The organism is Microbacterium karelineae (assembly GCF_009745985.1).
GTDB classification, from domain to species: Bacteria; Actinomycetota; Actinomycetes; order Actinomycetales; family Microbacteriaceae; genus Microbacterium; species Microbacterium karelineae.
Map to the genome: position 1 here is coordinate 228,533 of NZ_WFIX01000191.1, position 230,686 is coordinate 459,218.

Here is a 230,686-nt window from a genome sequence, read left to right on the forward strand (position 1 = left end):
CTGCCGCGGTCGGACGGATCATCCGTGGATCTCGACGGGAGCACGCGCGGTCACCGCCGATCCCTGAGGGATGCCGAGCAGGCCGACGATCGGCAGCGTCGCGCCGAGGGTCACGGTGACCATCTCGATGCCGTCGCGCGAGGCGCGTGAGATGTGCGCGGCGTCGACGATGTCGCCCCCGAGGGCGAGGACGACGACCTCGCGCGCACGATCCTCGGCCTCTGCATCGCTCGTGTCGGCGAGGGCCGCGTGATAGGCGGCCTCGACGGCGGCGTCCTGCACGACGTTGCGCGCATAGACCGCGAGGCCGAGCTGCAGGACGGCGAGGGTGAGCGCCGAGAGCAGGACGCTCACGAGCACGAACTCCGCGGGGGCGGATCCCCGCTCGCCCGCCGGATCCTCCCGAACCATCACATCCCCGTGACGCGATCCATCGCCTGCTGGAACAGGCCCGTCAGGGCGGGCCCGGCGAGGGCCCAGACGGCGACGACGATCGCCGCGGTCATCAGCGTCACGAGCACCCAGCCGGGGATGTCACCGCGTTCCTCCTCGTGGAGATCGCCCCACGCGGTGCGGAGGCGGATGGCGGCGCGGTGTGCGCGGGTGGCGAGTCGGTCGAACATGGGGGTTCCTTTCGTGGGGTGTCAGAATCCGAGACGGAGCATCGTGATGCCGGGGAAGATGGCGAAGAGGACGGAGAGCGGCAGGAGGCCGAACACGAGGGGGATCATCATGAGGATCTCCTTGCGCCCTGCCGTCTCGATGAGGGAGCGCTTCGCGTCCTCCCGCGCGTCGGCCGCCTGCGCCTGCAGTGTCTCGGCGAGCGGCGAGCCGCGATCGATGGCCGCGACGGCGTGATCGATCGCGCGGGTCAGCACGGGCACCTGGAGGCGCCGTGTCATGGCGGTGAGCGCGTCGGCGAGCGTCGAGCCAGTGTCGACCTCGACGGCGACGGCGCGCAGCTCCGTCGTGAGCTCGCCCGTCCCGACGCCCGCGACGCGGCGCACGCTGCCGAACACGCCCTCGCCCGCCGAGAGGCACAGCGCCAGGAACTCGAGAACGGTCGGCAGCTCCTCCTCGATGCGGGCGATGCGCGCCCGCGCGCGTGACGTGAGGATGACGTCCCGCGCGACGGCGCCCGCGATGGCGCCGACGAGCGGAAGCGCGACCGCGGGCGCGGTGAATCGCCCGGCGAACGCGACCACGACCACGAGCGCGGCCCCGGCGCCGCATCCGGCGATCGCCCATGCGAGCTGCTGGCCGCGGAACGTCGCGACGTCGCCCCCGCGGCCCGCCTGTGCGAGGCGGCGCTCGAGCGCGTCGGAACCGCCCGCGAGATTCGCGAACCTCCCCTGTGCACGGTTCCACATCGAGCGCAGCCCGCCTGCGAGGGCCTCGGTCGGATCGCCCAGCACGGTCGGCAAGGTCGTGCCCGCGGGATCCGTGACATCGCGGATGTAGGGGGCGAGGCGGTGGATGAGGGCGGGCGCCCGCCACGACGGCAGCGCCGCCGCGATGCACCAGAGGCCGACTCCGAGCGCCCCGCCCAGCAGCACGGCGAGGGCGAGCTCGGTGGGATGGATCATGCGAACCACCTCCGCGGCTCCGGGAGCCGCCCGATCCGGAGCATGACCCGATACGACACGAACGAGACGACCGCTCCCACGCCGATGAGCGCCATGCCCGTCGGCGACGCGTAGGCCTCCGCGCCCTCGGGACGCAGTGACAGCATGCCGAGGACGACCCAGGGCGCGACGACGCCGAGGACGGCTGCGCCGCGCGTCCACGACTGGCGCGACTCGACCTCGCCGCGCAGCGTCGCATCGGAGCGGATCGAGGTCGACAGCGCGCGCAGGACGGGCACGAGCTCTGTGCCGCCGACCTCGCGCGCCATGCGGAGCGTCTCGATGATCCGATCCGCCATGGGATCGGCGAGCGTCTGCTTGAGGCGGTCGATGCTCGACGGGAAATGTCCCGACGCGCGCATATCGCGGTCGAACTGCGCGAAGGCGGGGCGCAGCGACGCGGGCGCGGACTCGCCGAGCACCGCGACGGCGTCCGGCAGCGCCAGTCCCGCGCGGACGGATCCGACGAGAAGATCGCACACATCGGGCCAGAGCGCGCGCCGCTGCCGGACGAGTCGCGCGGACCGGGACCGAAGCCAGACGACGGGGGCGAAGGCGGCCGCCGCACCCGCGAGCAGGGCGAGGGGCGCGGCGCCCGTCGCGAGCCAGGCGATCGCCGAGGCGAGCGCGGCGCAGGCGAGAATCGCGACTCCGAGCACGCGCGGGGCGACGTGCGCGTGCCCTGCCGATTCGAGCAGGGCCGTCGCACGGCGCGAGAGCGCGCCCGCCCGCGCCTCGCGGACGGCGCGCTCGCCGCGTGCGCGCGGCCACAGCCACGGCGAGGACGCCAGCAGCAGCCCCGCGCCGAGCAGCGCGCCGAGGAGGAGGATCATGCCGCCCGCTCCGTTCGTCTGAGCGGGCGACGGTCGTCGCGCGGGCGCTCGGCGGGCGCCCGGAACACGGATCGCGCGACGGCGACCCCGTCCGAGACCTCCCCCGTCGGGGCGAGGACCTCCTCGACGTAGCGCTCGCCCTCCGGCGTGCGGGCGCAGTGCACGACGAGGTCGAGCGCGCTGGCGACGGCCGGCAGCACGAAGTCACGGTCGATGTTGCGCCCGGCCAGGAGCGGCAGGGCCGACAGCTTGACGAGGGCATCGGCCGCCGAGTTCGCGTGGATCGTCGCAGCGCCCGGCAGACCCGTGTTGAGCGCGAGCAGCAGGTCGAGGGCCTCGGCATCGCGCACCTCGCCGACGACGAGCCGGTCGGGCCTCATGCGCAGCGCCTCCTTCACCAGGCGGCGCAGCGTGATCTCGCCCGTGCCCTCGAGGCTCGGCTGGCGGCCCTGCATCGCAACGAGGTCGGGGGCATCGATCGACAGCTCGAACGTCTCCTCCACGGTGACGATGCGCTGCTGGGGCCGGCAGGCCGAGACGAGGGCGCCGAGGAGCGTGGTCTTCCCCGCGTGGGTGGCGCCCGACACGAGGATCGACCGCCCCTCCCGCATCGCCTCCCCGAGCGTGTCCGCCAGGCCGCGCGGCATCGAGCCGAGCGCGACGAGCCGGTCGAGCGAGCGCACACCGGGCAGGAACTTCCGGATGTTCACGGCCCAGTGGCCGCGCGCGATGCCCGCGAGCACGACGTGGAGGCGGGATCCGTCGGGAAGCGACGCGTCCACGAACGGCTGGCTCACGTCGATACGGCGCCCCGTCGTGTGCAGCATCCGCTCGACGAGGTCGCGCACCTGCTCGTCGGTGAGCTCGAGGGGCACGCGCTCGGACACACCCCCGCGCGCGACGAACACCTCGCCCGGCCCGTTGATCCAGATCTCCTCGATCTCGTCGTCGTCGAGGAGCGGCTGCAGCGGGCCGTACCCCGCGACGGAGGCGACGACGACCTGCGCCGATGCGTCGATGTCGTCGATCGGGCGGGATCCACGGGCCAGCGCATAGTCGTTGTGCCGCCGGATCTCGGCGATCGCCAGGCGCCGCACATCGGCGGCCGCCACGTCACGGCGCTCCAGGACCGACTGGTCGCTGCGGATGCGCTCGCGGACGCGATCGACGATCTCCTGCTGCTCGGGACTCACCCGGCCAGCGTTGCAGAAATCGGCGATCAGCCTCGAAAGTTATCCACAGGCGGGGATTTCCCACCCCTGACCTGGTATTTCAGGGACGCGATCCGCGCACGGCCTCGACGATCCGCTCGGCGCCGGCCTCGATGATCTCGAGCGTCTCGTCGAAGCCGTCGCGGTCGCCGTACCAGGGGTCGGCGACATCGCGCGCGGCCGTGCCCGGCACGAACTCCATCCAGAGACGCGTGCGCTCGGGATCCGCGCCGCGGCGCACGAGGGCGTCGCGGTGCCGCTCGGTCATGGCGAGCACGAGATCGGCCGCCACGTCGTCGGTGTCGCCCACCCAGCGCGCGGCGCGCTCGGGTACGGCATAGCCGCGCGCCGCGAGCGCATCGGCGGCGCGCGGGTCGATCGGGTTCCCGACCTCCTCGGCGCTCACGCCCGACGAGACGACCTCGACGTCGAGCCCCGCCGCGGCCAGCCGGTCGCGCAGCACGACCTCGCCCATCGGCGAGCGGCAGATGTTCCCGGTGCAGACCACGGCGATCGTCGAGATGCTCATCCGCCCAGCGTACGGTGGTGCGGGCGGCGGGACTCGAACCCGCACAGCCGAGGCCACAGGAACCTAAATCCTGCGTGTCTACCAGTTTCACCACGCCCGCAGGATCCTCAGTCTATGAGGCTCACTCACGTCCCGCGTCTGACGTGGGCCTCGTCCGACATGTCCTCGAGCTCCATCCCCTTCGTCTCGGGCACGCGCCACAGCACGAAGAAGAACGACAGCAGCGCGAAGAACGTGTAGAAGCCGTAGGCGAACGTCAGGCTGATGTCGCTGAAGACGGGGAACGTCGTCGAGATGAAGAAGTTCGCCAGCCACTGGGCCGCGGCCGCGACGGCGAGGGCGCTCGCGCGGATCTGATTGGGGAACATCTCCCCCAGCAGCACCCAGACGATCGGCCCCCACGTCGCGCCGAAGCCGACGATGAAGAGGTTCGCGGAGATGAGCGCGATCACCGACCACGGCTGGCCGAGTGCCACCTCGCCGTCGATGACCGTCGCGAACGAGAACGCGACGGCCATCATGCCGAGCGAGAGCGCCATGAGCAGGGATCCGAACAGCAGCATCACCCGGCGGCCGACCTTGTCGACGAGGAGGATCGCGACGATCGTCGTCGCGATGTTCGTGATGGATCCGATGACGCTCGTCAGCATGGCGCTCGACTCGTCGAAGCCGACCGACTTCCAGAGCGTCGTCGAGTAGTAGAAGATCACATTGATGCCGACGAACTGCTGGAACATGCTCAGCAGGATGCCGACCCAGACGATCGGCTTGAGGCCGAGCGTGCGCCCGACGAGATCCCTCAGGCTCTCCTTCTCGGTGTTGTTCAGCGAGCTGCGGATCTGGCCGATGCGCCCCACGACGTCGATCTCGCCCGTGTAGGTCTCGAGGACCTTCGCGGCCTTCTCCTCGTCGTGGCGCAGCACGAGGTAGCGCGGCGATTCGGGCAGGCGCAGCGCGATCAGGCCGTACACGAGGGCCGGGATCGCCTCGGCCATGAACATCCAGCGCCAGGCCGGGAGGCCCGCCCACAGCACCTCGCCCGCGCCCCCGCTGAACGCGGCGAGCATGGCGTTCGACAGGAGCGCGACGAAGATGCCGGTCACGATCGCGAGCTGCTGCAGGGATCCGAGCCGGCCGCGCACGCGCGCGGGCGATACCTCGGCGATGTACGCGGGCGCGATGACCGACGCGGCGCCGACGCCGAGCCCTCCCACCACGCGCCAGATGATGAGGTCGACGACGCCGATCGCGAGGCCGGACCCGATCGCCGAGATGAGGAAGAGGGCGGCCGCGACGATCATGACGGGGACGCGCCCGTACCTGTTCGCGATCGAACCGGCGAACCACGCGCCCGCCGCGCAGCCGAGCAGCGCCGTCGACACGGCGAAGCCCTTCACGACGGCGCTGAGCGCGAACTCGTCGGCGAGCGCGTCGACCGCGCCGTTGATGACGGCGGTGTCGAAGCCGAAGAGGAATCCGCCGAGGGCGGCGGCGATCGCGATGCCGATCACCTGCCCGTGGATGCGTGGTGCTGCCGATTGCGTCATCTCACCGCTCCTTCGCGTCCTGCGAGAGCGTCTCCGTCGACGCGCTCATGCTGTGACAGTAGCGGCATCGCCCCGGCCGCGACAGCACCCGCGCGTGTCGGCGTCAGACCCGCACGAGATCGATCGCCCCGCGCGCGATATCGGCCTTCTCGACGCGCACTCGGATCACGGTGCCCAGCTCGGCGGAGCCCGGAACCGTCGCCGTCACGAACGGATCCGCGATCTGCACCCGCGTGCCGCCGCCGGTTCGGGCGACGGCGACGGCGTCGAACGCGTCGCCGATGCGGCTCGACAGCACGGCGGCCTCCACGCGGTCGACGCAGCCGTTCTCGAGGCGGCCCGCGAGCGTTCCCGTCCTCTGCATGATCGGAGGCAGCTCCTCCAGCGCATCGCGGGCCCAGCCGGGCACATCCCTCCCGTTCGCCTCGGCCTCGCAGATGGCGAGCACGTATCGATCGACGAGGCGCCGCAGCGGCGCCGTCGCGTGCGCATAGGGCGCGCCGATCGCGGCCTGCTCGATCTCCTCCGGCGGCTCGCCGTCGAACGCCGCGTAGCCGGCGCCGCGGAACAGCGCGGTCGCGGCGTGCATGATCGCGGAGGTCACGGGATCCGCCCTGTCGAGCCCGCGCAGGTACGCGCCGTAGTCGACGCCCTCGCCCCACGGCCGGCCGAGCATGCGGGCGCGGCGCCGGAACTCGGCGATCGCGTCGTCCTCGGGCCGCGGCATCGTGCGGAGGATCCCGACGCCCGCATCGAGCATGAGGCGCGCCGCCTGCATGCCCGTCATGAGCGAGACCTGCGCGTTCCACTCCTCCACGTCGAGCGAGATTCGGGCCCGCAGCACGTAGCGGCCGTCCTCCTCGAGCACCTCCTCCTCGGGAACGCTGAGGCTGGCTCCGCCGCGGGCGGCCTCGAGCCCGACGCGCAACGGCCCGATCTCGGCGAGCAGGGCGATCTCGTCCGGGGCGGATCCGTCGTCGATCGCGGCCTGCGCCTCGTCGTAGGTCCAGCGCCGGACCGACCGCACCCACGCGCGCTCGAGCGCGGTCTCCGCGACGCGGCCGTCGGCGGCGAGCGCGAAGCGCCAGACATACGCCCGGCGCCGTTCGTCGGGCAGCAGCGAGGCGCCGTCGTGCGCGATCGGATCCGGATGCAGCCCCGTGGATCCGTCGGGCGCGTACAGCGTCTGGCCGCGCTCGCGCGTCTCGCGATCGAGGGCGCCTCCCGGCGCGACGAACGCGGCGAGGTCGGCGATCGCGTAGCGCACGACGAAGCCGTCGCCGTCTCGCGAGAGGTGCATCGCCTGGTCGAGGTCACGGGATCCCTCGGGATCGATCGTGTGGAACGGAAGATCCCCGAGGTCGACGCGGGCGGCGTCGGATCCGTCGACCGCCTCACTCGCCGCGACGACCCGCTCGGCCTCGCCCACCGCCTCCGGCGGGTACGCATCGGGAACCCCGATCTCGGCCCGCAGCGCCGCGAACGACTCGGCGAGGGCGGCGGCGGACGGCGACAGTCGAGCGGAGCGCGCGGTCATGCAGCCAGACTACAAAGAGTCCGCAGTTCCTCATCGAGTCCGCTGCGATTCACGCCGGACTCGGCGAAGACCTGTGGACGCGCGGCCTACAGCGTCTTGAGGAGCGGCACGAGCGCCTCGAGGGCGCGGGCGCGGTGCGAGACCGCGTTCTTCTCGTCCGCCGTGAGCTCGGCCGCTGTGCGATCCGATCCCTCGGGCACGAAGATCGGGTCGTATCCGAATCCGCCCTCGCCGCGCGGCGCCGTCGCGAGACGCCCCGGCCAGATCCCCTCGACGGTGTGCTCCGCGCCGCCCGGCGTCACGAGCGCGACCACCGAGGTGTAGTGCGCCGACCGATCCTCGGGCCGCGCGAGATCCGACAGCTGGTCGAGCAGAAGCGCGAGGTTGGCGGCATCGTCCTTGGCGTGCCCGGCCCAGTAGGCGGAGAACACGCCGGGCGATCCGCCGAGCACGTCCACGCACACGCCGGAGTCGTCCGCGAGGGCGACGAGGCCCGTGTGCGCCGCGGCGGCGCGCGCCTTGATGAGGGCGTTCTGCGCGAACGTCGTGCCGTCCTCGACCGGCTCAGGGCCGTCATACCCGACGACCTCGACGTCGGGGCGCACGCGCGAGACGATGCCCTGCAGCTCGGCGACCTTGTGCGCGTTGTGCGTCGCGAGGACGATCCGCGTCACAGGGCCGCCCCGAGGGCGCTCTTCTGGATCTCGGTGAGGTCGGCGCACCCCTGCGCGCCGAGCTCGAGCAGGCGGTCGAGCTCGGCCTTGTCGAACGGCGCGCCCTCCGCGGTGCCCTGCACCTCGATGAACTTCCCGGATCCCGTCATGACGATGTTCATGTCGGTCTCGGCACGGGAGTCCTCCTCATACGGCAGATCGAGCATCGGTGCGCCGTCGATGATGCCGACCGAGATCGCCGCGACGCTGTCCGAGAGCGGCGTCGCCTTCTTCGCGATGAAGCCCTTCTCGCGCCCCCATTCGATCGCGTCGGTGAGGGCGACGAACGCGCCCGTGATCGACGCCGTGCGGGTTCCGCCATCGGCCTGCAGGACGTCGCAGTCGATGACGATCGTGTTCTCGCCGAGCGCCTTCGTGTCGACGACGGCGCGCAGCGCGCGGCCGATGAGGCGCGAGATCTCGTGCGTGCGACCGCCGACCTTGCCCTTGATGCTCTCGCGCGTCGAGCGCTCGTTCGTGGCGCGCGGCAGCATCGCGTACTCCGCCGTCACCCACCCTTTGCCCTTGCCCGTGAGCCAGCGCGGCACGCCGTTCGTGAAGCTCGCGGTGCACAGCACCTTCGTGTCGCCGAAGCTGATGAGCGCAGAGCCCTCGGCCTGCGCGCTCCAGCCGCGCTCGATCGTCACAGGGCGGAGCTCATCGGGGGTGCGTCCGTCGGCACGCGTGGTCATATCGGATCCCTTCGGGTCGTCTTCAGGAGGTGAGGCCTGTGGTGCCGCGCAGTTCGCGGAGGTCGATCTGGCCGGTGCGGACGAGGCGCACATCGCGCACCTCGGCGCCCAGCAGGCGGTTGGCGAGAGCGACGAAGCCTGTGGAGTCGGCCCCCGTCGCCTCGTATGTGTGGGTCGGGATCGCATCGGGACCCGCGAGGAGGTCCCGCGCGACGAGCTCGCGGAAGACGTCCTTCGCCGTCTCCGTGTCGCTCGAGACGAGCGACACCTCCGATCCCATGATGTAGCTGATCGCGCCCCTGAGGAACGGGTAGTGGGTGCAGCCGAGCACGACGGTGTCGACGTCCGCATCCTGCAGCGGCGCGAGATACTCGGCCGCGACCGCGAACAACTCCGGTGACTGGGTCACGCCCGATTCGACGAACTCGACGAAGCGGGGGCAGGCCGCCGGGAACACCTCGATGCCGGGGCTGATGCGGAGCATGTCCTGGTACGCGCCGGATCCGATCGTGCCGGCCGTGCCGATGACGCCGATGCGGCCGCTGCGGCTCGTCGCGATCGCCGTGCGCACGGCCGGCCGGATCACCTCGACGACGGGCACGTCATAGCGCTCGCGCGCGTCGTGCAGGAGCGCGGCGGACGCCGTGTTGCACGCGATGACGAGCATCTTCACGCCCTGCTCGACGAGCGTGTCGAGCACCTCGAGCCCGTAGCGACGCACATCGGCGATGGGCTTCGGCCCGTACGGCGAATGCAGGGTGTCACCCACGTAGAGGAGGGACTCGCGCGGCAGCAGATCGCGCACGGCGCGCGCCACGGTGAGTCCGCCGACGCCTGAATCGAAGATCCCGATCGGCGAGTTGTCCACCCCTCCACCCTACGCGCCGCGCCCGCGGGCTCGCCGCTAGAGTGGCGTGCATGTCTGCCTCGACGGCGCTCCTGACGGACCGCTACGAACTCACGATGCTCGACGCCTCCCTCCGGGACGGCACCGCGCACCGCCGCTGCGTCTTCGAGCTCTTCGGGCGTCGTCTCTCGGGCGGGCGGCGATTCGGCGTCGTCGCCGGCCAGGGACGCCTGATGAGCCTCCTGCGCGATTTCCGCTTCGGCGACGACGAGCTGCGCTTCCTGCGCGACGAGAACATCGTGAGCGCCTCGACAGTCGCCTACCTCGAGGGGTACCGCTTCGGCGGATCCATCGAGGGCTACCGCGAGGGCGAGCTGTACTTCCCCGGATCCCCCCTCCTCACGGTCGAGGGGAGCTTCGCCGACGCCGTGATCCTCGAGACCCTCGCCCTCAGCGTCCTCAACTACGACTCGGCCGTCGCGACGGCGGCCGCCCGCATGAGCGTCGCGGCCGGCGAGCGCCCGCTCGCCGAGATGGGATCCCGCCGCGCCCCCGAGCACGGCGCAGTCGCGGCGGCGCGCGCCGCCTACATCGCCGGCTTCACGGCCACGAGCAACCTCGAGGCGGGCCGCACATGGGGCGTGCCGACGATGGGCACGGCCGCGCACGCGTGGACCCTGCTGCACGACACAGAGGTCGATGCCTTCCGCGCCCAGGTCGACGCGATGGGCGCCGGCACGACGCTCCTCGTCGACACCTACGACATCCCCGAGGGCGTGCGCCGCGCCGTCGAGATCGGCGGACGCGAGCTCGGCGGGGTGCGCATCGACTCGGGCGATCTCCCCCTCGTCGCCGCGGCCGTGCGCGATCAGCTCGACGAGCTGGGGAACACGCGCACGCGGGTCACCGTGACGAGCGACCTCGACGAGTACGCGATCGCCGCGCTCGCGGCCTCACCCGTCGACGCGTACGGCGTCGGCACCTCGCTCGTGACGGGATCCGGCTATCCGACGGCGGGGCTCGTGTACAAGCTGGTCGCGCGCGAGAACGCGTCCGGCGAGTGGGTGTCGGTCGCGAAGAAGGCGCAGGACAAGGGATCGCGCGGCGGCCGCAAGACGGCGTATCGCCGCATCGACCACGGAGTCGCGACCGCCGAGGTCGTGCGCGTATCCGACGCGCTCCGCGTCGAGGCGGGTCCCGCGCCCGATTCGGACGACCGGCCGCTCGTCGTGCCGTTCGTGACGTCAGGCGAGTTCGACGCGGGCCACGAGGGCCCGGCCGGCGTCCGCGCCGCGCGCGAACATCACCTCGCGGTGCGCCGCGAGCTCCCCGTGCACGCCCTCGCGCTCAGCAAGTCGGATCCCGCGCTCCCGACGATCGCCGCGACCCCCTGACACCCGACGAGGCGGTCCGCGCCGGTGCGGACCGCCTCGGTGTCAGACGACGTCACTTCGTGAGCGACTCGTAGATCTCCTTGCACGTCGGGCAGACGGGGAACTTCTCAGGGTCGCGCCCTGGGGTCCACTTCTTGCCGCAGAGGGCCCGCACGGGCTTGCCCGTGATCGCCGACTCCACGATCTTGTCCTTCTGCACATAATGACTGAAGCGCTCGTGATCACCCGGATCGTGCGTCTGCTCCTCGATGAGCTCTTCGAGTTCGCGGTCGAGGACGGAGGTGCCGCCCCGGTCGGGGCTGTCGAGTGGCGTGCTCATGCTCCGAGTGTAAAGGGATTCGGGGCCCCGTGGACCCGTGCGCTCACGCCGCGCGACCCACCTCGACGAGCCGGTGGCCCCGCCGATCGAACACGAGGGCGCCGAGCAGCACGCCGACGATGAGGACGCCGACGCCCGTGAGGGCGCCGCGCAGCAGCACCTCCTCGTCGCGGACACCGGATCCGGTGAGCACGGCGAACGCGGGGATCATCGTCGGCACGGCGATCGCGAACGTCGCGAGCAGGACGATCCCGGGCGCGATCGCGCCGCGCGCGCCGATGCGCTGCGGCTGGCGGAAGGGGCTGTCGCCCGGGCGCGCCACGGCGTAGGGCCAGGCCGCCGACGAGATGCTCGACAGGCCGAGTCCCGAGAGGAACAGCGCGAGGGCCACGCCGATGAGCGTCGGAAGGTGGTCCCATGCTCCCGCGAAGGACGCTGTCAGGGCGATCGCGGCGGACAGCATCGGAATCGCGATGAGCGTGATCGGGACGAGCCTGCCGGCCCGATCCGAGACGCCGCGCACACCGGAGACGAGGTGCAGCCAGAGCGCCTCCGAGTCGTATGCCAGGTCGTTGTGCGCGATCCACCCGAGGAAGCCCGCGATGATCGGCAACGGGACGAGCGCGGCGATGTCGGCCGGAACCCCCGCGATGAGGAGCGGCACCACAGGCGCCAAGCCCGCGACGGGCACGATCGCCACGTTCGCGAGGTGGCGCACATCGGTCGCCCAGTAGAGGATCCCGCGCGCCCCGATCATGCCGGCGGCGGTCCGCGGCAGGAGCCCGAGCCAGCCGAGGCCCGCCTGCTGCTGCGATCGGCTCGCCGGCGGCGCCGAGAAGGCCCGGCGCACGGCGAGCCACCACGCGAGCGCGAGGGCGATGAGGGTCGCCCCGGCGGCGATGAGGGGCGCCGTCGGCGCCGCGCCCGACGACATGACGGCGGCGCCCGCGCCGAGCGGTGTGACCGCGAGCGCATCGGCGACGGCGCGGGCGAGAGCGGGCGCCCCCGCGTGCCACGACTCCGAGAGCGCGTATGCGACGGCGGGCACGACGATCGCGAGGGCGAGGATCCCGCCGAGCGCCGCCCCCTCGCTCGATCGCCCGCCCATGCGCACCCTGACGGCGAGCAGGTACCCGATGCGCGCGGCGAGGACGCATGTCAGGGCGTGCATCGCGGCGCCCGATGCGGCGACGCCCGGGGGCGTGCCGTGAGCCGCGCCCGTGACCGCGCATGCGATGTCGACGCACACGACCGCGAGGATCGGCAGGCTCACGAGCCCCGCGATCGCGGACGACGAGGCGACGTGCGCGGGCGAGAGCGGCAGGACGGCGAACGCGGCCGGATCCAGCGTGTCGGGCCGCGACGACGCGAACGGCGCGAGGAAGAAGCCGGCCACGACGAGAGACCCCGCGCACACGATCGCGACGCGGGCCGTCTCGCCCGGCGCGCCGGCCAGCGCGAGCGCGGCGACCGCCGCTGCTCCCGCGGCGACGGCAGTGGCGAGGAGCACGAGAACCGCGGCGATGCGGCCGCGCCATGCGGACCGGAACGGGTTCAGCGCGGCGGCCAACCTCAGTCGGACGACGTGTGCAGCCACTCGAGGCCGCCTCCTTCGACGCCGCCGCTGAGGTCGATGAAGCGCTGTTCGAGCGTCATCTCGCCGCGCACCTCGTCGACAGTCCCCTCCGCGAGCACCTGACCCGTGACGAGCACGGAGATGCGCGTGCACATGCGCTCGATGAGGCTCATGCTGTGCCCGGAGAGGATCACCGTGCCGCCGCCGTCGACGTACGCCCGCAGGACGTCGAGCAGCTTCTGCGACGAGACGGGGTCGACCGACTCGAACGGCTCGTCGAGCACGAGCAGGCGCGGGGCGTGGATCATGGCGCACGCGAGCATGAGCTTCTTCGTCATGCCCGTGGAGTAGTCGGAGACGGCGCGGCCGAGCGACGGCACGAGATCGAATGTCTCGGCGAGCTCATCGGCGCGCTCGCGCACGACGGCGGAGCGGAGCCCGCGCAGGGAGCCGACATAGTGCAGCAGCTGCCTGCCGGAGAGCCGGTCGAACGTGCGCATGCGATCCGGCAGCACACCCATGAGCCGCTTGGCATCGCGCGGGTGCCGGATCGCGTCGACGTCGAATACGCGGATCTCGCCGCGATCGGCGCGGAGCAGACCCGAGATCATCGACAGCGTCGTGGTCTTGCCCGCGCCGTTGGGGCCCACGAGCCCGTAGAACGATCCGGCGGGGACCGTGAGGTCGATTCCGGCGACGGCCGGCTCACCGCGGTAGGTCTTGACGACGCCGCGCAGCTCGAGGGCGAGGTCCTCATCGCCGCCCGTTGCGTGCGCGGCGTCCGTCGTGGCCGATGCACCGTCGCCCGGACCCTCGGCCTCATCGAAGCGCCGCGCCGCCTCCCCCGCAGACTCACCCGGCTTGGGCGGCGCCGGCGTCAGCTCGACGCTCTCCGCGCCCGGCGCACCGTCCTGGTGCACCGACGCATCCTTCTCCCCCGACGCAATCGTCACCCGTCCAACTTATCAACCATGAGGGGCGACCCCGAGCGCCGCGCGGAACGGCCTCCTTCGAGGCGGAAACCTCCCGATCCGCTCCGAGATCCCGGGTTTCCCCGGCACACCCAGGTATCATCACGGGAGACCAGGGGTGAATTCCGCGTGAACCTGCCTCGACGTCGGAGTATCCGACTCACAGGCCGCGGGGTTCTTCGGGCCCACGCCCCCACCCAGATCAAGGAGCTCTCGCATGACCATCAACACCGTCATCCTCGCCGCCGGCATGGGAACCCGTCTCGGACGCGCGCTCCCCAAGTCGCTCACGACGCTCTCCGACGGCCGCACCATCATGCAGCAGCAGCACGAGAACATCCGTGCCGCCTTCGGGTCCGACGCCCGCATCACGACCGTCGTCGGCTACCGTGCCGAGACGATCATCGACGCGTTCCCCGATGCCGACTACGTGCACAACGAGCGCTACGACCAGACCAACACCTCCAAGAGCCTCCTGCGCGCCCTCGCGGCGACAGGTCGCGGCGGCGTGCTGTGGATGAACGGCGACGTCGTGTTCGACCCCCGCGTCCTCGGCCGTGCGACCGCGATGGTCGAGCGCGAGCAGTCGTTCGTCACGGTGAACACCTCGCAGGTCAGCGACGAGGAGGTCAAGTACACGCTCGACGCGAACGGCTTCGTCGACGAGCTGTCGAAGACCGTCGTCGGGGGCATCGGCGAGGCCGTCGGCATCAACTACATCTCGCGCCACGATAAGCGTGCGCTCATGATGAAGCTGCAGCGCGTCGACGACCAGGACTACTTCGAGCGCGGGCTCGAACTCGCGATCGCCGAGAACGGCGTGCGCGTCGCGGCGATGGACATCAGCGACCTGTACGCCGTCGAGGTCGACTTCGCCGAGGATCTCGAGCGCGCCAACGAGGTTCTCGCGTAGAGCAGACCGCTCCAGGAGGCGTCGCCGCTCCACGACTCGCCCGACGACCCACGACATGGTCCCCGGCACGCTTCGCGTGTCGGGGCTTCGTCGTATGGTCACGGCATGCCGCCGCTTTCCGCACCCGAGGCCCGATCCGCCGCGCGCCCGACGCCGTGGCGCACCCGACGCGACGGTGCGCACCCCGTCGTGACGAACATCTCGGGTGAGCCGCTCGAGTACGCGCGGGCGATCATCCGGGCGGGCGACCGCGTGACGACCGAGCGGTGGGGAGTCGTCCTGCCGGACGACGCGAACGAGATCTGCCTCTGCGGCCTCGATCCGTCGGATCTGTGCGTCACGCTCAGCTGGCGCCGCGCGGGCGTCGACGAGGAGCTGCTGTGGCAGTTCGTGCTGTGACGGCGCCGGTCAGTAGATCCCGCGGTTGCGCCGGCGCGTCGAGATCTCCGTGTAGCCGTAGGGATAGCGCCCGTTCTGCAGATCCGCGGGATCGAGCCCCGTGACGAGCTCCCCCACGTCGATCTCGAGCGCCGTCGCGATCTGCAGCAGCGTCGAGATGGTCGGATTGCCCTCGCCGCGCTCGATCCGCTGGAAGTTCGTGAGGTCCATGTCGGCGCACTCCGCCAGGGCACGCGCGCTGACTCCCGTTCTCGCACGGTGCTGCGCGATGCGCCGCCCGACCTCGGCGGACACGGCGGAGTGCTTGGGAGCCATCCCCCGATCGTGCAGACGACACGGCTCACATGCCTAAGGCTTCGTGCCGTGGCTTATATGCCACCCCTTCGATGCCCCATGGGGGCGCCGGTGCCCGCAGGCGACGCTCAGCCCGATACGGGCCTCTCCCGCTCCGCCCACTCGTCCCGGCGCGCCATCAGCCGATCGATCGCCGCGTGGAAGCGCTCGGTCGGGGCGCCGGGGCTCGTGTCGCCGAAGTAGTGGCGCACCCAGTGCGCGAGCCGCCCCGACGTCTCGGGATCCTCGCTCACGCGCGTGATCTCCGAGACGATCTCGGGCGCCTTCTCGGACGTCAGCCACTCGCACGCGCCCAGATAGCCGCCCTCGTCGACCGCGGCGGCCGGATCCGCGGGGCGCGTCACCATGAGGGGCTTCCCGGCGGCGAGCCGGTCGTAGACCATCGCGGAGATGTCGACGACGGCGACGTCGGCCGCCGCGAGCTGCCATCCGAGCTCAGGGCCGTCGTCGTAGACGTGCTGCGCGCCGGCGTCCCTCTCGTTCGCCGCCGCGATCGCGGCGATGATGCGCGCGTTCCCCTCACCGTATGCGGGGTCGACGACGCCGCTGCGCGGATGCGGACGATAGACGAGGCGGTACCGCGGGTCGGCGAGCAGCCGCTCCACGAGCGCCTCGCCGTGGCTCAGGATGGATCCGTAGGCAGCGGCGGGCCGGTCGCCTTCCCACGTCGGGGCGTACAGCACGACGGTGCGCTCGTCGGGCGCGAACGGCGTCTGGCCCGAATAGTGATCGGCCTGCGGACGGCCGATCTCGACGGTCCGGCGATCGAGGTCGAAGTCCCACAGGGTCCGCGAGAGCCGATCGCGCGCCGCCTCGCCCGCGATGAGCGCGTAGTCGTACGCCTTGTACTGGTTCGTGGTCATGTACATCTTGTCGGACTCGCCGTGGTTGATGAACACGTGCCACATCTCGCCATAGCGGAACATCTGGAAGTTGCGCGTGTTCTGATTCACATAGAGCACGATGGCGATGTCCTGCCGCGCGAGGAATCGCTCGATGTTCCGCACCTCGGGGACGAACGCCACGGGGAGCGCGCCGTCATCCAGCAGTGCCCTGGCGCCCGTCGCGTTCCGTGACAGGACGACGACTGGCCAGGTCTTCGCGAGTTCCCGCAGCGGGCGGTACCACTGACGCATCTGGTACATGTTCACGTCACCGTCGGCGAAGTACACGGCGATCCGGAACCGATCGCGTTCGAGGGGCCCCCTGCTCCTCACCACCTCGGTGACGGAGCGGTACGCGCTGCGGGCGCGTGCCGCCTTCCGGACGAGAGCTACGGCGTTCTTCGCGTCGTTCAGCAGTGCCACACGTCCCAGGCTATCCAGGCGACCTGGCACGACACCGTGGGATGATCGTCGAATGCGTAACGATCCCGACCCGAGCCGCGCCGGGCAGATCCGTCGGGAGGCGTCCGCCGTCGCGCAGGGATCCGGCGTGTCCTTCGTGATGCCCGTGCTCAACGAGCGCGACTACCTGCCCCGCGCCATCTCCTCGACGCTCGCCCAGGAGGTCGACGGACCGATCGAGCTGGTGCTCGCGCTCGGCCCCTCGACCGACGGCACGACCGAGCTCGCGCGCGAGCTCGCGGCAGCGGACGCGCGCATCGTCCTCGTCGACAACCCCGCCGCCGACATCCCCGTCGGGCTCAACCTCGCGATCCGCACCTCGCGGCATCCGACGATCGTCCGCGTCGACGCTCACTCCGAGCTGAGCCCGGGGTACACCGCTCGCGCCATCGAGACCCTCGCTCGCACGGGCGCGGCGAACGTCGGCGGCGTGATGCGCGCCGAGGGCCGCACCCCGTTCCAACGTGCGGCCGCGGCGGCATACAACTCGCGGATCGGCCTCGGCGGCGGCGCCTACCACGGTGGCGCCGAGGAGGGCGAGGCGGAGTCGGCCTATCTCGGCGTGATGCGCCGCGACGTGCTCGAGGAGGTCGGGCTGTTCGACGAGTCGATCCGACGCGGCGAGGACTGGGAGCTGAACCTGCGGATCCGTCACGCCGGCTACCGCGTCATGTTCGATCCGACGCTGTCGGTCACGTACTGGCCCCGCGAGAGCTGGGCGCGACTCGCCCGCCAGTTCCTCGCGACGGGGCGCTGGCGCGGCGAGCTCGTGCGCCGCTACGGCTCGCGCAACTCGCTGCGGTTCTTCGCGCCGCCCGCGCTCGTCGCGACGCTCGCGCTCGCGCTCGTCGTCGCGATCCTCCGGGGCACGCGCGCGCTCACGGGCGTCGCCGCCGCGCTCGCGAGCCTCGTCTTCCTCCCGGTCGCCGCCTATGCGGGCATCGTCGCCGCCTCCGTGGCGGCGCGCCGCGGCGCGGGCCTCGCCGAGCGCGCCTGGTTCGCCGCGGTCGTCCCGACGATGCACATCGCGTGGGGCGCCGGGTTCCTCGCGGGCGTCACCCGCGGCGCGCGCGACACCGTCGACACGTCGAGGCTCTCGGGCCGGAACACGCCCCTGCCCTAACGCTTCAGGAGCCCCTGGTCGAGCAGGCGGGCGACGACCCGCTCCGACGCGCGGCCGTCGTCGCGGGCGTTGAACACCGCGCGCCACTTCGCGTACCGCTCCGCGTGCGCCGACGGATCCTCGTCGAGCGCCGCGACGAGCTCATCCTGTGTCCGGACCACGGGGCCCGGCGCCCGCTCGAGCAGGTCGAAGTAGAAGCCGCGCAGCTCGCCCCGGTAGTGCTCGATGTCGGGCACGAGGAACACGATCGGCTTGCCCGTGATCGTGAAGTCGAACATCACCGACGAGTAGTCCGTGACGAGGGCATCGGCAGCGAGCATCAGCCGCGACACGTCCGCGAATCCCGTGACGTCGACGACCCGCGGCCCGGAGACGTTCTCGCCCGGGATGAGCGTGCGGCTGTGCCCGCGCACGAGCACGACCGATCCCGTGCGCTCGGCGAGGGCGATCGGATCCACGAAGTCGACGATCTCCTCGCGATCGTCGCGCCATGTCGGGGCGTAGAGCAGCACGCGCTCGTCGTCGCGGATCCCGAGGGCCCGGCGAGTCTCCCCCGCGTCGCCCGTCGTGAGGACGTCGTTGCGCGGGTAGCCCTCGGTCCAGACGGGCCGCCGCAGGAACGCGTACGCCCGCGAGAGGATCCGCGCCGCGTACGGATTCTGCGCGAGCAGGACGTCCCAGCGGCGCGACTCCTTCACGATCGCGCCCCAGCGCCGCGGGTTCCAGCCGCGCCGATGCAGCGCGAGCCGTTTCAGCGGCGTGCCGTGCCACGTCTGCAGGACGTGCTGGCCGGGGCGCGGGACATAGCGCCGCCGCAGCCAGTCGTTCACGATCAGCAGGCGCGCCGCGCTCCGCGCGCGCCACCACTCCGCCGTGCCCTCGACGATCGCGACGGCGCCGGACGGCACATCGACGGACAGGTCGACGACGCTCCAATAGCGCGTGACGCCCGGCAGGACGCGCGCGATCTCGCGGTCGAGGGCGAGCGGATTGTCGCCGGCGACGCGGCCGTAGAAGCTCTCGAAGAACACGGCCTCCTCGAGGTCGCCGGCGCGCATCGCGTACCGGCGCTCGAGCGCCGCCCGCGCCTCCGGGGTCTCGAGGGACGGATCCACGGGCGGCCCGACCGTCACCACGGCGCCCTCCGCCGACACCCGCAGCGCGTCGTCGATGATCATCGGGAAAGAGCCCGCGACCTCGATTCCGGGGATCTCGATCCGGTAGGCGCCGGACGGGAGCGGGAGCTCGGCCCCGCCCCACCGCGCGGCGCGCAGGGGAAAGCGCGCCTTCCAGGTGCGTCCGCGGCCCGACAGCCGTGCCGACACCCGGGCGCGCGCGCCGACGAGCTCGGCGCACTCCGGGCGCGGCCCCTCACCTGAGACGACGAGGGCGGAGGCATCCGGTGCGATCTCCAGGACGGTCGCGGTTCTCATGGCCTCGTCTCCCCGATCCGTCGGAGGATCTCATCCAGCACGCGATGGGTGTTCTCGCCGTCGCGGAAGGCGTGCACGCGCGCGCTGATCGCGCGCGCGCGAGCGGTGCGCCGCTCGCGCTCCTCATCCTGCCCGAGAAACCGGTCGATCTCGGGCACCAGCGCGCCCCATGTCGTCGGCACGTCAGGGCCGGCGACGTCGGCGTATGCGCCGTAGAAGCCGCGGCGTCGGTCGTAGTCGGCGATGTCGGGCGCCAGAAACAGGGCCGGCAGCGGGACGAGGGCCGCGTCGTACGCGAGCGACGAGTAGTCGGTGATGAGCGCGTCGAAGGCGGGCAGGGCCGGCGTGACGTCGGCGAGCACGTCGGATCCGAGGCCGACCACGCGTTCCGTCGCGATCGGCGGCGCGTAATCGCCCTCCCCGAGCCGATGCGAGCGGACGACGAGCACGGCGTCACGGCGCTCGAGCAGCTCGACGATCGCGCGCCACTCGTCTCTGCTCGGCACAGCCGGATCCGGGTCGCCGTCGCGCCACGTCGGCGCGTAGAGGAGCAGATGCCTCTCGCCGCGCAGCTCGGGAGCGACGCGGTCGAGAAGCGCCTGCGCCGCGGACCGCCGCTCGGAAGCCGTACCACGCGAGAGCACGTCGACGCGCGGCTCGCCTGTGACGGCGACCCGCGCGTCGGGGATCCCGAAGGCCGACTCCAGGCGCCCCCGCACGAGGTGGCTCGCGGCGGGGATCAGGCCGATGCGCTGCGCCGAGCGCCGATACATCCACGCGATGAGCCCGCGGACCAGGGCGGAGTTCGGCAGGAAGGCGCTGCGCACCATCTCGGGGGCGTCGAGGCCGATTCGCTTGAGCGGGATGCCGTGCCAGAGCTGCGCGACGAACGCCCCCGACACGGCGTAGGGGTTCACGTCGCCGAAGCCGTGCGTGACCACGGCCACGCGCGCCCGTGCGGTGGCGAGGAAGCCCCGCCACGACATCTTCGGGACCGACGGGATCCCGGCCTCGTCGGCATCATGGGCCTCCTCCGGCGTGGAGGTCAGCCAGACCGCGTCGATTCCGCGCGCACGGGCCTCGCGCCAGGCCGCGAGGGCGCCGTCCGCGATCCCCGCGCCGCAGCCGAACACCCACTGCGGGCCGCGCGGCGTCACGAGCGTGACGAGGCGACCGAGCCCGTAGAGGGGAAGGCGGGCGAGCTTTTTCGCATTGCCCGCGCCGAACGAGGAGAACGCCACCCGTCGAGCCTACTGGCCGACGGGCGACGTCCCCTGAGCGCCGTGGGTCACTCGAGGGTGCCGAGCGTGAGCTCGGCCTCGTTCTCCTCGCCGTCGCGGACATACGTCACGGTCGCCCTGCTCTCGGCGGCCGCCGCGCGCACCTGGGCCGTCAGATCGACGGCGTCGTTGACGCGCACCCCGTTGAACCGCGTGATGACGTCGCCCTCCTTCAGGCCGGCGTCCTCGGCGGCGCCGCCGCCGACGACCTCCGCGACGTACGCGCCCGTCGTCGTGGTGCCCTCGATGCTCGACGACGGCGCGACGCTCGCCCCGAGCAGGCCGTGGCTGGCCGCGCCCGTGTCGATGATCTCGTTCGCGATCCGCTCGGCGATGTTCGACGGGATCGCGAAGCCGAGGCCGATGGATCCGCCCTCCTCGCTCGACGTCGCGGCCGTCGCGATGGCGACGTTGATGCCGATCAACCTGCCCTCGCCGTCGACGAGCGCGCCGCCGGAGTTGCCCGGGTTGATCGCGGCGTCGGTCTGCAGCACGGCGATCTTGATCGACTCCGTCGACTGCTGTTGCTGCTGCTCCTGGCCCGGCAGGTCGAAGAACCAGGGCGATTCCTGGCCACCCTCCGCGTCGGGATCCTCCGCCTCATCGCCCTCGGGGGCGGCGGACGAGGCGATCTCGATCGAGCGGTTCAGGTTGCTGATGACGCCCGTCGTGACGGTGTTCGACAGGCCCATGGGCGCGCCGATCGCGACGGTCGTGTCGCCGACGTTCAGCTCAGAAGAGTCGGCGAACTCCATGGGCGTGAGCCCGGACGCACCCTCGAGCTTGATGACCGCGAGGTCGTACGTCGGGTCGGTGCCGACGATCGTCGCGTCGTAGAGCGTGCCGTCCGACGCCGTGACGCGCAGCTGCGCGTCGCTCGCCGCGCCGCCGAGGGTGACGACGTGGGTGTTGGTGAGCACGTAGCCGTCCTCGCTCAGCACCACGCCGGAGCCGCTGCCGCCCGCGCTCGAGCTCGCCGCCTCGATCGTGACGACACTCGGGAGGGCCGATGCGGCGACCGCCGCGGTCTCGTTCACGTCGTCGGGGTTGTTGATCGTGATGTTCTGGCTGCCGCTGCCCGTCGCGACCGTCGACTGGTCGCCGCCCGATCCGCCGAACACCGAGTTGCCGAGCCACGCGCCGCCGAATCCGGCGCCGCCGCCGATGAGGGCCGCGGCGAGGAACAGCGCGGTGACCTTGGATCCCGTCCCCGACTTCTGCTTCTTCTTCACGGGAGACTGCGGCGCCCACTCGTAGGCCGGCGCGGTCGCGGTCGGGGCGGGCTGTGGGCCCTGGACGGGCGCGGTCGAGTATGCGGGCGCGGCGTACTGCGACGTCGGCGCAGAGTTCGCGTGACCGCTCTGCGCCGCGGCGTCGGCCGCCGAACGCTCGGGAAGCGGGGGAATCGGAGTTCCGCTGTCGTTGCTCATTGCTGCTCCTTCTGCCTGGTGCCCTCAGCATGCATCCGGAACCTATGTCGGACCTATGTCCAGGGTAGGCCGCCCCCGTGAACCTCGGGTCGCCGCCCGTGGGTAGCCTGGCGGCATGACTCAGGTATCCGGATCCTGGCGTCGCGCCGCCGCGGGCGCGCGCCTCCTCGGCGCCGACGGGGAGGTCGCGTCGACCATCTTCGCCGAGATGTCGGCACTCGCTGCGCGGACGGGGGCGCTCAATCTCGGGCAGGGTTTCCCCGATGAGGACGGCCCGGAGGAGGTCCTCGAAGCCGCTCGCGAGGCGATCGCGGCGGGGCGCAATCAGTACCCGCCGGGGCGCGGCGACCCCGACCTGCTGCAGGCGATCGCGGAGCACCAGCGGCGCTTCTACGGGATCGAGGTGGATCCGGGGTCCGAGGCGATCGTGACGGCGGGCGCGACGGAGGCTCTCACGGCGACTCTGCTCGCGCTGCTCGACGGCCCGGATGACGAGGTCGTCGTCTTCGAGCCGTTCTACGACGCGTACGCGGCGGCCGTCGGGCTCGCGGGCGCCCGGCTCGTCCCCGTGCGACTGCGGTGGCCCGATTTCCAGCCCGATCTCGACGAACTGGATCGCGCCGTGACCGATCGCACGCGGATCATCCTCGTGAACGACCCGCACAACCCGACCGGCGCCGTGTTCTCGGCCGGGGTGCGGGAGCGGATCGTCGAGCTCGCGGATCGCCACGGCGCGATCATCGTGACCGACGAGGTGTACGAGCACCTCTCGCTCGACGAACCGCATGTCCCGATCGCGTCGCTCGACGGCGCGGCGCAGCGCACCGTGACGATCTCCTCGGGAGGGAAGACCTTCCGCACGACCGGATGGAAGGTGGGGTGGGTCACGGCTCCGCAGGACCTCGTGACGGCAGTCCTGACCGTGAAGCAGTACCTCACCTATTCGGGCGGCGCCCCGTTCCAGCCCGCGATCGCGCGCGGCCTCCGCCTGTCCGACGCATTCTTCTCCGGGCTCGCCGGGGACATGCGCGCGAAGCGGGACCTGCTCGGCACGGGTCTCAGGGCGGCCGGATTCGACGTGTCACGGCCGGCCGGATCGTACTTCACGGTCGCCGATGCCTCTCCCCTGGGCGCCGATGATGCGGCGCAGCTGTGCCGAGAGCTCCCGGATCGCGCGGGCGTCGTCGCGGTGCCGCTCTCGGCGTTCGTGACGGAGGAACACGCCCGCGAGTACCGCAGCCTCGTGCGGTTCGCCGCCTGCAAGCGGCGCGAGATGCTCGAGGAGGCGGCGGCGCGACTCGCGACCCTCAGCGCGTGATCGGCGCGACCCCGTAGCGGCGCAGCTCGATCGCCGGATTCAGGCGGCGCACCGCGGTGATCGCGTCGTGCGAGACCCAGCCGACCGTCACATCCTCCTCCGCGCCGAGTCCGGCGACCTGGATCCCCTGCGGATCCACGATCATCGAGCGCCCGATGCCGACGGGCGGCGCGTGATCCGCGGCGACGACGTAGACGGTGTTCTCGATCGCGCGGGCGGCCACGAGGGTCTCCCAGTGGTGCTCCTTGAGCGGTCCGCGCACCCACTCGGACGGCACGAGGATCACGTCGGCGCCGGCGTCGACGAGCACGCGCGCCACCTCAGGGAACCGCAGGTCGTAGCACGTCATCAGCCCGAAGCGGAGGCCGTCGACGACGAACGTCTCGGCGTCGCCCGTGGGCCCCGCCTCGATCCAGTCGCTCTCCGTCTGGCCGAACGCGTCGTACAGGTGCTGCTTGCGATACGCGGCGACCACACCGGTCGCGTCCACTGCGACCGCGGTGTTGCGCACCTTGTCCCCCTCGCCCTCCTCGACGAGGCCCGCGACGATCGTGAGGTCGTTCTGGCCGGCGATCGTCGCCAGCTCGCGCGTGAACGGGCCGTCGAGGGGCTGGGCGTGCGCCGCGAGCGTCTCATCGAGCGGCGCGACGAAGTAGCTCGAGTACTCGGGCGCGACGACCACTCGCGCGCCGCGGGCCGCGGCCGTGGCGGAGAACTCCGCGATCCGCGTGAGGTTCGAGGCGCCGTCGACGGCCGGAGCGAACTGGGCGATGGCGACGCCGACGGGTCCATGGGTTGCGGTCATGGCGCCATGATGCCACGCATTCAGCGCTCGCACAGACACGCCCGGCGCCCGTGTTCGAGGCGCTCGATTTGCCTGTGTCTGAACGGCTGGTAAAGTAATTGATGTGCCGCGGGGTGGAGCAGTTCGGTAGCTCGCTGGGCTCATAACCCAGAGGTCGTAGGTTCAAATCCTGCCCCCGCAACCAAGTCCGAAGGTCCGGTCTCCTCATCACGAGGGGCCGGGCCTTCGTCGTTGACGGCGGAAGCACGAGATGCCGCTTCCTCGCCTCGATGTTCTATGAGTTGTGTCTCTTCAGTTATCGGTGCGCCGAGGTCGGCCTCGTCGATCTCGGGGAGCTCGCGCTCCACGATCGGCTCGAACGGGAGCTTCCCTCGCAACCAGTCCTCGGACACGTCGAAGTACTCGGAGAGCATCTCGATGTCGCGTGGCCTCCACTTCCCCGCGAACTGCGGGAGAAGCTTGCTTCGCACCGTGCGGTAATCGCGGTCGATCACGCCCGCGAGCTTCGTCGGCTTCATGTCGCCGTTGAGGAACATCAGCACGCGCGTTCGAACTGACACATGCTCCTGTTCGGTCTCGGCGACGGGTCGGCTCGACATGCGAATCACACTAGTGACATTCGCCACGATCCGACACCCTCGACACGCACAAAGTGTAGATTTCGTTCGTGGAGGCGACGTTGTTGAGTGCGTATCGAGAGACTCTGCTCGCGGCAGGAAGGTCCACGGCCACGATCGCGCAGCGCGTCGGCGACGTCGAGCGGTTCGGGAGAACTGTCGATCTCCGCTCCTGCACGGTCGACGATGTCACTGCGTACTTCGCGACGCACCCCGCCTGGTCGGCCGAGTACAGGAAGAAGATCGCCATCAGCCTCCGACTGTTCTTCGCGTGGGCGCAGAAGCGCAACCTCCTCGTGCACCATCCCGAGGCCGGGATCCCTCGCGTCCGCGTCCCGCGGACCGCGCGGCCCCCCGCGCCCGATGACGAGATCGAGCGGGCGCTCGCGATGGCCACGCCCCGTGAGCGCGCGGCCATCCTGCTCGGGGCGTCGCTGGGGATGCGCCGTGCCGAGATCACCGCCGCGCATCCTCAGCATCGTCGTGGCCGCGTGCTGACCGTGACCGGCAAGGGCGGCCGGACCCGACATCTCCCCCTCGACGACGAGACGTACCGAGCGCTCGTCGCGCTCGAGTCCGGTCAGGGACGCGACGTGCCGTACTTCCCGGGCGGGAGCGCGGACGGCCACGTCCACCCGTGCACGATCTACAAGTGGGTGACCGCGATCCTGCCCGGCTGGTCACCGCATTCGCTGCGGCGCCGCGCCGGACGCGAGGGCTTCCGGCGGACGAAGAACATCCGTGCCGTCCAGACTTTCCTCGGTCACGAGTCCCTGGACACAACCGCGCTGTACGTCCATGTCGACCAGGACGAGGTCGCGGCCGTGACCGAGGCCACGAGCTTCGGCCGGACTGCGCGCGCTGCGTCTATTGACGATGCCACGATGGACGTGGCCGCGGTACTGGCCGAGATCACAGCCGTGACCGACCGTGCGGCCGCGGTCGGTCTCAACGTGAAGCTAACCGTCACGTGACCGGTGGCCGCGGCCGGACACGTGACCGGCCACGTCCGGTCACGACCTCGGCGCGCAGCTGCACGCGCAGCGGAGCTGCGGAGGCGCGTTGACCACACGTGGACGGCTCCGGCTGGCGCCGGGGCCGGACCCGCCCACCTGTGGACAACGCGCCGACGACACGATGCGCCCCCAATGTGGACGGCCGCTGCGCGCCCGACGCACAGTGGGGACGATCGCGAGCGACTCAAGGGGCGGCACGCCGCCCCGCGCGAGGGGTCGTAACGTCCGCGGGCTTGAATGCGCCGAAGTCAGCCGTCGATGCGCCAGCCGCGGCCGTTCGCGTCCTGCGTCCCGAGGTAGCACAGCCCGACAAGACCGATGATCCAGGCGAAGCCCCAGAGGTAGACGAAGATCGCAAGTCGCGCGACGAGGTAGACGATCGCGAGGATCCCCCACATGAAGATCCCGCTGAGCCCGTCGCGGATCGGTTGCGTGGCCCGATAGTACTGTTCGCGCGCGAGCGGAAACAGCACCGCGTTCGCGATCGTCCACCCCAGGATGATCGTCATCCCGATCCCGTCCGATGCTCCCCACTTGCTCGGCGGAGTCGTCGTCAGGAAGACCACGATCATCGCGACCGTCACGGCGGCGCCGAGAATGATGCTCGAGGTCAGACGCGTGTACCGGCGGTTCGCGTAGGCGCCGCCGATGAAGCCCCAGAACCCACGGCGCCTCGTCGATCCGACGACGGGCCCGACCGTTCGAATGTTCATGCTGCGCTCCCCTCGCGTCCTATCGAGCAGGGTCGCGGAGACCACCGACATTCGAACGCTCGGTGTGCCTCGCTGCCGCGCGGTAGACGCTCGCGCGCGACGTGCCGAACATCGCGGCGATCTCCGCCGCGCTGAACTCGCCCTCTGCGAGATGCCGCGCGATTGCCGCGTCTTGCTTCGGCGTGAGGCTCGGGCGCCGACCCTTGAGCTTCGCGCGCACCGACGGGCGCGCCATCGCTTCCTGCGTGCGGAGGCTGATCCACCCGCCCTCGGCCTCGGCGATCGCCGCGAGGAACGTCAGGAACAACTTCGAGAACGGATCCGTCGGGTCGTAGACCGTCTTCCCGAACTGGAAGGCGACGCCACGGTCTGCGAGCTCGCGCACGATGCGCAGCGTCTCCTCGACGTTGCGCGCGAGCCGGTCAAGCTTCGGGACCACGAGCTTGTCACCCTCGCGTATCGCGGCGAGCACCGTGCGCAGCCCGTCGCGATCAATGGTCTTGCCCGTGAACCCGTGGTCGAAGAAGATCCGATCCTCGGGGATCCCCTCGTCGACGAGGAAGATCCGCTGCACCTCGAGATCCTGCCCGACGGTCGATACCCGCGAGTAGCCGAACTCCATCGCTATCGACCTACCTCGACGACGATCTCGGCATCTGAGCGCTTGACCCCAAGGAGCCTGATTCTCCGGAGCGGGCTCGATCGCGGCATCGCGTTTCAGATCGTCGCCGGCGATCAGTGGACGCCGAGAAGGTCCTTGGCCACTTCGAGCGCTGCGGCTCCGTCCAGCGACGGGTGGTCGCCCCACTGTCCGCCAGTGATGCTCACTTCTACGTACGGGATCTCGACGGTCGTCACGATGACCCCGGCGACGCTCGACTCGGCCGTCGTCGTGTAGGCGATGCCGTCGGCGCGCTCGAGGCTGTCGTCAGTGATGATGTCGAAGAGATCGACGAGGTACTCCTCCTCGATCACCTCCGGATTGCCCGATTCCAGGGATACCTCGACCGAGCGGATCTCACCGAGGTTGTTCACGTCAGCGTCTTCCGGCAGCTCCCATGAGCACCACACGCCATAGGCGCCGACGTCACCGCCGTCGACCACCTCCAGCCCTTCGACGTACGGCTCCACGTGCGGTTCGACGGCGTCGCAGTCGGGGTACTCATCCAGGACCCACTGCGGAACCGTTCCTTCGTTCCCGTCCCAGCCCTCCGGAGCACCAGCCGGGGAATCATCCGTCGCCGGCGCGTCGTCCATGTCGACTTCGGTCTCGTCGACCACGTCCGTGACTTCATCAACGTCCGGGGCGTCCGCTCCTGCACAGCCGGCCGTCGCCAGGGCGAGGCCGACCGTAATCGGGACCATCATCATGCCGCGCATGGCACTGACACTAGCAATATCCCTGGCCGTCTCGAGGGGAGGTGGAACACCTCCCCGTGCGCCTCACATAGGCCCCCACCGCTGAGACTCGTTTCGAACGCCCTATGCGAGACGCACGGGATCGCGATTCTGCGCGGCCGCGCGCTGCAGTAGTGCTCGTCTCAGTTGGCGATCCCCATACGGACAACTACTCGTCCGCCCAAATCCGGGTGAGGTTGGATCTCAAGATCGCGCGGACGCGCTGGCGGGTGAGTCCGATGAGGTCTCCGATCATCTGGTGGGACCACCCCAGGTCAGTCCGCGCCGCGAGTCGGCGCATGTGCTTCCAGCGCAGTTCCCTCGCGAGCTGCATGCGGCTCTCGTGCCACTTGGCCGTCTCGTCCGCGAGCACGAGCTTCGCGGCAATACCTGCGGGCACAGCCTCATCGGGATAGCTCTCGTCGACCACCGGGAGATCTTCGGAGTCGTAGTAGAGGTTCGGATTGTCGCGGGCTGCAACGACAAGCTCCGGACTCCAACCATGACCGGCGAGGCGGATCGCGTCATCGGGGAGCTTCGTGCGGTAGGCGAGGACGTCCCGCCAAGCGCCGTTGCGACCACCGGGGATCTCGGCGTCACTCCAGAGCGCGTCCCAGTCGGGCGGGTTCATGATGTCGATCTGCTGCATCTTGGTCATGACAGCGACAATAGTCGTTGTCACTGCTCCTGACAATAGCTATTGTCGGGCGCGTCTGTCGGAGGATCCTTCAACGAACAGGTGATTGACGATTCATCGTGCCTCGCCCTGGGATTCGTGTCGGGTGCCTGTCCCGTCTCCGCGGATCTGATAGGAAAACAGGGTGACGACCTCTGACACGAGCGCTCCCACGGTCTTCGACGTCGCTCGGGAGGCCGGGGTCTCCATCAGCACGGTGTCCAAAGCCTTGAATCGGAGCGGTCAGCTGCGGGACGAGACACGCGAACGCATCGCGGCCGTCGCGCACCGACTCGGATACGAGCCGCGTCACGGCAAGCGCTCCGCGAACGGGTCGCACGCGTACACGGTCGGTCTACTCACGACCGGGCGATTCTCGCGCCTGGCAGACGAGATCGTGCCGGCCCTCGAGGACACGTTCAAAGCCCGGCTCGCGGCGATCCACCTCGCAGAGGGTCAGGGCGATCCGGCCCGCGAACAGCATCACGTCGAGCGATTCGTCACCCGCGGAGTCGACGCGATCGTCGTCGCCGGACAAAACACAGCCCCACGCCCGCCCCTCGTCGGCACAGGCGACGTGCCCGTGTGCTACGTCCTGTCCCCCTCGCAACGACCTCAGGACGTGTCGATCGTCATCGACGACGAGCAGGGCGCCCGTTTGGCCACGACGCATCTGCTCGCGCGCGGATGCCGACGCATCGCCTACATCGGCGGACCCCACGAACACCCCTCGGCCCGGCTCCGCCATGCCGGGATGCGAAAGACGCTCCGCACAGCCGGCATCGAACCCGCCACGCCATCCGCGCTGTGGCACGAGTGGAGCGAGGACGGCGGACGAGAAGCCGCGAACATCCTGGTGGGCTCCGGCGCCGACGTCGACGGCATCGTGTGCGCGAACGACCAGCTCGCTCGCGGTGCCGTCGAACAGCTCCAGCATCTGGGCACACGTGTGCCGGAGGATGTCGCCGTCGTCGGATTCGGCAACTGGGACGTGATCGCCTCCGCAGCACGCCCGCAACTCACATCGGTCGATCCGCGCCTCGACCGGCTCGGACATGCCGTGGCCGAGACGACCCTGGCGCTCATCCACGGCGACGAACGCCACGGGAGCATCCCCCTGGGCTGCGAACTCGTAGAGCGAGCCTCTACAAGGAGCGCATAGCCGCGCCCTGCCGCGCAGTCGCATTTGATCCTATCGTCCAGATCCCGACTGCACGGATGACTACGCGCGGCCTGCTCCGCACGCATCTACTCGGTCTCTGGTGTGACGGCGCTCTCAGCGCCTACACGGACGGCGTCTCGAAGCTTGTGCGGCGAGATCACGACGGCGTCCGTGATCGGTGCGAACAGAACGAGCGTCCCGACCCAGCTGCCGAACGAGCCGTCACTGTCCGCCCCCGTACCTGCGAACATCGTAGCGAGGACCAAGGCGATGACCGCCGTGCGTTCCGGCTGCAATGCACTATCAAGAACTGTGAGCGTCGCCAATCGGCGACGGTGACGCACCGTATACACCAGACGCGCAACGAACACGAGGAGAGTCGTCGCGACGAGTGCGAATTCTGGTCCTGGCATCGCCACCGGGTCGCCGTTGGTCACGACTGCTAAGGCAACCAGGGACCCCATCAGTAAGATGCTCGCCGCTTGAAAGGCGAATACGACGCGCAGATCGCTTCTGCCGCTCATGTTGTTCCCGGTCTGATTAGTGCTCTCCATCACGACTCCTTCATTCGGACCTCCCCGCGGCGCGCTCGCCATCGCTGTGGTGCCATCGCTCCCACACGCGCGTGCAGTCGTCGCCGATGGCGTACAGGCATCACTCTCGAGCAGCGGGGGTGTCCTTCTTAAACAGCATCGTGAGGAGCAGCCAGAGCACTGCGAGCAGCGGAGTGAGGGCGATCGTGAAGAGATTGATCGCGAGATCTTCCTGGTCCCAGACCTGCCCGAATCTGATGCGCAGAAACGCGATCACTGCGGCGACGACCGCAACCAAGATCGCTGTACCCGCCCATCCCTCGAAGCCAAACGTCCCCCAGACCAGGAGCGCGATGAAGAACGTGCTCGCCGCGGGCCCGTTCGGGACGGTGCTGGAAGCACGCACACCAACGGACGCCACCAGGAATGAGGTGATCGCAAGAAGGGTCACCACGATGAGCAGCTCCGGGCGATCGAGGAACCAGTCGTCGGCTGCGCGGAGACCCTCTGCAACGGCGGTAGGAAGACCGAGCCACTCAGCGCCCACGGCAAGCGCAGCCAGGCCCTTCGTCTCGTCCCCGAACGTGGTCACGACCGTGGCGCCGGCGATGGAACCGATCAGCATCCAGATCATGCCGAGGAACTGCGGACCGAAGATGCGGGGAAGATAGCTCGCGACGGTCTCCATGCATTGACCTCCAAGATCTCGAACAGGTGCAGGGCACCCTTCATCCTGCACTGTGCTTCTCTCTGGTCGGTCGAATCACCCCGCGCGGCGTGAGCTTTCGAAGTGGAGCGAACGAACATCACTTCTGAATGTCGCTCGAGACAGGTCCGCGACAACTCGAGTTATGGAGTGCTCGAGAACCGCTACGCGACGCGCGGAGCGCGACGGCCCCACGGGGCCGCGCAGGACGCGCCCGCCAAGGCGGGCACCCCGAATTTTCTTTGCCGTGAAGCCTTCGGCGATTGTACGAACGCTCCGCAGGACACAAGCCCGCCGCACACGAGCGAGCTCGGTGCGTCGGGCCGCCTCTGCGAGGCGCCCTCCGGGTTGCTGTCCTGCTCCACGTTCTGATCGGCACTTCGTGCCTTCACGGCAAAGAAAACGCGAGGGAGGGAACCTATGACCACCGATGAGCAGGTGACCGTATTCACCGCGAGCGGCTGCATGCAGTGCCGGATGACCGCCCGTGCACTCGAGCAGGCCGGCATCGCCTTCGTCCTCGTCGACATCACCGACAAGCCCGACGTCGCCGACCAGCTGCGCGAGGCCGGCTTCCAGCAGCTCCCCGTCGTCCGCGCCCCCGGCCACGCCACCTGGAGCGGATTCCGTCCCGACAAGATCACCGAACTGGAGACCGCAGCATGACCACTGACTTCGACTCCATCGACGTCGACGCCGTCAACTCGGCCGCAGCGCAGATCCGCCTGCAGCACCCGCTCCCGTCGACGCGGCTCGCGAACATGACCGCCACGGACGCCGAGGCGTTCCTGGTCAGCCTCCGGCAGCACGTCGACGAGCAGTGCATCGTGATCGCCGTCTCCCGATCGGGCGGCCGTGGCTGGGTGGAGGTGGAGCTCGCTGACGGATCGCGCATGAGTCGGTCGTTCGTCGACAGCGCGGCCGCTGCCGCGATCCACTGCGCCTACTGGAACGTGGCGCCGATCGTCTCCGCCCGCATCGCCGACCGCGAGCAGGCCGAGGTCGTCGACGACCGGCAGGAGCGCATCGATGCCGGTGACCTCCTCGCCCTGCTGGGAGGCGAGTGGTGAACCGGCCGAGCCCCCACCGAAGCCGACAGCCTGGAACAGAGCCGAGACTCGTACAGACCAGCGTCGACCGGAACATCACCCGTGCGTCCTGGACATTCATCGCCGTCGCCGGAGGCGCATTGATCGCCGTCGCGGCGACGCTCATCGTCACCGACGCGCTCGATACGTCGGCGCCGGGCACCGACGATGACGCGATCTTCGCCGAGTTCGACGAACTCGTCGTCGACGACGGTGGGATCGTGACAGCGGATCCCGAGTTGCACGCGTACGACGTCGTCGACCACGACGGCGAGATCGGGTTTCGCGGCGGCGATGACTGGCTACCGGTCACGCTCGACAACGCACCCGCGCGCATCGACGAGTGGATCGACGGAACGACGTTCGTCGTCGGCGACGCCGAGTACACGCTCGCCGGGATCGACGTCGGTGCGTGTTCCGACTACGCGCGCGAGCTGATGGCGGGTCTGACCGCCGGCCGCGAGGTGCTCCTCGAGCCGACACAGACCGAGCACGACGTGCTCGTGTGGATCGTCAGCCGGACTCCCTCTGGCCGCATCGACAGCGTGCAGCTCACGAACGCGGTCGCCTACTACTTTGGCGCGGGTGCCGCCGATAGCGCGGCCGCGGGCGACGTGATGAACCGGATGGGACGCACGTACACCGATGCCGGCGTCGCGACGAGCACGACGGGCGCTCCGGCCCTGGCCTCGGCGCTGGCCGAACAGTACGGGTGCAGCGAGTAGCGCTCAGCGCGACAACGAGGGACCCGCGGGGCCGGTCGTCGGAGACACGACCGGCCCCGTCGCTTCTGGTCGAGCACGTGGACGCTCCCCGGGAAGCGCTGCCGTCAGCAGGCGCTCCTTCCGTTTCGCGACGTCGCCGATGAACTTCTCCTGGTCGACGTTCTGAATCGGATCCGCGAGCGGCGACCGCAGATAGTTGTCGACGACGCGCTCGACGAGGACCGGCACGACGTCGTCGACACGCCTCGTCCGCCGGCCGCGTGCGGCAAGTCGCTGATTCACGAGCGCGACGCGATCGCGCAGCTCGTCCTCGAGCAGCACACGCGCGGCTCTCACGAGCGCCGCGCGCAGCTCGGGGAGGCGGGCCTGGGCGGTGACACTCGCGTCGACGAAGCGATCGCTCTTGCGCATCTCGTCGCGGCGCTGCGCGTCACTCGGGACGAGCTCCGTGCGCAGCTGCCTGAGGTGGGAGAGTTTCGGGTCCGTCCATCGCTCGATGAATCGGCGCGCGTCACTCTCGTGCGCGCGCCGGACCTTCTCGGAGACGGCGCGCGGCCGCCGCGGCGGGAGACCTTCCGCCTCGAGACGTCGATCGATCGCGCGGAGGCTGTCCGGGCCGACGGCTGCGCGCGGAGTATCTCGACGCGCCTGTTCCTCGCGCCGGCGCCGTTCGAGCGTCTCGCGCTGGACGCGCTCCAGCCGATCGCGTTCCGCGCGCCGCTCGGCGCGCTGCGCGCGCTGCTTAGTGAGGATCGTCTCGCTGTGGCGCGCGTAGTAGCGCCGCATCTTCGAGCGGTTCTGCGCGCGACGCGCCTCGTCCGACTTGCCGCCACCGGCGGGAGCGTCACCTGGTCCGGTCACGCGTCACGTCACTCTTCGTCGTCGACGAGCTCCACGAGGTGCGCGTAGAGCACGAAGCGGTGCGAGGTCGGGTCGACGATCGTCGCTGTGACGAGGTCGCGGATCCGCGCGGCGTGCTCGTCGGGCACGTCGAGCTCCTCGAGCACGAACGCGACGTGCTCGGAGAGCGACACCACGCCTTCGCCCGTCGCGAGCTCCGGCGTGTACATCAGCGCGGCGATCGCGGTGCGGTCCAGCAGCGTGTCGAAGGTGTCCTTCGTGATCATGATCTCGATCCTTCCATGTCGGTCGTGCCCCAACTGTGCTGCCGGATGCTCAGGCACCCTGCCGAACGTCGCCCGATTCCGGGCGAGCTGTGGACAAGACGACTCCACGTCCAGCTGCTGGCGCGCTGACCTGCGGCGAGGCGTCAGGAGATGTCGGGCCCGCCGGATGCGGCGGGCCCGCCCGTGATCGGTCCGGTGTGAGGATCCGCAGGGCGCCTCGTCGACGGAGCAGCACGGAGGGGCTCCGGTGCGGGCGCGCGGGGCACGAACGACGCGTACCGGGCGTAGTAGGCGTCCTGGAAGTGCCGGAACGTCTCGCGCAGGAACCCCGGCTCGGAGTCGTACTCGGACAGGCCGCGGTAGTAGTAGTGCTTCTCGGCGTCGAGCACGACGAAAGGCATGATGCCGCTCGCGAGGGTCTGCTCGAACATCACGAGCCGTCCCACGCGGCCGTTGCCGTCCTGGAACGGATGGATCTGCTCGAAGCGGACGTGGAAGTCCGTCACGTCCTCGAACGTCATCTGTGCCGGCGCCTCGGCCAGCAGCGCGTCGATGTCCGCGCCGACGTCTTCGGGGGGCGAGGTCGCCATCCCGCCGACCTCGTTCTTCACGCGCTTCCAGTCGCCGACCGCGAACCACTCCTTCTCGGCGTCGGAGGTGCCGGACCTCAGCAGCCGGTGGTACTCCTTCAGCGTGTCCGCGGTGATCGGCTGTCCGACGTGGTCGATCATCGCGTCGAACGCGCGGAAGTGGTTCACCGTCTCGATCACGTCGTCGACGGGCGCATCGCCCGTGACGGTGCGGGTCTCGTAGATGAACCGCGTCTGATCCTCCGAGAGGCGGCTGCCTTCGATGCGGTTCGTGTTGAACGCGAGCTGGACCTGCGTCAGATGGTAGATCCCGCCCGTGAGCTTCATCGCCCGCTGCTCCCGCAGCGCCGCCGCGAATCGCTCCGCACTCACCGCGTGCTCCTCGCCGCTGCCCGTACCTCTATCCTCCCAGCTCATCCCGACCACATCGACGTCTATCGACGAGGTCCTGTCCGCGGACGCCGACGGGAACGGATCCCAGAGGAGGTCACCGCACTCAGCACCGTTCAGCGGGCCCGGTGACGAATCTGCACACGGTGACCCGGATCGACTCGCCGGCCTCGATCTGGTCGCCGGCCGGTGGCATCTGCGTCGAGACGAAGAACAGTCCGGGCCAGGCGATCGTGCCGATCGGTGGGCCGTCCGGATCCATGCTCGCCAGCGCGAAGCCCTCCTCGGTGGCGACGTCGCGGGCATCCTGGAACGCCATGCCGACCACATTCGGCACGATTCCGGACGGGCGCATGCCGCGATCCTCCCACCCGCCACCCGCACACGCCAGCGGCCCCGGGAATCATATCCCCGGGGCCGCTGGCGTTCCGTTCGAAACTACTCCGACAGCTCGAGCAGCCGCTCGATCGCGTCGGTGAGGTCGGCGTCGGCCTCGGCGTAGGCGACCATGTCGCCGTCCTCGAGCGCCTGGGTCTTCGCCGCCATGGCCTCCTGTGCGTCGGCGAGGGCCTGCTCGTAGGTGTCCGTCGACGGCGGGGCCGGCTGGTCCGTGCCGCCCTCGTCGGGCTCGGCCGTTCCGGGGTCCTCGCCGTCGGGCTGCTCGCCCTCGCCTTCCTCGGGATCGACGGGAGTGATGTCCTCGTCACCCGTCTGCGCACCCGAATCGCCGCCGAACAGCTCATCGAGCGCCTCGGCCAGCGTGTCCTCGAAGGCGAGCTCATCGCCGAACGCGACGAGCACCTTCCGCAGCAGCGGGTACGACGTGTCGCGTGACGACTGCACGTACACCGGCTGCATGTACAGCAGGCCGTCGCCGACCGGCAGCGTCAGCAGGTTTCCGAGGCTCACGTTCGAATCACCGATCTGCAGGACGTTCAGCTCCTGCGCGATCGACTGGTTCGAGTCGAAGTTGTTCTGCACCTGCCCCGGCGCCGGAACCGTGCTCGCCGAGGAGATCTCGAGCATGCGCAGCGTCCCGTAGCTGTCTCGAACCGTCCCAGCCTCGGATCCCGCGTTCGAGTCGACAGACAGGTACCCCATGAGCACCTGGCGCTCGCCGCCCTCCGGGATGAACGACGTGAACATCGAGAAGGTCGGGTCTTCCTGACCGGGCATCCGCATCGTCAGGTAGTACGGCGGCTGCAGCTCGGCGACGTTCGTCGGATCGGCCGGCGTCTCCCATGCGTTGTCCCGCTGGTAGAAGGCGTTCGCGGTGTCGACGTGGTAGGTGCCGAGCATCGCGCGCTGCACCTTGAACAGGTCGGTCGGGTACCGCACGTGGCTCATGAGGTCGGCCGACATCTCGCTGATGGGCTCGAGCGTCGACGGGTAGATGTTCTGCCACGTCTGGAGCACCGGGTCGGTCTCGTCCCAGGCGTAGAGCGTGACGGATCCGTCGTAGGCGTTGACCGTGGCCTTCACCGAGTTGCGGATGTAGTTGACGTCGTCGACCAGCAGGTTGGGCTGCGGGTTCGACGAGTCGCTGATCGCCTGCGAGAGGCTCGTCTGCGACGAGTAGGGATAGGAGGCGCTCGTCGTGTATCCGTCGATGATCCAGACGATCTGTCCGTCGACGACGCTCGGGTAGGGGTCGCTGTCGAGCGTGAGGTACGGCGCGACCTTCTGCACGCGATCGCGCGGATTGCGGTCGTAGAGGATCTGCGATTCCGAGGTGATCTGATCGGAGAACAGGATCTGCTCCGACTGGAACTTCAGCGCGTAGAGCAGGCGGTGGAAGTAGCCGCCGATGCTCGGTCCGCCGTCACCGTCGAAGGTCGTCTTGACCTGGCTCGCCTCGCCGGAGCCTGTCGCGTAGTCGAGCTCGACGGGATCCGCGCCCTCCGGCGCGCCGACGATCGAGTAGGCAGGCGACTGCTCGCCGAAGTAGATGCGCGGCTCGTACTCCATGTCGGTCAGGAAGCCGGAGGCGGGGATGTCGCCCTCGATGAAGACCGGCTCGCCCTCGTTGGTGCGCTCGTTGCCGCGGGCCGCGACCATGCCGTAGCCGTGCGTGTAGGTCATCGTCGTGTTGACCCAGCTCTGAGCCTGGGCGCCGAGGCCCGTCAGGTCGAGCTCGCGGAGCGAGACGACCGTGTCCTGCGTCTCGCCGTCGATCGTGTAGCGGTCGACATCGAGCGTGTCCTCGAACTGGTAGTACGGGCGGTACTGCTGCAGCTGCTGCACCGTCGGGCTGATGATGCCCGGATCCATGAGACGCAGCGACGCGGTCGTCGCGGCGTCGTCGCGCAGCTGGCCCTGCTCGGCCGTCGTCTCGGCCTCGTACTCGGTCGTCTCGATGCCGTCGAGCCCATACGCGGCGCGCGTCGCATCGACGTTCTTCTGGTAGTAGTCGAGCTGCAGGGCGCGCTCGTTCGGCGTGACCTGGAACGTCTGCACGCCCCACGGGAGGGCGATCGTCACGACGAGCGACGTGACGATGAGGAGCCCCGTCGCGACGAGCGGGTAGCGCCAGCGGCCGATCCACGCCGTCACGAGGAAGAGGATCGCGACGAGGGCCGCGACGATCGCGAGGATCGTCTGCCCCGGGATGAGCGCGTTCGCGGCGACGTAGTCGGGACCCGTGATGCGGCCCTGCGGCTCGATGAGCGCGGCGAAGCGGTCGATCCAGATGCTCGCGGCCTGCAGCAGCAGGTAGATGCCGGCGATGATCGCGATCTGGATGCGCGCGGGGCGCGAGATCGTGAGCTCGCCCTGGCCGACCCGGACGGATCCGTAGAGGTAGCACACGAGGGCCGTGACGAGCAGCGACAGCAGCACGACGGCCGAGGCGAAGCCGACGAGGCCCTGCCAGAACGGGAGGTCGAACATGTAGAACGACGTGTCGAGCCCGAACTGCGGCTCGGTCTCGCCCGAATCGACGCCGTGGATCCACATCCACGTGGTCTCCCACTGCGTCGACGCCGCGAATCCGGCGAAGAAGCCGAACAGCACGGGGATGCCCCACATGGCGAGGCGGCGCAGCGGCTCGACGACCTCCTGATACCGGTCGAGCTGCGAGCTGAGGCGCGCGTAGACCGGCCGCAGGCGGTAGGCGAGGGCGATCGACAGCCAGACGGGGACCGCCATGCCGATGAACCCGACGATGAACATCACCGCCCTCGCGAGCCACTGCGTCGTCAGCACCGTCGCGAAGTCCAGCTGTCGGAACCACAGCAGCTCCGTATAGAGGCTCGCCAGTCCGAAGAACGCCATGAGGAGCACGGCGATGACGGCGATCGTCGCGATGACGATGCGCCGGGTCGGAGAGGGAGATGTGGCCGAGTTCTGCGCCTGATTCGTGGTCACACCGTCCATCCTAGGTGCGGTGCGGGTCGCGCCGGGCCACGGGAGGAGGTGTCAGTCGGTCGCGCAGGCCGGGAGCTCCGCTGCCCCACCGTCCGCGATCGCCTCCGTGGCGCTCACCGCGTCGTCGAGCGTGCCGACGCTGACGACCTGCAGGCCATCCGGTACGTGGCCGACTACCTCGTCGCAGTTGCTCGCGGGCGCGAGGAAGTAGGTCGCCCCGGCGTCGCGCGCGCCGTGCATCTTCTGCCGGATCCCGCCGATCGCGCCGACTGCGCCATCGGCCGTGATCGTGCCCGTTCCCGCGATCGCCTGCCCCCCCGTCAGCTCTCCCGGCGTCAGCACATCGATGATGCCGAGAGCGAACATCGTTCCGGCGCTCGGACCACCCACATCGTCGAGCTGGATCGACACGTCGATCGGGAGGTCGTACGAGGTGCTGAGGCCGACGCCGATGATCCAGCTCTCCGCGCCGTCGATCTCGGCGAGCTGCGGCGTCACCTGCTCTGTGCGCTCCGCGCCGTCGCGCTCGATCGTCAGTTCGACGGGGTCGCCGTCCGCGGCGTCGATCGCCTCGCGGAGCTGGTTCACGTCGTCGAGCGTCACGCCGTCGGCGGCGAGGATCCGGTCGCCCTCCTCGACGGCGCCCGTCGCAGGCGAGTCCTCGGTGAGCGAGACGACGCGGATGTCAGCGGGGACCTCGTAGCCGAGCTGCACGAGGGCCGCCGCGGACGCCTGGCTCTGGGAGTCGGTCATCATGGCGGCGTTCTGTTCGTCGCGCTGCTCCGTCGTCACGCCCTCGGGGAACACCGCGTCGATCGGCACGATCGCCCGCGACGCGTCGAGCCAGGCGAGCGCCAGCTCCATCCACGCGATGGGGTGCTCGCGGTTGCCGACGACCTGCACGGTCGTGAGCGACAGGGTGCCGGACGTGTCGAAGGTCTCGGCGCCGTCGACCTCGATGAGCGGCACCTCCTCGCCGTCGTCGAGCGCGACCGTCCCGATCGTGTTGTAGACGGGGCCGGGCTGTTCGAGGACATATGACGTCGGGAGGAAGCTCATCACGAGGAGCGCCGCGAGCGCCGCAACGAGCGATGCGGCGCCGATCGCCGTCCTCCGGGGCAGACCGCGCGCCTCGCGCCGGGTGTCGTCGACCTGCGGGCCGGAGGCGTCGTCGAACAGCGTCACGGAGGCTCCCTTCACGCGCCGGGCGGATCCGTCCCCGAGCGCGGCGTTCGCGGGAGGCGTACGGCTCTCGCGGCCGAGAGCCGCCTGAGGGGAGGCGCGTCCGATTAGCGTAGAACCTGATCCCGCGGAACTCGCTGAGGATCGCGGCGGAAAGGCGGCTGACGTGAGCGACAACAATCCCGAGGACGACTTCCAGGAGATGCTGCGCCGCATGCTCGGCGGCGGCGAGGGATCCCCCTTCGGCGAGAGCGGCATCGACCCGGAGCAGCTGAAGAACATGGGGATCGACATGGATCCCGCCATGATGCGGCAGATGATGAGGGCGTTCCAGACGGCGATGTCCAGCCAGGGCGAGGGCATCTCGTGGGACTCCGCTCGCGTGGGCGCGCTGCACGTCGCGAACCAGGAGAGCCGCGGCGTCACCGCGGGCCAGCGCACCGATCTGGACCAGGCCTTCCACCTCGCCGATCTGTGGCTCAGCGAGGCGACGTCGATCGCCCCGACAGGCGAGGAACCCGAGGTCCTCACCCGCGGCGACTGGGTCGAGAAGACGCTCCCCGTCTGGCAGGAGATGGCGGAGCCCGTCGCCGAGAGCATCGCGGATGCCCTCACGGAGGCCCTGCGCACGCAGGCGCCCGAGGAGATGCAGCAGATGGTGCAAGGCGCGAGCAGGATGCTCCGCCAGGTCGGCGGGACCCTGTTCGCGACGCAGCTCGGGCAGGTCGTCGGGCGCCTGTCCAAGGAGGTCGTCTCCGGCGGCGACGTCGGGATCCCCGTGATGCCGGCGGGCGTCGCGGCCATCCTCCCGCAGAACTTCGCCGATCTCGGCGAGGGGCTCGAGGTCCCGGACGACCAGCTGGCGCTCTACTTCGCTGCGCGCGAGCTCGCGCATGCCCGGCTGTTCAAGCACGCGAAGTGGCTGCGGCTGCACGTCATGAGCCAGGTGACCGACTACGCGCGCGGCATCCACGTCGACACCGAGGCGCTCGACGACCTCGCCGCCCGCTTCGATCCGTCGAACCCCGAGGAGCTCCAGTCGGCCCTGCAGTCGGGCGCACTCCTCCCCCAGCAGACCGATGCGCAGCGCAGCGCGCTCGCACGCCTCGAGAACATGCTCGCCCTCATCGAGGGATGGGTCGATGTCGTCGCCGCCGATGCGACAGCACGCGTGCCGAGCCTCGACCGGATCGCGGAGGCGACCCGCCGCCGCCGCGCCGTCGGCGGGCCGGCCCAGGACGCGCTCGGCGCGCTCGTGGGGCTCGAGCTGCGTCCTCGCCGGCTGCGCGAGGCCGCTGCCATGTGGCGCGCTGTGGGCGACGCCGTCGGCCAGCACGCGCGCGACGCGCTCTGGGACTACCCCGACCTCGTGCCGACGTCCGACGACATCGACGACCCGTCGTCGCTCATCGCCCGTCTGGAGGCCGCGGCCCGCGGCGACGAGGCGCCCCGCGACGAGATGGACGATGCGCTGGCCCAGCTGCTCGCCGAGGAGAGCGGCGGATCCTCGGATGACGGACCCGCGGACGACGAGCCCGACGGACCTCGCCCCGTCTGATCCGTGGCCCTCCACAGGCGGATCCGCGAGATCCGCCTGTGGATAACCCTCCGCGCGCCCGCGCGGCCGGGGAGAATCGCCGCATGGCGATGATCGAGCTCGACCCCGCGTATCCGGTGCTGTGGCGCGACGCCCGCTCCGTGCAGATCGGCGCGCGGCCCGCATTCTGGGTGCTGGAGGAACCTCCCTCCTGGCAGCTCGCGCTCCTCGAGTCGCTCGCGGGCGGCGTTCCAGCGGGGCGCATCGCGGGCGTGGCCGCCGCCCTCGGCGCCGACCCCGCCGAGGCATCCGAGTTCGTCGCTCGGCTGGCGCCCGTCCTGCGCGAGGTCGAGGTGCCGCACGAGATCTCGCTCGTCACGTCCGACCGCGTGCCGCACGATGCGGTCCTCGGCGTCTTCGACGCGCTCCGCGATGCGGGGCTCGTCGCGGTGCGCGCGACGGCCCGGGGCGCGGCGGCCGCCTCGCGCACCGCCGTGCTCGTCAGCACGGAGGTCGTGCCGCCGCACCTCGCGCGTGAGCTCATGGGCGCCGACGTCCCCCACGTGCCGCTCGCCCTCGAACCCCGGCGCGCGACCGTCGGACCGTTCGTCCGCCCGGGTGAGTCGGCGTGCCTCGCGTGCCTCTGGGAGCACGAGCGCGACAGGGATCCGGCGTGGCCCACGATCGCGACGCAGCTCGTGTCGCGTCCCCACCCCGAGCCGCCGACGCGCTCGCTCGCGACCGTCGCCGCCGCCCTCCTGCCGCGCGTGATCGCGGGCGTCGACGACGCGTCCGGCCGTTCCCGGTCCGTCACCGTGACGGGCGACGGGCACCGGCGATGGCGGTCGCATCGCCCACACGAAGCGTGTCTGTGCCGATCTCCTCGAGAAAACGCGACGGCTTCCGCGGCGATCGCCCGGATCCCGCCGACCAGGACAGCGACAGCGACGTCTCGGCGCGAGTGATGCCGACATACGCGAGCCGGCGCTCCTCGTCGACGCCCTCGAGGGTCGATGCGTACGAGATGGGCAGCAGCCCCTCGGACGCTCCCACGAGGAACACGTGGGGCCATTCGAGCCCCTTCGCCGCGTGCAGGGTCGCGAGGGTCACCGTCCGCACGGCGGGCTCGTGCTGATCCTTCGCGCGCGCGAGCAGGCTGTCGGCGAACCCGCGCAGCGTCGCCTGCTCGCCCTCGTCCTCGGCGAGGCGGAGGATCGTCTGGCGCGCCTCCCAGGCGCCCCGCAGGGCGCCGCCCGCGTCGGGTGCGTCGTCGGTGTGGCCGAGCCCGCGCAGGACATCGCGCACGGCGTCCGCGAAGCCCTGGTCGGTGGGCGCCACGGCGGCCGCTCGGATCGCCATGATCGCCTGCCGCACCTCCGGCATGTCGAAGAAGCGCGTGCCGCCGAGCACGTTCGTCGCGATGCCCTGCCGCGCGAGCGCCTGCTGCAGGGGCGCCGACTGGGCGTGCGATCGATAGAGCACCGCGACATCGCCGGGAGCCGCGCGCTCCCCCGAGGCGCCGTCGAGGAGGTCGCGGATCCGACGGGCGACGCCGTTCGCCTCCGCCTCGTCATCGGCGTAGGCGGTGACGGTCGGATCCGGCGCGGGAGCCTCGCGGGTCGGCTGCAGCCGGAGGGCGCCGGGGCGGCCGCGCATGAGCGCGTTCGCGACGCCGAGGATGGGCGCCGCCGAGCGATAGTTGCGCTCGAGGCGCACGACGGTCGCATCGGGGTAGCGGGTGCCGAACTCGAGGAGGAACCGCGCCTCGGCGCCCGTGAACGAGTAGATCGTCTGGCTCGCATCGCCCACGACGCAGATGTCGCGGCGCCTGCCGAGCCACAGCTCGAGCAGCCGGTTCTGCAGGGGCGACACGTCCTGGTACTCGTCGACCGTGAAATGGCGGTACTGTTCGCGGATCGAGGTGGCGACGCGCGGTTCGGACTCGATCATCCCGGCGCACGCGAGGAGCACGTCCTCGAAGTCGAGTTGGCGCCGCTCGTCCTTGAGCCGCTCGTACGCCCGCATGAGGTCGGCGAGCGCGTCGGCGCCGATCGAGCCGACCGTGCGCCCGAGCGCGCGGTAGTCGTCGATCGACCGCATCGTCACCTTGCGCCACTCGATCTGCGACGCGACGTCGCGCAGCGTGTTCGTGTCGGGGCGGAGCCGCATCGTGTCCGCGGCGTGCGCGAGGAGGCGCACTTTGTTGTCGACGATCTTCGGCGCTGTGTCGCCCGCGACGGTCGGCCAGAAGTAGTTGAGCTGTGCGAGGGCCGCCGCGTGGAAGGTCCGCGCCTGCACGCCGACGACGCCCATCGCCCGCAGTCTGCCGCGCAGCTCTCCCGCCGCCTTCGACGTGAACGTCAGCGCGAGCACGCGGTTCGGGGTGTATGTCCCCTCTTCGACGCCGTACGCGATGCGGTGCGTGATCACGCGCGTCTTCCCGGTGCCCGCGCCCGCGAGCACGGCGACCGGGCCGCGCACGATCTCGGCGGCCTGCCGCTGGGCCGTGTCGAGGGCCTCGAGCGCGCTCACGAACCGGATCCCGGGCGCGCGTCGTGCCATGCGCGGATCAGGCGGTGCGCGACCGAGACGCCGCCCGGGAAGCCGAACTCGCCCTCGCCCCGCAGCCCGCGCGCGATCTCCTCGCGGGTGAACCAGCGCGCGTCGACGATCTCCTCGCCGTCGGGCCTCACCTCGCTCTCGTCGACCGCCGTCGCGTGGAAGCCGAGCATGAGCGAGCGCGGATAGGGCCACGCCTGCGAGGCGATGTACCGGATGTCGCGCACCCGTACGCCGGCTTCCTCGGCGATCTCGCGGTGGACGGTCTGCTCCGCCGACTCGCCCGCTTCGACGAATCCCGCGAAGCAGGAGTACATCCGACCGCCCCACGCGGCGTTCGCGCCGAGCAGGATCCGCTCGCCATCGGCGCTCGTGATGCCGACGATCACGGCGGGATCAGTGCGCGGGAAGTGCTCGCGCCTGCACGCGTCGCAGCGACGAACCCAGCCCGCCGTCGTCAGGCCGGCCCGCTCGCCGCATGCCGGGCAGTGCGCCGCGTCGACGTGCCAGCGCCCGAGCGCCACGGCGGTCGCCAGCAGGTCCGCCTCGCCGGGAGCGAGCGCCGCCCCCGACTCGCGGAACGACGCCCACTCCCCCGCTGGCGCCTCCTGCGGTGGGTCGGTGAGGGCTGCGAGGAGCACACCCGAGCCGTCGGCGTCCCGGCCGAGGAACGCCCACGACGCCGGTCCGATGACATCGGGCGGCGCGACGGGGGCGAGCACGGCCCCCGCATCATCGCGGACGACGGGCGTGCGGTCGCCGTGGACGAGCAGGACGCGCGTACGCGCGTCGCCGCGGAGGGCCGCCATGAGTCCGTCCGCCATGCGCTCATCCGCGCTGAGGGCCACCGGTCCGAGGACGGCGGAAACGGTCATCGACTCCCTCCCTGCGGGGCGTGGCGTGGCGTGTGGTCGCGCCGAGCGACCTAGTCTGGGCGGCATGGCACGATCCCCCCTCACTCTAGCCGCGGCCGCGACGGCGGCCGTGCCCGAGGCCGATATCCGGGCGACGCGGCGCCTGACCGCGGGAGGGGCGGGCCGCTTCGACGCGGCCCTCGTCACGCTCGACGACGGCGACGAGCTGGTCGTGCGGATCCCGACGGGCGAGGACTCGCTCGCCGATGCCGAGAGCGAGCTCGTCGCGCTGCGGGCGCTCACCGCGGGAGCCCGCGAGATGCTCGGCTTCGGCGTCCCCGCGGTGCGCGGCGCGGCGTCGTCCGACGAGATGCGGGCGATCGTGACGACCTATCTCCCGGGCTATCAGGTCGAGGCGGCCCATATCCCCCCGGGCCGCGGCGTCGCGCGCGAGATCGGGGCCGCGATCGCCCGGATCCACGCCCTGCCGCCGTCGGTCGTGCGCGGCGCGGGCCTCCCCGCGCGCACGCCGGCCGACGCGCGCGCGGACCTCGAGCGGCTGCTCGACACGATCGGGCGCAGCGGGCGCGTCCCCGTACGGCTGATGGTGCGGTGGCGCGAAGCAGCGGAGGACGACCGACTCTGGGGATACGAGTCGACGGTCGTGCTCGGCGGTGCGCAGGCCACCTCCTTCGTCTTCCAGGACGATGCGGCAGACGAGCCGGTCGTGACGGGCGTGCTCGACTGGCAGGGTCTGGCCCTCGGCGACCCGGCCGTGGACCTGCACTGGACCGCGGCGGCGCCCGACGCGGCGGACGATGTGTTCGCGGCGTATGCCGAGGGGTCGGTCCGCGCGCCCGACCGCGCGCTGCGGGTGCGGGCACGACTGCACGCCGAGCTCGAGTTCGCGCGCTGGCTCGCCCACGGGATCGAGACCCACCGCGCGCAGGTCGTCGACGACGCTGCCGATCTGCTCGAGTCGCTCTCGGCGGGCCTCGTCGACGACGTCCTCCTCGCGGACATGCCGTCGCGCGAGCGCGCCGACGTCAGCGACGCGATCGCGCTGCTCGACCGCATGCCCGCGACCTCGCGAGACGAGGCCGACACGTCGATGCACACCGACGCCTTCGGGCCGGAGGACCTGCGCCTGCATGGCGACGAGGACTGGGACGCATCGCCGCCGCGCCGCGCGACGGAGGACGAGTCGACGCAGGCCGTCGACGCGCCGGGATCCGACGAGACGCAGCCGGTCGACCTGTCGGACGCCGAGACCGACCGGCTGGATCGGCGCTGACGACGCGTCACCCCTGCCGCGCCGCGCGCCACCGTTCGATCAGTTCGGCCTCGCCCATCGGCCGATCATCGCGCAGGACCAGGTCGTCCGGGACGTAGTACAGCGCCACATCGATCTCGTCGAGCGGCACGCCATGGCGACGATGGTAGGCGAGCCGATACAGCGCGAGCTGCAGCATGCGCTCCTCCCGCTCCTTCGCGGTGGACGGTGCCTTCCCCGTCTTCCAGTCGACGATCTCGATGCGATCGCCGCGGCGGTAGACCGCGTCGAGCTTGCAGATCATGATGTGCGGATCGCCGGCGTCCAGCTCGAGCGCGAAGTCGACCTCCGTCTCGACCTCGATCGGCCTGAGCGCGGCCCATTCGCCGCGTTCGAAGATCGCGCGCAGACGCGCGAGGTCCCGTTCGTCCTCCGCGCTCGCGACCGCCGTCCCGCTCCACTCACCCTCGTCGTCGACGTCCCAGAGCGCGTCGTCCACGGACACGGCGGGGCCCGAGACGCCGGACCGCTTCTCGACCCACTGGTGGAAGAGCGTGCCGAGCCGTGTCTGCCGGTAGGGCCGCTCGGGCATCGGCCGCACGAGGTCACCCAGAGCGTCGTAGAATCCGACGACGTAGTCCTTGAACTTCGACGCGGGCACGCGCGTCGGAACCGCAGCCGACACCCCGCGCGCGACCTCTTCTCGCTCGGCGAGCAGTCGCGCGAGCTCCGGGGTCGGCTCGGTCGATCCGGCCGCCCGCACGAGCCCGGCGGCCTCCGCGACACGCGACCGCCTCGCGCCCAGCGCGTCGAGCGGCCATTCGAGCGTCGTCGCGTGTCCGGCGTAGGGGTTCTCCGCTTCGTCGCCGACGGGTTCGATCGGCTCGCGCGCCAGCTCGTCGAGGATCTCGTCGAGGAAGACACTCGGCCGTCGCGGCTTCGACTGACCGGCCCAGTGGGATCCGGTCAGCAGCAGATCACCCCGCGCCCGCGTGACAGCGACATACGCGAGACGGCGCTCCTCGTCACCCTGGTGCGCGCGTCCCGCGGACTTGAACTCGTCGAAGGCGCGACGGAGCTCCTTCTCGGCGGCCTTCTTCTCGGCGCCATCGAGGGAGATGGCGGGCGCCTGCCACTCGAAACGAGGCAGAGCAGCGGCATCGCCGCGGAAGACGTACGGCAGATGCCCGAAGGCGAAGCCGCCCATGACGTTCTTGGGCGAGCCCGGGAGCTCGCCTTCGACCAACCGTACGACGGCGACCGCGTCCCATTCGAGCCCCTTCGAGCCGTGGATCGTCAGCAGCTGGACGACGCCCGGCTCCGGCGGCTCGGTGTGCGGCATGAGGTCGTCGGCCTGTTCGGCATGGTCGAGCCATGCCAGGACGCTCCCGATGGTGCCGCGCTCGTCGACCGCGAGGAAGCCGCGCACCTCGTCGGCGAACGCCCGCAGCTGCGCGGAGGCCGTGCGGGCCGAGCCACGCGTCTCGTTCGCGGCCAGCTCGATGTCGAGGCGCAGCTCCTGTTCGATCATGCGCAGGAGATCGGGGATCGGCTGACCGGCCGCCCGGCGGAGGCGATCGAACATCTCGGCCGCCTCGCGGAGTCGGGCGCGTCCCTCGTCGCTGAACGCACCGAGGAGGCGATAGCCTTCGCGCGCCGTGCGCACGAAGTCGAGAGCGTCGATGATCGAGACCTGCTCATCGATCCCCGCCGATTCGCGCACTCTCTGCCGCACGTCGTCGGGCAGGGGTGCGAGCGACTCGTCGCGCCGCGACAGCTCGGAGGCGAGGTCGTGCAGCGCCCCCATGTCGGCGAGCCCGACCGCGAACCGCGGGCCCACGAGCAGGCGGATGAGCGACGATCCTTCGGACGGGTCGTGGAGCACGCGCAGCGCGGACACGAGGTCGGTCACCTCGGGGACAGCGAGGAGGCCTCCGAGCCCCAGGATGCGATGCGGCACGCCCTGCGCCGCGAGGGCGTCGGCGAAGCGCTGCATGTGCTTCTTCGAGCGGAAGAGGATCGCGCCGGTATGGGGCGCGCCCGCCGCGTGCTCGACGATGTGCTCGCGACGGCGCTCGACGAACCAGTCGGCGACCCGCTCAGCCTCCTCGTCGACCGTCTCGGCGAAGACGACGTCGAGGCGGCCCTCGCCGGCCCCTGGACGGGGTTCGAGCTCGTGCACGGCGGGCCGATCAGGGCGCGCGAACGGGCGAACGAGCCGGTTGGCGGCGCGCAGCACGACCCGGTCGTTGCGCCAGCTCGTCATGAGATCGAAGCTGTGTGTCGGCGCGGCACGCGCGAAGTCGTGGGCGAAGGCGTGGATGTTGTCGGCGCTCGCCCCGCGCCACCCGTAGATCGCCTGGTTCGGGTCTCCGACCGCCATGACGGCCGTGTCTCGGAACAGGGCGGAGAGGAGCCGCGTCTGCAGGACCGACGTGTCCTGGTACTCGTCGAGCAGCACGACACGGTGCTGCGCTCGCAGCGCGTCGGCGACGTCCGGAGCGGCTTCCACGACGTCGAGCGCCCCCGACACCTGGTCGGCGAAGTCGAGCACGCCGCGGCGCTGCTTCTCGGCGTCGTACTCGGCGACGAGGTCGAGGAGCACCGGCAGGGCCTTGAGCGCCGCGTGCGCGCTCTCCCAGGGCCGAGTCGATGACACGGTCGGGTCGACGAATGCTGCGAACGCGGCCGCCTGCGCCGCCGCGTACCGGCGCACCGCGTCGGGCGCCGTGCGATTGTCGAGGAGCGCACCCGCGAGGTTCTGGATCGCTCGGACGATCTCGCCGAGGCCGCTGTCGAGATCCTCGAGGCCGACGCCGTCCGCCGCGATCGCGACCCGCCGCGCGACGACCCACGCTGACGAGCCGCTGAGCATTCCCGCATCGGGATCTCGGCCGATGCGCGCCGCGTTCTCGCGCACGACCGAGTCGGCGAAGGCGTTGTAGGTCGACACACGGGGTCGGTTGAGCAGCCGGTCGTCGGCCTCGGACGCGCGCGAGTCGGTGCCGAACCGGGACGCGAAGCCGTCGAGGACCTCGCGACGCACGGCCGCGCGCTGGGCCGGCGCGGCGGCATCCGCGATGCGGGCGAACTCGCGGCTCTCGACGATCTCGGGAAGATGAGGGAGCAGGCCGCGGCGATCGAACTCGTCGATCTCGTCGAGTCGGCGGGCGATCCGCTCGGCGAGCTCGCCTGCGGCCTTCCGCGTGAAGGTCAGCCCGAGGATCTCGTCGGCGCGCACGTGCCCGTTCGCGACGAGCCACACCACGCGCGCCGACATCGTCTCGGTCTTGCCGCTGCCGGCGCCGGCGACCACGAGCGCCGGTTCGGGCGGCGCCTCGATCACGGCGCGCTGTGCGCGCGTCGGCGCGAACAGCCCGAGAGCGCGCGAGATGAGGTCGGCCGAGAGGTCGAGGGGCGTCGTACGGGTCATGCGCTGACCGCTCCGATCGTGTGGATCCGGCACACCGGCGCGAACATGCCGCCGCGGCAGTGCGATTCGGCCGATGCCTGGAAGCTCGACGCCGACATGCCGCGCGCCGCCTCGGCGACGCGCCGCAGGAACGCGGCGCGTGCCTCTCCTGCAAGCAGGTGCTGGTGCGCGACGCGGTACCGGCTCGATCTGAGCCCCTTGGAGACGACGATCAGGCGCGCCCCGGCGACAGCGCGCGCGTCGGCGCCCTCGATGAGGCCGCTCTCGACGGCGATCTGGTAGGCGGCCAGCTGTGCGTCGTCGGCCACCTTGTCGTCGCTCAGCCGCGCCTCGCCTTTTCCGCTCTTGAGGTCGGCGACGACAACGCGCTCGAGCGCATCGCCGTCGGCGGCGCGCATCGCCTCGAAGCCGCGGCCGCGCGCGGGCGCATGCTCGCCCGCGCCGCGCGGATACGTCTCGACACGATCGATCACACCCGAGATCACCGCGCGCTGCGGTCCGCTCAGATCGTCGCCCGTGACGATCCGCGCGTCGGCGTCGTCCTCCTCGTCGAGGGCGATCGCGAAGCGGAAGGGCGCCTCCGAGGCCACCACGCGCCCGCCCTCCGCGCGGGTGCGCGCGAGATAGTCGTCGAGGTTCTCGATGTACTCGTCGATGCGCCGCCGTTCTCGTGAGCGGATCCACGCCGTCTCGAAGTCGAGCTCGCCCCACCGCTCGTCGACGACCGCTCGCATCGCATCGATCCCGCCGTCGGGGACACGCTCGAGCGCCGCGTGGAGCAGGGTTCCGAGGCCCGCGCTCGGCGACGTGATCGAATCGCCCCCGAGCGCCGCGATCGCCCAGCTCAGCCCGCACTCCTCGAAGCCATCGATCTGCGACGGCGAGACCCGCACCGGCTCCCGCTCGAGGTCGCGAAGCGGCGCCGTCGTCGACGCTGGCCGCACGCCGTACCACTCGTCGGGGTCGGCGCCCGGCACGCCGCTGTCGGCGAGGATCCGCAGCTGCCCCGCCGCCTCTGCCCGTGCGCCGGGGTCGTCTGAGGTCGTGAGCACGCGACGGTGCCGGGCGACGAGCCCGCGGAGTGTGAGCGGATGGTCCGACTCGGCCTCGGCGGGCTCCTCGGGCGGCAGGTAGGCGAGCAGCGGGCTCGGTGCGCCGTCGTCGTCGTCGACGGCGGTGACGATGAGGCGCGACCGCGCACGCGAGAGCGCCCTCACGAAGAGCCGCAGCTCGTCATGGAGCGCCTGACGACGGCGATCGAGCTGGTCGAGACCGTCGCTGGGATCGTGCCCCTCCCGTGCGGCCAGGAGAGCGCCAGGCAGCCGCCACGAGCCGAGCAGGCCTCCGCGCAGCCGCGTGTTCGGCCACACGCCGTCCTGCAGGCCGGCGATCACCACCACCTCGAACTCCGTCGAGAGCGCGTTCGCCGGGGTGAGGAGCGAGACGGTCGCGCCGCGCTCGGGCGCCGAGAGGGAGTCCTCCGGGACGTCGCTGTCGAGGATCTCACGGAGGAATCGCTGCGGACCGTCGTGCGGATCGCGTTCGATCGATCGCTTGGCCGCGTCGAAGAGCGAGACGAGCCCATCGAGCGCGCGGGCGACCTCGCCGGAGGTGGGCCCGGACGAGGTCGCGATGCGGCGCCACACATCGGACAGCCGGCGGCCGTCGAGCCCACGTGCCCTGTCCCAGACGTGCCAGAGGAGCTCGTGCACCGTCGCACCGCGCGCCCCCATCTCGCCCACCTCGCGGAGGGTCGTCGCGAAGCGCTCGGCCGAGCGCCCCTCCGCCGTGTCGAGCGGGGCGAACAGCGCGGGGTGCGCGAACGCCTCCCGGAGCAGCTCACGAGCCGGGCGCGCGCCGCCGTCCGCCAGCTCGGCGTGGCGGAGGCCGCCGCGCAGGCGTCGGAGCGCGACGCCCGTGAAGCCGCCGAAGGGCGAGCGCAGGGCGTCGACGACCGCCTCATCGTCGCGCTGCGCGGCGGGCGTGAGCCCGAGCCGCACGATCTCCATGATCTGCCGCACCGCGCGCTCGCTGCCGAGAGGCCGCGGGACGCCGGCGGCTCGGGTCGGCACATCGCGCGCCGCCAGCTCGGTCTCGAGCGCGACGAGCTGCCGGGTGTCATGCGCGATCACCGCCATCGCGCCCCATGGCACCCCCTCCATCAGGTGCAGCTCGCGGAGCCGGCGCGCGATCCGGTCGCACTCCTCCCCGGACGAGGCCGCCCTCATCACCGCCACGTCGTTCCAGGCCGCCGGCTCCGGCCCAGGGGCGCGCCGGTGCTCGACGCTGCCGCCCGCGCCGATCGCCTGCGTCATCCGGCGGACGAGCCACGTGAGCTCCGGGCTCTGCCGGTGCTGGCGCGCCAGCACCTGCACGCCGCCGAGCGATGACGCAAGGCCTGCGAAGAGCTCGGGTGTGACGCCGCGGAAGGCGCCGGAGGCGATATCGGGGTCGCCGGCCGCGAGCACCGCGATCCCCCGCGCCCGCAGCGCCTCGACGAGTGCGACGCCGCCGCGCGTGAGCTCCTGCGCGTCGTCCACGAGCACCACCCGCAGCCGCTCGATCGTCGGCAGCTCCCGCCCCTCCCGCAGCGCGCGCACCGCGCCGCTCACGAGCTCGGCGGCGTCGAGCGCGTCCGTGCGCAGATTCTGCACGACCGACGCGTACTCGGCGAGGAGCGCGGCGACGGGTGCCCACGCGCCTTCCGACAGGCCGCTCAGCTCGTCGCGCGAGGCGTCGAGCTCGACCGCCGTGTCGAGGAAGCCGCGCAGTTCGGAGCGGAAGTCGCGCGAGCGGCGCACCGTCGGGCCGAGGTGCTCAGGCCAGGAGATGCGCCCGTCGAGGATGTCGCCCTCGATGATCTGGGCGAGGATCCGATCCTGCTCGGCCCCCGTGAGGAGCTCTGGCGAGGACTCGCCCCCCGCGATCGCCTCGCCGCGCACGATCTGGAACGCGAACGACCCGACCGAGCGCGCGAGGGGACCGGGGGTCGCGACGTCGATGCGCACGCCGAGCCGATCGCGCAGCCGGGTCGCCGACGCGCGGGAGGGGGTGAGGACCAGCACCTGATCGGCCCCGTACGCCGCGGCTGCGCCGCCCACGAGGCGCGCGACGCGCTCCACGAGGACCGACGTCTTGCCGCTGCCGGGCGCGCCGATGACGACGCCGCTCGCGTCCGGCGCGAGAGCGAGGACGGCCTGCTGATCGGGATCCCACGGGGTCTGCTGGGGCATGCCGACCACGCTACCGAGGAGGTCCGACATTCCCGCGTTCGCCGTCAGCGTGCGCGGCGCCGCCCGCTCCCCCGCCTGTCATAGAGTTGAGGTGGCCCCGAACGGGGCGACTGGCGCGACGAAAGGCACGATCCCGTGGATATCCGCATCGGCATGATGAACACCGGCCGCGAGCTCAGCTTCACCTCCGACGAGACGGCGGACGCCGTCGCGACCAAGGTCGACGAGGCGCTCACGAAGGAGTCCGCGCTCTCGCTCACGGACGTCAAGGGCACCACCTACATCGTCCCCTTCGGCGCCCTCGCGTTCGTCGAGGTCGGCTCCGAGGAGACGCGCCGCGTGGGCTTCGTCGCCTGAGACGCCGATGTACATCCTCCTCGCCCTCATCGTCGCCGCTGCCGCGGGCACGGCCGCGCACTTCGCGCTGCCGGGGCGCGACCTGCGGGGAGCGACGCTGCCGGCCGCGATCGCGGTCGGCAGCGCGGCGGTCATCTACGCGGCCCTCACCTGGACGCTCGGCGAGTCGAGCGGGTGGACGTGGCTCATCGCGCTCATCGCGCCCGCCGCGATCTCCGTCGCCGCCACGCTCGCGATCGTCAACGCCCGCCGTCGCGCGGATGCCGCGGAACGCGAGCGTCTGCACATCTGATCAGGCGGAGAGCCCGAGCGCGTCCATGCGCTCCGAGTGCGCCGACACGAGCGCCGTGAAGACGGGCTCGACCTTCTGCTCGTCCTCGATATCCAGGCGCGAGGGGCGCAGCGCGGCGCGGGCGACGAGCAGCGTGTCGCCGACGAGTCGGCGCGCCCACATCGACAGCAGACCGCGCATCTCGTCATCCGCGCCGATGGTCTCCGCCAGGATGTCCGCGATCTGCTGACGGTCGTGTCCCGCGCGCAGCACGCGCGCCGCGCGCCTGCCCGTCTCGCCATAGCTCGAGGCGAGCGCCAGATAGAAGTCGTCGAGCATGCCCGCCGTGATGTGCACCGAGAGCATCGTCTCGCGGGGCCTGGCCCCGATCGTCGCGCGGCGGAACCGATCGAGCGGCGCGCGGAAGGGCTCCATGAGATCGGTGGGATCCGCGCCGCGATCGCGGATGAGCTCGACGATCCCGCGGTGCTTGGCCAGCGCGGCCCCCGCCGCGAGGGACAGCGCCTCCTTCTCGCCGAGGTCGGGCGTGCGTCGGATGAGCCGGGTCAGCGTCTCGAAGTACCCCAGCTGCAGGTAGGCGGCCTGCCCGAGGAACACCTCCACATCGGGCGCGAGCTCCGAGAAGTCGACGCGGACGGCGTCGCGGCGCTCGCCCCGGGAGCGCAGTCGCAGCATGCGCACGGGGCGGCGCCGCCGCCGGAACCAGTTCACCACGGCACCAGCGTATCCGTCGATCAGGGCCAGGCGGGTACGCTGGTCGCAGCCCCGGCACAGGATCGGGGCCCCGCGCCTGTGGCAGATACGTGGAGGCGTGGACGTCACGAACGGCGGCAGCCGCGCCCCGACGGGCGCCGCTCCCCCGAGACAGGCAGTTCTCAGACATGACATCGTTCTCCGATCTCTCGATCGACCAGGACATCGTCGACCAGCTCACCGCGAAGGGGATCGCGGACGCGTTCCCGATCCAGGAGCAGACGATCCCCATCTCCCTCCCCGGCCAGGACGTCATCGGCCAGGCGAAGACGGGGACGGGCAAGACCTTCGGCTTCGGGATCCCCGTCGTCCAGCGACTCGGCCTCGACCCCGAGCCCGGTGTCAAGGCCCTCATCGTCGTGCCCACGCGCGAGCTCGCAACGCAGGTGTACGAGGACATGGACCTTCTCACCCAGGGTCGATCGACGAGCGTCGTCGCGATCTACGGCGGCAAGGCATACGAGGGACAGATCGAGCAGCTGAAGGCGGGCGCGCAGATCGTCGTCGGCACGCCCGGTCGCCTCATCGACCTGGCCGGCCAGGGTCTGCTCGACCTCTCGAACGCGACCGAGGTCGTGCTCGACGAGGCCGACAAGATGCTCGACCTCGGCTTCCTCGCCGACATCGAGAAGATCTTCCAGAAGGTCGCGCAGAAGCGCCACACGCAGCTGTTCAGCGCGACCATGCCGGGGCCGATCGTGGCGCTCGCCCGGCGCTTCATGTCGAACCCGATCCATATCCGCGCCTCCGACCCCGATGAGGGGCTCACCCAGGCGAACATCCGCCACATCATCTACCGCGCGCACCAGCTCGACAAGGACGAGATCATCGGCCGCATCCTGCAGGCAGAGGGCCGCGGGAAGAGCGTGATCTTCACGCGCACGAAGCGCGCGGCGCAGCGCCTCGTCGACGAGCTCGGCGATCGCGGCTTCTCCGTCGGCGGCGTGCACGGCGACATGGGCCAGGAGCAGCGCGAGCGGTCGATGGCGGCGTTCAAGGCCGGCAAGCGCGACGTCATGGTCGCGACAGACGTCGCCGCGCGCGGCATCGACGTCAACGACGTCACGCACGTCATCAACCACACGATCCCCGACGACGAGAAGACCTACCTGCACCGCGCGGGACGGACGGGACGCGCCGGGCGCGAGGGCATCGCCGTCACGTTCGTCGACTGGGACGACCTGCACAAGTGGGCGCTCATCAACCGCGCGCTCGACTTCGGCCAGCCCGAGCCCATCGAGACGTACTCGACCAGCCCGCACCTGTTCGAGGAGCTGAACATCCCCGAGGGGACGAAGGGCCGCATCGCGAAGGCGCCCGCGAAGAGGGACGCGCAGAAGTCGGCCGGCGGCGACCGTCCCCGTCGCCGCCGCTCCTCCGAGGGCGGCCAGGCGGATGGCGCCACCGAGAAGCAGGCCGGAGAGGGCACCCACGACGGGACCGGCAAGGAGCACCACGACGGCAAGCCCGCCGCGGCGCGCCGCCGTCGCCGCCGGCGCCGCACCTCCGGTCAGGCGCAGCAGGGCGCCTGAGCGTTCGAGGGGGCGGTCGCCGAGCAGCGGCCGCCCCCTCGCCGTCAGAGCATCGGCTCCGAGCCCGTGCCGGCGCTCAGGATCCGGGCGACCATCGCCGGATCCGTCGTGTTCTCGCCGAGCGCGTTCGGCTTGCCCGCGCCGTGGTAGTCGCTGGATCCCGTCACGATGAGGCCGTGCGCCTCCGCGATCTCACGGAGGTGCGCCGTCCCCGCCGCCGTGTTCTCGCGGTGCCCGAGCTCGAAGCCCGCGAGACCCACGTCGATCAGCGCCCGGATCGCGGAGTCCGGCAGCATCCCCCTGCCGGCGGGGTGCGCGATGATCGCGACGCCGCCCGCCGCGACGATCGCGCGGACGAGGTCGATCGGGTCCGGCGCGAAGTGGCCGACGTAGTACGCTCCCGCCGGGTGGAGCGGGCCGCGGAAGGCCTCATCGCGATCCGCCACGAGCCCCGCCGCGACGAGCGCGTCGGCGATGTGCGGGCGCCCGATCGTCGCGTCGCCTGAGCGCTGCGCGAGGACGTCGCCCCAGGTGACGGGGAAGTCACGGGAGAGATTCGCCACGAGCCGCTCGGCCCGGCCGAGTCGATCGTCGCGCACGCGGCGCATGAGCGAGGCCAGCGACGCGTCCGTCGGGTCGAACAGGTAGCCGAGCACGTGCACGCCGCGCCCCCGCTGCTTCGCCGAGAATTCGGCGCCCGGCACGAGCCCCATGCCCGTCGCGCGCGCGGCGGTGGCCGCCTCCTCCCATCCGCCGACCGTGTCGTGATCGGTCAGGGCGATGAGTCCCAGGCCGGCCGCTCTGGCCTGCCGGACGACCTCTCGCGGCGCCTCGGTCCCGTCGGAGCACGTGGAATGCACGTGGAGATCGGCGGGTGATGGAAGAGGCGCTGGCACGAGAGGATCCTACGCGCCGGGGGTGCGGCGCGTCGGCGCGCGGGCCCAGCCTCCGCACGCCGTCGACTGCGGATATTCCCAGGACCTCTGCGTAGGCTCGCCCCGTGCTGCGCTCGCTGGGTGTCCTCATCACCGTGCTCTTCGCGTGCGCCGCCGCCATCGTGACGTGGCCCCAGTTCTTCCGCCTCGAGAAGACCCTCCCGTTCGCGCACGTCGCGGCGCTGCGCGGATCCGTCGTCGCCGTCTTCGCGGTACTCGCCGTCGTGTTCCTCCTGTTCGCCGCATCGCGCCGCCTCCGCGGATTCGCGCTGTCGATGGCGATCGTCAGCGTGCTCGCGGCGATCTGCGGCGGCGTCCTGCTCGGCCTGCGCGGCTACGGCGCGGCCTCGCTCCCCGACAAGGAGGAGACGAGCGTGCGCGTCATGACGTGGAACACCGCGGGCAACGCCACGGGCGCCGAGACGATCGCGCAGACGGCCGTCGCGATGGAGGCCGACATCGTCGCGCTCCCCGAGACCGCCGAGGGCGTCGGCGAGGAGGTCGCCGTGCTGATGCGCGAGCTCGGCCACCCGATGTGGGTGCACACCGAGGCCTACAACGAAGAGGTCGAGTACGGCCCCCAGGCGTGGCAGACCACGCTGCTCATCTCGCCGCATCTCGGCGACTACGCCGTCATCGAGGCGTCGAGCGACGGCACGACCATGCTGCCATCCGCCGTCGCGATGCCCGTCGACGGCTCCGGTCCCATCGTCGTCGCCGCGCACGCCGTCGCCCCGCAGCCCCAGTACATGGACGCGTGGCGCAGCGATCTGCGCTGGCTCGCCGATCAGTGCGTCGAGGGCGACGTCATCATGCTCGGCGACTTCAACGCGACGATCGACAACATGGCCGCGCTGGGCGAGAACGACAACGACATGGGCTGGTGCCGCGACGCGGCGACGCAGACCGGCAACGGCGCGGCGGGCACGTGGCCCACCTTCCTCCCCACGATCCTCGGATCCCCCATCGATCACGTGCTGACCTCGGCGTCATGGGAGGCGACGGGATCGGTCGTGCTGACGAACGTCGACGATGCGGGAAGCGACCATCGCCCGCTCGTCGTGCAGCTCGAACCGGCGAGCTGACCTCGGCGACTCCCACCGCGCACGGTGAGACACTGGGAGCATGACTTCCACGGGCGATACAACCGACCAGAGCACGGCGACGACGGACTCGAACACGAACCGCCGCCAGCCGTTCCCCCAGGGCTTCCTCGACACGATCTCCACCGGATGGGCCGACCGCCCGGAGACGCTTCCCGCGCCGCGCGACGTCGCGCCGTACGCGGCCCGCCGCCGGGAGCTCCTCAGCGCGCAGTTCACGGGCCGGCGGCTCGTCATCCCCGCGGGCGAGTTCAGGCAGCGCAGCAACGACACCGACTACCCGTTCCGTGCGCACTCCGCGTTCGCGCACCTGACCGGCTGGGGCGCCGACGCCGTGGCCGACTCGGTGCTCGTGTTCGAGCCGTCCGGCGATGGGCACGACGTGACGCTCTATGTGCGCGACCGCGCGACGCGCGAGTCGGCCGAGTTCTACCGCGACGCCGCGATCGGCGAGTTCTGGGTCGGGCCCCGGCCCTCCCTCGCGGCGGTCGCCGCCGATCTCGGGATCGCGACCGACGACCTCGCGAACCACCGCCCCGGATCCGACGACCTCGTCGTCGACGAGCACGACGGGCTCACGAGCGCCGTCGCCGAGCTGCGCCTCGTCAAGGACGAGTACGAGATCGCCCAGATGCGCCTCGCGGTCGAGACCACGGCGCGCGGCTTCGACGACATCGTGCGCGAGCTGCCGCGGGTGATCGAGCACCCGCGCGGCGAACGGGTCGTGGAGGGCGTGTTCCACCTGCGCGCGCGCAGCGACGGCAACTGGGAGGGCTACGACACGATCGCCGCGTCCGGCCCCCACGCGTGCTACCTCCACTGGACGCGCAACGACGGCGGGGTCCTCCCCGGCGACCTCATCCTCATCGACGCGGGGGTCGAGGTCGACACGCTCTACACGGCCGACATCACGCGCACCCTGCCGGTGAGCGGAACGTTCACCCCGATCCAGCGGAAGATCTACGAGACGGTGCGCGAGGCGGCCGATGCGGCGTTCGCGGCCGCGCGCCCCGGCATGAGGTTCCGCGAGCTGCACAACACGGCGATGCGGGTCATCGCGCAGCGCACCGCCGAATGGGGCCTGCTCCCCGTGACCGCCGAGGAGGCCCTCGACGCCGATCGGGGCGGCCAGCAGCGGCGCTACATGGTGCACGGCACGAGCCACCACCTCGGCCTCGACGTGCACGACTGCGCCCAGGCGCGCCGCGAGATGTACTACGAGGGCGAGATCACGCCCGGCATGGTGTTCACGATCGAGCCGGGCCTCTACTTCCAGATCGACGACGAGACCGTTCCGCCGGAGTACCGCGGCATCGGCGTGCGCATCGAGGACGACATCCTCATGACCGAGGACGGGCCCGTCAACCTCTCCGGCGACATGCCCCGCACGGCCGACGAGATCGAAGCGTGGATCGCTCAGTCGCGCGGCTGAGACGACTCGCGCGGCTCGTCGGGCCCGGCGGATCCATCGGGATCCGCCGGGCCCGCTCCCGTCTCCGGGGTCGCGGGCGCCTGCGGCTCCGACGGCGCGGCCGGCTCCGCGGGCGCGGCCTGGCGGGGCGCATCCGTCACGCGGATCCCGTACCGGGGCGGCTCGTTCGACGGCGGCGCGACCACCTGCGTGCGCGGCTTCGTCGTGCCGAGCAGGCGGCGCGCCTCGGTCACGTGCTCGCGCGAGACCGCGACCTCGTAGTGATCGGCCGAGACCGTCATGACGCTCGCGAAGTCGCGGCGGCGGCGCACGATCGAATAGGTGAGGATCCGGAACAGCATTCCGAAGCCCACGCCGATCAGCAGGATCCCGCCGATCATCGCCATGTCGAGCTGCGGCATCCAGATGATGGTGAACGCGGCGAAGAGCAGACCGATCATGACGCCGTTGAGCGCCCCCTGCCACGCGGCGCGCGCCCAGCCGAGGCGGCCCGTGACCTTCTCGATCGACCGCAGCGCGCTGCCGACGATCGCGATGTCGCGAGCGGGGATGTTCTGCTCGATCAGCTTCGACACCGCCTTCTGCGCGCCCTCGTACTTCGCGTAGGTCGCGACGGTCTCGCCGACCTCGGGCACCGGTGCGGCGGCGTTCAACATGCTCATGGCCCGATTGTCCCACGCGAGGGACGACGCTCCCCATGCGCCGGCTATGCACGGCCTGTGAGAGCGGATCCGTCCGTCGCTCGTCTCGCCCCGGGCTCGCGCGACTACGCTGGTGACGTGAGCACGCAGAGGGTCTTCGTCGGACGTCTGGCCGGATGCCCCGTCTTCGATCCGGCGGGCGACCGGCTCGGCAAGGTGCGCGATGTCGTCATCGTGTACCGGAGCTCCGGCGCGCCCCGCGTCATCGGCCTCGTGCTCGAGATCCCGGGGCGACGCCAGGTGTTCGTCTCGATCGGCCGCGTGACGTCGATCGCCCAGGGCCAGGTCATCACGACCGGCCTCATCAACGTGCGCCGCTTCCAGCCGCGCGCCGACGAGCGCCGCATCATCGCCGAGATCATCGGCCGCCGCGTCGACATGCGCGACGGATCGGGTCAGGCGACGATCGAAGACGTCGGCATCGAGCCGAATCGCCTCGGCGAGTGGGCGATCGGACAGCTGTTCCTCCGCCGCCCACGCACCGGCGGCTCCCCGTTCTCCAAGGGGCCGACGACGTTCGCGAGCTGGTCGCAGGTGCGCGAGCAGAAGGCGCCAGGCGAGGCCCAATCGGCCGAGCAGCTCGCGCAGACCTACGCCGAGCTGCGCCCGGCGGACCTCGCGAACACCCTCCTCGACCTTCCCGACGAGCGGCGGATCGAGGTCGTCGCCGAGCTGAGCGACGAGCGCCTCGCCGACGCCCTCGAGGAGATGCCGGAGGAGGAGCAGGTGCAGATCCTCGAGGCCATCGGCGACGAGCGCGCCGCCGACGTCCTCGACGCGATGGATCCCGATGACGCGGCGGACGTGCTCGCGGAGCTCGGCGACGAGCGCAGCGAGGAGCTCCTGCAGATGATGGAGCCGGAGGAGGCCGACGATGTCCGCCTCATCCTGCGATACGGCGCCGACACCGCCGGTGGGCTCATGACGACCGAGCCGATCATCCTCCCCGCCGACGCGACGATCGCGGAGGCGCTCGCTCTCATCCGCCGTCACGAGCTGCACCCGGCCCTCGCGGCGAGCGTGTTCGTCACGCTGCCGCCGTACGAGACCCCGACCGGTCGGTACCTCGGCGCCGTGCACTTCCAGCGCATGCTGCGCTATCCCCCTCACGAGCGGATCGGCGCGATCCTGGACGACTCGATCGACCCCGTCCTCGGCGAGGCGCCCGGCGCCGAGGTCGCGCGGCGGCTCGCGAGCTACGACCTCGTCTCGATGCCGGTCGTCGACTCCGCTCACCACCTCCTCGGCGTCGTCACGGTCGACGACATCCTCGACTCGCTGCTGCCCGACGACTGGCGCTCGCATGACGAGGACGAGCCCATCGCGACCATGACCGGCACGATCCGGACGGTGGGCGGCTGATGGCGCGTTCGACGGGTCGCGGCTTCCTCCGGGGCCGTCGGCCGAGCCTCGGCGAAGAGAGCCCGGCCGCCAGCGATCGGTTCGGCCGCGCGACCGAATGGATCGCGCGCGCGATGGGCACGCCCTGGTTCCTCGTGATCCTCACGCTGTTCTGCCTCGCGTGGATGGCGTGGAACACGATCGCCCCCGAGGCGTGGCGATTCGACTCGGCGGCGATCGGATTCACGGCCCTCACGCTGATCCTGTCGCTGCAGGCGTCGTACGCGGCGCCCCTCATCCTGCTCGCGCAGAACCGCCAGGACGACCGCGATCGAGTGCAGCTGGAGAACGACCGCCAGCGCGCCGAGCGCAACCTCGCCGACACGGAGTACCTGGCGCGCGAGATCGTCTCGCTGCGCCTCACCCTCGAGTCGCTCGAGAAGAGCGCCCTCTCACGGGAGGCGCTGCGCGACGAGCTGGCGCGCGCGCTGCGGGACCTCGACGGCGACGACGACCCCGCCCGATCGGAGACCCGCTGAGATGACATCCGCTCCCCTGGCCGATCGGGTGCGCGAGGCGGTCGGCCGTGTCACCGATCCCGAGCTGCGGCGCCCTCTGTCCGAGCTCGACATGGTGCGCGACGTCACCGCGACGGGAGACGACGTCCGCGTCGAGATCGCCCTCACGATCGTCGGATGCCCCGCATCCGACCGGATCGAACGCGAGGTGCGCCAGGCCGCGGAGGCCGTGGCCGGCCCCGGTCACGCGACGATCGAGCTCGGGGTGATGACGCCCGCGCAGCGTCAGGCTCTCACGGAGCGCCTGCGCGGCCCGCAGAAGCGCAACCCGTTCGGCGAGGGCACCCTCACTCGGGTGATCGCCGTGACGAGCGGCAAGGGCGGCGTCGGCAAGTCGACCGTGACGGCGAACCTCGCCGTATCGCTCGCGCGCCGGGGCCTCAAGGTCGGCCTCGTCGACGCGGATGTGCACGGATTCTCGATCCCGCAGCTTCTCGGCCTCGTCGTCGACGGCGAGGCGCCGTCGCCGACCCAGGTCGGCGACCTCATCCTCCCGCCCGTCGCGCACGACGTGAAGACGATCTCGATCGGCATGTTCCTGCGTCAGTCGGACGGTTCGACGCCCGGCGCGGTCATGTGGCGCGGGCCGATGCTGCACAGGACCCTGCAGCAGTTCCTCACCGACGTCTTCTTCGGGGATCTCGACGTCCTCCTCCTCGACATGCCGCCGGGCACCGGCGACATCGCGATCTCCGCGGGCCACCTGCTGCCGGGCGCCGACGTCCTCGTCGTGACGACGCCCCAGGCGGCCGCGTCGGACGTCGCGATCCGGTCCGGCCTGGTCGCGCGCGAGGTCGGTCAGCGGGTGATCGGCGTCGTCGAGAACATGGCGGCGATGACGATGCCCGACGGGACGACGATGGACCTGTTCGGATCCGGAGGCGGCGCCGAGGTCGCGCGTGCGCTCTCGGCGGAGGGCGACGACGTCGCCGTGCTCGCCTCGATCCCCCTCAGCCCCGCTCTGCGCTCGGACGGCGACACGGGCGAGCCGATCGTCGTCGCGCACCCCGAGGATCCGGGCGCCCGGGCGATCGAGACCCTCGCGGACCGCGTCGTCGAGACGGGCCGCGGCTCGCTCGCGGGGCGCAAGCTCCCCGTGCGGACGAGGTAGGGGCGCTCAGGTCGCCTCGTCGTCGAAGGGCGGCGGCTCGTCGGCCGAGAACGCCTTCGCGACGAGCGGGGCCGTGCGCGGCCTCGGGACCGCGGCCGACGCCGCCGGCGCGGACGTCGCGGCCGCCGGCGCATCGTCGTCGAGCAGGGCCTCGCGGATGATGCGGCGGGGATCGTACTGGCGCGGATCGAGCTTCTTCCAGTCGACGTCGCCCATCTCCTCGCCCATCTCCTCCTCGACGCGCGAGCGCGCGCCGCGGGCGTAGTCGCGCACGCGGCGCGTCGTGCGGCCGAGCCACTCCGCCGCCTGCGGGAGGCGCTCGGGGCCGATGAGGATCGCCGCGATGACCGCGATGAGGACGACCTTCTCGATCGCGAACCCGCTGAACATGCTTCTCAGATTAGCGCCGACCGGCGGGGCTGAATGACAGCGCGGTGGCCGTAGTCTGGGTGGCATGACCCAGAGCGCTGTCGCACGTTTCGTCCACGACGCGATCGTGGAGCCCGATCACATCGCACGCGCGCGGCAGAACGCGCTCGAGCTGGGTGCCGCGCCCGTGAGCGCGACGGTCGGCTCGCAGTGCGCGCTCGTCGCCGCGGCGTCGGGCGCCCGCACGATGATCGAGATCGGCACGGGCGCCGGCGTGTCCGGCCTCTGGCTGCTGCACGGGGCGCCGCAGGCCGTCCTCACGACGATCGACACGGAGCCGGAGCACCTCGCCGCGGCGCGCGCCGCCTTCGCCGCCTCGGGCGCGTCGTCGTCGCGCGTGCGGTACATCACGGGACGCGCCGCCGATGTCCTCCCCCGCATGAACGAGGCGGCATACGACATCGTGCTCATCGACGCCGACGCCGAGAACGTGATCGACTACGTCGCGCACGGCCTGCGCCTCGCGCGCCCGGGCGGAACCGTCCTCGTGCCGCGCGTGCTCGCCGGCGGGCGGGTCGCGGATCCGGTCGCCCGCGACGAGCGCACCTCCGACCTGCGAGGCCTCATCACCGAGACCCTCGGGTCCGGATCGGTCGTCTCGGCGATCTCGACGCTCGACGAGGGCCTGCTGCAGATCACGACCGCCCGCATGGCGGAGGGCCGGACCCCCTGACGGGATCCGGCCCTCCGATCGGCGAGAGGCAGCTCAGGCTGCGCCCACGGCGGCAGCCAGCACGCTGTGGAGCTCCTTCGCCTCCTCGTCGTTCACCGATACGACGAGGCGTCCACCGCCCTCGAGCGGCACGCGGACGATGATGAGGCGCCCCTCCTTCACGGCCTCCATGGGTCCGTCTCCGGTGCGCGGCTTCATAGCAGCCATAGGTGGCTCCCCTTCCTGATTGGTCTCGATCAGTCTATCGCCCAGGCGATCGGCGCCTCCCCGCGAATCGCGCGAATGTCGCGGCATGCGGCGCGGATCACGGCACGAGGTAGTACGTATTCCCGTGCCCGTACATCCCATGGATCCAGGCGGACTGCGCCGCCGTGCAGGCGAGCAGCACAAGCAGCCGCGCCCACGCGCGCGGCAGCGCGACCGCGACGGCGCCCCACAGAGGCGCGAGCGGCATCAGCAGCCGGAGCGTGCTCGACTGGGGGAAGAGCACGAGCGCGAGATAGACGAGGCAGCTCGCGCACCACAGGCGCGCCTCGACCCCGAGCGACCGCACGCTCCGCGTGAAGAACAGCGCGATGACCCCGGCGGCGACGCTCGCGAGGATCGCGTATCCCGCCCACTCGGGGATCCCCCAGATCCGTGCCCAGACGGCGGCGCCCTGCAGCCAACCCTCGCCGGGCACGAAGCCCGCCGCCTCCCCGGGGAGCCAGCCGCGCCGCCACGCGAGCTCCGTCGCGAAATACGCCGACGGATCCCCTGTGACGGTGTTCGCGATGACGGGCCAGGCGAAGCCGACGATCGTGCCCAGGGCACCGAGCGACAGGATGTGCGCGACCTCGGCGCGGCGGATCGGGTCGTCGCGGCGATTCAGGAGCCGCCAGATCCCGACGAGCGCGATCGTGAGGGGCAGCGCGAGCTCGCCCGGCCTCGTGAACCCCATGGCGGGGATCAGCGCGTAGAGCGGCCACCAGCGGCGCCGCGCGAGGCAGACGAGCGCCGCCATCGCGAGCGCGAGGAAGAGCGCCTCGGCGTACGCGACGTGGAAGAGCAGGCCGAGCGGGCCGGCGGCCGCGAAGGCGACGCCCCAGAGCGCGGCGTCCGCGCCGATCCGGTCCGCGAGGAGCGCGTGGAGAGCGAGACAGGCGCCGTATCCCGCGGCGAGGGAGATGAAGCCCGCGCACACTCCCCAGGCGTTCGCGACGGCCCAGATGTCGTCGGATCCGAAGCCGGCGTCGGGGACGAGCGCCGCGAAGATCCGCGCGATGGCGGGGAAGAGCGGCATGAACGCCCACGCATTCTGCTGCACCTCGCCGCCCGAGGTCGGCAGCTCGGTCGGGTAGCCGTTGAGCGCGATCTCGCGATACCAGGCGCCGTCCCACCCGACGACGTAGTCGAGCAGGGACGGATCCGGCCCGTGCCGCCCGTCCGCGGGGGCGAGGGCGGCGCTCGCGACCGCGAGGATCGTCGTGACGACGCGCGCGGCCGCGTACACGGCCAGGACGCGCGCCCAGGCCGGAAGGAGCGCCCAGCGCGCGGCGACCGTCTGCGCGGTCAGGCGCCCGTCAGCCATCCGCGCAGGCCCCGCTCGACGTCCTCGATCTCGCTGATCCGGACACGCTCCTCATCGTGGTGCGCGAGCTGCCCGTCGCCGGGACCGTAGTTGACCGCGGGGATGCCGAGGGCGCTGAAGCGGGCCACGTCCGTCCATCCGTACTTCGGCTGCGGCGCCCCGCCGACGGCCGCGACGAACGACTGCGCGATGGGCGCGTCGAGCCCGGGGCGTGCGCCGGGAGACAGGTCGGTGATCTCGACCTCGTACTCGTCGAAGAGGCGCCGGACGTACGACACGGCCTCATCTGCGGTCTTGTCCGGGGCGAAGCGGAAGTTGACCTCGACCTCGCAGGCGTCGGGGATCACGTTGCCGGCGACGCCGCCCGAGATCCGCACGGCATTGAGGCCCTCGCGATACGCGAGTCCGTCGACCTCGACCGTCTTCGCCGTGTACCCCGCGAGCTTCTGCAGGATCGGCGCCGCGAAGTGGATCGCGTTCTCCCCCATCCAGGCGCGCGCGCTGTGCGAGCGGATCCCCGTCGTGCGCACGAGGGCGCGCAGCGTGCCGTTGCATCCGCCCTCGATGCCGCCGTTCGACGGCTCGCCGAGGATCGCGAAGTCGCCGGCGAGCAGCTCGGGGCGGGTCCGGGAGATGCGCCCGAGCCCGTTCTTCGTCGCTTCGACCTCCTCATGGTCGTACCAGACCCAGGTGATGTCGTATGCGGGTTCCGTGAGCTCGGCCGCCAGCTTCAGCTGCACCGCGACGCCCGCCTTCATGTCGACCGTGCCGCGCCCCCAGATGAGGGCTTCGTCGTTCTCCGACACATCGCGTGTCGGCAGGTTGTCGGCGATCGGGACGGTGTCGAGGTGCCCCGCGATGACGACGCGCTGGGCGCGCCCCAGGTGGGTGCGCGCGATGACGGCGTCGCCGTCGCGGACGATCTCGAGATGCGCGCACGGGGCCAGCGCCGCCGCGACGGCGTCGGCCAACGCCCTCTCGTCGCCCGACTCGCTGGGGATGTCGCAGATGGTCCGAGTGATGTCGGGGGACGACGCGGTGAGATCGAGCATGCGTCCCAGCCTATTCGGCGCGAGGGATGTCGCCGACCCTCGGTAGCCTGGTTCCCATGACTGACACGCGCTGGGCATCCGGCGTCGGAATCGCGACGATCGCGGCCGACGGCACCGTTCTCGACACCTGGTACCCCTCTCCCGCCCTCTCCCCGCTCTCCGGCCGCGACGTGGACGCCGAGCGCGCGTCCCTGGCCGCGCAGGCCGGGCCCGACGAGCGCCGCGGCGTGACGACGGAGGTCGTCGCGATCGAAGCCGACCTCGACGCGCCCGTCGCCTCCACGAGCGACGCCTACCTCCGCCTGCACGCGCTCAGCCACCTGCTCGTCGCGCCCAACACCGTGAGCCTCGACGGCATCTTCGCGCACCTCCCGAACAATGCGTGGACGAACGCGGGGCCCACGACCCCCGAGTTCGCCGCCGCGAACCTCCCCGCGCTGCGCCGCGCCGGCATCCAGGTGTACGCGCAGGACAAGTTCCCCCGCCTGACCGACTACGTCCTGCCCGACGGCGTGCGCATCGCCGACGCATCGCGGATCCGCCTCGGCGCCCACCTCGCCCACGGCACGGTCGTGATGCACGAGGGATTCGTGAACTTCAACGCGGGCACGGTCGGCTCATCGATGGTCGAGGGCCGCATCTCCCAGGGCGTCATCGTGGGCGACGGTTCCGACGTCGGCGGCGGCGCCTCGATCATGGGCACGCTCTCCGGGGGCGGAACGCACCGCGTGTCGATCGGCGAGCGCACCCTTCTCGGGGCGAACGCGGGCCTCGGCATCTCTCTCGGCGACGACTGCGTGGTCGAAGCGGGCCTCTATGTGACGGCGGGCACGAAGATCGTCCTCGCCGACGAGCCGAAGACGGCGGACGGCGCACCCCGGATCGTCAAGGGCGCCCAGCTGTCCGGCGTGAACGGCCTGCTGTTCATCCGCAACTCCGTCACCGGATCCATCGAGGCGCGGAGGCGCTCGGGCGTCGGCGTCACGCTCAACGAGACCCTGCACGCCTGATTCGCGCACGACGAAGGCCGCCTCCCGCATCGGGAGGCGGCCTTCGTCATCTGAGGCGTCAGGCGCCGGGGTAGCGGCGCTCGGGCGCCCCCGTGTACAGCTGCTGCGGGCGTCCGATCTTGCCCTGGCGGTCGAGGTTGCCCTCGCGCCACTGAGCCAGCCATCCCGGCAGGCGGCCGATCGCGAACAGCACCGTGAAGACGCGGAGCGGGAAGCCCATCGCCTTGTAGATGACGCCCGTGTAGAAGTCGACGTTCGGGTACAGGTTGCGTGCCTGGAAGTACTCGTCGCTCAGCGCGAGCTCCTCGAGCTCCTTCGCGAGATCGAGCAGCGGGTCGCTGACGCCGAGCGCCGCGAGCACCTCGTCGGCCGACTGCTTGACGATCTTGGCGCGCGGATCATAGTTCTTGTAGACGCGGTGCCCGAAGCCCATGAGCTTCACGCCGTCTTCCTTGTTCTTCACGCGCTCGACGAAGCGCTGCACGCCCTCGCCGGAGTCGCGGATCTGGCCGAGCATCTTCAGCACGGCCTCGTTGGCGCCGCCGTGCAGCGGGCCCGACAGCGCCTGGATGCCGGCGGAGATCGACGCGAACTGGTCGGCGCCCGTCGAGCCGACGAGGCGCACGGTCGAGGTCGAGGCGTTCTGCTCGTGGTCCTCGTGGAGGATGAGCAGCCGCTCGAGCGCGCGCGCCATGACCGGGTCGACCTCGTACGGCTCGGCCATGTTGCCGAAGTTGAGGCGCAGGAAGTTCTCGACGTAGCCGAGCGAGTTGTCGGGGTACAGGAAGGCCTGTCCCGACGAGGTCTTGTGCGCGTACGCCGCGATGACCGGCAGCTTCGCGAGCAGTCGGATGATGTTCGTCTCGACGTGCGCGGGGTTCTCGGGGTCGGACTGGCCCTCGTAGTACGTCGAGAGCGCCGACGTCGCCGACGACAGGACGGCCATCGGGTGCGCACCGGACGGGAGCGCAGAGAAGAAGCGCTTCAGGTCCTCGTGGAGCAGCGTGTGGCGACGGATCTTGTCGTCGAACTCGGCGAGCTCGTCGGCTGTCGGCAGCTCGCCGTAGATGAGCAGCCAGGCGACTTCGAGGAAGCTCGCGTTCTCGGCGAGCTGGTCGATCGGATATCCGCGATAGCGCAGGATCCCGGCCTCGCCGTCGATGTACGTGATGTCGGACTTCGTCGACGACGTGTTCACGAAGCCGTAGTCGAGAGCGGTGTAGCCGGTCTGCCTCGAGAGCGTCGAGACGTCGATCGCGGGCTTCCCGTCGACGGCCGGCAGAACCGGGAATTCAGCCGTCTTGTCACCGACGATCAGCGTGGCCTTCTCCGGCAGGTGTCCCGCTTCGCTCACGGCGCCTCCTCGTGGGTTGTATGTCTTCGAACTGGCGGTGGATTCGCCCGCGGGTTCTGCGGACATCCCGCCATAGCCTACCGGCCGACGGGGGCAACTGTGAAAATCGGCAGTCTTCTCCGCATGACCCCTGTGGAACCCTACGAAGCCTCAGCGGGCGGCGGCGCGCAGTCGATCCGCAGCCGCGCGGGCGCGCTCGTCCGACACCGTCAGCGAGAGTCGCACGTGGCGCGGGAAGAAGTCGCCGTAGAACACGCCGGGACCCGCGAGGATGCCGAGATCCGCGAGACGCCCCATCGACTCCCAGGCGTCACGGTCCTCCGTCGCCCAGAGGTACAGCCCCGCCTCGCTGCCGTCGATGCGGAAGCCCGCCGCCTCGAGCGCGGGCTTGAGCACCTCGCGCCGCGCACGGTAGACCTCGCGCTGCTGCGCCACGTGCGCGTCGTCGCCGAGCGCGACCGCCATGGCGTGCTGCACCGGGGCGGGCGGCATGAGGCCGAGGTGCTTGCGGTTCTTCAGCAGCTGGGCGACCACGCGGGCACAGCCCGCGAGGAACGCCGCGCGGTAGCCCGCGAGGTTCGACTGCTTGCTCAGCGAGTACACGCTGAGGAGGTTCTCGCGCGAGCCGCCCGTGACGCGGGGGTCGAGCACGCTCGGGACCGGCTCCGATGCCCACGGGCCGTCCCAGCCGAGCTCCGCGTAGCACTCGTCGCTCGCGAGCACGGCGCCGAGCTCGCGAGCGCGCACCACGGCGGCGCGCAGACCGTCGACATCCCAGACCCGCCCGTCCGGGTTGCCGGGCGAGTTGATCCAGATGAGCTTCGTGCCCTCGGGCCATTCGGTCGGGTCGTCGGCGGGCACGGGAGTCGCGCCCGCGACGCGCGCGCCGACGTCGTAGGTCGGGTACGCGGCACGAGGGTGCACGACGATGTCGCCCTCCCTCAGCCCGAGAAGGGTCGGCAGCAGCGCGACGAGCTCCTTGGATCCGATCGTCGGGAGCACATTGCGCTCCTCGAGGCCCGGCACGCCGCGGCGGCGCGCGTACCACGCGCAGATCGCGGCCCGCACCTCGGGGGTTCCCGCGGCGGTCGGATAGCCGTGCGCGTCGGTCGCCGCGACGAGGGCGTCGCGGATGATCGTCGGCGTCGGATCGACGGGCGATCCGATCGACAGATCGCAGATGCCATCAGGATGCCGCGCGGCGCGATCTCGGTACGGCGTGACCTTGTCCCACGGATAGTCGTCGAGGTCGCCGATCGCCATCGCGCTACTCGCCCTGCGGCGGCAGCGCGGAGATGACCGGGTGATCCTTCGCGATCACGCCGACCTTCGCGGCGCCGCCCGGCGAGCCCACGTCCTCGAAGAACTCGACGTTCGCCTTGTAGTAGTCCTCCCACTCGTCGGGGAGGTCGTCCTCGTAGTAGATCGCCTCGACGGGGCACACGGGCTCGCAGGCGCCGCAGTCGACGCACTCGTCGGGGTGGATGTAGAGGCTGCGTTCGCCCTCGTAGATGCAGTCGACCGGGCACTCATCGATGCAGGCGCGGTCTTTGACGTCCACGCAGGGAAGGGCGATCACGTAAGTCACATCGACGATTCTACGCGTGGGATGGCACGCGCGCCGCGAAGGCGAGCCTTAGTGTTTCGGCGCATTACCGGTGCGGATCCGCGGCCACGCCGCGACGATCAGCACGATGGCGGTGAGCACGATCGACCACGTGATCCCGAACGGGAACTCGCCCTCGGCCGCCTGCGGAACCACGACGGATCCACCCGGCCCGCGCCCCGAGAACACGACGAGCGCGCCGAGCATGCCGAGGCCGCAGGCGAGCACCGCTCCCCTGTCCTCGATGAGCAGTCGGATCGCGAGCACGAGCCCGAGGCATCCGACCGCGGCGACGACCATCCCGACCGGTGCCCAGCCGAGCATGAGGGGATGCGAGATGGTGCCCGCGACGCCGAACACGACCCCCGCCGCGAGGGCGAGGATCCATGTCACGACGCGCGCGGGCCAGCTCGTGGGCATCGGTGCGGCGGGCCTCAGGCCTGGCGCTTGCGGCGCGCCGCGTCGCGGCCGCGCTGGGTCTGGTCGAGGACGACCTTGCGGATCCGCACGGCCTCGGGCGTGACCTCGACGCACTCGTCCTCGGCCGCGAACTCGAGCGATTCCTCGAGCGAGAGGATCCGCGGGGGCGTCAGCGCCTCGAACGAGTCGGCGGTGGCCGAGCGCATGTTCGTGAGCTTCTTCTCCTTGGTGATGTTCACGTCCATGTCGTCGGCGCGCGAGTTCTCGCCGACGACCATGCCCTCGTAGACCTCTTCCGTCGGCTTGACGAAGAACGACATGCGCTCCTGCAGGGCGATCATCGCGAACGGCGTGACGGCTCCTGCGCGGTCGGCGACGATGGATCCCGCTTGGCGCGCGACGATCTCGCCGGCCCACTCGCCGTAGCCGTGGGAGATCGCGTTCGCGATGCCCGTTCCGCGGGTCACGGAGAGGAACTGCGTGCGGAAGCCGATGAGGCCGCGCGACGGGACGATGAACTCCATGCGGATCCAGCCCGTGCCGTGGTTCGTCATCGACTCCATGCGGCCCTTGCGCGCCGCGAGCAGCTGCGTGATGGATCCGAGGTGCTCCTCGGGCACGTCGATCGTGAGGTGCTCGTAGGGCTCCGTGGTCTTGCCGTTCTCGTCCTTGCGCGTGACGACCTGCGGCTTGCCGACCGTGAGCTCGAAGCCCTCGCGGCGCATGTTCTCGACGAGGATGGCGAGCTGCAGCTCACCGCGGCCCTGCACCTCCCACGCGTCGGGCTTGCCGATGTCGTTCACGCGGATCGACATGTTGCCGATGAGCTCGCGGTCGAGGCGGTCCTTGACCATGCGGCCCGTGAGCTTGTGCCCCTTGACCTTGCCGACGAGCGGCGATGTGTTCGTGCCGATCGTCATCGAGATCGACGGCTCGTCGACCGTGATCTGCGGGAGCGGGCGGATGTCCTCGGGGTCGGCGATCGTCTCGCCGATCATGATGTCCTCGAAGCCCGCGATCACGGCGATGTCGCCGGGGCCGGCCTGCTCGGCCGGGTACCGGTCGAGCGCCTTCGTCATCTGCAGCTCGGTGATGCGCGCGTTGCGGGTCGTGCCGTCCTGGCGCACCCAGGCGACCGTCTGGCCCTTCTTGAGCGTGCCGTTGAAGACGCGCAGGAGCGCGAGGCGGCCGAGGAACGACGACGAGTCGAGGTTCGTGACCCACGCCTGCAGCGGCGCCTCGTCGTCGTAGGACGGGGCGGGGACGTGCTCGAGGATCGCCTCGAACAGCGGCTCGAGGTCGTCGTTGTCGGGAAGGGAGCCGTCGGCCGGGCGGTTGCGGCTCGCGGCGCCGGCGCGGCCCGAGGCGTACACGACGGGCACGTCGAGCAGCGCGTCGATGTCGAGGTCGGGCACGTCGTCGGCGAGGTCTCCCGCGAGGCCGAGCAGGAGGTCCTGGGCCTCGCCCTCGACCTCCTCGATGCGCGCGTCGGGGCGGTCGGTCTTGTTGACGAGCAGGATCACCGGGAGCTTCGCCTCGAGCGCCTTGCGCAGCACGAAGCGGGTCTGCGGCAGCGGGCCCTCCGACGCGTCGACGAGCAGCACGACGCCGTGCACCATCGACAGGCCGCGCTCGACCTCGCCGCCGAAGTCGGCGTGGCCGGGGGTGTCGATCACGTTGATCGTGACCGGCACATCGGTGTGGACGCCCTTGTACGTGATCGCCGTGTTCTTGGCGAGGATCGTGATCCCCTTCTCACGCTCGAGATCGTTCGAGTCCATGGCGCGCTCGTCGACGTGCTCGTGGTCGCCGAACGACCCGGTCTGCCGCAGCATGGCGTCGACCAGGGTGGTCTTGCCGTGGTCGACGTGCGCGACGATCGCGACGTTGCGGAGATCTGAACGGTGGGCGAGCGCCATGAAGGGGTCCTTCTGGGTTGATGACTGCCCCGGAACCGGGGCAGTCCATCCTATCGCCTCGCCCGTGGCCGGTTGCTGGGCGGCTCAGACCCCGAAGGAGAAGCCGCCCGTCTGGATCAGCGAGAACGCGATCCACACGACGATCGCGATGCCGGCGACGACGGCGCGCACGTCCCACCTGCGCGTCGCGGTTCCGGATCCGCCCGCCGCGTTCGCGTGCAGGCGCTGCAGCTGCTCGACCTCCACCTCCGCGGGATCCTCCGATGCCCGCTTGAGCGAGCGGTGCATGCGGCGCGAGGATCCGCCCCACGCGGTGATACGGGCTCCGTCGTGCAGCGTGAACTCGGCGCTGTAGCGCAGGCGCACGCCGGCGACGGCGGACCACGGCAGCTCGACGATGCGCAGCACGTTGAACAGCCGCGCCCCGTCCTCATCGGCCTCGACGCGCGGGATGACCTGGAACACCCACACGACCCAGACGATCGCCAGGAGCCAGGGCGCGACGAGGAACGCGTCCCACGCGCCGGCGCGCACGGCCATGTCGATCAGCAGATAGGCGCACACGATCGCGGCGATGCCGAGCCACACCCAGCCGATGACGGAGCGGAAGACGAGCGTGCGTGCGGAATCGGGCATGCGCCCCAGCCTACGGAACGGGCGCTGGGCGCCCACCCCGTGCGGGGTGGACGCCCAGACGGCGGGTCGGATCAGGCGCCGAGCGCGAGATCGCGGCCCGGGATCGCGTCGAGAAGGCGACGCGTGTACTCCTGCTCCGGATCCTGGAACACCCGGTCGACGGATCCCTGCTCGACGACGCGGCCCTGCTCCATGACGCAGACGAGGTCGGCCGCCACGCGCACGACCGCGAGATCGTGCGTGATGAACAGGTACGTGAGCCCGAGCTCCTCCTGCAGCTCCGCGAGGAGCTTCAGGATCTGGTCCTGCACGAGCACGTCGAGCGCCGACACCGCCTCGTCGAGGACGACGATCGACGGCTTGAGCGCGAGCGCCCGCGCGATCGCGATGCGCTGGCGCTGGCCGCCCGACAGCTCGTTCGGATACCGCCACGCGAGCTCGCGCGGCAGCGCCACCTGCTCGAGCAGGTCGAAGACCCGCTCGCGCCGAGATGACTGGTCGCCGACGCCGTGGATCTTCAGCGGCTCGGAGATGAGCGCCCCGATCGACCGCATCGGATCCAGCGAACCGTACGGGTCCTGGAACACCGGCTGCATGCGCCCGCGCAGCTCGAACACGTCGCGACTCGTCATCTCGGTCGTGTCGCGGCCCTCGATCCGGACGGATCCGCTCGTCGCCTTCTCGAGCTGCAGCACCATCTTCGCGACCGTCGACTTGCCGGACCCGGATTCGCCGACGAGCGCGAGCGTGCGCCCCTTCGGGATCTGGAACGACACATCGTCGACCGCGCGGAACGGCTCGCTGCGGAGGCCGCCCGTGCGGATCCGGTAGTCCTTCACGAGGTGCTCGACCTCGACCACCGGCGCCTGGCCCGTGAGGGCGGTCGTCGACTGGATCGCGTCGTTCTCGATCACGGTCGCCTGGATCCGCTTCGAGGCGAGGCTCGGCGCGGCGGCGACCAGCCGCCGCGTGTACGGGTGCTGCGGATCCTCGAGGATCTCGCGGCTGGGGCCCGACTCGACGATCTCGCCGCGGCTCATCACGATGATGCGGTCGGCGCGCTCGGCCGCGAGGCCGAGGTCGTGCGTGATGAAGAGCACCGATGTGCCCTTCTCGCGCGTGAGCGACGCGAGGTGATCGAGGATCACCCGCTGCACCGTCACATCGAGGGCGCTCGTCGGCTCGTCCGCGATCAGCAGCTTCGGATCCGCCGCGAGGCCGATGCCGATGAGGGCGCGCTGGCGCATGCCGCCCGAGAACTGGTGCGGGAACTGGTGCAGGCGTCGCTCGGCGTCGGCCAGCCCGGCCTGCTTCAGCACCTCGATCGCGCGCCGCTCGACCTCCTTCCGCCCCGAGGCGAGCCCATTCGCCCGCACCGTCTCCTTCACCTGGAAGCCGATCGACCAGACGGGGTTGAGGTTCGACATCGGGTCCTGCGGGACGTATCCGATCTCCCGCCCGCGGAGGGACTCCATCTGCCGCCGCGATGCGGTCGTGAGCTCGCGACCATCGAGGGTCACGGATCCGCCCGTCACCTTCCCCGTTCCGGGGAGGAGGTCGATGATCGCCGTCGCCGTCGTCGACTTGCCCGATCCGGACTCGCCGACGATCGCGACCGTCTCGCCCTCGTACACGTCGAGGTCGACGCCGTGCACGACCTCGGTCTGCTTCTTCCCGTGGCCGAACGAGATCCGCAGATCGCGGACTGACAGGAGTGGCTGGCTGCTCATCGCTCGGCCCTCGCCTTCGGATCGAGGGCGTCTCGGAAGATCTCGCCCAGCGTGATGAATGACAGCACCGCGAAGGTCAGCGCGAGCGACGGCCAGAACAGCGCCATCGGCGCGGTGCGGATCGTCGTCTGCGCCTGGCCGATGTCGGCGCCCCACGACACGATGTTGCCGCCGAGGCCGACGCCGAGGAACGCGAGCACCGACTCGGCGACGATCGCATTGCCGAGCCCGATCGTCGCGACGACGATCACGGGCGCCATCGAGTTCGGGAGCACGTGCACGACGAGCGTCTTGAATCGGCTCAGACCGATCGCGATCGACGCCATGACGTAGTCCGACTGCTTCACCCGAAGGATCTCGGCGCGCACGATGCGCGCCGTGGATGCCCACGAGAAGCCGCCGATCGCGAACGCGAGGGTCAGCATCGTGCGCTGCTCCGCCGGCATCACCGTCATCACGACGATCGCCGCGATGATGTACGGGATCGTGAAGAAGATGTCGCCGACGCGCGAGAGCAGCGAGTCGAGCCATCCGCCGTAGAAGCCCGCGAAGGCGCCCATGACGAGACCGATGACGGTGCCGATGATCGTGGCGAGCAGGCCGACGACGACCGAGGTGCGGGCGCCCCACGCGAGGCGCGACCAGATGTCGCAGCCCTGCCGCGTGAATCCGAGCGGATGCCCCGCCGAGGCGCCGCCGTTGCTGTTCGCGAGGTTGCAGGCGCCGCCGGCGGGTGCGACGTTCGTGAAGATCGACGGGAACGCCGCCATCGCCACGACGATGAGCGCCACGACGACCGACACCCAGAACAGCGGGCGCCCGCGCATATCGCGCCACGCGTCGAGCCAGAGGTTGCTGCGCTTCTCGTCGACGCGCACCTGGTCGACGACCACCTCGGCATCCGCCACGGGGGCGACGAAATGAGAGTTACGAGACATAGCGGATCCTCGGGTCGAGAAGACCGTAGAGCAGGTCGATCAGCAGGTTGATGAGCACGTACACGACGACGAAGATCGTCACGAAGGAGACGATCGTCGGGGTCTCGTGCTTCAGGATCGCGGTGAACAGCGTGAAGCCGACACCGGGGACGTTGAAGATCGTCTCCGTCACCGTCGCGCCGACCATGAGGATGCCGAACTGTGTGCCCGTATCCGTCACCATCGGGATGAGCGAGTTCCGCAGCACGTGCACGGGGATGACCCGTCGCCGCGGGAGCCCCTTGCCGTAGGCGGTGCGCACCCAGTCCTGGCCGAGCGTCTCGATCGTCGACGAGCGCATGAGGCGCATGCTCGAGGCGTAGATGCTGAACCCGAGGGTGATCGCCGGGAGGATCAGCCCGCTCCAGCCGTTGTTCTCGCCCACGCTGGGGCTGAACCATCCGAGCTGCACCCCGAAGACGAACTGGGCGAAGAAGCCGACCACGAACACCGGCACGGCGACGAAGACGAGCGCTATGACGAGCATGGCGTGGTCGAAGATCGAGTTCTTCAGCAGCGCCGACGCCGCGCCGATCACGATCGCGAGCACGAAGGCGAGCACGACGGCCTCGGCCGCGAGCCGCAGCGTGACGGGGAACGCACGGATCAGCGTGTCGAGCACGGGCTGGCCGTTGAAGCCGATCCCGAAGTCGAGCCGGAAGATGCCGCCGAGATAGTGCAGGTACTGGATGATGAACGGCTGGTCGAGCATGTAGCGCTCACGCAGCTGGTTGAGCAGCGCCTCAGGCGGCTGCTTGTCGCCGAACAGCGCGGCGATCGGGTCGCCGGGCATTGCGAACACCATGTAGTAGATCAGCAGCGTCGCCCCGAGGAACACGGGGATGACCTGCAGGATCCGTTTGAGGATGTAGATAGCCACCCTCTGGCCTCCTTACCGAGAGAAGAGAACGCGACATGACACGAGGCGGTGGCTTCTCGCCACCGCCTCGTGTCAGCGGTCGGTCAGAGCGGTCGGATCACTCCCAGGGGCTGATCTCGTTGGCCTGCTCCCAGAGCTCCATCGCCTTCTCGGGGTTGTACTCGAGCACCTCGGCGCCGGCAAGGGCGTCGCTCCACCCGTCGATGACGGGTGAGGTGAAGTCGCTCGCGGGGGTGCGCGTCCCCTGGAAGATCACGTCGGTGATCGCCTCGCGGTCGATCGACATCGAGATCGCCTGGCGGCGCAGCTGCCCTTCCTCGCCCGCGAAGTGCTCCTGCTCCTGGTGGATCGTGAACGACTGGAAGATCGCGGCCGGGTCGTTGACCCAGCGGTCGCCGAGCTCGTCCTGGTAGGTCTCGAACGCCGAGTCCGGGACCGCGTCGAGCACGTCGAGCTCACCCGCGAGCAGGTCGGCGTACGCCGTGTCCTGCGTCGCGTAGAACGTGATCCGCAGACCGTCGTTCTCCGCGGTGCGGGGACCGTCGTAGTCGGGGTTGACCGCGAGGTCGATCCGGACGTCGTGCTCCCACGCGTTCTCGCCATCGAGCATGTACGGGCCGTTGCCGATGGGCGCGTTGCCGAAGGCCTCCATGTCCTCGAAGGCGACATCGGGCAGCGGGTAGTAGGCCGAATAGCCGAGGCGCTGCGCGAAGTCGGCGGCCGGCTTGTTCAGCGTGATCGTGAACGTGTAGTCGTCGACCTGCTCGAGGCCCGACAGCTCATCGTGGTTCTCGTCCCAGCTGAAGCCCTCGATGTCCTCGAAGAAGTAGCTCGAGAGCTGCGCGTTGTCGAGCGCCGCGCCGTAGTTCCACGCGTTGATGAAGTTGTCGGCGGTGACCTCTTCGCCGTTCGTGAACGTGAGGCCCTCGCGGATCTTCACCGTCAGCTGCGTCGGCGAGTCGACCGTGATCTCCTCGGCGACGTCGTTCTCGACGGATCCGTCGGCCTGATACGAGATCAGGCCGGCGAAGGTCGCGTCGAGGATCTTGCCGCCGCCGACCTCGTTGGTGTTCGTGGGAATCAGCGGGTTCTGCGGCTCGGAGCCGTTCGCGGTGATGACGCCGTCGTCCTTCGTGATCTCGTTGAAGATCGGGACGGAGTGCCAGTCGAACTGGACGTTCTCGACGTTCTCGCTCCAGCCGCCGACGACGTTCGAGTACCACAGCGGGATCGCGGGGAGATCCTGGAGGAGGACCTCCTGCGCCTGCTGGAACAGGGCGTTCGCGGCGTCGGGGTCCTCCGTCGAGATGCCCTCTGCGAGCAGCGAGTCGAACTCCTCCGACGAGTAGTCGCCGTCGTTCGAACCGGCGCCGGTCGCGTAGATCGGGCCGAGGAAGTTGTACAGGCCCGGGTAGTCGGCCTGCCAGCCGGTGCGGAAGGCGCTCTCGATCGTGCGGTTCGTGACCTCTTCGCGGAGCCCCGCGAAGTCGGGGTAGGGCACGCCGACGGCGTCGATGCCGAGTGTGCCCGAGATCGAGTTCGCGACCGCGTCGACCCAGGCCTGGTGGCCGCCGTCGGCGTTGTAGGCGAGGCCGAACTCGAGCGTGCTGCCGCTCGTCGGCTCCTCGGTCGTCTCGTCTCCTGTGTCGCTCGAGCCGCAGCCGGTGAGGGCGAGTGCCCCGGCACCGAGCACGGCGACGCCAGTCATGGCGATCCTGTTGCGCTTCACGTGTGCTCCTTGAAGAAGGGATCTGTTACGGTCCGCCGGGTACCCCGAAGATGGGCGCGGACTGTGGTGTGACTCTATGCGTTCACGAAGAGTGCACCAAGTATTTCCTCGAACCGTTACACAGGATTTATCCAGCTCGCCACTGGCTTCGCAATCTGCTCAACGGCGGCGCCGAGGTGGATCCGCGCCAGAGCGCTCGTGTGGCACGCTGTCACGCGTGACTGCTTCGCCCTCCCGCACGCGACTCGCGTGGGAGATCGGGATCGTGCTCGCCCTGTCGATCGGACAGTCGGCCGTGTACTCCGTGCTCTCCCTCGTCCGATCCCTCACCCGCGACGCCGCGCTCGCCGACCAGGTGACGGCGCTGAACCCCTCGCGGGCGGACGCGGCGATCTGGGACGCGATCTACCGCGTCTTCGACGTCTTCTTCGACGTCGCGCTCGTCGCGCTCGTCGTGTACCTGCTGCGGGAGCCGGGGCGCAGCGCCCTCCGGCGGATCGGCTTGGACCTCTCGCGCCCTGGGCGCGACGTCGGCGTCGCCGTGCTGTTGCTCGCGGCCATCGGGATCCCCGGCCTCGCGCTCTACGCGCTCAGCCGGCTCGCGGGTCTGACGCTCGAGGTGCAGGCGGCCGAACTCGACGCGGCGTGGTGGACGATCCCCCTCCTGCTGCTCTCGGCCGTGCGGGCGGGCCTGCTCGAGGAGGTCATCCTGAACGGCTACCTCGGCGAGCGCCTCGGGGCGCTCGGCTGGGGCACGTGGCGGATCCTCGTCGCCGTCGCGATCCTGCGCGGCGCGTACCACCTGTATCAGGGCCCGGCGATGGCGCTCGGCAACGTCGTGATGGGCCTCGTCTTCGGCTGGGTGTACCTGCGATGGCGCCGCGTCATGCCGCTGGTCCTCGCGCACACGCTCCTCGACGCCTTCGCATTCGTCGGCTACCCCCTCGCGGCCCCCTACCTCCCCTGACCCGTCATTTCTGGCACATCTCCGCGCGGGAATCCACGCGGATTCGTGCCAGAGATGAAGGGTTGGGAGCATTCGACGCCGGTGCTGGCAGCGTTTCCACAGCAGTCGATTCTCGTGACTTGTTCACATTCCGTTCCCTGGCGCGGACAGCACCGCCAGGATCGGTCCATGACCACAGACGCACTTGCCATCGACGCACTGAGCATTCGACCATCCCCCATCGCGTTGCTGCGCCGCACGGAGGCCGGCATTCGCTTCGATCATGCGATCAGTTCGGGGCGACTGCACCGGATCCGCAGCGGTGTCTATGTCGATGCAGCCGAGTGGGAGCGGACGCCCCCGTGGGACCGAGACGTCGCACGAATCCATGCCTTCGCTCTGAAATCGCCCGGCACGGTGTTCGTGCTCGAATCGGCCGCTGCGTTGTACACGCTCCCCGTGCTCGGCAAGCCTCGCCACCTGCACGCACGTGCAGCGACTGCGAGCGGCGCCCGCCTCACTCGGGACGTGCAGTGGCATCACACGAGCGACGAGCCCGATGTCACGGAGGCCCCGGGCATCGCCGCCACCTCGCCGATCGACACGATCGTGGATCTCGCCCGCACCCGCCATCCCGCGATCGCTCGTGCGGCGGCCGATGCACTGATACGGAAGACCCGTATCAACGTCGCCACCCTCCTCTCCGCCAATGACGCACGGATCAGCGGCCGCGGACGGTCCGCGGCGCGGTGGCCGCTGTCGACGGCGACAGGCCGCGTCGAGACACCGCTCGAGTCCGTTTCGCTCTGCGTCATCGAATGGCTCGGGTTCGAGCCGCCCGAGCTGCAGGTGGAGTTCGCACTGCCCGACGGATCGATCGCGCGAGCCGATTGCTATTGGCCTTCCGTCGACGTGATCGGCGAAGCGGATGGTCGGGAGAAGTACTCGCTCGATGGGTCGATCCCCGAGGATCGGATGTGGTCGGAGAAGCGTCGCGAGGATGCGCTCCGTCGCCAGGCCCGCGGCGTCGCGCGATGGACGTGGGACGACCTCCGACACCCCGAGACGATGAGACAGATCCTCCGCACCGCAGGCGTACCTGAAGTCGCCCCCACCCGGTCGGAGCTGCTGCGGACGCTCCGCCCGCTCATCTGATCCCCAACCCTTCATTTCTGGCACATCTCCGCGTGCGAACCCGTGAAGAGATGTGCCAGAAATGAAGGTTTGGCGGGTGCTATCCGTCCGCGATGAGTCGCTTGCCCGTCACGCCGACCGACTCGCGGGCGTAGCCCCGGGCGTCGTAGAACGCGAAGACCTGTTCGTTGCCCGAGCGCACCATGAGCTGCGCCTTCGGGCAGCCGAGCGCCTCGAGGCGCCTCTCCGCCTCGGCGACGAGCGCGGATCCGATTCCCTCCCCGCGACGGGACGGGTCCGTCGCGAGGTAGTAGAGCCAGCCGCGGTGGCCGTCGTACCCCGCCATGACGGATCCGACGACCGCGTCTCCGTCATCGGCGACGAGCAGCAGGTCGGGCCAGACGGCGCGGGCGCGGGCGATGTCGGCGCGCGGGTCGTTCCACGGACGAGTGAGCCCCGTCGCCTCCCACAGCACGACGACGGCGTCGACGTCCGCGTCGGCCAGCGGACGGATCGCGACGCTCACCGGATCCTCGCCTCGAGGCCGCGCCGCACCGTCGGCCATTCGGCGTCGATGATCGAGAACACGACCGTGTCGCGGAGGGTGCCGTCGGGCATGATCCGGTGATTGCGCAGGACACCGTCCTGCTTAGCACCCAGTCGTTCGATCGCCGCGCGCGACTGGCGATTATGCCAGTGCGTGCAGAACTGCACCGCGATGCAGCCGAGGTCGTCGAACGCGCGGGAGAGGAGGAGCAGCTTCGCCGCCGGATTGATGCCCGAGCCGTGCGCCGAGCGGGCCATCCACGTGTATCCGATCTCGACGCGCCGGTTCGGCTCGTCGAGATTGCAGAACGTCGTCACGCCGACGGCACGGTCCGTCGACCGATCGACGATCGCCCAAGGCGCCAGATCGCCATCCCGCTGGCGCGCGAGGCGCGAGTCGATCTCGGCCGCGACGTCCTCCGGGCGGGGCACGCTCGTGTACCACGCACGCCACAACTCGCCGTCGGCGACGGCGACCGCGAGGCCGTCGGCGTGCGTGTGCGCGAGGGGCTCGAGCCTGACGCGGGCGTTTTCGAGAACAGGTGTCGATGCGAAGCTCACTCGACGAGCGTACTGGCGCTCAGTTCGCGATCGACGCACCGGCATAGGCTCGACGCATGGCGACTCCCGAATTCATCCTGCGCCTGCGCGAGAAGGTCGGCCACGAGCTGCTCTGGCTCATCGGCGTGACGGCAGTCGTCGTGAGAGGCGACGAGGTGCTCCTCGTACAGCGCGCCGACAACGGCATGGTCACGCCCGTCACGGGCATCGTGGATCCGGGCGAGGATCCCGCTGTCGCCGCCGTGCGCGAGGTGGCAGAGGAGGCGGGGATCGAGGCGCGTGCCGACGCGCTCGTCTGGGTGCGGGCGCTCCCGCCCATGACGTACGCGAACGGCGACCGCGCGCAGTACCTGGACATCGTCGTGCGGTGCGCGACCGAAGGAGGGGATCCGCATCCCGCCGACGGCGAGAACACGCGCGCCTGGTGGTGCCCGATCGGCGCGCTCGACGACGCGGGCCTGAACGACGACATGCGCGAGCGGATCCACGAGGCGCTCGCGCACGAGGGGACGGCGAGGTTCGAGCGGTGATCGACCACGAGGCGAAGCGGATCCATGTGAGCGCCGTCGTGCTGCGCCACCCGGACACGGGCGAGCTGCTCACAGTGCGCAAGCGCGGGACGACGATGTTCATGCAGCCGGGCGGGAAGCCGGATCCGGGCGAGAGCGCCGTCGACGCCGCCGTGCGGGAGGTCCGTGAGGAGCTCGGCGTCGTGCTGGATCCTCTCGAGTTGCGTCTCCTCGGCGTGTTCGAGGCGCCGGCCGCGAACGAGGGCGGCTACGCCGTGCGCGCCACGGTGTTCACCCACCCGCCCGTCGAGGTGACGGTTCCTGCGGCCGAGATCGAGGAGATCCGCTGGGTCGACGAGCGGGGACCGCTCGGCGCGGACCTCGCGCCGCTCATGACGGCGCGGATCGTCCCGGCGCTGCGGGCCGCCGGGGCGTGAGCAACGCCAACCCTTCATTTCTGGCACTAACCTTCGCGGATTCCCGAACGGAGATGTGCCAGAAATGAAGGGTTGGGGGCGGACCTACGCGAACGTCTCCGGGGGCGGGCAGGCGCACACGAGGTTGCGGTCGCCGTAGGCCTGGTCGATGCGGCGCACCGGCGGCCAGTACTTGCCGGCCGCGCCCGCCGGGAACACCGCCTCCTCGCGCGTGTACGGGTGCGCCCACTCCGGGACCGCGATCGACTCGGCCGTGTGGGGAGCGTTCACGAGCGGGTTGTCGTCCGCCGGCCACTCCCCCGACGCCACGCGCCGGGCCTCGGCTGCGATCCGGATCATCGCATCGCAGAACCGGTCGAGCTCCGCGCGATCCTCCGACTCGGTCGGCTCGACCATGAGCGTGCCCGCGACGGGGAACGACATCGTCGGCGAATGGAAGCCGTAGTCGACGAGGCGCTTGGCGACGTCGTCCACGGTGATGCCCGTCTCGGCACGCAGGGGCCGCAGGTCGACGATGCACTCGTGCGCGACGCGCCCGTTCTCTCCGGCGTAGAGGATCGGGAACGCCTCCGCGAGCCGCCCCGCCACGTAGTTCGCGTTCAGCACGGCCGCGTCGGTCGACGCCGTGAGCCCCTCGAGCCCGAGCATGCGGATGTACGCCCACGTGATCGGGAGGATGCTCGGGGATCCGTACGGCGCCGCCGAGACGGGACCGATCCCCTCGCGCGCCACCTGCGCGTCGTCGTGCGACGGCAGGTACGGCGCGAGGTGCGCCTTCGCCGCGACGGGTCCGACGCCCGGCCCGCCGCCGCCGTGGGGGATCGAGAACGTCTTGTGCAGGTTGAGGTGGGACACGTCGCCGCCCAGCTCGCCGAACCGCGCGTGACCGACGAGCGCGTTGAGGTTCGCGCCGTCGATGTAGACCTGCCCGCCGGCCTCGTGCACGGCCGCGGTCACGTCGAGCACGTCGTGCTCGTAGACGCCGTGGGTCGAGGGGTAGGTGATCATGAGGGCGGCGAGCGCGGATCCGTGCTCGGCGATCTTCGCGCGCAGATCGGCGAGGTCGACGTCGCCCGTCTCGTCGCAGGCCACGACGACGACCCGCAGGCCGGCGAGCACTGCCGAGGCCGCGTTCGTGCCGTGCGCCGACGACGGGATCAGGCAGACGTCGCGCTCGTCGTCGCCGTTCGCCGCGTGGAACCGGCGGATCGCGAGGAGGCCCGCGAGCTCGCCCTGCGAGCCGGCGTTCGGCTGCAGGGAGACCGCGTCGTATCCCGTGAGGTCGGCGAGCCAGGCCTCGAGCTGCGCGATGAGGGCGAGGTAGCCCTCGACCGTCTCGCTCGGCGCGAAGGGGTGGATCCGGCTGAACTCCGGCCAGCTGGTCGCCTGCATCGCGGCGGCCGCGTTGAGCTTCATCGTGCACGAGCCGAGCGGGATCATGCCGCGGTCGAGCGCATAGTCCTTGTCGGCGAGGCGCTTGAGGTACCGCATCATCGCCGTCTCGGAGCGGTGCTCGTGGAAGACGGGGTGCGCGAGGAACTCGTCGTCGCGGCGGAGCGCGGCCGGGAGCACCGACGAGTCCGCGCGTCCTCCGCGAGTCCGCTGCGCATCGCTGCGGACTCGGCGAAGACCTGTGGGCTCGGGGACGCCGCGCACCGCCGCGAACGCGGCATGCACCGCGTCGAGATCGGCCTCCGTCGTCGCCTCGCCGATCGAGATCCCGACCGTGTCGGCATCGACCTCGTGCAGCAGCACGCCGGAATCGCGCGCGGCCGCGACGACCGCCGCGGCGTCGCCCGGAACCCGGACCCGGATCGTGTCGAAGAACGACTCGTGCACGAGCGCGGCGCCCGCATCGCGCAGCCGTGCCGCGAGGTCGTCCGCTTTGCCCGCGATCTCCCCCGCGATCACCCGCAGCCCGTCTGGCCCGTGGAACACGGCGTACATCGACGCCATGACGGCCAGCAGCACCTGCGCCGTGCAGATGTTGCTCGTCGCCTTCTCGCGGCGGATGTGCTGTTCGCGCGTCTGGAGCGCGAGCCGGTACGCCGTGTGTCCGTCCGCGTCCTTCGAGACGCCCACGAGGCGGCCGGGCAGCTGGCGCTCGAGCCCCGCCCTGACGGCCATGTATCCCGCGTGCGGCCCACCGAATCCGAGCGGCACGCCGAAGCGCTGCGTGGATCCGACGACGATGTCCGCGCCGATCGACCCGGGCGAGGAGAGCAGCACGAGCGCCATGATGTCGGCGGCGACGATCGCCTGCGCCCCCGCCGCGTGCGCGGATGCGATGACGGCGGACGGATCCCACACCCGCCCCGAGGCGCCCGGATACTGGGCGAGCACGCCGAAGCACTCATCGGGCAGCGCCTCGCCGCCGGCCAGGTCGCGTTCGACGACCTCGATCCCGACGGCGTCGGCGCGCAGCCGCACGACGCTCTTCGTCTGCGGCAGCGCGTCGGCGTCCACGACGAACACATTCGACGCCTGGCCGCGGACGGCGCGGCGCGCGAGCAGCATGGCCTCGACGGCGCTCGTCGCCTCGTCGAGCATCGACGCGTTCGCGACGGGCAGGCCGGCGAGGTCGCCCACGACCGTCTGGAAGTTCAGCAGCGCCTCGAGTCGGCCCTGCGAGATCTCGGGCTGGTACGGGGTGTAGGCCGTGTACCAGGAGGGATTCTCGAACACGTTCCGCTGGATCACGGCGGGCGTGATCGTGTCGCTGTATCCGAGCCCGATCATGGGCGAGAGCACGCGGTTGCGGGCGGCGAGGGCGCGCAGCTCGGCGAGCGCCTCGGCCTCGCTCACGCCCGCGCGGGGCACGGATCCGTCGGTGCGGCCGTCCGAGCGGATGGCGGTCGGGATCGCCTCGCCCATGAGCGATGCGACGCCGTCGAGCCCGAGGGACGCGGCCATCGCGCCGCGGTCGCCGGCCGAAGGGCCGATGTGGCGGGCCGTGAAGTCGACGCTCATGCGCCGGCGCCCGTGAGGGCGACATACGCGTCGCGGTCGAGCAGGCCCGAGACCTCCCCCGAGACGCGCACCCTGACGAGCCAGCCGGTGCCGAAGGGGTCGTCGCCGACCATCGCGGGATCCGCGTCGGCGTCGGAGTTGACCTCGACGACCTCGCCCGAGACGGGCGCGTAGAGCTCGGAGACCGACTTGGTCGACTCGATCTCGCCCATGACGTCGTTCGCCGTCACGGAGGATCCGACCGCGGGCATGTCGACGTAGACGACGTCGCCGAGCTGCTCGGCGGCATGATCGGTGATGCCGATCGTCGCGATGTCGCCGTCGACGGCGACCCACTCGTGCTCGGCCGTGTACAGGAGGGTGGTGAGGTCGGTCATGATGCGCTCCGCGAGTAGAAGGGAAGGGGACGGACGGCGGCGGCGATGCGGGTGCCGCGCACGTCGATCGTGAGGTCGCCTGCGTCGGCGGCGTCGGGGTCGACGTACGCCATGGCGATGGGATGTCCGAGGCTCGGGCTGAGGGCGCCGCTCGTGATCTCGCCGACGACGGCGTCGCCGCGGAGTACGGGGTAGCCCTCGCGCCCCGCGCGCCGGCCCTCGGCCGCGAGCCCGACGAGCACGCGCGCGCCGGGGCGCGGATCCTTGGCCGCCTCGCCGATGAATCCGGTCTTGTCAGCGGGGATGATCCGGCCGAGGCCCGCCTGGGCGGGGACGATCTCGCGCGACAGCTCGTGCCCGTACAGCGGCATGCCCGCCTCGAGGCGCAGCGTGTCGCGGGCCGCGAGTCCGGCGGGGATCAGGCCGTGCGGGGCGCCGGCGGCGAGCATCTCGCGCCAGAGCGCGACGGCGTGCTCGGCACGGACGTACAGCTCGAAGCCGTCCTCGCCCGTGTAGCCCGTGCGACCGACGAGGAGCGGGGATCCGGCGAACATCGCATCGCTCCACGCGTAGTTCCGAAGCCCGTCGAGGGGCGTGCCGAGTTCGGTGATGCCGCGCACCTCCTCGAGGATCCGCCGGGAGGCCGGTCCCTGCAGGGCGATGAGCGCGTAGTCGTCGCCGACGTCGCGGACCGTCACGTCGAATCCGGCGGAGCGCTCGGCGAGTGCCCGCGCGACGGCGTCGCGGTTGCCGGCATTGGGCACGACGAGGAACTCGTCGTCGGCGAGCCGGTAGCTGACGAGGTCGTCGACGATCCCGCCGTCCTCGGCCAGGATCATCGAGTACTTCGCCCGGCCGACCGCGACGGCGGAGAGCCGGCCGGCGAGGGCATGGTCGAGGAAGGCGCCCGCGTCGGTGCCCGTCACAAGGATCTCGCCCATGTGGGAGATGTCGAACAGGCCGGCCGCCTCGCGCACGGCCCGGTGCTCCTCGAGATGCGACGTGCAGCGCACGGGCATGCGCCAGCCGCCGAAGTCGGTGAACACGGCGCCGGCGGCCTCGTGCTCGGCGACGAGGGGCGTCTCGCGAAGGGGGATGGGTGGAGGGGACGACATGGAGTTCTCCCGGATCGGCGGATGCCTCGCTGCGAGGCGTGAGAACTCCCCCTCTGTCATCGGCCTGAGAGCTTCGACGCGGCGAGCGCGTCTTTCACCGTCGGCGGCAGCGCGCGTCGTGCTGCGCTGCGCTTTTCAGAGCGGCCCGATCCGTCACGGTATGTGCACCTGAGAGATTGGCGGGGAGGCTTGCTCCTTCGGTGATCGGGCGTGCCCGATGCTCTCCCGTGCGGTTCGTGGGGCCATGATCATTCTGTTGTGGGGACCCACGATACCGCGGGGCCCGCCGCGACACGATCCCCCGCGCCGAACGGGATCGACACGGGGCGGATCGCGTGCGCGTGGTGGACGGGGCCGTGCCCACCGGGGCGGCCGACGTCGAGCGCGTCGGCCGCGGCGAGCGCCCCGCGCAGCCAGTCGCGCGCGAGCCGCGCCGCCGTGGGCCAGTCGCCCGTGCGGGCGCCCAGCGTCGCGAGCGCGGACGAGAGGGTGCACCCCGTGCCGTGTGTGTTCGCGGTGCGGATCCGCTCGCCGTCCATCCGCAGGATGCCGCCGCCTGCGTCGACGAGCGCGTCCGGGCAGCTGTCGCCGCCCGAGTGACCGCCCTTCGCGAGGACGAGGACGTCGTGGCGGGCCGCGAGCCGTCGCGCCTGGTCGAGCGCGTCCGGCCAGGCGGTCGCGACCGGCTCGTCCAGGAGCGCGGCGAGCTCGGGGAGGTTCGGTGTGACGACGTCGGCGAGCGCGATGAGGTCGGCGAGAGAACGCTCCGCCCGCTCGTCGAGAAGCCGGTCGCCGCTCGTCGCCACCATCACCGGATCCAGCACGACCGCCGGCGCGGTGGCGAGCGACCGGAGCCACCTGGCGACGACGTCCGCCACCTCGGCCGTGCCGAGCATCCCGATCTTGACGGCGTCGATCGCGATGTCGTCCGAGATCGCGTCGAGCTGATCGCGCAGGAAGGCGGGCGGGGGCACGTGCACGCTCCGCACGCCGCGGGTGTTCTGCGCCGTGAGGGCGGTGATCGCGGCCATGCCGTAGCCGCCGGTCGCCTGGATCGTCTTGAGGTCGGCCTGGATGCCCGCTCCCCCGGACGGATCCGAGCCCGCGATCGCGAGGACGTTCACGATGGCGCTCACGCCGCTCCCCTGACCCGGTTCGCGCCGCGCATCACGCGCGCGCCTCGGCGGGCCCCGCCGCCCGCCATTCGTCGGCGAGCTCTCGCGCGGCGCCCCGCGGATCCTCTGCGAGGCAGATGGCGCGCACGATCGCCTGGCCGGCCGCGCCCGCCGCGCGCGCGGGTGCGGCGTCGCCGGGCCCGATCCCGCCGATCGCGACGCAGGGGATCCCTCCCGCCTCGCCGATCGCGCGGCGCAGGCCGTCCCAGCCGATCGCCGCCCGTTCAGGCTTCGTCGGCGTTGCCCGCACGGCTCCGACGCCGAGGTAGTCGACCGTGCCCGCGGCGAGCGCACGCACGCACGTCATGTGCGCGGGCGTGCTCGCGCTGAGGCCCACGATCGCGTCGCCCCCGACGAGGTGGCGCACGAGCTCGGCGGGGATGTCCTGCTGCCCGATGTGCACGCCAGCGACGTCGAGGCCTCTGGCGCGCGCCGCGAGGAAGACGTCGACGCGGTCGTTCACGATGACGCTCGCCCTCCCCGCCGATGCGTCGGCGGCGATGCGGACGAGGTCGAGCAGGCGCGCCGCCGTGACGCGCTTGCCGCGCACCTGCACGGCCGTCGCGCCCCCCGCGCACGCGCCGTCGACGACCGCCCCGAGGTCGCGGTCCCCCAGCGTCTGGATGTCCGCGACGAGGTAGATCGACGGATCGAACGGTCTCCGCGGCGCCGTGGCATCGCTCATGATCGACATCCCTCCGCTCGCGTGAACGAGATCAGGTTCATCGGGTGTGCTCTCAGTCCCCGGCGGGGACACCCCGTGTCTTCTCGAGCGACCCTATCGGAGCGCCGCGGCCGCCGCACATCCCCCTTATGGTCATTCGCACCTCAACAGCGCGGTAGACTTCAGGTCAGCTGCACCTTAACGCCGATGAGGAACGCCATGCCCGCCACCCTGATCACCCTCACGCCCACGAAGGACGCCTCGGTCGCCCACGCGATCGCGCAAAGCGCGGACGGCGACTCGTGCACCCCCGACCTCCGCGAGGCGCCGTGGTCGTTCGACGCCGTGCCGGGGTACGGCCCCGGATCCTCGATGGACGACGCCATCCCGGCGGCGACCCCGACACAGGGAGAGCTGCCCGCGTCCTACCGCGATGCGTCGGACGACGAGCTGCACGAGCGGATCCGCGCCGCCCGCGAGACGCTCGGCGACCGCGTCGTCGTGATGGGGCACTTCTATCAGCGCGACGAGGTCGTCCAGCACGCCGACTATGTGGGCGACTCGTTCCAGCTCGCGCGTGCCGCGACCGAGCACCCCGAGGCCGAGGCGATCGTGTTCTGCGGCGTGCACTTCATGGCGGAGACGGCCGACCTGCTCTCGGGCCCCGACCAGCAGGTCATCCTCCCCCATCTGGGCGCCGGCTGTTCGATGGCCGACATGGCCGACATCGACCAGGTCGAGGAGTGCTGGGAGCAGCTCGAGGACGTGCTCGGGCCGCTCGACGCGACGGACGCCGACGGCCTCGTGCCCGTCGTGCCCATCACGTACATGAACTCGTCTGCCGCGATCAAGGGCTTCGTCGGGCGCCACGGCGGCATCGTCTGCACGTCGTCGAATGCCCGCACGGTCCTCGAGACGGCGTTCGCGCGCGGCCGCCGCGTGCTGTTCTTCCCCGACCAGCACCTCGGCCGCAACACCGCCAGGGCCATGGGCGTGCCGCTCGAGCGGATGCCGATGTGGAATCCCCGCCTCCCCCTCGGCGGCTCCGACGCGCAGACGATCGACGACAGCCGCGTGATCCTGTGGCACGGCTTCTGCTCGGTGCACCGCCGCTTCACGACAGCGCAGATCGACAAGGCGCGCGCCGAGCACCCCGGCGTGAGGGTCATCGTGCACCCCGAGTGCCCCATGGACGTCGTCGACGCGGCCGACGAGTCGGGATCCACCGACCTCATCCGCCGCGCGATCGAGGGCGCGACCGAGCCCACGACGTTCGCGATCGGCACCGAGATCAACCTCGTGCAGCGCCTCGCCGCGCAGCACCCTCAGCACACGATCTTCTGCCTCGATCCGGTCGTCTGCCCCTGCTCGACGATGTACCGGATCCACCCCGCGTATCTCGCGTGGGCGCTCGAGCGCCTCGTCGCGGGTGAGACCGTGAACCGGATCTCCGTCGACGGCGACGTCGCGGCGCCCGCGCGCCTCGCGCTCGATCGGATGCTCGAGGCGACCCCGTGACGGGATCCGCCCGGCGCCGCGTGCTCGTCGTCGGGTCCGGCATCGCCGGGCTGACGGCCGCGCTCCATGCCCGCGACGCGGGCGCCGATGCGACGATCCTCACGAAGTCGGTCGCGTCCGACGCCGCGACGGCGCACGCGCAGGGCGGGATCGCGGGCGTCGTCTTCCCGGACGACACCCACGATGCCCACGCGGCCGACACCCTGCGCGCTGCCGCCGGGCTCGCCGACGCGGCCGCCGTCCGCGCGCTCGTCGAGGACGGCACGCACCGCGTCGCCGAGCTCCTCGACCGCGGCGTCCGCTTCGATCGCGACGACGCGGGCCGACTCGCTCGCGGCCTCGAGGCCGCGCACTCCGTGTCCCGCGTCCTGCACGCGGGCGGCGACGCGACGGGGGCCGAGATCGAGCGCGCCCTGCTCGCCTCCGCGCGCGCCGCCGGCATCGAGATCATCGAGCGCGCGACGCTCGTCGACCTCGTCCGGGGCGCCGGATCCGTCGCGGGCGCCCGCGTGATGGATCCGGCGGGCCGCACCCGAGAGATCGCCGCCGACGCCGTCGTGCTCGCGACGGGAGGCGCGGGCCGCGTGTACGCGCACACGACGAATCCGCCGGTCGCGACCGGCGACGGCATCGCCGCCGCGATCCGTGCGGGCGCCGCCGTGCGCGACATGGAGTTCGTGCAGTTCCACCCGACCGTGCTCGCCGCGGGCGACCCCTTCCTCGTCTCGGAGGCCGTGCGCGGCGAGGGCGCTGCGCTCGTCGACGGCACCGGCCGCCGGTTCGCGTTCGACGCGCACCCCGACGGCGAGCTCGCGCCGCGCGACGTCGTCGCCCGCGCGATCGCCGACTGCATGGCGCGCCAGGAGGGCCGGCCCGCCCTCCTCGACGCGACGGCGCTGGGCGCCGGGTTCCTCTCCCGGCGGTTCCCGACGATCGACCGCGCCGTGCGCGAGCGCGGGCTCGACTGGTCGCGCGAGCCGATCCCCGTGCGCCCCGCCGCGCACTACCTCATGGGCGGCGTCGCGACCGATCTCGAGGGGCGCACGAGCCTGCCCGGGCTCTTCGCGGCGGGAGAGGCCGCCCGCACGGGCGTGCACGGCGCGAACCGCCTCGCGTCGAACTCGCTCCTCGAGGGAGCCGTCTTCGGCGCGCGGGCCGGGCGGGCTGCTGCCCGGCGCGCCCGCCCCGGATGCACGACGACGCCGATTCTGGGTCTGAGGGGCCCAGAATCCGGTTCCCGGCGCGAGTCCGCAGAGATCTGGCGTCGTCGTGCAGCCGGCACCGCGCGGTTCGACCGCGAGGCGCTCGGCCGCCTCATGTGGGATCGCGCCGGTCTCGCGCGGGACGGGGCCGGACTCGACGAGGCGGCGGAGCGCGTCGACGCCTGGATCGCGCACCTCGCCGCGCCGACCTCCCACACGGCGGTCGAGGACCGCAGCCTGCTCGTCGTCGCGCGCGAGATCATCCGCGCCGCGCGCGCCCGCAGCGCGTCGGTCGGCGCGCACCTCCGCACCGACGACGCGCGGGTGGGCCAGCCCGCGTGAGGCGACACCGACGACTCCGGGAGACACCATGCTGACGACCACCGCCATCGACCGCGTCGTCCGGGCCGCCCTCGACGAGGACGCGCCCTGGGGCGACATCACGAGCGACACGCTCATCCCGGCCTCCGCCAGCGCCGAGGCCGAGCTCGTCGCGCGCGAGCCCGGCGTCTTCAGCGGCGGCGCCGTGTTCGCCGCCGCATTCGCCGCGGCCGACCCCGCGATCCGCGTCGAGCTCGCCCTCGCCGATGGCGCCGTGTTCGGGGTCGGCGACCGGATCGCCCGCGTCGTGGGGCCCGCGCGTGCCGTGCTCCTGGGCGAGCGCGTCGCCCTCAACCTCACTCAGCGCCTGTCGGGCATCTCGACGCTCACCTCGCGATACGTCGCGGCCGTCGCCGGCACGGGCGCGCGGATCGCCGACACGCGCAAGACGACGCCCGGACTGCGCGCCCTCGAGCGCCACGCCGTCGTGGCGGGCGGCGGGAGCAACCACCGCTTCTCGCTCTCCGACGCGGTCATGGCGAAGGACAACCATCTCGCCGTCCTCGCGGCGGCGTCGGGCGGATCCCTCGCCGACGCCCTGCGCGCCGCGCGGGCGCGCCTGCCGCACACGATGCACCTCGAGGTGGAGGTCGACCGGCTCGACCAGGTGGAGGAGGTGGTCGGCGCCGGCGTCGACACGATCATGCTCGACAACTTCTCGCTCGACGATCTCCGCGCGGGCGTCGCGCTCGTCGCGGGCCGGGCCGCTGTCGAGGCGTCCGGCGGCGTCACCCTCGAGACGGTCGGCGACATCGCCCGCACGGGCGTCGACGTGATCTCGGTCGGCGCCCTCACGCACTCGGCCCGCGCGATCGACCTCGGGCTCGACATCGAGCTCGACAGCGGGACGCGGTGACGATGTACCTCGACCACGCGGCGACGACGCCCGTCCGGCGCGAGGTCCTCCAGGCGATGACGCCGTTCCTCACGTCGGAGTTCGGCAACCCCTCGAGCACGCACGCCGCCGGCGACGCCGCCCTGCGCGCGCTCGAGGACGCCCGCCGCACCGTCGCACGGCACCTCGGCATGCGCGCGGGCGACGTCGTGTTCACCTCGGGCGGCACGGAGTCGAACAACCTCGGCGTCAAGGGGATCGCGATCGCGGCGATGGCCGACCGCGGGGCGCGGCACGTCGTCACGACGGCGATCGAGCACTCGTCCGTGCTCGCCTCGGTCCGATACCTCGAGCGGGTCCACGGATTCGACGCGACGATCGTGCCGGTCGGCGCCGACGGCCTGATCGACCCCGCCGCGATCGCGTCCGCCCTGCGCCCCGACACGTGCGTCGTCGCGCTCGGCGTCGCGAACAACGAGATCGGCACGGTCCAGCCCGTCGACGCCGTGCGCGAGCTCTGCCGCGACGCGGGCGTCCCCCTGCACGTCGACGCCGTGCAGGCCGCGGGCTGGCTGCCCCTGAGCCAGGGCGACGAGGGCCGCGCGCCGATCGCCGACGCCGTCGCCGTCTCGGGCCACAAGCTGGGTGCGCCGAAGGGCACGGGGGCGCTCGCGGCGCGGCGCCGGATCCGCGTCGAGCCGCTCCTCCACGGCGGGGGCCAGGAGGGCGGGCGGCGCTCGGGCACGGAGTCCGTCGCGGGCGCCGTCGCCGTCGCGACCGCCCTCGAGCTGGCCGAGCGCGAGCGCGTCGAGGTCGCACAGCGCGTCGGTCGGATCCGCGACGCGTTCGTCACCGATGTGCGCGCCCGCATCCCGTCCGCGCGGATCACGGGGCGCCCCGACGCGCGCCTCCCGCACATCGCGAGCTTCGTCTTCCCCGGCGTGAACGGCGAGGCGCTGCTCGTGGACCTCGACCGCCAGGGCGTCCTGGCATCGAGCGGATCCGCCTGCCGTGCCGGCAGCACGGATCCCTCGCACGTGCTCCTCGCGTGCGGGATCGACCCCGATCTCGCCCGCACGGCCGTGCGGTTCTCGCTCTCCCACGGCCAGACAGACGACCTCGGCCCCGTCTCCCGCGCGCTCGCGGACGCGGTCGATAGGCTCGCGGTGTGACAGCACCGGCAGATGATCCGATCCGCGTCGCCGTCTCGACCGTGATCTTCTCGGTGCGCGCGGACGACGACCGCGACGTGCTGATGATCCCTCTCGTGCGCCGCACCCGCGAGCCGCATCTCGGGATGTGGGCGCTGCCCGGCGGCTGGCTCGGCGCCGCCGAGGGGCTCGACGATGCGGCGTCGCGCACCCTCGGCGAGACGACCGGGCTCGCCCCGACGTGGCTCGAGCAGCTCTACTCGTTCGGCGACGTCGACCGTTCGCCCTCGCGCGTCGTGTCGATCATCTACTGGGCGCTGCTGCGCAGCGACCTCGTCGAGGCGCAGCGCGCGACCGCCGACGCCCCGCGGAACGTCGCGTGGTTCGATGTCGATGACCTGCCCCGACTGGCGTTCGACCACAACCGCATCGTCGACTACGCCGTCTGGCGCCTGCGCAACAAGGCGGGCTACAGCCGGATCGCGGCCGCGCTCCTCCCCGACGAGTTCACGCTCGCCGAACTGCGCGCCGTCTACGAGACGGTGCTGGGCAAGCGCCTCGACCCGTCGAACTTCCGCCGGCTGCTGGAGAGCTCAGAGGCCCTCGTGCCGACGGAGCGCTTCCGCACGGGGTCCCACCGCCCCGCGCGCATCTTCCGCTACAACAGCGACGTCGACCTCGCCGAGCGCGGGCCCCTCACCCACCGCTGATCGCGGATCCGCCGCCGATCGACCCTGGGCCGCCTGCAGCTGCTCGGCGGCGAGGGAGGCGTACAGGCCGCCCCGCGCGATGAGCTCGTCGTGCGCGCCCGACTCGACGATGCGCCCGTCCTGCAGCACGTGGATCACGTCGGCATCGATCACGGTCGACAGCCGGTGCGCGATCGTGACGGTCGTGCGACCACGCGCCGCCGAGTCGACGGCCTCCTGCACGACGCGCTCGCTCATGGTGTCGAGGGCGCTCGTCGCCTCGTCGAGCAGCAGGACGGGCGGATCCTTGAGGAGCACCCGCGCGATCGCGATCCGCTGCTTCTCGCCTCCCGAGAGGCGGTATCCACGCTCGCCCGCGATCGTGTCGTACCCGCGCTCGAAGCTCATGATCTTGTCGTGGATGTTCGCCTGACGGCAGGCGCGCTCGATCTCCGCATCCGTGGCGTCGGGCTTCGCGTAGCGCAGATTGTCTCGGATCGACGCGTGGAAGAGGTAGGTCTCCTGGCTGACGATCCCGACGTGATCGATGATGGATCCGCCCGCGAGGTCGCGCACATCGGATCCGGCGAACAGCACCTGCCCGCTCGACGCCTCATACATCCGCGGCGTGAGGTACAGCACGGTGGTCTTGCCCGCGCCTGACGGGCCGACGAATGCGACGTGCTGCCCCGGCTCGGCGACGAACGAGACGCCGTCGAGGGTCGGGACGGCGTTCGCCGGTGCGTCCGGATACCGGAACGTGACGTCGCGGAACTCGATGCGGCCGATGGGCCCCGGCGCATCGGCGACATCGGCGGCGCCCGCCCGATCGGCGATCGCCGGTCGCAGGTCGAGATACTCGAAGATGCGCGCGAACAGGGCCGATGAGGTCTGCACCTCGAGGGCGACGCGCATGAGGCTCGTGAGCGGCATGAGCAGGCGTGCCTGCACGGTCGTGAACGCGACGATCGCGCCGGCCGTGATGGCGCCGACATCGCCCGCCATGAGGAAGCCCGCCGCGAGGTAGATGATGGCCGGCACAGACGACATGAGGATCATCACCACGGCGAAGAAGCCCTGGCCGCTCATCGTCTGGCGCACCTGCAGAACGATCTGCCGGGCGTTCTCGTCAGCGTATCGCGCCGATTCCGACCGCTGCCGGTTGAACGACTTCGACAGGAGGATCCCCGAGACGCTCAGCGTCTCCTGCGTGATCGCCGTCAGCTCCGACAGCGACTGCTGGGTCTCGGACGCGATGCGGGCGCGCACCTGTCCGACGCGGCGCTGCACGAACACGAGGGGCGGCATGACGATGAGCGCGATGATCGTGAGGCGCCAGTCGATGAGCACCATGGCGACGATCGACGCGATCACCGTCACGGTGTTGCCGAGGATGCTCGTGACGGTGCTCGTGAGCACACCGGAGACGCCACCGACGTCGTTCTGCAGCCGCGACTGGATGATCCCGGTCTTCGTGCGCGTGAAGAAGCCGAGCTCCATCGACTGCAGGTGCTCGAACATGCGGATCCGCAGATCGCCCGTGACCCGGTTGCCGACGCTCGATGTCATCCACGTCTGCACGACCTGCACAGCGGCGCTCGCGACGTACAGCCCGATCATGAGGGCGACGAGACCACCGAGCAGCGCAAGCTGCACAGCGCCCCCTGCGGGGAACAGCGCCTCGTCGAACACGCGCTGGATCACGAGCGGCGGCACGACGCCGAGCGCCGCACCGAGCACGACGAGCAGTGCTGTGACGAGGATCTTCCCCCGGTACGGGCGGAAAAGTGCGGCGACCCGCCTGCCCAGGTCCGGCACATGCGGCGCCTCGGCATTCTCCTTGCGCTGGGCGCGCTCGTCGATCGGTCTCATCCCCCGTCCTCCGCCCATCGGCCGCCCCATGCTCACGAGACGAGCCTATTGCCCGTGCGGGCCTGCGGCGCCGGGTGACCGGCGGGTGAATTTCCGGGCCGATCGGGAATGTTCCGCGTGAGGGCGCCGTTAGACTGGAACGTCTGCCTGCGAGGGGTCTGTCACCGCCCCTGGCCCGAGGCGGAATCATCCTTCTGCACGGAGCTCACTCTCTTGACGACAGATACCGCGAACGTGCGCACTCAGCCCGCGCACCACGACACGATCGATCCCGCCGGAATGCGCGTGATCTGGCTGCTTCTCGTCGCCGCCTTCGTGGCGATCCTGAACGAGACGACGATGGCGATCGCCATCCCCGAGCTCAACGTGAGCCTCGGGATCCCGCCCGAGCAGGGGCAGTGGCTCACGAGCGGGTTCATGCTCACCATGGCGGTCGTCATCCCGACGACCGGCTTCCTGCTGCAGCGCTTCACGACCAGGCAGGTGTTCCTCGCCGCGATCATCGCGTTCGCCGTCGGCACCGCGATCTGCCTCGTCGCGCCCGGCTTCCTCCTCCTGCTCGTCGGCCGCGTCGTGCAGGCCGCCGGCACGGGCATCATGATGCCGTTGCTGATGACCACGCTGATGAACGTCGTGCCCGCGCACTCGCGCGGCCGCATGATGGGGCGGGTCGGCATGGTCATCTCGCTCGCGCCGGCTCTCGGCCCGACGCTCTCGGGAATCATCCTCGACAACCTCGGGTGGCGCTGGCTGTTCGGCATCATCCTGCCGATCGCCCTCATCGCGATGGCGCTCGGCGCGAAGTGGATGACCAACCTCGGCGAGACGACGAACGCGCCGATCGATGTGCTGTCGGTGGTCCTCTCGGCACCCGCCTTCGGCGGCATCGTCTACGGACTCAGCCAGATCGGCGGCGGCCACGGCGGCGAGGCGAGCGGCTCGGGCGCGATCGCCTGGCTGGTCCTCGCCGGCGGCGTGGTGTTCCTCGGGATCTTCGTCTGGCGCCAGCTCACCCTGCAGAGGAAGGACGACGCGCTGCTCGACCTGCGCGTGTTCGCCTCCCGCAACTACCTCGTCGCCGTCGTCATCATGGCGGTCGTGTCGATGGCGATGTTCGGGACCTTCTCTCTCCTGCCGCTGTACCTCCAGGACGTCGCCGAGCTCGCCCCGACGCAGGCGGGCCTCGTGCTGCTCCCCGGATCGGTCCTCATGGGCATCCTCGGCCCCATCATGGGCCGGATCTACGATGCGCGCGGCCCGAAGACCCTGCTCATCCCGGGAACGATCATGATCGCCGCGGCGATGTTCACCTATTCGACGGCGACCCCCGCGACGCCGACGGCGTTCCTCGTGATCGTGCAGATCGTGATGTCGCTCGGCCTCGCGAGCTCGTTCACGCCGCTGTTCTCGGCGTCGCTCGGTTCGCTCGAGCGTCGTCTCTACTCACACGGATCCGCCGCGCTGAACACGCTGCAGCAGGTCGGCGGTGCGGCGGGCACCGCGCTGCTGATCGCCATCTACTCGACCGCCCTGCACGCCGGGGAGGCCGAGGGGCTGTCGATCCCCGAGGCGGGCACGCCGGGTGCACACGCCGCGTTCTTCGTCGCCGCCTGCATCGCGCTCGTTCCGGTCGTGCTCTCGTTCTTCGTGCGGAAGCCGGCTGACGACCAGGAGGTCGGCGCCCCCGCCGGCCACTGACCCGCACGCAGAGGCCCGCCGCACCTCACGGTGCGGCGGGCCTCTGCGTGCGGTCGGAGATGTTGCGTCTCCAACGTTGTAGAACTTCCCTCCAACGTTGTAGCCTGCTTTCGCATCGAGGCCGATGCCCCGCGCGCGAGCCCGGGAGTTCACCGCCGAACCACTCGAGGAGCCGACATGACCGCACCCTCACGCCGCACGATCCGACCACCCGCCGCCGTGGCGCTCGTCCTCGCCGGGGCGCTGGCGCTCAGCGGCTCGGCCGTGGCCGCCGCCGCTCCGCCTTCCGCCGCCGAGCCCGCACCACCGGCTTGGGCGGACGTCGAGGTCCACGACCCCTCCCTCATCACGGTCGGCGAGGAGCACTACGTGTTCGGCTCGCACCTCGCCGCCGCGAAGACCGACGACTTCGTCGCCTTCGAGCAGGTGGCGAACCACGTCTCGCCCGAGAACCCCCTCTTCGACGATGTGACGTCGGAGCTCGCGGAGACGTTCGCGTGGGCCGAGACGGAGACCCTCTGGGCGCCGGACGTGTTCCAGCTCGACGATGGCCGCTATTACATGTACTACAACGCGTGCCGCGGCGACTCGCCGCGCAGCGCGCTCGGCGTCGCCGTCGCCGACGACGTCGAGGGTCCTTACACCGACCTCGGCATCATCCTGAGATCGGGCCACCGCGAGGGCGAGGGACCGAGCGAGGACGGCACGCCGTACGACGCGCTCGTGCACCCGAACGCGGTCGATCCCGACGTCTTCACCGACGCCGATGGTCGCCTCTGGATGGTCTACGGCTCGTTCTCGGGTGGCATCTTCATCCTCGAGCTCGACCCCGAGACCGGGCTGCCGTTCCCCGACCAGGGGTACGGCACGCACCTCACCGGCGGCAACCACAGCCGCATCGAGGGCCCGAGCATGATGTACGACCCCGAGACCGAGTACTACCACCTCTTCACATCCTTCGGCGGACTCGACGCCGACGCGGGATACAACATGCGCGTGATGCGGTCGAAGAACCCGGACGGCCCCTTCGTGGACGCCGAGGGCCACGACATGCGCGAGGTGCGCTCGAACCCGGAGCTGCCGGTCTTCGACGATGCCACGATCGAGCCGTACGGCGTCAAGGTCATGGGCAACTACCTCTTCACCCGAGAGATCGGGGACCCCGGGACGGGCATCGGCGACGGGCGCGTCTCCCCCGGCCACAACACCACCTACCGCGACCCCGACACGGGCGAGATGCTGCTGATCTTCCACAGCCGCTTCCCCGAGATGGGCGAGTTCCATCAGGTGCGCGTGCACGAGATGTCCATGAACGCCGACGGCTGGCCGGTCGCCGCGCCCCGCCGATACGCAGGCGGGAGCGAGCAGGAGCGCATCCGCCGCCCGGATCTCGTCGGCGAGTACCGGATGATCGTGCACGACAAGGCCATCTCGCCCGAGGTCCGGACACCCGAGAGCGTGACGCTGGAGAGGAACGGTCGCGTCACGGGCGCCCTCGAGGGCCGCTGGCGCCTGACCGCCGGCAGCCACCTGACGCTCTCGGTCGACGGCGAGACGTACTCGGGCGTCGTCTCGCGCGAGTGGGATCCGGTGTCGGCCGCGTGGGTGGACAGCTTCTCCGCCGTGTCCGCCGCGGGCGAGCCGATCTGGGGCAGCGCGCTCGAGCCGCTGCGCGACGAGGAGATCGTCGAGGCCGTGCTCGACGACCTCAGCGTGCCCGCGACCGTCGTCGCCGACATCGAGCTGCCGACGGCGGGGACCCACGACGCGACGATCGCGTGGGCCTCGAGCGATCCGAGCACGATCTCGGCCGACGGCGCCGTCACGCGCCCGACCGACGTCGATCGCACCGTGACGCTGACCGCCGAGGTGACCTCCGGAGGGGCGAGCGGCACGACCTCGTTCGCGGCGACGGTCACGGCCGCCGCGGAGGACGGCCTGACCGCGCGCTACACGTTCGACGGCGCACTCGCCTCCGACGGGGACGCCGCCGACGGCACCGTCACGGGCGACCGCATCGACGGCGACGGCGGGGCGATCGCGTTCGCCGACGGCGTGCACGGCCAGGCGGTCGCGCTCGACGGCGCGAGCGGCGTGCGCCTGCCCGACGGCCTCCTCCAGGGCGACCGCTACTCCGTGGGGCTCTGGCTGCGGCCGGAGGAGCTGACGCCGTTCACCGCGGCGTTCTTCGCCGCGAGGAACGAGACGAACTGGGTGAGCCTCGTCCCGACCGTCGGCTTCGGCGACGGTCACACGCTCCTGTGGTCGGGATCGAGCACCTACTACGACGGCGACACCGGCACGACGATTCCTGCCGACGCGTGGACGCACGTCGCCTTCACGGTCGACCGCGGCGAGGTGGCGATCTACCTCGACGGCGAGCTCTCGCATACCGGATCCGGCTTTCCTGACGTGTTCACGACCGACTCCGGCGCCTTCGCCCTCGGCGTCAACTGGTGGGACGCTCCGTTCCGCGGCGCGATCGACGACCTGCAGGTCTACCAGGGCGTGCTGACGCCCGAGCAGGTGGCGGTCGTCCGCGACGGGGACGTCGCCGCCCTCTGAGCCGCGGCTGCCCGACCCTCCCCGGGCCGGGCAGCCCGGGCACGGTTGACAGTCCTCCCGATTATGATACGTTTCACTCCGGAAAGCGGTTACCAGGCGAGGAAGCCCGGTGGATCCCCCCGGATCCCCTGCCTCGCGATGTCAACGGAGATCTCCATGAGCGATGCGGCCCCACGCGCCACCTGGGCCCTGCGGGCGCACGCGGCGTGCGAATGGGTGCTCTGGGCCCTGACGATGAACGCCCTGTGGTGGCTGTTCACACTCGCGGGGGCCGTCGTGCTCGGCGCCGCGCCCGCGACGATCGCCGCGGCGACCCTCACTCGTCGGCAGCTCCGCGGCGAGAAGGTCCGTGCGCTCCGCGACTTCGCGGCGGTCTGGCGCGCCGAGCTCCTCCTCGCCAACGCGCTCCTCCTCCCGCTGCTCATCCCCGGTGCGCTCCTCGCGGTGACGGCGTCGGCGCTGCTCGCAACCGCCGGTCCCCTCGGGCCGGTGTCCCTCGCCGCGGCCGTCCTCGTCGCCGCCATCTGCCACATCGTCATCCCGATGTACGTCTCCTACGACCTGCCGCTGCGCGCCTATGTCATGACGGCGATGCGCTGGGGCGTCGCGAACCTCGCGCAGGTGCTCGTCGCCCTTGCGGGCACCGCCCTCGTCGTGGGGGCCAGCCTCGCGATCCCGGGCATCGTCCCGTTCCTGTCGATCGGCGCCGTCATCGTCATCGACACCGCCCTCGGCTGCGCGTTCTTCCACGCGAACGAACGCTCCCTCGCCGAATCCCCCTGATCCCCCTCCCCTCCCCGACACCACGAGAACACAGGAGTTCCCATGATGACCATCAAGACCCGCGCCGCGGCGGTCGCCGCCGTCGCCGCGGCCGCCGTGACGCTCGCCGGCTGCGGCGGCGGCGGCGGCGCGGAATCCGACGGCCCGCTCGAATCGCTGACGATCCAGGCGCCGTACCTCAGCACCAACTCGCCCCAGGAGGGCAACGACATCGAGTCGGCCCTCGAGGACGAGGTGGGCATCGACCTCGACATCACGTGGGTGCCGAACTCGTCATACGAGGACCGCACGAACATCACCCTCGCGGGCGACGAGATCCCCGACGTCATGGTGATCCAGGGCAAGACGCCCGGCTTCGTCCGCAACGCCGAGGCCGGCGCGTTCTGGGACCTCACCGACCAGCTCGACGGCTACGAGAACCTCGCGACGACCTTCCCCGAGACCCAGGAGTCGGCGAGCGTCAACGGCACCGTCTACGGCATCTTCCGCGCCCGCGACCTCATGCGCGCGACGGCGATCGTCCGCAAGGACTGGCTCGAGAACCTCGGCCTCGATGCCCCGGAGACCGTCGACGACCTCTATGAGGTCGCCCAGGCCTTCACCGAGGACGACCCCGACGGCAACGGCGAGGACGACACATACGGCCTCATCATCCCGAAGTGGCCCGGCGCGATCGGCTCGAACAGCCCCTACGACGTGATCGAGACCTGGTTCGGTGCGGGCAACAAGTGGACCGAACGCGACGGCGAGCTCGTGCCGAGCTTCACGACGCCCGAGTGGCTCGACGCCGTCGAATACGAGAAGAAGCTCGTCGACGAGGGCCTCGTGAACGCCGACTTCGCGACGTTCGACTCGGCGAAGTGGAACGAGCCGTTCCTCAACGGCGACGGCGGCATCATCATCGACGTCCACTCGCGCGGAGGACAGCTCCTGGGCCTGCTCAAGGAGTCCGACCCCGAGGGCTTCGGCGACTACATCGAGATCACCGGCAACCTGGCCGGCCCCGACGGCGAGCTGCGTGCCCACCCGACCGACGGCTACAGCGGGTTCCTGGCGATTCCGCGGGCGCGGGTGACGACCGAGGAGCAGCTGCACGAGGTGCTCGCCGTCTTGAACGATCTCAACTCGCCCGAGGCGGGCAAGATCCTCAACAACGGGCTCGAGGGCGAGACATACGAGCTCGACGGCGACCTCGCGGTCGCGATCGACGACGCGCCGCAGCAGCTCAAGGACGAGGTCGGCGCCTACGCCCAGCTCGGCACGAACGTGACGGGCTTCCAGGGCTACCGTCCGAAGCAGGCGAGCGAGCCGGAGCAGGAGCTCTACGACAAGCGCCTCGCGATCGAGGAGCACGACACCGAGTACGCCGTGTACAACGCGGCCGCCGCCTACGTCTCGCCGACGTATGTGTCGAAGGGCGCCCAGCTCGACGTCATCGTCTCCGACGCGCGGCTCAAGTACATCGCCGGCCAGATCTCGCGCGAGGACCTCGAGGGCGAGATCGAGCGCTGGCGCGCCGAGGGCGGCGACACGATCATCTCCGAGATCAACGACCTCGCCGGCGGCGAGTGACCCCCTCCGTCTGACGCCGGGCGGGCGGCCCACCGCCGCCCGCCCGGCCCACCGACAGGATCGCCATGGCCACCGTGCTCACCACCCCGCCCCCGCCGACCGACGGCACCGAGACGCTCGTCGTGCCCGCGCGCCGACGCCGATCCGGGATCCGCGTGCACGTCACGCGCTTCAAGTGGCTCTATCTGCTGCTGCTCCCGGGGATCGTCTACTTCGTCCTCTTCCGCTACGTCCCGATGTTCGGCGCGGTCATCGCGTTCAAGGACTTCGTGCCGTTCCTCGGCATCGCGGGCAGCCCGTGGGTCGGCTTCGCCCACTTCGCCGACTTCTTCGCGAGCCCCGACTTCCCGCGGCTGCTCGCGAACACGCTCATCCTCGCGCTCCTGAGCCTCACGATCGCCTTCCCGCTCACGATCATCATGGCGCTGCTGCTCAACGAGCTGCGGCTGAACCTCCTCAAGCGCACGGTGCAGACCCTGATCTACGTGCCGCACTTCCTCTCGTGGACGGTCGTCGCGTCGCTGACATACCTGCTGTTCGCGCTCGACACGGGCCCGCTGTTCCACCTCATCAACACCGTGCTCGGCACCGACACCGACTTCCTCGCGGATCCCGGCTGGTTCCGCCCGATCATCGTGCTGCAGGAGATCTGGAAGAACACGGGCTGGGGCACGATCATCTTCCTCGCGGCCCTCGCTGGCGTCGACCAGGAGCAGTACGAGGCCGCCATCATCGACGGCGCCGGCCGCTTCCGCCGCGTCTGGAGCATCACGCTCCCCGCCATCCGCCCCACGATCATCGTCATGCTGATCCTGCAGATGGGACAGGTGCTGAACACCGGCTTCGAGCAGATCTATCTCATGACGAACTCGCTCAATCGCGAGGTCGCCGATGTGTTCGACACCTTCGTGTACTTCATGGGCATCACGCAGGGCTCGTACTCGTACAGCACGGCGGTCGGCCTGTTCAAGGCGCTCGTGGGCGTCGTGCTGATCTTCGGCGCCAACTGGCTGTCACGCCGATTCACCCAGGAGGGGATCTTCTGATGGCACGCCCCGCGTACCGATTCAACACGCGCCCCGGCCGGGTCTTCGATGTCATCAACGTCGTGATCCTCGTCGCCGTCGGCGTGATCGCCCTGATCCCGTTCCTCTACGTGCTGGCCGGGTCGTTCGCGACCGAGGCCGAGATCGCGACCCGTCCGTTCTTCATCTGGCCCGAGACGTGGAGCCTGCGCGCCTACGACGCGATCCTCACGAGCCCGGCCTTCCTCCGCGCGCTCGTCACGACGATCCTCGTCACGGCCGTCGGCACCGCCGTTCAGCTGCTGCTCACCGCCTCGATGGCGTACCCGCTGTCGAAGCAGAACCTGCCGGGGCGGCGCCTCATCCTGTCGCTCGTCGTGTTCACGATGGTGTTCTCGGGCGGCATGATCCCGACGTTCCTCGTCGTCAAGGACCTCGGGCTGCTCAACTCGTACTGGGCGCTGGTCCTGCCGATGGCGATCAACCCGTTCAGCCTCATCATCATCAAGAACTTCTTCCAGCAGCTCCCGAACGAACTGGAGGAGTCGGCGATGATCGACGGCGCGAACGAGATGCGCACGCTCTGGAGCGTCATCCTGCCGCTGTCGAAGCCCGTGCTCGCGACGTTCGCGCTGTTCTATGCCGTGGGCATATGGAACGACTTCATGTCGCCCCTGCTGTACCTCACCGACAACTCGATGTGGACCCTGCAGATGTTCCTGCGCCAGGTGACGAGCGCGACCGACCTGTCGGTCCTCGAGGACACGCCGGGCGAGGTCCCGCCGGCGGAGGGCATCAAGTTCGCCGTGATCATCGTGGCGACGCTGCCGATCCTGCTGTTCTACCCGTTCCTGCAGAAGCACTTCGCCAAGGGGATGCTGATCGGATCCGTGAAGGGATGACGATGGAGACTCTCGTATACCGCAACCCGCTCGCGGGTCCGAGCGACGTGGCCGGCTGGATCGCCGAGGGGCCCGTCGGGGTCTCGGCCGCGGACGGCGCGCTCGAGCTCGCCTCGACGGGCGGAGTCGACGACCACTTCACCTTCTGGTGCCCCGAGGAGTTCGGCGACCGGATCCGCGTGACGTGGGAGTTCTCGCCCGCCAACGAGCCGGGGCTGGCGATGCTCTTCTTCGGCGCCGCCGCCGACTCGGGAGGCGGGATCTTCGACGATGGCCTCGCGCCGCGCGATGGGGCGTACCCGCAGTACCACTCGAGCGACATCCGCACGCTGCATGTGTCGTACTTCCGGCGCCGATGGGAGGACGAGCGCGCGTTCCACACGTGCAATCTGCGCAAGTCGCCCGGCTTCCACCTCGTCGCCCAGGGAGCGGATCCGCTGCCGCCCGTCATCGACGCGCGCGGCGCCTTCTACCGCGTCGACGTCGTGAAGGATGGCGCAGAGGTGCGGTTCGCGATCGACGGCCTGCCCCTGTTCTCCTGGACCGATGACGAGCGGACCGGGCCGCGGGCCGGCCCCGGCCGCATCGGATTCCGCCAGATGGCGCCCCTCGCGGCGCGCTATCGCAACCTGGAGGTCCACGAACTCCGATGACCGACACCGTCTCCGCTCCTCTGCGCTGGCTGGGAGGCGCCCCGCCGGCGGATCCGTTCGAGGGCTGCACGTGGGGCGTTCCCCTCCCCCGAGGGCGCGTGTCGGCGATCGGCGAGCTCGCGCTCGTCGACGCAGACGATCGCCCGCTCGCGGCGCAGCTCTGGCCGCTCGCCACCTGGCCGGATGGATCCCTCAAGTGGGTCGGATCCGCCATCGGGGCCGGTGCGGCCCCAGCGGGCGCACGCCTCGTCACGGGCGCACGGCCGGCCGAGGCCGCGCGGCCGATCGTCGCGACCGAGGACGCCGACGCCATCGTCGTCGACAGCGGAGCCGTGCGGATCGAGGTGCCCCGCGCGGGCGAGAAGATCTTCCGCAGCATCTCGCGCGGCGGCACGGTCATCGCCGAGAACGGCCGGCTCGAGAGCCTGCTCGCGGGGCCGGCCGACGACGACAGACCGGCGCCGCGCGCGCCCTTCCGCTCGCGCACGACGCGCACGGTCCTCGAGCAGTCCGGCCCCGTGCGGGCGGTCGTGCGGGTGGACGGCGTGCACCGCGCGGAGGACGGATCCCGCGAGTGGCTGCCGTTCACCGTGCGCTTCGTGCTGCTCGCGGGCGCCGAGACGGTGCGCGTCGTGCACAGCTTCGTCTGGGACGGCGACGCCGAGCGAGACTTCCTCGCGGGCCTCGCGATCGCCGCCGACGTGCCGCTGCGCACCGAGCCCCACGACCGCCACGTGCGCTTCGCGACGGCGGGCGGCGGCGTCTTCGCCGAGGCGGTGCGCGGGGTCACGGGCCTGCGCCGCGATCCCGGCGCCGACATCCGGGCGGCGCAGATCGCCGGTCGCCCCACCCCGCCGGAGTCCGAATGGTCGCCGCGCGTGACCTCGCGGCTCGGATTCGTGCCCGCGTGGGGGGACTTCTCGCTGTCGCAGCCGACCGCCGACGGATTCTCGCTCCGCAAGCGCACGAAGGCCGGCCACGCCTGGATCGACGCCGTCGCCGGGACGCGGGCCGAGGGCCTCGTCTCGCTCAGCGACCCCCGTGGCGGATTCGGCATCGGTGTGCGCGGCTTCTGGCAGTCGCACCCCGGCCGGCTCGACGTGCGCGGCGCCGACGGCGACACCGCGACCGTGACGGCATGGCTGCACTCCCCCGACGCCGCCCCCATGGACATGCGGTTCTACCACGACGGGCTCGGGCAGGACGGATACGCCGACCAGCTCGACGCGCTCGAGATCACCTACGAGGACTACGAGCCCGGCTTCGGCGACGCGCACGGCATCGCCCGCACCCATGAGCTCACGCTCTTCGCGTGGGACGCGACTCCGTCCGCGGGCCGCCTCGCCGCGCACGCGGAGCGGCTGCAGGATCCGCCCCTCCTCCAGCCGACACCCGAGTGGATCTGCGGGGCCGGGGTCTTCGGCGACGTCGCGCCGATCGACCGATCCACGCCGCTCGCCGCCGAGATCGAGGACAGCCTCGACCTGCTGCTCGAGTTCTACCTCTCGCAGCCCGAGCAGCGCCGCTGGTACGGCTTCTGGAACTACGGCGACGTCATGCACGCCTACGACTTCGACCGCCACAGCTGGCGATATGACGTGGGCGGCTACGCGTGGGACAACTCCGAGCTCTCGCCCGATCTGTGGCTCTGGTACTCGTACCTCCGCTCGGGCCGGGCAGACGTGTTCCGGCTCGCGGAGGCGATGACGCGCCACACGGGCGAGGTCGACGTCTACCACGCGGGCCGTTTCCGGGGCCTCGGCTCGCGCCACAACGTGCAGCACTGGGGGTGCTCGGCGAAGCAGCTGCGCATCAGCAGCCCGATCTACCGGCGCTTCCACCACTTCCTCACGGCCGATGAGCGCACGGGCGACCTGTTGAACGAGCTCGCAGACAGCGATGAGACGTTCCTCGCGCTGGACCCGACCCGCAAGGTGCGCACCGATGCCGCCACCTACCGGCCGGAGCGCTCGGCGCTCGCGATCGGGCTCGGAACCGATTGGGGCGCCCTGGCGGCGACGTGGCTGAGCGCGTGGGAGCGCACGGGCGACGAGCGATCGCGCGATCGGCTGCTCGGCACGATGGCCGACATCGGCGCGCTGCCGCAGGGATTCCTCACGGGCGAGGCGCTGTACGACCTCGACGCGGGCAGATTCGACACGACGCGCGACCGCGTCTCGGTCTCGCACCTGAACGCGGTCTTCGGGCTCGCCGAGGTATGCAGCGAGCTCATCTCGCTCATCGACATGCCCGCCTTCCGCGACGCGTGGGTCCGATACTGCCGCCTGTTCCTCGCCTCCCCCGAGGAGCAGGCGCGCGAGACGGGCGCCCCGCTCGAGGGGATCCACCTCGAGCAGGCGCACTCCCGCCTGGCCGCGTACGCCGCCCGCCAGACGGGCGACCCCGCTCTGCGCGACCTCGCGTGGCGCGCGTTCGACGGAGTCGGAGAGTGGCTCGTGCACCGGCGGGAGCTGCGGATCGACCGCATCGAGGCACCCGACGTCGCCGCGCCCGTCGACGAGATGCCGAGCATCTCGACGAACGACGCCGCCCAATACGGCCTCGCGGCGATCCAGATCCTCGCCCTCCTCGGTGACGAGCTCACGCCGCGCGAGGATCCAGCCGCATCCGGGTCGTGAAGGTTCGCGTGACCCCCGTGAAGGGGTCGACGAACTCGAGCCGCTCGGCGAGCAGCTGCAGCGTGTGCGAGAAGTCGTACGGATCCGGATCCACGTCGCGGGGGTAGACGGGGTCGCCGAGGAGCGGCATGCCGAGGCCGTTCATGTGCACGCGCAGCTGATGCGTCTTCCCCGTGTGCGGGGTGAGGGCGAACTCCCCCGCCCACGCGCCGGCGTGGCGGAGGACGCGCAGCAGCCGCACGCCCGTGTGGGCGTTCGGCTCGCCGGGGATCTCGCGGACGGCCCGCTCGCCGTCGATCTTCCGAAGCCGCGTGCGGACACCGCGCTCCTCGCCCTGCTCGAGGCCGAGCGGCAGCGGATCCCCCTGCCGCCAGCCGCCGGGGAGCCAGGCGAGGGCGCGATACGACTTCCGGATCCCACGATGCTGGAACAGCACCTGGTATGCGCCGCGGGTCTCCGGGCGCCGCGAGAGCGCGAGGAGGCCTCCCGTCACGCGGTCGAGGCGGTGCATCGCCACGATGTCGTCCTCGCCGCGGGCGACGCGGAGGCGCGTCACGACGCATTCCCGGACGAAGACCCCGTTCGGCGTCGACGCGAGGAAGTGGGGCTTGTCGACGACGATGAGGTCGTCGTCTTCATGCACGACGCCGATCTCGAACGGGACCGGGCGCTCCGGCGGGGCCGGCTTGTGGAAGAAGTAGAACCCGCCGGGGATGACGGCGTCGTCGAGTGAGACGCGCGCGCCCCACTGATCGGTGAGCTCGCCGGGCCCCGTGAAGTAGCCGGGCTCGAGCGCCGCCTCGGCGACCGCCTGCTCGCGCCCGAGCGTCGTCGGGATGATCGTTCCCGCGAGCCAGTCCCGCACGCTCGGCGGGACGACCAGGTGCGCGCCCGCGTGTGTCTGGGTGCCGCCGGGCGCGCGCAGGCGCGCGGCGGTGATGCCCTCCCGCGGTGGGAGGATCCGTCTGCCGAAGCGCGCCACGAACACGGGAGCCTAGCGGGCCGCGCTGGGCGCGACCCGATGTGGAGCGTTCCACACGGGTTCACCTCGGAGACACCGCCCGGCCGCCTCCACTCCTCTCCGCGCCCATAGCGTCGCCTGCGACCCGATAGGAAGGACACGCGATGCTCGTCGAAGTGGAGCGCTCCACGCCGCGCGCGGCGCCGACCGAGAGGACACCCCTCCACCGCCGCGCGGCACTCGCCCTCGCGAACCCGGCGACCGCTCTCGGCATCGTGCTCGTCGCCGTCTTCGGCTACCTGATCGTCGCGCCCGTCGTGTCGATGCTCCTCGGGGCGATCCAGACGGGCTTCGGCGATGAGGACCGCACGGGGTCGCCCGCCGGATCCCTGACCTCGTACCACCTCGAACGCGTCTTCGTCTCGGACGTGTCCGACATCATCCTTTACGAGCCGCTGCGGAACACCGTGCTGCTGGCCCTCGCCTCGATCGCCGCCGCGCTCGCCGTCGGCGTCCCCGTCGCGTGGCTGCTGACCCGCACCGACCTCCCGGGCCGCCGGTGGTTCTCGACCGCGCTCATCGTGCCCTACATGCTTCCGGCGTGGACGTTCGCCCTCGCCTGGACGACGATCTTCAAGAACCGGCGCATCGGCGGGGCGCCTGGCTGGCTCGAGGCGGCCGGGATCACGCCGCCCGACTGGATCGCGTACGGCCCCGTGCCGATCCTCGTGATCTTCACCCTGCACTTCATCCCGTTCGTGATCCTCCTCGTCACGAACGCCATGCGAAACCTCCCGGACGAGGTCACCGAGGCGGCGCAGGTCCTCGGCGCGTCGTCGGCGCTGCGCACGCGCCGCATCGTCCTTCCCCTGCTCGCGCCCGCCCTGCTCTCCGCCGCGACGCTCATCTTCGCGAAGGCGCTCGGCGAGTTCGGCGTCGCCTATGTGCTGGGAACCCCCGCCGACTTCTCCGTCCTCTCGACGACGCTGTACCAGAGCATCCAGACCCAGCAGGCCGGGCCCGCGGCGGTCGTCGCGGCCGTCATGGTCGCCCTCGGCGCGATCTCGGTCGCCGTCGATGTGCGCTTCCTCCGCGAGATGAAGCGCTTCGCGACCGTGTCCGGCCGCGGGCTCCGCGGCGGGGCGCAGCCGCTGCGGTGGCGACGTTGGCCGGCCTTCGGCGCCGTCAGCGGCCTGTTCGCCGTCTCGGTCGTCATCCCGCTCGCCGCGCTCGTGCTCTCGACCGTGCTCCACGTGCCGGGCCGCCTCGAGTGGTCGAACGTGACCTTCGACTACTGGATCGGTCGGGACCTGCCGACGATCGGCTTCTCGGACGGGATCCTCGTCAATCCCCGGACCTGGGAGGCGACGTGGAACACGATCTGGATGGTGGGCGTCGCCGCCACCGCAGCCGGGGTGCTCGGCCTGCTCGTCGGATACGTCGTCGCCCGCACCCCGGCGGGCTGGCTCGGAACGACCCTGCGCGCGATCACGTTCGTCCCCTACCTCGTGCCGGGGATCGCGTTCGGCGTGGCCTGCCTCACCCTCTTCGCGGTGCAGCGCGGCCCGATCCCCGCCCTGTACGGCACGTCGATCCTGCTGATCCTCGTGATGATCGCCGACGAGATGCCGTTCGCGTCCCGCGCCGGGACGAGCGCCATGATGCAGCTCGGGCGCGAGCCGGAGGAGGCCGCGCAGACGCTCGGTGCCGGATGGCTCACACGCATGCGCCGCATCGTGCTGCCGATCCAGCGCAACGCGCTCGCGAGCGCGATCCTCCTCCCCTTCGTCTCGGGCGTGCAGGGGCTGAGCCTCGTCATCGTGCTCGCGACGCCGGAGACACAGCTGCTCACGACCCTGTCGATGACGCTCGTCGACAACGGCTACACACACGCCGCGAACGGCGTCGTCGTGATCATCTGCGCCGTCGCGCTGCTCGGCACCTGGTGTGCGCGACGACTCTTCCGCGCCGACCTCTCGGCCGGCCTCGGATCCTGACCCACAGCCGACACCCACCCGTCACCACCGCAAGGAGCCCACCATGATCCGCCACACCCGCGCCGCCGGCGCCACCGCAGCCGTCCTCGGCGTCGCCCTCGCCGCGAGCGCATGCGCCGGCCAGGCCCCCGCCCCCACCGTCGCCGACACATCGAGCGACGCCTTCTCGAAGGACCTCACGCTGGACGAGATCGTCGAGCGCGCACAGGACGAGGATCCCATCACGATCTACGACGGCACCTCGAAGGTCGAGGAGATGGCCGAGGCGTTCGGCGAGGCGTACGGCCTCAAGGCCACGGGCGTGAAGGCCGACGCGTCGGAGGTGATCGAGAAGACCACGCGCGAGGCGCAGTCGGGAAACATCGTCGGGGACGTCGTCACGATCAAGGACCTGCCCGCCCTCAAGAGCCAGCTGGTGCCGAGCGGGTTCGTCACGACGTGGGTGCCATCCGATCTCGCGCCGTCGATCGACGAGAGCATGCGCGACCCCCTCGTCCTCATCACCGACCCGTCGATCTTCGCCTACAACAGCGAGGTGCACGACACCTGCCCTGTCGACAACGTGTGGCAGCTGACCGAGCCCGAGTGGCGCGGCGAGGTCGCGACGGAGGACCCCGTCGGATCCAGCGCGAAGCTCGACTGGTTCAGCCAGCTCGCGCAGTTCGGCGACGACGAGCTGCGCGCGGCGTACGAGGCCGAGTTCGGCGAAGAGCTCGAGACCGAGCTCGACTCCGCCGCGGCCGAGTGGGTCGCCCGCCTCGCGGCGAACGAGCCGATCCTCACGAAGTCGTCCGAGGAGGCCTCGGAGGCCGTCGGCGCGCTCGGGCAGGACGACCCGCCCGTGGGCCTGGTCGCGAGCGCGAAGTTCCGTAACATCGACGAGAAGGGGTACGCCCTCGCGACATGCGACGAGCTCGACCCGTGGGCCGGGTTCGCCTCGCCCAAGGCGATCGCGATCGCGTCCGGGACCGACAGCCCGTACTCCGCCATGCTCTACGTGCACTACGCCCTGACGCAGGAGGGCATCGCGCCGCAGATCGCCGACGGGAAGATCTCGTCGAACGCCGACGTCGTCCAGCCGGAGGATCCCGCCCACATCGGCGACCTCGTCGACGAGCTGTTCTTCTTCGACAACGCGGGCCTCGACGCCGATTGGGCGGACCGCGAGGTGTGGCAGGACCTCTGGCGCACCTCCAGCCGCTGACCGCCCGTTCTCACGAAGAGAGAGGATCACCGTGTCCGCCATCTCCATCGACTCGGTCTCGAAGACCTACGCCGGCAGCGCCGCCCCGAGCGTCGACGGCATGAGCCTCGACGTCGAGGACGGGGACTTCCTGTGCCTGCTCGGACCGTCCGGATGCGGCAAGTCGACGACCCTGCGCATGATCGCCGGGCTCGAACAGCCGACGGCCGGACGGATCTCGATCGGCGATCGGATCGTCGACGATGCCGCCCGCGGCCAGCATGTCGCAGCCGAACGCCGCGGGCTCGGATTCGTCTTCCAGAGCTACGCGCTGTGGCCGCACCTCACGGTCCGCGAGAACATCGCGTTCGGCCTCACGATGCAGAAGGTCGCCGCGAAAGAGCGCCGGATCCGCGTCGATCACGCCCTGGAGACGCTCGCGATCGCCGCATATGCCGAGCGGCACCCCGGCGAGCTGTCCGGCGGCCAGCAGCAGCGCGTCGCGATCGCCCGCACCCTCGCGGCGCGGCCTGCCGTCATGCTGCTCGACGAACCGCTCTCGAACCTCGACGCGCGGCTCCGGCTCGAGATGCGCGCCGAGTTCCAGCGGATCCACCGCGAGACCGGCACGACGATGGTGTTCGTCACCCACGACCAGTGGGAGGCGATGACGCTCGCGACGCGGATCGTCGTGATGGACGCCGGACGCGTGCAGCAGGTCGGACCGCCGCTCGAGATCTACTCTGATCCGGCGAATCGATTCGTCGCCGAGTTCATGGGCAGCCCTCCCCTCAACGTCGTCGAGGGCGACGGGAACGGAGCGGCCGCGCGGGCGATGGCGGCGTGGCGCGGCGCAGAAGGCGCCGCCGCGATCGGAGTGCGCCCCGAGGCGCTGCGCTTCGCGGACGTCCCCTCTCCCGGGGCGTTCGCGACCCCCGTCACGATCGAGGCGCTGCTGCCGACGGGCGGGTCGTGGATCGTCGAGGCGACCGACGGAGAACGGCGACTGTTCGGGACGAGCACCGCCGTCCCCGCGGTGCGCGAGGGCGAGCGGGTGACGGCGTGGGCCGAGGAGCGCGACGTGCTGCGCTTCGCGACCGACGGATCCCGCGCGGATCGGCTGGTGGCGGCATGAGGGCCCCGGCAGCCGCACGGACGCGCACCCTCCCGGGCGCCCTGCTCCTCGACTTCGGCGGCGTCCTCGTCTCGTCGGAGCGGCCCGCCGGCTGGGAGGCGGTCGTCGCCGACGAGATCATCCGGCTCGCGGGCGCGGCCTCGCTGCCGCCGCGCGAGCGCATCGTCGCCGACATCATCGCGGGCGCCGCCGCCGCCGGCCAGTGGCGCCACGCCATGTCGCGGCCGCTGCGCCCCCCGGAGCTCAGTCAGGAGGCGTTCGTGATGGACCTCATCGCGGCCGACTGGTCCGATTCGCAGCGCGCGGCGATCCGCTCGCACATCGCCGCCGTCGCGGTGCGCGTCGCGACGGCGAAGGAGCGCCGGGCCCTGCGCCCCGGCGTCCGCGAGCTGCTCGCCTTCTGCGCGGCACGGCACATCCCCGTCGCGGTCGTCTCGAACGCGCTGTCCGGACAGGTGCATCGCGACTTCCTCGCCGCCGAGGGGCTCTCCGACGCGCTCGTCGCCGAGATCTACTCGGACGAGGTCGGGATGCGCAAGCCCAACCCCGACATCATGCTGATGGGCTGCGAGGCCGTCGGCGTGCCGGCCGCCGAGTGCTGGTACGTCGGCGACCACATCGACCGCGACGTGCTCTGCGGCACACGCGCCGGCATCGGCGTCAATGTCCTGCTGCCCTCGCCGAAGGCGGCCCACCACCCCGACGTCTTCGGCATCGCCGCGGACATCATCGCCTCGACGCCCGCCGGGCTGCTCGAGATCCTGAAGGAGATCGCCCATGACCTTCCCTGAGACCCGTTCGCTGACGACCGCCGTCCTGCACGGCATCGCCGAGGACGCCGCGCGGAAGGCCGGCGCGTACCTCCGCGGCGCCTTCCGCGGCGACATGGCGATCGACCACAAGCGCGACCGCCACGACCTCGTCACCGAACACGACCGCGTCGCGGAGGAGATCATCGTCCCGCTGCTGCTCGACGGCGCGCCGGGCTCTCGGATCATCGGCGAGGAGGGCGGCGTGCGCGGCGGCGAGGGCCCCGTGACCTGGTACATCGACCCGATCGACGGCACGTCGAACTTCGCGCAGGGGCTCGCCTTCTTCTGCGTCGCGATCGCCGCCGAACGCGACGACCAGGTCGTCGCGGGCGTCGTCTACGACCCGATCGCGGACCGCCTCTTCTCGGCCTCCGACGAGGGCGCGTTCCTCGACGGCGCTCCCCTGCGCGCCGGTGCGGCATCGCCCGCCCACGCGGCGACGACGATCACGGGCTATCCGACCGCCCGCGACCTCGCCGCTGACGGCGATGCGGCCCTCGCCGCGTTCGGATCCCTCGTCGAGGCCTTCAGCTCCGTGCGCCGCACGGGATCCGGGGCGCTCACGATCGCGCACGTCGCCACCGGCTGGGCGGACAGCGCCCTCGGATCGTCGGTGAATCCGTGGGATGTCGCGGCATCGATGCTCATCCTGCGGCGCGCGGGCGGCGACTACCGACCGCTCTGGTACGACGCCGCGCCGGACGGCGGCGACCACCTCGCCCCCGGCTTCGTGGCCACCAGGCCCGGTGCCAGCTACCCGGCGCTCGACGCCGTGGCGGAGGGGATCGTCTCGAGGCGGCGGGGCGCGTGACGCCGATACCCGTCGGGCGCCCGCCGACGATCATCGAGGTCGCGGCGCGCGCCGGCGTCTCGAAGTCGCTCGCGTCGCGCGCCCTGCGGGGCGAGCGGGGTGTGGCCGACGCGACGCGCCGGCGCATCCACCTCGCCGCCGCCGAACTCGGGTACCGCATCAATTCGGCTGCGCGCAGCCTCGCCCGCGGCCGATCCGGCATCGTCGGCGTCGTCCTCAACGACATCGGCAATCCGCACTTCGCCGGCGTCGTCGCCGGGGTCGAGGCCGAGGCGTGCGAACGCGGGCTGCGCACGATCATCGGGCACGGCGCGGGCTCTCCGACCGAGCTGACACGGCAGATCGAGACGATGCTCGAACTGCGCGTCGACGGCGTCATCGTGGTCAGCTCCTGGGCGCCCGTCGGATCCCTCGCCCTCGCCGCCCGATCGGCGCCCGTCGTCGTCGTGGCGCGCCTCGCCGAGCCGCCGGCGGGCGTCGACATGGTCGCGAGCGACGACGTGGCAGGCGCACGCGGCGCCGCCGAGCACCTCCTGGCGCTCGGACGGCGACGCCTCGCCTACGTCACCCGGTCGACGAGCGCGACGAGCGACGCGCGTCGCCACGGCATCGCCACCGCCCTCGACGGGGTGGGCCTCTCGTTCGAGACCCACAGCGTCTCGGCCGACGGCGACGAGGCGCTCGCCGGGATCCTGGCCTCCGGCGTCGACGCGATCCTCGCGAACAACGACGTGATGGCGACCGAGATCCTCCGCGTCGCGCGCGAACGCGGCGTCTCCGTCCCCGCGGAGGTCGCCCTCATCGGCTACGACAACACGCCGCTCGCCCGACTCATCTCGCCCGGGCTCACGAGCGTCGGCCAGCCGCAGCGGGCGATGGGCCGCCGCGCCGTCGAGTGCGTCGCCGAGCGCCACGACGGCCGCACCGAGCCCGTTCGCGCCCTGTACGAGCCGGCGCTCGTCGTGCGCGGCAGCACGCTCGCGGCGCCGCGCGAGATCAGCGCCGCTTCATCGTCTGGATCGGGCCGGTGACGCTCAGCTCGTCGGTCCAGCACTCGATGCCGCTCACGCCAGGGAGACGATCGCGGGTGAATACCGGATCCTTCCCCTCCCGTCGCTGCTGCATATAGTCACGCAGCAGTTTGAAGACGACGCCCGACAGCAGAGCGACCGCGATGAGGTTGATGATCGCCATGAAGCCCATCGCGCCGTCGGCGAAGGCCCACACGACGTCTGCCGACAGCAGGGACCCCGCGAGGACGGCGAGCACGACGAAGGTGCGATAGCCGAGCAGCACACCGCGGCGGGTCGAGATGAACTCGATCGACGCCTCGCCGTAGTAGTAGTTGCCGATGATCGAGCTGAACGCGAGCAGGAAGATGATCACGGCGAGCGCCGTGAGCGACCACTGTCCGAGCGTGCCGGCGAGCGCGGCCTGCGTGAGGGCGAGGCCGACCGGTGCGTCGGCGAGGTCCGGCACGCCCGTCAGGATGATGAAGGCGGTGATCGAGCAGATGAGGAAGGTGTCGAAGTAGACGCCGAGCGACTGCACGAGCCCCTGCTTGACGGGGTGCGTGACCGCCGCGCTGGCGCCCGCGTTCGGGGCGGATCCGAGGCCCGCCTCGTTCGAGAACATGCCGCGCTTGATGCCCGTCAGGACGATGTAGCCGAACGTCGCGCCGACGACCTCGTTGAAGCCGAACGCCTGCGTGAAGATCGACGCGATCGCGCCCGGGATCTCGCGCCACGCGACGGCCACGACCGCCAGGCCGATCAGCAGGTAGGCGAGGGCCATGAGGGGAACCACCGACTGCGTCACGGTGGCGATGCGGCGCACGCCGCCGAACACGACGAGGGCCGTGAGCGCCGCCACGGCGATTCCGACGATCCAGGCGACGGATCCGCTCGCCTCGGCGCCGGTCGTCGACTCGACCACGCCGCCGACGGCGGCGGTGATCGTGTTGGCCTGCAGCGAGCTGAACGAGAACGGGAAGCAGATGATGAGGATGATCGCGAACACGACGCCCAGCCAGCGCGCCTTCAGCCCGCGCTGCATGTAGTACGCGGGCCCGCCGCGGAATCCGTTCGGATCGCGCACCTTGAACAGCTGCGCGAGCGTCGACTCCGCGAACGCCGAGGCGGCGCCGATGAAGGCCATGAGCCACATCCAGAAGACGGCACCGGGGCCGCCGATCGCGATCGCCGTCGCGACGCCGGCGATGTTGCCGGTGCCGACGCGCGACGCGGCCGAGATCGTGAACGCCTGGAACGCCGACACCGACTGCGGCTCGCCGGCGTCATCGCGCGGCGTGCGGTTGGTGAGGGTGCGGAACATCTCGGGGATGAGCCGGAACTGCACGACCCCCGACCTGATGGTCAGGTAGAGGCCCAGGAGCACCACGATCGGCAGCACCACCCATGTCCAGAACTTGTCGCCGTTCTCGGCGAGCCAGCTTGCGACGATATCCATCGGGCCAGTATCCACGCGGGCGCGCCCCGGCGCCAGACCGCCGCGCCGTCACCTGCCACGCAGGCGCCGCCAGGACGCCCCGCCCGGGTGCTCCGGTCAGGCGCCGCGGGCCCGCCGGACGCGATCGGCGTAGCCGTCGAGGGCGCCGAGGATCCCGCGGTGCTGCCAGATCCGATTGCGGGCGGACCCCGTGCGCTCGACGAGGACGCCGCGCTCGACGAGCGTGTCGAGGGCGCGCTTCGCGGCGACCTCGCCCATCCCGAGGCGCTCCCGTACGGCCCGAGAGTTGAGCACGGGCTGCTGGACGAGCAGGGGCAGGACGCGCCATGCGCCCGCATCGGCGCGGACGCCCGACATCTTCGCGCGCGCCTCGCGCAGCTCGCCCGCGAGGGCGTCGACGAGATCGCGGCCGACGACGGCGGCAGCGCGTGACGCCTGGGAGAAGCGCCGCACGATCGGCCCCGCATCGCCCCCCTGATACGCGACGAGCGCCGCGAAGTAGGCGTCGAGGTCCGTGAGCAGGCCGGCCGAGATCGGCACCGTCGTCGAGGTCACGAGCCCCTTGCCGCGCAGGATCGCGTGGGCGAGCGCCCGGCCGGTGCGCCCGTTGCCGTCGGCGAAGGGGTGGATCGTCTCGAACTGCGCGTGGACGATCGCGGCCTGGGCGAGGACGGGGAGGTCCTCGCGTGCCGCGAATCGGACGGCGTCGTCGATCGCATCCGCGATCCGCTCCGGGACGGGTCCGACGAAGTCGGCGGTGACGGGCCCGGCGTTCCCGGCACCGATCCACACGACGTCGCGGCGCCACCTGCCGGCCTCGTCCTCCATCCCCGACTGGCGCGACAGCAGTTCGCGATGCATCGAGAGGATCGACGGCGCGTCGACGCGGCCGGAGAGGCGAAGCGCCGCCTCCATCGCCCGCACGTTCCCGACGATCGTCTCCGCGTTCCGCTTGTCGCCCTCGCCGATCTCGGCGAGGGCGATCTGCCGCGCCGACGAGGTGAGCTGCTCGATCTGCGAGCTCGACGCCGACTCGGATCGCAGGAGGATCGCGGCCATCGGGGCGAGCACGGGGCTGTCGGCCCCCAACTCGGCGCGTGCGTAGCTGTCGAACGCGACGAGCGCGCGCGTCGCGTCCTCGATGTCGGCGACGTCCGCGCCCGTCAGGTCGACGGCGACGTCCGCGATGGTCGCGGGGACCGTGGCCTCGTAGGTTCCCGTCTGGCGCCGCAGCTCTGCCCGCGAATGCTCGCCCGTGTCGACGGGCCGCCACTCGCGCGCCTCACGTCCGGTCGGCGACACCGCGAGCGGCGCCCCGCCGTCGATGCTCGCCATCAGATCCGTCATGATGCCGCCATCTTACTTACATCTATGCCTGGAAGTGTAAGTACAGCGGATCCTCGCGGGCGGATCCGGTGCCCCCGGTGGGATTCGAACCCACACTGTGCGAATTTTAAGTTCGCTGCCTCTGCCGATTGGGCTACGGGGGCGGAGTGCGCGAAGGGCGCCCCTCCACGGTATGACACCGGGAGGAGCGCCCTGTCGGCATGTGACGGCTCAGGCCGCCTTCTGCTCGTCGGCCTGCTCGACCTTCGGCTTCGGCCGCGAGGCGAACGACTCGAAGAACTCGCGCGGCTGCTGGACCGCGGTGAGCTGCACCTGGTCGCGGCCGAGGAAGAGGTTGTGGTACCAGCCCCACAGGACGCGCCACTTGCGCTCCCACGTCGGCATCGCGAGGCCGTGGTAGCCGCGATGCGCGACCCAGGCGAGGAAACCCGTGAGGGCGATCTTGCCCGACTGGAACGCACCGTTGTACAGGCCGAGGCCCGCGACGGCGCCGAGGTTCTTGTGGATGTAGTCGACGGGCTGCTCGCCACGGAGCGTCGCGACGAGGTTCTTCGCGAGGCGCTTCGCCTGGCGCACGGCGTGCTGCGCGTTCGGCACGCACATGCCGCCGACGCCGCCGCCCGTGAGGTCAGGCACCGCGGCGACGTCGCCGGCCGCCCAGGCGCCCTCGATGACCTCGCCGTTCTCGTCGACCACACGCAGGTCGCCCTGCGTGGAGATGCGGCCGCGCGCCTCGCGCGGCAGGTCGCTGCCGTTCACGACCTGCGGGTTCGCCATGACGCCCGCGGTCCAGATGATGAGGTCGCTCGGGTACTCCTCACCCGTGTTGGTCTTGACGACGCCGTCCGTCGCGTCGGAGACCTGCGTGTCGAGGTGCACGTAGGCGCCGCGCTTCGCGAGGTCCTTCAGCACGTGCTCCGCGGTCTCGAGCGACACCTCCGGCATGATGCGCCCCATCGCCTCGATGAGGTGGAACTGCGTCTCCTCGAACGAGATCTCCGGGAACTTCGCCAGCAGACCGTTCGCGGCCGATCGCAGCTCGGCGAAGGTCTCGATGCCCGCGAAGCCGCCGCCGACGACGACCGTCGTGAGGAGGCGCTTGCGGAGCTCGCTGTCCTTGGGCAGCGCCGAGGCCTTCTCGAAGTTCGAGATGAGGATGTCGCGCACGGCGACGGCCTCCTCGATCGACTTCATGCCGATCGCGTTGTCGGCGATCCCCGCGATCGGGAACGTGCGCGAGACCGAGCCGGCGGTGACGACGATCTGGTCGTACTCGTACTCCCAGCTCTCGCCCCCCTCGGGCGTGATCGTGGCCGTCTTGTTGGCGTGGTCGATGTTCGTGACCTTCGCGCTGACGACCTTGGTCTTCTTGAGGTGACGACGGTGCGAGACCACCGCGTGACGCGGCTCGATCGATCCGGCGGCGACCTCCGGCAGGAAAGGCAGGTAGGCCATGTAGGGAAGCGGGTCGACCATGACGACCTCGGCTTCACCCGAACGAAGGTGCTTCTCGAGCTTCCACGCGGTGTAGAAGCCCGCGTAACCGCCGCCGACGATGAGGATCTTGGGCACGGAAGATGTCTCCTTGTACTTGTCAGGAGCCCGATTCACGGTGCGCGCGAAGCGAGCGGATGCGCCGAGTGACTGCGACGGCGCCGAGCACGACAAGGATACCAGCGGCCGTGACGGCGACGAGCGGCAGGGTGACCTCCCGCAGGCTGTCGGGCGACGGGAGCAGCGGATCGCCCGCCTCGGCGGGCGGATCGGGCGGCGGCAGGGCCGGCAGCTCGACGGGTGCGGGCGTCGGCGTCGACCCGGCGTCCACCTCCCCCGGACCGTCGGCGGCCCGGTTGCGGCGGATCCACTCGGTCAGGCTCTGATCGCTCACGGGATTCGCGTCGACCAGACCGATGCCGGTCTCCGAGACGGCGCGCGCCGCGTCGATGATCCCGAAACCATAGATCGGGTCGCGGTCGCCCTCCTGCAGGGGCGCGGGCTCGGCCGTCGCGACGATGCGGTTGATGATGTTGTTCGCATCGAGGTCCGGATGCGCCGACTTCACGAGGGCCGCGATGCCCGACACGATGGGCGCGGCCCCGCTCGTACCGCGCCAGGGATCGATCGCCCCCGTCGGGCCGATCCCGATGAGCTGCTCGCTCGGCGCCGACACCCCGATCGTGACGCCCTGTGTCGACGCCTCGCGGCTCGCGCGGCCGGAGGGAGTCACGCCGCCCACGACGAGCACCTCGGGGATCGTCGCCGGGGCGCCGACGACCGTCGTCCCGCTCGCCCTGTTGCCGGCCGCGACCACGACGACGACGTCGTGGTCGAAGGCGTACCCGAACGCGTCGTCCCACGACTCGTCCCACGCGGTCTGGTTGGTCGTGAAGGAGAGGTTGATGACGTCGGCGCCGTTGTCGACCGACCAGCGGATCGCGTCGGCGACCTGCTTCGAGAACGGCACCTCGCTGACGGATCCGAAGCCAAGCGACACCGCGAGGATGTTCGCCTCGGGTGCGACCCCGATCATCCCCTCGTCCTCGCTCGTGCCGCGCGCGCCGGCGAGGGAGGCGACCCAGGTGCCGTGGCTGCGGATGTGCACGTCGCTGCCGAGAGGCGTGCGGCCATCGGGCGTCCCGACGCCCGAGACGTCGGTGCCGCCGACGACTGCGTCCTCGAGTTCGTCGATGTCGGCCGCGACGCCGCTGTCGATGACCGCGATCGTCGTTCCGGCACCGCGCGTCGTCTCCCATGCCTCTTCGATGCCGTAGTCCTCGAGCCAGTACTCGGCAGCGCGGGTGGGGTCCTCGGGCTCCGGCGTCTCGGTCGGCGTCGGCGTCGGCGTCGCCGTGCGGCGCGGCGCGGGCGCCTCGTCCGCGTCGCGGTCGGTCGCGGCGGATGCCGCGGGCGCCGCGATCAGCGCGGCGGCCACGATCAGCGCGGCGATCACCGCGCGCAGCGGTCGGCGCCTGACCGACGTCATGTCGCGGGCGGCCCGTCGTCGCGGAGCGCCGCACCGGGATCGTCGCACTCGCATCGCTCGGGCGACCAGCGCGATCGCTCGAGCGTGAGGTCGCCGATGGGGTTCACGCCCGGGCCGGCCGCGAGGGCGTGCCCCGCGAGGGCGTGCAGGCACTTGATGCGGGTCGGCATGCCACCCGCTGAGATGCCCGCGACCTCGGGCACGTCGCCGAAGCGGGCGCGGTCGGCCAGGTACGCCTCGTGGGCGCGCCCATATGCGGCGCGCACCTCGTCGTCGCCGTCGAGGATCCCCGTCAGCTCGACCATGACCTGCCCGGCCTCGAGGCGCGACATCTCGGCCGTCGCGGCGGGGTGGGTGAGGTAGTAGAACGTCGGAAACGGCGTGCCCTGCGGAAGGCGAGGCGACGTCGCGACGACCGTGGGATTTCCGCACGCGCAGCGCGCTGCGATGCCGACCACCCCGCGGGCCTCGCGCCCCAGCTGCGCGCTGACGACGCGGATCTCGGCGGTGCTCACGGTGTCGAAGGGAGGTGTCGTCACGTCGCCGAGGCTACCGGGCTTTTCTGGGGAAGAGCGTCATCCCGCGGGCGTCTCGGTCTGCTCCGGTCTCGGTGTCGGCTGGAACACGCCGTCGCCCTCGGGCACGGCCTGCTGCGCGAGGCCCGCCTGCACGATGGAGCGGAGGGCCGTGCCCATCCAGTCGTGCTCGCGCTCCTCGACCTCGGCATCGACCGGTTCGGGGTCGCCCGCCTCGTCCTCGTGCGGCAGGTCGTCCTCGACGAGATAGACGATCTCGTCCGGGAGCGTGTAGTAGAGGCGCTCGCGCGCCTCGCTCATGACGTAGGCCGGATCATGCCACCGATCGCGCTCGCGCTCGAGGGCGGCGATCTCGTCCTGTGTGACGGCGATGCCCTGCTCCGCCTGCGCGATCTGCTGACGCATGTCGATGTATCCGCTCGCCGACGGCACGAGGACGAACGCGCCCAGGACGACGAGCCCGAGCATGATGACGGCGAAGCCGGAGAGGCGGATCCCGCCGAGCCAGTCGCGGGCGCTCACGCCGCGCGGCGCGGAGGCGCCCCGACCGCGCGAAGGGGGAGCCGCAGATCGTGCCATGCGACTCCCCCTCTCGTGATGCGTGTGCGGGCTCAGCCCTGGAAGCGCGGGTACGCGCCGCGACCCGCGAAGGTCGCCGCGTCGCCGAGCTCCTCCTCGATGCGCAGAAGCTGATTGTACTTCGCGACGCGGTCGCTGCGAGCGGGCGCGCCCGACTTGATCTGGCCGCAGTTCACGGCGACCGCGAGGTCGGCGATCGTGACGTCCTCGGTCTCACCCGAGCGGTGCGACATCATGGCCGTGTAGTTCGCGCTGTGCGCCATCGAGACGGCGTCGAGCGTCTCGGTGAGCGTGCCGATCTGGTTGACCTTGACGAGCAGGGAGTTCGCGATGCCGCGGTCGATGCCCTGCTTCAGGCGCTCGGGATTCGTGACGAACAGGTCGTCGCCGACGAGCTGCACCTTGTCGCCGATGCGCGCGGTGAGCTCGGCCCAGCCGTCCCAGTCGTCCTCGGCGAGCGCGTCCTCGATCGTGACGAGCGGGAAGTTCGCGAGGAGCTCCTCGTAGTATCCCGTGAGCTGCTCGGCCGTCCAGTCCTTGCCCTCGAAGCGGTAGACGCCGTTCTCGAAGAACTCGGTCGAGGCGACGTCGAGCCCCACCGCGATGTCGGTGCCCGGCGTGAAGCCGGCCTTCTCGATGGCGGCCATGAGGAAGTCGAGCGCCTCGCGGTTGCTGGGGATGTCGGGGGCGAAGCCGCCCTCGTCGCCCAGGCCCGTCGCGAAGCCGCCGGCGAGCAGCTCCTTCTTCAGGACCTGGTACGTCTCGGCGCCCCAGCGCAGCGACTCGGCGAACGTCTCGGCGCCGTGCGGAACGAGGAAGAACTCCTGCATGTCGATGCCGTTGTCGGCGTGCTCGCCGCCGTTGATGACGTTGAGGGCCGGCACGGGAAGGACGTGCGCGTTCGCGCCGCCGACGTAGCGGTAGAGCGGCAGGTCGGCGCTGTCGGCCGCGGCCTTCGCGACGGCGAGGCTGACGCCGAGGATCGCGTTGGCGCCGACGCGCTTCTTGTTGGCCGTGCCGTCGACCTCGTTCAGGGTCAGGTCGACGAGGCGCTGGTCGCTCGCGTCGATGCCCTCGATCGCCGGGCCGAGCTCGTCGATGACGCTCTCGACGGCCTTCGTGACGCCCTTGCCGCCGTAGCGCGCCGTGTCGCCGTCACGCAGCTCGTACGCCTCGAACGCGCCGGTCGATGCACCGGAGGGGACGGCCGCGCGCTGCACGATTCCGTCGTCGAGAAGAACCTCGACCTCGACGGTGGGATTGCCGCGCGAGTCGAGAATCTCGCGTGCGCCTACTGCTTCGATCTGTGCCACGGACTACTCCTTGAAAGGTGGGCATGGGGAGCCTTTCGGCCGGGCCCAGTCTATGGGGATCCGCCGACGGGCGACACTCGGCCGCTCGCCCGCCGCCCTGTCGCCGCCGCGACGACTGCGGCAGGATGGCCGTGATGACGTCGAGAAGGAGGCGCATATGACCGGCAGGGAGACGACAGCGGAACGTCACGTGCTGCTCGCGGGCGGCACCTCCGAGGCGGGGTGGGCCGTCGCACGGCGGCTGCGTGCGGGAGGCGTGCGCGTGAGCGTCGCCGGCCGGAGCGCGTCGAAGCTCGAGGAGTTCGCCGCCGAGGGGTTCGAGACCGTGCAGGTCGACCTCGCCGATGCGGACGCGGTCGACCGCGCGTTCGCCCGTCTCGATCGGCTCGACGGTCTCTTCCCGCTCGTCGGCGGCTGGCGCGGCGGGGGCGGGATCCCCGGCCAGTCAGACGATGACTGGGCCGCGCTCGAGGTCGCGCTCACGGCGGTGCGGCATGCCTGTCGCGCCGCGTGGCCGCTCCTCGACGTATCGCCGGCCGCGCGGGTCGCCGTCGTCTCGTCGACGGCGGTCGCCCGTCCGCTCGCCGGCGGCGCGAACTACGCGGCGATGAAGGCCGCGACCGAGGCGTGGATCCACGCCGTCGCGCACGGCTTCGCGAAGTCGGCGCGCGACGCGGGTCGCGACCAGACCGGCGGGTGCACGATCTTCCGGGTGAAGGCGCTCGCGGGCCTCGAGCAGACCATCGGGGCGCGCTTCGCGGCCCTCTGGGACGCGGATCCGTCCGGCGCGTCGGCCGACATCGTCACGCTCGAGGCGCCGGCCGGCTGATCGCGCCCGCTCCGTCAGCCGCCGGCGAGCGACTCCCCCGCGCCCCACACGCGTCGCACGCGCAGCGCCTCGTCGAGCAGCACGGCGTCGGCGGCGAAGCCCACCTCGAGCGCGCCGAGATCGCCGTCGCGGCCGAGAGCGCGGGCGGGGACCCGCGTCATCGCATCGACGGCCGTGGCGAGATCGACTCCGCACGACCCCACCGTCTGGCGCAGCGCCCCGTCCATCGTCAGAGTCGATCCGGCGATCGCCCCGCCGTCGGTCAGGCGTGCCACGCCGCCCGATACGGTGACCGACAGCGACCCGAGGATGTAGACGCCGTCCGCGGCGCCCGCGGCGGCCATCGCGTCGGTGACGAGCGCCACGCGTCTCGGCGCGGCGTCGAACAGCATGCGCGCGATCACGGGGTGCACGTGCACCCCGTCGTCAATGAGCTCGAGGGTCACATGGTCGCGCGCGAGGGCCGCGCCGATCGGGCCCGGCGCACGGTGGTGCAGCCCGTCCATGGCGTTGAACGCATGCGTGAGGATCGACGCGCCCGCGTCGAACGCCGCGAGCGCGCCGTCGTGATCGGCTGCGGTGTGGCCGACGGCGACCCGCACGCCGGCCTCGACGAATCGGGCGGTCGCCTCGAGCGCGCGCGGCCTCTCCGGAGCGATCGTCACCTGCACGAGCCTGCCGCGCGCGGCCGCGATCAGCGCCTCGACGCGTTCGGTCGTCGGATCCGCGAGCAGGGCCTCGTCGTGGGCGCCCTTGTGCAGGGCATCGAGGAACGGGCCCTCGAGATGCGAGCCGAGAACGAGCGGATCCGCCTCGGCCACGCGCGCGATCGTCTCCAGCTGACTCTCGAGATCCGGGACCGTCGCGGTGACGAGCGACAGCACCGAGCGCGTCGTGCCGTGCGCGCGATGCACCGCGAGCGCCGCGTGGATCCGATCCTCGGCGCCGTCGAAGCCGGCCGCTCCCCCACCGTGGCAGTGCAGGTCGATGAAGCCCGGCGTGATGATCCCGCCGGCCGCGTCGACGATGTCCTCGGCGGGCGCCGCGCACTCCCGCCACGATGTCCCTGTGCCGCGCGCGGCGATGCGGTCACCCTCGAAGCGCACCCACGCGTCGGCCTCGACCGATCCCGACGAGACGAGCTGGGCAGAGTGGATGACGGTCATACGACCCGATCCTGCCAGTTCAGACGGACCGGCGTTCGATCACCAGCCGGACGCCCCGCGCCGCGACCCCGATCGCGACCACGACGACGCCGCCGACGACCGACTGCCAGGGCAGCATCGCGGCGAGGCCGGCGCAGCCGATCGCGCCCGCGCCCTGCAGCCACCGCGGGTAGCGGCGCACGGCGGGACTCTGCCGGAGCGCGGCGACGTTGGCGACGAAGTAATACAGCAGCACGCCGAACGAGGAGAAGCCGATCGCGCCCCGCAGATCGGCGAGCGCGATGACGACGATGACGACGATCGCCACCGCGATCTCGGTGCGGTGCGGCACCTGGGTGCGGGGATGGATCCGCGCGAGGAACCGCGGCAGGTCGTCCTCCCGCGCCATCGCGAGGCTCGTGCGCCCGATGCCCGCGACGAGCGCGAGCAGCGCGCCGAGCGACGCGCACGCGGCGCCGACGCGGACGATCGGCTCGCCCCATCCCCAGCCGGCCGCCGCCACGACGTCCGCCAGCGGAGCGGACGACGCCGCCGTCTGATCCGGCCCGAGCACGGTCAGCGCCGTGACGGCGATGACGCCGTAGACGATGACGGCGCCTGCGAGGGCGAGCACGATCGCCCGCGGGATGGTGCGCGCCGGATCCCGCACCTCCTCGCCCATCGTCGCGATCCGCGCGTAGCCCGCGAAGGCGAAGAAGAGCAGGCCGGCGGACTGGAGGATCCCGTACCACCCCTCGGCGAGGATCCCGCCGCCGAGCAGCCCGCCGTCCGCGGGCGGCGCGACGAGGCCGGACGTCGCGACGAACACGAGCGCGAGGAGCGAGATGACGACGATGATCTTCGTCGCGAGGGCCGTGCGCGTCACGCCCATCAGGTTGATGATCGTGAGGGCGGCGACCGCCGCGATCGCGATGGGCCGCTCGAATCCGGGCGCCGCGTAGGCGGCGAAGACGAGGGCCATCGCCGCGCAGCTCGCGATCTTGCCGACGACGAAGCACCACCCGGCGAGGTATCCCCACCAGGCGCCCAGCTCCGCCCGTCCGTAGGCATAGGTGCCGCCCGCGACGGGGTGCACGGCGGCGAGCTGCGCCGAGCTCGTCGCGTTGCAGAAGGCGACGAACGCGGCGAGCACGAGGCCGATGAGCAGACCGGACCCAGCCGCGGCCGCCGCGGGGGCGAAGACCGCGAAGACCCCCGCCCCGATCATGGACCCGAGCCCGATGGCTGTGGCGTCGGCGAGACCGAGACGGCGGGCGAGCCCAGGAGACGACATGACGCGAGCGTATCCATGTCCGCCGCACCCGACACGCGCGCCACACACCGGGCGCCTGACGTTCACCCGCCGTTCGCCGAGCGTCGGACGTTCGCGCGAGATTCCGACGGATCCGCGGATGCCGTCAGGCGCTCCGCGCGGTGCCGGATGCGGGGCGAGGCATCACCGCGACAGCGCGTCAGCCGAGCGGCTTGACCTCGAGCTCCGCCTGGCCGGCCGCGAGCGTCGCGAACGCCGTGTAGCCATCGGCCTCCGCGCGGGCGAGGAGCGCCTTGAGGTTCTTCGTGCGCGTCTCGAGGCGCACGCGCGCACCGTCCGCGACGAGCGCGGCCTTGTGCGCGAGCACCTCGGCCTCCGGCGCGTCCCTGTCGTGCACGAGCACCACCGCGCGGTCGCCCGCGGCCTCCTCCGACGCGACGAGGTCGACGATGCGCTCGAACCCGATCGAGAACCCCACGGCGGGCACGTCCTGCCCGAGGAAGCGGCCGATCATCCCGTCATAGCGGCCGCCGCCGCCGAGCGAATACGACACGGAGGGGTGGGCGATCTCGAAGATCGTGCCGGTGTAGTACCCCATGCCGCGCACGAGGAACGGGTCGAAACGCAGCGGCGTGTCGGCTCCCGGGCGCGCGGCCCGGACCGACGCGCCGAGACGCGCGAGGTGGTCGACGACGCCATCGGGGATCCCTGCGGGCAGCAGGGCGCGGATCTGCTCGGCGCCGAACGCCTCGTCGACCTCTTCGGGAAGGCCCGTGAGGAAGGCCTCGAGTGCCGCGACCGGCTCGTCGGCGCCGCCGCGCTCGCGCAGCTCGGCCGCGACACCCGAGGCGCCGATCTTGTCGAGCTTGTCGATCGTGATGAGCACGCCGGGGCGGTCGGCCTCGGGGAAGCCGAAGACGTCGAGCATCGCATCGAGCGCGCGCCGGTCGTTGATCCGCACGCTCGCCCCCGCGAGGCCGAGCGCGTCGAGGGCGTCGAGCGTCGCCGTGATGAGCTCGGCCTCCGCCCGGCTCGAGGCATCGCCCATGATGTCGATGTCGCACTGCATGAACTGGCGATAGCGCCCCTTCTGGGGGCGCTCGGCCCGCCAGACCGGCGCGATCTGGATCGACCGGAAGACGCTCGGCAGCTCGGCGCGGTGCGACGCGTAGAAGCGCGACAGCGGCACCGTGAGGTCATAGCGCAGGCCGAGGTCGGCGAGGGCCGCCGGATCCTCGGCACCCGCGCGGATCCTCTCGGCGTCGAGGCCGCGCCGCATCACGCTGAACGCGAGCTTCTCGTTGTCGCCGCCGATGCCCGCATGCAGGCGCCCGTACTCCTCCATGACCGGTGTCTCGATCTCGTCGAAGCCATGCGCGCGGTAGCGCTCGCGGATCACGGCGAGCACGCGCTCACGCCGGGCCTTGTCAGCGGGGAGGAAGTCGCGCATGCCGCGCGGCGGGTTCACGGTTGCCATAGGGGATCCATTCTTCCATCCCCGCGCGGACGCGCATCCCCACGGCGGCGCCTCGCCTCGGAGCTGCGGGCCCGAGGCTCAGGCCTCCGCCTGGCGCACCTCGTCAGAGAACGCGCGGACCCGGCCGCGCAGCGCGCGCTCGGCGTCCCACCCGCGGTCGCGCGCGAGGGCGACGAGGCCGAGGATCGTCTCACCCAGCTCCTCCTCGCTCTGCGGCAGGAGCTCGTCGCCGTCGGCCTGTTCGATCGCCTCGGCGGCGCGGATCTCCTCGATGTATGTCAGGCCGACGCCCACGTGCTCGCCCTTGCCGAGGACCTTCTGCGCGAGGGCCAGCGCGGGCATGCCGGCCGGCACGCCGTCGAGCACGGAGGTGCGCTCGCGCTTCTCCTCGGCCTTGGCCGCGTTCCACAGCTCGATCACGCGCTCGGGCGTCTCCGCCGTCTCCCCCGCGAACACGTGCGGGTGGCGGCGGATCATCTTCTCGGCGAGGTCGCCGGCGACGTCGTCGATCGTGAACACATCGGAGACGGCGGAGTGCAGCAGGATCTGCCACAGCACATCGCCGAGCTCCTCACGAAGCTCGACCGCGGATCCCGATTCGACGGCGTCGATGACCTCGGCTGCCTCCTCCGTGAGGTACGGCACGAGCTTCTCGTGCGTCAGCTCCCGCGACCACACGCATTCGGCGTGCACCCGATCCGCCACCTCGGCCGCGCGCCGCAGCCCGCTCTCGTCTCCGCTCACGCCCCCATCCTGCCTCACCCACCAACTCTTCATCTCTGGCACATCTCCTGGGGGGATTCCCGGTAGGGATGTGCCAGAAATGAAGGGATAAGGGGGCGTCAGGCGTCGACGGCCGCGCGGCGGCGGTGGGTGCGCGCGCGAGCCGAGACGAGGATCCCCGAGAGGACGAGCGAGATGAACGAGCCGAGCAGCACGCCGAGGACCGCCTCGTCGGCGACGACCGCGTCGGCGAACGCGAGGCGCGACAGCAGCAGCGACACCGTGAAGCCGATGCCGCCGAGCGCGGCGGCAGGGAGGATGTCGGCGACGGGCAGGTCGGGCTTCTCGCCCTTCTTCTTCCCGACGAACATCGCCAGCCAGCCGAAGAGGGTGATGCCGATGAGCTTGCCGACCGGGAGCGCGATGAGGATGCCCCACAGCGCAGGCGAGATCTCCTCGAGCGACACCTGAGGGATCACGACGAGCGCCGAGAAGAACGCGAAGATCGGGAGGATCACGGCGTTGATCCACGGCTCGAGCGCGTGGCGCGCGTGCATGCCCTCGTCCTGGCGGATCACGAGGCCGAGGAGGACGCCCGCGATCGTCGCGTGGATCCCCGAGAGGTAGAAGAACGCCCACGCCGCGAGCGCGACGATGATCATGAGGGACACGATCACGACCTGGTTGCGCCGGCTGCGCATGCGGCTGAGGATCGCGAAGGCGACGACGAACACGACGCCGATCGCGAGCATCATGAAGTCGAGATCGGTCGCGAACAGCACGGCGATGAACACGATCCCGACGATGTCGTCGATGATCGCGAGCGCGAGCAGGAACACGCGCACCTTCGTCGGCAGCCCCTTGCCGAACATCGCGAGCACGCCGAGCGCGAAGGCGATGTCGGTCGCCGTCGGGATCGGCCAGCCGGCCGAGGTCTCGGATCCGCCCGCGATGAGCAGGTACACGGCGATCGGCACGATCACGCCGCCCGCGGCCGCGATCGCCGGCTTGATGGCCTTCGCCGCGCTGTTGAGCTGACCGCGCGTCATCTCATACTGCAGCTCGACGGCGACGCCGAAGAAGAAGACCGCCAGCAGCAGGTCGGCCACCCAGTGCGAGAGCGACAGGTTCAGGCCGAGCGCTTCGGGCCCGATCTCGACGTGGCTCAGGTGGATGATCTCCTCGCCGAACGGCAGATTGGCGAGGACGAGACCCAGCGCGGCGGCGCCGAGGAGGAGGAACGCGGGGAATCGCTCGGAACGGAGGAGGTGCATCGAGGCCTTTCGGATCGCAGAGGGCCGCGGATCCTGACGATCCGCGACGCCGACCAGACTTCCCGGCACACCGATTCCAGCCTATCGGCCCGGGCGGCCTGGGCCTGTCAGATTACTGGGCCGCGGCGTCCTTCGCGGGAGAACCGGCGGGGATCGGGAAGATCGCGTCGAGCAGCTCGCGCACCCACGCGAGCAGCCCGGCATCATCGAGCGGCTCCCCCGCCGCCTGCGGCAGGGGCACGATGAGCGCATCGCCGCCCGCGACGATCTTGGCGCCGGGGTGCAGCCGCTTGAGACGCACCTGGATCGAGTCGGGCAGCGCCGCGGGGGCGATGCGCAGGTTCTTCCCCATCGCGACCACGTCGGTCAGGTGCGACTGCGCCGCCCGTCGGCGCAGTCGGGCGACGCGCACGAGACCGTCGACCGACCCCGGTGTCTCGCCGTACCGGTCGGTCAGCTCGTCGACGACGAGATCGATCGCGTCGTCGCCCGCCTGCGCGGTCGCCGCGGCCGACAGCTTCTGATACGCCTCGAGCCGCAGCCGCTCGCTGTCGATGTAGTCATCGGGGATCCGCGCCTCGATCGGCAGCTCGAGACGCAGTTCGATCGGGCCGTCCGCCTCATCCCCGCGGAACTCGCTGACGGCCTCGCCGATCATCCGCAGGTACAGGTCGAAGCCGACGCCCTCGATGTGTCCCGCCTGCTCGGCGCCGAGCAGATTGCCCGCGCCGCGCAGCTCGAGGTCCTTCATGGCGACCTGGATCCCGCTGCCGAGGTCGTTGTGCACGGCGATGGTCTCGAGCCGGTCGGCCGCCGTCTCGCTGAGGGGCCGCGTCTCGTCGTAGACGAAGTAGGCGTACGCGCGCTCGCGGCCGCGCCCGACGCGGCCGCGCAGCTGGTGCAGCTGCGCGAGCCCGTACTTGTCGGCGCGATCGATGACGATCGTGTTCGCGTTCGCGATGTCGATGCCCGTCTCGATGATCGTCGTGCAGACGAGGACGTCGAACTTGCGCTCCCAGAAGTCATCGACGACCTGCTCGAGCTGCCCCTCGCTCATCTTGCCGTGCGCGACGGCGACGCGGGCCTCGGGCACGAGCTCGGCGAGGTGGTTCGCGACCTTCTGGATGCTCGTCACGCGATTGTGCACGTAGAACACCTGCCCCTCGCGGAGCATCTCGCGCCGGATCGCCGCGGCGATCTGCTTGTCGTTCGACGGCCCGACATACGACAGGATCGGATGGCGCTCCTCGGGCGGCGTCGCGAGCGTCGACATCTCACGGATCCCCGTGACGGCCATCTCGAGGGTGCGCGGGATCGGCGTCGCGCTCATCGCGAGGATGTCGACGTTCGTCTTGAGCTTCTTGAGCGCGTCCTTGTGCTCGACGCCGAATCGCTGCTCCTCGTCGACGATCAGCAGGCCGAGGTCCTTGAACACGATCCCCTGCGTGAGTATCCGGTGGGTGCCGATCACCATGTCGACCGATCCGTCGGCGAGGCCGCGGATCGTGTCGCGCGCCTGCGCGTCGGTCTGGAAACGGCTCAGCGCCTTCACCGTGACGGGGAAGCCGGCGTAGCGGTCGGCGAACGTCTCGAGGTGCTGCTTGACGAGCAGCGTCGTGGGCACGAGCATCGCGACCTGCTTGCCGTCCTGGATCGCCTTGAACGCGGCTCGCACCGCGACCTCCGTCTTGCCGAAGCCGACGTCGCCCGACAGCAGGCGGTCCATCGGGATGGGGCGCTCCATGTCGCGCTTGATCTCGTCGATCGTCTGCAGCTGGTCGGGCGTCTCGGCGAAGGGGAAGGCCTCCTCGAGCTCGCGCTGCCACGGCGTGTCGGGGCCGAAGGCGTACCCCTTCGACGCCATGCGCGCCGAGTACAGCTTCACGAGCTCGACCGCGATGTCGCGGACCGCCCTGCGGGCCTTCCTCTTCGCCTGCGACCAGTCGGATCCGCCCATCTTCGACAGCTGGGGGCTCTCGCCGCCGATGTACTTCGAGAGCAGGTCGAGCTGGTCGGTCGGGACGAACAGCTTGTCGCCCGGATAGCCGCGCTTCGAGGGTGCGTACTCGAGCACGACATAGTCGCGCGTCGACTTCTGGGCGTTCCTGCCGCCCGTCGACACCTCGCGCTGCACCATCTCGATGAACCGGCCGATGCCGTGCGTCGCGTGCACCACCGGGTCTCCGGGCTTGAGCTGCAGCGGGTCGACGACGTTCCGCCTGCGCGACGCGAGCCGCTTCGGGCCCTGCTGGTGCCCCGTGGCGGCTCGGCCGTAGAACTCGGACTCGGTCAGCACCGCGAGCTTCGCCTCGGTCGAGGCGAAGCCCCGCTCGACCTCCGCGCGGACGAGCGAGACGATGCCCGGATCCGGCGCCGCACGGAGGTCATCGACGATGCGCGCCGCGACGCCGCGATCGCTGAGGACGTCGCGCGCGCGGTCGACGAGGCCGGATCCGGCGGCCGCGATCACGACCGCCCAGCCGTCGCGCACGAGCCGCTCCACATGCTCGGTCGCGCCCTCGACGTTCCCCTGGAACGACGGGATCGCGTCGCCGGCGACGCGTGTCGGCGCGCCCCCCATCGGGATGATCTCCCCTGCGTCCGCGAGCTCCGCCTCGATCGCGCCGAGGCCCGAGTCGAAGGGGCTGAGCGTCCACCAGACGCCGCCCGCGTCGCGGGCGGCCGTGCGCAGCTCGTCGAGGGCGAAGAAGCCGCTCGAGGCGAGGTCGACGGGGGCCGAGCCTCCGGCCGTCGCGGCGCTCCACGCGGCCTCGAGGAACTCGGCGTTGGTCTCGGCGAGGCTGACGGCGCGCGATGCCGCGCGCTCCGGATCCACCAGGGCTACCGCCGCGCCGTCGGGCAGATAATCGACGAGCGACACGAGCGGGCCCGCGACGAGGTTCGAGAGCGACTCCATGCCCTCCGCGGGGATCCCCTCCCCCATCTTCTCGAGGATCTGGGCGATGCCGGGGTACTCGCCCTGCAGCTCGCGGGCGCACTGCCGCACCTCCGGTGTCAGCAGCAGTTCGCGGCTCGCGGTGAGCTCGACGCGTGTGACCTCGCCCGGCACGGACCGCTGATCGGCGACGGAGAACTCGCGGATCTGGTCGACCTCGTCGCCGAAGAACTCGACGCGGAACGGGTGCGGCGCCGTCGGGGGGAAGACATCGAGGATCCCGCCGCGCACCGCGAAGTCGCCGCGCCGAGACACCATGTCGACGCGGTGATACGCCAGCTCGACGAGCCGCTCGACGACCTCCTCGAGCCAGTGATCCCGCCCGCCGACCGACAGCGAGATCGGGGCGGCGTCGCCGAGGCCGCGCACGATGGGCTGGATCGCCGAACGGATCGAGGCGGTGACGACGAGGGGGCGCTCGCCGCCCCAGGTCGCGAGGGCGCGGAGCGTCTCGAGCCGGTGCCCCACGGTCTCGGGGCTCGGGCTGAGCCGCTCGTGCGGGAGGGTCTCCCACGCGGGCAGCTCGCGCACGTCGATCTCGGGCGCGATCGCGCGCAGCGAGGCGGCGAGCGACTCGGCGCGGCGGCTCGTCGGCGCGATCGCGACGAGCACCGCGGGTCGCCCCGCCTCCTGCCTGCGGGTGAGGAGGGCGGCGAGGCCCGGAGCGTCGAGGCCGTCGACGAGCGACAGATCGGCGTCGACGGACGTCGCCTGGAACGCCTCCCGGAACGACTGGGACGTGTCGAGGGCGCGCAGGATCCCGGAGAGAGTCACCGCACAAGTCTACGAGGCGCCGGTAGCCTGGGCGTGTGAGTGCTCCCGCCGCCGCCCCGCGCCCCGTTCGCCGCAGGCGCGGACTGGGGATCGTCGCGTTCATCGCCGCCGTCGCCGCCGTCGCGATCGGCGCCGTCGGGATCTGGCTGGCCGGCTTCTCGCTTGGGCGGCTGGTGCGCCTGACCGACTATCCCGACCTGCTCCGGAACGTCGACGACGTCGATGCGCTGCTCGGCGACGCGCAGGATCAGCTCTGGGAGAGCCTGGGCCGGGCCGGCCTCGCCCTCGGGATCCTCGTCATCGCGTGGCTCGCGCACGCGCTCGTCGCACTGTGGGGTCTCGTGCAGGGGATCGTCGCAACGGCGCTCGACCGCGGCAGGATGTGGGGCGTCATCGCCATCGTCGTCGCCTGCACAGGCTGGATCGTGCTCGCCGTGTTCATGCAGGAGGCGCTGCTCGCGGGCCTGCTCGGGAACATCCCGTTCTTCGGCTGACTCCCTTTTCCCCTTTTCTTCATTTCTGGCACATCTCTGCGCGGATTCCGACACGGAGATGTGCCAGAAATGAAGGGTTCGGTCACGGACGCGGCGCGTGGACCTTCTGCTGGGCGGCGACGAGGCCCGCGTCGACGACGAGCTCCGCGGCATCCGCCGCGTCGGCGACGAGGATCGGCAGGTTCGCCCTCTCGGGGCCGGCGAACTCGCCGAGCACCCAGTCGGCGGGATCCTGGCGTCCGGGCGGGCGACCGATTCCGACGCGCACCCGGACGAAGTCGGGGGTGCCGAGCGCCTTCGCGATGTCGCGGATCCCATTGTGTCCCCCGTGCCCCCCACCGGACTTCAGCTTCAGCGAGTCGAAGGGCAGATCGAGGTCGTCGTGCACCACGATGACGCGCTCGGGCGGGATCTGGAAGAACTTCGCGAGCGCCGAGGCCGGGCCACCCGAGGTGTTCATGTAGCCGTTCGACTTGGCGAGCACGAGCTTCGGGCCGCCGGGGCGCAGCCACGTCTCGGCGACGCGGGCGCCCGCCTTGTGCTGCTTCCAGGAGTCACCGCGCCGCGCGACGATCTCGTCGACGGCCATCTGCCCGATGTTGTGGCGCGTCCGCTCGTAGCGGGAGCCCGGGTTGCCGAGGCCCATCACGAGCCATCTGTCGGTCATGTCTTCCTCCGTGAGACGCGAAGAGGGGGGTGCGGCGATGCCGCACCCCCCTCGAACGATATCCGAGTGATTACTCGGCCGACTCCTCGGCGCCGGCCGACTCCTCGGCACCCGCGTCCGCGTCGTCGTCCGACGAGGCCGACGGCGTCGCGATCGAGACGACGAGCAGGTCGGGGTCATCGACGAGAGTGACGCCCTCGGGCAGCACGAGGTCCTTCGCGTAGACGTGCGTGCCATCCTCGAGGCCATCGATGTTCACCACGATGTGCTCGGGGATGTTCATGGCGTCGGCCTCGATCGAGATCGACGAGGCGCTCTGCGTCGCGTAGGTGCCGGCGAACGACTCGCCCTCCGTGACGTACGGCACGTCGACCGTGAACTTCTCGCCACGGCGGATGATGACGAGGTCGATGTGCTCGATGATCGAACGCACCGGGTCGCGCTGCACGTCCTTGACGAGCGCGACCTCCTCCGTGCCCTCGATGTCGAGCGTGATGACGGCGTTCGCATGGCGGACGATGAGGCCCGTCTCGTGGCCGGGAAGCGCGAGGTGGCGCACCTCGGTGCCGTGGCCGTACAGGACGGCGGGGATCTTGCCGGCGGCGCGCAGGCGTCGCGCGAAGCCCTTGCCGAACTCGGTGCGGACGTCTACGGAGAGCTTGTTCTCGTCGCTCATGGTCACTCCTGGTGTGGCACGCGGCGACGATGCCGACCGCGTGGATGGATCAGAGGGGGTACTCGACTCGAACGCACCGCGTGAGGAGACCGACATCCGATCAGCATCACCGCGTCGATCACGGACGCGCGAACGCGTCCCTCGCCGAGGTCGTATGCCATCGTACCCGATCGCTCGGATAGGATCGACTTCGCGCGTGCCTGACGCGCTCGCCGTCCGCCCCACCACAGGAGCCGCCACGCATGGATGCCTCGCACATCGTCGGACTCGTCATCGCCCTGCTCGTCGTCACGGGCACCGTCACGGGCATCGGCGCGATGTTCTCGCTCGGCCGCCAGGCCTCGTACGACGACTGAGGCGCGTCCCACGGCGCCCTCACATCGGCGCCGAACACGGCGTGATCCCGGAGCGACTAACCTGGGGGAATCCTGATCCCTTCTTCCTGAGGAGTCGTGCGTGAACGCTGCCGCAGCAAACATCGGGGTCGTCGGCCTCGCCGTGATGGGCTCGAACCTGGCCCGCAACCTCGCCAGCCGCGAGGGCAACACGGTCGCGGTGTACAACCGCAGTCGCGAGAAGACCGACGATCTCACCGCCGCGCGCCCCGAGGCCGGCTTCCTGCCCGCCTTCTCGTATGAGGAGTTCGCGGCGACGCTGTCGAAGCCCCGCACGGCGATCATCATGGTCAAGGCCGGTCGCGGGACCGACGCCGTCATCGACGAGCTCGTCAAGGTCTTCGAGCCCGGCGACATCATCGTCGACGGCGGCAACGCCTACTTCCCCGACACGATCCGCCGCGAGAAGGCCGTCCGCGAGACGGGCATCAACTTCGTCGGCGCCGGCATCTCCGGCGGCGAGGAGGGCGCGCTCAACGGCCCGTCGATCATGCCGGGCGGCTCGGACGAGTCGTGGGTCACGCTCGGCCCGATCCTGAAGTCGATCGCGGCGGTCGCCGAGGGCGAGCCGTGCGTCACGCACGTCGGCCACGACGGCGCGGGCCACTTCGTGAAGATGGTGCACAACGGCATCGAGTACGCGGACATGCAGCTCATCGCCGAGGCATACGACCTCATCCGCCGCGGCACGGGCAAGACCCCGGCGGAGATCGCCGATGTGTTCGCCGAGTGGAACACGGGCGAGCTCGAGTCGTACCTCATCGAGATCACCGCCGAGGTGCTGCGCCAGGTCGACGCCGAGACGGGCAAGCCGCTCGTCGACGTGATCCTCGACCAGGCCGGCGCGAAGGGCACGGGCGCCTGGACGGTGCAGACCGCCCTCTCCCTCGGCGTCCCCGTCTCCGGCATCGCCGAGGCGACCTTCGCCCGCTCGCTGTCGTCGCACCCCGAGCAGCGCGCCGTCGCGGCCGCCCTCCCCGGCCCCGACGAGGCGTTCGAGGTCGCCGACGCCGACGCGTTCATCGAGGACGTGCGCCAGGCGCTGTTCGCGTCGAAGATCATCGCCTACTCGCAGGGCTTCGACGAGATCCGCGCGGGCGCCGCCGAGTACGACTGGACGATCGACCTCGGCGCCGTGTCGAAGATCTGGCGCGAGGGCTGCATCATCCGCGCCCAGTTCCTCAACCGCATCGCCGACGCGTACGCGGAGCAGGCCGACCTGCCCGTCCTCGCGACGGCCCCCTACTTCGCCGAGGCCCTCGCCCGCGGCCAGGCCGCGTGGCGCCGCGTCGTCGTCGCCGCGACGCAGGCCGGGATCCCCTCGCCGGCGTTCAGCTCCTCGCTCGCGTACTACGACGGGATCCGCGCCGAGCGCCTCCCCGCCGCCCTCGTGCAGGGCCAGCGCGACTTCTTCGGGGCACACACCTACAAGCGCATCGACAAGGACGGAACCTTCCACACGCAGTGGTCGGGCGACCGCACCGAGATCGAGGCGGAAGACACGCACTGACGACGACGTGCGGCAGCGAAGGGGTTCGGCGCGTGCGCCGAGCCCTTTCGCCCGTCTCGGACGGTTTCCCGTCATCGTGGCCCGCTTCCGAAATGCCGGTCGGAGAACCCGGAATGCCCTGATCAGGCCACAGACGGTGCGCTCGAACGTCGTCGCGCGCCGCCCCGATGAACGCACGCGCGACGCCGCGATGCGCCACAATGTTCCGAAACGGGACCCGGGCTCCTCCCCGGGCACCTCCCGATCGCGGATGAGGTTCTTCGAAGGGGCGCCATGACCACCCGACCTGCTGATCCACCGGCCGACGGCACGAACACGCCGAGCGGCGACACCGTGCAGGCATTCGCCGCGGATCTCTCCTCGTTGCGCGCCTCCGCGGGCGGCCCGACGCTCGCGAGGCTCAGCGAACGCACCGGCATCTCGAAGAGCGTGCTGTCCGAGGCGTTCGCCGGACGCCGGCTCCCCTCCGAGAACACCGTGCGCCGGCTCACCGCTGCCCTCGATGCGCCGGAAGGCGAGTGGGTGGCGCGCCGCACGACCCTGGATCCGCGCCTCGCCGATCCGCTCGACCGCACCACGCCGACCCCAACGGCCGAGACGCCGAAGCGCTCCGAGTGGCTGCGCCGGCCGGTGTCGACGGGCGCGCTGATCCTCGCGATGCTCGGCACCGCGGTCGTCACGGCCACGATGTGCGCCGCCCTCATCCCGCTCATGATGCCCGCGCCCGCCGCCGAGCCCGAGGCGAGCACCGATGCCCCATTCGGCAATCTTCCGGTCGAGGACGGTGTGGATCCGATGCGCACCGTCTGCAAGGACGACGTCGTGCTCGCCGGCACGGGCGATTTCCTCGACGGCGACGTGCACGTCGAGATGATGTACTCGAACCAGTGCATGGGTGTCTGGGGTCGTGTCACCCGCAACGACGGTCTCGCGGCCGGCAACGAACTCACGATCCGGATCTATCCCCGCGACGATCCGGAGAGCGAGCGCTCGCAGATGCGCACGGATACGGATCTCGACTCCCTCTACACGACGCTCCTCATCGAGCCGGACGTCGATGCGCGCGTATGCGGCGTCGCGACGGTGACGGTCGATGGCGAGGAGTTCGTCCAGCCGGATCCCGTCTGCATCTGAGGCCGAGGCGATGACGACGCCGACGGATCCGCAGGACCGACGAGGTTCCGCCCCGGACTCCGTCGCGCTCTTCGCCGCCGACCTGCGCGACCTGCGCAGCCGCGCGGACAATCCCACGCTCGAGCGGCTGGCGCACCGGACCCACGTCTCGAAGAGCGTCCTCTCGGACGCTTTCCGCGGATCGCGACTCCCGACGGCGACGACCGTGGCCCAGCTGGCACGCGCCCTGCGCACGGACCCGGCTCCGTGGCTCGAACGTCGCGAACGTCTCGTATCGGCTCCCCCGCACACGATCCCCGCGCGCCGACGGCCGCTCCGGGCGCGACGGCGACGCCTCGCATACGCGGTTGCGGCCGGCGCCGCGCTGCTGACGATCATCGGCACCGGTGTCTGGACCGCCCAGGGCACGACGCCGCGCGACGGTCGCGACCTCCGCACGCTCCCGACGCTCGTCGCTGCGATCGGAGGCGCCGACGCCGACCGCACGACCTGCGCCGAGGACGCCGTCGTCGTCGCGAGCGAGCTGCGCCTGAACCGCTCAGTGCGCATCGAGCTCCTGCGCTCGGAGTCGTGCCGCAGCGCGTGGGGCCGCGCCACGCACCTCCTCCCCGTCTCCGGCGCCGAGCTCGACTTGCGCATCCATCCCGCCGACGCGCCGTACGGCGGTCACGCCGAGCACGCTTCCGGTACGGACGGCGACGTCACCACCCCCATGATCGCGCGCGACGTCGACCGGGTATGCGGGGTCGCCGCCGTCACCCTGCCGGGCGAGGCGCGGAGGGAGCTCGGGCCGCCCGTGTGCGGGTGAGGGGCAATGGCGACCGCTGCTCATCCGGGATGACGACCGGTGCCGTACGGCGACGCCGCCTATCCCGCGTCGAACGCCCCGCGTTCGTCCGCTCCCCGCAACCGAACATGCGACGGCCCGTCGACCGCGCCCGGAAGCATCTCGACTTGCCACAGCGCAAGCCCTTCGCGCAACAGTCGGTCTCGATGAGCAGCGGATGCGGCGAAGATGATGACCTGCCCGTGTCCACCCATCTCGTGTTCGAGCATGTGCGTGCACCCGACATCGAGGACGACGCGTCCTCGGTCCCGGTCGTAGAACGGTCCGCGTTCGCTGTCGCCGATGAATCCCTCTCCGGGATCCGGCACGCGAGTTGCGTCCACGACCGGACCGATCATGTGCCCGGCGATCACGTCGGTCAAGCCCGTAGCCGAGAACGCCAGGGGTTCAGCTCCCCAGACGACGGATCCGCGGACGGCACGGAACGGCCATGCCTCCTCGGCGATCGCGCCCATCCGATCCGCCATCGCGAGGATCTGAGCCTCTGCGACCCACCCCCGGTCGACGCCGTTGTGCTCCACGAAGACCTGTTCCGCCTCACCTCGCAGCCATTCTCGGCCCGTGATCGGGTTTGTCTCGACGACGGGGAAGACCCCTTCGATCACCACGGCGATCGCGTCCGCGCTATAACCAGCAGCAGCCGATCTCACCGTGCGCAGCAGAGTGTCGAGGTCCTCCGAACTCACCACTGACACCGGAACGCCGCCCCTGAAGACGATCAGACAGTGATCTGCGTTCCCGACCTGGCGCTGTTTTCGAGATCGTGCGCAGGCACGGACCATATCCATCGACGTGTTGGTCGTCATCGTCCTCCTTCAGGTTCGGTCGCAGTCACGCGCACGAACACCTCCGCCAGCTCTTCGTCACGCCCCGAGGATCTTCCCGACCTGGTCCGCGGCGATATCGCCCGCAAGCCCCTTGGCCATCCCCAGGAACGCCTCCTCATCTGCCTTCTCCGGAGTCGAGATGTCCGACGGAATCGGGGAGGACAGGCGTTCGACGATCTCGGCGCGGATCCGCTCCCGCCTCTCGTCATTCCGGACCAGACCTCCATCCAGCAGAGCATTCAACTCCCGGAGGACGGCATCGGCTCTGTCGCGCGCGAGATTGCGCCTGCGGAGATACTTCACCACGAGTGCAAGGAAGACGATGCACGACGGAAGATCCTCGCGTTCGGTGACCGCTAACGCATCAAGCGAGACATACAGACGATCGATCCCCGGGTCCAGAAACTCTCGGACGACGCGCAAAGCGATCTTCTCGTCGGCGAAGGCAAGGATTGTCGCGTACCGTGCACACGTATGCTCGCGCTTCGAGGGTGTCATCGCCCACCGCTGCGTCAACGCCAGATTCGCAGTGCGACGCGCCTGGGCCGCCATTCGATGCGTTCGTCGCCGAGCGCCGTTCACGGACATCGCCCAGCGGATCGACATGTCCCGCGTTGCCCAGAAGCCTGCGATGATCTCGCGCTCGACGTAGTCTGCGCACACTCGATCGATGCTGTCGATCGCGTCCTCGACTCGTCCTGCGTAATACAACGACTGAGATCGGTACCACCGGAGGGTCATCTCGATGTCGCGAGCGAGTCGCCCGCGCGCCAACGCCGTATCGATGATGACGTTCCACTTCGATCGTCGAGAGTGCGCTCGCAGGGAGATCCCCTCGGCGATTCCGCGGGTGAGCCTCGCGGACTGAAGCATCACGGTCGCAGCGACGAGTGCATCCGCGTCCCTCGCATGATCGAGCGCGTCGAGCCACGTATCGGAGTAGGCCGACTCGACCGCAGGTGGAAGCGAATCCGGAACAGCCGCCCAGAGCATCTGATCTCTCGTCGCGGGATTCGTGAGATCGAGTTCGCGTATCGCCGTTGCGCGCTCACTCCGATAGATGTCGTCACATTCCACGGCGTCGACGAGCAACCGCTCAGTGGTCGTCAGCGGCAGGGCTGCGGGCGTTCGCCGACGGACTAGGCGCATGCCGTTCACGGGCGCATTCCGCGCGGTGCCGACGGCGAGATCAGCACACGGCCCAGATCCTGTCGCGAGTTCACATCACGCCCGCGCTTGCTCAGATCGGCCATCGTTCGGTCCGCCCGTGTGCGAGTGAGGCGCGGGTCGCAGGATACCCATCGACTGGGAACCTGCCCACCGGCGCGGGTACCCACGCGCAACATGAGCGCAGGCGCGGGTGCAATTCATCCGACCTGCTGGAGGGCCGAGTCGTGCTGCCGGATCGCATCCGCGACTGCCGCGGCAAGCTTCTGGGAACCGCTGAAACTCACCGTGTTGCGAGCGCCGTTCCATGCGCGTGCGAATCCCGAATCGCCGAGCGCAATGAGGGCGACAAGCCGGCGCTCGCCGTCATCGCTGACGTGCACTTGAATGGCCGAAGCACCGCCGATGAATCCCTGCTTCTCCACGAGAACGGCGAAGTCCGGCGGATCGTCGAGTGCATCGAATTGGACCGGGCTGATCTCTGCGTTCCCGACGGCCGCGCGTACGGCCTGCTTCAACGTTCCGATGTCCAGTACTGAGCTGTATACGCTTTCCGACTGCTTCATATTGTCCTTTCGTGTGCGTGGACGAATGCACTGAGCGATCAGTCTCAGGGGGTGGAGATCTGGCCAAGTCGATCGCTGAGCGTCCCCCACCCCGAGAGTTCGATGTTCTCGGACCAGGCAGCGATCGACCACTTGGCTGCCTGGTCTCGAATGACATCGGCGAACTCGACAAGCGCGGGATCCTCATCGATCAGCTGAGAGATGATCGAAACGATGTCGTCGACGTATGGGGTGATGTCCCCGTTCCAGTCGACTTCTTCAACCTTCGCGACGATCGCGCCGGTTCGCTCGCGCTGAGAGGGCGTCAGATCGACCATCGAAATCTCCCCCCTACTTCCAGTGCCCGCCGTGGGAGCGGCAGACGGCGCCGGTGTTGTTGCACGCCGAGCACGTCAGCCTCCCGCCGATGCCGGAGGCGCGCCCGCCGTTGCAGCTCTGGCAGTCGTGAAGTGGCGCGTGGCACTTGGTGCAGGTCATGATGTCCCTCTCTCTGATGGGGTCGGACGATCACGAATGTATGCCGTCGACAGGTCGTTCGTGCGTGTTCCGCGATCCCCGGAACGCGTCTCCGGAAAGCCCGGATGCAGGCCGATCGCCGACGTTCATGCGCTTCGTCTCGTTCGACGGAACGGAACCGTCAGGACCACGATGGCCCCGAATGCGCACAACGCGAGAACGCCGCCCAAGCCGATCGATGAATGCTCAGGCCCCGACACGACGATCTCAGCGGCAAGCACCGCAAACGTGACGCAGCCGGAGAGGATTCCGAGGTACCCGACCTCCGGCAAGGCTGCGAGCACGCCCAACAGCGCGCACGTCAGCCCGGCGAGAAGAAACAGCCACACAGACTCCGTCAATTCGATGACGCCGACATCGTCCATCGGAAGGATCACCGCCCGCGCCACGAAGAGCGCGCTGAACGCGGCTTCCGGAAGAGCTCGAAGGCCGGCCCCTCGCCAGGGCAGCACGATGCGCAGCACAGCCCCTCCGATGAAGCCGGCGGCGAGACCGACGACGATCGTCCCGAGAAGCACGACCCGCAGCCCCACCAGCGGATCCGCCGGATCGATCGTTCTCGCCAACATCGCGATCTCTGCGAATGCACCGAAGCCGCTGACGATCTTCAGCAGGACGGCCGTCAGAGAGGTCGACATCGTCATCCCGATGATCGTGGCGCCGCCCACAGCCAGCCCCACGACGATGTACGGCACCCAGGATTCGGGGGCGGAGAACGCGGCGAGCACACTCGCCGACCCGATCGTGGCGATCAGCCCTGCGGGGATGCCGACGATGTCCCGTCCGCTTCCGCCTCCGAATCCGCGTGAAGCGCGTCGAGCGCCGCCGCCCCCCGACACCGTCCGCAGAATGAGCACCATCGCGATGAACGCGACGAGAAGTCCGACGATCTCACCCATCGATCGACGCCCGCACCTCGACATCGACGACGATCACGGTCGTGTTGTCGCGCGCGGGGGTGCGGAGCACCGAGCGAAGCAGCTCATCGACACATGCGACTGCAGAGACTTCTTCGCTGACGATCTCGGCGACCTCATCGGGTGGGACCTCATCGATTCCATCGCTGCACAACAGGAACCGGTGCGTGCCCACAGTCCATGCTTCGCAGTAATGGTGTGCATCCGACGGCGGTTCAGCCGCGCCGCCCCCGATCGCCGCGACCAGAGCCACGTCCCCCGGCGCGGACGATCGTCTGACCGTGTCGTCCACGCTGAGCTGTCCCAGATAGCCGCCACTCAGCCGGTGCGCGCGGGCATCGCCCACGTTGAGGCAGGTGACGCCACCCGGTGTCACGACCAGTGCCGCGAACACAGCACCCATATCCGGAGTGCCGAGCCCGAGGCCGGCACGGAAGGTCGTGTCGTGCGCGACCTCGGCGAGCGCGATCCCTGCCGCCGCATCGTGCACGTCGATGAGTCCGTCTGAGAGCGTCCGAGCGGTGAGCCACGCGGCGGCCGCACCGCCCGAGTGGCCCCCCATCCCGTCGACGACTGCGCAGGCGAGCGGACCGTCGATCTGACGGTCGAGAGCGAACCGCGCTGAGCCCACCCCATTCACCCACCCGTCGACGACCACGACGTCCTGGTTCTCGTCGCGCAGATGGCCTCGCTCGAGTCCTGCGGCGATCGACACGGTGACCGAGGTCGATTCGCCGGTCATCCCGTGACGGCTCCGATCACGATGGCGACGATTCCGGCAGCGATGCCTGCGCCGACGGCGATGATGAGGCCGAACACGAACGCCCATGGCGACAGAAGTGCGATGAGGATCCCGCTTCCGCAGGCGATCGCGGCCACGCCGGCGCGCACGCCTGTGCGGCGCCGATCGACACGATGGACGATACCGAGCAGGACGAGAGTCGCGGCCGCCGTCATCATCGCGGCGCGCCACCCGGATTCCGGCGACGAGAACACATCGCCTGGCCCCACCTCGATCAGCCACTCGGCGACCGCGGCGGCGAACCCGGGAAAGTACTCGGCAGATCTGAACCCCGTACCGGTGATCATCGCCCCGACCCACCCGGACGCCGTGCCGACGGTGATCGCGAGCGCAATCCAGGCGCACACGCCGAGGAAGCCGGCGAGGCCGGAGAATCGGGTTGATCGTCGGGGGGCGTCGGCCGCATCGACCGCGTGCGAAGCGAGGTACTCGGTCACGACCAGAGCGATGAAGCCGATCGCGAGGAACAGCGCGAAGACGATCGCATCGCCATGTGGAAGGTGTCCGTGACGCAGAGCACTCGGGACCACGTCGCCGAGCGCGATGATGAAGCTCGCCCACCAGAGGTACGGCGAGAGTCCTCCCTCGATGCGCCCGTTGAACGTTCTCCACGCGGCGACGCCGAGCGAGACTATCAGAAGGGGGATTCCCGCCTGGAGTGCACCGGGGAGGATCTCGTCCGGTGATCGCCCCGCCGCTGCCGCGAACCCAGCGAGCAGCGAGAAGAGGGAGATCGGCACGAGCCAGATCCCGAAGTGCCGCCATGCGTCGCGCGCATTGCCTGCGACGCGGGCGCGTCGCACCTCCGCTTCGGCCTGCTGCCGTTCCCGCTCGGTCTCCGCCTGTTCCTGCTCGTGTCGCTCTCGTTCCGCGTCGCGCCGTGCGGCCTCCTGTCGGCGAAGTTCGGCGCTCACCTCACGGGCGATCGGCAGGAGATCTCGTGCGAGGATTCCCCATCCGGGCTCCGCGCCCCGCGTCGATCGGCGTTCGGTCACGATCGCGGCGAGACGAACGGCCCATCCCTCCTCTCCGGCGCCTCGCTCCGCCTCGCCTCGAGCCTCTTCCGCGATCCGGCGTGCGGCAGACGGATCGAGCGCCGCGAACAGCACCTGCGCCTCCCACGCGACGAGCCGGCGATGGATGCGATCGACAACGTCGCTCGGCAAGCCGAGAGTCTTCCCGTCTCCCCCGAGGATCTGGGCGTTGATCACAGCCCACGACTCATCGAGCACGTTCTGTCCGACCGCGAGCACATCGTCTGCCCGGTACTGCGCCAATGTGTAGAGTGCCTGGGAACGGCGCATGGCTCGAATCCACTCGGCAGCCGCTGTACCCCCACGAGATGCCTGCTCCGCCGCCGACTGAAGTCCATCGCCGTCGAGCGACCGTCCGCGGAATCGCGGGGCCCGCTCGGGCATGTACTGGCACTGCAGGTGCAGCATCGCGATGTCCGGATCCGGAGAGTTCGCGATCACATCGACGTCGCCCTGGAGGCTTCCGCAGGAGGCGAGGAAGTCGACGAGATCACGCTTCCCGCGCCCCGCCAGGTGCCTCGCCGCGCTCTCCCAGCCGGTGACGAGAGTCTGCGTGAGCTGCACGGGATCACGGAAGGTCCGTCCCTCGAACACGAACGGCCGGACCCTCACCGCCGACGCCGCAGCGGGTGCTTCCGATGCCGATGACGCGGCGACGGGCGGAGATCCGCCGGCGAGCCAGGTCCGCACCTGCGCATGCTTCCATCGTTGCTCGTAGTCGCGGATCAGCAGCCCCCGGACCAGCAGCCGCCGTCGGTCATCTTCGATCGCGGCCAGGTCGTAATCGCCACGATGAAGTTCGCTGCGCCATTGGTGCACGCTGATCATCGACCCGTCGGGATTTGCGAACAGATGTCGTCCGACGATCAGCTCGTAGACGATGAGACCCAGCGCGAACCAGTCGGAGGCCCGTGTGACCGTGTTGGCGTCCGCTTCGGGCGCCATGTAGTAGTTCGTCCCGGCGAAGGACCCGAGGTTCGTGCCGGTTGCCGCGACGGAGACACCGAAGTCTGCCAGCACGAGATCCAACGGTTCGAGATGCCGCACGAGAACATTCGCAGGCTTGATGTCGCGATGCATCACCCCGCGCTCACCGAGGTAGGCGATCGCGTCCGCGAGCTCCGTCACGATGCGGATCAGCGCCTGCTCGCTCAGCCGTCCCGCGTTGGTCAGGAACAGCCGAGGGCGCTCTCGACGGAGCTCCTCGAGCGACCCATACGGGAGATACTCCATGATCTCCCACACGTGCACGCCATCGGTGTCGACGGTGAAGCGCACGACGTGCCTCGGGTCTCCGCCCTGCAGCGACCGAAGCGCGTCCACATCGACGACGTCGGCGACGTCGAGGTAGATCTTGATCGCTCGTTCGGTGCCGTCATCCCGGCGCCGAACGAGCACGACGACCGCCTGGGTCCCACGCTGGCTGAGCGGCCGGATCATCTCGTACTCGTCGCGAAGCGCCTGCGGGAGGCTGACGTGGAAGACGCTTTCGGACTGCGGTGAGCCCTCGCGAGTGGTCGGAGCTCCGCGCCCCGATCCGGAAGTGCTCTCCCGCGTCGTCGGGCGCACCCGGTCGGTCGCGCTCTCACGCGTGGTCGGCACCATTCCTTCGCGCGTCGTCGGGCGTGCGCGGCCAGCGCCGTCCTCCCGCGTGGTCGGGTCCGCGATCCGGCTCGATTCACGGCGCGTCGGGCCGGGAGTACGGCGGTCTGATCCACTCATCGCTCATCTCCGATCACGAGGCTCACAATCGCCCGACGGCCGAGGCCGACCGTCGCGTGTCGGCCCGCCACGCGTGACTCTGTGCGCACGGGGCGCCCGTCGAGGAAGGTTCCGTTGGTCGACCCGGCGTCGCGCACCCACACACCGTCGGCCCGGATCGAGATGACCGCGTGTCGCCGCGAGACCCCGTCGAAGCCCGAGAGCGCCGCGCTGATCCTCCCATCGCCGACGTCACGCCCCATCTCGACGTCACCAGCCGCCGATATGCGCGATCCGTCGGGCAGCACCAGCTCGACCCGCGGCGACATGCCTCGAGGACCTTCGAGCTCACACCACGGGCAGGATGCCTCGCCTGGCGGCACGTCGTGCCCGCATGCACTCGGCGCCGTGTCGATCCGTGGCGATGCCGTTTCCTCGGCCGCCTCGGCGACCGCCGGCAGCCGGGCGCCACCCGAGATCTGGGGTTGCAGGCACACGGCACAATACGGCGTGTCGTCGGCGAGCATCGTGCCGCACCCTGGCGTCGTGCACCTCACAGGCGATGAACTCATCTCGTCTCCGCGCTCTCATCGTCCCAACTGACGCCATCGATCCGGATGCCACGTTCAGCGAGCCTCTCTCGGAGCACGTCGAGGTCTCCCGGCGCCGGCATCCCGACGAGGTGCAGTGCCCCCTCCGCGACAGAGACCTGCATCCGCGTCGGGCCAGGCGCGAGGCCGAACCTCTCGACGCCACGCGAAGTGATCCGCTCGAGCACCTGGTTCCCGCTGCCGAGGAGAGGATGCGCGCTCGGCAGATCTCGCCGATAAGGCCCCGAGACGAGCGCATCAGTGCGTTCCCAGAGCTCCCTCGAGATTCGCCTCGCTGCGGCGCTGGCGTAGCCGGTGAAGATCAGCACGTCCGTGTCGCTCCATCCGTCGCGGACACGATCGATCAGCGCCACGACAGCATCGGCCTGCTGGAACGGCTCGCCTCCGGTGACGGACAGCCCGGTGAGATCGTGCTCCGCGGCGAGCTCGAGGATCTGCCCCGCGAGGTCGGCAACGGAGCGAGACGCGCCGCCGGACGGGTCCCAGGTGTCCATCGACGCGCATCCCGGGCACCCGATCGTGCATCCCTGCACCCAGATTCCCGCGCGTCGGCCCGGGCCGAGAGCCGTGAGCGGAGCGGCAACTCGGCTGATTCGGATCGTGTCGACGGTCATGTGGCCCACCGGATCGTCACCTGGCCGTCCGTACCTCGTTCGACGGCAACGATCGTTCGCGTGTCGCCCACTCCGGCACCGAACAGCGCTCGAGCGAGGGGATTCACGAGGAACGACTCGACCTGATTGCCGACCCCGCGAGCGCCCGTGGACAGGTCCTCGACCGTCGCGCTGATCACCTGCTCACGCGCCGCGTCGCCGATCCGCACCTGCACGCCGGTGCTCCGCTGTGCGTGGGTGAGCGCGTTGTCGATGAATCCGCCCGCGATGATGCGCGCCGTCTCGGGGTCGATGTAGTCGAAGACGACGATGTTGTCTCCGATGCGTCCGAGCAGCTCCGGCCGACGATAGCGCTCGACGAATGCGCGCTCGATCTCCGAGGTGAGCGCGCGACGATAGGCGACAGGATCGGCTGCGCAGTCCTCCGCGGTCGTGCCCGATCCGCCGATGCCGAGATTCGACGTGAAGATGATGAGAGTGTCATTGAAGAACACCGTGTCGCCGGATCCGTCCGACAGCCGCCCGTCGGAGAGGATCTGCAGGAACTTGTCGAGCACACGCGGGTGAGCCTTCTCGATCTCGTCGAACAGGAGGACCGAGAACGGCCTGTCGCGGACCGCGTTCGTCAGCTCACCTCCCGCGTCGTGATTGACATAGCCGGGAGGAGATCCGATGAGACGCTGATCCGCTGCCTCCTGCGCGAACTCGCTCATGTCGAACCTCACATATGCCGATTCATCGCCGAACAGAAGCTGCGCGATCGTCTTCGCGAGCTCCGTCTTTCCGACGCCCGTCGGGCCGGCGAAGAACATCACCCCGCGCGGGCCATCCGCTCCCGCACGGTGAGCTGCCGTCATCCCCGTCACTGAGCGGATGAGGATGTCGAGCGCGTGCTGGATGGCCTGTGCCTGGCCCTTCACACGGCGCTCGAGCGCAGCCGGCCCCCGCGCGATCTGCTCGGCGAGCTCCGGCGCGCGCCACGGATCCTCGACGACGCCCGCCCGGTACAGTCGCGCGCCGTCATCGACTCGGGCCGACGGCAGCCCCTCATCGCGCATGAGCTGGATGATCTCCATCATCGCCCGCAGGGACATTCCGTGTGTGCTGCCGACGAAGCGCTGCACGATGAGTTCGGCATCCCCCGTATCCGGTCCGGGTGCGAGCTGAGCGTAGAGGCTCCGAGCTGCACGCAGTCGAGTCGAGAGATCGGGGTCCGGAATCGGCACCTGGCGGATTCCATCCGACGTCACGAGCCACGCCGGAAGATCGTTCGGCCGATCGAGGAGCAGGATGATCGGATTCCGCCTCATCATCCGCGCGCCGTCGCGGGTGAACAGCGAAGGCCGTGCGTGCACGATGCCGAGGAGCCGCTGGAACAGCTCCTCTGCCGGCTCGACGATCTGTCCTGAGGGATGGCGCGCAACCTGTGAGAGATAATCGACGACGATGGCGCAGGGATGCTCCGGGGCCGACGCGACAGCCTGCACTGCACGCGCGATGTCCGCGAATCCGACGGTGCCGGTGCCGACCAGATCGGTGTTGTCGCCGAGCGCGGCGCGCGCCGTCGTTTCGTCGGATCCCGCATCGATCGAGACGCCGTGCAGCGGTGAGGTCGTCACCATCGTGCCGATCCCGCTGAGTTCGAGCACGGATCGCAGGGCAGAGCGCGTCTCATGCAGCGTCATCGCCCCATGCGCACCCGGCACGACATGGACGTCGCGGATATTGCCATGTACGACGAACAGCGTCGTGACGGGCAGCACGGAGTCGACGAAACGCAGCCACGCCGGGTATCCGGCCGTCCGTTCGGCCGCACCGGTCACGACCCCGACCTCTGCACCGAGCCCTCGGGATGCTGGGCGGCGCTGCGTGTCTGCGAGGACGCCCTGGCGCGCGCACTCGTCTTGAGCTCCGGACGGCGGGCGAGCGCCCTGGATCCCACTGGGAGGGATGCGGTGACGCGCATATCCACCCCGCGCTGCGCCAGCTCGCGCATCATCGCATACTGGGCATCACACGATTCCTGCTCTGCGCGAATGTCGGATGCGGGGTCGGACGCGGTACCAAGAGCGATCGTGCTGGTCAGCAGCCTCGGCTCGCCACGAGGGACCGTCAGTTGAAGCGCGTAGTCGTCACCGGCCCGGCGCGCGACCGCATAGTCTCCAGATCGCATACTGACCTCGAAGCCGTCGTCGACGACGTGTCCGAGTTCGCGAAGCACGTCGCGCACCTGCGCCACAACGTATCGACGATCCTGATCGCGATGCCATGCCTCGCGCGCGACCACGACCGTCTGTCGAGCGTGCACGAGGTCGTCCCGGGTCCGTACGGCCGCGAGTGAGGCGCGCGCGTTGTCCGCGAGGTCGCTCTCGATGTCCGCGATCGAGTCGCGTAGCTCGACCGCCGCACGGACGAGGTGCACGCGCCGGCGCTCGTCGACGAGCTCGGTGCGCGCCTGTACGGCGATGCGCCGGAGCGCATATGCGGACGCCTCCGACGGACGCTCGCGCAGCTTCGCGACTTCGTCGATCCTCTCGTCCCAGGATTCTGAAGGATCGAGCTCGAGCAGCGCCTTGAGCGCTTCCGCCGCGCGCTCCGACGTCGACTGCTCCCAGGTCGGGGCCGCCGCACTGTGCGACTCAGCCGACTCCGACGCACGCACGGGGGATTCACGGAGCGGGGAACCGAACTCGATCCGTCCGGAGATCGCATCAGGGAGTCGTGCGTGCACGATCGCCGCCATGCGTTCGCGGCGAACGCGCTCGAGCGTCGACGTGACGGATTCATGCTGAGCGATCGCGCGTTCCAGGACCGTCCGCGCGTCCTGTTCCGACGCGCGATCCTCAGGAATCGGTATCGACGTCACCGCGAGCGAGACAGCGGCGAGCGCTCGCGCCTCGTGAGTCATCTGTTCGGCCTCGGCAAGCAGGCTCGGGATCCGAGCGCGCGCCTGCGCAACGGCTTCGCGCCGTCGGCGCTCCTCTTCCGCCACCTCGTAGGAGAGCGACTTCGGACCGCTCATCCCCCGGCTCCGGCCGAGTGCGATGTTCTCATGCTCCACACCCCTCTCAGGGTGGAAGCTATTGCTCAATTCGAGGCGCCGGGTATCTGCCGCGGCCGATCAGGAGATTCCGAACGCCGAACGCCGGCTCGAACACGGACGCGCCCGCGTCCCGCCCCTCACCCCGCGCTCGCCGGCTTCGCCGGCAGCACCACCGTGAACGTCGTCGATCCGGGCTCGCTGGCGACCGAGATCGTTCCGTGGTGGGCCTCGACGAGCGCCTTCGCGATCGACAGGCCGAGGCCGGATCCGCCCGTCTTGCGCGCGCGGCTCGTGTCGCCACGCGCGAAGCGCGTGAAGAGCGTCTTCTGCAGCGCGGGCGCGATGCCGGGCCCCGTGTCATGCACGTCGACGATCGCGCGGGTCGCGGATCCGTCTCCCTCGGTGCGGAGCGAGACCGTCACCTCGGTGCCCTCGGGAGTATGGGTGCGGGCGTTCGCGAGGAGGTTCGTGATCACCTGCGTCAGGCGCGCCCTGTCGCCCGCGACGAAGACGTGCTCCTCGCCCACATCGGCGCCCCAGTCGTGCTCCATGCCCGCCATCGCCTGATCGGCGACGGCGTCGAGCACGAGCTGGGTGAGGTCGACCATGTCGTAGACGATGTCGGTGCCCTCGTCGAGGCGCGCGAGCAGCAGCAGGTCCTCGACGAGGCCCGTCATGCGCTGCGACTGCGCCTCGATCCGCTGCAGCGACTGCCGGCTCGAGTCCGTCAGCGCGCGGTCGCGCAGCGAGAGCTCGCTGTATCCGCGGATCGACGCGAGGGGCGTGCGCAGCTCGTGGCTCGCGTCCGCGACGAAGCGGCGCATCGTCTCCTCGTTGCGCTGGCGCGCCGACAGCGACTCCTCGACGTGGTCGAGCAGCGTGTTGAGCGAGGATCCGACCTGCCCGACCTCGGTGCACGGATCTGACTGCTCGGGAGGCACGCGCTCGGGGATCGAGACGTCTCCCTGATCGAGCCGCTGTCGCGAGACGCGCGTCGCCGTCTGGGCGATGTCGCGCAGGGGGCGCAGTCCGCTGCGGATGACGCCGGACGTCGCGATCCCGAGCAGCATCATGCCGCCGATCGTGGCGAAGCCGATCGCCCAGAGCATCGTGCGCAGCGTGGCGTTCTCGGACGCGGTCGTCATGCCGAACGCGCCCACCGTCTCCTGCGAGTCGACCGTCTTGAGCGCCGCGACCCGGAACGTGCCGGCGCCGGGCAGCGACACGGTCGTGAGCTCGCCGGGTGCGTTCGCCGTCGCCTCGACGACGCGCTCGATCTGCGCCTCGCTGAGCGTGCGCCGCTCGAAGTCGCCCGTCACGATGGCGCCCGTCGTGCCCGTGAACGGGCTGCTGATGACGAGCAGAGTTCCCGGCGGGGCATGGGATCGGTCGAGCTGCTCCGACGCCGTGCCGTCGAGCATCGTGATGCCGAAATCGGAGCGCAGGCTCCGAGATGCATCCTGGACGCGGTTGTCGACCTGCGAGTTCAGCACATTGTTGAGCATCACGCCCGTGACGATCGACACGACGAGCAGGATCCCCGCGACGATCGAGAAGACCGTCAGCATGAGGCGCGACTGCAGCGTGAGGCGCGCCCCACCCGTGGGGACGCCCTCTCCCTCGGGGGGATGCGGCAGCGCGCGCCCCATCACTGCGGCGCCTTGATCATGTACCCGACGCCGCGCACGGTGTGGATGAGCGGATCCTCGCGGCCCGCGTCGATCTTCTTGCGCAGATACGAGATGTAGAGCTCGACGACGCTCGACTTGCCGCCGAAGTCGTAGTTCCACACGCGGTCCAGGATCTGCGACTTCGACACGACGCGCCGCGGATTGCGCATGAGGAAGCGCAGCAGCTCGAACTCGGTCGCCGTCAGCTCGATCTCGTCCTCACCGCGGATGACCTCGTGGCTGTCCTCGTTGAGGCTCAGGTCGCCGACGCGCAGGATCGGCTCGGGCTCGGCCGAGAGCGCCGTGCCCGACCGGCGCATGAGCGCCCGCAGCCGCGCGACGACCTCCTCGAGGCTGAACGGCTTCGTGACGTAGTCGTCGCCGCCGGCCGTGAGGCCCGCGACGCGATCGCTCACGGCGTCCTTCGCGGTGAGGAACAGCACGGGGACCATGTTCTGCTGCTGACGGAGGCGCTGCAGCACGGCCATGCCGTCGAGGTCGGGCATCATGATGTCGAGCACGAGCGCGTCGGGGTCGAAGTCCTTGACGCCGTCGAGCGCCTCGTGGCCGCTCGCCGCCGTCCGCACCTCCCATCCCTCCATGCGCAGCGCCATCGACAGCAGGTCGGTGAGCATCTGCTCATCGTCGACCACGAGCACGCGCACGGGCGAGCCATCGGGCCGTGTCAGGGCGGTTCCAGTCGCGGGATTGGTCATGGACACCATTGTGCGCCTCTTCCTATGCGTTCTCTATGGCGCGAGCTATGCCTGCACTGTGAAACCGCGATGCCGCCCGGGGCGCCGTACGCTGGCTCTCGATGACGACCTCGACGCCCCACCCCGACATCGGCCCCGACATCCTCCGCCGCATCGCCGACTGGACCCCGCGCACCGACGACGAGCGCGCCGCGCACGCCTCGTTCCGCGCGCGGTTCGCGGGATCCGATCTGCCGATCTCCCGCGGATCGCGGCCCGATCACGCGACCGCCTCGGCCGTCGTGTTCGACCCCGATCTCGCCCGCACGCTGCTCGTGTTCCACGGCAAGGGCCGCTTCTGGGTGCAGCCGGGCGGACACATCGAGGACCGGGATCCCTCGGTCGCCGACGCCGCGCTGCGCGAGCTCGCGGAGGAGACGGGAGCGGATCCCGCGACGGTGCGGATCGCGGGCGCGTACGACCTCGACCACCACGCGCTCGGCGACCGCTTCGGCGCCTGCGCCTCGCACCTCGACATCGGGATCGCGATGATCGCGGATCCAGACGCCGCCGTCGCGGTCAGCGACGAGTCCGAGGACGTCCGCTGGTTCCCGCTCGACGCGCTCCCCGACACCCTCGCCCGGGGCGCCGCCACCCGCTTCCTCGCGATGCGGGAGCGCGTGCGCGCATGAACACGCGCGACGCCCCGCCCACCGGGCGGGGCGTCGCGTCAGCGCCGAGTCAGGCGGCCCCGTCGAACATGCTCGTGACGGATCCGTCGTCGAAGACCTCCTGGATCGCGCGCGCGAGCAGCGGCGCGGCCGAGAGCACCGTGAGCTTCTCGAAGCGGCGACGCTCCGGGATCGGCACGGTGTCCGTCACGACGACGCGGTCGATCGCATCGTCGAGCAGGCGCTCGCTCGCCGGCTCGCTGAAGATCGCGTGCGTCGCGCCGACGATGACCTTCTTGGCGCCGTTCTCCTTGAGGGCCTGCGCGGCCTTCACGATCGTGCCCGCCGTGTCGATCATGTCGTCGACGAGCAGGCACGTGCGGCCCTCGACGGATCCGACGATCTCGTGCACCGAGACCTTGTTCGCGACCTTGGGGTCGCGACGCTTGTGGATGATGGCGAGCGGCACATCGAGCGAGTCGCTCCAGGTGTCGGCGACACGCACGCGGCCCATATCGGGCGAGACGACAGTGAGCGTCTCGCGCTCGTCCTCCGTGAAGGTGTCGACGAAGTGGCGCTCCAGCACCGGCTTCGCGAACAGGTGATCGACCGGACCGTTGAAGAAGCCCTGGATCTGCGAAGCGTGCAGATCGACGCTCATGATGCGGTCGGCGCCCGCCGTCGCGATGAGATCCGTGATCAGGCGCGCCGAGATCGGCTCGCGCCCGCGGCCCTTCTTGTCCTGGCGCGAATACGGGTAGTACGGCACGACGACCGTGACGCGCTTCGCCGACGCCCGCTTGAGGGCGTCGAGCATGATGAGCATCTCCATGAGATCCTCGTTGATGTTCTCGCCGAACGACTGCACGAGGAACACATCGGTGCCGCGCATCGAGACGGAGAAGCGCGTGTAGATCTCACCGGACGCGAACGTGCGGTGCTCTGTGGGGGCGAGATCGATGCCGAGGCACTCGGCGACATCGGCGGCCAGCTCGGGGTGAGAGCGCCCCGTCACCACCACCATGCGCTTGCGGGTCTTCTGCTCCTTCCCGGGAGCGATGCCCCGGTCGAGATCGAGGTCAACCGTCTTGTTCTTACTCGCCATCGGCCTGTTTCTCTGCGCGTCGGGCCCTGGCCACCGCATCGGCCGCCGGGGTTCCCGCCCTGTTGTTCTCGACCCACCCGTCGAGGTTCCTCTGGGGGGCCACGCTCATCGCCAGTGCTCCGGCCGGCACATCCTTGCGGATGACCGCACCCGCGCCCGTCTTCGCGCCGTCGCCCAGTCTAACCGGCGCGATCATCACCGTATGAGAGCCCGTGTGGACATGGTCGCCGATATGCGTGCGGTGCTTGTGCACATCGTCGTAGTTGGCCGTGATCGCGCCCGCGCCGAGGTTGACGCCCTCGCCGACGTCAGAGTCTCCGACATACGACAGGTGCGGCACCTTGCTGCCCGCGCCGATCGTCGAGTTCTTGATCTCGACGAACGTCCCCGCCTTCGCGCCATCGGCGAGCTCAGCCCCCGCCCGCAGATACGCCCACGGCCCGATCGTCGCGCCCGCGCCGATGACCGCGAGCGTGACATCGCTGCGACGCACGCTCGCGCCCTCGCCCACCTCGCTGTCGACGAGCGAGGTGTCGGGGCCGATCGTCGCGCCCTCGCCGATCGCCGTCGCGCCGAGGATGTGCGTGTTCGGCAGCACCGTCACATCGCGCGCGAGCGTCGCCGTGTCGTCGATCCACGTCGTCTGAGGATCCTGGATCGTCACGCCGTCGACCTGCCAGCGGCGGATCACCCGCTGGTTGAGGATCCGCGCCGCCTCGCCGAGCTGCACGCGGTCATTCACCCCGAGTGCCGCGGCCGCGTCGGGAGCCGTCACGCCCGCGATGCCGCCGCCCGCGGCACGCAGCAGGCCGATGACATCCGTGAGGTACATCTCGCCCTGCGCGTTGTCGGTGCCGACGCGCGAGAGCGCATCGCGCAGCGCCGGGGCGCGGAACACGTACACGCCCGGATTGATCTCCGAGACGGCGAGCTCCGACGCCGTCGCGTCGCGCTGCTCGACGATGCGCTCGACCATGCCATCGGCGCCGCGGATGATGCGGCCATACCCGTCGGGATCCGCCAGCTCCGCGCCGAGGAGCGTCGCGTCGGCACCGCGGCGCCGGTGCTCGTCGAGCATCGACTGGAACGTCGACACCTCGATGAGCGGCACGTCGCCCGACAGCACGAGCACATCGCCCGCGAAGTCCGCCGGCAGCGCCTCGACGCCGACCTGCGCCGCGCGGCCCGTCCCCGGCACCTCGTCCTGATCGACGGCGACGACGCCGGGATGATCGGCGAGCGATTCGACGATGAGGTCGCGCTCATGCCGGACGACGACCCGCACGAGCTCCGCGCCGAGCGACTCAGCCGACCGCAGCACGTGCCCGAGGAGCGTGCGACCGCCGATGCGGTGCAGCACCTTCGGCGTCGCCGACTTCATGCGCGTGCCCCGGCCTGCCGCCAGGACCACGATTGCCAGATTCTGCTCAGTCACGCTCCGCCACCAGGACTCGAACCTGGACCTCACGGCTCCAAAGGCCGTCGTGCTGCCATTACACCATGGCGGACCGCGGCCCGGGAGGCCGCCCCACCAGTCTGGCATGCGACCCCGTGTGACGCCGTGCGCCCCCGCCGCGGGATAATCAGATGATGGCAAGCGAACAGGATGAGGTCGACCGCATCGTCGGCGCGTGGAGCGCCGAGCGACCCGACCTCGATTTCTCGCCCATGGAGGTGCTCTCGCGCGTCGACCGGCTGTCGCACCACCTCGACCGTGCCCGCCGCGACGCGTTCCGCCGGACCGACATCGAGCCCTGGGAATGGGACGTGCTGTCCGCGCTCCGCCGCGCCGGCGCGCCGTACCGACTCAGCCCCAAGCAGCTCCTGCAGCAGACCCTCGTCTCAAGCGGCACGATGACCAACCGCATCGACCGCCTCCGCGAGCGCGGGCTCGTCGACCGATCGGCAGATCCCGACGACCGCCGCGGCGCCCTCGTCACCCTCACCGCAGAGGGACGCACGCGCGTCGACGCCGCCATCACCCGCCTCATCGACGCCGAGTCCGACCTGCTCGGCGGCATGACCTCCTCCGACCAGAAGCGGCTCGGCTCGCTCCTGCGCCACCTGCTCGTCTCGTTCGACGGAAATGGATGACTCCCCCTATGGCACATCTGATCGGCGGCGAGGACCTGCACGCGGAATTCCCCGCGAAGGTCGTCCTGGACGGCGTCACCATCGGCATCGCCGACGGCGACCGCGTCGGCATCGTCGGCCGCAACGGCGACGGCAAGTCGACACTGATGCGGATCCTCACCGAGAAGCAGGCGCCGGACTCGGGGCGCGTCACCAAGCGCGGCGGCCTGCGCGTCGGCATGCTCTCGCAGGACGACGACCTGCCCGCAGGCGGATCCGTGCAGCACGCGATCGTCGGCGACGCCGACGAACACGAATGGCTCGGCGACGCGCGCATCCGCGACGTCCTGGGCGGCCTCACGAGCGACCTCGACCTCGCCTCCGACATCGCCAGCCTCTCCGGCGGCCAGCGCCGCCGCGTCGCCCTCGCGCGCCTCCTCGTCGGCGAATGGGACGTCATCGCGCTCGACGAGCCCACCAACCACCTCGACGTCGAGGGGATCTCGTGGCTCGCCGAGCACCTCGGCCGCCGCTGGTCCGCCAACCAGGGCGCGCTCCTCCTCGTCACCCACGACCGCTGGTTCCTCGACGCCGTCTGCACGCGCATGTGGGAGGTGCACGACGGCATCGTCGACCCCTTCGAAGGCGGATACGCCGCCTACGTGCTGCAGCGCATCGAGCGCCAGCGCCAGCGCGACGTCGCCGAAGAGAAGCGCCAGAACCTCATGCGCAAAGAGCTCGCGTGGCTGCGCCGCGGCGCCCCCGCCCGCACCTCCAAGCCCAAGTTCCGCATCGAGGCCGCCAACGAGATCATCGCGAACGAGCCGCCCGTACGCGACAAGGTGCAGCTCACGCAGCTCGCGACCGCCCGCCTCGGCAAAGACGTCGTCGACCTGCTCGACGCGGGCGTCGCCTACGACGACGGCGACGTCCTCACCCGCGTCGAATGGCGCATCGCGCCCGGCGAACGCACCGGGATCCTCGGCGCGAACGGCGCCGGCAAATCGACCCTGCTCGGGCTCATCTCGGGCGCCGTCACCCCCACCTCGGGGCGCGTCAAACGCGGCAAGACCGTGCGGATCGCCTACCTCGACCAACGGCTGAAGGAACTCGACGAGGTCTCGCACCTCCGCGTGCGCGAAGTGCTCGCCGAACAGAAGTCGTCGTACGTCGCCGGCGGCAAGGAGCTCAGCCCCTCGCAGCTCCTCGAACGCCTCGGCTTCCGGACCAGCGAGCTGTCCACCCCCGTGAAGGACCTCTCCGGCGGCCAGAAGCGACGCCTGCAGCTGCTGCTCGTGCTGCTCGACGAACCCAACGTCCTCATCCTCGACGAACCCAGCAACGACCTCGACACCGACATGCTCGCCGCCATGGAAGACCTCCTCGACACGTGGCCCGGCACCCTCCTCGTCGTCAGCCACGACCGCTACCTCATCGAACGCGTCACTGACCAGCAGTACGCCGTCATGAACCACCGCCTGCGGCACCTGCCCGGCGGCGTCGACCAGTACCTCCAGCTGCGCCGCGAACAGGAGGCCACCGGCTCCTCCCCCGGCGACGCTCGCGCCACGACATCGGAGGAGCCGACGCTCTCCGGCGCCGACCGCCGCGCCGCCGAGAAGGAGCTCAGCGCGATCGACCGCAAGCTCGAGAACCTGCAGAAGAAGGTGCGCAGCACTCACGACGAGATGGCCGCACACGACCAGGGCGACTTCGACGGCCTCTCCGCCCTCAACCACCGACTCCGCGAGCTGCAGCACGAGATCGACGGGCTCGAGGAGCGCTGGCTGGAGCTCGGGGAGCTCGTGGCGTAGGTCTGGTCTTCTGTTGCGGCTGCGTTTGAGTGGTTGCTTTCGCTGCGCTCGCGACGCCAGCTCCCCTTGTGGGTGGGGAGGGGGATCGCGTCGCTTCGCTCGCGATCCCCTCGGACGCCGCTTCGCGTCGCCTCAACCGTCGCCGTCCAGTCCCGCGAGCGAGGCCGCGAGGAACGCATCCTCCGCGTCGTTGCCGGGGAGGGCGAGTGCCGTCCTGTACGCCCCTGCCGCCTCGTCTCGGCGGCCGAGCTCCTCCAGGGTGACGGCGCGGGCGATGTGGAACGGGCGGAACCGCACCAGGGCCGGGTCACCCGACAGCTCGTCGAGGCGGCGGATCCCCTCCTCCAGGCCTCGCGCGCGGCCATGGGCGACCGCCCCGCCGAGGCGCACGACCGGGCCGCCGTCGTAGGCGGAGAGCAGGCGGTAGAGGACCGCGATCTGGGCCCAATCGGTCTCCTCGTAGGTCTCGGCCTCGGCGTGCACGGCCGCGATCGCGGCCTGGATCGCATAGGCGCCGGCGCGCGGGCTCGCGGCCGCGCTCTCGGCGAGACGCAGGCCATCCGCGACGAGATCGTCCCGCCACAGGCTGCGATCCTGCTCCGCGAGCGGGATCGGACGACCCCGTGCATCGGCACGCGCCGGGCGCCTCGCCTCCGTGAGGAGCAGGAGGGCGAGCAGGCCGCGCGCCTCCGCGGATCCCGGCATGAGCTCGCACAGCAGACGAGCGAGCCGGATCGCCTCGCTCGTCAGATCGTCGCTGATGTGCTCGACGCCGGATGACCGGGCGAAGCCCTCGGCGTAGAGCAGGTAGACGACCCGCTGCACGACCGGCAGGCGCTCACGCACATCGCCGGCGCCCGGCGCGCCGAAACGGACACCCAGCTGGCGGATCCGCTTCTTCGCCCGCGTGATCCGCTGCTGCATCGTCGCGACGGGAACGAGCAGAGCGTGCGCGACGTCGACCGTCGCAAGTCCCGCGAGGAAGCGCAGCGTCAGGGCGATGCGGTCCTCGGGCGCGAGGAGCGGGTGGGCGCACGCGAAGAACAGACCGAGGCGGTCGTCGCCGATCGCCTCTTCATCGCGATCCGCCACGATTCCCGCGGGATCCGCGGCGACACGAGGTGCGGGCGCCCGCTCCGCATCGGCACCCAGCTGCGCGAGCTTCCGCGCCCGCACCGCGTCGCGCCGCAGGATGTCGAGCGCGGCCCGCGTCGCCGCCGTCGTCAGCCACGCGGCCGGTGAATCGGGGATCCCCGACACCGGCCACCGGCGCAGCGCGCGCTCGACCGCCTCCTGCAGCATGTCCTCGGCGAGGTCGAGATCGCCGAAGCGCCGGGCGAGGGCGGCGACGATCCGCGCCTGCGCGGCGCGATCGACCGCCGCGACCGCCGACCGCGCCCGCTCCTCGCCCGGCGTCTCGGGATCCATGGATCAGTACGGAGCGACGGGACGGATCTCGACGTGCCCGCCGGGCGCGGATCCCGGGCTCCTCTTCGCCCACGCGATCGCATCGTCGATGCCGTCGACCTCGATGATGTAGGTCCCGCCGACGAACTCCTGCACCTCGGCGAACGGGCCCGACGTCGTCAGCCGTGCGCCGTCGGCGTCGCTCGAGACCTTGACCGCCTGATCCTGATCCTCCAGGGCGAACGACGTGACGACCACGCCCGCCTCGGTGATCTCCTTGTCGAACGCGAAGAACTCCTCCGGGTCGGCTCCGCCGTCGTCCCCGCAATCGGGATCGTCGTGGTGCCCCATCAGCAGCAGTGCGTACCTCATGGTGTCTCCCTCCGTGATCCGCCGCCGAGCGACGGACCGTGAACGCCGAGCCGAACGACCCGACACCATGATGACGAACGGGCGGGGACGATATCGACAGGGGCGGGAGAATCCGTCCGCAAATCCGACAATCGAACAACCGGTTGACTGATCTTCCCGCTGGCGCCAGTCTGGGGAGGCACCGGCGCGACGATGCGCCCGGTGCACCTGCCTCACCGACGAGCAAGGAGCACGATGAACACTCGCACATCCCTCGCCACCGCCGCTGTCGCCGCGGCCGCCTTGACGGGCACCGCCCTGACCGGCGGCGCCGCACAGGCCGCCCCCGAGCATCACCCGCAGCCGCGCGCGGTCGACGCGACCGTGATCACCGAGGTCACGCCGTTCGGGTACATCGTCGCCGCGATCGCCGTCCGCTACAACGCGACGATCGACCTCGGCGGCGCCGACATCGACGAAGAGGCCTTCGCGGTGCACGCGACGCTGGCGCACCCCGACGCGGAGACCGCGACCGGGCCGCGGACGGTCGTCGAGGCCTACGCGTCGTCCGACGTCGCCGCCGACGGCGCCTCGGAACCGGGCGAGTACATCATCCTCGAGCTCGACCGCGACGAGGCCCTCGCCGCGGGAACATTCAACCTCGACGGCTTCACGCGGTTCTTCGAGCTCGAGGGCAGCCACACGGTGCACCAGGTCGCGAGCCTCGAGGGCGGCGGACAGCGCGTGAACGCGCACCCGGGCCGGGCGATCGCATCGACTGGGGTCGTGAACCCGATCGTCGACGAGTACGCGGCGGGCGACTTCGCCGCAGGCGGCGGGGTCGCCCTGCCGTACCGCCTCTTCTCCCCCGCGGTCCCAGACGGCGAGCGCGTCCCGCTCGTCGTCACCCTTCACGGCTACGGCGAGAGCGGTGCGAACAACTTCAGTCAGATCGCCGGCAATCAGCTCTCCGTCGCGTTCGCCGATCCGGAACGCCAGGCCGCCGACCCCGCCTTCGTCCTCGCGCCGCAGGCCGACCCGACGGATCCCGCGAAGGGCGCCTGGTGGGATCCGGGCATGCAGCGGGCCGTGATCGAGCTCGTCGAGGCGACGATCGCCGAGAACCCCGCGATCGACCCAGCTCGCGTGTATCTGACGGGGCTGTCGATGGGATCCTACGGATCCTGGGGCATCCTGCCGCAGCGCTCCGACCTCTTCGCGGGCGCTGTCCTCGTGTGCGGCGCGGGCGACGAGCAGGCGGCCGTCGACGCGCTCGGCGACATGCCGATCTGGGCGCTCCACTCCGTCGACGACGTCGTCGTCGCATACGACGCGCCCGGGTCCGACTACCGGATCCTCCGCGCCCTCGAGGACGCCGGCCACGACGTGACGTGGAGCGAGTGGGCCGGCGACGCCCCCGACGCCGACCAGGAGGCGGCGGCCTCCGCGGCTCGCGACGCGGCCGAGGCGTCCGGAGGCCACCACATCTTCACGACGTTCCCCGAGGGCACGACACCCCTCTTCAGCCACGCGTCATGGATCCCGACGTACACGAACGACGTCATCCTCGACTGGCTGTTCGCGCAGTGAGCCGTCGGTGCGGCCCGCGTCATGCGGGCCGCGCCGCGGCGATGCGCTCGAGGGCCTCGCCTTCGGAGGCGATGTCCGCGAAGCTGACCGGTCCGCGCGCGCCGGTCTCGACGATCCGCTCGGCGGCCAGCGCCGCGAGCGCTCCCGTCGCGACCGACTGCCCATACCCCGATGCCGCCGCGACCTGGCCCGTGCGCCGATTGCGCGCGACGATCCCCCACTCATCGGATCCCAGGTGCGGGGCGCGTTCGACGATCCCGCGCAGGGCGGGGAACCGGCCCGCGGCACCCAGGGCGAGCGTGGCGATGCGGCTGGTGACGGCGAGGTGGCTCCGCACGCGGGCTCCGGTCGGCGGGCCGACGAGCACGTGATCGGGGAAGTCCGCGCGGAGATAGCGGCGCCGACCGTGCGGCCCGGCGAGGATCCGGCTCGCCCGCAGGTTCCTCACCCGCCGTCCCTCGGGCGGCGCATGCACGTCGGTGCCGATCAGCCCCGCGGTCCAGGCGACGGCGGCCGCGCCGTGGCGCTCACCCGATCCGAGCATGATGCCGAGGTCGACGTCATCGCCCGCAGCCGCCACGCGGGTGGCGAGGATCGTGCTGAGCCCGGGCGCGAGCCCCGCGCCCCGCACGATTCCGTGCGCCTCCACGGCCGCGAGCGCCTGGAGATAGGCGGATGTCGCCGAGATCTCGACGAGCGGACCGACCGTCGCCAGGCGCGGATCCTCGACACCGGAGGCGTTGACGACGACGTCCCGGGTGCGCATCGTCGAGCGCAGCGACTCGAGCCCGCCGGCCGTGGCGAGGTCGATGCGCACGTCCGACCGCTCGCCGCGCCCGGCCGATGTCACCTCGTGTCCGCGGCGCTCCAGCTCGCGCACGACGATCCGCCCGACGGCGCCGCGTGCGCCGAGCACGAGCGCCCTCACGGGGCCGGCCTCCGGCGGCGGGCGAGCAGCCGCGCGGCAAGGCGCGACGCGAACGGCACCACCCAGGCGACGGCGATCGGGACGACGATCGCGAGCGTGAGGGCCGTCACCACAGGCGTCGGCCAGTCGTGCGCGATGAATGACAGGGCGAACTGGACCACCACGACGAGGGGGAAGAGCGCGGACCAGGTGACGATGATCCGCAGCGGCAGCGGGAGGGGAGGCATTCGAACTCCAAACGTTCGGTTGGCAATGACGCTACCGTGCGCCGATCCCATCCGCAAACGTTCGTTTGGGGTAGGGTCGCCTCATGCCCTGGGACACCGAGACGACACGGCGCCGCCTGCTCGAGGCGGGGGCTCGCCAGTTCGCCGCCCACGGGTACGCCGGCACGTCGATGGACGCCATCGGACGCGATTCCGGCGTGAACAAGGAGCGCGTCTACCGCTACTTCGGCGACAAGCGGGCCTTCTTCGCGGCCGTGCTCGCGCGCAAGCTGACTGGGCTCCTCGACGGCGCCGACGTGCGGGGCTCGGGCCCCGATGCGGTCGCGGAGTTCGCGGGCTGGATGTTCGATCGCTTCCGGGACAGCCCCGCGCTGACGCGTCTTCTCGCCTGGGAGAGCCTCGAGCTCGACGCGGCCGTCGCCGCCGAAGCCCGGCGTCCGCTGTGCGCCTCGCACGCCGCCCAGCTGCAGCGGGCGCTCCCGGGGTCGATGCGGGGCGACATCGAGCAGCTGATGCTCTCGATCATCTCGCTCGCCGCGAGCTGGACGACCCTCGTCCGCGTCGCGGACGTCGTCCTCACGGTCGGCGCGAACGACCACGACCGACGCGCCGCGATCATGCGTCACGCGCGGGCCGCGGCCGCCCAGCTCACGTCCGGCTGACCGCGCGGAAGCGCACGCGCGCTCCGGGACGCAGCTGGCCCATCAGCGGGAGGTCCGCGGCGATCACGACGGCGATCACGGGATAGCCGCCCGTGACGGGGTGATCGGCGCCGAACAGCACGGGCTCCCCCGAGGGCGGCACCTGCAGGGATCCGGCGACGACGCCCTCGCTCGGCAGCTCGCCCTCGCGGACCCGAAGCGTGCCCCCATCATCCGGCTCGAGGCGCATGCCCACGCGGTCCGAGGCGGCGCCCACCGTCCACGTGCCGCCGACGAGGCGCATCCGCTCGGACTCGGCGAACCAGTCGTCGCGCGGGCCGAAGCGGATCCGCAGCTCGGTCTCGGCCCCCGGCATCACGATCGGCGGCTCCGCCTCGCTCACGGCACTCCCCGGCGCGCGGCCGACCACGAGCGTCGCCGCGGCCACGAGCGGCGCAGGGCCGATCCCGCCGAGCCGGTCGGCGCTGCGGCTGCCGAGCACGGACGGCGCATCGAAGCCGCCGCGCACGGCGAGGTAGGCGCGCAGACCCGTGACCGGCATGCCGATCCTCAGCGTCTCTCCGTCGCGCAGCAGGAAGGCGGATCCCCGCCCGACGGGTTCGCCCTCCTCCCCCGGCGCCGTGACCTCCGCGGGGGCGTCGGCCCCCGCGAGGGCGACGACCTGGTCGCCGATCGCCCGCACCGTGAGCCCGCCGAAGCTCTCGACGACCGCCGCGTCCCGGGCGTTCCCGACGAGTCGGTTCGCCTGTCGCGCCGACGCGGGGTCCGCGGCCCCCGAGCTCGTGACACCGAGATCGGCGTGCCCGGGACGCCCCAGGTCCTCGATCAGCGAGAGGAGCCCGGGCGCGACGACCTCGAGGGCGGACACCGATGTGCTGACTTCGTCCCCAGACGGGCCCACGCCGCCAGGAGGATCCGTGCGGCGCGAAGCGGCGCTCGGAAGGGCGGTGGGGACCGACGGATCCGCCGAAGCGGTCAGCGTCTCGGCGCGATCTCCGGATCTCAGCGCAGCTGCGTCGGCGCGCACGGCGCGGAAGCGCACCGCATCACCCGGCTGGAGGAGGGCGGGCGGATCCCGCTCGAGATCCCACAGGGCCGCATCGGTGCGCCCGATGAGCCGCCACCCGCCGGGCGAGGCGCGCGGATAGACGGCGGAGAACTCGCCCGCGAGGGCGACGGATCCGGCCGGGACCGACGTGCGGGGGCTGTCGCGGCGAGGGACGCGCAACCGGGGATCGCCGCCCGCGAGGTACGCGAAGCCCGGGGCGAAGCCGCCGAACGCGGCGACCCAGTCGGACGCCGTGTACGCGGCGACGACCGCCTCGCGTGAGAGTCCCGAAAGATCCGCGACGACGCCCAGGTCCTCGCCGTCGTAGACGACGTCGATGTCGATCGTGCGCCGCTCGCCGGCGGGGATCGGCGAGACGTCGACATCGCGCACGAGGTGCGCCGCACGACGCGCCTGGCGCGCCGTCGCGAACGTGAGCAGCACGGTGCGGGCGGCGGCCACCTGATCCACCTGACCCAGCGGCGAGTCCTTCACCCGCGCGTGGAACGCCATCACCTCGTCGAGGCCGTCCAGCTCCACGAGCAGCGCCCGATCCCCCACGGGCCGCACGCCGATCACGACGCGGCTCCGAGAGGAGGCAGAATCACCGAGAACAGGCCGAACAGGCCCGGGAACGCCGCACCCGGGCGAACCTGCCTCATCTCGGAGCACCGACTCACACGAAGCTCGCGATCTCGACGCCGGCGCTCTCGAGGCGCGCGCGGACGGCACCCGCCATCGCGACGGATCCGGGGGTGTCTCCGTGCAGGCAGATGCTCCCGGCCTCGACGCGGACGTCTGATCCATCGATCGCCTCGACGACCCCTTCCACCGCGAGGCGCTCCATGCGGCGCGCGACGAGATCGGCGTCGTGCAGCACGGCCCCGACCTCGCTGCGTGGGACGAGGCGGCCGTCGGGCGTGTAGGCGCGGTCGGCGAAGGCCTCGCGCACGCCGCGCAGGCCTCGGCGCTCCGCGAGGTCGAGGGCGACGGATCCGGGAAGCAGCAGCAGCGGCAGCCCGGGATCGACGTCGTGCACTGCCTCGACGACGGCGCGCGCATGCGCCTCGTGCGTCGCGATCGCGTTGTAGAGCGCGCCGTGCGGCTTCACGTAGCGCACCTCGCCACCCGCGCGGCGTGCGAGGGCCTGGAGCCCGCCGATCTGGTAGACGACATCGTCGGCGAGCTCGGACTCGGAGCAGTCGAGGAACCGGCGGCCGAAGCCCGCGAGGTCGCGGTACCCGACGTGCGCGCCGATCGCGACGCCGGCACGGACCGCGGCGCGGCACGTCGCGGCGATGCCCGACGGGTCACCCGCGTGGAAGCCGCACGCGATGTTCGCGCTCGTGACGTGCCGGAACATCGCGGCATCGTCGCCCATCGGCCACGCACCGAACGATTCGCCGACATCGCTGTTCAGATCCATCGGGCCTCCTCACGCGATGCGGGCGCCGTGCACCGGTCCGTGCGCCTGGAACGCATCATGTCCCGCCCGTTCGAGTCGCTGCAGCAGCCCGTACCCTTCCTGCCGCGTCTCGACGAGGAAAGCGAGGGTGGGGCCGGAGCCCGACACGATCCCCGCGAGCGCCCCCTCGCGCACGCCGAGGTCGAGCACCGCGCCGAGATCGGGGCGCAGGCGCAGGGCCGCCGCCTGGAGGTCGTTGTGCAGCACCTCGGCGAGCATGCGCGGATCGCCCGCCCGCAGCGCGTGCAGCACATCGGCGCTCACGCTCGGGGTCTCGGGCGCGGGCGGGATCTGCGCCGCGTGCTCCTCGCGGAGCCGGTCGAGCTCGGCGTACACCTTCGGCGTCGACAGCCCGTCGGGGTTCGCCACGAGCACCCATTCGAAGCGGCCGCGCGCGAGCGCCGGGTTGAGCGCGTCACCGCGTCCCGTGCCGACGGCGGTCCCACCCGCGAGCGCGAACGGCACGTCCGCCCCGAGCCGGGCCGCGAGCGTGTGGAGCTCACGCGAGGACAGTCCCGTGCCCCACAGCGCATCGCACGCGACGAGCGCGGCGGCGGCGTCGGCGGATCCCCCGCCCATGCCGCCCGCGACGGGGACCTCCTTGCGGATGTCGAGGTGGACGCCGCCGTCGTATCCCGTCTCGGTCGCCAGCAGCCGCGCGGCGCGCAGCGCCAGGTTCGTGTCGTCGACGGGAACGCCCGTCGTGTCGACGGATCCCGTGACGGAGAGCGTGAACCCGTCGGCGTGGCTCGCGACGAGGTCCTCGTACAGCGAGACGGCCTGGAACGCGGTCGCGAGGTCGTGGTATCCGTCGTCCTGGCGCGCGCCGACCTCGAGGAAGACGTTGATCTTCCCCGGTGCCCGCACCCGCACGCCCGGGAACTCCTCGACCAGCGTCACGACACGCCCCCGATCACGCCTCTGAGGGCGCCCAGACGTCGCCGATGGCGTCAGCCGCCTGATCGATGAGCTCGAGCTCCTCCGTCGTGAACGCCGGCCCGTCGAGCGCCGCGACGTTCTCGTCGATCTGCTCGGTGCGCGAGGCGCCGATGAGCGCCGACGATACGACGCCGTCGCGCAGGACCCACTGGATCGCCATCTGCGCGAGCGACTGGCCGCGTTCACGGGCGACCGCGTCGAGCGCACGCAGCTGCGCGAGCGCGCCGTCGGTGATCCGCCTGCCGCCGAGGGATCCGCGGTTCTGCGCGCGCTCGGCCGTGCCGTCGCCGAGGTACTTGCTCGTCAGCAGGCCCTGTGCGAGCGGGACGAACGCGATCGCGCCCATCCGCTCCTGACGCAGGGCGTCCGTGAGGCCGTCCTCGATCCAGCGGTCGAGGATCGAGTAGGACGGCTGGTGGATGACGAGGGGCGTTCCCATGTCGCGGGCGATCGCCTTCGCCTCGATCGTGCGCGCGGCGGAGTACGACGAGATGCCCACGTACAGCGCCTTGCCCTGGCGCACGAGCGTGTCGAGCGCGCCGATCGTCTCCTCGAGCGGCGTCACCTCGTCCTGCCTGTGGGAGTAGAAGATGTCGAGGTAGTCGACGCCCATGCTCTTCAGCGACTGATCGGCGCTCGCGAGCAGGTACTTCCGCGAGGCCCAGTCGCCGTACGGCCCGCGCCACATGTCGTAGCCGGCCTTCGACGAGAGGATGAGCTCGTCGCGGTACGGCGCGAGGTCCTCGCGGAAGATGCGCCCGAAATTCTTCTCGGCGGATCCGTACGGCGGGCCGTAGTTGTTCGCGAGGTCGAAGTGGGTGATGCCGCTGTCGAACGCGTGGCGCAGCAGCGTGCGCTGGCCGTCGAGGGGCATGTTGTCGCCGAAGTTCCACCACAGGCCGAGCGACAGCGGCGGCAGGAACAGGCCCGACGAGCCCACCTGGCGATAGGAGAGCTTCTCGTATCGGTCGTCTGCCGCGGCGTACGGGCGGTGCAGGTCGGCGACGGGGCGGGCGTGGAAGCGCGGGGAGTCGGTCACCCTGTCAGGCTACCGGGGCGACGGCCCCCGTGCGCGATCCGCCGGGACGCGCGCGAGACGAACGCCGTGTCGTGTGGACACGAACGGATCCCAGCGAGTTGGATATAGTGATTCCGCTCGTCCCGAAGGGAACCATGCCCGAGCTCACGACGTCGTACCCGGTGCTGACCCTCGTCCCGCCCGTTCTCGCCATCGCGCTCGCGATCATCACGAGACGGGTCCTCATCAGCCTCGCCGCGGGCGTCGTCGCCGCGGCGCTGCTCATATACGACCTGAATCCCCTGGCCGCCGGTGCGGCGGTCTGGCGCGCATTCGCGGGGATCTTCTGGAGCGAGGGTGCGATCAACACGTGGTACGTGGGGATCATCGTCTTCGTCGTGCTCCTCGGGATCATCACGGCCTTCATCATGATGTCCGGCGGCACGACCGCGTTCGCCGAATGGGCCGTCCGCAGGATCCTGACCCGCCGCGGCTCGCTGATCCTCCCCGCCGTCCTCGGCATCGTGATCTTCATCGACGACTACTTCAACGCGCTCGCCGTCGGGCAGGTCTCGCGGCCCGTCACCGACCGGCACCGCGTCTCGCGCGCGAAGCTCGCCTACATCATCGACTCGACGTCGGCGCCGATCTCGGTCCTCGCCCCGTTCTCGAGCTGGGGCGCCTACATCCTCGGGATCATCGCGCCCATCGCGGCGGCATCCGCCCTCCAGGCGTCCTCCATCGAGGCGCTCCTCGGCGCGGCGGCCGCGAACTTCTACGCGATCGCCGCGGCGCTCATGGTGTGGCTCGTGATCGTCTTCCGCATCGACATCGGGGCGATGCGCCGCGCGGAGCGCAGCGCGATCGTCGACGGCGAGCTGTTCGATCCCGACGATGCGGTCCCCGGTCAGCTCGCGGAGGATCTCCCCGTGCACCGGCCCGGCGCGATGCGCGCGCTCATCGTCCCGTTCGCCGCGCTCGTGCTCGGCGTGCTCGCGGGCATCATCTGGACGGGCTGGTCGGCCTCGGGCAGCGGCGACATCATCGAGATCCTCGCCGCGACCGACGCGAGCACGGCGCTCGTGATCGGCGGCGTGCTCGGCCTCGTCTTCGCCCTGATCTCGTACCTGCTCACGACGCGAGCCAACGCCGCCTTCTCGGCGAAGACCTTCGGCCGCGGCTGGCTCGAGGGCGTGAAGGCGATGCTGCCGGCGCTCGGCATCCTCATCCCGGCATGGATGCTCGGCGCCCTCATCTCGGAGCTCGGCACTGGCGACTCTACCTTGGCGGGCTGCTCGAGGCGGCGCAGATGCCCGCGGCGTGGCTCGTGCCCGTGGTGTTCGTGATCGCGGCGGCGATGGCATTCGCGACGGGCACGTCGTGGGGATCCTTCGGGCTGCTGCTGCCCCTCGCGGGCGGGATCATCAACGCGATGGACGAGCCGACGATGCTGCTCCCCGTGCTCGGCGCCGTCCTCGCGGGCGCCGTCGCCGGCGACCACGCCTCTCCGATCTCGGATACGACCATCCTCTCGGCGACGGGATCCAGCTGCAGCGTCATCACGCACGTCATCACGCAGCTGCCGTATGTGGGGAGCGCGGCGATCTGCGCCCTGCTGGGCTACGTCGCGCTCGCCCTGACAGGCAGCGTCGTGGTCGGGCTGCTCGTCCTCGCCCTCGCCCTCGCCGCGTTCGTCGTCGTGATGAGGGTCGTGACGCGCCCGCTCGCCGCGGAGCCCGCAGCCTAATCCGCGCGGCCCGCGGCCTGGGCGATCCGCCGGAACGCGTGCACGTCGAGCGACTCTCCGCGCGCCGTCGGCTCGACCCCCGCGGCCTCGAGGATCTCGCTCGCCGATGCGGCGGATCCGCCCAGCTCGCGCGAGAGCGCCTGGCGCAGCATCTTGCGGCGCTGCTGGAACGCGAGATCGATGATGCGGAAGGTGGCCTCGCGCTCGGCGACGGATCCGAGGGGCTCGGCCGAGCGCTCGAAGCCGACGAGCACGCTGTCGACGTTCGGGACGGGCCAGAAGACCTGGCGCGAGACGGTGCCGACGAGCCGCCAGGATCCGTACCAGGCCGCCTTCGCGCTCGGGGATCCGTAGATCTTGGATCCGGGGCTCGCCGCGAGCCGCTCGCCGACCTCCGCCTGCACCATCACGACGCCGCGCGACAACGACGGGAACGTCTGCATGAAGTGCAGCAGCACGGGGACCGACACGTTGTACGGCAGGTTCGCGACGAGGACCTCGGGGTCGCCCGGGAGCTCCGCGATGGTCATGGCGTCGTGCTCGACGACGGTCAGCTGGCCGCTCGGCACGCCCTGCTCGGCGGCCGTCTGGGCGAGGCGCGAGGCGAGGCGCGAGTCGATCTCGACGGCCGTCACGCTCGCGCCCTGCTCGAGGATCGCGAGGGTGAGGGATCCGAGACCCGGGCCGATCTCGACGACGCGCTCCGCTGGCGCGACCCGCGCCGTGTGCACGATCTTGCGCACCGTGTTCGCGTCGACCACGAAGTTCTGTCCGAGCTTCTTCGTCGGGGTGACGTCGAGCTCGCCCGCGAGGCGGCGGATGTCGGCGGCCCCGAGCAGGCGAACGTCAGTCATCCCGCCATCTTCTCACCCCGCGCCGGGAGATCCCCGGCGCGTGGCCGCCGGGTTCAGAACTCCCCGTAGACCTCGCGGGTGTTCGCGGCGACCTGCGCGCAGAGCTCATCGAGGTCGACGCTGAGCTCTGCGGCGAGGAAGCGCATCGTGAGCGGCACGAGATACGGCGCGTTGGGGCGCCCGCGGTACGGCACGGGCGTGAGGAACGGCGCGTCGGTCTCGACGAGGATCCGCTCGCGGGGTGTGACGGCGAGGGCGTCGCGCAGGTTCTGGGCGTTCTTGAACGTCACGTTGCCGGCGAACGAGAGCCAGTAGCCGTGCTCGGCGGCCTCGCGCGCCATCTGCTCATCACCCGAGAAGCAGTGGAACACCGTCTTCTCGGGGGCGCCGACGCGCGCGAGGGTGTCGAGCACATCCCGGTGCGCGTCGCGGTCGTGGATCTGCATCGCGATGCCGTGCTTCTTGGCGAGCGCGATGTGCGCCTCGAATGAGCGCATCTGCGCGGGACGCCCCTCCTCACCCGTGCGGAAGTGGTCGAGCCCCGTTTCGCCGATCGCCCGCACGCGCGGATGCGCGGCGAGCTCGTCGATCACGCCGATCGCCTCGTCGAGGCGGCCGTCGGCCGCGTACACGGGGGCGTCGTTGGGGTGGATCGCGACGGCCGCGAGCACGCGCGCGTCACGTTCGGCGGCGGCGACTGCCCAGCGGGACGACGCGATGTCGCCCGAGGCCTGTACGACGCCCGAGACGCCGGCCGCCTCGGCCCGCGCGAGCTGCTCGTCGAGGGTCAGCGGGTCGTCGCCGTCGTCGATCTCGAGGTGGCAGTGGTTGTCGTAGACCGCCACCGCGAGCGGCTCGGGCGCCTCGGGGTGCGTGAGGTCCTTCCGGCCCTTCTTCTCGCGCGCGGTGACATACGTCTCGGTCATCGGTGCGTGTCAGTCTTCCTCGATGCGCGGGAACAGCGGGGCGATCTTCGCGACCGTCGCGCCGGCGGGCAGCTGGCCCCAGCGCCCCGCCTCGCGGATCGGCTGCTCGGCGAGCGCGCCCTCGGCGCCGAGCGCCTGCCACAGCTTCTGTGTGGACGCGGGCATCACGGGCGAGAGCAGCACGGCGAGGGCGCGCAGGCCCTCGAGGCACGTGTACAGCACGGTCGCGAGGCGCTCGCGCATCGCGTCGTCCTTCGCGAGCGCCCACGGCTCGTTCTCGGTGATATAGCCGTTGAGCGCGTCGACGATCGTCCAGATCTCGTCGATCGCCTGGTCGATGCGGAAGCGCTCGATCGCCGCATCCGCGTTCCGCGTGGCATCCGCCACGAGCGTCTGCACGGCCCGGTCGCCGTCGGTGTACTCACCGGGCTCCGGGACGGATCCGCCGAAGTACTTCGCCGTCATCGCGACGGACCGCGAGGCGAGGTTGCCGAAGCCGTTCGCGAGCTCGGCGTGGTAACGGGCGACCATGTCCTCCCACGAGAACGAGCCGTCCTGTCCGAAGGCGATCGCCGAGAGGAAGTAGAAGCGGTAGGCGTCGGAGCCGAAGGTGTCGACGAGCGTCTGCGGCGCGATGCCCGTGGCCTTCGACTTCGACATCTTCTCGCCGCCGACGAGCAGCCAGCCGTGTGCGAAGACGCCCTTCGGCACGTCGAGGCCGGCGGCCATGAGCATCGCGGGCCAGATCACGGCGTGGAAGCGCAGGATGTCCTTGCCGACGACGTGATAGCCGGGCCAGCGGCGCGCGAAGTCGCCCTCGTCGGCCCCGTAGCCGATCGCCGTCGCATAGTTCAGCAGGGCGTCGACCCACACATAGATGACGTGCGACGAGTCCCACGGCACGGGGATGCCCCAGTCGAAGGCGCTGCGCGAGATCGACAGGTCCTTCAGGCCCTGCTGCACGAAGGCGATGACCTCGTTGCGCGCCGACTCGGGCTGCACGAAGTCGGGCTGCTCGCGGAACAGCTCGAGCAGCCTGTCCTGGAACTCGCTGAGCTTGAAGAAGTAATTCTTCTCGTGCAGCAGCTCGAGCGGCTTCGAGTGGATCGCGCAGACCTTGAGGCCCTCGAACGCGCCCGTGCCCTCGACGATCTCGCTGTCGGGCTTGAACTCCTCGCAGCCGACGCAGTACAGCGCCTCGTACTCGCCCGCGTAGATGTAGCCGCGGTCGTAGATCGCCTGGATGAACGCCTTGACGCTCTCCTCGTGGCGCTCCTGCGTCGTGCGGATGAAGTCGTCGTTGGCGACGTCGAGCGTCTCGAGCAGCGGGAACCACTCCTCGCTGACGAGCTTGTCGACCCACTCCTGCGGACTCACGCCGTTCGCGGCGGCCGCGCGCATCATCTTCTGGCCGTGCTCGTCGGTGCCGGTGAGCATCCAGGTGTCGTCACCCGCCTGGCGGTGCCAGCGCGCGAGCGCGTCGACCGCCACCGTCGTGTACCCGTGCCCGATGTGGGGAACATCGCTGGGGTAGTAGATGGGCGTGGTGATGTAGAACGAACCGCCGGAAGTCACCCGCACAGTCTATGGGGGCCGTGCGAGCGTGTTTCACAGCGTCCGGCGCACGTCGGCCTCAGCGCAGGAACGCCTCGAGGATCGGGCCCGCCGTCTCGGATCCCGACTCCGCGTCGTCGACGAACACGGCGACGGCCAGGTCGCCCTGCGTGCCGATCATCCAGCCGTGCACGGGGAGGTTCCCGTCGTCGTCGGGCTCGCCGTATTCGGCGGTCCCCGTCTTGGCCCCGACGGCGGGCTCGAGGCCGGAGAGGAACGTCGCGGATCCCTCTGTGACGACGGCGCGCATGAGGTCCCGCAGCGTCTCCGCCTCGTCCGCGGCGAGCGCCACGGCGGGGGCCTCCGCCTCGGGCTCCTCGCCCGCGATGAGGTGCGGCGTCACGGTGCTCCCGGCGCTCACGGACGCCGCCGCGGTCGCCATCGCGAGCGGGCTCGCGAGAACGCGCCCCTGGCCGATCATGTCGGCGGCGAACTCCGTCTCGCCCTCCGCCTCGGGCACGGATCCGAGGAAGGCGGGGATCCCGAGATCCGCCTCGACGCCGAGGCCGAGGGATCTCGCCGCCTCGGCGAGCGCGTCGTCGTCGAGGATCCCGCGCTGGCCGATGAGCGCCGTGTTGCACGAGTTCGCGATCGCCTCGCGCAGGGTGATGTCGCCCGTCGCGCCCGCGGGGTAGTCGTCGTAGTTGTGGAACGCGTATCCGTCGACCGTCACGGTCGCGGCGCAGGTGACGACGTCGCCGGGCGCCGCACCCGCGCGCAGGAGGGCGAGCGCCGTCGCCACCTTGAACGTCGAGCCCGGCGCGTACTGACCCGCGGTGGCGGCGTTCGGGATCTCGCTCGCGGGGCCGTCGGACGCCGCGAGGATCTCGCCGCTCGACGGCCGGATCGCGACGAGCGCGCTCGTGCCGGCCACGTCCGCGAGCACGGCGTCGGCCCGGTTCTGCATGTCGACGTCGAGCGTCGTGACGAGCGGATCCGCCTCCTCGGCGTCCCAGCTGATGAGATCCCGGCGCTCCGCGTCGTCGCCCTCGCCGGACACTGCGCTGATCGTGATGGCGGGCGTCCCGCGGAGCTCCTCGTCGTAGGCGGCCTGCACGCCCGAGAGGCCGACCTGGTCGCCCTCGCGGATCTCGCCCTCCGACGCCTCGATGATCTCGGCCGTCGCCTCGCCGACGGAGCCGAGCAGGTCGCGGGCGAACTCGCGCGTGGGCGCGAGCAGCATCGTGTCGTCGACGGCGTTCGCGCCGGGGATCTCCGCGTACCCGTCGGCGACCCGCTCGGCCGCGCCCTCGGGGCGCAGCACGATCGCCTCCACGAAGGCGAGCTCGCCCATCTGCTCGGCCCGTGCCGCGAACTCGTCGGGGTCGATCCCCACAGCCTCGGCGATCGCCTCGGCGCTCGATGCGACCTGGTCCTCGTCGATCCAGCTCTTGTCGAGGCCGTAGCGCGTGACGGGTCGCTCGGTCACGAGGACCTCGTCGTCGGCGCCGAGGATCTCGGCGCGCTCCGGATGCTCGCGCGTCAGCTCGATCCGCTCGCCGGCCTCGAGGCCGTCCGCGACGAGCGACGGATCCCACTCGAGGATCCAGGCGTCGTCGCCGTCGGTGAGGGTCGCCGTCGTCTCGTACGTCCACTCGCGGTCGTCGATGCTCCACGCCCACGACAGCGGCACGGTCGCGGATCCGCCCTCCCGCGCGATCTCCCCCGCCTCGACCGTGACCGGCTGGCCGGCGAGCGGCTCGACGAGCTCCGAGAACTCGCCCGCATCGCCGCCCGCGATCTCGATGCCGTCGAGCGCGTGACCCTCGAGGGCCGTGGTCAGGTCGCCCACAGCGGTGTCGAGCCCGTCATCGCCCGTGCAGGCGGTGAGGCCGAGAACGGGCAGGAGCAGGATGCCGGCGAGGCGGGCGGCGCGCGAGGAGGTCATCGCCCCCATCCTGCCCGATCCGGGGTGCCGAACGGTCGTTCTGGGCGTGCAGAACGACCACGGGCCCCCCGCGAGTCGCGTCATCCTCCGCCGAGGTCACGCCCGGGTGCTCGCGCGCACGATCAGCTCCGTCGGGACGACGATCGTCTCGCCCGGCTCGCCCGCGATGACCCGGGCGAGCATCTCGACCATGCTCTCGCTGATGCGCGCCCACGGCTGCCGCATCGTGGTGAGGGGCGGATCGTGCTCGGCCGCGACGCCCGAGTCGTCGAAGCCGGCGACGGCGACATCGCCGGGGACCGTCAGTCGCGCGGCGCGCAGTGCCGCGACGGCGCCGATCGCCATGCTGTCGGACGCCGCGAAGACCGCGTCGACATCCTGCGAGCGCGCGAGGATCCGCTCCATCGCGTCGCGCCCGCTGGCCTTTCCGAAGTCCCCCGCGTCGATGAGGTCCTCGTCGATGAGCTCGCCCATCTCGGCGCGGAATCCCGCGAGGCGGAACCGTCCGCCCGGAGTGTCGGACGGACCGGCGATGTGCGCGATGCGACGGCGGCCGGTGTCGAGGAGGTGGCGGGTGACGGCACGCGCGGATCCCTCCTCGTCGACGCCGACGGAGGGCACCCCCGCGCCGCCGCCGAGAGGCAGGCCCGCGCAGACGACGGGCGCCTGCGCGTCGACGAGCCGCTGCGTGAAGGGGTCGCCCTCGTGGCTCGAGATGAGCATGACGCCGTCGACGTGGCCCGCATGGACGTACTCGAGCACGCGCTCCTTCTCGGCGTCGCTCCCCGCGGCGAGCAGGACCAGTGTCTGGCCGCGCGCCGAGACGGCCTCGGCGGATCCGCGCAGCAGCAGGGAGTACGTCGGATCCTCGAAGAGCAGGTGATGCGGCTCCGTCAGCAGGAAGGCGACGGAGTTCGACCGACCCGTCGCGAGGCTGCGCGCGTGGTGATTCGCCGTGTAGCCGGTCTCGCGGATCGCCTTCTCGACGGCCTCGCGCGCGTCGGGCGACACCCAGTGTCCGCCGTTGAGCACCCGAGACACCGTGCCGCGGGAGACGCCGGCCACCTCCGCGATGTCGCGGATCGTGGGCTTCCTGCGCCGAGTCGCACCGTCCATACGCGGGAGCCTACCCCGGTCGACTCCTCGCTGGGACCGGTCACAGTTCGATAACGGATGCCGTCCGGACATGGCGGCGGATGGCGCCGACTCGCAGACTGGGACCGGTCACAGGGATGTGGCCCCCGAGAGATCGGGACGACGAGACCGACGGAGATCCATGCCGAACGCGCCGCTCTGGCCCGCCCTCGACGCCATCGCCTACGGGGGCGACTACAACCCCGAGCAGTGGCCCCGCGAGACCTGGCGAGAGGACGTCCGCCTCATGCGCGAGGCCGGCGTGAATCTCGTCAGCGTCGGGATCTTCTCGTGGGCGCTCATCGAGACCGACGAGGGCGTGTTCGACTTCACGTGGCTCGACGAGATCCTCGACCTCCTCCACGCCAACGGCATCGCCGTCGACCTCGGCACGCCGACCGCCTCTCCGCCCGCGTGGTTCTTCGCGCGCCACCCCGAGGCGCGTGTGACGACGGCGGACGGGACGCGCCTCGGCTTCGGCTCACGCGGCATGGCCTCGCCGTCATCCGCCGCCTATCGCGAGGCGATCGTGCGGATCGCGGCGGCGCTCGCCCGCCGCTACGCCGAGCACCCCGCCGTCGTCCTCTGGCACGTGCACAACGAGTACGGCGTCCCCGTGGCCGACGACCACTCCGACGAGTCGGCCGCGGCGTTCCGCGGGTGGCTGCGGGCGCGGTACGGGTCCCTCGATGCGCTCAACGCCGCGTGGGGCACGGCGTTCTGGGGCCAGCACTACGGGGCATGGGAGCACGTGTCGACGCCCGCGGCCGCGCCGAGCACGATCAACCCCGCGCACAAGCTCGACTTCCAGCGCTTCACCGATCACCAGCTGCGCGCCTGCTTCGTCGCCGAGCGCGACGCGATCCGCGCCCGCGCCGCGCAGCCGATCACGACGAACTTCATGGCGAACCAGCACTGGGGAACCGACCTCTGGGCGTGGGCGGAGGAGGTCGACGTCGTCTCCGACGACCACTACCTGTGGGCCGCCGACGACGCCCCCGAGATCGGGCTCGCGATCGCCGCCGACCTCACCCGCTCCGTCGCGGGCGGGCGACCGTGGATCCTCATGGAGCACTCCACGAGCGCCGTCAACTGGCAGCCGAGGAACCTCGCGAAGCGCCCGGGCGAGATGGCGCGCAACTCGCTCGCCCACGTCGCCCGCGGCGCTGACGCCGTCCTCTTCTTCCAGTGGCGCGCCTCGCGCCGCGGCGCGGAGAAGTTCCACTCGGCGATGCTCCCCCACGCGGGAACCGACTCGCGCGTGTGGCGCGAGGTGACGGCGCTCGGGCGCGACCTCGGCGCCCTCGACGAGGTGCGCGGTTCGCGCGTGACGGCCGACGTCGCCGTGCTGTGGGACTTCGAGTCGTTCTGGGCGCAGGACCTCGAATGGCGGCCGACGGAGGATCTCAGCCACCGCGAGCGCATCCGCGCCTACTACGAGCGACTCTGGCGAGACGGTGTGACGGTCGACTTCGCCCTGCCCGGGCACGACCTCTCGCGCTATCGCCTCGTCGTCGCCCCCGCGCAGTACCTGCTGCGCGCCGACGACGCGGCGAACCTCACGCGGTACGTCGCCGGCGGCGGCACGCTCGTCGTGTCGTACTTCTCGGGCATCGTCGGCGAGAACGACGACGTGCATCCGGGCGGATACCTCTCGCCCCTGCGCGAGGCGCTCGGCGTCGACGTCGAGGAGTGGCTGCCGCTCGCGGAGGGCGCGCGAACCGCGATCGCGTGGGACGACGGATCCGAGACGCCCTCCGACCACTGGCAGGAGCAGCTGCGCCTCGCCGGCGCGGAGGTCGTCGCCCGGAACGCGTCGGGCCCCGGCGAGGGCCTGCCCGCCGTCACGCGCCACGCGCACGGCGACGGCGCCGGCTGGTACGTCTCGACACGCCTCGACACCGCGGGGCTCGCCGCCCTCATGCGCCGGGTGTACGACGACGCGGGCATCACCCCGGCACGGCACGACGAGGGCCTCGAGGTCGTCCGCCGCACGGACGGCGACCGATCCTATGCCTTCGCCATCAACCACTCGGCGCGCGATGTCGCGCTCGAGACACCGGGCACCGACCTCCTCACGGGGCACGACGGCGACCGGCACCCGATCCCCGCGGGCGGCGTCGCCGTCGTCCGCGAGACCCCCTGAACGCACGACGCATACACACGACACGAACGCCCGCGAAGACGCGGGTGAGACCCGAGAAGGAGCGACGACATGAGAAGAACGATCGCGATCGGCGGCGCCATCGCCGCCACCGTCCTGCTGGCCGCCTGCGGCGCGAGCGAGCCCGAGGGCGGCGCCGAGCCGGACGAGCAGGGCACGGCCGAGGAGCAGACGGGATCCGGCCCCGAGCTCGTCGTCTGGACGGACGCCGAGCGGGAGGAGGCGCTCGCGGAGGCCGCCGCCGCGTTCGAGGAGGAGACGGGAGCGAGAGTCACCCTCGTGCAGAAGAACTTCGAGGACCTGCGCAACGACTTCATCGTGCAGGTCCCGACCGGCGAGGGCCCCGACATCACGGTCGGCGCCCACGACTGGCTCGGCGCCCTCGTCGAGGCCGGCGTCGTCGACACGGTCGACCTCGGCGACACGGCGGGCGACTTCGAGGAGGTCGCGCTCGAGGCGATGACCTACGACGGCCAGCTCTACGCGCTCCCCTACTCGCTCGAGACGATCGCCCTCGTCCAGAACGTCGACATGGTGGGCGAGGAGATCCCCGCCACCTGGGACGAGATGATCGCGCGCGGCCTCGACGCGTCCGACCGCCCCGTCGCGATCAACACGGCGGGCGAGACCGGCGACGGCTACACGATGTACGGCTTCCAGACCTCGTTCGGCGCTCCGGTCTTCGAGCAGGACGACGCCGGCTCGTACACGAGCGACGTCGGCATGGGCGGCGAGGCCGGCGAGGCCTTCGCCCAGTGGCTCTTCGACAACGGCGCCGAGGGCACGGGCCACCTCTCGACGACGATCGACTACGACATCAACAACGAGCTCTTCGACTCGGGCGAGGTGCCGTTCACGGTGCAGGGCCCCTGGGCGATCCCGTCGTACGAGAACGTCGAGAACATCGCCGTCGGGCCGATCCCGTCCGCCGGCGGCGAGCCCGCCGCCCCATTCGTCGGCGTGCAGGGCTTCTACCTGTCGTCGCAGAGCGAGAACGCCCTGCTCGCGCAGGACTTCCTCGTCAACCACCTCGGCACCGAGGACGCGCAGCGCACGCTCTACGAGGCGGACCCGCGCATCCCGGCACTCACCTCCCTCGCCGAGGAGGTCGCGTCGGATCCGATCGTCGCGGGCTTCCTCGCGTCGTCGCAGAACGGCGTCCCCATGCCGTCGATCCCCGAGATGGGCGATGTGTGGGATCTCTGGAACGCCGCCGAGGTGCAGGTCATGAACGGCGCCGACCCGGCGACGACGTGGAATGACATGGTGGCCGAGCTCGAATCCGCCATCGGCTGACGCCGGATCCCCGGGCGCCGCCCGGGGATCCCTCCTTCCCGACGACAGGGTGCCTCGATGACGACACAGACCTCTCCCCCGCGCGCCGTGCGCGGATCCTCACACGCGCGCAGCTGGACCGGCGCGGGCTTCCTCGTGAAGCTGCTGCTCATGGCGCTCGTCAACGCGCTCGGCGTCGCCGCCGCCCTCGCGGCGTGGGCGGCAGAGTCGTGGGTGATCCTCGGCGTCGCCGTCGTCCTCACGGCCGCCGCCGACGTCGTGTACTTCTCGCGTCGGGCGCTCCCCCTGAAGTACCTCTACCCGGGCCTGACGTTCCTGCTCGTGTTCCAGGTGTTCATCTTCGGATACACCGGCTACGTCGCGTTCACGAACTACGGGACGGGACACGCGGGCTCGCTCGCGCAGGCCGTCGACGCGGCGCTCATCCAGGACGAGCAGCGCGTCGAGGGATCCGCGTCGCACCCGCTCGCGATCGTCGACCGCGACGGCGAGCTCGGCTTCGCGATCGTCGACGAGACGGGCGCCGTGCAGGCGGGCACCGCCGAGGATCCGCTCGCCCCCGTCGCGGGCGCCGACGTCGCGGACTCCGGCGCGCCCGCCTCGGTCCCGGGATACGCCGTGATCCCGCGCGCCGAGGTGCTCTCGGACGTCGATCTCCAGGAGCGCGTCGTCGCGCTGCGCGTGCCCGTGTCCGACGATGCCGAGGACGGTTCGATCCGCACGCGCGACGGCGCGACGGGGTCCGTCTACGCGTCGAGCCTCGAATGGGATCCGGCCGACCGCACGCTCACGGACACGGCCTCGGGCATCGTGTACGAGGCGACGGACGAGGGCGTGTTCCGCTCGAGCGCCGGCGACGAGCTCGCGACCGGATGGACCACGGGCGTCGGCGTCGACAACTTCGTGCGCGCCGTCACCGACGCCGAGCTGCGCGCGCCGCTCGCGCAGGTGACCCTCTGGACCTTCGCCTTCGCGATCCTCACGGTCGCGACGAGCTTCGGCCTCGGGCTGCTGTTCGCGCTCATCTTCAACGACCCGCGCGTGCGCGGCCGCGCCGTGCTGCGCACGCTGTTCATCCTCCCGTACGCGTTCCCCGCGTTCATGTCGGCCCTGCTGTGGCGGGGCATGCTGAACGCGGAGTTCGGCATCATCAACGACCTATTCTTCTTCGGCGCCGACATCAACTGGCTCGGGGATCCCTGGCTCGCGAAGCTCGCGATCCTCTGGGTCAACCTCTGGCTCAGCTATCCGTACTGGTTCCTCGTCTGCATGGGCGCCCTGCAGGCCCTGCCGCAGGACACGCTCGAGGCCGCGACGATCGACGGCGCCGGGCGGTTCCGACGATTCCGCTCGGTCGTATTCCCGCAGCTGCTCGTCTCGACCGCGCCTCTCGCGATCGCGTCGTTCGCGTTCAACTTCAACAACTTCACGATCATCTTCATGCTCACAGAGGGAGGCCCGCGGTTCGTCGGCAGCAGCACGGGGCTCGGTTCGACCGACATCCTCATCTCCGCGATCTATCGGATCTCGGGGATCCAGGGCGGTTCCGCCGACTACGGCCTCGCGAGCGCGCTGTCGATCGTCGTGTTCGTCGTCATCGGCGTCATCTCCGCCATCGCGTTCCGACAGACGCGTCGACTCGAGGAGTACTCATGATGTCCACCGCCACGGAGCTCGTCACGACCGGCGGCCGCGGGCACGACCATCGTCGGCCCGCCCGCCGCGCGCGCTGGTGGGCGGAGGTCGGCTGGAAGTACCCCGTCGCCGTCGTCATCATCGCCTACGCGATCGCGCCACTGCTCTATGTGCTGAGCGCCTCGCTCGACAGCGGCGGGAGCCTCGCCGGTTCGAACGCGCTGTTCGCGTCGTTCGATCTCGGCAGCTATGCGGCCCTGGCGGAGACCCACTTCTGGACGTGGATGGGCAACACCCTCATCGTCGGAGGCGCGTCGGCGATCGGCGCCGTCATCATGGGAGCGGCCGCGGCCTATGCGTTCTCGCGGTTCCGGTTCGCGGGGCGCCGCGCGGGGCTCACCTCGCTGCTCATCGTGCAGATGTTCCCGCAGACGGTCGCGTTCGTCGCCGTGTTCCTGCTGCTCCTCGCGCTCGGCGAGGTCGTGCCTGTCCTCGGGATCAACTCGCGGCTCGCCCTGATCTGCGTCTACCTCGGCGGCGCTCTCGGGGCGAACACCTTCCTCATGTACGGCTACTTCAACTCGATCCCCACCGACCTGGACGAGTCGGCGAGGATCGACGGTGCGTCCCACGCGCAGGTGTTCTGGCGCATCATCATGCCGCTCGTCACTCCCGTGCTCGCCGTCGTCGGCCTGCTCGCCTTCATCGCGGCGTTCGGCGACTTCATCCTTGCGAAGATCGTGCTCACGAGCGAGGACCACTGGACCCTCGCGGTCGGCATGTACCAGTGGGTGTCCAACCAGCTCACGAGCCGCTGGGGGCTCTTCGCGGCGGGCGCCGTACTCGCCTCGCTTCCCGTTCTCGTGCTGTTCCTCTCGGTGCAGCGCTACATCGTCGGCGGGCTCACCGCCGGATCCGTCAAGGGCTGACCGCCCGATCCCTCCGGGCCGACGGCCCACCACCGCACGAAGGAGTGCCATGAACCTCTCGAAGAAGCTCGCGATCGCAACCGTTGTCGCCGTCGCGGGATCCCTCGCCGCCGCGCCCGCGCAGGCGGCGACCGACGACGCCCTCGTCGACCCCGTCGCGGGCCTGCCCGCCGACTTCATGACGGGCGTCGACGTCTCGAGCGTGCTCTCGCTCGAGGAGTCGGGGGTCGTGTTCCGCGACGACGGCGGCGAGCCGGCCGTCCTGTTCGCGGTGCTCGCCGACAGCGGCGTCAGCGATGTGCGCGTGCGCGTGTGGAACGACCCGTTCGATGCCGAAGGGCGCGGCTACGGCGGCGGGAACGTCGACGTCGACCGCGCCCTCGAGATCGGCCGCCGCGCCGACGCGGCCGGGCTCGGCGTCGTCGTCGACTTCCACTACTCCGATTTCTGGGCCGACCCCGGCAAGCAACAGGCACCGAAGGTCTGGGAGGGCCTCGACGCCTCCGAGACGGCGGAGGCCGTGCACGAGTTCACGGCCGACGCGCTCACGCGCTTCGAAGAGGCGTCGATCGACGTCACGATGGTGCAGATCGGCAACGAGACGAACGGGGGCGTCGCGGGCATCTGGGACTGGGACGGCATGGCCCAGGTCTTCCGGGCGGGATCCGCGGCCGTGCGCGAGGCGGCCCCCAACGCGCGCGTCGCACTGCACTTCACGAACCCCGAGACCGAGGGGCGCTACGCCTGGTACGCCGAGCATCTCGAGCTGAGCGGCGTCGACTACGACGTGTTCGCCTCCTCGTACTACCCGTACTGGCACGGGAGCCTCGAGAACCTCACCAGCGTGCTGCGCCACGTGGCGGAATCCTACGACAAGGAGGTCGTCGTGGCGGAGACCTCGTGGGCGCACACTCTCGAGGACGGCGACGGGCACGGCAACACGATCGACCAGCCGGGAGAGGCGACCGCCTACCCCGTGAGCCCCCAGGGCCAGGCGAGCGCCTACCGGGATGTCGTGCAGGCCGTCGCCGACGTCGGCGGCGCGGGCCTCGGCGTCTTCTACTGGGAGCCCGCGTGGCTGCCGGTCGGGCCGCCCGATCAGCTCGCGGGCAACCGGGAGCTTTGGGAGCGCGACGGATCCGGCTGGGCGACGAGCTGGGCGAGCGAGTACGACCCGGACGACGCGGGCGAGTGGTACGGCGGATCCGCCGTCGACAACCAGGCCCTGTTCGCGTTCGACGGCACGCCGCTGCCCTCGCTCCGCGTCTTCGACGAGGTACGGCCGGCCGAGCGCCCCCACCCGGCGTGCGCGGCGCCGGGCCGCGCCCACGGTGCGACGCCGCCCATGTGCCGCTGAGCGCGAAGACCACGCCGCCCCGACCCGCATCGCGCGGGTCGGGGCGGCGTCTGCTCTGCCGCTCAGTGCGCGAGGCGCAGGCGCGAGCCGATCTCCTGCAGCGTGACGTTCGCCGGCAGGAGCGCCGCGTACAGGCGTTCGAAGACGGGGCGCAGCTCGCCGTAGACCTCCGCGTCGTCCGCGATCGGCTCGGTGATATCGGCGACCGGCACCATGTCGGCCGCGACGTCGATCGAGTCGATCATCCCGAGCGCCTCCATCCCGAGAAGCGCCGCGCCGAACCCGGATCCCTCGGGGCTCGCCGGGAAGCCGATCGCGTCGCCGAACGCGCTCGCGAGCGTCTGGCGCCAGATCTGGTGCTTCATGACGCCGCCCGTCGCGCGTATCTCGGAGATGTCGAGGTCGGCCTGGCGCATCGACTGGAGCACGAGCGTCAGCTGCAGCGCGACGCCCTCGACGGCCGCGCGGACGAGGTGCGCGCGGCGGTGTGAGCGGGTGAGCCCCACATACGCGCCGCGCGCGACGCCGCCCCAGCGCGGGGCACGCTCGCCGAGCAGGTACGGGAGCATGAGCAGCCCGCCGGATCCGGCTGGCACCGTCATCGCCTCGTCGAGCAGCTGGGCCGTCGACAGGCCCGCCTCGCCCGAGGCGAGCTCGGAGCGCACCCAGTCGAGCACGACGCCGCCGTTGTTGATCGCACCGCCGATGACCCAGCGATCCTCGGTGAGGGCGTAGCAGAACACGCCGCCCATGGGGTCGACGGCCGGCCGGTCGACGCCGACGCGCAGCGCGCCGCTCGTCCCGACCGAGCAGGCCGCGACGCCGGGGCGCACGGCGCCGACGCCGAGGTTCGCGAGGGGTCCGTCGCCCGCACCGACGACGACGGGCGTCGCGGGGTCCAGGCCCGTCGCCGCGGCGGCCTCCGCGGTGATCCCCTCGAGAACGTGCCGGGTCCGGACGAGCCGCGGCAGGCGGTCGGCCGTGATGCCGGCGACGTCGAGCGCCTCGTCGTCCCACGCGAGCCGGTGGATGTCCATGAGGCCCGACGCGGACGCGAGCGAGTGATCCGTCACGAGCTTGCCGCACATCCGCAGCAGCACCCAGTCCTTGATGCCCGCCCACGTCGCCGCCCGCCCGAACAGCTCGGGCTCGTGCGCGCGGAACCACGCGAGCTTCGTCAGGGGCGACATCGGGTGCACGGGCGTGCCCGTGCGGCGATGCAGCGCGAGCCCCGCCCCGCTGTCGCGGATCCGCGCCGCCTCCTCGGCCGCACGCGTGTCGGCCCATGTGATGACGGGGGTGAGCGGTGCGCCGTCGGCGCCCAGCGCCATGAGGCTGTGCATGGCGCTCGAGAAGCTCACGCCCCGCACGCGCCCGGCGCCGACCTGTGCGACGACGTCGCGCACGCCGCGATAGACGGCGGCCAGGATGTCGTGCGGATCCTGCTCCGCGTGGCCGGGGACGGGTTCGTCGAGCGGGTATCCGTGCGAAGCCTCGGCGACCGAGCGGCCGTCCGCCCGATACGCCACGACCTTCGTCGCGGTCGTTCCCATGTCGATGCCGACGACGACATCGTCGTGTGCGGTGTCCATCTGCGCCTCCCCCGGGCTCACGCCGAACGATCGTCGAGCGTCACGACCACCTTGCCGGACCGCCGCGAGTCGCGCGCGAGCTCGAAGGCCGCGCGCACCTCCGCGACGGGCACGACGTGCGTGGCGACGCGCGCGATGTCGGGTCGGGCCGCGAGCAGCGCGACCGCCTCGTCGATCTCGTCGCGGAAGCGGAACGCGCCGCGCAGGTCGATCTCCTTCGAGATGAACGGCGCGAGGTTCACGCCGCGCGGCTCGTTCGGGACCATGCCGATCTGCACGACCACGCCGCGGCGGCGGGCCGCGACGCCGGCGGATCCGATCGCCACGGGAGCGCCCGAGCACTCGAGCACGACGTCGAACGCCTCGGCCGGGAGCTCGTCCTGCCCGATCCGCACGACCTCGTCGGCGCCGAGCTGGCGCGCCCGATCGAGCGGCTCCGCGAGCACATCGCTCGCTGTGATGTGCGCGGAGCCGCGGGCGCGGGCCGCCACGACGGCGAGCAGGCCGATCGGCCCCGCCCCCGACACGAGCACGCGCGCGCCCGTCAGATCGCCCGCCCGCGACGCCCCGTGCAGGGCGACGCCCAGCGGCTCCGCGAGCACGGCCGCGTCGACGCCGAGGCCGCCCGGCAGCGCCCGCAGCATGCCGCGATCGACCACGAGGTACTCGGCCATCGCGCCCTGAGTGTGCGGCATCGTCGAGGCGCTGCCGAGGTAGGAGCCGCCGGGCCACAGGTGCGGCTCGCCCTCGGTGCCGCGCACCTCGGTGCCGAAGCGCGCGGGATGCACCGTCACGGGCGTCCCCGAGGCGAGCTCACCCAGGGGGTCCTCGTCGACGACGCCCGCCAGCTCGTGGCCGGGCACGAGCGGCTCGCGCACGACGTACTCGCCGTTGGCGCCCTCGAAGAAGTAGTGCAGGTCGCTCCCGCAGATCCCGACGCGCGAGACGCGGATCCGCACCTCGCCGGCGCCGGGCGTCGGCACGGGCACCTCGCGCACCGCGATGCGCTCGGCCCCGTCGATGAACACCGATCGCATGGTGGCGGCGCTCATACGACGGCCGTCATTCCGCCGTCGACGACGATGTTCTGGCCCGAGACGAAGCTCGACGCGTCGGATGCGAGGAACAGCAGCGCACCGCGCAGCTCGCGCAGATCGCCCCAGCGGCGGGCCGGCGTGCGGTTCACGAGCCAGTCGGTGAACTGCTCGTCGTCGACGAGGGCCCGGTTCATGTCGGTCGCGAAGTAGCCGGGCGACAGGGCGTTGACCTGCACGCCGTGGCGGGCGAGGTCAGCCGCCATGCCCTGCGTCAGCAGCGCGACGCCGCCCTTCGACGCCGAGTAGGGCGCGATCGTCCGGCGCGCCAGCTTCGACTGAACGGACGCGATGTTGACGATCTTCCCGGATCCGCGCTCGATCATGCCCGGCGCCACGAAGCGCGACACGTAGAACATGCTCGAGAGGTTGCTCGCGATCACGGCGTCCCAGTCGGCCACGTCGAACTCCGCGATCGGCGCCCGCCGCTGCAGGCCCGCGTTGTTGACGAGGATGTCGGGGACGCCGTGCGCGGCGATCAGCTCGCCGATCTGCTCCTCGGCCGCGGCCGCGTCGGTCACGTCGAAGCGCACGGTCGCGGGGCGCTCCCCCGCGACGGCCGCGACGGCGTCCGCCGCCTCCGAGAGCGCCGCGGCGTCCCGGCCGTGGAGGACGACGCGCGCCCCCGCCTCGGCGAGGCCGAGCGCGAGCGTGCGCCCGAGGCCCCGCGAGGATCCGGTCACAAGCGCCAGGCGCCCCGTCACATCGAACAGATCGGTCGTCATGAGCTCCTCCTCAGAAGATCAGGTAGATGGCGAGAACGAGCACGAACCCGACGATCGACTCGAGCGCCTGCTGGACCGTCCAGGTCTTCAGCGTCGTCTTGACGTCCATGTCCATCAGGCGGCCCACGAGCCAGAATCCGGAGTCGTTCACGTGTCCGGCGAAGACGGATCCGGCCGCCGTCGCGAGGGTGATCGCCGCGACGTCAACGGTGCTGAAGCCACCGGCCATGACCGCGGGCGCCATGAGGCCCGCCGAGGTCACCAGGGCGACCGTCGCGGATCCCTGCGCCAGGCGCAGGATCACGGCGATGAGGTACGCGGCGATGATGACAGGGAGCCCCAGGTCGGCGAGCGTGTCGGCGAGAGCGTCGCCGATCCCGGATGCGCGCAGCACGCCGCCGAACATCCCTCCGGCGCCCGTGATGAGGATGACGGACGCGACGGGGCCGAAGGTGCCGTCGACGAGCTTCTCGAGCGCGGTTCCCTTCTCGCCGCGGGCCGTGCCGAGCACGACGAGCGCGAGGAGCACCGTGATGAGCAGCGCGATGGGCGATTCGCCGATGAGTCGGAGCGCCTGCACCCAGAACGCGTCGGGGTCGACGGCGCCCACCGAACCGAGACTGTTCAGGCCCGTGTTGAGGAAGATCAGGACGATCGGCACGAGCAGGATCGCGATGACGGTGCCGGCCTTCGGCGGGTTCTTCGGCTGGTCGTCATCGAGCGTGCCGAACAGCGCGGGAACGATGAGGGGGACGCGCTTGTTGACGAACTTGCCCCAGAGGTATCCGGAGAGATACCAGGTCGGGAACGCGATGACGATGCCGAGCAGCAGGACGATGCCGAGGTTCGCGCCGTAGAGCTCCGTCGCCGAGACGGGGCCGGGGTGCGGCGGCAGGAACACGTGCATGACCGAGAAGGCCGCCGCACCGCTGAGGCCGAACAGCAGCAGGTTCCTGCCGCCGATGCGGCGCGCCACCGCGAAGATGATCGGCAGCATGACGATGAGGCCGGCGTCGAAGAAGATCGGAAAGCCGAGCAGGAGCGACGTGATGCCGAGGGCGAAGGCCGCGCGCTTCTCGCCGAAGACGCGGACCATGAGGTCCGCGACGGCCTTCGCGCCGCCCGACGACTCGATCAGGCGGCCGAGCACGGCGCCGAGGCCGATCAGCAGGGCGACGGATCCGAGGGTGCCGCCGAAGTCCTTCGTGAGCGTCGACACGAGGGCGCCGACGGGGATCCCCGCGGCGAGCGCCGTGAGCAGCGAGACGAGGATCAGGGTGAGGAAGGCGTGCAGCCGCACCTTGATGACGAGGAACAGGATCAGGACGATCGCACCTGCGGCGATGCCGAGCAGAGGCCCGGCGCCGAGTGTCTGGGTCCACTCTTCTGTCATGTGATTCTCCGTTGAATTCGGTCTGTTGTGCGCGCCGTCTGTGGCGCCGCACCTAAAGGTACTACTTATAAGCACTGTAAGGTAGCACTAATCGACTCCGAGGAGGGAACCGATGGCCGGAGGCATCCACAGCGACGTCACGAGCGATCTGGGCTCGCGCATCGCGGCGGGCGACATCCCGCCCGGCGCCGTCTTCACCCTGGCCCAGCTCGAGCGCGATTACGAGGCGTCCCGCACGGTCGCCCGCGAGGCGGTGCGGGTGCTCGAGAGCCTCGGGCTCGTCGCCTCCCGCCGGCGCGTGGGGATCACGGTGCAGCCGCGCGAGGCGTGGGATGCCTTCTCGCCCCAGCTCATCTCGTGGAACCTGCAGGGCCCGTTCCGCCACCAGCAGCTCGCGGCGCTCATGGAGCTGCGGGTCGCCGTCGAGCCGACCGCGGCCCGGCTCGCCGCTCTCCGGGCGACGCCGTCGCAGCGCGCGGAGCTGCGACGGCTCGCACGGCGACTGCGTGAGATCGGCGAAGAGGGCCGCGGCGCGTCGGACGAGTTCCTCGACGCCGATGTCGCCTTCCACGACCTGCTGCTGCAGGCGTCGGGGAACCCGCAGCTCATCGCGCTGCGCGCGCCCGTGCGCGAGGTGCTCACGGGCCGCAGCCGGCTCGGCCTGACGCCCTCGATCCCCGCGGCGGGCACGCTCGAGGAACACGAGTCGGTCGCGGCGGCGATCAGCGCGGGCGAGGGCGAGAGCGCCGAGAACCACTCCCGGGCCCACATGGTCTCGGTGTGGGCGGAGATCCAGTCTGACGACTCCCTCGCGTGACCCAACCCTTCATTTCTGGCACATCCCTGCAGGGCATACCGGTGGAGATGTGCCAGAAATGAAGGGTCAGCGGGCCGCGAGGGCCGCGTCGTAGAGCGTTCGGGAGGGGTGTCCCGTCGACTGGGCCACCTCGCGGGTCGCGTCCTTGAGGCGGGTTCCCTGCCCGACGAGGGCGGCGACGCGGGCGAGGGCGTCCTCCAACGGGATCTCCCGCGGGTCCGCGCCGGCGACGACGATCACGACCTCGCCGCGCACGCCGCCGGCGGCCCACGCGGCGAGTTCGTCGAGGGATCCGCGCACGACCTGCTCGTGCAGCTTCGTCAGCTCCCGCGCGACGACAGCGCGGCGACCTCCGCCGAAGGCCGTCGCCATGTCGGCGAGCGTCTGCGCCGTGCGCGTGGGCGCCTCGAAGAACACGAGCGTGCGCGGATCCTCGGCGACCGCCGCGAAGGCCCGCGCGCGCTCCCCCGGCTTGCGGGCGACGAAGCCCTCGAACGAGAAGCGGTCGGTCGGCAGGCCCGAGACGGCGAGGGCCGTCAGGACGGCGCTCGGCCCGGGGATCGCCGTGACCTCGACGCCCGCCGCGGCGGCCGCGGCGACGAGCCCGTATCCCGGGTCGCTCACCGTGGGCATGCCGGCGTCGCTCAGCACGAGGAGGTCTTCGTCGCGGGCGAGCTCGACGAGCTCGGCGGCGACGCGCTTCTCGTTGTGGTCGTGCAGCGGGATGAGGCGCGGGCGGTTGTCGATCCCGAGCGCCGCGAGCAGCCGCTGAGTCGTGCGGGTGTCCTCCGCGGCGATCGTCGTCGCCTCCGTCAGCACCTCGACGAGGCGCCGCGAGGCGTCGCCGAGGTTGCCGATCGGGGTGCCCGCGAGGATGATCATGCGTCACAGCCTAGGCTGGCGCTGTGACTGCCCGTTCCATGACCCCGGCCGCCCTCCGGTGGGGTGTGCCGCTGTCGATCACGACACTCGCCGCGGTCCTGCGCATCGCGGGCGTCGGCGGGCCGGGCGAGCTGATCTTCGACGAGACGTACTACGTCAAGGACGCCTGGACGCTCTGGAACCTCGGCTACGAGGGCTCGTGGGGTGACGACCCGAACGCCGCCTTCGAGGCGGGCGACGTGGACGGATACACGAGCGAGGGATCCTTCGTCGCCCACCCGCCGCTCGGCAAGTGGATCATCGCCGTCGGCATGGCGCTGTTCGGATCCGGGCCGACGGGGTGGCGCATCGCGACCGCCATCGCAGGCACCCTCCTCGTGCCCCTCCTGTACGCCGTCGCGAAGCGCCTGACGGGATCCGCGTGGCTCGCGGCCGCAGGCGCCGCCCTGCTCGCGATCGACCCCCTCGCGGTGTCGATGAGCCGCGTCGCCCTGCTCGACACGCACCTCGCGCTGCTGATCCTGCTCGCGATCTGGTTCGCGCTGCTCGATCGCCCGGGCACGGTGGCGGCGATCCGCGCGGGCACGGAGAGGGATCCGATCGCCGGGCCCGTGGTCTGGCGGCGGCCCTGGATCCTCGCGGCGGGCGCGACGCTCGGCCTCGCCACGGCCGTGAAGTGGTCAGGGCTGTACGCGATCGCCGTCCTCGGCATCGCAATCGTCGTCGCCGACGCGATCGACCGGCGCCGCGCGGGCGCGACCCGCTGGGTCGAGTCGGCGATCGGCCGGCAGGGGCCCGTGTCGTTCGCGCTGCTCGTGCCGCCGGCCCTCGTGACGTATGTCGCGAGCTGGTCGGGGTGGCTCGTCACGTCCGGCGGCTACGATCGCGGATCCTCGCCGAACCCGCTCGTCGCGCTCTGGAGCTACCACCGCGCCGTGTTCGGATTCCACCAGGGCGTCACGAGCGAGCACACCTACGCGAGCCCCGCGCTCGAGTGGATCCCGATGCTGAACCCGACGCTCATGTACCGCACGACGGACCCGGCGGGCGGCGTCGGCCTCATGGCGGCGCTGCCGAATCCCGTGCTGTGGTGGGCGGGGATCCTCGCGGTCGCGTTCCTCATCGTGCGCCTGGGGATCGCCATCGTGCGCCGCACGCGCGTCTCGGGCGCCGAGGCGATCGTCGTCGCGGGGATCCTCGCGACGTACGCGCCGTGGCTGCTGCTGCCGAACCGCACGATGTTCACCTTCTACGCGATCACGATGCTGCCGTTCGTGATCCTCGCCGTCCTGCTCGCGGCGCAGCGGATCCGCGCGCCGCGGCCGCCCGTCCTGCTCGCGGATCCGACGCTCGACGAGATCCGCGCGGAACAGGACCGCCAGGCGGCCGCGGCAGACGCACGCCGCACGGCCACGACGGTGGCGCTCATCGTCTTCGGTGCGGTGGGGCTGTTCTTCCTGCCGTTCGGGACGGGCTGGATCGAGCCGGAGGCGCTCTACCGCGCCCACCTCTGGCTGCCGAGCTGGTTCCTGTAGGCCGTTCAGCCGATCGGCGGGGTGTCCGCCCATTCCGCGCGATCCTCGGCCGTCGGCGCGGCGGGGATCCGTCCGGCGCCGTCGGGCACAGGGATCGCCGCGAGGAGGGACCGCGTGTACGGGTGACGCGGGGCGTCCCACACCTGGTCCGTCGCACCCTGCTCCATGACGCGTCCTCCGTACATCACGACGGTGCGATCGGCGATGCGGTGCACGACCGCGAGGTCGTGCGAGATGAACAGCATGCCGGCCCCCACCTCGGCGATGAGGTCGCGCATCAGGCCCGCGACGCTCGTCTGCGTCGACGCGTCGAGGGCCGAGATCGGCTCGTCGGCCACGAGCAGACGGGGACGGGCGGCGAGGGCGCGTGCGATCGCGATGCGCTGCTTCTGACCGCCCGAGAACTGGTGCGGGAACCGCGCCGTCCAGGCCGGATCCATGCCGACGCGCTCGAGCCATTCCTCCGGCCGCGATCCCTCGGCGCCGCGGGCGCGCGCCGTGCGGACGCCGTCGGCGATCTGGTCGCCGATCCGCCTGCGCGGGTTGAGAGACGTCGCGGGATCCTGGAACACCATCTGGATCCCCGTGAGGGCCAGCGGGCGACGGCGCACGCCGAGCGCCCGCACGGGCTCGCCGTCGAAGCGCACGGACCCCGCGGCCGACTTCTCGATGCCGGCAACGGCGCGGGCGACGCTCGACTTGCCGCTGCCGCTCTCCCCGACCAGCGCGACCGTCTCACCGGCCCGGATATCGAGCGACACGTCATCGACGGCGGTGACGGGCGGGTGTCCCGGATAGCGCACGACGAGGTTCGACGCCTCGAGCACGGTCGGTTCAGTCATCGTCGCCCTCCTCGAGGCGCGACCCGGGCAGCGCAGCGAGCAGCTGCCGTGTGTACTCGTGCTGGGGGCGCGCGAACAGCGTCGCGCGGTCAGCCCGCTCGACGATGCGTCCCGCTCGCATGACGGCGACGTCGTCGGCGATCGCGCTCATCACGCCGAGGTCGTGCGTCACGAGCAGCACGGCGAGGTCGCGTTCGAGGGCGAGGTCGCGCAGCAGGCGCAGGATCCCGGCCTGCACGGTCACGTCGAGGGCGGTCGTGGGCTCGTCGGCGAGCAGCACATCCGGATCGCAGGCGAGTGCGCACGCGATCGCGATGCGCTGCCGCTGTCCTCCCGAGAACTGGTGCGGGTAGCGGTCGAGCGCGCCGTCCGGGTTCGGCACCTGCACGCGCTCGAGGAGCGAGGCCGCGTGGGCGCGAGCCGCCTTCCGCGACATCCCCAGGTGGGTGCTCGCGTGGTCGCTGAGCTGCCGGCCCACCGTGATCTGCGGGTGCAGGGACGACGACGGATCCTGGAACACCATCGCGATGCGCCGGCCGCGTACGCGGTTCAGCGCGCGCCGGCTCCGCCCGAGCAGCTCCTCGCCGCCGAGCCGGATGGATCCGCCCGTCTCGGCGTGGCGGGGCAGCAGGCCGAGCACCGCGAGCGACGTGAGGGTCTTGCCGGATCCGGACTCGCCCGCGAGCCCGTGCACCCGCCCGGCCGTGAGCTCGAGCGAGACGCCGTCGACGAGGCGGCGGCCGATGTCGATCGTCAGGTCGTCGATCGTGAGGGCGGCGCTCATCACGCGGTCTCCTTCTCGAGGGCGTTGCGGGTGCCGTGCACGACCTCCGCGGTCGGGTCGAGGACGTCGCGCAGCGCGTCGCCGACGAAGTTGAACGCCATCACGACGGTGAGGATCGCGACGCCCGGGAAGACGCCGAGCCACCAGGCGTCGAAGTTCTGCATCGCCGCCGAGATCATGGATCCCCATTCGGCGGTGGGCGGCTGCGCGCCGAGGCCGAGGAACGACAGGCCCGACAGCAGCAGGATCGCCGTGCCGATGTCGAGGGTCGCGAGCACGAGCATCGGGCCGAGGATGTTCGGCAGGATGTCGACGGCGAGGCTCCGCAGGGGCGAATAGCCGAGCAGGCGGCCGGAGACGACGTAGTTCTGTCCGCGCAGGCCGAGCACGAGGCTGCGCGTGACGCGCGCGTACTGCGGCCACGACACGACGACCGCGGCGATCACGGCGTTGTAGAGCGACGGCCCCAGGGAGGCCGCGATGACCATCGCGAGGATCACCGTGGGGAACGCCATCACGAGGTCGGTGATGCGCATGAGCGTCTCGTCGACCCAGCGCCCGAAGTATCCAGCGACGGCGCCGACGATCGTGCCGATCGCCATGGCGGCGACGACGAGCATCAGCGCGAGCGGGATCGTCACGGTCGCGCCCGTCATGAGCCGCGAGAACATGTCGCGCCCGTTGCCGTCCGTGCCGAGCAGCGTGTCGATTCCGGGTGCCTGCAGGCGCGGCAGCACCTGCGCGACGGGGTCGAACGGCACCCACCACTGCGCCGTGAAGGCGACGATGACCCAGGCGGCGGCGATGACCGTTCCGATCACGCCGAGGGGGCTGCGCCACGCGCGGGGCAGGCGGATCCGGTGGCGCAGGCGGGCGGCGACGCGCTCGTCGCCGAGCGGGGCCGGGGGCGTCGACTCGGTGGCGTTCATGCGAGCCTCACCCTCGGGTCGAGGACGCCGTAGAGCATGTCGACGGCGAAGTTGATGACGAGATAGATCACTCCGACGACGAGGCCGACGCCCATGATGCCGGGCAGGTCGAGGTTGGCCGCCGAGTTGTACGCGTAGGTGCCGAGGCCCGGCCAGGCGAAGACGGATTCGACGAGCACCGTTCCCGACAGCAGAGAGCCGAACGCGACGCCCGTGACCGTGAGGATGGGAAGCGACGCGCCGCGCAGCACGTAGCCGATGACGACGCGCGCCCCGCCGAGCCCCTTCGCACGCGCGGCGCGCACGTAGTCGCTCGCGAGCACCTCGAGCACGGAGGTGCGGATGAACCGGGTGAGCAGGCCGATCGTGACGAGCGAGAGCACGAGGACGGGCAGCGCGAGGTGCGCGAGGGCGTCGAAGAAGCCCACGCTGTCGCCATTGAGCATGTAGTCGATCGTGTAGAAGCCCGTGATGGTCGGCGGCGGCGTGATCGACGGCGAGATCCGACCGGATCCCGGCGCGATCCGCAGCTGCAGGAAGAACACGTAGAAGCTCACGAGGGCGAGCCAGAACGTCGGCACGCTGAGCCCGACGAGGGTGATGGCGCGCACGACCTGGTCGGTCACGAGCCCGCGCCGGTACGCCGCGAGGGTTCCGAGCACGACGCTCACGGCGAGGCTGACGACGATCGCGCCGACGGCGATCTCGATCGTCGCGGGCACGGCGGTCGCGAGGTCGGCGGTCACGGCGCGCCCCGTGACGAGGGACCGGCCGAGGTCGCCCTGCAGCAGGCCCGCCATATAGACGAAGTACTGGACGAAGAGGGGCTGGTCGAGCCCGTGCTCCTCGATGAACGCCTGCCGCGTGGCCGGGTTCTGCGCCGCGCCCTCTCCGAGGGCGGCGGACACGGGATCGCCGGGAACGAGGTTCGTGAGCAGGAACGTCACGACGGTGACGCCGATGAGCAGCAGGATCGATGTGCCGAGCCGGCGCGCGAGGTATCGGCCGAGGGGGGATCTTGTCCTCCCCCGCGCCCTGGTGGCCGTCACGGCGCTCAGCTCGCGGGGGCGATCTCGGCGATGTCCATCTCCCAGACCGCGTTGTAGACGGCGCCCGTGACCTCGTCGGACGTCGCGATGTTGCGCCCGGGGACGATCATGGGGACGAACGGGCCGCGCTCCTGCATCGCGGCCGCGAACTCCTCGAGGACGGACGTGCGCTCGTCGATGCTCGTCGCGTTCGTCGCGGCCGCCGCGAGCTCGGCCATCTCTGGATCGGCCTCGGCCTCCCACCCGGCGCGCAGTCCGACCTTGAGGCCGGGCGCGAAGGGCAGGAAGTTCGCCGAGTCGGCGTAGTCGGGGCCCCAGAACCACAGGCCGAACGACTCGGAGCCGTTGACGTAGGCGTCGAGCTCGGTCGCGAAGGGGGCGGGCGCGAGCTCGACGTCGAGGTCGATCTCGGCGAGCTGCTGCTGGATCCGCTCGGCCAGCGGCGTGAACTCGACGCCGCCCACCGGGTAGTCGTTCGGGAACTGCAGGCGCAGCGTCTGGCCGTCGTAGCCTGCGGCGTCGAGCGCGGCGCGCGCCCGGTCGAGGTCGCGCTCGACGCCCGCGTCGAGGGCGCCCTCGAAGCCGGTCGGGATGACGCCGGTCGCCTGCGTCGCGCCGGCGCCCGCGAGCTCGAGAAGCGCCTCGTAGTCGAGGGCGTATCGCACGGCCTCGGCGAGGTCGACGTTCGCGAGGTCGTCCGCGACGTCGCCCGACTGGTTCAGCAGCAGGAAGATCGTCTGTCCCGACGGGACGGTCTCGACGGACAGCCCCGCGTCGAGGTCGGCGACCTGGTCGCCGTTGAGATCCATGGCGACCATGGTGTCGCCGCCGGAGAGGTTGATGAGCTGCGTCGCGCTCTCGGAGACGTTGCGGATGACGACGCGCTCGAAGGCGGGCGACTCGTCGCCCGTGTACTCGGGGTTCTCCGCGAGCACGACCTGCGAGCTGAGGTCCAGTGTGTCGAGCATGTAGGGCCCGGATCCGGCCGACGCCCCGTCGAGATACGCCTGCGCGCTGTCGGATCCGTCGGTCGCGCCGCCGTTGTCGGCGACGACGTCGGCGTTGACGATGCCGAGCGCGGGGTTCGCGAGGATCGCCGGCAGCTGCAGGAGCGGCGCGTCCGTCGTGAAGCGGACGGTCATGTCGTCGACCTTCTCGATCGTCACGCCGGTGAGGAGGAAGTTCGGCTTCGCCTCGGCCATCCCCTGCACGCGCTGCAGCGAGAACACGACGTCGTCGGCCGTCACGGGTGTGCCATCGGAGAAGGTGCGCCCGTCCTCCAGTGTGAAGGTGAACTCGGTGGCCTCCTCGTTCTGCTCCCAGCTCGCCAGCCCCGGAACGGGCGTGGTCACATCGGCGCCGTCGAAGTCGACGAGGGTCTCGTAGAGCGCCTTGGCGACCATGTTGCCGGTCGGGTCGTAGCTGTTGCCCGGGTCGGCCGTCTCGATCGAGAAGGCGGTGTCGATCACGAGCGTGCCCCCGCCGGCGTCGCCGCCCTCCTCCGAGGGCTGATTCGCCGAGTTGCCGCCCGAGCACCCCGCGATGGCGAGGATCGAGACGGCTCCGAGGGCCGCGGCGGTGTGGCGCAGGGGACGGATCATGGGAACACTCCTGAGGGGATGCGGCGACGGCCGCCGATCGGGTGCGAACGGCCGAGGTCAGACGCGTTCAGAATGACACGGCCGAAGACGATCTGTCCACATATATCGAGCCCTCGACGTACAATCGTCGCGCTCAGCAGAAGGAGCGTGCAGAATGTCCAGAGATTCCGCGTCCACGGCGCCGCCGGCGGGACGAAATGCCGAGCCCGACGAGGTCTCGTACCGCATCCTCGACCTCATGCGCGAGAACGGTCGCATCTCGATCGCGGCGCTCGCCGAGCGCGTCGGCATCTCGAGATCCAACGCCTACGCGCGCGTCGAGGCGCTCGTCGACTCGGGCGTCATCACGGGGTTCTCGGCGCGGATCGATCCGGCGAAGGCGGGGCTGTCGGTGTGCGCGCTCGTCTTCGTCACGGTGCATCCGCAGTCGTGGGCTTCGTTCCGCGATCACGTGATCGATCTGCCCGACGTGGAGTACTGCGCGATCACGACGGGCGAGCACGATGCGATGCTGCTCGTGCGGGCGCCCGATGTGAGCGGTGTGCACGTCTTCACGACCGATGTGATCGCGGGGCTGCCGGAGGTGCGCACGATCGTCAGCGTCGTCGTGCTCGACGAGGTCGTGCGACGCCCGTTCATACTGCCGACGGATCTGCCGGACCGCCAGGGCAGCGCGAAGCTCGGGATGACGCGGTGGACGCCGGCCGTCGAGGGCCGCGACACGATGCCGGTGCGCGGCGACTGATCAGGCGAGCTCGACGCACACGCTGAGCTGCGGCGCGTCGTGCATCGTGTAGTGCTCGACGAGGCGCAGGCGGCCGTCGCGCCGCTCGATCTCGCTCGCGCCCTCCCCCGTCACGACGGATCCGTCCGCAGCGAGGACGTGCACGAACCACACGCTGATGCTGTCGCCTGCGCGCGTGCCGACGAACCGGCCGAACGTGACGGTGTCTCCCTCGTACTCGCCCCAGACCGCGCCATCGCGTTCGGAGTAGCGGAAGACGGTCGGCGCATCGGGATCGACGGCGGACGTCGTCGACGACTCCATCCGGAAGACGCGGCCATCGAGCGTGGGCAGGGCTGCAGAGATCACCCGGTGATTATGCCGTGGACGCGGCAGGCGCCGCCGCCCCGGACCGGGACGGCGGCGCCTGACGTGGCTCTGATCAGTTGAATTCGAGCGGGTGGGATCCCACGCGGCCCGAGCCGTCGCCCGGGTCGATCGCGTCGATCGCGCGCACCTCGTCGGCCGTCAGCTCGAAGTCGAACACGTCGAGGTTCTGGGCCATGCGCTCGCGGCGCACCGACTTCGGGAAGACGATGAAGCCGCGCTGCAGGTGCCAGCGGATGACGACCTGCGCCGGACTCTTGCCGTGCGCCTCGGCCGCGGCCGCGACGGCCGCATTCTCGAACAGGGGGTACTTGCCCTGGCCGAGCGGGCCCCACGACTCGATCTTCACGCCGCGCTGCTCGGCCCACGCCGTGACATCCGCCTGCTGGTGGGCCGGGTGCAGCTCGATCTGGTCGACGGCCGGCACGACGCCCGTCTCGGCCACGAGGCGGTCGAGGTGCTCCGGCAGGTGGTTCGAGACGCCGATCGAGCGCGACAGGCCCGCGTCGCGGATCTCGATGAGCTTCTGCCACGCGTTGAGGTAGGTGTCCTTCTCCGGCGTGGGCCAGTGCGTCAGGTACAGGTCGACGTGGTCGAGCCCGAGCTTGTCGAGGCTCTCGCGGATCGCCGCGTGCGGCTCCTCGCCCGCCTGGCGGTCGTTCCAGAGCTTCGTCGTGATGAACAGCTCGTCGCGCGGGATCCCGCTCTTCGCGATCGCCGCGCCGACGCCCTCCTCGTTGCGATAGATGGCGGCGGTGTCGATGTGGCGGTAGCCGACCTCGAGCGCCTCGCTGACGGCCTTCTCGGCCTCGTCGGCGGGCACGAGGAACACGCCGAAGCCCAGCTGGGGGATCTCGTATCCGGAGTTGAGAGTCACGGTGGGAACGTTCATGCTCTCCAGCCTAGGACCGGCGCAGCGAGGCGGCCCCGTCACAGCGAAGTCGCCAGGAGGCTCTGATCGGACAGCGACTCCCGGCGACCTCGCCCCGCGTCAGGCGGCGTGCTCGATCCTCTCCAGCCGGGCGACGCGCGCGAACAGGGCCTCGAACACGCTGCTCCGGTCGAACTGACGCGCATACGCGCGCGCCCGCTCCTCCCAGTCGCGCCGCTCGAGCGGCGACATGTGGAGGATCCGGTCGATCGCCGCGGCGATCTGATCCGGCGCGTCGACGTCGACGATGAGCGCCGTGTCGCCGACCGCCTCGCCGACGCCGCCCGTCGTGGTCGTGACCGACGGACCGCCCCCGGCGAGCGCCTTCTCGGCGAGCGTGATCCCGAAGGTCTCGATGAACTCGGGGCGCGGCTTCGTCGCGAGCACGTAGGCGAAGGATCCCGCGAACAGGAAGGGCTTCTCGGCGTCGTCGACATCGGTGAGGAAGAGGATCCGCTCCGACGCGGCCGACCGCGCCGCGTACTCGCGCAGCTCCTGCTCCTCGGGGCCGCGTCCGACGATGACGAGCTTCTTGTCGCCCGCGCCCGATGCCGCGAACCCGTCGATGAGGTCGTCGATGCCCTTCGCGTGCGCGAGACGGGACAGCGATAGCACGTAGCCGTCGCGGGCGAGCCCGCGGGCGGCGAGGCGCTCGTCGATCTCCTCGGGATCGAGGTGCAGGAACGCCGACGCGTCGATCGCGGGATACGAGATGTCGATGCGCTCGGCGCAGCGCGCCGCGTACGAGGTGCCGTGCGCGGCGTCGAGGCGGGCGGCCTCGTCGACGACGAGATCCTTCGTGTACTGGCTGACGGCGACGCACACATCGCTCGCGAGGTACCCCTCGAGCACGTGCGCGGCGGCGCCGAAGCGACCCTCGGTGACGCACTGGCGCACGACGTTCGTGATGTCGGATCCCACCGCCTCGGCGATCGTGACGACGTCGACGGGCAGGCCCGTGCGGCGCGCGACGGCGACGGCGTCGCTGACGGCCGTCGTGTGCGGCGAGAGATAGAGCGACATCGCGACGGTCGGGACGCCGTCGGTGAACAGCTCGACGAGCCGGCCGACGAGGCCGCCGATGTAGCGACCGTCGACGACCTTGTAGTCGCCGACGGGCGCGGGGCGCTCGACGGTGATGCCCGCGCTGTACGGCAGGACGGTGTCGAGCGGCTTCAGCGGCAGGCCGGCCTGCTCGAGCCGCTCGATCGGCCAGGTGACGATGCGGACGTCGTCGAATCCCCGCGTGATGGCCGCCTCGGCGAGGTTGCGTGCCTCACCCGAGTGGCCGCAGATCACGGGATCCGCGCGGACGACGATGACGAGTCGACGGGTCATATGTGCTCCTCACTGTGCCTCGGTGAGGCGAGACTACGAGCGCCGTGTGTCGCCCGGAGAGACGGCGTGTTACGGCCGTGGGCGCGAATGTGAACACCAGGGGCGCCAGAGAATGCCGGTGGCAGGCGCGTTCCACTGGCGTTCTCTGGCAACCCATCGGATCAGAGGCGCCGCGTGACCTCGGCGGCGGCGGATGGGAACGACGGCGGGCGCACGCCCGTCCCCCAGGATCCGGGCGTCGCGCCCAGCGTGAGCCGCAGGGTGCCGCCGGCGCGCAGCTCGGACCCCGTCAGCCACGTGCGCTCGAGCGGCTCGCCGTTCCACGCGGCCTCCCGCACGTACTGCGGATCCGTTCCCCTCCCGACCGCGCGGAAGCCGGTCGTCTCGATCCGCAGCGGCTCGCCGCCCGGCAGGTCGATCGTCGCCTCGGGCCACGCGGGCGCGTTGACGAGGAAGAGGTCCTGTCCGGCGACGGGGAACACCCCGAGCGACGCCCAGACGACCCACGACGACAGCCCGCCCGAGTCGTCGTTGCCGGGCAGCCCGCCCGGCCCGGCCCCGAACATCTGGTGCAGCCCGTGGTGCACGATCTCGGCCGTGCGGTCGGGGCGCCCCGCGTACATATAGGCCCAGGGTGCCTCCATGTCGGGCTCGTTGTTGAGGCCCTCGAAGCGTCCGAGCGCGTAGCCGGCCTCCATCTCGTCGCCCGACGGATCCACACCCGGCTGCACGACGGGATCCGCTCCGTAGCCGAAGAAGCGATCGAGCAGCCGCGTGAAGCGCTCCTCTCCCCCGGCGAGCGCGATGCGCCCCGCCATGTCGTGCGTGACGCGGAACGAGTAGTTGTGCTTCGTGCCCTCGTAGAACGTCGAATCGCGCAGGAGGCCCGTCGCCGGGTCGAAGGCGTTCTTCCAGCGCCCCGCGAGGCGTCGGCAGTCGGCCGCCGCCTTCGCGTCGCCGACGCGATCGGCGACGCGCGCCGTGCACCAGTAGGCGAAGGCGATGTCGAGGGTGTGGCTGATGGGATCCGCGCGGCCGCTCGTGAGGAAGTCCTCGCCGTAGGCGCGCCGCAGATCGGCGAGCATGTGCACGAGCGCCCACTCCCAGTCGATGCCGCCGGCGCCCGCCGCGCACAGGTCGGCGAGGAGCGTGTGGGCGAGGCCGGAGGCCTGCCGCGAGAAGCGGTCGGATCCCTTCGCCATGCGATAGCCGATCGGGAAGTTGCCCTCCTCCTCGCAGATCTCGATGAGGGCGTTCGCGAGGTCCGTCGACGCGGCGGGGTTCAGCAGCGACACGAGCGGGAGCTGGGTGCGGTAGATGTCCCACATCGTGCAGATGTCGAACGCGAACGGGCCGTTCGTCGGCCACTGCGGGCTCTCGTTCGGGGCGAGGGCGGGCTTGATGAACGAGTGGTAGAGCGCGGTGCCGAGCACCGTGCGGGCCTCGCGATCCTCGCGGCCCGCGACCTGAACGGGGGCGAGATGCTGCGACCAGCTCGCGCGGGTGGCGGCGCGGCGGGCGTCGAATCCCGTCCCCTCGGGGCAGTCGGCCGCGAGGTTGCGGCGCGCCTGGTCGACGCCGCGCAGCGAGAACCCGATCCGCAGTTCGACGGTCTGGCCGGCCTCGACGGATCCCTGCCACATCAGGCCGAACGGGCGCATGGTCGTCGGACGGATCGCGTCGAAGTCGAGGCGGCGACCTCCCGGCATGAGGCGCCGGTCGTACCAGAGCAGCTGCCGCCAGCCGGGGGTGTCCGCCGAGAGGTGCATCGCGAGGGGCGTGCCCTCGACGACGATCTCGCCCTGCGCCTCGCCCGGCTCGAGGCTCTCGAGGTGCGCCCGGATCGGCACGGTCGCGCCGTACGGGATGTCGAGCCCGCCGACGGAGAGGTCGATGACGACGCGCGCATCGGTCGCCTCGGGGAACGTATAGCGGTGCACGGCGCTCTTCGGCCCGACCGTCACCTCGCCGCGGATCCCGCTCGCGAACGCGAACTCGTAGGATCCCGGGCTGGCCGTCTCGCCCGTGATGTCCCAGCTGCCGCCGAGCTCGTCGAGCGGGCCGAGCATCGGCGTGACCCGCACATAGTTGTAGTACTTGCGGATCGCGCCCGTGCCCGACTGCTGGAAGTGCGTCACGCCGCTCGCGACGAGCCGCTCGCGCATGCGCGGCGGAACCCCCTCGGTCGCAAGCGCGTACTCGCCGTAGCCGGTCGGATAGGCGCCCGACGACGCGCACGCCGACACCATGCCGAGCGGGAACGTCGCGCCCGGGTGCGTGTTGCCGATCTGCGGCTTCGGCCACCACCACGTGGCGGCGAGCCCCGTCGGGGCGGGCAGGTCGGTGGGCTGCGTGCCGATGAAGGGATCCACGTCCGCGAGCTTCATCTCCCAGACGGTAGCGCCGCCACGTGTCGGGGATGTGACGGGACGCCGCGCGCACCTCGCGACATAGACTGGAATGCTATGTCTGTCGCCGCGCCCGTCATCTCCTATCCCGCCGAGCTGCCCGTCAGCGCGGCGCGGGACGAGATCGCCGACGCGATCCGCGAGAACCAGGTCGTCGTCGTCGCGGGCGCGACGGGATCCGGCAAGACGACCCAGCTGCCGAAGATCGCGCTCGAGCTGGGGCGCAGGTCGATCGCCCACACGCAGCCGCGTCGGCTCGCCGCGCGCACGATCGCCGAGCGCGTCGCCGAGGAGCTGCAGGTCGAGCTGGGCGGCGCCGTCGGATACAAGGTGCGCTTCACGGATCAGGTGTCGGCCGACACGAAGATCGCGCTGATGACCGACGGGATCCTGCTGAATGAGATCCACCGCGATCGGCTGCTGACCCGCTACGACACGATCATCATCGACGAGGCGCACGAGCGCTCGCTCAACGTCGACTTCCTCCTCGGGTACCTCAAGCGGCTGCTGCCGGAGCGCCCCGACCTCAAGCTCATCATCACCTCGGCCACGATCGACCCCGAGTCGTTCGCCGCGCACTTCGCGGCCGCCGACGGCACGTCCGCCCCGGTGATCGAGGTCTCAGGTCGGACCTACCCCGTCGAGATCCGGTATCGACCCTTCGTGGCCGCCTCCCCTTCCTCCGCCTCCCCCAACACAACGCAGTCAGAATCGGGACAGACCGGCCGACACGCCGAGGATCCGGCATCCGCGGGCGCGGATCGACTGCGTCGTGTTGAGGGGGACGCCGAGCCGGACGTCGACGAGCGGGCGTACGACGTCGACGAGCGGGCGTACGACGCCGACGACGAGATCTCCGCCATCGTCGCGGCCCTCGAGGAGCTCGACAGCGAGCCCGCGGGCGACGTGCTCGTGTTCCTGCCCGGCGAGGCCGAGATCCGCGATGCCGCCGACGCCGTGCGCGGGGCGTTCGCGCACCAGGCCGCCCCGACCGAAGTCCTCCCCCTCTACGGGCGCCTCAGCTCAGCCGAGCAGCACCGCGTGTTCGAGCCGTCGAAGGTCGCGGGCGTCCGGCGCCGCGTGATCATCGCCACGAACGTCGCCGAGACCTCGCTCACGGTGCCCGGCATCAAATACGTCGTCGACGCCGGAACGGCCCGCATCTCGCGCTACGCGAGCCGCGCGAAGGTGCAGCGCCTGCCGATCGAGGCCATCTCGCAGGCCTCGGCGCAGCAGCGATCGGGCCGCGCGGGGCGCACGAGCGACGGCATCGCGATCCGGCTCTACGCGCACGACGACTTCGCCCGGCGACCCGAGTTCACGGATCCCGAGATCCTGCGGACCTCGCTCGCCTCGGTCGTGCTGCAGATGCTGTCGCTGGGATTCGGCGACATCCAGTCGTTCCCCTTCCTCACCCCGCCCGACTCGCGGGGCGTCAAGGCGGCCTTCGACCTGCTCACCGAGCTCGGCGCCGTCACGCTCGGGCGGGGCGCATCCGATCCCCGCCTCACGAAGATCGGCTGGGAGATCGCCCGGCTGCCGATCGACCCGCGCTTCGCCCGCATGCTCGTCGAGGCGAACCGCACGGGCGTGACCGACGACGTGCTCGCGATCGTGGCGGGCATGTCGATCCAGGACGTGCGCGAGCGACCCGAGGAGCGCCGCGGCGAGGCCGACGAGGCCCACGCGCGCTTCCGGGATCCGTCGAGCGATTTCCTCACGCTGCTGAACCTCTGGAATCACCTGCGCGAGAAGCAGAAGGAGCTCGGGTCGAGCGCGTTCCGGCGGCTCGTGCGTGCCGAGTTCCTCAACTATGTGCGGGTGCGCGAGTGGTTCGACGTGCACCGCCAGCTGCGCTCGCTGACGCGGGATCTCGGTGGGCGCGGCGAGCGCCGTTCGAAGACCGAAGGACGTTCGCGCCGCGAGGGGCACGGCACGGGCTCCCCCGAGGGCGGCCATCCGCAGGGCGACGCGATCCACCGCGCGATCCTCGCGGGCCTCCTCAGCCAGATCGGCGTGCTCGACGAGCGCGACGCGAAGAAGCAGAAGGGATCCCGGCGGCCCGCGCCCGCGACGTTCCGCGGCGCGCGCGGCGTGACGTTCCAGGTCTTCCCCGGATCCGGGCTCAAGAAGGCGAGGCCGCAGGCCGTCATGGCCGCGGAGCTCGTCGAGACCTCGCGCCTGTTCGCCCGCACGGTGGCCGCGATCGACGTCGCGTGGGCCGAACAGCTCGCGGGCGACCTCGTGAAGCGGCAGGTCTCGGAGCCGCGCTGGTCGAAGGACGCGGGCGCCGCCGTCGCGAGCGAGAAGGTCACGCTCTTCGGCGTCGAGATCGTCTCGAGCCGCCGCGTGCAGTTCGCGCGCATCGACCGCCCCGCCGCGCGGGAGATGTTCGTGCGACACGCGCTCGTCGAGGGCGAGTGGGATCCGTCCCGGCTCGCGAAGCCCGTCGCGCGCTTCCTGCGTCAGAACGCCGACCTGCGCCGCCGCCTCGAGAAGCTGGAGGAGCGCGAGCGGCGCCGCGACATCCTGGCCGGAGACGAGGCGGTCTTCGCGTTCTACGACGCGCGGATCCCGGCGGACGTGTTCGACGTGCGCAGCTTCGAGGCGTGGTGGCGCGAGGAGCTCACGCGATCCCCCGAGCTGCTGACGATGCGCGAGGCCGACCTTCTGGACGGCGAGGCGACGACCGACGCCCGCGACTTCCCGACGCGCTGGACGCAGGGCGACCAGACCCTGCACCTCGCGTATCGCTTCGAGCCCGGGGCGCCCGACGACGGGGTCACGGTCGTCGTGCCGCTGCCGCTGCTCGCGTCCCTGTGCCCCGACGGCTTCGACTGGCAGGTCCCGGGGCTGCGCGACGAGCTCATCACCGCCATGCTGAAGGCGCTGCCGAAGGCGATGCGCCGCCACGTCGTACCGGCCGCCGACTGGGCGCGCACCTTCGCGGAGGAGCTCGACGGATCCGGCCCGGAGGACGCGGGCGGGCGGCCGGAGCGCGGCCTCGCGGAATCCCTCGCGCGGCTCGTGCAGCGGCAGGCGAACCAGCCGGTGACGGCGGACGACTTCGACATGGCGCGCGTGCCGTCGCACCTGACGATGTCTTTCCGCGCGGTCGACCAGCGGGGCCGCGCCGCCGGATCCTCGCGCGACCTCGCGGAGCTGCAGTCGCGCCTGGCGGGGCGGGCGCGCGACTCCGTCGCCCAGCAGCTGGATCGCGCCGCCTCCCGCGCGCCGAAGGACGAGAGCCCCGCATCGCGCATCGCGCAGGCGCCGGCCGCCCCGAGCATCGAGCGCGCCGGCCTCGTCGACTGGACGTTCGGCGAGCTGCCGGCGCAGGTCGACACGAGGGTCGCGGGCGGCGTCGTGCGCGGCTACCCCGCGCTCGTCGACGAGAAGACGTCGGTCGCGGTCCGGGTCGAGGCGACGGCCGACGAGGCGGCCCGGCGCACCCGGTCGGGCCTGCGGCGCCTGCTGCTGCTCACGGTGCCGTCCCCCGTGTCCTACATCCAGGAGCACCTCTCGGCGCAGGAGAAGCTCGCGCTGGCGGCGGCGCCGTACCCCTCGGCGAAGGCCGTCATCGAGGACTGCCGCGCGGCGGTCGCCGACGCCGCCATCGCCCGCCACGGCGCCGTGCGCACGCGCGCGGACTTCGATCGGGTGCGGAACGAGGTGTCGGCCGGATCCGTCGACGACGTGTTCGAGGCCGTCTCGCTCGTCGCGAAGATCCTCACCGCCTGGCGGGAGGTCGAGCGCGCCATGAAGAAGGCGAACTCGATGACCCTGCTCGGCGCGCTCAACGACGTGCGCGGACAGCTCGAGGGGCTCGTGCACGCCGGCTTCGTGCGCGAGACGGGCCTCGATCGGCTCCGCCACGTGCCGCGGTACCTCGAGGGAGCACGCGTCCGGCTCGAGGCGCTCCCCGACAATCCGGGGCGCGACAGGGCGTGGATGACCGAGTTCGAGCGCGCACACCAGGCGTTCGTCGACGCGGGCGGCGCGATCCCCCTCCCCGAGGATGCGGACGAGCGCCTCGTCCGCGCCCGCTGGATGCTCGAGGAGCTGCGCGTGGGTCTCTTCGCCCAGCGGCTCGGCACGGCGGAGACGGTGTCGGTGCAGCGCGTCGCGAAGGTGCTGCGCGGCTGAGATCGACGGATGATGACCCCTTGATTCTCGAATCTCCGTTCGATAGAATCTGGTCATGGACGGTCGCACATTCGAAGATAAGATCTCCGGGATGACCCCGGATGAGGTCTCCTTCGCGCGTGGTCTCGTCGATCAGCTCGTCGACATCGACCGGCAGATCGCGGCCCTGCAGGGCCAGCGCTCCGTCGTCACGGCCGAGCTCGCGCGCATCGCGCAGGAGCAGGGCGAGCGCGAGAACGCCGAGCACGGCCCCGAGTATGCGCGCCGCGCGATGGCGGCCGAGATCGCCGCGGCGACCCGGGTGCATCCGGCGACGGCGAACGCGATGATGGGCGACGCGGAGACGCTCACAGAGGGGTTCCCCGCGGCGCTCGAGGCGCTCCGAGAGGGGCGGATCTCGAAGCGGCACGCCGACGTCATCGTCGACGCGGGCCGTTCGCTCGACGACGACGACCGCTCCCTCTTCGACGACGCGGCCGTCGAACTCGCCGCGACCCGCACGCCGGGCGATCTCGGCCGACTCGCGAAGGTCGCGGCCGATCGGCTCGCGCAGACCTCCCTGCGCGAGCGCCACCGGGCGGCCCGCGCGGGGCGGCGCGTCGTCATGACCGAGCGTGAGGACGGCATGAGCGAGCTCTGGGCGTTCCTGCCCACGCTCGAGGCGCGCGCGATCCGCGACCGGCTCACCCAGATGGGCCGCGCGCTCACGGCCGACCGCCGGCGGGCGCGGAGGTCCCAGAACCCGGACGGCGCCTCGGAGGGTGTCCCGACGGATCGCGCCTCGGAGGGTGCTGTGGCGGATCGCGCCACGGCGGGCGTCGCCGCAACCGACGAGCGGACGCTCGACCAGCTGCGTGCCGACCTCCTCACGGATCTGCTGCTCACGTCGGCCCCGACGGGGCACCGGCTGCACACCGCCGGCACGACCGAGACGCTCGCGAGCATCCGGGCGACGGTGCAGGTGACGATCCCCGCGACGATGATCCTCGATCCCGACGAGGGGACGAGCTGGATCGACGAGGGCGCCCTCTGCTCCCCCGACGGCGCGCGGCAACGGGCCGGCTCAGCGACGGGCTGGGATCGCCTGTTCGTAGAGTCCGACACGGGCGAGATCCTCTCGACCGATCACTATCGCCCGACGGCGTCCCAGCGACGGCGACTCATCGGGAGGGACGTGACCTGCCGGTTCCCGGGGTGCACGGTGCCCGCGCGCAAGGCCGATCTCGACCACACGTTCGACTTCGCGAGAGGCGGGCCGACAGCGGTGGGGAACCTCTCCGCCCTCTGCGAGTCGCACCACATGATGAAGCATCACTCGGGATGGCGCGTCGAGCAGGTCGCGGGCGGCGTCCTCGAGTGGACGAGCCCGACAGGCCGTGTCCACCGAGACGAGCCGCCCAGCCGAGTCTTCTTCGCCGACTCCCCCGGCAAGGAGACTCCGGCGGCCACGGACCCCGCAGCACCCGCGAAGAGAATCGCGCCCGCGGAATGCCCAGAGGCCGCAGACCGCGCCGAGGCCGCCGTACCCGCGAAGCGCTCGACGCGTGCGGAGGTCGCGGGCCGCGCAGATCACGGCGAGCCGGTGAGGCGCGCGGCGGAACCTCGTCGGCGCGCCGATGGGGAGATCGCCCCGCTGGTCGCCTCGGCACTCGAGGGCTACGCCCTGCACCTCGTTCTGGCTGCGACGGGAGGAGATCTGACGACCACCGACACGGACGGCCCGCGCATCGACCTCATGCGCGTCCCGGAGCGCCTCGCCACCTGACGGCGACAGGGCCCCGAGACCCGACGACCACCAACACGATCCACCCGCACAACGACCCCACACACACGTTCCGAGGCTCCTCGCCCCCTGACGCCAGCAGGGGCGGAGCAACCCTGCGGTCACCACGACTTCACCGACTCGTGCGTCGGCTTCGTGCGAATCGGTCTCATACAGATCGGCCTCATATCGCTCCTGGCCGCCTCGCCACGCGAGCGCGGCGGGGCGCGGAGATCCGACGCCCCCGGCGCCACCGGTCCGTCCATCAACCTCACGCGAATCGCCCTCCTGCGAATCCCGCGATCCTCGCGACCTGACCACGGTGTGGCGCGGACAGCGGAGCGCGCATGCCCCGGCCTCCTGCTCGCGCCTCCTCGCTCAGGGCCCGGCGCGACCGAGTCGGCGACACGGCAACGCAGCGCGGAGTCGCCGCGCGGCGGAGCGGACCACTGCCTGGGCGGCGAACGACGGGACAGAAGCCCTGCGAACGACGTCGCATACCGAACCCTGGCGGCGGCGCAGCGACCCGGCGAACACGCGAGCGCGGCCAGACCGAGATCCGAGCGCGCCAGTCGATCATCGATCGAGTGCTCGCCGCCCTCACCCCGGAGCGCCCCGCGCTGCGTCTCGCCGCGGCGAAGGTCGTCGGAAAGACGGCGACGGCGTCATGCCGATCACGCCAGTCGTTCGACCTCGACCACCCGGCGGTCTCGAACGAGCGCTCGCCGTTTCTCACCGCATCCTCGACGGACGCCGTCCCGTCCTCCTCGATGAGCGGCAGCGGATGCCTGAGAAGTGAGACCTCGTGCGACGGCGGGCCGATGATGGTCTCGGCCCCGGCGACCGCGAACGCTGACGACGTCCGCCACCTCCACCGGCTCCGTGCGCGTCTCGTCGGCCGACTGACCGCCGTGATCGCCGTGATCGCCGTGATCGCCGTGATCGCCGTCACGACCGGGCTCCTCCGCGCATCAGCGACACGATCCGGGCATGTCTGCCCCGGCCTCCGCGCTCCGCGTGGTCAGCCGTGTCGCAGGCACCCCGCCCCTAGAATCGATCCGATGTCCGGTTCCGCCTCCTCCCCTCCGCGCGCGCCGCAGCGCCGTGACATCCAGGGGCTGCGCGCGATCGCGGTGCTCGCCGTCATCGCCGCGCACGTGCTGCACGCGCCGGCCGGCGGCTTCGTCGGCGTCGACGTCTTCTTCGTCATCTCGGGCTTCCTCATCACGGGCCTGCTGCTGCGGGAGACTGACCGCTCGGGCACGATCTCGTTCCGACGGTTCTACGAGCGGCGCGCCAAGCGGATCCTCCCGGCTGCGGCCGTCGTCCTCGCCGCGACCGTCACGGCCGCCTTCGTGCTGCTCGGCCGTGCCGATGCGCGCGAGGTCGCGGTCGACGCGGGCTTCAGCGCGATCTTCTTCGGCAACTGGCGCTTCGCGGCGCAGGGCGTCGACTACTTCGAGCAGGGCACCCCGCCCTCTCCCCTGCAGCATTTCTGGTCGCTCGGCGTCGAGGAGCAGTTCTACCTCGTCTGGCCGTGGGTGATGCTGCTCGTCGTCGTGCTCGCCGCGCGCCGCACCGCGTGGAGCCGGATCCGCGTGCGCCGGCTCACCCGCACGCTCATCGCCGTCCTCAGCGTCGCGTCGTTCGCGTGGGCGCTCGTCGAGACCCAGTCGAACCCGACCTTCGCCTACTTCTCGACCTTCTCTCGGGCGTGGGAGCTGGGCATCGGGGCGCTCATCGCGTTCCTGCCGCGCCTCCCGCTCGCCCCTGCCTGGCGGCGCGCCCTCGCCTGGGTCGGGCTCGTCGGGATCGCCGTCTCGCTCGTCGTCGTGTCGGAGTCGTCGCCCGCCTGGCCCGCGCCGCTCGGCCTGCTGCCCGTGATCAGCGCGGCCCTCGTGCTCGTCGCGGGCAACGACGACGCGGGGTTCCGCCCGCCGTGGCTCCTCACGAACCGGGTCGCGACCTACCTCGGCGACATCTCGTACAGCCTCTACCTGTGGCACTTCCCGGCCGCGATCCTGCTGCTGACGCTCGCTCCGGAGGGCTCGCCGACGTATATCGCCCTCGCGCTCGGGCTGACGCTCACCCTGTCGGTGCTGACCTACCACCTCGTCGAGACCCCCGCCCGCCACGCGACGTGGTTCCGCTGGCGCGGCGGACGGATCCGCGGGGCGACCCGCGCATGGATCCCCACTCTCGCGGCGCTCGCGATCGTCGCCGCCTGCGGCACCGCGGGGTTCGCCGCCGTCTCGCAGATGCGCGGCGCCGGCGCCGAGGTCGCCGCACCGCAGACCCTCTCCCCGGACGGCGAGGTGCCGGATGGCGAGATCGACTGCCGCGGCGCCGGATCCGTCCTGCATCCCGACGCGTGCGCCGACGCGAGCTTCGACGCCCTCTCGCCCGCGCCCGACGCCCTCACGCAGGACACGGGCGACGCCTACTCCTGCTACATGCTCGCGAACGTCCCGCTCGAGAGCTGCACCCACGGATCCGAGGACGAGGACGCGACGCGGGTCGCGCTCGTCGGCGACAGCCACGCCGCGGCGCTCCTGCCCGCCCTCGAGCCGCAGCTCGCCGCCCTCGGCTGGTCGCTCGACACGTTCGTCGGCCGCGGCTGCACGCTCATGGATCCGCCGGATCAGGCGACCGACTGCGACGAGGCGCGCCCCGACATCGACGCGCGCCTCTCGTCGGGCGAGTACGACCTCGTGATCGCGACATCCACGCGCCGATGGGAGACGCCGCTGTCCTTCCACCAGTCGGCGATCGAGCGGATCCGCGAGGCCGGCACGCGCGTCGTCGTCGTGCGCGACAACCCGCTGCCCGACGAGGCGTCGATCGCGTGCACGACACGGCTCGGCCAGACGGCCGACAGCGAGTGCGCCACTGAGGCCGACGTGGCCCTCGCGCACCCGCATTCGCTGGCCGACGCCGCCGACGAGATCGGCGTGCCCGTCGTCGACCTGACCGAGCTGTACTGCGCGGACGGATCCTGCGACGGGATCATCGGCGGGGTGCTCGTGTACCGCGATGCCGCGGGGCACATCACCCAGACCTGGGCGCGCACTCTCAGCGCGACGCTCACGAGCGCGATCGTCGAGGCCTCAGACGCCGACTGAGACACCCTCTCCCTGCAGGACGCCGCGCGCTCAGGTATCTTGATGTCGAGAGATTCGTCTCGTCCCGGTCACCCGAGAACTCTGGAGCGCCACCGCAGCATGTCCAAGATCATCTACACGCACACCGACGAAGCGCCCCTCCTGGCGACCTACTCGCTCCTGCCGATCGTCGAGGCCTACGCGCAGAAGGCGGGCGTCGTGTTCGAGACCCGCGACATCTCCCTCGCGGGCCGCATCCTCGCCCAGTTCCCCGAGCGTCTGACGGCCGAGCAGCGCGTCGGCGATGCGCTCGCCGAGCTCGGCGAGCTCGCCGAGGATCCGTCGGCGAACATCATCAAGCTCCCCAACATCTCGGCGTCGATCCCTCAGCTCAAGGCGGCCATCGCCGAGCTGCAGGCGCAGGGCTACGACATCCCCGACTATCCCGAGGACCCGCAGACCGCCGACGAGAAGGACATCGCGGCCGCCTACGACAAGGTCAAGGGCTCGGCCGTGAACCCCGTGCTCCGCCAGGGCAACAGCGACCGCCGCGCGCCCGGCGCCGTGAAGGCGTACGCGAAGGCCCACCCGCACCGCATGGGCGAGTGGAGCGCCGACTCGAAGACCCGCGTCGCCACGATGGGCGAGAACGACTTCTTCTCCAACGAGAAGTCGTATGTCTCTGCCGACGACGACACGCTCCGCATCGAACTCGTCGGCACCGACGGATCCGTCACGGTCCTCAAGGAGAAGCTGCCCGTCCTCGCGGGCGAGGTCATCGACGGCACGTTCATGAGCGCGAAGGCGCTCGACGCCTTCCTCGCCGAGCAGGTCCTGGCCGCGAAGGCCGAGGGCGTCCTGTTCTCCGCCCACCTCAAGGCCACCATGATGAAGGTCAGCGACCCGATCATCTTCGGCCACGTCGTCAAGGCGTTCTTCGCGCCGGTCTTCGAGAAGCACGGCGCCGAGCTCGCCGCGGCGGGCCTGTCGGCGAACGACGGCCTCGGCGGGATCTTCGCGGGCCTCGACCAGCTCGAGAACGGCGCCGAGATCCGGGCCGCGTTCGACGCGCAGATCGCCGCCGGCCCCGAGCTGGCGATGGTCAACAGCGACAAGGGGATCACGGGCCTGCACGTGCCGAGCGACGTCATCATCGACGCCTCGATGCCCGCCATGATCCGCGGCGGCGGCCACATGTGGGGCCCCGACGGGAACGAGGCCGACACGCTCGCCGTCATCCCCGACTCGTCCTACGCCGGCATCTACGCCGCGACGATCGACGACTGCAAGGCCAACGGCCGGCTCGACCCGGCGACGATGGGCACCGTGCCGAACGTCGGCCTCATGGCGCAGAAGGCCGAGGAGTACGGTTCGCACGACAAGACGTTCGAGATCCCCGAGGACGGCACCGTCCGCATCGTGAACGGCGCGGGCGAGACCGTGATCGAGCACGCCGTCGAGGCGGGCGACATCTGGCGCGCCTGCCAGACGAAGGACGCCCCGATCCGCGACTGGGTGAAGCTCGCCGTCACCCGCGCCCGCCTGTCGGGCACGCCCGCCGTGTTCTGGCTCGACGAGAAGCGCGCGCACGACGCGAACCTCATCGCGAAGGTGAACGAGTACCTTCCCGAGCACGACGTCGACGGTCTCGACATCCGCATCATGGCGCCCGCCGAGGCGACGCGCTTCTCGCTCGAGCGGATCCGCCAGGGCCTCGACACCATCTCGGTGACGGGCAATGTGCTGCGCGACTACAACACCGACCTGTTCCCGATCCTCGAGGTCGGCACGTCGGCGAAGATGCTCTCGATCGTCCCCCTGATGGCGGGCGGCGGCCTCTTCGAGACGGGCGCCGGCGGATCCGCGCCGAAGCATGTCCAGCAGCTCCTCGAGGACGACTACCTGCGCTGGGACTCGCTCGGCGAGTTCTTCGCGCTGGCGGCCTCGTTCGAGCACCTCGCGCAGACGACCGACAACGCCAAGGCGCAGGTCCTCGCGTCGACGCTCGACGCCGCGACCGCGGCGTTCCTCGAGAACGACCGCTCGCCGGGCCGCAAGCTCGGCACGATCGACAACCGCGGCTCGCACTTCTACCTCGGCCTCTACTGGGCGCAGCAGCTCGCCGGGCAGACCGACGACGCCGAGCTCGCGGCGGCGTTCGCCCCGCTCGCGGAGCGCCTCGCCGAGAACGAGCAGAAGATCGTCGACGAGCTCCTCGCCGTCCAGGGCCGGACCGTCGACGTCGGCGGCTACTACCGCCCCGACGACGCGAAGGCCGAGGCGGTCATGCGCCCCTCCACCACGCTGAACGAGGCCCTCGCCAGCTTCTGAGCCACCGAGGATGAAGGCCCCGATCTCCGCCAGGAGATCGGGGCCTTCATCCTCTCCCCTCCCACCCGGGATGCGCACCCTCACACGCCCACGCGAGCGAAGCGGTCCCTTCCGTCCGGACGCTGGCTCGGGTCTGGCGGGCAGGCGAGGAACGAGCCTGCGGGATCGCGTCCGGACGGAAGGGACCGCGCAGCGGTCACAGATCAGATCGAGACGAACGAAGACGGATCGAGACAGGACCAGCGCCCCGATAGGCTCGCCCCATGGCACTTCGATGGGGCATCCTGGCAACCGGCGGCATCGCGCACGCCTTCGCAAGCGATCTGCGGACGGCGGGGCTGGACGTCCGGGCGGTCGGCTCGCGCTCACAGGGGTCGGCGGATCGCTTCGCGGCGGAGTTCGGGATCCCGAACGCGCACGCGTCGTATGAGGCGCTCGTGGCGGATCCGGATGTCGACATCGTGTACGTGGCCACGCCGCATCCGATGCACCGTGAGGCGGCGGGTCTCGCGCTCGAGGCGGGGAAGCATGTGCTCGTGGAGAAGGCGCTCACGGTGAATCGCCGCGAGGCGGAGGAGCTGCGGGATCTCGCGGCGGAGAAGGGCCTCCTCGTGATGGAGGCGATGTGGACCCGCTATCTGCCGCATATGCGGCGGATCCGCGAGATCCTCGCGGCGGGCACGCTCGGGGAGGTGCGCAGCGTGTTCGCGGATCACATGCAGGCGCTCTCGACGGATCCCGCGCACCGGCTGAACGCGCTCGAGCTCGGCGGCGGTGCGCTGCTCGATCTCGGCATCTATCCGGTGTCGTTCGCGTGGGATGTCCTCGGTGCGCCGGCGACGATCCAGGCGACGGCGCGGCTCGGCGGGACGGGCGCCGACACGGAGGTCGCGACGCTCATGACGCACGCGTCGGGCGCGGTCTCGTCGACGTTCTCGTCGTCGCGCGGCGCCGGCCCGAACACGGCGCATATCGTCGGGACCGAGGCGCGGATCGACATCGATCGCATCTGGTTCGCGCAGGCGTCGTTCACGGTGACGTCGCGCGACGGGGAGGTGCTGGAGCGCTTCGAGGAGGTCGCGGACGGCCGTGGCATGTACTTCCAGGCCCTCGCGGCCGAGCGCGTCGTCACGGAGGGCCTCGGCGCGCCGTCCGAGCTGCCGATCGACGAGAGCGTGGAGATCATGGGGGCGCTCGATGAGATCCGCCGCCAGATCGGCGTCTCGTACCCCGGCGAGTGAGGAGCGCCCGGCGGCGGCGCGGATGCCCCTCGGATCCGCGGCGCGTAGTGTCGGGGGTGTGACGGACACCTCGGACGGCCGCGTGGCCGTGTACCTCGACTTCGACAACATCGTGATGAGCTGGTACGACCGCGTGCACGGCCGCAACTCGTACCATCGTGACCGCGCGCGCATCGCGGAGGATCCGACGGAGCCCGAGATCGCGGCGCGCCTCGAGGCGGCGACGGTCGATGTGGGGGCGATCATCGACTTCGCCGCGAGCTACGGCACTCTCGTGCTCACCCGCGCGTATGCCGATTGGTCGTCGCCCGTGAATGCGATCTACCGTCGCCAGCTCGTGGCGCGCGCGGTCGATCTGGTGCAGCTCTTCCCGGCCGCGGCGTATGCGAAGAACGGCGCGGACATCCGCCTCGCGGTCGACACGGTCGAGGACATGTTCCGACTGCCGGATCTCACGCACGTCGTGATCGTCGCGGGCGACAGCGACTATGTGCCCCTCGCGCAGCGCTGCCGCCGCCTCGGCCGATATGTGATCGGCCTCGGCGTCGCCGGATCCACGGCGAAGTCGCTCGCCGCGGCGTGCGATGAGTTCGAGCCGTACGACATGCTGCCCGGGGTTCCCGAGCTGAAGAAGGCGCAGAAGCCCGAGCCGAGGAAGCGCGAGCAGGTGGGATCCGAGGGCGAGGCGAAGCCCGAGCAGAAGGCCGATGGCGGAGAGAAGGCCGAGCAGAAGCCGGCCCGGCGCCGGCGCGCCCAGCGGCCGGCGGAGCAGGCCGCGGACCGCCCCGACGAGGCCGCTTCCGACGGGGCCGCTTCCGATGAGGCCGCTTCCCGCGAGGCCGCCGTCGAGGCCGCCCCCGACGACATGACCGCCCTGTTCATCCCGGCCTTCGACGAGACGCCGCCCGAGGATCTCCACGCGGTGGCGTCGAACCTGTTGGAGCGCGCCCTGCGCGTGGGCCAGGACAACGGCGACGATCAGGGGTATCTGTACGCCTCTGCCGTCAAGCAGCACATCCGCCGGATGGATCCCTCGTTCAGCGAGAAGGCGCTCGGCTACCGGTCGTTCAACGACTTCCTGAAGTCGCGCGAGCAGCTCGCCGAGGTCGAGGAATCAGGCCACGAGCGCCTCGTCCGCCTGAAGCAGTAGAACCCGGTTCGGGCAGGGCTCTCGGCGAGCGCTTGCCCACGTTCCCTCAAGCTGTTACGCTCTCGAGAAACCGGTTCCTCACCCCCCTCGCGGTGCCCGCGAATCCGAGGAACCGGTCTCGAAGTCGAACGCAGAGAGGCGAACCGATGAAGGCGATCATGCACGACGAGGAGTCGTCGCGATGAGCGGTCCCGTCGCCCCCGTGGTGAAGCCCGTCACCGAGCACCTCAGCACGGCGGCCGCCCCCACGAGCCACCCTCGCGGCAAGGGCTGGCGCCACAGCTACGTGTGGCGCCACCGCACCCTTTACCTCATGATCGTGCCGGGCATCGTGTACTTCCTCATCTTCAAGTACCTGCCCATGGGCGGCCTCGTCATGGCCTTCCAGGACTTCACGCCGTACCTCGGCGTCTTCGGCAGCCCCTGGGTCGGCTTCGAGCACTTCGTCCGGTTCTTCACGGAGGACACGTTCCTGCTGCTGCTCGGCAACACCGTGACGGTCTCGCTCCTGCTGCTGCTGTTCGCGTTCCCGATCCCGATCGTGCTGGCGCTGCTGCTCAACGAGGTGCGCACCAAGGTGTTCCAACGCACGGTGCAGACGGTCATCTACCTACCGCACTTCATGTCGTGGGTCATCGTGGTCTCGCTCTTCTACGTGCTGTTCACGACCGACGGCGGCAGCATCAACAACGTCATCGAGTCGCTCGGCGGCGAGCCGATCGCGTTCCTGACGGATCCGGCCTGGCTGCGGCCGATGTACGTCGCACAGGAGGTCTGGAAGACCGCCGGCTGGGGGACGATCGTCTACCTGGCCGCCATGACCGCCGTCGACATGCAGCTCTACGAGGCCGCGGAGATCGACGGGGCGGGCCGCTGGCGCCAGACGTGGCACATCACGCTCCCGGCGATCCGCCCGACGATCATCGTCATGTTCATCCTGTCGATCGGCGACTTCCTCGAGCTCGGCTTCGAGCACATGTTCCTCGTGCTCAACTCGCTCAACCGCGAGGTCGGCGAGATCTTCGACACCTACGTCTACGTCACGGGCATCCAGAACGGCCAGATGAGCTACGCGGCGGCGGTCGGCCTCTTCAAAGGCCTCGTCGGCCTCCTGCTCGTCATCATGGCCAACAAGATGGCCAAGCGCTTCGGCGAAGAGGGCGTGTACTGATGTTCTCGTACGAGGGCCTCCTGCGGATCAACACCGTCCTCACGGGCGTGTATCGCATGGCCTACCTCAACATCCTCTGGATCGCGGGAGTCCTCGCGGGGCTCGTCGTCTTCGGCCTGGGTCCGGCCTCGTACGCGCTCGCCTCCTACGTCGACGGCTGGTTCCGGCGCGGCGACCTGCCGCCCGTCGCCCGCACCTTCTTCGCGAGCATGCGCGCCGAGTTCTGGCGTTCGTGCGCGATGGGCTGGATCCTGTTGGCCGCCGGCGCGATCATCGTGACGAACATCTTCGGGGCCTCGGAGTGGGCGATCCGGTTCCTCAACGTCGTCGCCCTCTTCGTGCTCGTCGTGGCGGCCGCCTACGCCTTCCCGATCGCCGCCGCGACCGACCTCACGGCCGTGCACCGTCGCTTCGGAGCCGCCCTCATGATCGGCTTCGGCTCACTGCACTGGACGATCCTCGCGGTCGCCGCCTCGGGCGGCGCCCTCTGGCTGATCTGGCAGTTCGCCGCGCCGCTGCTCATCGTCTTCGGCATCGGCATCCCGTCGGCCGCCTTCGGCTTCGTCACCCGCATCGTGTTCCGTCAGCTGGCGGGCGATGCGGGTGACCCCTCCCCCACACGTCACTCCCTTCCCCCCATGAACACCGCGAGAGGAATCACAGAATGAAGATGCACCGCAGGCTCGGAATCAGCGTTGCTTCCGCAGCCGTCGCCGCCGTCGCCCTCACGGGCTGCGGGGCAGGCGGCGGATCGGACGACGGTCCGAAGACGGACATCAGCTGGATGGCCATCCTCCACACCCCCACGACCCCCGAACCCGACGGCGTCATCGAGTCGGCGCTCCAGGAGCACGCCGGCGTCGACGTCGAGTTCCAGTGGGTCCCCGCAGCGTCGCAGGACGAGAAGCTCAACTCCGCGATCGCGTCCGACTCGCTCGCCGACATCGTCTCGCTCCCGAAGGCTGACAACTCGACCGTGCGCCGCGCGCTCACCTCGGGCCAGTTCTGGGACGTCGAAGAGTACCTCGACGAGTTCGACAACCTGTCGCAGATCGACCCGCAGACGCTCGAGGCGGCGAAGATCGACGGCCACCTGTACGGCGTCCCCGCGCAGAAGGTGAAGGCCCGCTACGGCGTCCTCATCCGCCAGGACTGGCTCGACAACCTCGGGCTCGAGGCCCCCCAGACGACCGAGGAGCTCGCCGAGGTCGCCCGAGCGTTCGCCGACGACGACCCCGACGGCAACGGCGAAGACGACACGACGGGCTTCTACGACCGTCTCGAGAGCTTCGACCTCGGCTTCCGCTCGCTCGCCGGCTACTTCGGCGCAGGCAGCAAGTTCGAGCTGAACGATGCCGGCGAAGTCGTGCCGAGCTTCACGACCGACGCGTTCATGGAGGCCATGGAGTGGTACCGCGGCCTCTACGAGGACGGCGCCGTCAACAACGAGTTCGTCACCGTGCAGAAGTCGAACCAGCAGGACGGCATCGCGCAGGGCAAGGGCGGCATCGTCGTCTCCGGCCTGTTCGAGGCGAAGAACTTCCTCGCCCTCTCGCAGAGTGCGAACCCCGAGACGCCCATGGAGTGGGCGCTCGTCAACGACATCACCCATGAGGATGTGCCGCGTCGGATCCTGTCGGACACGAACGGCGGAATGGGCGGCTGGTATGCGATCCCGAAGTCGCAGGTCGAGACGGAAGAGGACCTGCGCGTCGTGCTGGGCTTCCTCGACTCGCTGCTCGATGAGGAGGCGTACGCGCTCATGACGAACGGCATCGAGGGCACGCACTACGAACTCGATGCCGACGGCGTCGTGACGATCCTCGACCAGCCCGCCTGGGAGCAGGAGGTGCAGCCCTTCTCCTCGTCGCGCATGTCCGAGAAGACGATCACGTACTCGTCGACGTCGCCGTACGTGGACGAGGCCAACGAGAAGATGGAGGAGAACGAGGAGTTCGCCGTCATCAACATCGCCCAGTCGCTCACTTCCGACACGTACGACTCGCGCTGGACCGAGCTCGAGCAGAAGGCGCGCGACGCGTACAACAAGTACGTCGTCGGCCAGATCGAGATGGAGGACTACGAGGCCGTCATCGATCAGCTCGCGGGCGAGGGGCTCGACAAGATCACCGAGGAGTTCACGGCCTCCTACGCGGAAGCGAACGGCTGAGTCCGATGACGATCAGAAGAAGGACCGCGGCCGCCATCGCGGTGACCGCAGCAGCGGCCACCGTCCTGGCGGGCTGCGGGGCCGACGGCGGATCGGGCGGTGACGCCCGATCGAGCGTCACCTGGATGACGATTCTCCATACACCGACCACGCCCGATACGGACGGCATCATCGAGACCGCGCTTCAGGAGCACACGGGATTCGACATCGAGTTCCAGTGGATCCCCGCGGCGTCGATGGACGAGAAGCTCAACGCGGCGCTCGCCTCCGACTCGCTTGCCGACATCGTCGCGATGCCGAAGCCCGACAGCTCCACCCTGCGCCGCGCGCTGGCCTCGGGTCAGTTCTGGGACGTCGAGGAGTACCTGGATGAGTTCCCGAACCTCGCCGAGATCGACCCCCAGACCCTGGAGGCGGCGAAGATCGACGGCCACCTGTACGGCGTCCCGCGGCAACAGGTGAAGGCCCGCTACGGGGTGCTCGTGCGACAGGACTGGCTCGACGCTCTCGGGCTCGAGACCCCGCACACGACCGAGGAGCTCGCCGAGGTCGCGCGCGCGTTCGCCGAGGACGATCCCGACGGCGACGGCGAGGACGACACGACGGGTTTCTACGACCGCAGCGAGAGCTTCGACTACAACTTCCGCACACTCTCGGGGTACTTCGGCGCCGGCAGCAAGTTCGAACTGAACGACGACGGCGAGGTCATCGCGAGCTTCACGACCGACGCGTTCAAGGAGGCCATGGAGTGGTACCGCGGCCTCTACGAGGACGGAGCCGTCAACAACGAGTTCGTCACGGTCCAGAAGTCGAATCAGCGTGACGCCATCGCGCAGGACAAGGGCGGACTGGTCGTCACGGGTCTCTTCGATGCGAGCAGCCTGCTGGCCCTCGCTCAGAGCGCGGACCCCGACACGACGATGGACTGGGCCCTCGTCAACGACGTCACCCACGGCGACGGGCCGCGGCGCGTCCTCTCCGACACGAACGGCGGCCTCGGCGGCTGGTACGCGATCCCCAAGTCGCAGGTGAAGACGGAGGACGATCTGCGGACTGTGCTCGGGTTCCTCGACTCGCTGCTCGACGAAGAGTCGTTCGCCCTCATGACGAACGGCATCGAGGGCACCCACTATGAACTCGACGACGAGGGTGTCGTGACGATCCTGGACCAGCCCATGTGGGAGCAGGAGGTGCAGCCGTTCGCCTCATCGCGCGTCTCCGACAGGGTCGTGACCTATGCGAGCACGACGCCCTATGTGGACGAGGCGAACGAGCTCATGACGGAGCAGGAGGAGTTCGCCGTCATCAACGTCGCACAGTCGCTCACGTCCGAGACCTACGACGCTCGCTGGACCGAGCTCGAGCAGAAGGCACGCGACGCGTACAACAAGTACGTCGTCGGCCAGATCGAGATGTCCGACTACGAGGCCATCATGGACGACATCGCAGGCGATGGTCTCGACCAGATCACCGAGGAGTTCACGGCCTCCTACGAAGCCGCGAACGGCTGAGAACGATGACGAAGGAGCAGCAGGTGCAGAACTCGACGCGAGCCGCCCTCGACGAGGGTGCGCTCGAGACCGCGGACATCCAGTCGGCGATCGACCGCGCGGCGCAGGCCGGGGGCGGTGTCGTGACGATCTCCCCCGGTGTGCATCGCACGGGCGCCCTGCGCCTGCGCTCCTTCGTCGAGCTGCGCCTCGAGATGGGCGCCATCCTCCGGTTCGTTCCCGATCCCGACCTGTATCCGGCGATCGAGTCGAGCTGGGAGGGGGCACCCGCTCGGGTGCACTCCCCCTGCATCTCGGCGCGCGGCGAGACCGATGTCGCGATCACGGGGCTCGGCCGGATCGACGGCGGCGGCGCCGCATGGTGGCACGCGTTCCGCCACGACCGCGCCTCGCTCGCGCACCCCCGACCGACCCTGCTCGGCTTCGACGGATGCACGCGCGTGACGATCGCCGATGTGACGCTCACGAACTCGCCCAGCTGGACGGTTCACCCGATGCACTGTGACGACGTCCGCGTCGCAGGTGTCCGCATCATCAACCCGCCCGACTCTCCCAACACCGACGGGATCAACCCGGAGTCGAGCCGCAATGTGCGCATCACCGGATGCCACATCGACGTCGGCGACGACTGCATCGCCATCAAGTCCGGCACCGAGCGCGCCGATGCGCCGCCCGCCTGCGAGAACATCGTGATCGCGAACTGCACGATGCTGCACGGGCACGGCGGCGTCGTGATCGGCAGCGAGATGACCGGCGGCGTCCGCGGCGTCGTCATCAGCGACTGCGTCTTCGACGGCACCGATCGCGGGATCCGGCTCAAGACGCGGCGGGGCCGAGGCGGCGTCGTCGAGGACGTCCGCGTCTCGAACATCGTCATGCGATCCGTCGCGTGCCCCGTCGTGATCAACCCCTTCTACTTCTGCGGACCCGACGGTAAGGCGCCCCGCGTCTCGGACCGCAGCGCGCTCCCCGCAGACGACGGCACGCCCGCGATCCGCCGGATCCACATCTCCGGCCTCTCGGCGACGGGCGTCACCTCGTGCGCGGGCTTCCTGTCTGGGCTCCCCGAGCGGCCCCTCACGGACATCGCGCTCGACGACGTCGCGATCTCGTTCGCCGAGGATCCCACCCCGTCCGTCCCGGCGATGGCCGACGGCGTCCCCGAGATGGCGGCGGCGGGCTTCCGGATCGCGTTCGCAGAGGGCGTCCGCCTCAGCCGCGTGAGCCTCACGGGCCTCGACGGCGAGGCCGTCGCCCAGGACGGCGCCCACGTGACGACGAGCGAGGTGACGATCCATGAGCGCTGAGCCCCTCGCCGCTCCCGCCGTGCCCGCGCCGGCGGGCCGCCGGTTCACCCGACGCCCCGAGAAATGGATCGCCGGGATCGGCGTCGGCCTCGCCGCGATCCTGCAGGGCGGCTTCGCCCTCGCGGTCAACAGCGCCACGAGCGCCGAGTTCGGTGAGTCCATCGCCCCCGCGCTGCGCTCCGCGGGGATCGACCTCGCGGCGTCGGGAGACGCCGTCGAAGCGGCGCGCACCCTCGCGGCGTGGTTCGGATTCTCGCTGATCGTCGTGATCGGCCTCGCCGCGATCGGGTTCTTCTTCGCCTCGCGCAGGCCGCGTCGCCGCTCCACGGGATGGTGGTTCCTCGGTGCGGGCCTCGCCTGCCTCCTCGGAACGCAGCTCGTGCTCTACCCCGTCGCGTTCTTCCTCTTCCTCACGGCCGCGCTCTTCGCGGCCCGCTCGCCCCAGCAAGGATCCCCCTCATGACGAACGTCACCTCCGCCACGATCCCTCTCAAGTTCCGCGGCGCGAAGCAGCGCCGCCGACCGGGTCGCCGCATCTTCGCGATCGTCAACGCGATCGTCCTGACGGTGTTCGCGCTCGCCTGCGTGCTGCCGTTCGTCAACGTGCTCGCGAGCTCGTTCGCGACGCCCGGCGAGATCGCGACGACCCCGTTCATCCTCTTCCCGAAGACGTTCACGCTCGACGCGTACACCTACATCCTGTCGACGCCGACGATCTTCCGCGCGATGGGCGTCTCGCTCTTCGTCACCGCGATGGGAACCTTCGTCAGCCTCGTCCTCACGGCCTTCATGGCGTACGCCCTGTCGAAGAAGCACCTCAAGGGCCGACGCGTCATCAACTTCCTCGTCGTGTTCACGATGCTGTTCTCGGGCGGCATGATCCCGACGTTCATGGTCGTCAACGCCTTCGGCCTCATCGACTCCCTCTGGTCGCTCATCCTCCCCGTCGCGATCAACGCCTTCAACTTCGTGATCATGCGCAGCTTCTTCCAGGGCATCCCCGAGAGCCTCGAGGAGGCGGCCCGTATCGACGGCTGCTCGGAGTTCGGCGTCTTCCTGCGCATCGTGCTGCCGCTCTCGCTCGCATCGATCGCGACGATCGGCCTGTTCTACGCCGTCTTCTACTGGAACACCTACCAGCACGCGATCCTCTACATCAACGACTCGACCAAGTGGCCGATCCAGGTGCTGCTGCGCCAGATCGTCATCGTCGCGAGCGGCATGAACGCCGACGAGTCGGCGGTCGACGTCGTCCCGCCCGCGCAGTCGGTCAAGATGGCCGTCATCTTCATCGCGACGCTGCCGATGCTCATCGTCTACCCCTTCATCCAGCGCTTCTTCGTCAAGGGCGCTCTCATCGGATCCGTCAAGGGATGAGCCGCGTCGCGGTCGGCCCCGGAGACGCCGACCTGCCGTCGCTGCAGATGGCGGTCGACGTCCCGGGCGCGACCGAGATCGTCCTCGCGCCCGGCGTCTACGTCGAGCAGGTCGTCATCGCGCCGCGCCCCGCGCCGCTCGAGATCCGCTCGGCGACGGGCGATCCCCGCGCCGTCACGATCACATACGGTCTCCGCCAGGGCGACCTGAACGCGAGCGGCATGCCCATCGCCCAGGACTGCGCGACGGTCACGATCGACGCCGACGACGTCACCGTGCGCGGCCTCACGATCGAGAACTCCTTCGACCGCGAAGCGGCCCCCGAGCTGCGCGACACGCAGGCGATCGCGCTGCGTACGCGCGGCGACCGCGTGCGCGTCGACGGCTGCCGGCTGCTCGGACGGCAGGACACGCTCCTGCTCGACACCCCGACGCGCGGATCCGTGCGCCGCGTGCTCGTGACCGACTGCGAGATCCGCGGCGACGTCGACATCGTGTACGGGCGCGCGACCGCCGTGATCTCCGGCGGCGTCGTGCACTCGACGGGGCCCGGATACATCGCCGCACCGTCGACGATCCGCGAGAACCCGCGCGGCCTGCTCTTCGCAGGGGTCGCCTTCACGGGCGATGCGCCGGGCGGTTCCGTCGCCCTCGCGCGCCCGTGGCACCAGGGCGGATCACCCGAGGCGCTCGGAAGCGCCGAGTTCGTCGCCTGCTCCGTCGGGCCGCACATCTCCCCCGAGCGGTGGGATGACATGGGCGGGTTCTCGTGGCGCGAGGCGCGGTTCGCCGAGCACGACGCGGACGGCCCCTCCGCGTCCGAGTGGCTGCGCGGCTGGGACGGCCCCGCGGATCCGTCGGGCCGCGTCGTGATCGCGTCCGACTCCACCGCGAGCGACTATCCCGCCGCCAGGGCGCCGCGCACCGGATGGGGCCAGGTGCTCGCCGAGGTCTCCGGCCTCGAGGTCGACAATCACGCGGTCTCGGGCGCGAGCACGCGCAGCTTCATCGAGTCGGGCGCGCTCGACCGCGCCCTCGCCGCGCTCTCCCCCGGCGATGTGCTGTTCATCGCCTTCGGCCACAACGACCCGAAGCCCGATCACCGCCACGCGGAGCTGTTCACCGCCTACGCGGCGAACCTGCGGCGCTTCCTCGTCGGCGCGCGCTCGCGCGGCGCGATCCCCGTGCTCGCGACCTCGGTCGAGCGCCGCGGCGTCGTCGCCGCGGACACGGCGACGACGCACGCCGGCTACCCGCAGCGCGTCCGTGCGCTCGCTCGTGAGGAAGGCGTGCCTTTCGTCGACCTCTCCCTGCTCTCGCGGCGTCTGTGGCGGGAGCTGGGCGAGGAGGGCAGCCGGGAGGCCTTCCTGTGGCTCGAGCCCGGCGCGTGGCCCGCCTCCCCCGACGGCGAGCGCGACGACACGCACTTCTCGCGCGAGGGCGCGCTGCGGATCGCCCGGATCGTCGCCGGCGAGCTGGAGCGGCTGGGGCTGACGGGGATCCGTCAGCCGCGCGCCACCGCAGCGGCCCCGCGCGACTGCGCGATCGCCTGATACGCCGCGAAGCAGTTCGCGCCGAGGATGCGCTGTCCCGCGGCCGTGAAGTGCGTCGAGGCGTCGTTGATGTGTCCGACGGGCGGCGCCTCGGCGTATCCCGTGAGCGGGATCCGATCCGGGGTGCGGCGGAGCGCCTCGGCGACGCCCGCGTGGTCGGGGAACGCGATCCGCCGCTCCGCCGCCATCTGCCCGACGATGAACGGCGCCTCCGACGCCTCGGGCACGCGCACGCGCAGCGCGAGGATGAGCTCGTCGAGGTCGGCGGCGTAGTCGTCCTCCGAGCGCCCGCCGTCCGACTCGCCCTGATGCCAGATCACCGCGTCGATCCGTGCGTCCGGCCCGGCCGCGGCGAGCGCCGCGCGGGTGTGGCGCACCGCGGCGTCGAAGAGGTTCGGGGCGCCCTCCTTCTCGAAGCCGACCTTCCACACGCCCGGATACGTTCCGTGGCGGCGCATGCCCGTGCCGCCCATGGTGACGGGCACGATCAGGATGCGATCGCCTGCCGGCAGCGTCGTGAGCAGGAGGGAGGCGAAGGGTCCGCCCGGACCGAGCCCACCGGGCGGGTGGCCGCCGATCGGCGCGAGGGGCTCGCGCGCGGGGACGATGGTTCCCGCGTCGTCGCCGGATCCGGGGAAGGCGTCGATGCGCGGGTCGCGGGCGTCCTGCCCATCGGGCTCGAAGTCGGTGTTCGAGCCGTTCGCGTTGGACTGCCCGAGCACGAGGACGAGGCGGTATCGGCCGCTCACCTGATCGCCCCCGTGTGGGCGATGGGCGCGTAGCTGCCGAACCAGTTCCAGGTGCCGCCGATCGCGGGCCCGAAGCCCTGCGACTGCACCGTGATGAGCCCGTCGTCGGTGACGAGGATCCGCATGCGCAGGCGGGCGATGTCGTCGCCGGAGAGGTCGACGCGCAGGTCGAGCGTATCGGGCTCGCACCAGCCGCCCGTCGCGACGCCGACGCCGAGGCCGGGGATCTCGACGGGATCCGCGTGGCCCGGGCGGGCCGCGATGGCCGCGGTTCCGAGGCCGGGGATCTCGACCGGATCCGCGCGGTCGAGGGGCCCGACGCTGACCGCGCTTCCGAAGCGCAGCTCGACCGCGTCGGCGCCGAGGCGCGCCTGGATCCGGGGCGGGTGCCCGCGGCCCGAGACCGCGATGAGCTCTCCGTCCGCTGCGCGCGCGTGGCGCGGGTCATGCCGCGGCGCCGGCCACCGCAGCTCGACCGGGTCCTCCCCGCTCGGATCGTCGGCGATCGCCTCGAGGAACAGCGAGGCGAGGCGCTGATCGCCGCTCTGGCAGGCCTGCGCGTTCGCCGTGACGACGGCGGCGACGCCGCGGTCCGGGTCGCCGTAGACGATCTGCCCGCCGAGGCCGAACATCATCCAGCCGCCGCCCGGCGGCAGCCAGAACTGGGCACCGTAGCCCGCGCGCAGGGGCGCGCCCCACGTCTGCATCGCGGGGTCGGCACGGCGCTCGAGCGCGGCGCGCACGACGCCTGCCGGGAGAACCCCGCCCTCGGCGTTCAGCGCCTCTGCGACGCGCAGCAGGTCGCGCGGCCGGCACACGAGGCCGGATCCCCCGTGTCCGACGCCATCCGGGCCGCGGCGCATCCGCATGCCGTCGCCGCCCGTGGGGGCGAAGATCCGGTCGCGCAGGACGTCCTCGAGCGGGGCCCCCGCGATCCGCTCCACGAGGGCCGAGAGCACATAGCTGCCGCTCGTGTCGTAGGTGAACAGCGTTCCGGGACGATGCGTCGGCGGCGTGCGGAACCAGCTGTCGAGCCAGTCGCCGTCCTCCTCGCGATAGGTCGTCGCGGCGTGCGGCCCGCGCATCGCGAGCAGGTCGGCGACCGTCGCGCGCGCGGTGAGCGGATCCACGGGGCGCTTCTCGGGGAAGTGGTCGACGATCCTGTCGTCCAGCCCGAGGCGCCCCTCGTGCGCCAGGGCGAGCACGATCAGGCCCGTGAGCGACTTCGCGACCGAGTACATCCGGTGCGGCGTGAGCGGCCCGAGCGGCGCGGCGCCCGCGCTCTGCACGAGCTCGCCGTGCACGCTCACCTCGAGCGAGTGGAGCGCGATGTCGTGCGCCGCCGCGCGGGCGACGAACGCGGCGAGCGGGTCGGTCACGACCGCACCGCCGTGAACGGGCTGCCGATCGCCGTGAAGGTCGCCTCGGCGGCGAGGGCCCGCTCGAGCTCGTCCTCGATGCCCGCGACGACGAGGTGGCGGCCCCGGTCGTCGTCGCGCTCGGAGACGAACGCGGCCGGGATCGGCGTCGGAGCGGGCGCCGCGACGACGCCGTCGACGAGGCGCATGAACGCCCCCGTGGCGGCGATGGGCGCGAGGAGCGCATCGCCGCGCTCGCGCGCCGCGAGGAGGTTCTCGAGCAGGTCGACGGTCGTCGTGGCGATGGTCTCACGCACCGCGCCGTCGGCGCCCCGCAGATCGACACGGTCGGACTTGTACCAGAACCGCAGGGATCCGCGCGTGCCGACGACCTCGACATACGGCTCGGCGTGCGCCGCCGCCGCGAGCGTGACGGCCGTCGTGAGCCGCACACCGCCCGGCAGGCCGAAGATCGCGACCGAGGTGTCGTCGGCCTCGATGTCGTTCGCGCGCCAGAGATCGAGCTCGAGCGAGGCGACATCGCCCGCCTCGGTCGCGCCCGCGATCGCGAGCGCCGTCGCCGTCGCGTGCGCGAGGGGGTTCGTCAGCACGCCATCGGCCACGACGCGGTCGTCGAGCGTGCGCCTCCCCGCCCAGGGCGAGCGCGTCCAGTAGACATCGTCGCGCACCCACGCGCCCGTCGCGGCGTACCGCACGACGTCGCCGATCTCGCCCGCGGCCACGCGCGAGCGGACGAGGCCGATCGCGCCCGATCCGAGGCTCTGGAAGCCGATCTGCACGCGCGCGCCCGCGCGATCCGCGAGTGCCGTGAGCCGCTCGAACTCGTCGAGCGTCGCCGTCGTCGGCTTCTCGAGCAGGACGTCGTTGCCGCCGGCGATCGCCGCGGACGCCAGGATGAAGTGGGTGTGGATGGGCGTGCAGATCACCACGATGTCGGTCCCGCCCGCGGCGAGCATCTCGGCGCCGTCTGCGAAGCGCGTCGTGCCTGCG

General features: G+C 71.0%; 202 protein-coding genes, 4 tRNA genes and 2 riboswitches (2 of these 208 cut by a window edge). Of the genes, 80 read left to right on the plus strand and 126 right to left on the minus strand.

Annotated elements, in window-relative coordinates; genetic code table 11:
* From GB932_RS17545 to murI, 13 genes are all read right to left on the minus strand, one after another.
* Positions 1-44: the 5' portion of a TadE family protein gene (locus GB932_RS17545; protein WP_156761988.1), read on the minus strand. It extends 397 nt beyond the left edge of the window; 44 of the gene's 441 nt are visible here — the first part of the coding sequence; the start codon lies at positions 42-44; its stop codon lies off the left edge, out of view.
* On the minus strand, positions 19-411 hold the full coding sequence (locus GB932_RS17550; RefSeq protein WP_156761989.1) for a TadE family protein: 393 nt from the start codon (positions 409-411) through the stop codon (positions 19-21). Before GB932_RS17550 ends, GB932_RS17545 begins: the two co-directional genes overlap by 26 nt.
* Positions 411-623, minus strand: coding sequence for a hypothetical protein (locus GB932_RS17555; RefSeq protein ID WP_156761990.1), 213 nt, complete (start codon positions 621-623; stop codon positions 411-413). Before GB932_RS17555 ends, GB932_RS17550 begins: the two co-directional genes overlap by 1 nt.
* A 21-nt stretch (positions 624-644) precedes the next feature.
* Positions 645-1,586 (minus strand): type II secretion system F family protein, encoded by a 942-nt coding sequence (locus tag GB932_RS17560; protein ID WP_156761991.1) that lies wholly within the window; start codon positions 1,584-1,586, stop codon positions 645-647.
* Positions 1,583-2,458: a type II secretion system F family protein gene (locus tag GB932_RS17565; RefSeq protein ID WP_156761992.1), complete on the minus strand. Its 876-nt coding sequence runs from the start codon at positions 2,456-2,458 to the stop codon at positions 1,583-1,585. Before GB932_RS17565 ends, GB932_RS17560 begins: the two co-directional genes overlap by 4 nt.
* Positions 2,455-3,651 (minus strand): TadA family conjugal transfer-associated ATPase, encoded by a 1,197-nt coding sequence (locus GB932_RS17570; protein ID WP_438616722.1) that lies wholly within the window; start codon positions 3,649-3,651, stop codon positions 2,455-2,457. The genes GB932_RS17565 and GB932_RS17570 overlap by 4 nt, the downstream gene beginning before the upstream one ends.
* 79 nt (positions 3,652-3,730) lie before the next feature.
* Positions 3,731-4,198 (minus strand): low molecular weight protein-tyrosine-phosphatase, encoded by a 468-nt coding sequence (locus tag GB932_RS17575; RefSeq protein WP_156761993.1) that lies wholly within the window; start codon positions 4,196-4,198, stop codon positions 3,731-3,733.
* Between the two features lie 15 nt (positions 4,199-4,213).
* Positions 4,214-4,298: transfer RNA gene (locus tag GB932_RS17580), tRNA-Leu, on the minus strand.
* Positions 4,299-4,323: 25 nt separating this feature from the next.
* Complete coding sequence (locus GB932_RS17585) at positions 4,324-5,745, minus strand: sugar porter family MFS transporter (RefSeq protein WP_197517549.1); 1,422 nt, start codon at positions 5,743-5,745, stop codon at positions 4,324-4,326.
* 103 nt (positions 5,746-5,848) lie between these two features.
* Entirely contained in the window at positions 5,849-7,282 is a 1,434-nt protein-coding gene (locus GB932_RS17590; protein WP_156761994.1) for an RNB domain-containing ribonuclease, read from the minus strand.
* Positions 7,283-7,368: 86 nt separating this feature from the next.
* Positions 7,369-7,956 (minus strand): RdgB/HAM1 family non-canonical purine NTP pyrophosphatase, encoded by a 588-nt coding sequence (gene rdgB / locus GB932_RS17595; RefSeq protein WP_156761995.1) that lies wholly within the window; start codon positions 7,954-7,956, stop codon positions 7,369-7,371.
* Positions 7,953-8,687: a ribonuclease PH gene (gene rph / locus GB932_RS17600; protein WP_156761996.1), complete on the minus strand. Its 735-nt coding sequence runs from the start codon at positions 8,685-8,687 to the stop codon at positions 7,953-7,955. The genes rdgB and rph overlap by 4 nt, the downstream gene beginning before the upstream one ends.
* A gap of 22 nt (positions 8,688-8,709) precedes the next feature.
* Positions 8,710-9,555 (minus strand): glutamate racemase, encoded by an 846-nt coding sequence (murI, locus tag GB932_RS17605; RefSeq protein ID WP_156761997.1) that lies wholly within the window; start codon positions 9,553-9,555, stop codon positions 8,710-8,712.
* 50 nt (positions 9,556-9,605) lie between these two features.
* Between murI and GB932_RS17610 the strand changes: the two genes are divergently transcribed.
* The gene (locus GB932_RS17610) at positions 9,606-10,928 is read left to right on the plus strand and encodes a nicotinate phosphoribosyltransferase (RefSeq protein WP_156761998.1); all 1,323 of its coding nucleotides are present in this window, start codon (positions 9,606-9,608) and stop codon (positions 10,926-10,928) included.
* A gap of 52 nt (positions 10,929-10,980) precedes the next feature.
* On the opposite strand, the gene GB932_RS17615 is transcribed toward GB932_RS17610, so the two are convergent.
* The 3 genes from GB932_RS17615 to GB932_RS17625 are packed head-to-tail and all read right to left on the minus strand — an operon-like array spanning position 10,981 to position 13,776.
* Entirely contained in the window at positions 10,981-11,247 is a 267-nt protein-coding gene (locus tag GB932_RS17615; protein ID WP_156761999.1) for a DUF3039 domain-containing protein, read from the minus strand.
* 43 nt (positions 11,248-11,290) lie between these two features.
* Positions 11,291-12,844, minus strand: a complete 1,554-nt coding sequence (locus GB932_RS17620; protein ID WP_156762000.1) for a hypothetical protein — start codon at positions 12,842-12,844, stop codon at positions 11,291-11,293.
* Positions 12,820-13,776 carry an ABC transporter ATP-binding protein gene (locus GB932_RS17625; protein WP_156762001.1) on the minus strand — a complete coding sequence of 319 codons (957 nt, stop codon included), beginning with the start codon at positions 13,774-13,776 and terminating at the stop codon, positions 12,820-12,822. Before GB932_RS17625 ends, GB932_RS17620 begins: the two co-directional genes overlap by 25 nt.
* 235 nt (positions 13,777-14,011) lie before the next feature.
* On the opposite strand from GB932_RS17625, the gene GB932_RS17630 reads away from it, so the two are divergent.
* Both GB932_RS17630 and GB932_RS17635 read left to right on the plus strand, forming a co-directional pair.
* A complete protein-coding gene (locus GB932_RS17630) occupies positions 14,012-14,707 on the plus strand; it encodes a phosphocholine cytidylyltransferase family protein (RefSeq protein WP_156762002.1) in 696 nt (231 codons plus the stop codon).
* A gap of 105 nt (positions 14,708-14,812) precedes the next feature.
* The gene (locus GB932_RS17635) at positions 14,813-15,106 is read left to right on the plus strand and encodes a hypothetical protein (protein WP_156762003.1); all 294 of its coding nucleotides are present in this window, start codon (positions 14,813-14,815) and stop codon (positions 15,104-15,106) included.
* A gap of 9 nt (positions 15,107-15,115) precedes the next feature.
* Here the strand turns inward: GB932_RS17635 and GB932_RS17640 are convergent, their stop codons facing one another.
* Both GB932_RS17640 and GB932_RS17645 read right to left on the minus strand, forming a co-directional pair.
* Complete coding sequence (locus GB932_RS17640) at positions 15,116-15,421, minus strand: helix-turn-helix domain-containing protein (RefSeq protein ID WP_156762004.1); 306 nt, start codon at positions 15,419-15,421, stop codon at positions 15,116-15,118.
* A 107-nt stretch (positions 15,422-15,528) separates the two neighbouring features.
* On the minus strand, positions 15,529-16,767 hold the full coding sequence (locus GB932_RS17645; protein ID WP_156762005.1) for a CDP-glycerol glycerophosphotransferase family protein: 1,239 nt from the start codon (positions 16,765-16,767) through the stop codon (positions 15,529-15,531).
* Positions 16,768-16,906: 139 nt separating this feature from the next.
* Between GB932_RS17645 and GB932_RS17650 the strand changes: the two genes are divergently transcribed.
* Positions 16,907-17,929, plus strand: a complete 1,023-nt coding sequence (locus tag GB932_RS17650) for a glycosyltransferase family 2 protein (protein WP_231916316.1) — start codon at positions 16,907-16,909, stop codon at positions 17,927-17,929.
* On the opposite strand, the gene GB932_RS17655 is transcribed toward GB932_RS17650, so the two are convergent.
* Genes GB932_RS17655 through GB932_RS17665 form a run of 3 tightly spaced genes read right to left on the minus strand, consistent with a single transcriptional unit; the run spans position 17,926 to position 22,072 of the window.
* Positions 17,926-19,362, minus strand: coding sequence for a CDP-glycerol glycerophosphotransferase family protein (locus tag GB932_RS17655; RefSeq protein WP_156762007.1), 1,437 nt, complete (start codon positions 19,360-19,362; stop codon positions 17,926-17,928). The two genes, GB932_RS17650 and GB932_RS17655, sit on opposite strands and share 4 nt — an antisense overlap.
* Positions 19,359-20,603, minus strand: coding sequence for a CDP-glycerol glycerophosphotransferase family protein (locus GB932_RS17660; protein WP_156762008.1), 1,245 nt, complete (start codon positions 20,601-20,603; stop codon positions 19,359-19,361). The genes GB932_RS17655 and GB932_RS17660 overlap by 4 nt, the downstream gene beginning before the upstream one ends.
* A gap of 47 nt (positions 20,604-20,650) precedes the next feature.
* Complete coding sequence (locus GB932_RS17665; protein WP_156762009.1) at positions 20,651-22,072, minus strand: S1C family serine protease; 1,422 nt, start codon at positions 22,070-22,072, stop codon at positions 20,651-20,653.
* A 115-nt stretch (positions 22,073-22,187) separates the two neighbouring features.
* On the opposite strand from GB932_RS17665, the gene GB932_RS17670 reads away from it, so the two are divergent.
* On the plus strand, positions 22,188-23,390 hold the full coding sequence (locus GB932_RS17670) for an aminotransferase class I/II-fold pyridoxal phosphate-dependent enzyme (protein WP_156762010.1): 1,203 nt from the start codon (positions 22,188-22,190) through the stop codon (positions 23,388-23,390).
* Here GB932_RS17670 and GB932_RS17675 read toward each other — a convergent pair.
* Positions 23,380-24,195: a carbon-nitrogen hydrolase family protein gene (locus GB932_RS17675; RefSeq protein WP_156762011.1), complete on the minus strand. Its 816-nt coding sequence runs from the start codon at positions 24,193-24,195 to the stop codon at positions 23,380-23,382. The genes GB932_RS17670 and GB932_RS17675 overlap by 11 nt on opposite strands.
* A 107-nt stretch (positions 24,196-24,302) precedes the next feature.
* On the opposite strand from GB932_RS17675, the gene GB932_RS17680 reads away from it, so the two are divergent.
* Together GB932_RS17680 and GB932_RS17685 are read left to right on the plus strand one after the other, a co-directional pair.
* Positions 24,303-24,379 (plus strand) — tRNA-Met (locus tag GB932_RS17680).
* 498 nt (positions 24,380-24,877) lie between these two features.
* Positions 24,878-25,786, plus strand: coding sequence for a tyrosine-type recombinase/integrase (locus tag GB932_RS17685; protein ID WP_156762012.1), 909 nt, complete (start codon positions 24,878-24,880; stop codon positions 25,784-25,786).
* A 290-nt stretch (positions 25,787-26,076) separates the two neighbouring features.
* On the opposite strand, the gene GB932_RS17690 is transcribed toward GB932_RS17685, so the two are convergent.
* From GB932_RS17690 to GB932_RS17705, 4 genes are all read right to left on the minus strand, one after another.
* Entirely contained in the window at positions 26,077-26,541 is a 465-nt protein-coding gene (locus tag GB932_RS17690) for a hypothetical protein (protein ID WP_156762013.1), read from the minus strand.
* 19 nt (positions 26,542-26,560) lie between these two features.
* Positions 26,561-27,163, minus strand: coding sequence for a recombinase family protein (locus GB932_RS17695; RefSeq protein ID WP_156762014.1), 603 nt, complete (start codon positions 27,161-27,163; stop codon positions 26,561-26,563).
* A gap of 113 nt (positions 27,164-27,276) precedes the next feature.
* A complete protein-coding gene (locus GB932_RS17700; RefSeq protein ID WP_156762015.1) occupies positions 27,277-27,921 on the minus strand; it encodes a hypothetical protein in 645 nt (214 codons plus the stop codon).
* A gap of 187 nt (positions 27,922-28,108) precedes the next feature.
* On the minus strand, positions 28,109-28,597 hold the full coding sequence (locus tag GB932_RS17705; RefSeq protein ID WP_156762016.1) for a hypothetical protein: 489 nt from the start codon (positions 28,595-28,597) through the stop codon (positions 28,109-28,111).
* Between the two features lie 163 nt (positions 28,598-28,760).
* Between GB932_RS17705 and GB932_RS17710 the strand changes: the two genes are divergently transcribed.
* A complete protein-coding gene (locus GB932_RS17710) occupies positions 28,761-29,777 on the plus strand; it encodes a LacI family DNA-binding transcriptional regulator (RefSeq protein ID WP_156762017.1) in 1,017 nt (338 codons plus the stop codon).
* A gap of 86 nt (positions 29,778-29,863) precedes the next feature.
* Here the strand turns inward: GB932_RS17710 and GB932_RS17715 are convergent, their stop codons facing one another.
* The gene (locus GB932_RS17715; protein WP_156762018.1) at positions 29,864-30,331 is read right to left on the minus strand and encodes a hypothetical protein; all 468 of its coding nucleotides are present in this window, start codon (positions 30,329-30,331) and stop codon (positions 29,864-29,866) included.
* A 100-nt stretch (positions 30,332-30,431) separates the two neighbouring features.
* Positions 30,432-30,998 (minus strand): hypothetical protein, encoded by a 567-nt coding sequence (locus GB932_RS17720; RefSeq protein ID WP_156762019.1) that lies wholly within the window; start codon positions 30,996-30,998, stop codon positions 30,432-30,434.
* A 438-nt stretch (positions 30,999-31,436) separates the two neighbouring features.
* On the opposite strand from GB932_RS17720, the gene nrdH reads away from it, so the two are divergent.
* The 3 genes from nrdH to GB932_RS17735 all read left to right on the plus strand — a co-directional run bounded on the left by nrdH (position 31,437) and on the right by GB932_RS17735 (position 32,829).
* Positions 31,437-31,682, plus strand: coding sequence for a glutaredoxin-like protein NrdH (nrdH, locus tag GB932_RS17725; protein WP_156762020.1), 246 nt, complete (start codon positions 31,437-31,439; stop codon positions 31,680-31,682).
* On the plus strand, positions 31,679-32,086 hold the full coding sequence (locus tag GB932_RS17730; protein WP_156762021.1) for a hypothetical protein: 408 nt from the start codon (positions 31,679-31,681) through the stop codon (positions 32,084-32,086). The genes nrdH and GB932_RS17730 overlap by 4 nt, the downstream gene beginning before the upstream one ends.
* A gap of 119 nt (positions 32,087-32,205) precedes the next feature.
* Positions 32,206-32,829 (plus strand): hypothetical protein, encoded by a 624-nt coding sequence (locus GB932_RS17735; protein ID WP_156762022.1) that lies wholly within the window; start codon positions 32,206-32,208, stop codon positions 32,827-32,829.
* A gap of 3 nt (positions 32,830-32,832) precedes the next feature.
* On the opposite strand, the gene GB932_RS17740 is transcribed toward GB932_RS17735, so the two are convergent.
* From GB932_RS17740 to GB932_RS17765, 6 genes are all read right to left on the minus strand, one after another.
* Positions 32,833-33,690 carry a hypothetical protein gene (locus tag GB932_RS17740; protein WP_156762023.1) on the minus strand — a complete coding sequence of 286 codons (858 nt, stop codon included), beginning with the start codon at positions 33,688-33,690 and terminating at the stop codon, positions 32,833-32,835.
* Positions 33,691-33,698: 8 nt separating this feature from the next.
* On the minus strand, positions 33,699-33,956 hold the full coding sequence (locus GB932_RS17745) for a hypothetical protein (RefSeq protein ID WP_156762024.1): 258 nt from the start codon (positions 33,954-33,956) through the stop codon (positions 33,699-33,701).
* 143 nt (positions 33,957-34,099) lie between these two features.
* Positions 34,100-34,918, minus strand: a complete 819-nt coding sequence (locus GB932_RS17750) for a Fic family protein (protein WP_197517550.1) — start codon at positions 34,916-34,918, stop codon at positions 34,100-34,102.
* A 124-nt stretch (positions 34,919-35,042) separates the two neighbouring features.
* Complete coding sequence (locus tag GB932_RS17755; protein ID WP_156762026.1) at positions 35,043-35,291, minus strand: PASTA domain-containing protein; 249 nt, start codon at positions 35,289-35,291, stop codon at positions 35,043-35,045.
* A gap of 83 nt (positions 35,292-35,374) precedes the next feature.
* Positions 35,375-38,311, minus strand: coding sequence for a UPF0182 family membrane protein (locus tag GB932_RS17760; RefSeq protein ID WP_156762027.1), 2,937 nt, complete (start codon positions 38,309-38,311; stop codon positions 35,375-35,377).
* A gap of 42 nt (positions 38,312-38,353) precedes the next feature.
* Positions 38,354-39,487 carry a YlbL family protein gene (locus GB932_RS17765; protein WP_231916290.1) on the minus strand — a complete coding sequence of 378 codons (1,134 nt, stop codon included), beginning with the start codon at positions 39,485-39,487 and terminating at the stop codon, positions 38,354-38,356.
* Positions 39,488-39,686: 199 nt separating this feature from the next.
* Between GB932_RS17765 and GB932_RS17770 the strand changes: the two genes are divergently transcribed.
* A complete protein-coding gene (locus GB932_RS17770; RefSeq protein WP_156762267.1) occupies positions 39,687-41,042 on the plus strand; it encodes a zinc-dependent metalloprotease in 1,356 nt (451 codons plus the stop codon).
* A gap of 789 nt (positions 41,043-41,831) precedes the next feature.
* Here GB932_RS17770 and GB932_RS17775 read toward each other — a convergent pair.
* Together GB932_RS17775 and nudC are read right to left on the minus strand one after the other, a co-directional pair.
* Entirely contained in the window at positions 41,832-43,583 is a 1,752-nt protein-coding gene (locus GB932_RS17775) for an ATP-dependent helicase (protein ID WP_197517551.1), read from the minus strand.
* Entirely contained in the window at positions 43,550-44,455 is a 906-nt protein-coding gene (nudC, locus tag GB932_RS17780) for an NAD(+) diphosphatase (protein WP_197517552.1), read from the minus strand. The genes GB932_RS17775 and nudC overlap by 34 nt, the downstream gene beginning before the upstream one ends.
* A gap of 64 nt (positions 44,456-44,519) precedes the next feature.
* Between nudC and GB932_RS17785 the strand changes: the two genes are divergently transcribed.
* The gene (locus GB932_RS17785; RefSeq protein ID WP_197517553.1) at positions 44,520-45,728 is read left to right on the plus strand and encodes a phosphotransferase; all 1,209 of its coding nucleotides are present in this window, start codon (positions 44,520-44,522) and stop codon (positions 45,726-45,728) included.
* A gap of 7 nt (positions 45,729-45,735) precedes the next feature.
* On the opposite strand, the gene GB932_RS17790 is transcribed toward GB932_RS17785, so the two are convergent.
* Together GB932_RS17790 and GB932_RS17795 are read right to left on the minus strand one after the other, a co-directional pair.
* The gene (locus GB932_RS17790; protein ID WP_156762030.1) at positions 45,736-49,140 is read right to left on the minus strand and encodes an ATP-dependent DNA helicase; all 3,405 of its coding nucleotides are present in this window, start codon (positions 49,138-49,140) and stop codon (positions 45,736-45,738) included.
* Entirely contained in the window at positions 49,137-52,373 is a 3,237-nt protein-coding gene (locus GB932_RS17795; protein WP_156762031.1) for an ATP-dependent helicase, read from the minus strand. The genes GB932_RS17790 and GB932_RS17795 overlap by 4 nt, the downstream gene beginning before the upstream one ends.
* A 135-nt stretch (positions 52,374-52,508) precedes the next feature.
* Here GB932_RS17795 and GB932_RS17800 point away from each other — a divergent pair, with 135 nt between their 5' ends.
* Both GB932_RS17800 and GB932_RS17805 read left to right on the plus strand, forming a co-directional pair.
* A complete protein-coding gene (locus tag GB932_RS17800) occupies positions 52,509-52,730 on the plus strand; it encodes a DUF3107 domain-containing protein (RefSeq protein WP_156762032.1) in 222 nt (73 codons plus the stop codon).
* Positions 52,731-52,737: 7 nt separating this feature from the next.
* Positions 52,738-53,022 (plus strand): hypothetical protein, encoded by a 285-nt coding sequence (locus tag GB932_RS17805; protein ID WP_156762033.1) that lies wholly within the window; start codon positions 52,738-52,740, stop codon positions 53,020-53,022.
* Here the strand turns inward: GB932_RS17805 and GB932_RS17810 are convergent, their stop codons facing one another.
* Complete coding sequence (locus GB932_RS17810) at positions 53,023-53,736, minus strand: ferritin-like fold-containing protein (RefSeq protein ID WP_156762034.1); 714 nt, start codon at positions 53,734-53,736, stop codon at positions 53,023-53,025.
* Between the two features lie 167 nt (positions 53,737-53,903).
* Between GB932_RS17810 and GB932_RS17815 the strand changes: the two genes are divergently transcribed.
* The gene (locus tag GB932_RS17815; RefSeq protein ID WP_156762035.1) at positions 53,904-55,307 is read left to right on the plus strand and encodes a DEAD/DEAH box helicase; all 1,404 of its coding nucleotides are present in this window, start codon (positions 53,904-53,906) and stop codon (positions 55,305-55,307) included.
* A gap of 44 nt (positions 55,308-55,351) precedes the next feature.
* On the opposite strand, the gene GB932_RS17820 is transcribed toward GB932_RS17815, so the two are convergent.
* On the minus strand, positions 55,352-56,203 hold the full coding sequence (locus GB932_RS17820; RefSeq protein WP_156762036.1) for a PHP domain-containing protein: 852 nt from the start codon (positions 56,201-56,203) through the stop codon (positions 55,352-55,354).
* A 104-nt stretch (positions 56,204-56,307) separates the two neighbouring features.
* Here GB932_RS17820 and GB932_RS17825 point away from each other — a divergent pair, with 104 nt between their 5' ends.
* Complete coding sequence (locus GB932_RS17825; RefSeq protein WP_156762037.1) at positions 56,308-57,327, plus strand: endonuclease/exonuclease/phosphatase family protein; 1,020 nt, start codon at positions 56,308-56,310, stop codon at positions 57,325-57,327.
* Positions 57,328-57,367: 40 nt separating this feature from the next.
* Positions 57,368-58,777: an aminopeptidase P family protein gene (locus tag GB932_RS17830; RefSeq protein ID WP_156762038.1), complete on the plus strand. Its 1,410-nt coding sequence runs from the start codon at positions 57,368-57,370 to the stop codon at positions 58,775-58,777.
* Here the strand turns inward: GB932_RS17830 and GB932_RS17835 are convergent.
* The gene (locus GB932_RS17835) at positions 58,762-59,439 is read right to left on the minus strand and encodes a YflT domain-containing protein (RefSeq protein WP_156762039.1); all 678 of its coding nucleotides are present in this window, start codon (positions 59,437-59,439) and stop codon (positions 58,762-58,764) included. The two genes, GB932_RS17830 and GB932_RS17835, sit on opposite strands and share 16 nt — an antisense overlap.
* 117 nt (positions 59,440-59,556) lie before the next feature.
* Here GB932_RS17835 and GB932_RS17840 point away from each other — a divergent pair, with 117 nt between their 5' ends.
* Genes GB932_RS17840 through GB932_RS17850 form a run of 3 tightly spaced genes read left to right on the plus strand, consistent with a single transcriptional unit; the run spans position 59,557 to position 62,508 of the window.
* Positions 59,557-60,840: a magnesium transporter MgtE N-terminal domain-containing protein gene (locus GB932_RS17840; protein ID WP_156762040.1), complete on the plus strand. Its 1,284-nt coding sequence runs from the start codon at positions 59,557-59,559 to the stop codon at positions 60,838-60,840.
* A complete protein-coding gene (locus tag GB932_RS17845) occupies positions 60,840-61,358 on the plus strand; it encodes a DUF1003 domain-containing protein (protein ID WP_156762041.1) in 519 nt (172 codons plus the stop codon). The genes GB932_RS17840 and GB932_RS17845 overlap by 1 nt, the downstream gene beginning before the upstream one ends.
* Position 61,359: 1 nt before the next feature.
* On the plus strand, positions 61,360-62,508 hold the full coding sequence (locus GB932_RS17850; RefSeq protein WP_156762042.1) for an Mrp/NBP35 family ATP-binding protein: 1,149 nt from the start codon (positions 61,360-61,362) through the stop codon (positions 62,506-62,508).
* Positions 62,509-62,514: 6 nt separating this feature from the next.
* On the opposite strand, the gene GB932_RS17855 is transcribed toward GB932_RS17850, so the two are convergent.
* Positions 62,515-62,898 carry a twin-arginine translocase TatA/TatE family subunit gene (locus GB932_RS17855; protein ID WP_156762043.1) on the minus strand — a complete coding sequence of 128 codons (384 nt, stop codon included), beginning with the start codon at positions 62,896-62,898 and terminating at the stop codon, positions 62,515-62,517.
* 64 nt (positions 62,899-62,962) lie between these two features.
* Here GB932_RS17855 and GB932_RS17860 point away from each other — a divergent pair, with 64 nt between their 5' ends.
* Positions 62,963-63,610, plus strand: a complete 648-nt coding sequence (locus tag GB932_RS17860; RefSeq protein WP_156762044.1) for an O-methyltransferase — start codon at positions 62,963-62,965, stop codon at positions 63,608-63,610.
* A gap of 33 nt (positions 63,611-63,643) precedes the next feature.
* On the opposite strand, the gene GB932_RS17865 is transcribed toward GB932_RS17860, so the two are convergent.
* From GB932_RS17865 to dapE, 3 genes are all read right to left on the minus strand, one after another.
* Positions 63,644-63,817 (minus strand): DUF3117 domain-containing protein, encoded by a 174-nt coding sequence (locus GB932_RS17865; RefSeq protein ID WP_156762045.1) that lies wholly within the window; start codon positions 63,815-63,817, stop codon positions 63,644-63,646.
* Positions 63,818-63,914: 97 nt separating this feature from the next.
* Entirely contained in the window at positions 63,915-65,180 is a 1,266-nt protein-coding gene (locus tag GB932_RS17870; RefSeq protein ID WP_156762046.1) for a hypothetical protein, read from the minus strand.
* On the minus strand, positions 65,162-66,232 hold the full coding sequence (dapE, locus tag GB932_RS17875) for a succinyl-diaminopimelate desuccinylase (RefSeq protein WP_156762047.1): 1,071 nt from the start codon (positions 66,230-66,232) through the stop codon (positions 65,162-65,164). Before dapE ends, GB932_RS17870 begins: the two co-directional genes overlap by 19 nt.
* Before the next feature lie 56 nt (positions 66,233-66,288).
* Here dapE and dapD point away from each other — a divergent pair, with 56 nt between their 5' ends.
* Positions 66,289-67,242 carry a 2,3,4,5-tetrahydropyridine-2,6-dicarboxylate N-succinyltransferase gene (dapD, locus tag GB932_RS17880; RefSeq protein ID WP_156762048.1) on the plus strand — a complete coding sequence of 318 codons (954 nt, stop codon included), beginning with the start codon at positions 66,289-66,291 and terminating at the stop codon, positions 67,240-67,242.
* Positions 67,243-67,300: 58 nt separating this feature from the next.
* On the opposite strand, the gene GB932_RS17885 is transcribed toward dapD, so the two are convergent.
* From GB932_RS17885 to GB932_RS17930, 10 genes are all read right to left on the minus strand, one after another.
* Positions 67,301-68,596: a citrate synthase gene (locus GB932_RS17885; protein ID WP_231916291.1), complete on the minus strand. Its 1,296-nt coding sequence runs from the start codon at positions 68,594-68,596 to the stop codon at positions 67,301-67,303.
* Positions 68,597-68,746: 150 nt separating this feature from the next.
* Complete coding sequence (gene dapC, locus GB932_RS17890) at positions 68,747-69,859, minus strand: succinyldiaminopimelate transaminase (RefSeq protein WP_156762050.1); 1,113 nt, start codon at positions 69,857-69,859, stop codon at positions 68,747-68,749.
* A 4-nt stretch (positions 69,860-69,863) separates the two neighbouring features.
* Positions 69,864-70,184 carry a ferredoxin gene (gene fdxA / locus GB932_RS17895; RefSeq protein WP_110588660.1) on the minus strand — a complete coding sequence of 107 codons (321 nt, stop codon included), beginning with the start codon at positions 70,182-70,184 and terminating at the stop codon, positions 69,864-69,866.
* Between the two features lie 48 nt (positions 70,185-70,232).
* Positions 70,233-70,622, minus strand: a complete 390-nt coding sequence (locus GB932_RS17900) for a histidinol dehydrogenase (RefSeq protein ID WP_156762051.1) — start codon at positions 70,620-70,622, stop codon at positions 70,233-70,235.
* A gap of 14 nt (positions 70,623-70,636) precedes the next feature.
* Positions 70,637-72,541, minus strand: coding sequence for a translational GTPase TypA (gene typA / locus GB932_RS17905; RefSeq protein WP_156762052.1), 1,905 nt, complete (start codon positions 72,539-72,541; stop codon positions 70,637-70,639).
* Between the two features lie 84 nt (positions 72,542-72,625).
* Positions 72,626-73,177, minus strand: a complete 552-nt coding sequence (locus GB932_RS17910) for a PH domain-containing protein (protein WP_156762053.1) — start codon at positions 73,175-73,177, stop codon at positions 72,626-72,628.
* Positions 73,178-73,248: 71 nt separating this feature from the next.
* Positions 73,249-74,907 (minus strand): dipeptide ABC transporter ATP-binding protein, encoded by a 1,659-nt coding sequence (locus GB932_RS17915; RefSeq protein WP_156762054.1) that lies wholly within the window; start codon positions 74,905-74,907, stop codon positions 73,249-73,251.
* Complete coding sequence (locus tag GB932_RS17920) at positions 74,904-75,845, minus strand: ABC transporter permease (RefSeq protein WP_156762055.1); 942 nt, start codon at positions 75,843-75,845, stop codon at positions 74,904-74,906. Before GB932_RS17920 ends, GB932_RS17915 begins: the two co-directional genes overlap by 4 nt.
* The gene (locus tag GB932_RS17925; RefSeq protein WP_156762056.1) at positions 75,835-76,764 is read right to left on the minus strand and encodes an ABC transporter permease; all 930 of its coding nucleotides are present in this window, start codon (positions 76,762-76,764) and stop codon (positions 75,835-75,837) included. The genes GB932_RS17920 and GB932_RS17925 overlap by 11 nt, the downstream gene beginning before the upstream one ends.
* Positions 76,765-76,861: 97 nt before the next feature.
* Positions 76,862-78,472, minus strand: coding sequence for a peptide ABC transporter substrate-binding protein (locus tag GB932_RS17930; RefSeq protein WP_156762269.1), 1,611 nt, complete (start codon positions 78,470-78,472; stop codon positions 76,862-76,864).
* Positions 78,473-78,710: 238 nt separating this feature from the next.
* Between GB932_RS17930 and GB932_RS17935 the strand changes: the two genes are divergently transcribed.
* Together GB932_RS17935 and GB932_RS17940 are read left to right on the plus strand one after the other, a co-directional pair.
* Positions 78,711-79,460 carry a CPBP family intramembrane glutamic endopeptidase gene (locus GB932_RS17935; protein ID WP_231916293.1) on the plus strand — a complete coding sequence of 250 codons (750 nt, stop codon included), beginning with the start codon at positions 78,711-78,713 and terminating at the stop codon, positions 79,458-79,460.
* A 168-nt stretch (positions 79,461-79,628) separates the two neighbouring features.
* Positions 79,629-80,594 (plus strand): hypothetical protein, encoded by a 966-nt coding sequence (locus tag GB932_RS17940; RefSeq protein ID WP_156762058.1) that lies wholly within the window; start codon positions 79,629-79,631, stop codon positions 80,592-80,594.
* 79 nt (positions 80,595-80,673) lie between these two features.
* Here GB932_RS17940 and GB932_RS17945 read toward each other — a convergent pair whose 3' ends face one another.
* Together GB932_RS17945 and GB932_RS17950 are read right to left on the minus strand one after the other, a co-directional pair.
* The gene (locus tag GB932_RS17945; RefSeq protein WP_156762059.1) at positions 80,674-81,099 is read right to left on the minus strand and encodes a GNAT family acetyltransferase; all 426 of its coding nucleotides are present in this window, start codon (positions 81,097-81,099) and stop codon (positions 80,674-80,676) included.
* Positions 81,096-81,680, minus strand: coding sequence for a GNAT family N-acetyltransferase (locus GB932_RS17950; protein ID WP_231916294.1), 585 nt, complete (start codon positions 81,678-81,680; stop codon positions 81,096-81,098). The genes GB932_RS17945 and GB932_RS17950 overlap by 4 nt, the downstream gene beginning before the upstream one ends.
* A 56-nt stretch (positions 81,681-81,736) precedes the next feature.
* Here GB932_RS17950 and GB932_RS17955 point away from each other — a divergent pair, with 56 nt between their 5' ends.
* Complete coding sequence (locus GB932_RS17955) at positions 81,737-82,210, plus strand: NUDIX hydrolase (protein ID WP_156762061.1); 474 nt, start codon at positions 81,737-81,739, stop codon at positions 82,208-82,210.
* On the plus strand, positions 82,207-82,626 hold the full coding sequence (locus GB932_RS17960; RefSeq protein ID WP_231916295.1) for an NUDIX hydrolase: 420 nt from the start codon (positions 82,207-82,209) through the stop codon (positions 82,624-82,626). Before GB932_RS17955 ends, GB932_RS17960 begins: the two co-directional genes overlap by 4 nt.
* Positions 82,627-82,710: 84 nt before the next feature.
* Here the strand turns inward: GB932_RS17960 and gcvP are convergent, their stop codons facing one another.
* The 5 genes from gcvP to thiE form a co-directional block, all read right to left on the minus strand.
* A complete protein-coding gene (gcvP, locus tag GB932_RS17965) occupies positions 82,711-85,596 on the minus strand; it encodes an aminomethyl-transferring glycine dehydrogenase (protein ID WP_156762062.1) in 2,886 nt (961 codons plus the stop codon).
* Positions 85,593-85,973, minus strand: a complete 381-nt coding sequence (gene gcvH, locus GB932_RS17970; protein ID WP_156762063.1) for a glycine cleavage system protein GcvH — start codon at positions 85,971-85,973, stop codon at positions 85,593-85,595. Before gcvH ends, gcvP begins: the two co-directional genes overlap by 4 nt.
* Positions 85,970-87,088 carry a glycine cleavage system aminomethyltransferase GcvT gene (gcvT, locus tag GB932_RS17975; protein WP_156762064.1) on the minus strand — a complete coding sequence of 373 codons (1,119 nt, stop codon included), beginning with the start codon at positions 87,086-87,088 and terminating at the stop codon, positions 85,970-85,972. Before gcvT ends, gcvH begins: the two co-directional genes overlap by 4 nt.
* A 146-nt stretch (positions 87,089-87,234) precedes the next feature.
* A riboswitch (glycine riboswitch) is annotated at positions 87,235-87,326 on the minus strand.
* Between the two features lie 10 nt (positions 87,327-87,336).
* On the minus strand, positions 87,337-88,224 hold the full coding sequence (gene thiD, locus GB932_RS17980; RefSeq protein WP_156762065.1) for a bifunctional hydroxymethylpyrimidine kinase/phosphomethylpyrimidine kinase: 888 nt from the start codon (positions 88,222-88,224) through the stop codon (positions 87,337-87,339).
* Between the two features lie 31 nt (positions 88,225-88,255).
* On the minus strand, positions 88,256-88,948 hold the full coding sequence (gene thiE / locus GB932_RS17985; RefSeq protein ID WP_156762066.1) for a thiamine phosphate synthase: 693 nt from the start codon (positions 88,946-88,948) through the stop codon (positions 88,256-88,258).
* A riboswitch (TPP riboswitch) is annotated at positions 88,940-89,034 on the minus strand. It overlaps the preceding gene by 9 nt.
* A gap of 112 nt (positions 89,035-89,146) precedes the next feature.
* Here thiE and nadA point away from each other — a divergent pair.
* Genes nadA through GB932_RS18010 form a run of 5 tightly spaced genes read left to right on the plus strand, consistent with a single transcriptional unit; the run spans position 89,147 to position 94,724 of the window.
* Positions 89,147-90,445 (plus strand): quinolinate synthase NadA, encoded by a 1,299-nt coding sequence (gene nadA / locus GB932_RS17990; protein WP_156762067.1) that lies wholly within the window; start codon positions 89,147-89,149, stop codon positions 90,443-90,445.
* Positions 90,442-91,989, plus strand: coding sequence for an L-aspartate oxidase (gene nadB, locus GB932_RS17995; RefSeq protein ID WP_197517554.1), 1,548 nt, complete (start codon positions 90,442-90,444; stop codon positions 91,987-91,989). The genes nadA and nadB overlap by 4 nt, the downstream gene beginning before the upstream one ends.
* Before the next feature lie 28 nt (positions 91,990-92,017).
* Positions 92,018-92,884: a carboxylating nicotinate-nucleotide diphosphorylase gene (nadC, locus tag GB932_RS18000; RefSeq protein WP_156762068.1), complete on the plus strand. Its 867-nt coding sequence runs from the start codon at positions 92,018-92,020 to the stop codon at positions 92,882-92,884.
* A 2-nt stretch (positions 92,885-92,886) separates the two neighbouring features.
* Complete coding sequence (locus tag GB932_RS18005; RefSeq protein WP_156762069.1) at positions 92,887-94,035, plus strand: cysteine desulfurase family protein; 1,149 nt, start codon at positions 92,887-92,889, stop codon at positions 94,033-94,035.
* The gene (locus tag GB932_RS18010; protein WP_156762070.1) at positions 94,032-94,724 is read left to right on the plus strand and encodes an NUDIX hydrolase; all 693 of its coding nucleotides are present in this window, start codon (positions 94,032-94,034) and stop codon (positions 94,722-94,724) included. The genes GB932_RS18005 and GB932_RS18010 overlap by 4 nt, the downstream gene beginning before the upstream one ends.
* On the opposite strand, the gene GB932_RS18015 is transcribed toward GB932_RS18010, so the two are convergent.
* Positions 94,608-96,605, minus strand: coding sequence for an ABC transporter ATP-binding protein (locus tag GB932_RS18015; protein WP_156762272.1), 1,998 nt, complete (start codon positions 96,603-96,605; stop codon positions 94,608-94,610). The two genes, GB932_RS18010 and GB932_RS18015, sit on opposite strands and share 117 nt — an antisense overlap.
* 183 nt (positions 96,606-96,788) lie before the next feature.
* On the opposite strand from GB932_RS18015, the gene GB932_RS18020 reads away from it, so the two are divergent.
* The 8 genes from GB932_RS18020 to GB932_RS18055 all read left to right on the plus strand — a co-directional run bounded on the left by GB932_RS18020 (position 96,789) and on the right by GB932_RS18055 (position 108,412).
* Complete coding sequence (locus GB932_RS18020; protein WP_231916296.1) at positions 96,789-98,273, plus strand: MDR family MFS transporter; 1,485 nt, start codon at positions 96,789-96,791, stop codon at positions 98,271-98,273.
* Between the two features lie 177 nt (positions 98,274-98,450).
* Positions 98,451-100,838: a LamG-like jellyroll fold domain-containing protein gene (locus tag GB932_RS18025; protein ID WP_156762072.1), complete on the plus strand. Its 2,388-nt coding sequence runs from the start codon at positions 98,451-98,453 to the stop codon at positions 100,836-100,838.
* Positions 100,839-100,994: 156 nt separating this feature from the next.
* Entirely contained in the window at positions 100,995-101,621 is a 627-nt protein-coding gene (locus GB932_RS18030) for a DUF624 domain-containing protein (protein WP_197517555.1), read from the plus strand.
* A 42-nt stretch (positions 101,622-101,663) separates the two neighbouring features.
* Positions 101,664-103,193, plus strand: coding sequence for an extracellular solute-binding protein (locus GB932_RS18035; protein WP_231916297.1), 1,530 nt, complete (start codon positions 101,664-101,666; stop codon positions 103,191-103,193).
* A 65-nt stretch (positions 103,194-103,258) separates the two neighbouring features.
* The gene (locus tag GB932_RS18040) at positions 103,259-104,239 is read left to right on the plus strand and encodes an ABC transporter permease (protein WP_156762074.1); all 981 of its coding nucleotides are present in this window, start codon (positions 103,259-103,261) and stop codon (positions 104,237-104,239) included.
* Positions 104,239-105,120 (plus strand): carbohydrate ABC transporter permease, encoded by an 882-nt coding sequence (locus GB932_RS18045; protein WP_156762075.1) that lies wholly within the window; start codon positions 104,239-104,241, stop codon positions 105,118-105,120. Before GB932_RS18040 ends, GB932_RS18045 begins: the two co-directional genes overlap by 1 nt.
* A gap of 2 nt (positions 105,121-105,122) precedes the next feature.
* Positions 105,123-105,773 carry a DUF1961 family protein gene (locus GB932_RS18050; protein WP_231916298.1) on the plus strand — a complete coding sequence of 217 codons (651 nt, stop codon included), beginning with the start codon at positions 105,123-105,125 and terminating at the stop codon, positions 105,771-105,773.
* Complete coding sequence (locus tag GB932_RS18055) at positions 105,770-108,412, plus strand: exo-rhamnogalacturonan lyase family protein (RefSeq protein ID WP_156762077.1); 2,643 nt, start codon at positions 105,770-105,772, stop codon at positions 108,410-108,412. The genes GB932_RS18050 and GB932_RS18055 overlap by 4 nt, the downstream gene beginning before the upstream one ends.
* Here the strand turns inward: GB932_RS18055 and GB932_RS18060 are convergent.
* Positions 108,375-109,394 carry a pseudouridine synthase gene (locus tag GB932_RS18060; RefSeq protein ID WP_231916299.1) on the minus strand — a complete coding sequence of 340 codons (1,020 nt, stop codon included), beginning with the start codon at positions 109,392-109,394 and terminating at the stop codon, positions 108,375-108,377. The two genes, GB932_RS18055 and GB932_RS18060, sit on opposite strands and share 38 nt — an antisense overlap.
* A 143-nt stretch (positions 109,395-109,537) precedes the next feature.
* Between GB932_RS18060 and GB932_RS18065 the strand changes: the two genes are divergently transcribed.
* Genes GB932_RS18065 through GB932_RS18090 form a run of 6 tightly spaced genes read left to right on the plus strand, consistent with a single transcriptional unit; the run spans position 109,538 to position 116,342 of the window.
* The gene (locus GB932_RS18065) at positions 109,538-111,370 is read left to right on the plus strand and encodes an ABC transporter permease (protein ID WP_156762079.1); all 1,833 of its coding nucleotides are present in this window, start codon (positions 109,538-109,540) and stop codon (positions 111,368-111,370) included.
* A 43-nt stretch (positions 111,371-111,413) separates the two neighbouring features.
* Entirely contained in the window at positions 111,414-112,574 is a 1,161-nt protein-coding gene (locus GB932_RS18070; RefSeq protein ID WP_156762080.1) for an ABC transporter substrate-binding protein, read from the plus strand.
* 31 nt (positions 112,575-112,605) lie between these two features.
* Positions 112,606-113,688, plus strand: a complete 1,083-nt coding sequence (locus GB932_RS18075) for an ABC transporter ATP-binding protein (protein WP_156762081.1) — start codon at positions 112,606-112,608, stop codon at positions 113,686-113,688.
* On the plus strand, positions 113,685-114,479 hold the full coding sequence (locus tag GB932_RS18080) for an HAD family hydrolase (protein ID WP_156762082.1): 795 nt from the start codon (positions 113,685-113,687) through the stop codon (positions 114,477-114,479). The genes GB932_RS18075 and GB932_RS18080 overlap by 4 nt, the downstream gene beginning before the upstream one ends.
* Positions 114,466-115,311 carry an inositol monophosphatase family protein gene (locus GB932_RS18085; RefSeq protein WP_156762083.1) on the plus strand — a complete coding sequence of 282 codons (846 nt, stop codon included), beginning with the start codon at positions 114,466-114,468 and terminating at the stop codon, positions 115,309-115,311. Before GB932_RS18080 ends, GB932_RS18085 begins: the two co-directional genes overlap by 14 nt.
* Positions 115,308-116,342 carry a LacI family DNA-binding transcriptional regulator gene (locus GB932_RS18090; protein WP_197517556.1) on the plus strand — a complete coding sequence of 345 codons (1,035 nt, stop codon included), beginning with the start codon at positions 115,308-115,310 and terminating at the stop codon, positions 116,340-116,342. Before GB932_RS18085 ends, GB932_RS18090 begins: the two co-directional genes overlap by 4 nt.
* Here GB932_RS18090 and GB932_RS18095 read toward each other — a convergent pair.
* The 8 genes from GB932_RS18095 to eno form a co-directional block, all read right to left on the minus strand.
* Positions 116,308-117,780, minus strand: coding sequence for an alanine/glycine:cation symporter family protein (locus GB932_RS18095; RefSeq protein WP_156762085.1), 1,473 nt, complete (start codon positions 117,778-117,780; stop codon positions 116,308-116,310). The two genes, GB932_RS18090 and GB932_RS18095, sit on opposite strands and share 35 nt — an antisense overlap.
* A gap of 96 nt (positions 117,781-117,876) precedes the next feature.
* A complete protein-coding gene (locus tag GB932_RS18100; protein ID WP_231916300.1) occupies positions 117,877-119,127 on the minus strand; it encodes a Fic family protein in 1,251 nt (416 codons plus the stop codon).
* A 69-nt stretch (positions 119,128-119,196) separates the two neighbouring features.
* Positions 119,197-119,270: transfer RNA gene (locus GB932_RS18105), tRNA-Leu, on the minus strand.
* A 67-nt stretch (positions 119,271-119,337) separates the two neighbouring features.
* Positions 119,338-120,699: an NAD(P)/FAD-dependent oxidoreductase gene (locus GB932_RS18110; RefSeq protein WP_156762086.1), complete on the minus strand. Its 1,362-nt coding sequence runs from the start codon at positions 120,697-120,699 to the stop codon at positions 119,338-119,340.
* Positions 120,700-120,721: 22 nt separating this feature from the next.
* Complete coding sequence (locus GB932_RS18115; RefSeq protein WP_156762087.1) at positions 120,722-122,110, minus strand: S8 family serine peptidase; 1,389 nt, start codon at positions 122,108-122,110, stop codon at positions 120,722-120,724.
* Positions 122,107-122,649, minus strand: a complete 543-nt coding sequence (locus tag GB932_RS18120; RefSeq protein WP_156762088.1) for a DUF501 domain-containing protein — start codon at positions 122,647-122,649, stop codon at positions 122,107-122,109. The genes GB932_RS18115 and GB932_RS18120 overlap by 4 nt, the downstream gene beginning before the upstream one ends.
* 36 nt (positions 122,650-122,685) lie before the next feature.
* Entirely contained in the window at positions 122,686-123,225 is a 540-nt protein-coding gene (locus tag GB932_RS18125) for an FtsB family cell division protein (RefSeq protein ID WP_231916301.1), read from the minus strand.
* A gap of 32 nt (positions 123,226-123,257) precedes the next feature.
* Complete coding sequence (gene eno / locus GB932_RS18130; protein WP_156762089.1) at positions 123,258-124,538, minus strand: phosphopyruvate hydratase; 1,281 nt, start codon at positions 124,536-124,538, stop codon at positions 123,258-123,260.
* 157 nt (positions 124,539-124,695) lie between these two features.
* Between eno and GB932_RS18135 the strand changes: the two genes are divergently transcribed.
* Positions 124,696-125,367: an SDR family NAD(P)-dependent oxidoreductase gene (locus tag GB932_RS18135; RefSeq protein WP_156762090.1), complete on the plus strand. Its 672-nt coding sequence runs from the start codon at positions 124,696-124,698 to the stop codon at positions 125,365-125,367.
* Between the two features lie 14 nt (positions 125,368-125,381).
* Here GB932_RS18135 and nagA read toward each other — a convergent pair whose 3' ends face one another.
* From nagA to mfd, 6 genes are all read right to left on the minus strand, one after another.
* Positions 125,382-126,533 carry an N-acetylglucosamine-6-phosphate deacetylase gene (nagA, locus tag GB932_RS18140; RefSeq protein WP_156762091.1) on the minus strand — a complete coding sequence of 384 codons (1,152 nt, stop codon included), beginning with the start codon at positions 126,531-126,533 and terminating at the stop codon, positions 125,382-125,384.
* Between the two features lie 19 nt (positions 126,534-126,552).
* Complete coding sequence (locus GB932_RS18145) at positions 126,553-127,806, minus strand: APC family permease (RefSeq protein WP_156762092.1); 1,254 nt, start codon at positions 127,804-127,806, stop codon at positions 126,553-126,555.
* A 178-nt stretch (positions 127,807-127,984) separates the two neighbouring features.
* Positions 127,985-129,262: a histidine--tRNA ligase gene (gene hisS / locus GB932_RS18150; RefSeq protein ID WP_156762093.1), complete on the minus strand. Its 1,278-nt coding sequence runs from the start codon at positions 129,260-129,262 to the stop codon at positions 127,985-127,987.
* Between the two features lie 78 nt (positions 129,263-129,340).
* Positions 129,341-130,039, minus strand: a complete 699-nt coding sequence (locus GB932_RS18155; protein WP_156762094.1) for a nucleoside triphosphate pyrophosphohydrolase — start codon at positions 130,037-130,039, stop codon at positions 129,341-129,343.
* A 65-nt stretch (positions 130,040-130,104) separates the two neighbouring features.
* Positions 130,105-131,328, minus strand: a complete 1,224-nt coding sequence (locus GB932_RS18160) for a Na+/H+ antiporter NhaA (protein ID WP_306769974.1) — start codon at positions 131,326-131,328, stop codon at positions 130,105-130,107.
* Positions 131,329-131,371: 43 nt separating this feature from the next.
* Positions 131,372-134,989 carry a transcription-repair coupling factor gene (gene mfd, locus GB932_RS18165; RefSeq protein WP_197517557.1) on the minus strand — a complete coding sequence of 1,206 codons (3,618 nt, stop codon included), beginning with the start codon at positions 134,987-134,989 and terminating at the stop codon, positions 131,372-131,374.
* A gap of 35 nt (positions 134,990-135,024) precedes the next feature.
* Here mfd and GB932_RS18170 point away from each other — a divergent pair, with 35 nt between their 5' ends.
* Positions 135,025-135,483 carry a hypothetical protein gene (locus GB932_RS18170; protein WP_156762095.1) on the plus strand — a complete coding sequence of 153 codons (459 nt, stop codon included), beginning with the start codon at positions 135,025-135,027 and terminating at the stop codon, positions 135,481-135,483.
* Positions 135,484-135,565: 82 nt separating this feature from the next.
* Here the strand turns inward: GB932_RS18170 and pth are convergent, their stop codons facing one another.
* A complete protein-coding gene (gene pth, locus GB932_RS18175; RefSeq protein WP_156762096.1) occupies positions 135,566-136,150 on the minus strand; it encodes an aminoacyl-tRNA hydrolase in 585 nt (194 codons plus the stop codon).
* A 70-nt stretch (positions 136,151-136,220) separates the two neighbouring features.
* The gene (locus tag GB932_RS18180) at positions 136,221-136,826 is read right to left on the minus strand and encodes a 50S ribosomal protein L25/general stress protein Ctc (RefSeq protein WP_156762097.1); all 606 of its coding nucleotides are present in this window, start codon (positions 136,824-136,826) and stop codon (positions 136,221-136,223) included.
* A 456-nt stretch (positions 136,827-137,282) separates the two neighbouring features.
* Here GB932_RS18180 and gnd point away from each other — a divergent pair, with 456 nt between their 5' ends.
* The 3 genes from gnd (at position 137,283) to GB932_RS18195 (ending at position 140,673) form a co-directional block, all read left to right on the plus strand.
* Positions 137,283-138,731: an NADP-dependent phosphogluconate dehydrogenase gene (gene gnd, locus GB932_RS18185; protein WP_156762098.1), complete on the plus strand. Its 1,449-nt coding sequence runs from the start codon at positions 137,283-137,285 to the stop codon at positions 138,729-138,731.
* 273 nt (positions 138,732-139,004) lie between these two features.
* A complete protein-coding gene (locus GB932_RS18190) occupies positions 139,005-139,865 on the plus strand; it encodes a helix-turn-helix domain-containing protein (RefSeq protein WP_156762099.1) in 861 nt (286 codons plus the stop codon).
* Between the two features lie 10 nt (positions 139,866-139,875).
* Positions 139,876-140,673, plus strand: a complete 798-nt coding sequence (locus tag GB932_RS18195; RefSeq protein WP_197517558.1) for a helix-turn-helix domain-containing protein — start codon at positions 139,876-139,878, stop codon at positions 140,671-140,673.
* A 59-nt stretch (positions 140,674-140,732) separates the two neighbouring features.
* Here GB932_RS18195 and GB932_RS18200 read toward each other — a convergent pair whose 3' ends face one another.
* From GB932_RS18200 to GB932_RS18260, 13 genes are all read right to left on the minus strand, one after another.
* Entirely contained in the window at positions 140,733-141,398 is a 666-nt protein-coding gene (locus GB932_RS18200) for a hypothetical protein (RefSeq protein WP_156762101.1), read from the minus strand.
* Positions 141,399-141,575: 177 nt separating this feature from the next.
* Complete coding sequence (locus GB932_RS18205) at positions 141,576-142,697, minus strand: hypothetical protein (protein WP_156762102.1); 1,122 nt, start codon at positions 142,695-142,697, stop codon at positions 141,576-141,578.
* Positions 142,698-142,906: 209 nt separating this feature from the next.
* Positions 142,907-143,272, minus strand: a complete 366-nt coding sequence (locus GB932_RS18210) for a hypothetical protein (RefSeq protein ID WP_156762103.1) — start codon at positions 143,270-143,272, stop codon at positions 142,907-142,909.
* Between the two features lie 44 nt (positions 143,273-143,316).
* Positions 143,317-143,589 carry a hypothetical protein gene (locus tag GB932_RS18215; RefSeq protein ID WP_156762104.1) on the minus strand — a complete coding sequence of 91 codons (273 nt, stop codon included), beginning with the start codon at positions 143,587-143,589 and terminating at the stop codon, positions 143,317-143,319.
* A 285-nt stretch (positions 143,590-143,874) separates the two neighbouring features.
* Positions 143,875-144,516, minus strand: coding sequence for a hypothetical protein (locus tag GB932_RS18220; RefSeq protein WP_156762105.1), 642 nt, complete (start codon positions 144,514-144,516; stop codon positions 143,875-143,877).
* 163 nt (positions 144,517-144,679) lie between these two features.
* A complete protein-coding gene (locus GB932_RS19290; RefSeq protein WP_197517559.1) occupies positions 144,680-145,363 on the minus strand; it encodes a PP2C family protein-serine/threonine phosphatase in 684 nt (227 codons plus the stop codon).
* An 80-nt stretch (positions 145,364-145,443) separates the two neighbouring features.
* The gene (locus GB932_RS18230) at positions 145,444-147,981 is read right to left on the minus strand and encodes a protein kinase domain-containing protein (protein ID WP_231916303.1); all 2,538 of its coding nucleotides are present in this window, start codon (positions 147,979-147,981) and stop codon (positions 145,444-145,446) included.
* A 278-nt stretch (positions 147,982-148,259) separates the two neighbouring features.
* Positions 148,260-148,571: an FHA domain-containing protein gene (locus GB932_RS19295; protein ID WP_197517561.1), complete on the minus strand. Its 312-nt coding sequence runs from the start codon at positions 148,569-148,571 to the stop codon at positions 148,260-148,262.
* 239 nt (positions 148,572-148,810) lie between these two features.
* On the minus strand, positions 148,811-149,467 hold the full coding sequence (locus GB932_RS18240) for a 4Fe-4S single cluster domain-containing protein (protein WP_156762108.1): 657 nt from the start codon (positions 149,465-149,467) through the stop codon (positions 148,811-148,813).
* Positions 149,464-151,290: an AAA family ATPase gene (locus GB932_RS18245; RefSeq protein ID WP_156762109.1), complete on the minus strand. Its 1,827-nt coding sequence runs from the start codon at positions 151,288-151,290 to the stop codon at positions 149,464-149,466. Before GB932_RS18245 ends, GB932_RS18240 begins: the two co-directional genes overlap by 4 nt.
* Positions 151,287-152,489: a hypothetical protein gene (locus GB932_RS18250; RefSeq protein WP_156762110.1), complete on the minus strand. Its 1,203-nt coding sequence runs from the start codon at positions 152,487-152,489 to the stop codon at positions 151,287-151,289. Before GB932_RS18250 ends, GB932_RS18245 begins: the two co-directional genes overlap by 4 nt.
* A 158-nt stretch (positions 152,490-152,647) precedes the next feature.
* The gene (locus GB932_RS18255) at positions 152,648-154,159 is read right to left on the minus strand and encodes a sensor histidine kinase (protein ID WP_156762111.1); all 1,512 of its coding nucleotides are present in this window, start codon (positions 154,157-154,159) and stop codon (positions 152,648-152,650) included.
* Complete coding sequence (locus GB932_RS18260) at positions 154,159-154,896, minus strand: response regulator transcription factor (RefSeq protein ID WP_156762112.1); 738 nt, start codon at positions 154,894-154,896, stop codon at positions 154,159-154,161. Before GB932_RS18260 ends, GB932_RS18255 begins: the two co-directional genes overlap by 1 nt.
* 101 nt (positions 154,897-154,997) lie before the next feature.
* On the opposite strand from GB932_RS18260, the gene GB932_RS18265 reads away from it, so the two are divergent.
* Positions 154,998-155,567: an NUDIX hydrolase gene (locus tag GB932_RS18265; protein WP_156762113.1), complete on the plus strand. Its 570-nt coding sequence runs from the start codon at positions 154,998-155,000 to the stop codon at positions 155,565-155,567.
* A 49-nt stretch (positions 155,568-155,616) separates the two neighbouring features.
* Here GB932_RS18265 and GB932_RS18270 read toward each other — a convergent pair whose 3' ends face one another.
* From GB932_RS18270 to GB932_RS18280, 3 genes are all read right to left on the minus strand, one after another.
* Positions 155,617-156,651, minus strand: coding sequence for a ribose-phosphate diphosphokinase (locus tag GB932_RS18270; RefSeq protein WP_156762114.1), 1,035 nt, complete (start codon positions 156,649-156,651; stop codon positions 155,617-155,619).
* Positions 156,641-158,086: a bifunctional UDP-N-acetylglucosamine diphosphorylase/glucosamine-1-phosphate N-acetyltransferase GlmU gene (glmU, locus tag GB932_RS18275; RefSeq protein WP_156762115.1), complete on the minus strand. Its 1,446-nt coding sequence runs from the start codon at positions 158,084-158,086 to the stop codon at positions 156,641-156,643. Before glmU ends, GB932_RS18270 begins: the two co-directional genes overlap by 11 nt.
* A 1-nt stretch (position 158,087) precedes the next feature.
* Positions 158,088-158,159 (minus strand) — tRNA-Gln (locus GB932_RS18280).
* Positions 158,160-158,241: 82 nt separating this feature from the next.
* Here GB932_RS18280 and GB932_RS18285 point away from each other — a divergent pair.
* Both GB932_RS18285 and GB932_RS18290 read left to right on the plus strand, forming a co-directional pair.
* A complete protein-coding gene (locus GB932_RS18285) occupies positions 158,242-158,745 on the plus strand; it encodes a MarR family winged helix-turn-helix transcriptional regulator (protein ID WP_156762116.1) in 504 nt (167 codons plus the stop codon).
* 8 nt (positions 158,746-158,753) lie between these two features.
* Entirely contained in the window at positions 158,754-160,538 is a 1,785-nt protein-coding gene (locus GB932_RS18290) for an ABC-F family ATP-binding cassette domain-containing protein (RefSeq protein ID WP_156762117.1), read from the plus strand.
* 132 nt (positions 160,539-160,670) lie between these two features.
* Here GB932_RS18290 and GB932_RS18295 read toward each other — a convergent pair whose 3' ends face one another.
* Together GB932_RS18295 and GB932_RS18300 are read right to left on the minus strand one after the other, a co-directional pair.
* Positions 160,671-161,966 carry an RNA polymerase sigma factor gene (locus GB932_RS18295; RefSeq protein WP_156762118.1) on the minus strand — a complete coding sequence of 432 codons (1,296 nt, stop codon included), beginning with the start codon at positions 161,964-161,966 and terminating at the stop codon, positions 160,671-160,673.
* A 3-nt stretch (positions 161,967-161,969) separates the two neighbouring features.
* Entirely contained in the window at positions 161,970-162,317 is a 348-nt protein-coding gene (locus GB932_RS18300; RefSeq protein WP_156762119.1) for a YciI family protein, read from the minus strand.
* A gap of 234 nt (positions 162,318-162,551) precedes the next feature.
* Between GB932_RS18300 and GB932_RS18305 the strand changes: the two genes are divergently transcribed.
* Positions 162,552-163,886, plus strand: a complete 1,335-nt coding sequence (locus GB932_RS18305; protein ID WP_197517562.1) for a PHB depolymerase family esterase — start codon at positions 162,552-162,554, stop codon at positions 163,884-163,886.
* A 19-nt stretch (positions 163,887-163,905) separates the two neighbouring features.
* Here the strand turns inward: GB932_RS18305 and GB932_RS18310 are convergent, their stop codons facing one another.
* Positions 163,906-164,814, minus strand: coding sequence for an NAD-dependent epimerase/dehydratase family protein (locus GB932_RS18310; protein WP_156762121.1), 909 nt, complete (start codon positions 164,812-164,814; stop codon positions 163,906-163,908).
* Entirely contained in the window at positions 164,811-165,041 is a 231-nt protein-coding gene (locus tag GB932_RS18315) for a putative antibiotic biosynthesis monooxygenase (protein WP_156762122.1), read from the minus strand. Before GB932_RS18315 ends, GB932_RS18310 begins: the two co-directional genes overlap by 4 nt.
* 83 nt (positions 165,042-165,124) lie before the next feature.
* Between GB932_RS18315 and GB932_RS18320 the strand changes: the two genes are divergently transcribed.
* Positions 165,125-165,703: a TetR/AcrR family transcriptional regulator gene (locus GB932_RS18320; RefSeq protein ID WP_156762123.1), complete on the plus strand. Its 579-nt coding sequence runs from the start codon at positions 165,125-165,127 to the stop codon at positions 165,701-165,703.
* On the opposite strand, the gene GB932_RS18325 is transcribed toward GB932_RS18320, so the two are convergent.
* The 4 genes from GB932_RS18325 to GB932_RS18340 all read right to left on the minus strand — a co-directional run bounded on the left by GB932_RS18325 (position 165,690) and on the right by GB932_RS18340 (position 170,194).
* Entirely contained in the window at positions 165,690-167,330 is a 1,641-nt protein-coding gene (locus tag GB932_RS18325) for a 5-oxoprolinase subunit B/C family protein (RefSeq protein ID WP_231916304.1), read from the minus strand. The two genes, GB932_RS18320 and GB932_RS18325, sit on opposite strands and share 14 nt — an antisense overlap.
* 97 nt (positions 167,331-167,427) lie before the next feature.
* Positions 167,428-168,177 carry a LamB/YcsF family protein gene (locus GB932_RS18330; protein ID WP_156762124.1) on the minus strand — a complete coding sequence of 250 codons (750 nt, stop codon included), beginning with the start codon at positions 168,175-168,177 and terminating at the stop codon, positions 167,428-167,430.
* A 9-nt stretch (positions 168,178-168,186) separates the two neighbouring features.
* Positions 168,187-169,116 carry a 4-(cytidine 5'-diphospho)-2-C-methyl-D-erythritol kinase gene (locus GB932_RS18335; RefSeq protein WP_438616723.1) on the minus strand — a complete coding sequence of 310 codons (930 nt, stop codon included), beginning with the start codon at positions 169,114-169,116 and terminating at the stop codon, positions 168,187-168,189.
* Between the two features lie 13 nt (positions 169,117-169,129).
* Complete coding sequence (locus tag GB932_RS18340) at positions 169,130-170,194, minus strand: aldo/keto reductase (protein ID WP_156762125.1); 1,065 nt, start codon at positions 170,192-170,194, stop codon at positions 169,130-169,132.
* 134 nt (positions 170,195-170,328) lie between these two features.
* Between GB932_RS18340 and GB932_RS19685 the strand changes: the two genes are divergently transcribed.
* Both GB932_RS19685 and GB932_RS19690 read left to right on the plus strand, forming a co-directional pair.
* Positions 170,329-171,519, plus strand: a complete 1,191-nt coding sequence (locus tag GB932_RS19685) for a Na+/H+ antiporter NhaC family protein (RefSeq protein ID WP_306769975.1) — start codon at positions 170,329-170,331, stop codon at positions 171,517-171,519.
* Positions 171,483-171,920 (plus strand): Na+/H+ antiporter NhaC family protein, encoded by a 438-nt coding sequence (locus GB932_RS19690; protein WP_306769976.1) that lies wholly within the window; start codon positions 171,483-171,485, stop codon positions 171,918-171,920. Before GB932_RS19685 ends, GB932_RS19690 begins: the two co-directional genes overlap by 37 nt.
* Here the strand turns inward: GB932_RS19690 and rsmA are convergent.
* From rsmA to GB932_RS18370, 5 genes are all read right to left on the minus strand, one after another.
* Positions 171,917-172,774, minus strand: coding sequence for a 16S rRNA (adenine(1518)-N(6)/adenine(1519)-N(6))-dimethyltransferase RsmA (rsmA, locus tag GB932_RS18350; RefSeq protein WP_156762126.1), 858 nt, complete (start codon positions 172,772-172,774; stop codon positions 171,917-171,919). The genes GB932_RS19690 and rsmA overlap by 4 nt on opposite strands.
* A 53-nt stretch (positions 172,775-172,827) precedes the next feature.
* Positions 172,828-173,700 carry a TatD family hydrolase gene (locus GB932_RS18355; protein ID WP_156762127.1) on the minus strand — a complete coding sequence of 291 codons (873 nt, stop codon included), beginning with the start codon at positions 173,698-173,700 and terminating at the stop codon, positions 172,828-172,830.
* 9 nt (positions 173,701-173,709) lie between these two features.
* Complete coding sequence (gene metG, locus GB932_RS18360; RefSeq protein ID WP_156762128.1) at positions 173,710-175,275, minus strand: methionine--tRNA ligase; 1,566 nt, start codon at positions 175,273-175,275, stop codon at positions 173,710-173,712.
* Positions 175,276-175,333: 58 nt separating this feature from the next.
* Complete coding sequence (locus tag GB932_RS18365) at positions 175,334-177,202, minus strand: penicillin-binding transpeptidase domain-containing protein (protein ID WP_197517563.1); 1,869 nt, start codon at positions 177,200-177,202, stop codon at positions 175,334-175,336.
* 96 nt (positions 177,203-177,298) lie between these two features.
* On the minus strand, positions 177,299-178,318 hold the full coding sequence (locus GB932_RS18370) for a LacI family DNA-binding transcriptional regulator (RefSeq protein WP_156762130.1): 1,020 nt from the start codon (positions 178,316-178,318) through the stop codon (positions 177,299-177,301).
* 160 nt (positions 178,319-178,478) lie between these two features.
* Between GB932_RS18370 and GB932_RS18375 the strand changes: the two genes are divergently transcribed.
* The 5 genes from GB932_RS18375 (at position 178,479) to GB932_RS18395 (ending at position 185,717) form a co-directional block, all read left to right on the plus strand.
* Positions 178,479-180,482, plus strand: coding sequence for a beta-galactosidase (locus GB932_RS18375; RefSeq protein ID WP_156762131.1), 2,004 nt, complete (start codon positions 178,479-178,481; stop codon positions 180,480-180,482).
* A gap of 69 nt (positions 180,483-180,551) precedes the next feature.
* The gene (locus GB932_RS18380; protein ID WP_156762132.1) at positions 180,552-181,796 is read left to right on the plus strand and encodes a sugar ABC transporter substrate-binding protein; all 1,245 of its coding nucleotides are present in this window, start codon (positions 180,552-180,554) and stop codon (positions 181,794-181,796) included.
* Positions 181,797-181,853: 57 nt separating this feature from the next.
* Positions 181,854-183,452 carry an ABC transporter permease subunit gene (locus GB932_RS18385; protein WP_156762133.1) on the plus strand — a complete coding sequence of 533 codons (1,599 nt, stop codon included), beginning with the start codon at positions 181,854-181,856 and terminating at the stop codon, positions 183,450-183,452.
* Positions 183,452-184,360 (plus strand): sugar ABC transporter permease, encoded by a 909-nt coding sequence (locus tag GB932_RS18390; RefSeq protein WP_231916320.1) that lies wholly within the window; start codon positions 183,452-183,454, stop codon positions 184,358-184,360. The genes GB932_RS18385 and GB932_RS18390 overlap by 1 nt, the downstream gene beginning before the upstream one ends.
* 49 nt (positions 184,361-184,409) lie before the next feature.
* On the plus strand, positions 184,410-185,717 hold the full coding sequence (locus tag GB932_RS18395; RefSeq protein ID WP_156762135.1) for an arabinogalactan endo-1,4-beta-galactosidase: 1,308 nt from the start codon (positions 184,410-184,412) through the stop codon (positions 185,715-185,717).
* Between the two features lie 62 nt (positions 185,718-185,779).
* Here the strand turns inward: GB932_RS18395 and GB932_RS18400 are convergent, their stop codons facing one another.
* From GB932_RS18400 to GB932_RS18415, 4 genes are read right to left on the minus strand one after another with little or no spacing between them, the layout of a single operon-like run.
* Positions 185,780-187,309 carry a gluconokinase gene (locus GB932_RS18400; RefSeq protein WP_156762136.1) on the minus strand — a complete coding sequence of 510 codons (1,530 nt, stop codon included), beginning with the start codon at positions 187,307-187,309 and terminating at the stop codon, positions 185,780-185,782.
* A 17-nt stretch (positions 187,310-187,326) separates the two neighbouring features.
* Positions 187,327-188,346, minus strand: coding sequence for an L-idonate 5-dehydrogenase (locus GB932_RS18405; protein ID WP_156762280.1), 1,020 nt, complete (start codon positions 188,344-188,346; stop codon positions 187,327-187,329).
* A gap of 11 nt (positions 188,347-188,357) precedes the next feature.
* Positions 188,358-189,128, minus strand: coding sequence for an SDR family oxidoreductase (locus GB932_RS18410; protein WP_156762137.1), 771 nt, complete (start codon positions 189,126-189,128; stop codon positions 188,358-188,360).
* A 10-nt stretch (positions 189,129-189,138) separates the two neighbouring features.
* Positions 189,139-190,521 carry a GntP family permease gene (locus tag GB932_RS18415; RefSeq protein WP_156762138.1) on the minus strand — a complete coding sequence of 461 codons (1,383 nt, stop codon included), beginning with the start codon at positions 190,519-190,521 and terminating at the stop codon, positions 189,139-189,141.
* A gap of 112 nt (positions 190,522-190,633) precedes the next feature.
* Here GB932_RS18415 and GB932_RS18420 point away from each other — a divergent pair, with 112 nt between their 5' ends.
* The gene (locus GB932_RS18420; protein WP_156762139.1) at positions 190,634-191,338 is read left to right on the plus strand and encodes a FadR/GntR family transcriptional regulator; all 705 of its coding nucleotides are present in this window, start codon (positions 190,634-190,636) and stop codon (positions 191,336-191,338) included.
* Between the two features lie 66 nt (positions 191,339-191,404).
* On the opposite strand, the gene rsmI is transcribed toward GB932_RS18420, so the two are convergent.
* Positions 191,405-192,220 (minus strand): 16S rRNA (cytidine(1402)-2'-O)-methyltransferase, encoded by an 816-nt coding sequence (gene rsmI / locus GB932_RS18425; protein ID WP_156762140.1) that lies wholly within the window; start codon positions 192,218-192,220, stop codon positions 191,405-191,407.
* Positions 192,221-192,243: 23 nt separating this feature from the next.
* Here rsmI and GB932_RS18430 point away from each other — a divergent pair, with 23 nt between their 5' ends.
* Complete coding sequence (locus GB932_RS18430; RefSeq protein ID WP_156762141.1) at positions 192,244-193,755, plus strand: dolichyl-phosphate-mannose--protein mannosyltransferase; 1,512 nt, start codon at positions 192,244-192,246, stop codon at positions 193,753-193,755.
* Positions 193,756-193,760: 5 nt separating this feature from the next.
* Here GB932_RS18430 and GB932_RS18435 read toward each other — a convergent pair whose 3' ends face one another.
* Genes GB932_RS18435 through GB932_RS18455 form a run of 5 tightly spaced genes read right to left on the minus strand, consistent with a single transcriptional unit; the run spans position 193,761 to position 198,960 of the window.
* Entirely contained in the window at positions 193,761-194,597 is an 837-nt protein-coding gene (locus tag GB932_RS18435) for an ABC transporter ATP-binding protein (protein ID WP_156762142.1), read from the minus strand.
* On the minus strand, positions 194,590-195,381 hold the full coding sequence (locus tag GB932_RS18440) for an ABC transporter ATP-binding protein (RefSeq protein WP_156762143.1): 792 nt from the start codon (positions 195,379-195,381) through the stop codon (positions 194,590-194,592). Before GB932_RS18440 ends, GB932_RS18435 begins: the two co-directional genes overlap by 8 nt.
* The gene (locus GB932_RS18445; RefSeq protein WP_156762144.1) at positions 195,381-196,310 is read right to left on the minus strand and encodes an ABC transporter permease; all 930 of its coding nucleotides are present in this window, start codon (positions 196,308-196,310) and stop codon (positions 195,381-195,383) included. The genes GB932_RS18440 and GB932_RS18445 overlap by 1 nt, the downstream gene beginning before the upstream one ends.
* Positions 196,307-197,359, minus strand: coding sequence for an ABC transporter permease (locus GB932_RS18450; RefSeq protein WP_156762145.1), 1,053 nt, complete (start codon positions 197,357-197,359; stop codon positions 196,307-196,309). The genes GB932_RS18445 and GB932_RS18450 overlap by 4 nt, the downstream gene beginning before the upstream one ends.
* 5 nt (positions 197,360-197,364) lie before the next feature.
* Complete coding sequence (locus GB932_RS18455; RefSeq protein WP_156762146.1) at positions 197,365-198,960, minus strand: ABC transporter substrate-binding protein; 1,596 nt, start codon at positions 198,958-198,960, stop codon at positions 197,365-197,367.
* Between the two features lie 154 nt (positions 198,961-199,114).
* Here GB932_RS18455 and GB932_RS18460 point away from each other — a divergent pair, with 154 nt between their 5' ends.
* Positions 199,115-199,705: an Lrp/AsnC family transcriptional regulator gene (locus GB932_RS18460; RefSeq protein WP_156762147.1), complete on the plus strand. Its 591-nt coding sequence runs from the start codon at positions 199,115-199,117 to the stop codon at positions 199,703-199,705.
* On the opposite strand, the gene GB932_RS18465 is transcribed toward GB932_RS18460, so the two are convergent.
* From GB932_RS18465 to GB932_RS18480, 4 genes are all read right to left on the minus strand, one after another.
* Entirely contained in the window at positions 199,706-200,053 is a 348-nt protein-coding gene (locus tag GB932_RS18465) for an avidin-fold protein (RefSeq protein WP_231916305.1), read from the minus strand.
* 73 nt (positions 200,054-200,126) lie between these two features.
* Entirely contained in the window at positions 200,127-200,963 is an 837-nt protein-coding gene (locus tag GB932_RS18470) for an aldo/keto reductase (protein ID WP_156762148.1), read from the minus strand.
* A 99-nt stretch (positions 200,964-201,062) separates the two neighbouring features.
* Positions 201,063-202,340 carry a glycosyltransferase gene (locus GB932_RS18475; protein ID WP_156762149.1) on the minus strand — a complete coding sequence of 426 codons (1,278 nt, stop codon included), beginning with the start codon at positions 202,338-202,340 and terminating at the stop codon, positions 201,063-201,065.
* A gap of 161 nt (positions 202,341-202,501) precedes the next feature.
* On the minus strand, positions 202,502-204,727 hold the full coding sequence (locus tag GB932_RS18480; RefSeq protein ID WP_156762150.1) for a glycoside hydrolase domain-containing protein: 2,226 nt from the start codon (positions 204,725-204,727) through the stop codon (positions 202,502-202,504).
* Between the two features lie 78 nt (positions 204,728-204,805).
* Here GB932_RS18480 and hrpA point away from each other — a divergent pair, with 78 nt between their 5' ends.
* The 14 genes from hrpA (at position 204,806) to GB932_RS18550 (ending at position 227,568) form a co-directional block, all read left to right on the plus strand.
* On the plus strand, positions 204,806-208,894 hold the full coding sequence (hrpA, locus tag GB932_RS18485) for an ATP-dependent RNA helicase HrpA (RefSeq protein WP_156762151.1): 4,089 nt from the start codon (positions 204,806-204,808) through the stop codon (positions 208,892-208,894).
* 91 nt (positions 208,895-208,985) lie between these two features.
* Positions 208,986-210,659 carry an HNH endonuclease signature motif containing protein gene (locus tag GB932_RS18490; protein ID WP_197517564.1) on the plus strand — a complete coding sequence of 558 codons (1,674 nt, stop codon included), beginning with the start codon at positions 208,986-208,988 and terminating at the stop codon, positions 210,657-210,659.
* Positions 210,660-211,243: 584 nt separating this feature from the next.
* A complete protein-coding gene (locus GB932_RS18495) occupies positions 211,244-213,778 on the plus strand; it encodes an acyltransferase family protein (protein ID WP_197517565.1) in 2,535 nt (844 codons plus the stop codon).
* A gap of 99 nt (positions 213,779-213,877) precedes the next feature.
* Positions 213,878-216,088 carry an NADP-dependent isocitrate dehydrogenase gene (locus tag GB932_RS18500; RefSeq protein ID WP_156762154.1) on the plus strand — a complete coding sequence of 737 codons (2,211 nt, stop codon included), beginning with the start codon at positions 213,878-213,880 and terminating at the stop codon, positions 216,086-216,088.
* A 263-nt stretch (positions 216,089-216,351) separates the two neighbouring features.
* Positions 216,352-217,329: a Gfo/Idh/MocA family protein gene (locus GB932_RS18505; RefSeq protein WP_156762155.1), complete on the plus strand. Its 978-nt coding sequence runs from the start codon at positions 216,352-216,354 to the stop codon at positions 217,327-217,329.
* Positions 217,330-217,351: 22 nt separating this feature from the next.
* The gene (locus tag GB932_RS18510) at positions 217,352-218,479 is read left to right on the plus strand and encodes an NYN domain-containing protein (RefSeq protein WP_156762156.1); all 1,128 of its coding nucleotides are present in this window, start codon (positions 217,352-217,354) and stop codon (positions 218,477-218,479) included.
* A 181-nt stretch (positions 218,480-218,660) separates the two neighbouring features.
* On the plus strand, positions 218,661-219,650 hold the full coding sequence (locus GB932_RS18515) for an ABC transporter permease (RefSeq protein WP_156762157.1): 990 nt from the start codon (positions 218,661-218,663) through the stop codon (positions 219,648-219,650).
* Positions 219,650-220,318, plus strand: a complete 669-nt coding sequence (locus tag GB932_RS18520; RefSeq protein ID WP_156762158.1) for a YesL family protein — start codon at positions 219,650-219,652, stop codon at positions 220,316-220,318. The genes GB932_RS18515 and GB932_RS18520 overlap by 1 nt, the downstream gene beginning before the upstream one ends.
* On the plus strand, positions 220,315-221,820 hold the full coding sequence (locus GB932_RS18525) for an extracellular solute-binding protein (RefSeq protein WP_156762159.1): 1,506 nt from the start codon (positions 220,315-220,317) through the stop codon (positions 221,818-221,820). The genes GB932_RS18520 and GB932_RS18525 overlap by 4 nt, the downstream gene beginning before the upstream one ends.
* A gap of 5 nt (positions 221,821-221,825) precedes the next feature.
* A complete protein-coding gene (locus GB932_RS18530; RefSeq protein ID WP_156762160.1) occupies positions 221,826-223,331 on the plus strand; it encodes an extracellular solute-binding protein in 1,506 nt (501 codons plus the stop codon).
* A gap of 5 nt (positions 223,332-223,336) precedes the next feature.
* Positions 223,337-224,638, plus strand: a complete 1,302-nt coding sequence (locus tag GB932_RS18535; RefSeq protein WP_156762161.1) for a glycoside hydrolase family 28 protein — start codon at positions 223,337-223,339, stop codon at positions 224,636-224,638.
* Positions 224,628-225,101 carry a hypothetical protein gene (locus tag GB932_RS18540; RefSeq protein WP_156762162.1) on the plus strand — a complete coding sequence of 158 codons (474 nt, stop codon included), beginning with the start codon at positions 224,628-224,630 and terminating at the stop codon, positions 225,099-225,101. The genes GB932_RS18535 and GB932_RS18540 overlap by 11 nt, the downstream gene beginning before the upstream one ends.
* A complete protein-coding gene (locus GB932_RS18545) occupies positions 225,098-226,015 on the plus strand; it encodes a carbohydrate ABC transporter permease (RefSeq protein WP_156762163.1) in 918 nt (305 codons plus the stop codon). Before GB932_RS18540 ends, GB932_RS18545 begins: the two co-directional genes overlap by 4 nt.
* A complete protein-coding gene (locus GB932_RS18550; RefSeq protein WP_156762164.1) occupies positions 226,012-227,568 on the plus strand; it encodes a pectinesterase family protein in 1,557 nt (518 codons plus the stop codon). The genes GB932_RS18545 and GB932_RS18550 overlap by 4 nt, the downstream gene beginning before the upstream one ends.
* Here GB932_RS18550 and GB932_RS18555 read toward each other — a convergent pair.
* The 3 genes in view from GB932_RS18555 to GB932_RS18565 are tightly spaced (each overlapping or abutting the next) and all read right to left on the minus strand, a layout consistent with a single transcriptional unit that may run on beyond the window.
* The gene (locus GB932_RS18555) at positions 227,520-228,317 is read right to left on the minus strand and encodes a sialate O-acetylesterase (protein ID WP_197517566.1); all 798 of its coding nucleotides are present in this window, start codon (positions 228,315-228,317) and stop codon (positions 227,520-227,522) included. The two genes, GB932_RS18550 and GB932_RS18555, sit on opposite strands and share 49 nt — an antisense overlap.
* Positions 228,314-229,696 carry a serine hydrolase domain-containing protein gene (locus GB932_RS18560; protein ID WP_156762166.1) on the minus strand — a complete coding sequence of 461 codons (1,383 nt, stop codon included), beginning with the start codon at positions 229,694-229,696 and terminating at the stop codon, positions 228,314-228,316. Before GB932_RS18560 ends, GB932_RS18555 begins: the two co-directional genes overlap by 4 nt.
* Positions 229,693-230,686: the 3' portion of a Gfo/Idh/MocA family protein gene (locus GB932_RS18565; protein WP_156762167.1), read on the minus strand. The gene runs 197 nt beyond the window's last position; 994 of the gene's 1,191 nt are visible here — the last part of the coding sequence; its start codon lies beyond the right edge, outside the window; it ends in the stop codon at positions 229,693-229,695. The genes GB932_RS18560 and GB932_RS18565 overlap by 4 nt, the downstream gene beginning before the upstream one ends.

Excerpts from the sequence above, each read along its gene's own strand:
- dapD (WP_156762048.1), top strand. The coding sequence starts at position 66,289 with ATGACTGACACGCGCTGGGCATCCGGCGTCGGAATCGCGACGATCGCG.
- GB932_RS18435 (WP_156762142.1), bottom strand. The coding sequence starts at position 194,597 with ATGACTGAACCGACCGTGCTCGAGGCGTCGAACCTCGTCGTGCGCTAT.
- GB932_RS18305 (WP_197517562.1), top strand. The coding sequence starts at position 162,552 with ATGAACACTCGCACATCCCTCGCCACCGCCGCTGTCGCCGCGGCCGCC.
- GB932_RS18330 (WP_156762124.1), bottom strand. The coding sequence starts at position 168,177 with ATGGATCTGAACAGCGATGTCGGCGAATCGTTCGGTGCGTGGCCGATG.
- GB932_RS18045 (WP_156762075.1), top strand. The coding sequence starts at position 104,239 with ATGGCACGCCCCGCGTACCGATTCAACACGCGCCCCGGCCGGGTCTTC.
- GB932_RS17930 (WP_156762269.1), bottom strand. The coding sequence starts at position 78,472 with ATGACTGGCGTCGCCGTGCTCGGTGCCGGGGCACTCGCCCTCACCGGC.
- GB932_RS18490 (WP_197517564.1), top strand. The coding sequence starts at position 208,986 with ATGACCCCGGATGAGGTCTCCTTCGCGCGTGGTCTCGTCGATCAGCTC.
- GB932_RS17640 (WP_156762004.1), bottom strand. The coding sequence starts at position 15,421 with ATGGCTCCCAAGCACTCCGCCGTGTCCGCCGAGGTCGGGCGGCGCATC.
- GB932_RS17805 (WP_156762033.1), top strand. The coding sequence starts at position 52,738 with ATGTACATCCTCCTCGCCCTCATCGTCGCCGCTGCCGCGGGCACGGCC.
- dapC (WP_156762050.1), bottom strand. The coding sequence starts at position 69,859 with ATGGCGATCGGCGACCTCGACGACTATCCGTGGGACAAGGTCACGCCG.
- GB932_RS18515 (WP_156762157.1), top strand. The coding sequence starts at position 218,661 with ATGAGCGGTCCCGTCGCCCCCGTGGTGAAGCCCGTCACCGAGCACCTC.
- rsmA (WP_156762126.1), bottom strand. The coding sequence starts at position 172,774 with ATGACTGACGTTCGCCTGCTCGGGGCCGCCGACATCCGCCGCCTCGCG.
- GB932_RS18535 (WP_156762161.1), top strand. The coding sequence starts at position 223,337 with ATGACGAAGGAGCAGCAGGTGCAGAACTCGACGCGAGCCGCCCTCGAC.
- GB932_RS18100 (WP_231916300.1), bottom strand. The coding sequence starts at position 119,127 with ATGACGGATCTGATGGCGAGCATCGACGGCGGGGCGCCGCTCGCGGTG.
- GB932_RS18050 (WP_231916298.1), top strand. The coding sequence starts at position 105,123 with ATGGAGACTCTCGTATACCGCAACCCGCTCGCGGGTCCGAGCGACGTG.
- GB932_RS18255 (WP_156762111.1), bottom strand. The coding sequence starts at position 154,159 with ATGGGGCGCGCGCTGCCGCATCCCCCCGAGGGAGAGGGCGTCCCCACG.
- GB932_RS17910 (WP_156762053.1), bottom strand. The coding sequence starts at position 73,177 with ATGCCCGATTCCGCACGCACGCTCGTCTTCCGCTCCGTCATCGGCTGG.
- GB932_RS18315 (WP_156762122.1), bottom strand. The coding sequence starts at position 165,041 with ATGCCTCCCCTCCCGCTGCCGCTGCGGATCATCGTCACCTGGTCCGCG.
- GB932_RS17630 (WP_156762002.1), top strand. The coding sequence starts at position 14,012 with ATGACCATCAACACCGTCATCCTCGCCGCCGGCATGGGAACCCGTCTC.
- GB932_RS17730 (WP_156762021.1), top strand. The coding sequence starts at position 31,679 with ATGACCACTGACTTCGACTCCATCGACGTCGACGCCGTCAACTCGGCC.
- rph (WP_156761996.1), bottom strand. The coding sequence starts at position 8,687 with ATGACCACGCGTGCCGACGGACGCACCCCCGATGAGCTCCGCCCTGTG.
- GB932_RS17760 (WP_156762027.1), bottom strand. The coding sequence starts at position 38,311 with ATGGACGGTGTGACCACGAATCAGGCGCAGAACTCGGCCACATCTCCC.
- GB932_RS17700 (WP_156762015.1), bottom strand. The coding sequence starts at position 27,921 with ATGCGCGGCATGATGATGGTCCCGATTACGGTCGGCCTCGCCCTGGCG.
- typA (WP_156762052.1), bottom strand. The coding sequence starts at position 72,541 with ATGGCGCTCGCCCACCGTTCAGATCTCCGCAACGTCGCGATCGTCGCG.
- GB932_RS17835 (WP_156762039.1), bottom strand. The coding sequence starts at position 59,439 with ATGAGCATGTTGAACGCCGCCGCACCGGTGCCCGAGGTCGGCGAGACC.
- GB932_RS17940 (WP_156762058.1), top strand. The coding sequence starts at position 79,629 with ATGACCACAGACGCACTTGCCATCGACGCACTGAGCATTCGACCATCC.
- GB932_RS17655 (WP_156762007.1), bottom strand. The coding sequence starts at position 19,362 with ATGAGAACCGCGACCGTCCTGGAGATCGCACCGGATGCCTCCGCCCTC.
- GB932_RS17865 (WP_156762045.1), bottom strand. The coding sequence starts at position 63,817 with ATGGCTGCTATGAAGCCGCGCACCGGAGACGGACCCATGGAGGCCGTG.
- GB932_RS18265 (WP_156762113.1), top strand. The coding sequence starts at position 154,998 with ATGACGACCTCGACGCCCCACCCCGACATCGGCCCCGACATCCTCCGC.
- GB932_RS18025 (WP_156762072.1), top strand. The coding sequence starts at position 98,451 with ATGACCGCACCCTCACGCCGCACGATCCGACCACCCGCCGCCGTGGCG.
- GB932_RS17555 (WP_156761990.1), bottom strand. The coding sequence starts at position 623 with ATGTTCGACCGACTCGCCACCCGCGCACACCGCGCCGCCATCCGCCTC.
- GB932_RS18095 (WP_156762085.1), bottom strand. The coding sequence starts at position 117,780 with ATGGATATCGTCGCAAGCTGGCTCGCCGAGAACGGCGACAAGTTCTGG.
- GB932_RS17920 (WP_156762055.1), bottom strand. The coding sequence starts at position 75,845 with ATGTCTCGTAACTCTCATTTCGTCGCCCCCGTGGCGGATGCCGAGGTG.
- GB932_RS17550 (WP_156761989.1), bottom strand. The coding sequence starts at position 411 with ATGGTTCGGGAGGATCCGGCGGGCGAGCGGGGATCCGCCCCCGCGGAG.
- GB932_RS17590 (WP_156761994.1), bottom strand. The coding sequence starts at position 7,282 with ATGACCGCGCGCTCCGCTCGACTGTCGCCGTCCGCCGCCGCCCTCGCC.
- GB932_RS18545 (WP_156762163.1), top strand. The coding sequence starts at position 225,098 with ATGACGAACGTCACCTCCGCCACGATCCCTCTCAAGTTCCGCGGCGCG.
- GB932_RS18500 (WP_156762154.1), top strand. The coding sequence starts at position 213,878 with ATGTCCAAGATCATCTACACGCACACCGACGAAGCGCCCCTCCTGGCG.
- GB932_RS18475 (WP_156762149.1), bottom strand. The coding sequence starts at position 202,340 with ATGACCCGTCGACTCGTCATCGTCGTCCGCGCGGATCCCGTGATCTGC.
- GB932_RS17790 (WP_156762030.1), bottom strand. The coding sequence starts at position 49,140 with ATGACCCGTACGACGCCCCTCGACCTCTCGGCCGACCTCATCTCGCGC.
- GB932_RS18250 (WP_156762110.1), bottom strand. The coding sequence starts at position 152,489 with ATGAGCGGTCCGAAGTCGCTCTCCTACGAGGTGGCGGAAGAGGAGCGC.
- GB932_RS18525 (WP_156762159.1), top strand. The coding sequence starts at position 220,315 with ATGAAGATGCACCGCAGGCTCGGAATCAGCGTTGCTTCCGCAGCCGTC.
- hrpA (WP_156762151.1), top strand. The coding sequence starts at position 204,806 with ATGTCTGTCGCCGCGCCCGTCATCTCCTATCCCGCCGAGCTGCCCGTC.
- GB932_RS18390 (WP_231916320.1), top strand. The coding sequence starts at position 183,452 with ATGTCCACCGCCACGGAGCTCGTCACGACCGGCGGCCGCGGGCACGAC.
- GB932_RS17705 (WP_156762016.1), bottom strand. The coding sequence starts at position 28,597 with ATGACCAAGATGCAGCAGATCGACATCATGAACCCGCCCGACTGGGAC.
- GB932_RS17955 (WP_156762061.1), top strand. The coding sequence starts at position 81,737 with ATGGCGACTCCCGAATTCATCCTGCGCCTGCGCGAGAAGGTCGGCCAC.
- GB932_RS17900 (WP_156762051.1), bottom strand. The coding sequence starts at position 70,622 with ATGCCCACGAGCTGGCCCGCGCGCGTCGTGACATGGATCCTCGCCCTC.
- GB932_RS17815 (WP_156762035.1), top strand. The coding sequence starts at position 53,904 with ATGACATCGTTCTCCGATCTCTCGATCGACCAGGACATCGTCGACCAG.
- GB932_RS18440 (WP_156762143.1), bottom strand. The coding sequence starts at position 195,381 with ATGAGCGCCGCCCTCACGATCGACGACCTGACGATCGACATCGGCCGC.
- GB932_RS18385 (WP_156762133.1), top strand. The coding sequence starts at position 181,854 with ATGACGACACAGACCTCTCCCCCGCGCGCCGTGCGCGGATCCTCACAC.
- GB932_RS17745 (WP_156762024.1), bottom strand. The coding sequence starts at position 33,956 with ATGATCACGAAGGACACCTTCGACACGCTGCTGGACCGCACCGCGATC.
- GB932_RS18445 (WP_156762144.1), bottom strand. The coding sequence starts at position 196,310 with ATGAACGCCACCGAGTCGACGCCCCCGGCCCCGCTCGGCGACGAGCGC.
- GB932_RS18400 (WP_156762136.1), bottom strand. The coding sequence starts at position 187,309 with ATGGACACCGCACACGACGATGTCGTCGTCGGCATCGACATGGGAACG.
- rsmI (WP_156762140.1), bottom strand. The coding sequence starts at position 192,220 with ATGATCATCCTCGCGGGCACCCCGATCGGCAACCTCGGCGACGCCTCG.
- GB932_RS18455 (WP_156762146.1), bottom strand. The coding sequence starts at position 198,960 with ATGATCCGTCCCCTGCGCCACACCGCCGCGGCCCTCGGAGCCGTCTCG.
- GB932_RS18290 (WP_156762117.1), top strand. The coding sequence starts at position 158,754 with ATGGCACATCTGATCGGCGGCGAGGACCTGCACGCGGAATTCCCCGCG.
- GB932_RS18300 (WP_156762119.1), bottom strand. The coding sequence starts at position 162,317 with ATGAGGTACGCACTGCTGCTGATGGGGCACCACGACGATCCCGATTGC.
- gcvP (WP_156762062.1), bottom strand. The coding sequence starts at position 85,596 with ATGAGCGTCGACTTCACGGCCCGCCACATCGGCCCTTCGGCCGGCGAC.
- GB932_RS18470 (WP_156762148.1), bottom strand. The coding sequence starts at position 200,963 with ATGAACGTTCCCACCGTGACTCTCAACTCCGGATACGAGATCCCCCAG.
- GB932_RS18395 (WP_156762135.1), top strand. The coding sequence starts at position 184,410 with ATGAACCTCTCGAAGAAGCTCGCGATCGCAACCGTTGTCGCCGTCGCG.
- GB932_RS17560 (WP_156761991.1), bottom strand. The coding sequence starts at position 1,586 with ATGATCCATCCCACCGAGCTCGCCCTCGCCGTGCTGCTGGGCGGGGCG.
- nrdH (WP_156762020.1), top strand. The coding sequence starts at position 31,437 with ATGACCACCGATGAGCAGGTGACCGTATTCACCGCGAGCGGCTGCATG.
- GB932_RS18550 (WP_156762164.1), top strand. The coding sequence starts at position 226,012 with ATGAGCCGCGTCGCGGTCGGCCCCGGAGACGCCGACCTGCCGTCGCTG.
- GB932_RS18065 (WP_156762079.1), top strand. The coding sequence starts at position 109,538 with ATGCTCGTCGAAGTGGAGCGCTCCACGCCGCGCGCGGCGCCGACCGAG.
- GB932_RS18375 (WP_156762131.1), top strand. The coding sequence starts at position 178,479 with ATGCCGAACGCGCCGCTCTGGCCCGCCCTCGACGCCATCGCCTACGGG.
- gcvT (WP_156762064.1), bottom strand. The coding sequence starts at position 87,088 with ATGTCGTCCCCTCCACCCATCCCCCTTCGCGAGACGCCCCTCGTCGCC.
- GB932_RS18405 (WP_156762280.1), bottom strand. The coding sequence starts at position 188,346 with ATGCGATCGGTGTTCATCGACGGGGCCGAGCGCATCGCGGTGCGCGAG.
- GB932_RS17565 (WP_156761992.1), bottom strand. The coding sequence starts at position 2,458 with ATGATCCTCCTCCTCGGCGCGCTGCTCGGCGCGGGGCTGCTGCTGGCG.
- GB932_RS18210 (WP_156762103.1), bottom strand. The coding sequence starts at position 143,272 with ATGAAGCAGTCGGAAAGCGTATACAGCTCAGTACTGGACATCGGAACG.
- GB932_RS18155 (WP_156762094.1), bottom strand. The coding sequence starts at position 130,039 with ATGAAGAGTTGGTGGGTGAGGCAGGATGGGGGCGTGAGCGGAGACGAG.
- GB932_RS18460 (WP_156762147.1), top strand. The coding sequence starts at position 199,115 with ATGTCCAGAGATTCCGCGTCCACGGCGCCGCCGGCGGGACGAAATGCC.
- GB932_RS17670 (WP_156762010.1), top strand. The coding sequence starts at position 22,188 with ATGACTCAGGTATCCGGATCCTGGCGTCGCGCCGCCGCGGGCGCGCGC.
- GB932_RS18540 (WP_156762162.1), top strand. The coding sequence starts at position 224,628 with ATGAGCGCTGAGCCCCTCGCCGCTCCCGCCGTGCCCGCGCCGGCGGGC.
- GB932_RS18035 (WP_231916297.1), top strand. The coding sequence starts at position 101,664 with ATGATGACCATCAAGACCCGCGCCGCGGCGGTCGCCGCCGTCGCCGCG.
- GB932_RS18040 (WP_156762074.1), top strand. The coding sequence starts at position 103,259 with ATGGCCACCGTGCTCACCACCCCGCCCCCGCCGACCGACGGCACCGAG.
- GB932_RS17615 (WP_156761999.1), bottom strand. The coding sequence starts at position 11,247 with ATGAGCACGCCACTCGACAGCCCCGACCGGGGCGGCACCTCCGTCCTC.
- GB932_RS18295 (WP_156762118.1), bottom strand. The coding sequence starts at position 161,966 with ATGGATCCCGAGACGCCGGGCGAGGAGCGGGCGCGGTCGGCGGTCGCG.
- GB932_RS18505 (WP_156762155.1), top strand. The coding sequence starts at position 216,352 with ATGGCACTTCGATGGGGCATCCTGGCAACCGGCGGCATCGCGCACGCC.
- GB932_RS17690 (WP_156762013.1), bottom strand. The coding sequence starts at position 26,541 with ATGAACATTCGAACGGTCGGGCCCGTCGTCGGATCGACGAGGCGCCGT.
- GB932_RS18380 (WP_156762132.1), top strand. The coding sequence starts at position 180,552 with ATGAGAAGAACGATCGCGATCGGCGGCGCCATCGCCGCCACCGTCCTG.
- thiE (WP_156762066.1), bottom strand. The coding sequence starts at position 88,948 with ATGAGCGATGCCACGGCGCCGCGGAGACCGTTCGATCCGTCGATCTAC.
- GB932_RS17650 (WP_231916316.1), top strand. The coding sequence starts at position 16,907 with ATGCCCGTGCTCAACGAGCGCGACTACCTGCCCCGCGCCATCTCCTCG.
- GB932_RS17855 (WP_156762043.1), bottom strand. The coding sequence starts at position 62,898 with ATGTTCAGCGGGTTCGCGATCGAGAAGGTCGTCCTCATCGCGGTCATC.
- GB932_RS18015 (WP_156762272.1), bottom strand. The coding sequence starts at position 96,605 with ATGGGGCGGCCGATGGGCGGAGGACGGGGGATGAGACCGATCGACGAG.
- GB932_RS17635 (WP_156762003.1), top strand. The coding sequence starts at position 14,813 with ATGCCGCCGCTTTCCGCACCCGAGGCCCGATCCGCCGCGCGCCCGACG.
- GB932_RS17915 (WP_156762054.1), bottom strand. The coding sequence starts at position 74,907 with ATGAGCAGCCAGCCACTCCTGTCAGTCCGCGATCTGCGGATCTCGTTC.
- GB932_RS17870 (WP_156762046.1), bottom strand. The coding sequence starts at position 65,180 with ATGGCTGACGGGCGCCTGACCGCGCAGACGGTCGCCGCGCGCTGGGCG.
- nudC (WP_197517552.1), bottom strand. The coding sequence starts at position 44,455 with ATGACCGTTTCCGCCGTCCTCGGACCGGTGGCCCTCAGCGCGGATGAG.
- GB932_RS18420 (WP_156762139.1), top strand. The coding sequence starts at position 190,634 with ATGGCCGGAGGCATCCACAGCGACGTCACGAGCGATCTGGGCTCGCGC.
- GB932_RS17675 (WP_156762011.1), bottom strand. The coding sequence starts at position 24,195 with ATGACCGCAACCCATGGACCCGTCGGCGTCGCCATCGCCCAGTTCGCT.
- nadA (WP_156762067.1), top strand. The coding sequence starts at position 89,147 with ATGCCCGCCACCCTGATCACCCTCACGCCCACGAAGGACGCCTCGGTC.
- GB932_RS18370 (WP_156762130.1), bottom strand. The coding sequence starts at position 178,318 with ATGGACGGTGCGACTCGGCGCAGGAAGCCCACGATCCGCGACATCGCG.
- GB932_RS18410 (WP_156762137.1), bottom strand. The coding sequence starts at position 189,128 with ATGACGACCGATCTGTTCGATGTGACGGGGCGCCTGGCGCTTGTGACC.
- GB932_RS18195 (WP_197517558.1), top strand. The coding sequence starts at position 139,876 with ATGACGACGCCGACGGATCCGCAGGACCGACGAGGTTCCGCCCCGGAC.
- gcvH (WP_156762063.1), bottom strand. The coding sequence starts at position 85,973 with ATGACCGACCTCACCACCCTCCTGTACACGGCCGAGCACGAGTGGGTC.
- nagA (WP_156762091.1), bottom strand. The coding sequence starts at position 126,533 with ATGACCGTCATCCACTCTGCCCAGCTCGTCTCGTCGGGATCGGTCGAG.
- pth (WP_156762096.1), bottom strand. The coding sequence starts at position 136,150 with ATGACCGACAGATGGCTCGTGATGGGCCTCGGCAACCCGGGCTCCCGC.
- GB932_RS18145 (WP_156762092.1), bottom strand. The coding sequence starts at position 127,806 with ATGTCGTCTCCTGGGCTCGCCCGCCGTCTCGGTCTCGCCGACGCCACA.
- GB932_RS18480 (WP_156762150.1), bottom strand. The coding sequence starts at position 204,727 with ATGAAGCTCGCGGACGTGGATCCCTTCATCGGCACGCAGCCCACCGAC.
- GB932_RS18080 (WP_156762082.1), top strand. The coding sequence starts at position 113,685 with ATGAGGGCCCCGGCAGCCGCACGGACGCGCACCCTCCCGGGCGCCCTG.
- GB932_RS18180 (WP_156762097.1), bottom strand. The coding sequence starts at position 136,826 with ATGAGCGACGAGAACAAGCTCTCCGTAGACGTCCGCACCGAGTTCGGC.
- GB932_RS18520 (WP_156762158.1), top strand. The coding sequence starts at position 219,650 with ATGTTCTCGTACGAGGGCCTCCTGCGGATCAACACCGTCCTCACGGGC.
- GB932_RS18115 (WP_156762087.1), bottom strand. The coding sequence starts at position 122,110 with ATGACGTCGGTCAGGCGCCGACCGCTGCGCGCGGTGATCGCCGCGCTG.
- hisS (WP_156762093.1), bottom strand. The coding sequence starts at position 129,262 with ATGGCAACCGTGAACCCGCCGCGCGGCATGCGCGACTTCCTCCCCGCT.
- GB932_RS18085 (WP_156762083.1), top strand. The coding sequence starts at position 114,466 with ATGACCTTCCCTGAGACCCGTTCGCTGACGACCGCCGTCCTGCACGGC.
- GB932_RS19295 (WP_197517561.1), bottom strand. The coding sequence starts at position 148,571 with ATGTCGCCGCGGGTCGAGCTGGTGCTGCCCGACGGATCGCGCATATCG.
- GB932_RS18355 (WP_156762127.1), bottom strand. The coding sequence starts at position 173,700 with ATGACCGAGACGTATGTCACCGCGCGCGAGAAGAAGGGCCGGAAGGAC.
- GB932_RS19690 (WP_306769976.1), top strand. The coding sequence starts at position 171,483 with ATGCCCGCGGCGTGGCTCGTGCCCGTGGTGTTCGTGATCGCGGCGGCG.
- GB932_RS18190 (WP_156762099.1), top strand. The coding sequence starts at position 139,005 with ATGACCACCCGACCTGCTGATCCACCGGCCGACGGCACGAACACGCCG.
- GB932_RS18530 (WP_156762160.1), top strand. The coding sequence starts at position 221,826 with ATGACGATCAGAAGAAGGACCGCGGCCGCCATCGCGGTGACCGCAGCA.
- GB932_RS18285 (WP_156762116.1), top strand. The coding sequence starts at position 158,242 with ATGGCAAGCGAACAGGATGAGGTCGACCGCATCGTCGGCGCGTGGAGC.
- GB932_RS17755 (WP_156762026.1), bottom strand. The coding sequence starts at position 35,291 with ATGCGCCCGTCCGGAATCGTGCCGAATGTGGTCGGCATGGCGTTCCAG.
- GB932_RS17860 (WP_156762044.1), top strand. The coding sequence starts at position 62,963 with ATGACCCAGAGCGCTGTCGCACGTTTCGTCCACGACGCGATCGTGGAG.
- GB932_RS18135 (WP_156762090.1), top strand. The coding sequence starts at position 124,696 with ATGACCGGCAGGGAGACGACAGCGGAACGTCACGTGCTGCTCGCGGGC.
- GB932_RS18005 (WP_156762069.1), top strand. The coding sequence starts at position 92,887 with ATGTACCTCGACCACGCGGCGACGACGCCCGTCCGGCGCGAGGTCCTC.
- GB932_RS17795 (WP_156762031.1), bottom strand. The coding sequence starts at position 52,373 with ATGCCCCAGCAGACCCCGTGGGATCCCGATCAGCAGGCCGTCCTCGCT.
- GB932_RS18365 (WP_197517563.1), bottom strand. The coding sequence starts at position 177,202 with ATGACCTCCTCGCGCGCCGCCCGCCTCGCCGGCATCCTGCTCCTGCCC.
- GB932_RS18320 (WP_156762123.1), top strand. The coding sequence starts at position 165,125 with ATGCCCTGGGACACCGAGACGACACGGCGCCGCCTGCTCGAGGCGGGG.
- GB932_RS17585 (WP_197517549.1), bottom strand. The coding sequence starts at position 5,745 with ATGACGCAATCGGCAGCACCACGCATCCACGGGCAGGTGATCGGCATC.
- GB932_RS17720 (WP_156762019.1), bottom strand. The coding sequence starts at position 30,998 with ATGGAGACCGTCGCGAGCTATCTTCCCCGCATCTTCGGTCCGCAGTTC.
- GB932_RS18510 (WP_156762156.1), top strand. The coding sequence starts at position 217,352 with ATGCCCCTCGGATCCGCGGCGCGTAGTGTCGGGGGTGTGACGGACACC.
- GB932_RS18055 (WP_156762077.1), top strand. The coding sequence starts at position 105,770 with ATGACCGACACCGTCTCCGCTCCTCTGCGCTGGCTGGGAGGCGCCCCG.
- GB932_RS17845 (WP_156762041.1), top strand. The coding sequence starts at position 60,840 with ATGGCGCGTTCGACGGGTCGCGGCTTCCTCCGGGGCCGTCGGCCGAGC.
- GB932_RS17575 (WP_156761993.1), bottom strand. The coding sequence starts at position 4,198 with ATGAGCATCTCGACGATCGCCGTGGTCTGCACCGGGAACATCTGCCGC.
- GB932_RS17785 (WP_197517553.1), top strand. The coding sequence starts at position 44,520 with ATGGCACGATCCCCCCTCACTCTAGCCGCGGCCGCGACGGCGGCCGTG.
- GB932_RS17830 (WP_156762038.1), top strand. The coding sequence starts at position 57,368 with ATGACTTCCACGGGCGATACAACCGACCAGAGCACGGCGACGACGGAC.
- GB932_RS17715 (WP_156762018.1), bottom strand. The coding sequence starts at position 30,331 with ATGGAGAGCACTAATCAGACCGGGAACAACATGAGCGGCAGAAGCGAT.
- GB932_RS18215 (WP_156762104.1), bottom strand. The coding sequence starts at position 143,589 with ATGGTCGATCTGACGCCCTCTCAGCGCGAGCGAACCGGCGCGATCGTC.
- GB932_RS18230 (WP_231916303.1), bottom strand. The coding sequence starts at position 147,981 with ATGATCCGGCCGCTCAGCCAGCGTGGGACCCAGGCGGTCGTCGTGCTC.
- GB932_RS17610 (WP_156761998.1), top strand. The coding sequence starts at position 9,606 with ATGTCTGCCTCGACGGCGCTCCTGACGGACCGCTACGAACTCACGATG.
- GB932_RS18260 (WP_156762112.1), bottom strand. The coding sequence starts at position 154,896 with ATGACCAATCCCGCGACTGGAACCGCCCTGACACGGCCCGATGGCTCG.
- GB932_RS19685 (WP_306769975.1), top strand. The coding sequence starts at position 170,329 with ATGCCCGAGCTCACGACGTCGTACCCGGTGCTGACCCTCGTCCCGCCC.
- GB932_RS18270 (WP_156762114.1), bottom strand. The coding sequence starts at position 156,651 with ATGGCGAGTAAGAACAAGACGGTTGACCTCGATCTCGACCGGGGCATC.
- nadC (WP_156762068.1), top strand. The coding sequence starts at position 92,018 with ATGCTGACGACCACCGCCATCGACCGCGTCGTCCGGGCCGCCCTCGAC.
- GB932_RS17770 (WP_156762267.1), top strand. The coding sequence starts at position 39,687 with ATGCTGCGCCGCATGCTCGGCGGCGGCGAGGGATCCCCCTTCGGCGAG.
- GB932_RS18240 (WP_156762108.1), bottom strand. The coding sequence starts at position 149,467 with ATGACCGTCGACACGATCCGAATCAGCCGAGTTGCCGCTCCGCTCACG.
- GB932_RS17850 (WP_156762042.1), top strand. The coding sequence starts at position 61,360 with ATGACATCCGCTCCCCTGGCCGATCGGGTGCGCGAGGCGGTCGGCCGT.
- GB932_RS17695 (WP_156762014.1), bottom strand. The coding sequence starts at position 27,163 with ATGGAGTTCGGCTACTCGCGGGTATCGACCGTCGGGCAGGATCTCGAG.
- GB932_RS18070 (WP_156762080.1), top strand. The coding sequence starts at position 111,414 with ATGATCCGCCACACCCGCGCCGCCGGCGCCACCGCAGCCGTCCTCGGC.
- dapE (WP_156762047.1), bottom strand. The coding sequence starts at position 66,232 with ATGCTCGATCTCACCGCGTCGTCCCCCGACATCACTCGGACCATCTGC.
- GB932_RS18030 (WP_197517555.1), top strand. The coding sequence starts at position 100,995 with ATGAGCGATGCGGCCCCACGCGCCACCTGGGCCCTGCGGGCGCACGCG.
- GB932_RS18125 (WP_231916301.1), bottom strand. The coding sequence starts at position 123,225 with ATGGCACGATCTGCGGCTCCCCCTTCGCGCGGTCGGGGCGCCTCCGCG.
- GB932_RS18415 (WP_156762138.1), bottom strand. The coding sequence starts at position 190,521 with ATGACAGAAGAGTGGACCCAGACACTCGGCGCCGGGCCTCTGCTCGGC.
- GB932_RS17665 (WP_156762009.1), bottom strand. The coding sequence starts at position 22,072 with ATGAGCAACGACAGCGGAACTCCGATTCCCCCGCTTCCCGAGCGTTCG.
- GB932_RS17775 (WP_197517551.1), bottom strand. The coding sequence starts at position 43,583 with ATGGCACGACGCGCGCCCGGGATCCGGTTCGTGAGCGCGCTCGAGGCC.